The sequence below is a fragment of the Lysinibacillus xylanilyticus genome, from assembly GCF_001708185.1.
Taxonomy (GTDB): domain Bacteria; phylum Bacillota; class Bacilli; order Bacillales_A; family Planococcaceae; genus Lysinibacillus; species Lysinibacillus xylanilyticus_A.
Window position 1 is genome coordinate 403,700 of record NZ_MDDN01000001.1, and the last position, 230,686, is coordinate 634,385.

The 230,686-nt window shown below is 37.8% G+C and carries 228 protein-coding genes, 3 pseudogenes and 4 riboswitches (2 of these 235 cut by a window edge); of the genes and pseudogenes, 25 read left to right on the top strand and 206 right to left on the bottom strand.

The window, feature by feature from the left end; all coding sequences use genetic code 11:
• Window positions 1-625 carry the 3' portion of a glycine betaine ABC transporter substrate-binding protein gene (locus BFJ97_RS02030; RefSeq protein ID WP_068982979.1) on the top strand. The gene continues 251 nt to the left of window position 1, outside the view, so only the last 625 of its 876 coding nucleotides appear in the window; its start codon lies off the left edge, out of view; the stop codon is at window positions 623-625.
• A gap of 174 nt (window positions 626-799) precedes the next feature.
• Here BFJ97_RS02030 and BFJ97_RS02035 read toward each other — a convergent pair whose 3' ends face one another.
• Together BFJ97_RS02035 and BFJ97_RS02040 are read right to left on the bottom strand one after the other, a co-directional pair.
• Window positions 800-1,114: a DMT family transporter gene (locus BFJ97_RS02035; RefSeq protein ID WP_068982980.1), complete on the bottom strand. Its 315-nt coding sequence runs from the start codon at window positions 1,112-1,114 to the stop codon at window positions 800-802.
• Complete coding sequence (locus BFJ97_RS02040) at window positions 1,114-1,455, bottom strand: DMT family transporter (protein WP_068982981.1); 342 nt, start codon at window positions 1,453-1,455, stop codon at window positions 1,114-1,116. Before BFJ97_RS02040 ends, BFJ97_RS02035 begins: the two co-directional genes overlap by 1 nt.
• 300 nt (window positions 1,456-1,755) lie before the next feature.
• Window positions 1,756-1,852, bottom strand: a riboswitch (guanidine-I (ykkC/yxkD leader).
• 283 nt (window positions 1,853-2,135) lie between these two features.
• On the opposite strand from BFJ97_RS02040, the gene BFJ97_RS02045 reads away from it, so the two are divergent.
• Entirely contained in the window at window positions 2,136-2,609 is a 474-nt protein-coding gene (locus tag BFJ97_RS02045; protein WP_068982982.1) for a YbaK/EbsC family protein, read from the top strand.
• 47 nt (window positions 2,610-2,656) lie between these two features.
• On the opposite strand, the gene BFJ97_RS02050 is transcribed toward BFJ97_RS02045, so the two are convergent.
• The 3 genes from BFJ97_RS02050 to BFJ97_RS02060 form a co-directional block, all read right to left on the bottom strand.
• The gene (locus BFJ97_RS02050; protein WP_068982983.1) at window positions 2,657-3,919 is read right to left on the bottom strand and encodes a glutathionylspermidine synthase family protein; all 1,263 of its coding nucleotides are present in this window, start codon (window positions 3,917-3,919) and stop codon (window positions 2,657-2,659) included.
• 14 nt (window positions 3,920-3,933) lie between these two features.
• Window positions 3,934-4,638: a hypothetical protein gene (locus BFJ97_RS02055; RefSeq protein WP_068982984.1), complete on the bottom strand. Its 705-nt coding sequence runs from the start codon at window positions 4,636-4,638 to the stop codon at window positions 3,934-3,936.
• A gap of 159 nt (window positions 4,639-4,797) precedes the next feature.
• On the bottom strand, window positions 4,798-5,844 hold the full coding sequence (locus BFJ97_RS02060; RefSeq protein WP_068982985.1) for a DUF418 domain-containing protein: 1,047 nt from the start codon (window positions 5,842-5,844) through the stop codon (window positions 4,798-4,800).
• Between the two features lie 220 nt (window positions 5,845-6,064).
• Between BFJ97_RS02060 and BFJ97_RS02065 the strand changes: the two genes are divergently transcribed.
• The gene (locus BFJ97_RS02065; protein WP_068982986.1) at window positions 6,065-6,328 is read left to right on the top strand and encodes a phospholipase A2 family protein; all 264 of its coding nucleotides are present in this window, start codon (window positions 6,065-6,067) and stop codon (window positions 6,326-6,328) included.
• A 28-nt stretch (window positions 6,329-6,356) separates the two neighbouring features.
• On the opposite strand, the gene BFJ97_RS02070 is transcribed toward BFJ97_RS02065, so the two are convergent.
• Window positions 6,357-7,139, bottom strand: coding sequence for a GNAT family N-acetyltransferase (locus tag BFJ97_RS02070; protein WP_068982987.1), 783 nt, complete (start codon window positions 7,137-7,139; stop codon window positions 6,357-6,359).
• A 180-nt stretch (window positions 7,140-7,319) separates the two neighbouring features.
• On the opposite strand from BFJ97_RS02070, the gene BFJ97_RS02075 reads away from it, so the two are divergent.
• Entirely contained in the window at window positions 7,320-7,847 is a 528-nt protein-coding gene (locus tag BFJ97_RS02075) for a GNAT family N-acetyltransferase (RefSeq protein WP_068982988.1), read from the top strand.
• 61 nt (window positions 7,848-7,908) lie between these two features.
• Here the strand turns inward: BFJ97_RS02075 and BFJ97_RS02080 are convergent, their stop codons facing one another.
• Window positions 7,909-8,772: an AraC family transcriptional regulator gene (locus BFJ97_RS02080; RefSeq protein WP_068982989.1), complete on the bottom strand. Its 864-nt coding sequence runs from the start codon at window positions 8,770-8,772 to the stop codon at window positions 7,909-7,911.
• A 297-nt stretch (window positions 8,773-9,069) separates the two neighbouring features.
• Between BFJ97_RS02080 and BFJ97_RS02085 the strand changes: the two genes are divergently transcribed.
• Both BFJ97_RS02085 and BFJ97_RS02090 read left to right on the top strand, forming a co-directional pair.
• Window positions 9,070-9,291 carry a hypothetical protein gene (locus BFJ97_RS02085; protein ID WP_139114363.1) on the top strand — a complete coding sequence of 74 codons (222 nt, stop codon included), beginning with the start codon at window positions 9,070-9,072 and terminating at the stop codon, window positions 9,289-9,291.
• A 39-nt stretch (window positions 9,292-9,330) separates the two neighbouring features.
• Complete coding sequence (locus BFJ97_RS02090) at window positions 9,331-9,717, top strand: NUDIX hydrolase (protein ID WP_068982991.1); 387 nt, start codon at window positions 9,331-9,333, stop codon at window positions 9,715-9,717.
• A gap of 356 nt (window positions 9,718-10,073) precedes the next feature.
• On the opposite strand, the gene BFJ97_RS23380 is transcribed toward BFJ97_RS02090, so the two are convergent.
• On the bottom strand, window positions 10,074-10,247 hold the full coding sequence (locus BFJ97_RS23380; RefSeq protein ID WP_223553004.1) for a sporulation protein Cse60: 174 nt from the start codon (window positions 10,245-10,247) through the stop codon (window positions 10,074-10,076).
• A gap of 292 nt (window positions 10,248-10,539) precedes the next feature.
• Here BFJ97_RS23380 and BFJ97_RS02095 point away from each other — a divergent pair, with 292 nt between their 5' ends.
• Window positions 10,540-11,631, top strand: a complete 1,092-nt coding sequence (locus tag BFJ97_RS02095; protein ID WP_068982992.1) for a hypothetical protein — start codon at window positions 10,540-10,542, stop codon at window positions 11,629-11,631.
• Between the two features lie 110 nt (window positions 11,632-11,741).
• On the opposite strand, the gene glnA (BFJ97_RS02100) is transcribed toward BFJ97_RS02095, so the two are convergent.
• The 14 genes from glnA (BFJ97_RS02100) to BFJ97_RS02165 form a co-directional block, all read right to left on the bottom strand.
• On the bottom strand, window positions 11,742-13,076 hold the full coding sequence (gene glnA, locus BFJ97_RS02100) for a type I glutamate--ammonia ligase (RefSeq protein ID WP_068982993.1): 1,335 nt from the start codon (window positions 13,074-13,076) through the stop codon (window positions 11,742-11,744).
• A gap of 224 nt (window positions 13,077-13,300) precedes the next feature.
• Entirely contained in the window at window positions 13,301-14,647 is a 1,347-nt protein-coding gene (locus BFJ97_RS02105) for a sodium-dependent transporter (RefSeq protein WP_068983485.1), read from the bottom strand.
• Window positions 14,648-14,802: 155 nt separating this feature from the next.
• On the bottom strand, window positions 14,803-15,390 hold the full coding sequence (locus tag BFJ97_RS02110) for an ECF transporter S component (RefSeq protein ID WP_068982994.1): 588 nt from the start codon (window positions 15,388-15,390) through the stop codon (window positions 14,803-14,805).
• 222 nt (window positions 15,391-15,612) lie between these two features.
• Window positions 15,613-15,806: riboswitch (FMN riboswitch) on the bottom strand.
• A gap of 669 nt (window positions 15,807-16,475) precedes the next feature.
• Entirely contained in the window at window positions 16,476-17,789 is a 1,314-nt protein-coding gene (locus tag BFJ97_RS02115; RefSeq protein WP_068982995.1) for an RNA polymerase subunit sigma, read from the bottom strand.
• Window positions 17,786-18,319, bottom strand: a complete 534-nt coding sequence (gene sigX / locus BFJ97_RS02120; protein WP_068982996.1) for an RNA polymerase sigma factor SigX — start codon at window positions 18,317-18,319, stop codon at window positions 17,786-17,788. The genes BFJ97_RS02115 and sigX overlap by 4 nt, the downstream gene beginning before the upstream one ends.
• A gap of 126 nt (window positions 18,320-18,445) precedes the next feature.
• Window positions 18,446-20,221, bottom strand: coding sequence for an ATP-binding protein (locus tag BFJ97_RS02125; RefSeq protein WP_068982997.1), 1,776 nt, complete (start codon window positions 20,219-20,221; stop codon window positions 18,446-18,448).
• Window positions 20,214-20,930, bottom strand: a complete 717-nt coding sequence (locus tag BFJ97_RS02130; RefSeq protein WP_049668637.1) for a response regulator transcription factor — start codon at window positions 20,928-20,930, stop codon at window positions 20,214-20,216. The genes BFJ97_RS02125 and BFJ97_RS02130 overlap by 8 nt, the downstream gene beginning before the upstream one ends.
• A 180-nt stretch (window positions 20,931-21,110) precedes the next feature.
• Window positions 21,111-22,298 carry a c-type cytochrome biogenesis protein CcsB gene (gene ccsB, locus BFJ97_RS02135; protein ID WP_068982998.1) on the bottom strand — a complete coding sequence of 396 codons (1,188 nt, stop codon included), beginning with the start codon at window positions 22,296-22,298 and terminating at the stop codon, window positions 21,111-21,113.
• A complete protein-coding gene (gene resB, locus BFJ97_RS02140) occupies window positions 22,295-23,971 on the bottom strand; it encodes a cytochrome c biogenesis protein ResB (RefSeq protein ID WP_068982999.1) in 1,677 nt (558 codons plus the stop codon). Before resB ends, ccsB begins: the two co-directional genes overlap by 4 nt.
• A gap of 12 nt (window positions 23,972-23,983) precedes the next feature.
• Window positions 23,984-24,517, bottom strand: a complete 534-nt coding sequence (gene resA, locus BFJ97_RS02145) for a thiol-disulfide oxidoreductase ResA (protein ID WP_068983000.1) — start codon at window positions 24,515-24,517, stop codon at window positions 23,984-23,986.
• Between the two features lie 339 nt (window positions 24,518-24,856).
• Window positions 24,857-25,588: a pseudouridine synthase gene (locus BFJ97_RS02150; protein ID WP_068983001.1), complete on the bottom strand. Its 732-nt coding sequence runs from the start codon at window positions 25,586-25,588 to the stop codon at window positions 24,857-24,859.
• Window positions 25,589-26,101: 513 nt separating this feature from the next.
• Window positions 26,102-27,169, bottom strand: coding sequence for a D-alanyl-D-alanine carboxypeptidase family protein (locus tag BFJ97_RS02155; protein ID WP_083226884.1), 1,068 nt, complete (start codon window positions 27,167-27,169; stop codon window positions 26,102-26,104).
• A gap of 323 nt (window positions 27,170-27,492) precedes the next feature.
• On the bottom strand, window positions 27,493-28,086 hold the full coding sequence (scpB, locus tag BFJ97_RS02160) for an SMC-Scp complex subunit ScpB (protein ID WP_068983002.1): 594 nt from the start codon (window positions 28,084-28,086) through the stop codon (window positions 27,493-27,495).
• Window positions 28,058-28,837, bottom strand: coding sequence for a segregation/condensation protein A (locus tag BFJ97_RS02165; RefSeq protein ID WP_068983003.1), 780 nt, complete (start codon window positions 28,835-28,837; stop codon window positions 28,058-28,060). Before BFJ97_RS02165 ends, scpB begins: the two co-directional genes overlap by 29 nt.
• A 55-nt stretch (window positions 28,838-28,892) precedes the next feature.
• Between BFJ97_RS02165 and BFJ97_RS02170 the strand changes: the two genes are divergently transcribed.
• The gene (locus BFJ97_RS02170) at window positions 28,893-29,399 is read left to right on the top strand and encodes a DUF309 domain-containing protein (protein WP_068983004.1); all 507 of its coding nucleotides are present in this window, start codon (window positions 28,893-28,895) and stop codon (window positions 29,397-29,399) included.
• On the opposite strand, the gene BFJ97_RS02175 is transcribed toward BFJ97_RS02170, so the two are convergent.
• The 6 genes from BFJ97_RS02175 to spoIIAA form a co-directional block, all read right to left on the bottom strand.
• Window positions 29,393-29,767: a GNAT family N-acetyltransferase gene (locus tag BFJ97_RS02175; protein WP_068983005.1), complete on the bottom strand. Its 375-nt coding sequence runs from the start codon at window positions 29,765-29,767 to the stop codon at window positions 29,393-29,395. The genes BFJ97_RS02170 and BFJ97_RS02175 overlap by 7 nt on opposite strands.
• Before the next feature lie 199 nt (window positions 29,768-29,966).
• Window positions 29,967-31,286: a diaminopimelate decarboxylase gene (gene lysA, locus BFJ97_RS02180; RefSeq protein WP_068983006.1), complete on the bottom strand. Its 1,320-nt coding sequence runs from the start codon at window positions 31,284-31,286 to the stop codon at window positions 29,967-29,969.
• Window positions 31,287-31,498: 212 nt separating this feature from the next.
• The gene (locus BFJ97_RS02185) at window positions 31,499-32,941 is read right to left on the bottom strand and encodes a spore germination protein (protein WP_068983007.1); all 1,443 of its coding nucleotides are present in this window, start codon (window positions 32,939-32,941) and stop codon (window positions 31,499-31,501) included.
• Between the two features lie 15 nt (window positions 32,942-32,956).
• The gene (gene sigF / locus BFJ97_RS02190) at window positions 32,957-33,700 is read right to left on the bottom strand and encodes an RNA polymerase sporulation sigma factor SigF (RefSeq protein WP_263297388.1); all 744 of its coding nucleotides are present in this window, start codon (window positions 33,698-33,700) and stop codon (window positions 32,957-32,959) included.
• 58 nt (window positions 33,701-33,758) lie between these two features.
• Window positions 33,759-34,199: an anti-sigma F factor gene (gene spoIIAB, locus BFJ97_RS02195; protein ID WP_068983009.1), complete on the bottom strand. Its 441-nt coding sequence runs from the start codon at window positions 34,197-34,199 to the stop codon at window positions 33,759-33,761.
• A complete protein-coding gene (spoIIAA, locus tag BFJ97_RS02200; RefSeq protein ID WP_068983010.1) occupies window positions 34,192-34,545 on the bottom strand; it encodes an anti-sigma F factor antagonist in 354 nt (117 codons plus the stop codon). The genes spoIIAB and spoIIAA overlap by 8 nt, the downstream gene beginning before the upstream one ends.
• Before the next feature lie 227 nt (window positions 34,546-34,772).
• On the opposite strand from spoIIAA, the gene BFJ97_RS24485 reads away from it, so the two are divergent.
• Window positions 34,773-35,258 carry a hypothetical protein gene (locus tag BFJ97_RS24485; protein WP_175401655.1) on the top strand — a complete coding sequence of 162 codons (486 nt, stop codon included), beginning with the start codon at window positions 34,773-34,775 and terminating at the stop codon, window positions 35,256-35,258.
• Here BFJ97_RS24485 and BFJ97_RS24490 read toward each other — a convergent pair.
• The 8 genes from BFJ97_RS24490 to BFJ97_RS02240 all read right to left on the bottom strand — a co-directional run bounded on the left by BFJ97_RS24490 (window position 35,255) and on the right by BFJ97_RS02240 (window position 41,286).
• Window positions 35,255-35,398: a hypothetical protein gene (locus BFJ97_RS24490; RefSeq protein ID WP_175401643.1), complete on the bottom strand. Its 144-nt coding sequence runs from the start codon at window positions 35,396-35,398 to the stop codon at window positions 35,255-35,257. The genes BFJ97_RS24485 and BFJ97_RS24490 overlap by 4 nt on opposite strands.
• Window positions 35,395-35,625, bottom strand: a complete 231-nt coding sequence (locus BFJ97_RS24495; RefSeq protein WP_175401644.1) for a hypothetical protein — start codon at window positions 35,623-35,625, stop codon at window positions 35,395-35,397. Before BFJ97_RS24495 ends, BFJ97_RS24490 begins: the two co-directional genes overlap by 4 nt.
• A gap of 157 nt (window positions 35,626-35,782) precedes the next feature.
• Window positions 35,783-37,033 (bottom strand): thymidine phosphorylase, encoded by a 1,251-nt coding sequence (locus tag BFJ97_RS02215; protein WP_068983013.1) that lies wholly within the window; start codon window positions 37,031-37,033, stop codon window positions 35,783-35,785.
• A gap of 15 nt (window positions 37,034-37,048) precedes the next feature.
• Entirely contained in the window at window positions 37,049-38,230 is a 1,182-nt protein-coding gene (deoB, locus tag BFJ97_RS02220) for a phosphopentomutase (protein ID WP_068983014.1), read from the bottom strand.
• A gap of 88 nt (window positions 38,231-38,318) precedes the next feature.
• Window positions 38,319-39,221: a site-specific tyrosine recombinase XerD gene (gene xerD, locus BFJ97_RS02225; protein ID WP_068983015.1), complete on the bottom strand. Its 903-nt coding sequence runs from the start codon at window positions 39,219-39,221 to the stop codon at window positions 38,319-38,321.
• A 354-nt stretch (window positions 39,222-39,575) separates the two neighbouring features.
• Window positions 39,576-40,040, bottom strand: a complete 465-nt coding sequence (gene fur, locus BFJ97_RS02230) for a ferric iron uptake transcriptional regulator (protein WP_004232171.1) — start codon at window positions 40,038-40,040, stop codon at window positions 39,576-39,578.
• A 123-nt stretch (window positions 40,041-40,163) separates the two neighbouring features.
• On the bottom strand, window positions 40,164-40,676 hold the full coding sequence (locus tag BFJ97_RS02235; protein WP_068983016.1) for a hypothetical protein: 513 nt from the start codon (window positions 40,674-40,676) through the stop codon (window positions 40,164-40,166).
• 73 nt (window positions 40,677-40,749) lie between these two features.
• Window positions 40,750-41,286, bottom strand: coding sequence for an NUDIX domain-containing protein (locus BFJ97_RS02240; RefSeq protein WP_068983017.1), 537 nt, complete (start codon window positions 41,284-41,286; stop codon window positions 40,750-40,752).
• A gap of 76 nt (window positions 41,287-41,362) precedes the next feature.
• Here BFJ97_RS02240 and BFJ97_RS02245 point away from each other — a divergent pair, with 76 nt between their 5' ends.
• Window positions 41,363-42,262 carry an aldo/keto reductase gene (locus tag BFJ97_RS02245; protein WP_068983018.1) on the top strand — a complete coding sequence of 300 codons (900 nt, stop codon included), beginning with the start codon at window positions 41,363-41,365 and terminating at the stop codon, window positions 42,260-42,262.
• Window positions 42,259-42,729, top strand: a complete 471-nt coding sequence (locus BFJ97_RS02250) for a VanZ family protein (protein WP_068983019.1) — start codon at window positions 42,259-42,261, stop codon at window positions 42,727-42,729. Before BFJ97_RS02245 ends, BFJ97_RS02250 begins: the two co-directional genes overlap by 4 nt.
• Window positions 42,730-43,120: 391 nt before the next feature.
• On the opposite strand, the gene BFJ97_RS02255 is transcribed toward BFJ97_RS02250, so the two are convergent.
• Window positions 43,121-43,387, bottom strand: a complete 267-nt coding sequence (locus BFJ97_RS02255) for a YqkE family protein (RefSeq protein WP_068983020.1) — start codon at window positions 43,385-43,387, stop codon at window positions 43,121-43,123.
• A gap of 25 nt (window positions 43,388-43,412) precedes the next feature.
• Complete coding sequence (locus BFJ97_RS02260; RefSeq protein WP_068983021.1) at window positions 43,413-44,597, bottom strand: acetyl-CoA C-acetyltransferase; 1,185 nt, start codon at window positions 44,595-44,597, stop codon at window positions 43,413-43,415.
• 217 nt (window positions 44,598-44,814) lie between these two features.
• Between BFJ97_RS02260 and BFJ97_RS02265 the strand changes: the two genes are divergently transcribed.
• Window positions 44,815-45,786, top strand: coding sequence for an alpha/beta hydrolase (locus tag BFJ97_RS02265; RefSeq protein WP_068983022.1), 972 nt, complete (start codon window positions 44,815-44,817; stop codon window positions 45,784-45,786).
• A 21-nt stretch (window positions 45,787-45,807) separates the two neighbouring features.
• On the opposite strand, the gene BFJ97_RS24500 is transcribed toward BFJ97_RS02265, so the two are convergent.
• The 4 genes from BFJ97_RS24500 to sirA all read right to left on the bottom strand — a co-directional run bounded on the left by BFJ97_RS24500 (window position 45,808) and on the right by sirA (window position 47,572).
• Complete coding sequence (locus tag BFJ97_RS24500) at window positions 45,808-45,981, bottom strand: hypothetical protein (protein ID WP_175401656.1); 174 nt, start codon at window positions 45,979-45,981, stop codon at window positions 45,808-45,810.
• Between the two features lie 158 nt (window positions 45,982-46,139).
• Complete coding sequence (locus tag BFJ97_RS02270; protein ID WP_068983023.1) at window positions 46,140-46,643, bottom strand: S-ribosylhomocysteine lyase; 504 nt, start codon at window positions 46,641-46,643, stop codon at window positions 46,140-46,142.
• A gap of 184 nt (window positions 46,644-46,827) precedes the next feature.
• Window positions 46,828-47,046 (bottom strand): YneF family protein, encoded by a 219-nt coding sequence (locus tag BFJ97_RS02275; protein WP_068983024.1) that lies wholly within the window; start codon window positions 47,044-47,046, stop codon window positions 46,828-46,830.
• A gap of 100 nt (window positions 47,047-47,146) precedes the next feature.
• On the bottom strand, window positions 47,147-47,572 hold the full coding sequence (gene sirA / locus BFJ97_RS02280) for a sporulation inhibitor of replication protein SirA (RefSeq protein ID WP_068983025.1): 426 nt from the start codon (window positions 47,570-47,572) through the stop codon (window positions 47,147-47,149).
• A gap of 322 nt (window positions 47,573-47,894) precedes the next feature.
• Between sirA and BFJ97_RS02285 the strand changes: the two genes are divergently transcribed.
• From BFJ97_RS02285 to BFJ97_RS02305, 5 genes are all read left to right on the top strand, one after another.
• On the top strand, window positions 47,895-48,248 hold the full coding sequence (locus BFJ97_RS02285; protein ID WP_068983026.1) for a lmo0954 family membrane protein: 354 nt from the start codon (window positions 47,895-47,897) through the stop codon (window positions 48,246-48,248).
• A 15-nt stretch (window positions 48,249-48,263) separates the two neighbouring features.
• Window positions 48,264-48,902 carry a PspA/IM30 family protein gene (locus BFJ97_RS02290; RefSeq protein WP_068983027.1) on the top strand — a complete coding sequence of 213 codons (639 nt, stop codon included), beginning with the start codon at window positions 48,264-48,266 and terminating at the stop codon, window positions 48,900-48,902.
• A 103-nt stretch (window positions 48,903-49,005) separates the two neighbouring features.
• Window positions 49,006-49,698, top strand: a complete 693-nt coding sequence (gene liaF, locus BFJ97_RS02295; RefSeq protein ID WP_254660099.1) for a cell wall-active antibiotics response protein LiaF — start codon at window positions 49,006-49,008, stop codon at window positions 49,696-49,698.
• Window positions 49,695-50,732 (top strand): sensor histidine kinase, encoded by a 1,038-nt coding sequence (locus tag BFJ97_RS02300; protein WP_068983029.1) that lies wholly within the window; start codon window positions 49,695-49,697, stop codon window positions 50,730-50,732. The genes liaF and BFJ97_RS02300 overlap by 4 nt, the downstream gene beginning before the upstream one ends.
• Window positions 50,707-51,339, top strand: a complete 633-nt coding sequence (locus BFJ97_RS02305; protein WP_068983030.1) for a response regulator transcription factor — start codon at window positions 50,707-50,709, stop codon at window positions 51,337-51,339. The genes BFJ97_RS02300 and BFJ97_RS02305 overlap by 26 nt, the downstream gene beginning before the upstream one ends.
• A gap of 217 nt (window positions 51,340-51,556) precedes the next feature.
• On the opposite strand, the gene BFJ97_RS02310 is transcribed toward BFJ97_RS02305, so the two are convergent.
• Both BFJ97_RS02310 and BFJ97_RS02315 read right to left on the bottom strand, forming a co-directional pair.
• Window positions 51,557-52,207 carry an HAD family hydrolase gene (locus BFJ97_RS02310; protein WP_068983031.1) on the bottom strand — a complete coding sequence of 217 codons (651 nt, stop codon included), beginning with the start codon at window positions 52,205-52,207 and terminating at the stop codon, window positions 51,557-51,559.
• Window positions 52,208-52,238: 31 nt separating this feature from the next.
• Window positions 52,239-53,222: a serine hydrolase domain-containing protein gene (locus BFJ97_RS02315; protein ID WP_068983032.1), complete on the bottom strand. Its 984-nt coding sequence runs from the start codon at window positions 53,220-53,222 to the stop codon at window positions 52,239-52,241.
• 116 nt (window positions 53,223-53,338) lie between these two features.
• On the opposite strand from BFJ97_RS02315, the gene BFJ97_RS02320 reads away from it, so the two are divergent.
• A complete protein-coding gene (locus BFJ97_RS02320; protein WP_068983033.1) occupies window positions 53,339-53,686 on the top strand; it encodes a hypothetical protein in 348 nt (115 codons plus the stop codon).
• 28 nt (window positions 53,687-53,714) lie between these two features.
• Here BFJ97_RS02320 and tkt read toward each other — a convergent pair whose 3' ends face one another.
• Both tkt and BFJ97_RS02330 read right to left on the bottom strand, forming a co-directional pair.
• A complete protein-coding gene (gene tkt, locus BFJ97_RS02325) occupies window positions 53,715-55,709 on the bottom strand; it encodes a transketolase (protein ID WP_068983034.1) in 1,995 nt (664 codons plus the stop codon).
• Between the two features lie 381 nt (window positions 55,710-56,090).
• Complete coding sequence (locus tag BFJ97_RS02330; protein ID WP_068983035.1) at window positions 56,091-56,324, bottom strand: DUF896 domain-containing protein; 234 nt, start codon at window positions 56,322-56,324, stop codon at window positions 56,091-56,093.
• 205 nt (window positions 56,325-56,529) lie between these two features.
• Between BFJ97_RS02330 and BFJ97_RS02335 the strand changes: the two genes are divergently transcribed.
• From BFJ97_RS02335 to def, 3 genes are all read left to right on the top strand, one after another.
• Window positions 56,530-57,042, top strand: coding sequence for a GNAT family N-acetyltransferase (locus BFJ97_RS02335; protein ID WP_068983036.1), 513 nt, complete (start codon window positions 56,530-56,532; stop codon window positions 57,040-57,042).
• A gap of 304 nt (window positions 57,043-57,346) precedes the next feature.
• Window positions 57,347-57,538: a helix-turn-helix transcriptional regulator gene (locus BFJ97_RS23385; RefSeq protein WP_083226907.1), complete on the top strand. Its 192-nt coding sequence runs from the start codon at window positions 57,347-57,349 to the stop codon at window positions 57,536-57,538.
• Window positions 57,531-58,109: a peptide deformylase gene (gene def / locus BFJ97_RS02340; RefSeq protein WP_068983037.1), complete on the top strand. Its 579-nt coding sequence runs from the start codon at window positions 57,531-57,533 to the stop codon at window positions 58,107-58,109. The genes BFJ97_RS23385 and def overlap by 8 nt, the downstream gene beginning before the upstream one ends.
• A gap of 157 nt (window positions 58,110-58,266) precedes the next feature.
• Here the strand turns inward: def and BFJ97_RS02345 are convergent, their stop codons facing one another.
• Window positions 58,267-58,932: a YneB family resolvase-like protein gene (locus BFJ97_RS02345; protein ID WP_068983038.1), complete on the bottom strand. Its 666-nt coding sequence runs from the start codon at window positions 58,930-58,932 to the stop codon at window positions 58,267-58,269.
• On the bottom strand, window positions 58,929-59,246 hold the full coding sequence (yneA, locus tag BFJ97_RS02350) for a cell division suppressor protein YneA (protein ID WP_254660100.1): 318 nt from the start codon (window positions 59,244-59,246) through the stop codon (window positions 58,929-58,931). Before yneA ends, BFJ97_RS02345 begins: the two co-directional genes overlap by 4 nt.
• A gap of 160 nt (window positions 59,247-59,406) precedes the next feature.
• Between yneA and lexA the strand changes: the two genes are divergently transcribed.
• Window positions 59,407-60,024: a transcriptional repressor LexA gene (lexA, locus tag BFJ97_RS02355; RefSeq protein WP_068983040.1), complete on the top strand. Its 618-nt coding sequence runs from the start codon at window positions 59,407-59,409 to the stop codon at window positions 60,022-60,024.
• Window positions 60,025-60,329: 305 nt separating this feature from the next.
• On the opposite strand, the gene BFJ97_RS02360 is transcribed toward lexA, so the two are convergent.
• The 5 genes from BFJ97_RS02360 to BFJ97_RS02380 form a co-directional block, all read right to left on the bottom strand.
• Window positions 60,330-61,052, bottom strand: a complete 723-nt coding sequence (locus BFJ97_RS02360) for a gamma-glutamyl-gamma-aminobutyrate hydrolase family protein (RefSeq protein WP_068983041.1) — start codon at window positions 61,050-61,052, stop codon at window positions 60,330-60,332.
• A gap of 33 nt (window positions 61,053-61,085) precedes the next feature.
• Complete coding sequence (locus tag BFJ97_RS02365) at window positions 61,086-61,838, bottom strand: prepilin peptidase (RefSeq protein WP_068983042.1); 753 nt, start codon at window positions 61,836-61,838, stop codon at window positions 61,086-61,088.
• Window positions 61,839-62,118: 280 nt separating this feature from the next.
• A complete protein-coding gene (locus BFJ97_RS02370) occupies window positions 62,119-64,236 on the bottom strand; it encodes a DUF2339 domain-containing protein (protein ID WP_068983043.1) in 2,118 nt (705 codons plus the stop codon).
• Between the two features lie 88 nt (window positions 64,237-64,324).
• Entirely contained in the window at window positions 64,325-64,576 is a 252-nt protein-coding gene (locus BFJ97_RS02375) for a phage holin (protein ID WP_068983044.1), read from the bottom strand.
• Window positions 64,577-64,758: 182 nt separating this feature from the next.
• Window positions 64,759-65,181 (bottom strand): ester cyclase, encoded by a 423-nt coding sequence (locus BFJ97_RS02380; protein ID WP_068983045.1) that lies wholly within the window; start codon window positions 65,179-65,181, stop codon window positions 64,759-64,761.
• A 482-nt stretch (window positions 65,182-65,663) separates the two neighbouring features.
• Between BFJ97_RS02380 and BFJ97_RS02385 the strand changes: the two genes are divergently transcribed.
• Window positions 65,664-66,665, top strand: coding sequence for an acyltransferase family protein (locus BFJ97_RS02385; protein ID WP_254660101.1), 1,002 nt, complete (start codon window positions 65,664-65,666; stop codon window positions 66,663-66,665).
• On the opposite strand, the gene BFJ97_RS02390 is transcribed toward BFJ97_RS02385, so the two are convergent.
• The 4 genes from BFJ97_RS02390 to BFJ97_RS02405 all read right to left on the bottom strand — a co-directional run bounded on the left by BFJ97_RS02390 (window position 66,659) and on the right by BFJ97_RS02405 (window position 70,506).
• Window positions 66,659-67,294 (bottom strand): queuosine precursor transporter, encoded by a 636-nt coding sequence (locus BFJ97_RS02390; protein WP_068983047.1) that lies wholly within the window; start codon window positions 67,292-67,294, stop codon window positions 66,659-66,661. The genes BFJ97_RS02385 and BFJ97_RS02390 overlap by 7 nt on opposite strands.
• Window positions 67,294-67,794, bottom strand: coding sequence for a preQ(1) synthase (gene queF, locus BFJ97_RS02395; protein ID WP_068983048.1), 501 nt, complete (start codon window positions 67,792-67,794; stop codon window positions 67,294-67,296). The genes BFJ97_RS02390 and queF overlap by 1 nt, the downstream gene beginning before the upstream one ends.
• A gap of 97 nt (window positions 67,795-67,891) precedes the next feature.
• A riboswitch (PreQ1 riboswitch) is annotated at window positions 67,892-67,938 on the bottom strand.
• A gap of 383 nt (window positions 67,939-68,321) precedes the next feature.
• On the bottom strand, window positions 68,322-68,861 hold the full coding sequence (locus BFJ97_RS02400) for a hypothetical protein (protein ID WP_068983049.1): 540 nt from the start codon (window positions 68,859-68,861) through the stop codon (window positions 68,322-68,324).
• A gap of 289 nt (window positions 68,862-69,150) precedes the next feature.
• On the bottom strand, window positions 69,151-70,506 hold the full coding sequence (locus tag BFJ97_RS02405; protein ID WP_068983050.1) for a YjiH family protein: 1,356 nt from the start codon (window positions 70,504-70,506) through the stop codon (window positions 69,151-69,153).
• Between the two features lie 814 nt (window positions 70,507-71,320).
• Between BFJ97_RS02405 and BFJ97_RS02410 the strand changes: the two genes are divergently transcribed.
• Window positions 71,321-71,662: a CotD family spore coat protein gene (locus BFJ97_RS02410; protein WP_068983051.1), complete on the top strand. Its 342-nt coding sequence runs from the start codon at window positions 71,321-71,323 to the stop codon at window positions 71,660-71,662.
• A gap of 114 nt (window positions 71,663-71,776) precedes the next feature.
• Here BFJ97_RS02410 and glnA (BFJ97_RS02415) read toward each other — a convergent pair whose 3' ends face one another.
• The 3 genes from glnA (BFJ97_RS02415) to BFJ97_RS02425 form a co-directional block, all read right to left on the bottom strand.
• Window positions 71,777-73,111, bottom strand: coding sequence for a type I glutamate--ammonia ligase (glnA, locus tag BFJ97_RS02415; protein ID WP_068983052.1), 1,335 nt, complete (start codon window positions 73,109-73,111; stop codon window positions 71,777-71,779).
• A gap of 95 nt (window positions 73,112-73,206) precedes the next feature.
• A complete protein-coding gene (locus BFJ97_RS02420) occupies window positions 73,207-73,581 on the bottom strand; it encodes a MerR family transcriptional regulator (protein WP_068983053.1) in 375 nt (124 codons plus the stop codon).
• 158 nt (window positions 73,582-73,739) lie between these two features.
• Window positions 73,740-74,990 carry an aminotransferase class I/II-fold pyridoxal phosphate-dependent enzyme gene (locus tag BFJ97_RS02425; protein ID WP_068983054.1) on the bottom strand — a complete coding sequence of 417 codons (1,251 nt, stop codon included), beginning with the start codon at window positions 74,988-74,990 and terminating at the stop codon, window positions 73,740-73,742.
• A gap of 260 nt (window positions 74,991-75,250) precedes the next feature.
• On the opposite strand from BFJ97_RS02425, the gene BFJ97_RS02430 reads away from it, so the two are divergent.
• Window positions 75,251-75,856, top strand: coding sequence for a trimeric intracellular cation channel family protein (locus BFJ97_RS02430; protein ID WP_068983055.1), 606 nt, complete (start codon window positions 75,251-75,253; stop codon window positions 75,854-75,856).
• 351 nt (window positions 75,857-76,207) lie between these two features.
• Here the strand turns inward: BFJ97_RS02430 and cobT are convergent, their stop codons facing one another.
• From cobT to rnc, 146 genes and pseudogenes are all read right to left on the bottom strand, one after another.
• Entirely contained in the window at window positions 76,208-77,263 is a 1,056-nt protein-coding gene (gene cobT, locus BFJ97_RS02435) for a nicotinate-nucleotide--dimethylbenzimidazole phosphoribosyltransferase (protein ID WP_068983056.1), read from the bottom strand.
• Between the two features lie 115 nt (window positions 77,264-77,378).
• A riboswitch (cobalamin riboswitch) is annotated at window positions 77,379-77,554 on the bottom strand.
• A gap of 404 nt (window positions 77,555-77,958) precedes the next feature.
• The gene (locus tag BFJ97_RS02440; RefSeq protein ID WP_068983057.1) at window positions 77,959-78,723 is read right to left on the bottom strand and encodes a YheC/YheD family protein; all 765 of its coding nucleotides are present in this window, start codon (window positions 78,721-78,723) and stop codon (window positions 77,959-77,961) included.
• A 668-nt stretch (window positions 78,724-79,391) separates the two neighbouring features.
• Window positions 79,392-79,694: a rhodanese-like domain-containing protein gene (locus BFJ97_RS02445; protein ID WP_068983058.1), complete on the bottom strand. Its 303-nt coding sequence runs from the start codon at window positions 79,692-79,694 to the stop codon at window positions 79,392-79,394.
• A 99-nt stretch (window positions 79,695-79,793) separates the two neighbouring features.
• Window positions 79,794-80,024, bottom strand: a complete 231-nt coding sequence (gene hfq, locus BFJ97_RS02450; protein WP_068983059.1) for an RNA chaperone Hfq — start codon at window positions 80,022-80,024, stop codon at window positions 79,794-79,796.
• A gap of 135 nt (window positions 80,025-80,159) precedes the next feature.
• The gene (miaA, locus tag BFJ97_RS02455; protein WP_068983060.1) at window positions 80,160-81,062 is read right to left on the bottom strand and encodes a tRNA (adenosine(37)-N6)-dimethylallyltransferase MiaA; all 903 of its coding nucleotides are present in this window, start codon (window positions 81,060-81,062) and stop codon (window positions 80,160-80,162) included.
• Window positions 81,049-81,966 (bottom strand): alpha/beta fold hydrolase, encoded by a 918-nt coding sequence (locus tag BFJ97_RS02460; protein WP_068983061.1) that lies wholly within the window; start codon window positions 81,964-81,966, stop codon window positions 81,049-81,051. The genes miaA and BFJ97_RS02460 overlap by 14 nt, the downstream gene beginning before the upstream one ends.
• 15 nt (window positions 81,967-81,981) lie before the next feature.
• Window positions 81,982-83,616: a glycerol-3-phosphate dehydrogenase/oxidase gene (locus tag BFJ97_RS02465; protein WP_068983062.1), complete on the bottom strand. Its 1,635-nt coding sequence runs from the start codon at window positions 83,614-83,616 to the stop codon at window positions 81,982-81,984.
• 319 nt (window positions 83,617-83,935) lie between these two features.
• The gene (gene mutL / locus BFJ97_RS02470; protein WP_068983063.1) at window positions 83,936-85,807 is read right to left on the bottom strand and encodes a DNA mismatch repair endonuclease MutL; all 1,872 of its coding nucleotides are present in this window, start codon (window positions 85,805-85,807) and stop codon (window positions 83,936-83,938) included.
• A gap of 14 nt (window positions 85,808-85,821) precedes the next feature.
• Window positions 85,822-88,392 (bottom strand): DNA mismatch repair protein MutS, encoded by a 2,571-nt coding sequence (mutS, locus tag BFJ97_RS02475; RefSeq protein WP_068983064.1) that lies wholly within the window; start codon window positions 88,390-88,392, stop codon window positions 85,822-85,824.
• A gap of 128 nt (window positions 88,393-88,520) precedes the next feature.
• Complete coding sequence (gene cotE, locus BFJ97_RS02480; protein WP_254660102.1) at window positions 88,521-89,186, bottom strand: outer spore coat protein CotE; 666 nt, start codon at window positions 89,184-89,186, stop codon at window positions 88,521-88,523.
• Window positions 89,187-89,404: 218 nt separating this feature from the next.
• A complete protein-coding gene (locus BFJ97_RS02485; protein WP_068983065.1) occupies window positions 89,405-89,842 on the bottom strand; it encodes a RicAFT regulatory complex protein RicA family protein in 438 nt (145 codons plus the stop codon).
• Window positions 89,843-91,387: a tRNA (N6-isopentenyl adenosine(37)-C2)-methylthiotransferase MiaB gene (gene miaB / locus BFJ97_RS02490; protein ID WP_068983066.1), complete on the bottom strand. Its 1,545-nt coding sequence runs from the start codon at window positions 91,385-91,387 to the stop codon at window positions 89,843-89,845.
• Window positions 91,388-92,084: 697 nt separating this feature from the next.
• Window positions 92,085-93,329 carry a carboxylate--amine ligase gene (locus tag BFJ97_RS02500; protein WP_068983488.1) on the bottom strand — a complete coding sequence of 415 codons (1,245 nt, stop codon included), beginning with the start codon at window positions 93,327-93,329 and terminating at the stop codon, window positions 92,085-92,087.
• Between the two features lie 99 nt (window positions 93,330-93,428).
• A complete protein-coding gene (locus BFJ97_RS02505; RefSeq protein ID WP_068983068.1) occupies window positions 93,429-94,433 on the bottom strand; it encodes a histidinol phosphate phosphatase domain-containing protein in 1,005 nt (334 codons plus the stop codon).
• Window positions 94,430-95,215, bottom strand: a complete 786-nt coding sequence (locus BFJ97_RS02510; RefSeq protein ID WP_068983069.1) for a DeoR/GlpR family DNA-binding transcription regulator — start codon at window positions 95,213-95,215, stop codon at window positions 94,430-94,432. Before BFJ97_RS02510 ends, BFJ97_RS02505 begins: the two co-directional genes overlap by 4 nt.
• Window positions 95,212-96,213 (bottom strand): ABC transporter ATP-binding protein, encoded by a 1,002-nt coding sequence (locus tag BFJ97_RS02515; protein WP_068983070.1) that lies wholly within the window; start codon window positions 96,211-96,213, stop codon window positions 95,212-95,214. The genes BFJ97_RS02510 and BFJ97_RS02515 overlap by 4 nt, the downstream gene beginning before the upstream one ends.
• Window positions 96,210-96,995 carry an ABC transporter permease gene (locus tag BFJ97_RS02520; RefSeq protein ID WP_068983071.1) on the bottom strand — a complete coding sequence of 262 codons (786 nt, stop codon included), beginning with the start codon at window positions 96,993-96,995 and terminating at the stop codon, window positions 96,210-96,212. The genes BFJ97_RS02515 and BFJ97_RS02520 overlap by 4 nt, the downstream gene beginning before the upstream one ends.
• A complete protein-coding gene (locus tag BFJ97_RS02525; RefSeq protein ID WP_175401657.1) occupies window positions 96,995-97,837 on the bottom strand; it encodes an ABC transporter permease in 843 nt (280 codons plus the stop codon). The genes BFJ97_RS02520 and BFJ97_RS02525 overlap by 1 nt, the downstream gene beginning before the upstream one ends.
• A gap of 47 nt (window positions 97,838-97,884) precedes the next feature.
• On the bottom strand, window positions 97,885-98,079 hold the full coding sequence (locus tag BFJ97_RS23945) for a hypothetical protein (protein ID WP_139114364.1): 195 nt from the start codon (window positions 98,077-98,079) through the stop codon (window positions 97,885-97,887).
• A gap of 185 nt (window positions 98,080-98,264) precedes the next feature.
• Window positions 98,265-99,101, bottom strand: coding sequence for an alkaline phosphatase family protein (locus BFJ97_RS02530; protein ID WP_068983072.1), 837 nt, complete (start codon window positions 99,099-99,101; stop codon window positions 98,265-98,267).
• Window positions 99,091-100,179: an ABC transporter substrate-binding protein gene (locus BFJ97_RS02535; protein WP_068983073.1), complete on the bottom strand. Its 1,089-nt coding sequence runs from the start codon at window positions 100,177-100,179 to the stop codon at window positions 99,091-99,093. The genes BFJ97_RS02530 and BFJ97_RS02535 overlap by 11 nt, the downstream gene beginning before the upstream one ends.
• A 235-nt stretch (window positions 100,180-100,414) precedes the next feature.
• Entirely contained in the window at window positions 100,415-100,792 is a 378-nt protein-coding gene (locus tag BFJ97_RS02540) for an ELKS/Rab6-interacting/CAST family protein (protein WP_223552643.1), read from the bottom strand.
• Between the two features lie 248 nt (window positions 100,793-101,040).
• Entirely contained in the window at window positions 101,041-102,426 is a 1,386-nt protein-coding gene (locus BFJ97_RS02545) for a sensor histidine kinase (RefSeq protein WP_068983075.1), read from the bottom strand.
• Window positions 102,414-103,076, bottom strand: a complete 663-nt coding sequence (locus tag BFJ97_RS02550) for a response regulator transcription factor (RefSeq protein WP_068983076.1) — start codon at window positions 103,074-103,076, stop codon at window positions 102,414-102,416. The genes BFJ97_RS02545 and BFJ97_RS02550 overlap by 13 nt, the downstream gene beginning before the upstream one ends.
• 23 nt (window positions 103,077-103,099) lie before the next feature.
• The gene (locus tag BFJ97_RS02555) at window positions 103,100-103,855 is read right to left on the bottom strand and encodes a lantibiotic immunity ABC transporter MutG family permease subunit (protein WP_068983077.1); all 756 of its coding nucleotides are present in this window, start codon (window positions 103,853-103,855) and stop codon (window positions 103,100-103,102) included.
• A gap of 3 nt (window positions 103,856-103,858) precedes the next feature.
• Complete coding sequence (locus tag BFJ97_RS02560; protein ID WP_068983078.1) at window positions 103,859-104,587, bottom strand: lantibiotic immunity ABC transporter MutE/EpiE family permease subunit; 729 nt, start codon at window positions 104,585-104,587, stop codon at window positions 103,859-103,861.
• Window position 104,588: 1 nt separating this feature from the next.
• On the bottom strand, window positions 104,589-105,296 hold the full coding sequence (locus BFJ97_RS02565; RefSeq protein ID WP_068983079.1) for a lantibiotic protection ABC transporter ATP-binding protein: 708 nt from the start codon (window positions 105,294-105,296) through the stop codon (window positions 104,589-104,591).
• Between the two features lie 601 nt (window positions 105,297-105,897).
• Entirely contained in the window at window positions 105,898-106,764 is an 867-nt protein-coding gene (locus BFJ97_RS02570; RefSeq protein WP_068983080.1) for a 2-oxoacid:ferredoxin oxidoreductase subunit beta, read from the bottom strand.
• Complete coding sequence (locus BFJ97_RS02575; RefSeq protein ID WP_068983081.1) at window positions 106,764-108,503, bottom strand: 2-oxoacid:acceptor oxidoreductase subunit alpha; 1,740 nt, start codon at window positions 108,501-108,503, stop codon at window positions 106,764-106,766. The genes BFJ97_RS02570 and BFJ97_RS02575 overlap by 1 nt, the downstream gene beginning before the upstream one ends.
• Window positions 108,504-109,012: 509 nt before the next feature.
• Window positions 109,013-109,279, bottom strand: a complete 267-nt coding sequence (locus tag BFJ97_RS02580; protein WP_010858535.1) for a stage V sporulation protein S — start codon at window positions 109,277-109,279, stop codon at window positions 109,013-109,015.
• 862 nt (window positions 109,280-110,141) lie between these two features.
• Entirely contained in the window at window positions 110,142-110,939 is a 798-nt protein-coding gene (locus tag BFJ97_RS02590) for a TIGR00282 family metallophosphoesterase (protein WP_068983083.1), read from the bottom strand.
• Between the two features lie 204 nt (window positions 110,940-111,143).
• Complete coding sequence (locus BFJ97_RS02595) at window positions 111,144-112,154, bottom strand: glycosyltransferase family 2 protein (RefSeq protein WP_223552639.1); 1,011 nt, start codon at window positions 112,152-112,154, stop codon at window positions 111,144-111,146.
• Window positions 112,136-113,680: an oligosaccharide flippase family protein gene (locus BFJ97_RS02600; protein ID WP_068983084.1), complete on the bottom strand. Its 1,545-nt coding sequence runs from the start codon at window positions 113,678-113,680 to the stop codon at window positions 112,136-112,138. Before BFJ97_RS02600 ends, BFJ97_RS02595 begins: the two co-directional genes overlap by 19 nt.
• A 15-nt stretch (window positions 113,681-113,695) precedes the next feature.
• Window positions 113,696-114,829 (bottom strand): glycosyltransferase, encoded by a 1,134-nt coding sequence (locus tag BFJ97_RS02605; RefSeq protein WP_368072732.1) that lies wholly within the window; start codon window positions 114,827-114,829, stop codon window positions 113,696-113,698.
• Between the two features lie 202 nt (window positions 114,830-115,031).
• Window positions 115,032-116,126, bottom strand: a complete 1,095-nt coding sequence (locus tag BFJ97_RS02610) for a glycosyltransferase (protein ID WP_068983085.1) — start codon at window positions 116,124-116,126, stop codon at window positions 115,032-115,034.
• A 2-nt stretch (window positions 116,127-116,128) separates the two neighbouring features.
• Window positions 116,129-116,833 carry a CpsD/CapB family tyrosine-protein kinase gene (locus tag BFJ97_RS02615; RefSeq protein ID WP_068983086.1) on the bottom strand — a complete coding sequence of 235 codons (705 nt, stop codon included), beginning with the start codon at window positions 116,831-116,833 and terminating at the stop codon, window positions 116,129-116,131.
• Window positions 116,833-117,549, bottom strand: coding sequence for a YveK family protein (locus tag BFJ97_RS02620; protein ID WP_068983087.1), 717 nt, complete (start codon window positions 117,547-117,549; stop codon window positions 116,833-116,835). The genes BFJ97_RS02615 and BFJ97_RS02620 overlap by 1 nt, the downstream gene beginning before the upstream one ends.
• A gap of 96 nt (window positions 117,550-117,645) precedes the next feature.
• The gene (locus BFJ97_RS02625) at window positions 117,646-118,479 is read right to left on the bottom strand and encodes an O-antigen ligase family protein (RefSeq protein ID WP_254660103.1); all 834 of its coding nucleotides are present in this window, start codon (window positions 118,477-118,479) and stop codon (window positions 117,646-117,648) included.
• A 329-nt stretch (window positions 118,480-118,808) separates the two neighbouring features.
• Complete coding sequence (locus BFJ97_RS02630) at window positions 118,809-119,579, bottom strand: tyrosine-protein phosphatase (RefSeq protein ID WP_068983089.1); 771 nt, start codon at window positions 119,577-119,579, stop codon at window positions 118,809-118,811.
• 298 nt (window positions 119,580-119,877) lie between these two features.
• A complete protein-coding gene (gene rny, locus BFJ97_RS02635) occupies window positions 119,878-121,437 on the bottom strand; it encodes a ribonuclease Y (RefSeq protein WP_068983090.1) in 1,560 nt (519 codons plus the stop codon).
• A gap of 409 nt (window positions 121,438-121,846) precedes the next feature.
• Entirely contained in the window at window positions 121,847-122,914 is a 1,068-nt protein-coding gene (recA, locus tag BFJ97_RS02640) for a recombinase RecA (RefSeq protein ID WP_068983091.1), read from the bottom strand.
• Window positions 122,915-123,073: 159 nt separating this feature from the next.
• A complete protein-coding gene (locus BFJ97_RS02645; protein WP_068983092.1) occupies window positions 123,074-124,333 on the bottom strand; it encodes a competence/damage-inducible protein A in 1,260 nt (419 codons plus the stop codon).
• A 17-nt stretch (window positions 124,334-124,350) separates the two neighbouring features.
• On the bottom strand, window positions 124,351-124,929 hold the full coding sequence (pgsA, locus tag BFJ97_RS02650) for a CDP-diacylglycerol--glycerol-3-phosphate 3-phosphatidyltransferase (RefSeq protein ID WP_068983093.1): 579 nt from the start codon (window positions 124,927-124,929) through the stop codon (window positions 124,351-124,353).
• A 50-nt stretch (window positions 124,930-124,979) separates the two neighbouring features.
• Entirely contained in the window at window positions 124,980-125,885 is a 906-nt protein-coding gene (locus BFJ97_RS02655; protein WP_068983094.1) for a helix-turn-helix domain-containing protein, read from the bottom strand.
• 32 nt (window positions 125,886-125,917) lie between these two features.
• Window positions 125,918-126,700 carry a DUF3388 domain-containing protein gene (locus BFJ97_RS02660; protein ID WP_068983492.1) on the bottom strand — a complete coding sequence of 261 codons (783 nt, stop codon included), beginning with the start codon at window positions 126,698-126,700 and terminating at the stop codon, window positions 125,918-125,920.
• A gap of 227 nt (window positions 126,701-126,927) precedes the next feature.
• Entirely contained in the window at window positions 126,928-127,185 is a 258-nt protein-coding gene (locus tag BFJ97_RS02665) for a DUF3243 domain-containing protein (RefSeq protein ID WP_068983095.1), read from the bottom strand.
• 44 nt (window positions 127,186-127,229) lie between these two features.
• A complete protein-coding gene (ymfI, locus tag BFJ97_RS02670) occupies window positions 127,230-127,958 on the bottom strand; it encodes an elongation factor P 5-aminopentanone reductase (protein ID WP_068983096.1) in 729 nt (242 codons plus the stop codon).
• The gene (gene yfmH, locus BFJ97_RS02675; RefSeq protein WP_068983097.1) at window positions 127,955-129,256 is read right to left on the bottom strand and encodes an EF-P 5-aminopentanol modification-associated protein YfmH; all 1,302 of its coding nucleotides are present in this window, start codon (window positions 129,254-129,256) and stop codon (window positions 127,955-127,957) included. Before yfmH ends, ymfI begins: the two co-directional genes overlap by 4 nt.
• Window positions 129,253-130,524 carry an EF-P 5-aminopentanol modification-associated protein YfmF gene (gene yfmF / locus BFJ97_RS02680; RefSeq protein WP_068983098.1) on the bottom strand — a complete coding sequence of 424 codons (1,272 nt, stop codon included), beginning with the start codon at window positions 130,522-130,524 and terminating at the stop codon, window positions 129,253-129,255. The genes yfmH and yfmF overlap by 4 nt, the downstream gene beginning before the upstream one ends.
• Before the next feature lie 229 nt (window positions 130,525-130,753).
• The gene (locus tag BFJ97_RS02685) at window positions 130,754-131,713 is read right to left on the bottom strand and encodes an ABC transporter permease (RefSeq protein WP_068983099.1); all 960 of its coding nucleotides are present in this window, start codon (window positions 131,711-131,713) and stop codon (window positions 130,754-130,756) included.
• 1 nt (window position 131,714) lies between these two features.
• Complete coding sequence (locus BFJ97_RS02690) at window positions 131,715-132,761, bottom strand: ABC transporter permease (RefSeq protein WP_068983100.1); 1,047 nt, start codon at window positions 132,759-132,761, stop codon at window positions 131,715-131,717.
• A complete protein-coding gene (locus tag BFJ97_RS02695) occupies window positions 132,761-134,308 on the bottom strand; it encodes an ABC transporter ATP-binding protein (RefSeq protein WP_068983101.1) in 1,548 nt (515 codons plus the stop codon). The genes BFJ97_RS02690 and BFJ97_RS02695 overlap by 1 nt, the downstream gene beginning before the upstream one ends.
• A gap of 549 nt (window positions 134,309-134,857) precedes the next feature.
• Window positions 134,858-135,940, bottom strand: a complete 1,083-nt coding sequence (locus BFJ97_RS02700; RefSeq protein WP_068983102.1) for a BMP family lipoprotein — start codon at window positions 135,938-135,940, stop codon at window positions 134,858-134,860.
• 54 nt (window positions 135,941-135,994) lie between these two features.
• Window positions 135,995-136,723, bottom strand: a complete 729-nt coding sequence (locus BFJ97_RS02705; RefSeq protein WP_068983103.1) for a GntR family transcriptional regulator — start codon at window positions 136,721-136,723, stop codon at window positions 135,995-135,997.
• Between the two features lie 198 nt (window positions 136,724-136,921).
• On the bottom strand, window positions 136,922-139,216 hold the full coding sequence (locus tag BFJ97_RS02710; protein ID WP_068983104.1) for an FtsK/SpoIIIE family DNA translocase: 2,295 nt from the start codon (window positions 139,214-139,216) through the stop codon (window positions 136,922-136,924).
• A 283-nt stretch (window positions 139,217-139,499) separates the two neighbouring features.
• On the bottom strand, window positions 139,500-141,167 hold the full coding sequence (locus BFJ97_RS02715; RefSeq protein ID WP_068983105.1) for a ribonuclease J: 1,668 nt from the start codon (window positions 141,165-141,167) through the stop codon (window positions 139,500-139,502).
• 486 nt (window positions 141,168-141,653) lie between these two features.
• On the bottom strand, window positions 141,654-142,571 hold the full coding sequence (gene dapA, locus BFJ97_RS02720; protein WP_068983106.1) for a 4-hydroxy-tetrahydrodipicolinate synthase: 918 nt from the start codon (window positions 142,569-142,571) through the stop codon (window positions 141,654-141,656).
• A 13-nt stretch (window positions 142,572-142,584) separates the two neighbouring features.
• Complete coding sequence (locus tag BFJ97_RS02725) at window positions 142,585-143,622, bottom strand: aspartate-semialdehyde dehydrogenase (RefSeq protein WP_068983107.1); 1,038 nt, start codon at window positions 143,620-143,622, stop codon at window positions 142,585-142,587.
• An 82-nt stretch (window positions 143,623-143,704) separates the two neighbouring features.
• Window positions 143,705-144,295, bottom strand: coding sequence for a dipicolinate synthase subunit B (locus BFJ97_RS02730; RefSeq protein ID WP_068983108.1), 591 nt, complete (start codon window positions 144,293-144,295; stop codon window positions 143,705-143,707).
• On the bottom strand, window positions 144,289-145,068 hold the full coding sequence (locus tag BFJ97_RS02735) for a dipicolinate synthase (protein WP_068983109.1): 780 nt from the start codon (window positions 145,066-145,068) through the stop codon (window positions 144,289-144,291). The genes BFJ97_RS02730 and BFJ97_RS02735 overlap by 7 nt, the downstream gene beginning before the upstream one ends.
• A 9-nt stretch (window positions 145,069-145,077) precedes the next feature.
• Window positions 145,078-145,341, bottom strand: coding sequence for a sporulation protein, YlmC/YmxH family (locus BFJ97_RS02740; protein ID WP_053594254.1), 264 nt, complete (start codon window positions 145,339-145,341; stop codon window positions 145,078-145,080).
• Between the two features lie 588 nt (window positions 145,342-145,929).
• Window positions 145,930-147,153, bottom strand: a complete 1,224-nt coding sequence (locus tag BFJ97_RS02750) for a M16 family metallopeptidase (RefSeq protein ID WP_068983111.1) — start codon at window positions 147,151-147,153, stop codon at window positions 145,930-145,932.
• Window positions 147,154-147,225: 72 nt separating this feature from the next.
• Entirely contained in the window at window positions 147,226-149,340 is a 2,115-nt protein-coding gene (gene pnp / locus BFJ97_RS02755) for a polyribonucleotide nucleotidyltransferase (RefSeq protein ID WP_068983112.1), read from the bottom strand.
• Window positions 149,341-149,641: 301 nt separating this feature from the next.
• Window positions 149,642-149,911 carry a 30S ribosomal protein S15 gene (gene rpsO / locus BFJ97_RS02760; RefSeq protein WP_068983113.1) on the bottom strand — a complete coding sequence of 90 codons (270 nt, stop codon included), beginning with the start codon at window positions 149,909-149,911 and terminating at the stop codon, window positions 149,642-149,644.
• A 193-nt stretch (window positions 149,912-150,104) separates the two neighbouring features.
• On the bottom strand, window positions 150,105-151,067 hold the full coding sequence (ribF, locus tag BFJ97_RS02765; protein WP_068983114.1) for a riboflavin biosynthesis protein RibF: 963 nt from the start codon (window positions 151,065-151,067) through the stop codon (window positions 150,105-150,107).
• Window positions 151,068-151,080: 13 nt separating this feature from the next.
• Complete coding sequence (gene truB / locus BFJ97_RS02770; RefSeq protein ID WP_068983115.1) at window positions 151,081-151,992, bottom strand: tRNA pseudouridine(55) synthase TruB; 912 nt, start codon at window positions 151,990-151,992, stop codon at window positions 151,081-151,083.
• Window positions 151,993-152,120: 128 nt separating this feature from the next.
• Complete coding sequence (gene rbfA / locus BFJ97_RS02775; RefSeq protein ID WP_068983116.1) at window positions 152,121-152,462, bottom strand: 30S ribosome-binding factor RbfA; 342 nt, start codon at window positions 152,460-152,462, stop codon at window positions 152,121-152,123.
• 107 nt (window positions 152,463-152,569) lie between these two features.
• Window positions 152,570-152,848, bottom strand: a complete 279-nt coding sequence (locus tag BFJ97_RS02780; protein WP_004225006.1) for a DUF503 domain-containing protein — start codon at window positions 152,846-152,848, stop codon at window positions 152,570-152,572.
• A complete protein-coding gene (infB, locus tag BFJ97_RS02785; RefSeq protein ID WP_068983117.1) occupies window positions 152,848-155,127 on the bottom strand; it encodes a translation initiation factor IF-2 in 2,280 nt (759 codons plus the stop codon). Before infB ends, BFJ97_RS02780 begins: the two co-directional genes overlap by 1 nt.
• Before the next feature lie 14 nt (window positions 155,128-155,141).
• A complete protein-coding gene (locus BFJ97_RS02790; protein WP_068983118.1) occupies window positions 155,142-155,450 on the bottom strand; it encodes a YlxQ family RNA-binding protein in 309 nt (102 codons plus the stop codon).
• Window positions 155,447-155,725, bottom strand: coding sequence for an RNase P modulator RnpM (gene rnpM, locus BFJ97_RS02795; protein WP_068983119.1), 279 nt, complete (start codon window positions 155,723-155,725; stop codon window positions 155,447-155,449). Before rnpM ends, BFJ97_RS02790 begins: the two co-directional genes overlap by 4 nt.
• A gap of 188 nt (window positions 155,726-155,913) precedes the next feature.
• A complete protein-coding gene (gene nusA, locus BFJ97_RS02800; RefSeq protein WP_068983120.1) occupies window positions 155,914-157,053 on the bottom strand; it encodes a transcription termination factor NusA in 1,140 nt (379 codons plus the stop codon).
• Window positions 157,054-157,083: 30 nt separating this feature from the next.
• Window positions 157,084-157,554, bottom strand: coding sequence for a ribosome maturation factor RimP (gene rimP, locus BFJ97_RS02805; RefSeq protein ID WP_068983121.1), 471 nt, complete (start codon window positions 157,552-157,554; stop codon window positions 157,084-157,086).
• Between the two features lie 356 nt (window positions 157,555-157,910).
• Window positions 157,911-159,314: pseudogene (locus tag BFJ97_RS02810) on the bottom strand (PolC-type DNA polymerase III); the annotation flags it as partial.
• A gap of 109 nt (window positions 159,315-159,423) precedes the next feature.
• Window positions 159,424-159,990 carry an HNH endonuclease signature motif containing protein gene (locus BFJ97_RS25600; protein WP_368072733.1) on the bottom strand — a complete coding sequence of 189 codons (567 nt, stop codon included), beginning with the start codon at window positions 159,988-159,990 and terminating at the stop codon, window positions 159,424-159,426.
• 3 nt (window positions 159,991-159,993) lie between these two features.
• A pseudogene (gene ltrA, locus BFJ97_RS25380) lies at window positions 159,994-160,959 on the bottom strand (group II intron reverse transcriptase/maturase); the annotation flags it as partial.
• A 15-nt stretch (window positions 160,960-160,974) separates the two neighbouring features.
• Complete coding sequence (locus BFJ97_RS25035; protein WP_254660105.1) at window positions 160,975-161,250, bottom strand: hypothetical protein; 276 nt, start codon at window positions 161,248-161,250, stop codon at window positions 160,975-160,977.
• 725 nt (window positions 161,251-161,975) lie between these two features.
• Window positions 161,976-164,903: pseudogene (locus BFJ97_RS02820) on the bottom strand (PolC-type DNA polymerase III); the annotation flags it as partial.
• Between the two features lie 218 nt (window positions 164,904-165,121).
• Window positions 165,122-166,828 carry a proline--tRNA ligase gene (locus BFJ97_RS02825; RefSeq protein ID WP_068983122.1) on the bottom strand — a complete coding sequence of 569 codons (1,707 nt, stop codon included), beginning with the start codon at window positions 166,826-166,828 and terminating at the stop codon, window positions 165,122-165,124.
• 186 nt (window positions 166,829-167,014) lie between these two features.
• The gene (gene rseP / locus BFJ97_RS02830; RefSeq protein ID WP_068983123.1) at window positions 167,015-168,283 is read right to left on the bottom strand and encodes an RIP metalloprotease RseP; all 1,269 of its coding nucleotides are present in this window, start codon (window positions 168,281-168,283) and stop codon (window positions 167,015-167,017) included.
• Window positions 168,284-168,328: 45 nt separating this feature from the next.
• The gene (dxr, locus tag BFJ97_RS02835; RefSeq protein WP_068983124.1) at window positions 168,329-169,474 is read right to left on the bottom strand and encodes a 1-deoxy-D-xylulose-5-phosphate reductoisomerase; all 1,146 of its coding nucleotides are present in this window, start codon (window positions 169,472-169,474) and stop codon (window positions 168,329-168,331) included.
• 69 nt (window positions 169,475-169,543) lie between these two features.
• On the bottom strand, window positions 169,544-170,344 hold the full coding sequence (locus tag BFJ97_RS02840; protein WP_068983125.1) for a phosphatidate cytidylyltransferase: 801 nt from the start codon (window positions 170,342-170,344) through the stop codon (window positions 169,544-169,546).
• Window positions 170,341-171,135, bottom strand: a complete 795-nt coding sequence (locus BFJ97_RS02845) for an isoprenyl transferase (protein ID WP_068983126.1) — start codon at window positions 171,133-171,135, stop codon at window positions 170,341-170,343. Before BFJ97_RS02845 ends, BFJ97_RS02840 begins: the two co-directional genes overlap by 4 nt.
• Before the next feature lie 386 nt (window positions 171,136-171,521).
• Entirely contained in the window at window positions 171,522-172,079 is a 558-nt protein-coding gene (gene frr / locus BFJ97_RS02850; RefSeq protein WP_068983127.1) for a ribosome recycling factor, read from the bottom strand.
• A complete protein-coding gene (gene pyrH / locus BFJ97_RS02855) occupies window positions 172,079-172,804 on the bottom strand; it encodes a UMP kinase (protein ID WP_068983128.1) in 726 nt (241 codons plus the stop codon). The genes frr and pyrH overlap by 1 nt, the downstream gene beginning before the upstream one ends.
• Window positions 172,805-173,158: 354 nt before the next feature.
• The gene (tsf, locus tag BFJ97_RS02860) at window positions 173,159-174,046 is read right to left on the bottom strand and encodes a translation elongation factor Ts (RefSeq protein ID WP_068983129.1); all 888 of its coding nucleotides are present in this window, start codon (window positions 174,044-174,046) and stop codon (window positions 173,159-173,161) included.
• Between the two features lie 101 nt (window positions 174,047-174,147).
• Window positions 174,148-174,867, bottom strand: coding sequence for a 30S ribosomal protein S2 (rpsB, locus tag BFJ97_RS02865; protein WP_049668466.1), 720 nt, complete (start codon window positions 174,865-174,867; stop codon window positions 174,148-174,150).
• Window positions 174,868-175,024: 157 nt separating this feature from the next.
• Window positions 175,025-175,621 (bottom strand): hypothetical protein, encoded by a 597-nt coding sequence (locus BFJ97_RS02870; RefSeq protein WP_068983130.1) that lies wholly within the window; start codon window positions 175,619-175,621, stop codon window positions 175,025-175,027.
• 9 nt (window positions 175,622-175,630) lie between these two features.
• Window positions 175,631-175,939 (bottom strand): RNA polymerase subunit sigma, encoded by a 309-nt coding sequence (locus tag BFJ97_RS02875; RefSeq protein ID WP_068983131.1) that lies wholly within the window; start codon window positions 175,937-175,939, stop codon window positions 175,631-175,633.
• Window positions 175,940-175,975: 36 nt separating this feature from the next.
• Window positions 175,976-176,746 carry a FliA/WhiG family RNA polymerase sigma factor gene (locus BFJ97_RS02880; RefSeq protein ID WP_068983132.1) on the bottom strand — a complete coding sequence of 257 codons (771 nt, stop codon included), beginning with the start codon at window positions 176,744-176,746 and terminating at the stop codon, window positions 175,976-175,978.
• A 404-nt stretch (window positions 176,747-177,150) separates the two neighbouring features.
• Window positions 177,151-177,519 carry a hypothetical protein gene (locus BFJ97_RS02885; protein WP_068983133.1) on the bottom strand — a complete coding sequence of 123 codons (369 nt, stop codon included), beginning with the start codon at window positions 177,517-177,519 and terminating at the stop codon, window positions 177,151-177,153.
• Window positions 177,519-178,025, bottom strand: a complete 507-nt coding sequence (locus BFJ97_RS02890; protein WP_175401658.1) for a chemotaxis protein CheD — start codon at window positions 178,023-178,025, stop codon at window positions 177,519-177,521. Before BFJ97_RS02890 ends, BFJ97_RS02885 begins: the two co-directional genes overlap by 1 nt.
• On the bottom strand, window positions 178,026-178,658 hold the full coding sequence (locus BFJ97_RS02895) for a chemotaxis protein CheC (RefSeq protein WP_068983134.1): 633 nt from the start codon (window positions 178,656-178,658) through the stop codon (window positions 178,026-178,028).
• A gap of 9 nt (window positions 178,659-178,667) precedes the next feature.
• Window positions 178,668-179,114: a chemotaxis protein CheW gene (locus tag BFJ97_RS02900; protein ID WP_068983135.1), complete on the bottom strand. Its 447-nt coding sequence runs from the start codon at window positions 179,112-179,114 to the stop codon at window positions 178,668-178,670.
• A 27-nt stretch (window positions 179,115-179,141) separates the two neighbouring features.
• On the bottom strand, window positions 179,142-181,544 hold the full coding sequence (locus BFJ97_RS02905) for a chemotaxis protein CheW (RefSeq protein WP_083226889.1): 2,403 nt from the start codon (window positions 181,542-181,544) through the stop codon (window positions 179,142-179,144).
• Window positions 181,545-181,559: 15 nt separating this feature from the next.
• On the bottom strand, window positions 181,560-182,714 hold the full coding sequence (locus tag BFJ97_RS02910; RefSeq protein ID WP_083226890.1) for a protein-glutamate methylesterase/protein-glutamine glutaminase: 1,155 nt from the start codon (window positions 182,712-182,714) through the stop codon (window positions 181,560-181,562).
• Complete coding sequence (locus BFJ97_RS02915; RefSeq protein ID WP_068983136.1) at window positions 182,715-183,590, bottom strand: MinD/ParA family protein; 876 nt, start codon at window positions 183,588-183,590, stop codon at window positions 182,715-182,717.
• The gene (gene flhF, locus BFJ97_RS02920; RefSeq protein ID WP_068983137.1) at window positions 183,587-184,777 is read right to left on the bottom strand and encodes a flagellar biosynthesis protein FlhF; all 1,191 of its coding nucleotides are present in this window, start codon (window positions 184,775-184,777) and stop codon (window positions 183,587-183,589) included. The genes BFJ97_RS02915 and flhF overlap by 4 nt, the downstream gene beginning before the upstream one ends.
• Entirely contained in the window at window positions 184,774-186,807 is a 2,034-nt protein-coding gene (gene flhA, locus BFJ97_RS02925; RefSeq protein ID WP_068983138.1) for a flagellar biosynthesis protein FlhA, read from the bottom strand. The genes flhF and flhA overlap by 4 nt, the downstream gene beginning before the upstream one ends.
• 23 nt (window positions 186,808-186,830) lie before the next feature.
• Window positions 186,831-187,919 (bottom strand): flagellar biosynthesis protein FlhB, encoded by a 1,089-nt coding sequence (flhB, locus tag BFJ97_RS02930; protein WP_068983139.1) that lies wholly within the window; start codon window positions 187,917-187,919, stop codon window positions 186,831-186,833.
• A 1-nt stretch (window position 187,920) separates the two neighbouring features.
• Entirely contained in the window at window positions 187,921-188,697 is a 777-nt protein-coding gene (gene fliR / locus BFJ97_RS02935; RefSeq protein WP_068983140.1) for a flagellar biosynthetic protein FliR, read from the bottom strand.
• Window positions 188,698-188,701: 4 nt separating this feature from the next.
• Window positions 188,702-188,971, bottom strand: a complete 270-nt coding sequence (fliQ, locus tag BFJ97_RS02940; RefSeq protein WP_068983141.1) for a flagellar biosynthesis protein FliQ — start codon at window positions 188,969-188,971, stop codon at window positions 188,702-188,704.
• A gap of 13 nt (window positions 188,972-188,984) precedes the next feature.
• A complete protein-coding gene (fliP, locus tag BFJ97_RS02945) occupies window positions 188,985-189,650 on the bottom strand; it encodes a flagellar type III secretion system pore protein FliP (RefSeq protein WP_068983142.1) in 666 nt (221 codons plus the stop codon).
• Window positions 189,647-190,318: a flagellar biosynthetic protein FliO gene (locus BFJ97_RS02950; RefSeq protein ID WP_254660106.1), complete on the bottom strand. Its 672-nt coding sequence runs from the start codon at window positions 190,316-190,318 to the stop codon at window positions 189,647-189,649. Before BFJ97_RS02950 ends, fliP begins: the two co-directional genes overlap by 4 nt.
• Before the next feature lie 10 nt (window positions 190,319-190,328).
• Window positions 190,329-190,691, bottom strand: a complete 363-nt coding sequence (locus BFJ97_RS02955) for a response regulator (RefSeq protein ID WP_049668450.1) — start codon at window positions 190,689-190,691, stop codon at window positions 190,329-190,331.
• Window positions 190,692-190,712: 21 nt separating this feature from the next.
• Window positions 190,713-191,933: a flagellar motor switch phosphatase FliY gene (gene fliY / locus BFJ97_RS02960; protein WP_068983144.1), complete on the bottom strand. Its 1,221-nt coding sequence runs from the start codon at window positions 191,931-191,933 to the stop codon at window positions 190,713-190,715.
• A complete protein-coding gene (gene fliM, locus BFJ97_RS02965) occupies window positions 191,926-192,921 on the bottom strand; it encodes a flagellar motor switch protein FliM (RefSeq protein WP_068983145.1) in 996 nt (331 codons plus the stop codon). The genes fliY and fliM overlap by 8 nt, the downstream gene beginning before the upstream one ends.
• 32 nt (window positions 192,922-192,953) lie before the next feature.
• Window positions 192,954-193,382: a flagellar basal body-associated protein FliL gene (gene fliL / locus BFJ97_RS02970; RefSeq protein WP_068983146.1), complete on the bottom strand. Its 429-nt coding sequence runs from the start codon at window positions 193,380-193,382 to the stop codon at window positions 192,954-192,956.
• A complete protein-coding gene (locus tag BFJ97_RS02975) occupies window positions 193,372-193,593 on the bottom strand; it encodes a flagellar FlbD family protein (RefSeq protein WP_068983147.1) in 222 nt (73 codons plus the stop codon). Before BFJ97_RS02975 ends, fliL begins: the two co-directional genes overlap by 11 nt.
• Before the next feature lie 180 nt (window positions 193,594-193,773).
• Window positions 193,774-194,742 carry a flagellar hook-basal body complex protein gene (locus tag BFJ97_RS02980; protein WP_068983148.1) on the bottom strand — a complete coding sequence of 323 codons (969 nt, stop codon included), beginning with the start codon at window positions 194,740-194,742 and terminating at the stop codon, window positions 193,774-193,776.
• 78 nt (window positions 194,743-194,820) lie between these two features.
• Window positions 194,821-195,192 (bottom strand): TIGR02530 family flagellar biosynthesis protein, encoded by a 372-nt coding sequence (locus BFJ97_RS02985; protein ID WP_068983495.1) that lies wholly within the window; start codon window positions 195,190-195,192, stop codon window positions 194,821-194,823.
• A 15-nt stretch (window positions 195,193-195,207) separates the two neighbouring features.
• The gene (flgD, locus tag BFJ97_RS02990) at window positions 195,208-195,891 is read right to left on the bottom strand and encodes a flagellar hook assembly protein FlgD (RefSeq protein ID WP_068983149.1); all 684 of its coding nucleotides are present in this window, start codon (window positions 195,889-195,891) and stop codon (window positions 195,208-195,210) included.
• Between the two features lie 2 nt (window positions 195,892-195,893).
• Window positions 195,894-197,177 carry a flagellar hook-length control protein FliK gene (locus BFJ97_RS02995; protein WP_254660107.1) on the bottom strand — a complete coding sequence of 428 codons (1,284 nt, stop codon included), beginning with the start codon at window positions 197,175-197,177 and terminating at the stop codon, window positions 195,894-195,896.
• 21 nt (window positions 197,178-197,198) lie between these two features.
• Window positions 197,199-197,807 carry a MotE family protein gene (locus BFJ97_RS03000; RefSeq protein WP_068983151.1) on the bottom strand — a complete coding sequence of 203 codons (609 nt, stop codon included), beginning with the start codon at window positions 197,805-197,807 and terminating at the stop codon, window positions 197,199-197,201.
• 4 nt (window positions 197,808-197,811) lie between these two features.
• Entirely contained in the window at window positions 197,812-198,261 is a 450-nt protein-coding gene (gene fliJ / locus BFJ97_RS03005; RefSeq protein ID WP_068983152.1) for a flagellar export protein FliJ, read from the bottom strand.
• Window positions 198,262-199,587, bottom strand: a complete 1,326-nt coding sequence (gene fliI, locus BFJ97_RS03010) for a flagellar protein export ATPase FliI (RefSeq protein WP_068983153.1) — start codon at window positions 199,585-199,587, stop codon at window positions 198,262-198,264.
• 5 nt (window positions 199,588-199,592) lie between these two features.
• A complete protein-coding gene (gene fliH / locus BFJ97_RS03015; protein ID WP_068983154.1) occupies window positions 199,593-200,381 on the bottom strand; it encodes a flagellar assembly protein FliH in 789 nt (262 codons plus the stop codon).
• A complete protein-coding gene (gene fliG / locus BFJ97_RS03020; RefSeq protein ID WP_068983155.1) occupies window positions 200,374-201,387 on the bottom strand; it encodes a flagellar motor switch protein FliG in 1,014 nt (337 codons plus the stop codon). The genes fliH and fliG overlap by 8 nt, the downstream gene beginning before the upstream one ends.
• A 15-nt stretch (window positions 201,388-201,402) precedes the next feature.
• On the bottom strand, window positions 201,403-202,995 hold the full coding sequence (gene fliF / locus BFJ97_RS03025; RefSeq protein ID WP_068983156.1) for a flagellar basal-body MS-ring/collar protein FliF: 1,593 nt from the start codon (window positions 202,993-202,995) through the stop codon (window positions 201,403-201,405).
• A gap of 139 nt (window positions 202,996-203,134) precedes the next feature.
• A complete protein-coding gene (fliE, locus tag BFJ97_RS03030) occupies window positions 203,135-203,440 on the bottom strand; it encodes a flagellar hook-basal body complex protein FliE (protein ID WP_068983157.1) in 306 nt (101 codons plus the stop codon).
• A 23-nt stretch (window positions 203,441-203,463) separates the two neighbouring features.
• Window positions 203,464-203,925, bottom strand: a complete 462-nt coding sequence (gene flgC, locus BFJ97_RS03035) for a flagellar basal body rod protein FlgC (RefSeq protein ID WP_068983158.1) — start codon at window positions 203,923-203,925, stop codon at window positions 203,464-203,466.
• A gap of 3 nt (window positions 203,926-203,928) precedes the next feature.
• Window positions 203,929-204,321: a flagellar basal body rod protein FlgB gene (gene flgB, locus BFJ97_RS03040; RefSeq protein ID WP_068983159.1), complete on the bottom strand. Its 393-nt coding sequence runs from the start codon at window positions 204,319-204,321 to the stop codon at window positions 203,929-203,931.
• A gap of 1,017 nt (window positions 204,322-205,338) precedes the next feature.
• Window positions 205,339-206,118, bottom strand: coding sequence for a GTP-sensing pleiotropic transcriptional regulator CodY (codY, locus tag BFJ97_RS03045; protein ID WP_068983160.1), 780 nt, complete (start codon window positions 206,116-206,118; stop codon window positions 205,339-205,341).
• Window positions 206,119-206,205: 87 nt separating this feature from the next.
• Window positions 206,206-207,606, bottom strand: coding sequence for an ATP-dependent protease ATPase subunit HslU (hslU, locus tag BFJ97_RS03050; RefSeq protein WP_068983161.1), 1,401 nt, complete (start codon window positions 207,604-207,606; stop codon window positions 206,206-206,208).
• A complete protein-coding gene (gene hslV / locus BFJ97_RS03055; RefSeq protein ID WP_068983162.1) occupies window positions 207,606-208,151 on the bottom strand; it encodes an ATP-dependent protease subunit HslV in 546 nt (181 codons plus the stop codon). Before hslV ends, hslU begins: the two co-directional genes overlap by 1 nt.
• A 21-nt stretch (window positions 208,152-208,172) precedes the next feature.
• Window positions 208,173-209,072, bottom strand: coding sequence for a tyrosine recombinase XerC (xerC, locus tag BFJ97_RS03060; RefSeq protein WP_068983163.1), 900 nt, complete (start codon window positions 209,070-209,072; stop codon window positions 208,173-208,175).
• A 289-nt stretch (window positions 209,073-209,361) separates the two neighbouring features.
• A complete protein-coding gene (gene trmFO, locus BFJ97_RS03065) occupies window positions 209,362-210,675 on the bottom strand; it encodes an FADH(2)-oxidizing methylenetetrahydrofolate--tRNA-(uracil(54)-C(5))-methyltransferase TrmFO (RefSeq protein WP_068983164.1) in 1,314 nt (437 codons plus the stop codon).
• Between the two features lie 18 nt (window positions 210,676-210,693).
• A complete protein-coding gene (gene topA / locus BFJ97_RS03070) occupies window positions 210,694-212,772 on the bottom strand; it encodes a type I DNA topoisomerase (RefSeq protein WP_068983165.1) in 2,079 nt (692 codons plus the stop codon).
• Window positions 212,773-212,863: 91 nt separating this feature from the next.
• Window positions 212,864-213,760, bottom strand: coding sequence for a DNA-processing protein DprA (dprA, locus tag BFJ97_RS03075; RefSeq protein WP_068983166.1), 897 nt, complete (start codon window positions 213,758-213,760; stop codon window positions 212,864-212,866).
• Window positions 213,761-213,992: 232 nt separating this feature from the next.
• Window positions 213,993-214,895, bottom strand: a complete 903-nt coding sequence (gene sucD / locus BFJ97_RS03080) for a succinate--CoA ligase subunit alpha (protein ID WP_054610302.1) — start codon at window positions 214,893-214,895, stop codon at window positions 213,993-213,995.
• A gap of 17 nt (window positions 214,896-214,912) precedes the next feature.
• Window positions 214,913-216,073 (bottom strand): ADP-forming succinate--CoA ligase subunit beta, encoded by a 1,161-nt coding sequence (gene sucC, locus BFJ97_RS03085; protein ID WP_068983167.1) that lies wholly within the window; start codon window positions 216,071-216,073, stop codon window positions 214,913-214,915.
• A gap of 168 nt (window positions 216,074-216,241) precedes the next feature.
• Window positions 216,242-216,538: an EscU/YscU/HrcU family type III secretion system export apparatus switch protein gene (locus tag BFJ97_RS03090; protein ID WP_068983168.1), complete on the bottom strand. Its 297-nt coding sequence runs from the start codon at window positions 216,536-216,538 to the stop codon at window positions 216,242-216,244.
• On the bottom strand, window positions 216,535-218,430 hold the full coding sequence (locus BFJ97_RS03095; protein WP_068983169.1) for a hypothetical protein: 1,896 nt from the start codon (window positions 218,428-218,430) through the stop codon (window positions 216,535-216,537). The genes BFJ97_RS03090 and BFJ97_RS03095 overlap by 4 nt, the downstream gene beginning before the upstream one ends.
• 72 nt (window positions 218,431-218,502) lie before the next feature.
• Window positions 218,503-219,261: a ribonuclease HII gene (locus tag BFJ97_RS03100; protein ID WP_068983170.1), complete on the bottom strand. Its 759-nt coding sequence runs from the start codon at window positions 219,259-219,261 to the stop codon at window positions 218,503-218,505.
• A 241-nt stretch (window positions 219,262-219,502) separates the two neighbouring features.
• The gene (gene ylqF, locus BFJ97_RS03105; RefSeq protein ID WP_068983171.1) at window positions 219,503-220,378 is read right to left on the bottom strand and encodes a ribosome biogenesis GTPase YlqF; all 876 of its coding nucleotides are present in this window, start codon (window positions 220,376-220,378) and stop codon (window positions 219,503-219,505) included.
• 55 nt (window positions 220,379-220,433) lie between these two features.
• Window positions 220,434-220,997: a signal peptidase I gene (gene lepB / locus BFJ97_RS03110; RefSeq protein ID WP_068983172.1), complete on the bottom strand. Its 564-nt coding sequence runs from the start codon at window positions 220,995-220,997 to the stop codon at window positions 220,434-220,436.
• 106 nt (window positions 220,998-221,103) lie between these two features.
• Window positions 221,104-221,448: a 50S ribosomal protein L19 gene (rplS, locus tag BFJ97_RS03115; protein ID WP_010858422.1), complete on the bottom strand. Its 345-nt coding sequence runs from the start codon at window positions 221,446-221,448 to the stop codon at window positions 221,104-221,106.
• 116 nt (window positions 221,449-221,564) lie between these two features.
• Window positions 221,565-222,302 carry a tRNA (guanosine(37)-N1)-methyltransferase TrmD gene (gene trmD / locus BFJ97_RS03120; protein ID WP_068983496.1) on the bottom strand — a complete coding sequence of 246 codons (738 nt, stop codon included), beginning with the start codon at window positions 222,300-222,302 and terminating at the stop codon, window positions 221,565-221,567.
• Window positions 222,302-222,817, bottom strand: a complete 516-nt coding sequence (gene rimM, locus BFJ97_RS03125) for a ribosome maturation factor RimM (RefSeq protein ID WP_068983173.1) — start codon at window positions 222,815-222,817, stop codon at window positions 222,302-222,304. The genes trmD and rimM overlap by 1 nt, the downstream gene beginning before the upstream one ends.
• Window positions 222,818-223,167: 350 nt before the next feature.
• On the bottom strand, window positions 223,168-223,401 hold the full coding sequence (locus BFJ97_RS03130; protein ID WP_004269410.1) for a KH domain-containing protein: 234 nt from the start codon (window positions 223,399-223,401) through the stop codon (window positions 223,168-223,170).
• A 15-nt stretch (window positions 223,402-223,416) separates the two neighbouring features.
• Window positions 223,417-223,689, bottom strand: a complete 273-nt coding sequence (gene rpsP / locus BFJ97_RS03135; RefSeq protein ID WP_024362057.1) for a 30S ribosomal protein S16 — start codon at window positions 223,687-223,689, stop codon at window positions 223,417-223,419.
• A 94-nt stretch (window positions 223,690-223,783) separates the two neighbouring features.
• The gene (ffh, locus tag BFJ97_RS03140; RefSeq protein WP_068983174.1) at window positions 223,784-225,142 is read right to left on the bottom strand and encodes a signal recognition particle protein; all 1,359 of its coding nucleotides are present in this window, start codon (window positions 225,140-225,142) and stop codon (window positions 223,784-223,786) included.
• Window positions 225,143-225,154: 12 nt separating this feature from the next.
• The gene (locus tag BFJ97_RS03145; RefSeq protein WP_068983175.1) at window positions 225,155-225,490 is read right to left on the bottom strand and encodes a putative DNA-binding protein; all 336 of its coding nucleotides are present in this window, start codon (window positions 225,488-225,490) and stop codon (window positions 225,155-225,157) included.
• A 325-nt stretch (window positions 225,491-225,815) separates the two neighbouring features.
• Window positions 225,816-227,084: a signal recognition particle-docking protein FtsY gene (gene ftsY / locus BFJ97_RS03150; RefSeq protein WP_068983176.1), complete on the bottom strand. Its 1,269-nt coding sequence runs from the start codon at window positions 227,082-227,084 to the stop codon at window positions 225,816-225,818.
• On the bottom strand, window positions 227,081-230,662 hold the full coding sequence (smc, locus tag BFJ97_RS03155) for a chromosome segregation protein SMC (protein ID WP_068983177.1): 3,582 nt from the start codon (window positions 230,660-230,662) through the stop codon (window positions 227,081-227,083). Before smc ends, ftsY begins: the two co-directional genes overlap by 4 nt.
• A 3-nt stretch (window positions 230,663-230,665) precedes the next feature.
• Window positions 230,666-230,686 carry the final stretch of a ribonuclease III gene (rnc, locus tag BFJ97_RS03160; RefSeq protein WP_068983178.1) on the bottom strand. 744 nt of this gene lie beyond the right edge of the window, so the window shows 21 of its 765 coding nt (coding positions 745-765); its start codon lies beyond the right edge, outside the window; its stop codon occupies window positions 230,666-230,668.

Below are 230,686 nucleotides of genomic sequence, written 5' to 3' on the forward strand. Positions count from 1 at the left end.
AGACGGAATGGTTGCTGCATGGTTACCAAATACACATGGCCCACAGTATGAAAAATATAAGGATGATCTTGATGAGCTAGGTGAAAACCTTGCTGGTGCCAAAATAGGCTTAGTAGTACCAAGCTATATGGACGTTAATTCGATTGAGGATTTAACAAATGAAGCAGATCATACGATTACAGGTATCGAGCCTGGAGCTGGGATTACTGCTGCTACAGAGAAAGCTTTAGAGGAATATGATAACTTAGCAGATTGGAATCTATTAACTTCTTCATCTGGTGCTATGACAACTTCACTTGCTAAAGAAATTAAAAATAAAGAAGACATTATCGTAACAGGCTGGTCTCCTCACTGGAAATTCGCTAAATATGATCTTAAATACTTAGAAGATCCAAAAGGTGTTTATGGTGGCGAAGAAACGATTAACACATTCGCTCGAAAAGGTTTAAAAGAAGAACAACCAGATGTCTATTCTGTACTAGATAACTTCCACTGGACAGCTGAAGATTTAGAGACTGTAATGCTAGAAATTATGGATGGCAAAGACCCAAAAGAAGCTGCTAAAGATTGGGTAGAAGCCAATGCAGACAAAGTTGCTGAATGGACGAAGGATGTAAAAAAATAATTTCAAAAATTGACGGACAACTGACGAATGGTTGTCTGTCTTTTTTATAAATAAAAAGCTGAACTTTTTCAAATTCCGAAAAAATTCAGCTTTACCTATAGGTTTTAGTGAAGGACATCATGATTACTTTTAAATTTTTATCTTTCTACTAGATTAACATTCTATCAGTATTAGTTAAGATAGTATTTTTAAAAATATCGCTGCCCCTAAAACAAGGACAATACAAACAACACGTCTCCAGTCCTTGGATTCATTAAAAAGTAGCATACCAAGCAAAGCACCACCTGCAGCTCCAATTCCTGTCCAAATTGCATATGCTGTACCCATCGGTAATGTTTTCATAGCATATGCTAGACCTGCAAAGCTTAGCGTAAATACAAAAATTAATAATGCTAAATTTTTCATACTCTTAACTTCATTATATTTACTAATCATATAAACACCCATCATCTCACATAAGCCTGCAACTATTAATACAATCCATGCCACTATTCATTCACCTCTTTATCTTTAGGTTCCCCCGTCACAAGCTTTAAGCCTACGACCCCTACGAGTAAAACGACGATACATAAAATTTTGGCTAGCTTCCACGGCTCTCCAAACAGCAAACTATCCGCACACACAGTTCCCGCTGTACCCAAGCCTACGAATATCGCATAAACAGTACCAACTGGTAAACTTTCTCCCGCCTTAATTAGTAAATAAAAACTAACAAAAATTGCAATAACGGTACCCATCCATTCAAGTACACTTCCTGCATGCTTTAAACCAATGACCCAGCCTACTTCAAAAAAAGCAGCTATTATAACACTTAACCATTGTTTGTTCATTGCGAATTCCTCCATTTTATTGATAAACACGAACGGGATGACTATCATTAAGCAGTTCTATACTTGGCGAGAGTGGAGTAGATTCTCTTGCCTCCTAGTTAGTTCTTATTAGAGGCAGAACGATTTTCTGGCCGACCTAATCACTCCCCATTTGAAGCCGAGCAGTTTTCTGTCCTACCTGATCACTTCTCTTTTGAAGTGAAGCAGTTTTCTTCTCTCCATGAGCGTTTCCTTCCCTCTGAATACGCCTCAATTTAGTCAAATAAAAAAAGCCTAAGGAACACTGCTGTAAACAGTACTCTCTCCCAGGCTTTTATCCTTCCGTGTCACAAATTCAATTTGTGGTTTTCTCTCGGACCAGACTAGCAATTGCTACGGAACCCTAGAAAACTATCGTATATGATTATGTTACTAGTATAGCAAACTATTTTGTCATTTTCCACTGGTACATATTCTACTTTTCCAACTAGTACTTGTCCTTCACCTGATAACTTTTTTACATTCAGATCGGTTCCTACTGTCACAGCATAAGATTCAGATATGAGTAGGAATGTACCGTTATGAAAAAGCGTAATTTTACACTAACTTTATTTTTACTAGATTTTTTCCGAAAGATCAACAACGATATATTCTGAAAATTATGTTAAAATAAAACATAGTAGTATAAGGAGGTATTACATATGGCTATTGAAAAAGTTCGTAAATATTTAGCACAATGGAATGTGGAACACAAAATACAAGAGTTAAACGAAAGCTCCGCTACTGTTGAGCTTGCGGCACAGGCACTCGGATGTGAGCCTGAACGTATTGCAAAATCTCTGTCCTTTCAAGTGAATGATGGGGCTATATTAATTGTTGCTGCGGGCGATGCCAAAATCGACAATGCAAAATATAAAGCCATTTTTGGCACAAAGGCGAAGATGCTTGGAAAAGATGAAGTACTTGAAAAAATTGGACATGAGGTAGGAGGTGTTTGTCCTTTCGGCGTGAATGCAGGGGTCGCTATTTACTTAGATGAATCACTTAAACGCTTTACAACGGTATTCCCTGCATGTGGTAGTAGTAATTCCGCAATTGAGCTTACTATTTCTGAATTAGAAACCTATACCCCCTATCAAGAATGGGTTGACGTTTGCAAAGGCTGGAATGAGTAATCCAGCTATAATTATCAGCGAAACTTTATGAAAAGTTTCGCCGATTTTTATTTAGACTCTTTCTTATATCCAATAGCTAACCAGTGCGAATCCCATTCTGTAATTTGATTGCCTACTCTACAGGATAAGCCACATGCACGATCATCAGCAATAAATGAGCCGATTAACCATTTCTTTGTCTGCAATCCATCCTTTAGCTTTATCGTTATAGATGGCATTTCTACATACTGCTGATAAATAAACAAATTATCATCATAATGGGTATACGCAGAGGCATTCGTTTTCGTACCATCCCCTGCATAAATTTCTACAGTATTCCCTTCCCGCGAATAGACAGGCTTTTTGACAAACGGCAAATTTTCCCGAACAAATGGCTCTGCCGAAAGATACGTTGGCAACATGTATTTTTGAATAGCCGCTCGTTCTTCTGCATTAAAAAGAAAAGGATCATTTTTTCGTTCCCAAATTAGCCATAATAAAATTTTGGATTGCAGTATATATGCAGCGGGTGCGTTGATAATAGCAAGCTGTACATCTTTTACAAGTTCCAGTAATTGCAGACCTATACGATCACCATCGGAAGACACATCATCTATTAAAAACTCTACTGGGTGTGCAGGACGATACAAAACATCAATTTTCTCCATTGTAGGCGTATAAAGGCCTCGAGCTATATTAGCAGTGTCACTAGAAAAAATAATGAGCTCATGCATAGGCACATATTCCACATCAAAAGGTATACATTTCTTTAAAAACTGTACCTGACAATATTCCTCATAATCTTCTTCAGCTGTTTTCCCTGTAATGACGATTTTAGGTTTTTTCAAATCATTTAAATAATGTATAGCCGCAAAAAGTGCACCGGACAAGGTTTTATGTAATGCTGAAACATCATTCGGACTATCGAACCCTAAATGCTGACAAAGCACTTCATTTATCTCAAAAGTTTCTTGGACAAGAAATGGCGTTTCACCATTTAATTCAAGGCATTTTATTTGCCCGTCCTCAGTACAAATAAAATCAAAGCGAGCAAGTACCGATTGTTGTTGTAAATAATCTAATTCGATATAGGGTATCATCTCAGAACGAATGCCCAGTGCTAAAAGCTGTTCATCCGATAAATACTTAAATTGTTTGCCAACCTTCAAAAATATTTTCCAAAGTATAGTAGATGCATAGTTGATTTCATCGATTCTCTCTTTAGGTAAATCTAGGACATCATATAAGGCATACTCTAAATCCTCAAAGTCAGGAAAGAAATTAGGAAATTGAGAATAAAATGCTTGGCGTTGTTGAAAATAATTGTCCATATTGTTTTCTCCTTTTACGAAGATGAAGAGCCGCCTCGAGAGGCACCACCTGACCCAAAGCCTGATTTTCCTGTGCTGGATGACGAGTGATTTGAATAAGAATTAGTACTATTCGACGATGAACCTGAACTATTTGAGTACGAACGCTTGCCACTCGAATAAGACTTGGAACCGCTTGTATTTGAATTTGAGCTATTTGAGCTACCTGATGTTGTACCAGATGTTTTTTGAGAGCCATTCGTCGTAATTCCATTTGATTTCGTATTTTTACTTTCGCTAGTATTGGTTTTAGTCGTACGTGGTACTGCTAAACCTTGACTTTTATCCTTTCTATTTGTACCATTCTTTAAATTGCGACTTTTATACATAGCACTTCCTATCATTGCTCCGGCAGATGCATACATAAGTCCATTAAAGAAATGCTGTGCATAATGAGGCGAATTCTCATCTAAACACTCGAAAGAACCATCATCATTTTCTTTCCATTCATCACATGCATTTGCCATGTCGCTATCATAGACACTTTGTAAATCTTCGCCAGCTGTTGTCGTATTACTTTGTTCCGTAAAATTATGTGAATTAGCTGAAGTAGTAGAAGTAGTAGAAGTAGTAGAAGACTCCTCAACAGTCTGTGTTTCTGTATTCCCACACGCTGCTAATTGCATAGCCATAATTGAAGCCGTAGTCACTGCTATATATTTTTTCATTTGTATTGCCATATCCATTTCTCCTTTATTTTGTTATCTAGTATACGGGCTCCTCATACTTTAGGTTTCATTTTTTTACAATTACATACATTTCAACATTTCATAATAGCATTAAAACTCCCTGACAGATTGAAATCATCTTACCATCAGGGAGTTTCGCACAAAATTGTTTTATTTATTTGGCACTGCTTTTCTTCCATATGTCATAAAACGCCACACCTTTTCAAATGGCCCCATTTTAAAGAATTTAAACCAGATGACACTAAAGATTATTTGAATGACAAAAATTAAAGTTGCAATGATAACAACATCAGAAGGAGAGACAACTTCAAGCCCCATTAACGAAATAAGAGCTAGGCCAATAAAGCTTTGAGCTAAATAGTTTGTAAAAGCCATTTGACCAACTCGTCCAATTGGCTTAAGAAGCTTGGCAATTTTCTTATTCTCTAAAATAACAAATAGACAAGCTAAATAAAAATACGTTGTGGGAATTACCCCTAAACCAATTATTAATTGTAGATTTTGATATTCTCCTTGAGCAGCAAACCAAACCCAAAGAGAGATGCCTGCAAAAAGTGGGAATGTCACAAATTGTATCCATTTTAATTGTTTAAAATGTTCACTAATATGTCCAATCCAATCAGCTTTTGCTACTAAAAAGCCACTTAAAAACATGATGAAGATAGCGACTGCATCATTTCCTAATAAACTGAAAATAGTTGAAAAGGCTCCTTGATTTGGCATAAACATTTGTCCGAGTATGCAAAATACATGAACTGAAATAATAGCAAATAGCCATTTACTAATCGTTGAAATCTTTGCATTATAAAAAGGTAAAAGGAAAAAACCTAATACTGCATAAATAGCTAGGATTGAACCCCAGAAAATAAAAATATGAACAATGCCAATTAGTAATAATGCTAATAAACGTCTCGCAAAACGCCATCTTGGCTTATCTCCACGCGCTTCTGCACGTGAAGCAAAAATATAAAAACCTACACCAAAGAGGAATGAAAAAATCGAAAAGAATTTCTTCTCTATAAAGATATCTATAAGCGTATTAATAATACCATTTATTCCACTATAGTCAGGCATCGGTCCTCCCTTTACTATTACCTGGTAGGCCGCTACATTTATAAACAAAATTCCAAATAACGCCAACCCACGAATAATATCTAAGGAAACGATTCTTTCTTTTTGAGTAACAGATGGATTCATTTTTTAAAACTCCTTATCTTTCATACTTTACTGCGCTATAGCTATCATAGCTTCCCATCCTTACAATAGTTTTTTTTAAAGCTTACAGTAACCTTACAAACTATAGATTGGTGCATCAGTATTACCTTTTTTTTAAATACTTTAGTTTTTAATCCCCTTCAAAAAGCAAAAATTCCATATTTTATAGTAACAATTATCTTTTAGAAAAGGAGATTAGATGATGTTCAGACAACGAAAATTTGGTTTTTGCTACCCTGGTTATAGATACTGTGGACCAGGATGTTCAGGACCAGGTGAACCCATTAATGCTGTAGATTCATGCTGCAAATTACACGACGAATGTTATGCTCGATATGGTAGAACAAGATATTGCGATGAAATGTTCCAAAACTGCTTACTGCCACGAATGAACGCTAATAATAAAATGGCTAGAGATGCTAAATTGTTTTACAATATTTTCGAAATGCGTAAAAGGTTTTTTTAAACAATAAAGAAAGCTCACGATGTTATTTCTACAACGTGAGCCTCTCCTTATAAAAAACTGTATATTTTTTTGGATTAGAAAAGCATAGCTTAGTGCCTAAATGATAAGATCCTTGATTTTGAATATCGCAATCCCAACAAGGCTGTAAATCATTTATGAGGCAATAATCAATAAATTTCTCTGCAATGAAGCTTGCTAATCCTTTTCCTCTATAATTCGGATCAGTAACTATATCAATCTCTGCAAATTGATGCGATTTAAAAATGGAAACCGCTTCGCTAATAATTTTGTCTCCATGCCGCAGACAAAAACCAAAACCATTTTCAAGAAAATTACTAGTAGAACCCCAGTATTCCTCATAATATTTACTGTCAAATTCTAAACATTGATCAATTTGATGTTGGCTGATTTTAATATAATCGTAGTCAAGTGAATTTCGTTTCTCTCGATTGTTATAAGCATTTATATCAAAGCTAAAAGTGTATCTTTCTAGTTTTTTCACACAACCATTTAATCGTTGCTCAATTCTTGCGCTCCAATCATCTGAATAAGAGAATAATGTGAAACGTTTCCTTTGCTCAATAGATTCTTGAAGTAGAGTCACGAGTTTACTTACTAATGCCTCGCTGAACGAATCGCCATAAACATAGTATATTCCTGAGTTGGTTTGAAATAGTAGTGATTGAAAGCTCGCGTTGTCAGCATAGACAGCGCCCTCTATTACCTGATCTAGTATGCTGTAGACAAATGTTGGCGCCCTTCCTATTGTTCCTTTGATAATCGAATAATTCTCGGTGGTTACCTTGATCATTATCATTTCCTCAATTCTTTTGATCTATCTTCATACAGTATAGCATTTTAGCAATTACTAGAATTATTGTTTAATATTGAAATGCTGTATAATAGGTACATAAAATTTGAAGGGACTGAATTATGCGCAGATAGCAATATTTTTCATCCAAACTTATTTAAAAACTTGGAGGTAAAGGTATTGATAGAACAAATTAACACAAAAAGATTATATTTAAGAAAAATGAAGATGGCTGATGCACATAGTTTATTTAATATTTGGTCAGACCCAGAAGTTACAAAATTTATGAACATCACTAATTTTACCTATGAAGAGCAAGTAAAGGAAATGATTGAGCTTTTTGACGAATTAACTGAGGAGCGCAAAGCTATTCGCTTTACAATTATTGAGAAGGAATCAAATGAGATCATCGGCTCTTGTGGATTCAATTCTTTTGACGTTAAGAGCGCTACAGCAGAAATTGGCTATGATTTTGCTAAAGCTTATTGGGGAAAGGGCTATGCACCAGAAAGTATATCAGCTTTGATAGATTATGCTTTCACCACTTTAGACATAAATCAAATTGAAGCAAAGGTAGAGCCTGGCAATATAAATTCTATAAAAGTATTAGAGAAATTGAATTTTACTTTTGAAGGAACCTTTCAAGAATATGAAGAATCAAAAGAATCTTTTTATGACATTAATGTTTATTCTTTATTAAAAAATTGATGTGAAAAATATTAAAGCCAAGAATGTTACCTATGAACATTCTTGGCTTTTTCAATCGTTATTACTTAATCGGAATCCAAATTTCAGAATAAAGGTCAGGACTAAATGGATCTTCGTCCGAGTACACTTCAAGCTCAGCCGTTCCAGTAGGTTCGTATGGATTAGACGGGAACCATTCAGAGTAAATTTGTTTCCAAGTATTTTGCATAGCATCCGGCATAGGGCCGTGTACTTCAAACACAACCCATTTTGATGCTGGTACTTCCATTGTCATCAGATTTTCTGGGGCATTCCCGATATGATCCGTTGCAATCCAATAATCAATAAAACCATTTTTTTGTTCGCTGGCATTTGGTGCACAGACGCCAAGCACCCCTTTAATTTCTCCATTATTTAATGAAAATAATTGATGATCCATCCCCTTGCTGTTAATCTCATCCCAAAACTTAGGGATTTCTCTCGTATTCTCACCATTTTGACAATTATATGTTCTTTTTACCCCTACCACTTGAAACTTTTCTTTTTCTACGATTTTATACTTCATTGGTTCTGCTCCCTTCAGGCTTACCTGGATGACCAGGCGATTGTATGATTGTAGTTGTCCTTGCTTCTTTCTTGCTTCACTAGGCGTTACGTAATGCTGCTTCCGAAATGCCTTTGTGAAAGCTTCAGGAGAGTCGTAGCCATATTTGTAGGCGAGATCGATTATTTTTTGCTCAGTATTTATTAATTCCTGTGCAGCCAAAGTTAATCTTCTTCGTCTTATATAATCTGCAATCGACATATCCGTTAAAATTGAGAAAGTCCGTTGAAAATGAAAGACCGAAGAATTTACCTCTCGTGCGATTTGCTCCATTGTGATGTCATCTAATAAATGCTCCTCAATATAATTAATTGCTTTTTGAATCGACTCAATCCAACTCATTGCTCTCACTCCTTGTTTATAGCTTAAAACATCATAATTAGTTATTCCTGTCTTTTTATGCTAACTTTGGACTGGTTAAAAAGATAGCTTTATTTTTTATTTGCTTATCCCACAAAAGTTAGGGATGACATTTGTTAAAGCGTATTCTATGTATATAGGTTGATTGGAGTGGAAACTGAGCGACTACTTGGGGATCAGCGATAGAGGAACGAAGGCTAAAATCATCACGTCCTGTGATAAATTAAGAAGTTCATCACCATAACGTAGGTTGATTTCCGTCCCGGTTGGGAGCGTTCGATGAGCCGCCTCGCTGCAGGGTCTCGGGGCAACAGATGTTTTTTGCGCGAAAGCGAAGCGGCAGCAGCACGATGTTTTTTGCGCGAAAGCGAAGCGGCAGCAGCACGATGTTTTTTGCGCGAAAGCGAAGCGACAGCGGCACGATGTTTTTTGCGCGAAAGCGAAGCGGCAGCGGCACCATCGTTTTTCACGAAGGAACACGGTTGGTATAATTGGTTATAAATAGAATTAAAAGACAGAATTAGATCGGAAGTTTTAATATTGGTTAAATGGCAAGGAGCTGCAGGTATTTGCTTAAATAAAGACAATCTATTATTAATGGTTTTGCAAGGTACTAAAGAAGAAGCTAAAACTTGGGCCATACCATCAGGTGGAAAAGAAGCTACTGAGAATTTTGAGTCATGTTGTAAACGCGAAGTTTATGAAGAAACTGGATTTGTAGTAGACATCGTCAGAGAAGTATTACATAAACATAATGACGAAGTAGAAGTTCGTTATTTTGAAACAATCATTACTGGCGGACAAATGACGATCCATGATCCTGATGAATTGATTTATGAAATTGCGTGGAAATCAAAAGACGAATTAATGGATTTAACACTTACTTTCCCTGAAGACAGGCAATTTCTTTTATCATTATTTTTATAAAAATAAGTCATGCTCAAGTGAACATGACTTAGAATTAACTATAAGTAGAAGCACATATGATTAATAGATTTGCTTCTTCATGCGGGTATTTTCCCATAACAATGTTCATTTGATTTTTATTTTCTCAATCACCGCATCGTATATCGATTCATCATCGAATTTAATATATTGATTTTTTGTGGACCTATAATAGTCATTTTTCTAGAAAATCCCTTAGCTCAGATTGCCTGGGAAATATCTTTTCAATTACTTTGCCCTACATCTCGCTTGTCAACCCTTTCGGAAATTATTAACAAATAAATTTTTAACAAGCTACACCATCCACTTTTGAGTACACTACAGAAAATTCCCACTCACTATTTATAAATAATTAAAGCTGAATGAATTACAGTTTGTTCCCCAATGTATAGCGTATTATATTTTATGTCTATTATTAAATGATCACTTAAATCTAAAAGAGCGTTATTAATATCGTTTTCAAATTGCACAATATCATTATTTTGGATGGTTACTACTTGAGTCGCCTGCATTATATATTCCCCCTTTTCTTCTAATCATAGATTAAGAGGAAGTATTTGTCACAACAAGATACTTTCGTAGTAAGCCTGACTCATAAAAAGTGTTAAAACATCATACTCCATTTTAATTAAAGTAGTTCATATCATCCCTAATTACGTACAACAAGTGTCACCCACAGCCAAAACCTAAAAATAGGTAATGTACCGTTTATATGGTAAAATATAATCAATGAACATGGAACGTTTCCCACTTAAAATGCAAACAGAGAAATCTTCTTTTAATCAATCTAAACGGAGAGATCAAATGAAAATAATTGAGAGAACAATAATACTATCATGTGTAGCTATATTCTTATTTATTGGTTTTAAAGCCGTTTATTATGGTGTACAGGGAAATAGATCTTTGATTAAACCCCAAAGTTCAAATTATTATCAAATAATCGATAAAGATTTTAATAAAACCGTAGACGTACCTTTTACTAATATTCACTCATATAGGGGTAATGCTGACTATATTTATATGAGCGTAGATCAAAAGAGCCCTTCTCTTGATAATAAAATTGTTCAATACAATCGTAAGACTCAGAAATACAAAACAATATTTAATAGCAAATTCGATATGCCATCAGTTCAAGGGGTAGAATTAAATGATAATTGGTTATTGTGGGTAGATGCCGATGAAAGTGGGTGGCAGCTAAATCCATATTTTATGAATTTAAAGACACAAGAAATTCACCCATTGACGAAAGAAAATGAAGAAAATGTTTTTAATGATTTTCCTGTACTAATTGGGGACTACGCAGCATGGATTAAAATGGACAGAAAAAGTGAAAAAGCGGAAGTTATGCTTAAGAATCTCAAAACAGGCGAAACAACAAGTATATTTAATTTAAATAGCTTTACATCTTTGTCTGCAAAGGATGGAAAATTATTATTTACTGATAAAAAAGATCATTTTGGATATATCTATTTGTATGATGTGAAAAGTAAAGAAATAAAAGAATTTAAGAGTTCTTATGAATTTATTGGTTGGACAAGGCTTCTGAATGATCAACAATGGGTTTATCTAACATTTGACGACCCATCTGAACCTTCAACTGGTGATGGTAAGCTAATTTTTTATGACGCTGCGACCAATCATTCGCAAGAAGTTGTTTCGGATATTGATTCGGTAAGTGAACTTAACACTGACTTTAATAATGAAGTATTTTTATATTTCAATGAAAATGGATACTATAAAAAATTTAAGATACAGGATCATCTATTAGTTGAGGATGGTTTGTTAGAAACACGTTATTTTTTTAGATTTTCAGCTGAAAATGATATTTATATCTATGACCAAGAACTCCCAAATGAAAAATCCAAATTAATTATCCAAAGTGAACTACCTAACTAAAATGGCTATCCCTATCTATGAAAAATTGGGATAGCCTTCTTCTTTGACACTCAATCCCTCGCATTTTAGATCAAAAAAGCGTTGGAGCACTAAAGCCCCAACACTCCCTTCTAATACATTTTCAAATATTCTTCCCGCTCCCAATCGTGGACACGTGTACGGTATTTATTCCATTCTATTTCTTTAGCAGCTGTAAATTTCTCAAAGATATGATCTCCAAGTGCTTCACGTACAATAGGATCCATTTCTAGTTCGATGAGTGCATATTCCAATGATGCCGGGAGACTGTCAATGCCATTTAATTCTCGCTCATCTCGTGTCATTTTATAAATATTTCGATCTACAGCGTCTGGAGGGGTTAGATCTTTGCGAATTCCATCGAGCCCAGATGCTAAAATAACGGCCATCGCTAAATATGGGTTTGCTGCTGGATCGACAGAACGAAGCTCGACACGTGTTGAAAGCCCTCGTGCGGCTGGAATCCGAATAAGTGGCGAACGGTTTTGAGCAGACCATGCTACATAGCAAGGGGCCTCATAACCAGGCACTAAGCGTTTATAGGAATTAACGAGTGGGTTTGTAATTGCTGTAAAACCATGTACATGTTCTATAATTCCTGCCATAAAACTACGGGCTGTTTGGCTCAATTGTAATTCTGCATTTTCATCATAAAACGCATTTTTATTCCCTTCAAATAAGGATAAGTTGAAATGCATTCCGGAACCATTGACGCCAAATAATGGCTTTGGCATAAAGGTTGCATGCAGTCCATGCTGTGCAGCGATTGTTTTTACAACAAGTTTAAACGTTTGAATATTATCACATGCTTCGATAGCACTTGCATACTTAAAGTCAATCTCATGCTGACCAGGGGCAACCTCATGATGAGAGGCTTCGATTTCAAAACCCATTTCTTCTAGCTCTAATACGATATCACGACGACAGTTCTCACCTAGGTCTGTCGGAGCTAAATCGAAGTATCCTCCACTATCGTTTAGCTCAAGTGTTGGGTGTCCTTTTTCATCTAACTTAAATAAGAAAAACTCTGGCTCAGGTCCTAAATTAAATGAAGTAAAACCTAGCTCCTCCATCTCCTTTAAAATTCGTTTAAGATTTGAGCGGGGATCACCTTCAAATGGTGTACCATCTGGTCTAGCAATATCACAAATAAAGCGTGCCACTTTCCCCTTTTCAGCAGTCCAAGGAAAAATCACGAAGGTGCTAAAGTCGGGACGTAAGTACATATCTGATTCTTCAATTCGCACAAAGCCTTCAATAGATGAACCATCAAACATCACTTTATTATCCAATGCTTTTTCTAATTGGCTAACTGGTATTTCAACATTTTTAATCGTTCCTAATATATCCGTAAATTGTAGGCGAATAAATTTCACATTTTCTTCCTTCACTCGACGTACAATATCTTCTTTTGTATAATGTTTCATTTTCCACCACTCCAATGTAATATTTATTAACATCATTTCTTTGTAACTGTTTTAAAAATACATTAAAAGGACAGAAAACGCAATAGACATGTAATTTTTCCTTACATCTATTTTTTCGAATATAGTAATCTTATTTTGAGATGGATAGGATGCAAGGACACTCGTTGATTCTCAATTAAAAAAGTAGGTTGTATTCCAGTTAAATGAAATACAACCTACTCTCTTTAATATTGTAAAAGCATATTGACTAACACAACAATAATCACAACAGGTACTACGATTAACATCAATAGACGATATATTGAATAGAACCCCTGTCCCATTTGACTACCTATCAACAGTTCCTTCTTCACAAATTCTTTGTCCACTACATAGGCAATAAAGATAGCGATCAACAAATTGCCTAACGGAAGCATTAAATTTGATACTAAAAAGTCTGTTGCATCAAAAATTGTTTTCCCAAAGATCGATACATCTGCTAATGTACTCGATGAAAGCGCTGCTGGGATTGCAGCAATAAAGACTACTACACCTAACAACATCGCCAATGCAGAACGAGACATACGACCCTTTTCAATAAATGCGGCTACGATAATTTCATATAAACTGAAGGAAGATGTTAGCGTTGCAAATAAAAATAATAATAAAAACATCGCTAAGAATATTTCACCAAATGGCATTTGACTAAACGCTGTTGGCAGAACCATAAATAGCAAACCTGGTCCAGCTGCAGGCTCTAAATCAAAAGCAAACACAACAGGGAAAATCGCTAATCCTGCTAAAAACGATACAAGCACAGTTAAGAGTACAACAGAGCCCGCCGAGTTAGGCAAACTCACATCCTTTTTTAAATATGAACTGTACGTCACAAGACAAGAAAACCCTACTGCTAAACCAAAAAAGGACTGCCCTAACGCTTCTAATACAGCCTTGCCAGTAATATTGGAAAAATCCGGCCACAAGAAGAATTTAACACCTTCCATTGCCCCATCTAATGTTACCGCTCGCACAACAAGCACTATAAACATGATAAATAATAAGGGCATCATCCACTTATTAGCCTTCTCTATACCATTTTGCACACCAAGTGAAATGACAAGTACATTTATCAGCGTAAACAAGCCTAAACCTAGTAATGTAATCCAAGGCGTTCCTACAATCTTTCCAAATAATTCACTAGGATCATTCGCAGGATCAATAACAGCCCCAGCTACACCGAGCCCACTATATATAAAGATCCAGCCTCCTACAACGCTGTAAAAAGTTAACAACAAAAAACAGCCCAGCACACCCATTCGGCCAACCCATGCCCAGCCTGTTTTTGTTGGTGCAATTTTTTTATATGCAGTCACAGCCTCTGACTGTGTTCCACGACCTAAAACGTATTCTGATAATAGCATCGGTAAACCAATTAACAACGTAAAGAAAACAAAAATAAGGAAAAACGCTCCCCCACCACTTTGTCCAGTAACATACGGAAGCTTCCAAATTGCCCCCAGTCCAATTGCAGCTCCTGCCGACGCTAAAATAAAGCCTAGTTTACTAGACCACTGACTCTTTTGTTCACTCATCTCTTCAAACTCCTCTAACATTCTAAACTCTTCCTTATTTTACACTAAAATACTAAAACCGACTAGATGATAAATTTCTACCCGTCACTTCAATTCTTGTTTAACATTCTCACATAAAAAACCTCGAGCAACTTACAACTCGAGGTTTCACCTAATTATTTTGTTAAGTACATGGAACGCTGATTAATAATCCATTTACGCATTGTTGTGAATAGTAACGCCATGATGATAGTAATTAAAATACCTTTCACAATGTTAAATGGCAAGATACCAGCTACGATCATTTTATATAGTGAATCACCTACAACAGGCTCCATACCTAAAAAGTAAGTGTACATAGGTAAAAATACTGCATAGTTCAGAAGGCTCATTCCTACTGCCATAATAATTGTTCCAGCAGCTAAACCTCCAACAAGACCTTTAACCGTTTTGAAGCGATTAAAAACAAAGCTCACTGGTAAAATAAATAAAATTCCTGTTGTAAAGTTCGCCATATGCCCTACCGGTACTCCCGTTGGCGTACCTGAGAAAATCCAGTCCAACACATTTTTAAATAATTCTACTAAAATACCGGCTACCGGTCCCATTGTGATTGCAGCTAGCAATGCTGGCATATCACTGAAATCCACTTCCAAAAACGCTGGGAATGGCGGAATCGGGAAATTAAAAAGCATTAATAAAAACGAAATACTGCTCAGCATACCAATCGTAATAAACGATTGAAGTTTCAAATTTTTCTTCATTGAAAACTCTCTCCTCTTTGCTGATTCAATCTCGCAAGAAGAAAGGCCACGACCTTATCAATTATTATTACGAAAAAACCCTTATGCAAAAGAGCATAAGGGAGAATAGGCATGATTAATAAACGCCATTGATTAGCTATTTTTGAGCAAGCACTGTGTGAAGACACATCGAAAAAAACGCTCGTACATAGCTAAATTCATAACAATGAATGACGATCGCACCTCCATCTTCTCCCATCCAGACTTTAACTGTCGGCCTTGGAATTACACCAAGTCAGCCATGCAAAAAAACTTTGCACAGGTCGCGGGCTGAAGAGTCTTTAGTAAATCATTCGAGCCAATGTGTCTTAAAAACATTAGCGACTTACAACTCTATTACCGCCGGTCGGGATTTTCACCCTGCCCCGAAGATGAATCAATATTTTTTGTTTTATAACTTTACTATAATGAATTATTAGGGAAAAGTAAATAGCTTTTCATCAATTATGCCTCGGCATAATTGCCCGGAATCGGCTTTATGCTTAGGCCTGCAGATGTTTTTTGTGCGAAAGCGCAGTGCCAACGTAGCGTCAGCAAAAGATCTGCGCGAAAGCGAAGCGGCAGCGGCAATATGATGTGGTCACTCAGTCGTTGCCACAGGACGTGGCGTTCTTAGACTGAGTTTCTCTATTCCAGCGGATATTGTACACCCGCTGAAATGTTGCTTAAAACCGCATTCATCTCACCACCTATAGAGGTGAGAGACTTCTGTAGCCGACGCTTTGCTTTCGCTACAAAAAAAATTTACTGAAAGAAGATAAAAGATCCTGATTAAACTTGTATGTTTTGCCTCATAAACTGGCTCATCACCATAACTCAGGGTTGCTTTCCATTCTTCTATCGGCTTGCTCTAGGTCTCATCTGTGACGCTATGATTTGCTCCGAGTAGTCACTATGTTATTTAAATGGTCTTTTTTTAACAAGTATCATCCCTAGCTTTAAATAAGTAGTTCATAAATGGACAGGAGCATTCTTGCACATACAGCGGCGAGAATGCTCCTGAAAATTTTTGTTCATCTATTTTGTTAAGTTTAACGTTATGCTATTTATGGCATATATTGTTTATTGGCTCCCACAGGCTTTGGTAAGAAATTTTTCAAATCAAATCCCTCCCAGCTCTCCTGTACAACATTATCTAGACGTACTTGTTGATCAAAGCTTGCAGCAGTGAGCATCATCGCTTCAATTAATTGAGTTGCGCGAACGGCATCCATTGTTGTTAAATCCAGTGGCTCATTAAATGTAACGACAACACCTTCAGCTACCTCTTGCACAGTGTATGTCACTTGTTCAGGAACGACCGGAACGTATCCATCATCTTTTTTATTCCCCATATCGATAAGAGCCTCTGTTACAGTAGAATAAGTCTTGCTAGAATCAGGTGATAAATACTCAGCCCCATTTTCATCTTTATATAAATAATAATTAGAATGATTTTGTCTTGTTAATGCGATAGACTGATTTTGCTCCCCTTCTTTCTGAGGAGGCTCATCAGCTGTATCATCTGGATTTTCAATTTCAATCTCAATATCTTTATACTCTGAGTCTGAGAATGTATCCTGTACTGTTCCAACGTATTCGCTATTATCCGCAGAAGCAACATCATAGTCATTTTCTTTCGGCAATACATGAACAAGTTTATCGTCCTTCTCCTTCAATTCGCCTTTATACGGGTGGTAATTAGTAAAGCCCTTTTCTTCCTCATCAATTTGTGGTGCATACTTTTCATACATTTGCAATGTTGTAGGCTTCTTTTTCCCAAAATCAGTAGCAACTCGTTCGTTCGGAATAATGTATGTCATTGGTACACTTTTCTTATCACGGTTTGCCAAACCAATGCGAAACACCACTGCGTTTGTTAAATCTTCCTCATAAACAGATGACCGTAGTGACATCATACGTGAATATTTTGATACAATGTCAGTTTCTATAATATCGTCATCGTTTTCAAAGCTTTTTGCAGCCCGATTATCCTGTATTGTAGAATATTGAGAAGTATCAGGGGCATTAGCTTGATCCATATTTACCTCTTTATTATTCATGTACATAGACCCCACAAGTACTGTAAGGGCGAAAACAGCTGCACCACTCAGAAAAATAGGCCATTTACGAACGTTCTTCTTTATTGTAGCGGTTTTGGTACTTTCTTGTTGCGTATGACTATTTTGTTGTTGCTCTTTGAATATTTTTTCGTCATCCATTGGTTGTTGTATAGCTTTTTGAAGATGGATATTATCCTGTAAGCGAGTATCTGCCAATAATCTATTTAATACTTCTTCCTTCGAACGGCGGTCAGAAAGCTTAGGGGCATTATTTAATACATGTTCAAGTTGGTCATCATCAAATTGATTATGCGTCATTGCCGTTTCGCCTCCTGTTCTCTAACCTGTTGTAGCTGTTGCCTTAAAAATTTTATGGCACGATGCTGAGTGGTTTTTACCTTTGCTTCTGTCCAATCTAGTATTTGCGCTGTTTCTGCAATCGATAAATCTTGAAAGTAGCGCATAATAATGACCATTTTTTGGTCACCTGTACAGTTTTCAAGTGCGGTTTGTACCTGCATAAATTCATCACTAGCTTGCAGCATATCTTCCGGTGATGGTGTGGTTGAATGTAGCTGTTCCGTTTCCCAATCAAAAAAGTCGAGTGAATGTTTTTGACGCACAGCTTGCTTTCTAAAATGATCAATCGCGACATTTTTAGCAATAGCAAAAAGCCATGTCTTTTCGCTGCTATTTCCTGCAAACTGATCATATGAACGTAATACACGAACATAAACCTCGTGCGCTAAATCCTCAGCAAGTGTACGGTTTTTTACTAAATAAATAAGAAACTGGAACACGTCTTGATGGTATTCATCGTATAGTCGATGGAACACGGAGTCATTCAAAGCACTCCACCCCCGTTCTATTATATTTGTCGTCTAAATGTTCACAGAAGTTACATCCAATTAATACCACTTCATCAATTATGCCTCAGCATAATTGCGTCCGCTGAAAAAGTTAGTAGTGATGTATTAATCGAATGGTAAATAAAACGTGAAGGTAGTACCCTCTTTCAGCACACTATCTACCATAATATTGCCTGAATGAGCCTTGACAATATTTCTAGCAATAGCTAAACCTAGGCCAGTTCCACCTTTGGAACGTGTACGAGCCTTATCTGCTTTATAGAAACGTTCAAAAACATATGGTAAGTCCTCTTGTGGGATGCCATGCCCTGTATCCTGAACAGAAATTTTGGAAAAAGTCGGCTCTTTCTCAACCTTAACTGTTACTGATCCTTCAGTAGTATGACGGAGAGCATTATCAATTAAATTCGTTAACACCTGTTCAATCCGATCCTCATCTATATTAATCGTAGCTTCGTCTTTGAATTCACTGTCAAATATTAGACGTACATGCTTCTCTTTTGCAACCTGTGCAAATTTTTGAGTAATACGTTCAAATGTTGAATTAATTGGGAGCTCATCCTTGTAAAGAGTCATATGACCGGATTCCATACGTGCAAGATCTAATAAATCTGTAACGAGGCGTCCCATACGTTTTGATTCATCATAAATAATTTTGGTAATCTCATTTCGTTCTTCTTGATCTTGAATAAAATCATCATCCATTAAGGCCTCCGAATAGCCTTGAAGCATCGAAATTGGCGTCCGTAACTCATGAGACACATTAGCAATAAAGTCTGAACGTAGTTTTTCTAAACGATGTTGCTCAGTCATATCACGAATAACTGCCACGGCTCCACGTATCGATTCACCACTATAAAGGGGGCTAATCGTAAACGTATAGTAACTTCCATCCATCTCGATTTCTTCTTCAAGCTTATCCTCAAACATCAGGACATGATCAAGCATATGATAAAGCTCTGGCGGGATTGGTTTAGCACTTTGGGAGCCTTTATTGACAAACCATTTTTGCATTAAACGCTCTGCGGGTGGGTTGCTTAATAATATTGTACGATCACGATTAAACGTAATAACCGCATCAGTCATCGATGTCAAAATATTTGATAGCTGTTCATTTTCTTGATTGATAACCTCTAGATTGTGTTTCAATTGTCGTCCCATTTGATTAAAAGCAACAGCAAGCTGGCCGATTTCATCATTTTGTGTTGTAGGCATTTTCGCTTCAAAATTTCCTTTAGCAATTTCAAACGCCAATTCACGCATTTTTCGCAATGGTGACGTAATTCGTGATGATAGGAAAAAGGCAAAGAATGTCGTAAGGACAAAGGCAATGACAGCAGATAAAATGACAATTTTCGTCGTTTCTTTCGATGTATTATGTAGCACATCTGGACTTTGATAAATAAAGACCGCTCCATGTACTGCATTTTCTACATTTAATGGGAAACCAAGCACGACATATGATTCCATTGTTTCCTTGTCTGTAGAAGACGGCATCATCATTTCTTCAATGATTGGTTCATCGGATTGAAAAATTTCGTGGAAAGATTTATTAGCTAATATCGTATCTTGTATTTCTTTTTTATTTACACCTTCCTGCAAAGCAAACGTTACTGCGTCATCGTTAATTGCAATAAGCGCATTCGTACTTTCAGGTAAAATTTCTTTTAATAATTCAGAAGTCGACTCCGCTGTTTCATTATCATCTACTATACTTGCTACGGTTGCTGCTATTTGACGCAAAGAGCTCTCTGCTTGCTGCATATGGTAATTTTGAAGAAACTCGAGCATTAAAACCGTGAAAACAAACAATACAAATGAAACGAGAAGCAATATGGTTACCCATAGCTTCCCGACAACACTATTCCATATTCTATTCATTGACAACCTCAAATTTGTAGCCAACGCCCCATACAGTAACAATCATCTTTGCAGCGTTTTCAGATACGCGGTTGAGCTTTTCGCGTAAACGTTTTACATGTGTGTCAACTGTACGTAAATCGCCAAAGAAATCATAATGCCAAACTTCTTTTAGTAATTGTTCACGGTCAAATACTTTGTCTGGCGATTTCGCTAGGAAATAAAGTAATTCATACTCTTTAGGCGTTAAATTCACCTCGATACCTTCTGCTGTTACACGATGAGCATCATGATCAATCATTAAATGTTGGAACACAACTAAATCTTTTGAAGAAGATGCATTTGTCGAAGGTGAGAATGCTTGTGAACGACGTAATATAGCCTTCACACGTAAGACAACCTCACGAGGACTAAATGGTTTTACAATATAATCATCCGCTCCAAGCTCGAAGCCTTGTACACGATTCGCTTCCTCGCCTTTCGCAGTTAATAAAATAATCGGTGTTGCTGCTCGTTCGCGAATTTCCGCACATACTTCAAGCCCGTCTTTTTCAGGCATCATAATATCTAGTAAAATACAATGATACTCTTTTTCTAAAGATTTCTCGATCGCTTGTTCACCATTTTCTGCTTCGTCAACAAGGTACCCTTCTCGCTCTAAATACATTTTTAATAAGCGTCGAATACGATCCTCGTCGTCTACTACTAATACTGAAATATTTTCTGACACTTTCACGATCCCTCTCTTCTAATCTTTCTCTACCCTCTATTGTACATGGTACAACACATATTGAAAAGAAAAGAAAGCCTCCTTGCCACAGCAAGAAGGCTTTCTTTCTAATACTAGCGACGTAAAAAATCTCATATGTGCTCAAATTAATCAGTTTTTTTAAAACGGATTCATCTCAGTTTAACTTGCAGCGTATGAGTGTAAACCTGCAATAATCAAGTTAACAGCAATTAAGTTAAACAGAATAATTCCGAAACCAATTAATGCTAACCATGCAGATTTTTCACCTTCCCAGCCTTTAGATAAACGTAAATGTAGGAACGCTGCATAGAATAACCATGTAATAAGTGCCCACACTTCTTTCGGATCCCATCCCCAGAAACGACTCCACGCTTGTTGTGCCCAAATCATTGCAAAGATTAAGGCTCCTAACGTAAATACTGGGAAACCAATTAACACTGAACGGTAACCGATTTCATCTACTAAATGTAAATTTACTCTTTGGACAAATGGTTGGAACATCGCACTAATTCGACGTCGAGTAATTAAACGAATTAACAGGTATAGGATTGAACCTACTAATAATGACCAAACAACAGTTGTTAATTTCTTGGCATTTATGAGCGCTGGCATTTCTACTAATGGAGACATGCCATGTTCTTCTACTGCCTTATATTCATTCATCCCAAATAGTGGCGGCATATTGTAGGTAATTTGACGTTCAGTGCCTTCTTTATCAACATAAGTATAGTTTGACTCATAGCCCATCCCACTAAAAATTGAAGTAGCAATTACGAAACCAATTACTACCACAAGGAAGAACATTACTGCTTCTAACCAAAAACGTTGTTTAGAAGGCTTTTTCAAATCAACTACTTTTAATAAATAAATTAGTCCTGCTACAGCACTAATCGCTAAAATCGATTGACCTAAAGCAGCTGTAATAACGTGAATTGTTAGCCAGTGACTTTGTAATGATGGAACTAATGGACTTACTTCAGTTGGGAACATTGCTGCATAAGCGATAATCAGTAACGCAACTGGTAACGCTATCAAGCCAAGTGCTGTTAGTCGATAAATAAAATAAATTAGGATGAATGCCCCTACGATGAACATCCCGAACGCAGTGGTAAATTCAAACATATTACTCACAGGTGCATGACCTGTATAAATCCAACGAGTAATAAAATAACCAAGCTGCGATAGGAAACCAATAATTGTAACAATAATTGCAAGCTTGCCCCATTTATCAGTATTTTTGCCTGTAGCATTCGATTGCTTTATCGAACCACCAAATAATAATGTTGCTACTAAATAAGCTATAAAGGCTACAAATAACAAGTTTCCACTTATATCAATCAAACTCATAAGGTGCTGTCACCTTCCTTTTTCTTAATGCCACGCTTTTCTGACTTCTCGGCGTCTTCAGGCTTTTCTAATTGATCTTCATATTGCGGCAGTTCAGCAAATGAAGTAACGGCATCTAAATCCTTTTTCATACTGAACATATTTTTATTCACATGGGCAGCCATTAACACTCGACCATCTGGCTCCACCTGTAACCATAAACGTCGGTGATTCCAATACGATCCAATCACTACACCAATCATAAAAATAATACCACCTACAAATAAAATTGGTACTGTACTATCTTTACGAATTGTAAAGTTTGACGAATCACGTGTTTCTGCACCAGCAAATTTCATTCTATATTTGTTTTCACCAAGTGGTTCAAGCGGTGGCTTCATAATTTCTACAAAACTTACTTCACCTTTTGGAGTTTCTGGTGTTTTCATTCTAAATAAAAATGCTGGATTATTTGGTATTGATGTTTTTGTCTGTGGTTCTCCATTTTCAAAACCAGAAAAATCTGGTGTATAAACAAGAATTTCAACTGATGAACCATTTCCTAAATCATATTCTTTTTTAGGATTCGTTAAATCAATTTCAATTTGACCAAGTGCTTCTTCTTCGTTTGCTTTACTCACCAAATTAAAATTCATCTGCTTTAATTCATTAAGACGATAATTCATTTGATACAGCGCAAAACCATTTTCTTTTAACGGATGATTAACACGAATCGAATAATCCTTCACTTTCTCAAGATTGTCTAAATCCCCCGGAAGAGCACCCTCAGGTTGTTTGTATAATGTAACGTCTGTTTGGTAGTTCTTCGCCATAACATTTACACCTTGAGCCAATTGTTCGCCCTGTGGCTTATTGTCATGGGTTTCCAAAGTAAATTCATTATTTTTAATAAAATAGCCGTCCATACCTGGTATAGCTCGTGTTTCTCCTTCACGGATCCAAATCGTCTCATCCACATGAAAACCAGGTACTAAACGCAACATAACACCTGCTAAAAAGATAATAAGACCGACATGATTTATGTATGGACCATACCGAGCAAAACGGCCGCGCTCTGCTAACAGTGCACTTCCATCGCGACGAACCTTATACTTTAATTGAGTCATTTTTTGCTCAACTTTATCTAGTGTTGCGTCAGGGTTTTGCACTTGTCCTTCTGCAATGATCCGTTGACGTTTCATGAAACTTTCATGACGTTTAACGCGTTGATTTTTCAAAGATTTATGCAATGGTATACCACGGTCTAAACTCGCAACAATAATAGAGATCGCAAGCATACCTACTAAAACTTGGAACCACACGGTACTGTACAAATCAGAAAGGCCTAAGCTATTGTAGAATTTGCCAAACCAACCATACACTTTCTCATAATACTCTGCTTTGTTAGCTTCTGGAGCATTAACATACATTTCTTGCGGTAGAATTGTTCCAATTGACGCAGCGACTAACGTGATAATAATGAGGGTAATTCCCACTTTGACACTCGAGAAGAAATTCCAAATTTTATCAATAAATGTTTTGTTATACGTTTTTGAACGAATCGCCATACCATCATAGCGCATATCTACAACTTTTGTTTCTTTACCTTCCTCAGTTAAAGGACGACCACATTTCTCACAAAGCTTCGTGCCATATGGGTTACTATGACCACACGCACAAATGATGTTTTCCATAGTCATTACTCCTTATTTTGGCTTCACTAATTCCATATACGAAGCAATTTTTTCCTCCGTCATCTCACCAGTAATAATTTTGACTACTTTACCATCTGGATCAATAAGGAGTGTTGCAGGTAATTGACCTACATTATAGGCAGTCATAACGCTTTTTGTTTTGTCAATAACAACTGGGAACGTTAAATCGTATCTATCAACAAAACTTTGTACTTCAAAATCTGTTTGGGCAATATTGACAGCCAATGTTTGTACACCTTGATCTTTATAGATTTTATACTGACGGTCTATTGCAGGCATTTCCTTCTCGCATGGCTTACACCACGTTCCCCAGAAGTTCAAAAACACTCCCTGCCCTTTATAATCAGACAGCTTATGTGTCTCACCGTTTAAATCTACTAACGTGAAGTCTGGTGCTTCAGAGCCTACTGCTATTAACTCTACTTTATCCTTTGTCGCTGTTCCGTATACCGTGTAACCAATTGCTAATACTAACACTGCTAAAATAATGGTACGTATTACGAGACGTTTTTTCTTTTTCTCCAAGTTAATAAACCCCCCTATCAATTACGGCTTAGAGTAACTTCTATTTGACGCTAAGCTTTTCATACAAACATTGATATATGTATAGATTTTACCGTCTAATTTACAACATTTATGTTTGCCAAATTCTACAATAGTCATTCGCTTATACGCCAAACACCAAAATTATGGAAACGATTTCAACAGGATAATCTTGATGTACTATTCTCACCTATTATAGCAAAATAAAACAAAAACGCTTAGCTAATAATTATGAATGATTTATGAACGATTTCACCACAAAGAAAGTGAAAACATTACTATTCACATAGTAATATTTCACTTTCATAAGTAAATGCCCGGTTATCCGATTTGTCCTGTCTCTGCTAACACTCGCAATTGTTTCACTTCATGCTTTGTCAATTCACGATATTCCCCTGGTGTTAGTCCAAATAAATCTAAAAAGGCAAAGCGCTCACGTTTCAGTTTCACAACAGGAGTACCGATTGCTTCGAACATGCGACGCACTTGACGATTTCGTCCTTCGTGAATAGTAATTTCACAGATTGCCTTGCCTGCTTTTTCATCAAAAGAAGTCATACTTACTTTTGCTGGTGCAGTTTTGCCATCTTCTAGTTTAATCCCGCGTTGAAGCTTTTTTAAACCTTCGATCGTTGGAACACCTTTGACACGAGCAATGTAAGTTTTGTCGATTTTAAACTTCGGATGTGTCAGCATATATGAAAATTCGCCATCATTTGTCAACAACAATAAACCAGATGTATCATAATCAAGACGGCCCACTGGGAAAATACGTTGTGGAATATGCTTAAACAAATCTGTGACAGTTTTGCGTCCTTTGTCGTCTGTTACAGCCGATATCGTTCCACGTGGTTTATATAGTAAATAATAAACCTTGTCTTCTTTCTCAAGCTTAACGCCTTCTACTTCGATCGTATCTGAGTTGGAAACCTTTGTACCAAGCTCACGTACTACGACTCCATTTACCTTTACTTTACCTTCTAAAATCAATTGCTCTGCCTTACGTCTTGACGCAACTCCTGCATACGCAATGACCTTTTGTAATCTTTCCATTCTTTCACCTCTAGTTTTCATTCACCTTGGTTTAAACACCAAAATTTAAACCCTATTCATTTATTAGGAATAAGGTTATTTTTCCCGCTAATCTGTGAAAATTATGTCATACTTTTGTGCATTAATCAATTATGCCTCGGCATAATTGCGTCCAGAATCGGCTTTGTGCTTGCACAAAGCCGATTCTGTGACATCCGCCGGAGGCTTTAACTTCTTTCAATTTATCCACTTTAACAGGCAAGAAACAGGTTGGGATACACGGATTAAAGTCTCACTATATTCAAAACCCTCATTTATTTCTAGTATACTCTGTTCGTCCAATAGCAAATCGCTTTCATTTATGAAAATTTTAATAAAACCCGACTGATGTATTGTTGTTGAGCACGATAATTAGTCGCAGGTCGTGTTGTGCTTAGACTGAGTTCCATAATTCCAGTTAGTATCCCACCATTGACTGAAACTTTCGCCACAAAAAAATTGCTGAATGAAAAGAAAAAAATCAGCGCATCGCTTTTAACGATCCGCTGATTCAACAGTTACTGGCGTTGCATAAATACGCTGATCACCGATAAAAATGGATAATACAGCTTCCTGACGTTTCCTAGAAACATGTAATACTTGCCTTACTTTAGCCTTTTCCTCATTAGTTAACTGCAAACGAATTGGCTGCTCTAAACGTATTGCAAGTTTTTTGTTCACATTATATTTACCTTTTTTCACTACTGTTTCAAGACTATACTCTTCCCACACCTTGTTGGCTAATCCCCGATGTACATTCCAGTCATCTGATTCATTCAAGGTGACAACAATACAGGTTTGCCCGTCTTTTTGGAAGGCGGTTGCGAGGGTCCGACCAGCGACCTTTGTAAAGCCTGTTTTTCCGGCAAATGCTGAGCCTTTTGCTGATTTTAATGCACTGACAGGTTGTTGTCTCTCGTCTATGTCACTAGCAACCCCTGACCCTTCTCGTAATAATCGGTGCTTATTTTCCCATAACATCCCGTTTTCAGTATTGGCACGAAATAAAACTGTTGAGGCAATTTTCTTGAACGTTTCATTTTGCAGAGCTATTCTTAGCATCTCAGCAGTATCTCTCGCAGACGATAAATGCTCATCATGGTGCAAGCCAGATGGGTTCATAAATACTGTATTTGTGAGACCTGCAACAACGGCTCGCTCATTCATTAACTTTACAAACCCTTCTACTGATCCCCCGGCATGTTCTGCTAACGCTGTTGCTGCGTCATTTCCTGAGCGTAGCATCAACCCATATAACAGTGTTTCCACCGTAACTGTTTCACCTGCCTGCAAATAAATTGACGAACCCTCAGCCATTGCAGCCCTCGGAGAAATAACCACTTCATCTTGAAGATTGCTATTTTCGATAGCAACGAGCGCTGTCCAAATTTTTGTTAAGCTAGCAATTGGTAACCGTGCATCACTATTTGACGCTAATAAAACACGACCCGTATCACCATCTAAGACAGCATATCCACTCCCCCCTCGTGCGAAACTGGTTTGCGGAAGCATTAACATTACCACAACTATCATGAACAATATTAAACGTACTAACCGAAGCAACGAGCCACTCCTTATTAAAAGTAATTGGAAATCTAGATTATATTTATGTTTAAAGCAAAGCATTATACCTCGGCATAATTGCGTCCGGAATTGGCTTTGTGCTTAGGCCTGCATAAGGGCCGACACGATGTCGGTCATTTCGGTAATGCCACAGGACGTGGCGTTTTTACCGATGCAGGTCAGTTAGCCGTTATCGCATGGATGCGATGATTTTAGGCTAACATCCTTTGTAAAATCCTTTCCGATTCCGTGACATCCGCCGGAGGCTTTAACTTCTTACAGCGGCTCACCCGCTGAAAGAAGTTAATTCGTGCCTTGCTCATTTATTTTACTCCACTAAAAGTTTCTTGGAATTTCGTCATAAATAAGTCGGTTTCTTGCTCTGTTTCAACTAGCTCATCTTCAGGTAAAGCCGGCATTTCTTCTATACTATTTAAACCAAAGTAGTTTAAGAATTCTTTTGTAGTACCATATAAGATTGCACGTCCTGTCCCTTCCGAGCGACCAACTTCCTTAATTAACCCTCTAGAAGCGAGCGTTTGTATTGGTCTTTCACATTTCACACCACGCAAATCTTCAATTGCTACACGTGTAATTGGTTGTTTGTATGCCACAATCGCAAGTACTTCGAGTGAGGCTTGAGATAATGATTGAACCGTTGGATTTTCTACTAATCTTTGAATCGTATCTGCAAGTTCTGATTTTGTGATTAGCTGATAAACTCCAGCTATTTCTTTCACTGTAACGCCTCTAGCTAAATCTTCTTCATATGTTGTACGTAACGCTTCCATTGCATGTACTACAATTTCTTCCGCTTCGCCTAAAAGCTGCGATAATTGTTTAATAGTTAAGCCATCGTCTCCTACAACAAATAATAAAGCTTCTATTTTACTCTGTAGCATTATTGTTTTCGTCATCATCCCATTCCTCCTTCTGTAAAGTAACCGTTAATTCTTCAAAGTTACCATTTTGCTCTACGATGACGACCTGACGTTTCATCAGTTCAAGAAGGGATAAAAACGTCAGAATAAGCGTTGGCTTATCTTCATAGGGAAAAAGCTCGAAAAATGATGCACGTCCACCTGTAGACCGTAATGAATCGACCACTGAACGCATTTGATCCTTCACTGAGCGTTCCTGTCTCGCTACAGTTGTTTTTAGTGGTTTTTTTAATTTTTTTCGACGCATCAGTTTTTGAAAGGCCCCAAGCATATCATAGATGTTGACGTTCAAATCAAATAACGCCATTTGCACATCTGATGCTAACTCTGATAAATCTGCTGGCGGCCTTGTAAATACCTGTGCCCGATCTGTTTCAAGCTCTTGCAGGCTACTCGCCGCTTCTTTATACTTCTTATACTCTATTAAACGTTGCACCAGTTCTTCACGAGGGTCTGGACCGTCGACTTCTAATTCGGCATCTTCAAGCTCACCTTCATGAATCGGCAAGAGCATACGACTTTTAATAGCCAATAATGTTGCAGCCATCACTAAATATTCACTAGCCTCATTTAACTCCAGTACCTGCATAGCATGTAAATGGTCGATATATTGTTGAGTAATTTCAGCCATTGGGATATCATAAATATCAATTTCCAATCTGTGAATTAAATGCAATAATAAATCAAGAGGCCCTGAAAAGGCTTCTAATTTTACTTCATAAGACATTGTTTTACCACCCTGAGATTCTATGTTCTTTTAGTATAGTGGAAAGGAGTCCAAAATGCATCCACAGCATCATACTTTATTTATAGACTACTGCGCATATTTCAATGGTCATCAAGATTTTTTTGAATGCCATGAAGTACTTGAGGAATTCTGGAAAGATATTGCTCCAGGTGATAAAAAGCACCCTCTCGTTGGTTACGTACAGCTCGCAACAGGTCTATATCATTGGCGACGTGACAATTATATAGGCGCTGCACGAATATTAGAAAAAGCACTCAATAATTTTCAACATAATATGGGGCATATTTTTTTTGACGAAATCGACTACGATAAACTACTAATACAACTATCAGACGCACTTTCTGCTATCCAAATGGGCAAGTCCTTCCAAGCATTTCAGCTTCCACTTTCGCCCATATTGGAGGAATTAGCGTTAGCGCGTATACAGCTTTTACCATTAAGTAGTGACAACTATCTTCTTCATAAACATATGCTTCGAGACCGCTCACATATTCTTGCAGAGCGACAAGAAAGCAAACAAAGAAAAAGCAGACGTCAATGATCGTCTGCTTCTTCATCGATACAATTTATACATTTTTGAACAAATTTACGTGTTTCCTCTGTTGCACGCATACAGTCGTACTGACCAAGTTCTGCCACTTCCTGTAGCATTTCCTTCGCAACACCCTCACCTCTATATGAAGGGACAACGGAAACGTGTTGAATCGTAGCTACATTATTACTGTCTGTTACAAGTCCAACAATGCCAATATACTCATCGTTCTTTTTCCATAAATATAAGACCCAATTATCATCATTTTCATAGGAGTGGATTGTCTCTTTGAGCTTTTTTATGTCTTTTTCGTTAGGCATAAACGAGAGTAGCCCCATTGCTATTTTCTCGAAAGCTTTTTTATATCGAATTAACATATTTGTCTATTCCCTCTTTTTCTAGCTGTACATAATCTTTGACTATCCTACACGATTTGTACTTGTATCGCAAGTCAATTTCTGTCTTACGAACCAGGTCCGAGAATACCCTTAGACGCCAACACCCAATAGACAACGCCCCACAACAAAATAAAAGTTGAAATGGACGCCAATAATACCCATTTGTTTTTTCTCAAATTTACTCACCCTTTTTTAACGTTAGCGGGAGATCGTTTTGTACAATATCTTCATAACTTTCGCGTCGAATTGCTAATTGATGCTTGCCATTTTCTACAAACACAACTGCTGGGCGTGGAACACGGTTGTAGTTACTCGCCATAGAATATCCGTAAGCACCAGTACAGAAGATTGCTAGCACATCACCAGAAGTTGCTTCCTGAAGCTTAGCATCGATAATTAATTTATCGCCCGATTCACAAAGCTTACCAGCCACTGTATATGTTTCATTTTTTAATTCATTCGCTTTACTTGCAATGACCGCCTCATACTTCGCATCATATAATGCTGGACGAATATTATCACTCATGCCACCATCGACAGCAATATATTTACGAACATTAGGTACTGTTTTTTGCGAACCAATTGTATACAGTGAAGTTCCTGCATCGCCTACAAGTGATCGTCCTGGCTCAATCCAAATTTCCGGCATAGTTAGACCAAGTACAGTCGCTTTGTTCTTTACAACCGTAATCATATCCTCTACATATACTTGCGGCTCAAGCGGTGCATCTTCCTCAGTATAACGAATTCCGAAGCCCCCTCCTAAGTTTAACACAGTACATGTAAAATCGTGAGACTTGTTCCAATCAGAAATTTTATCGATTAATTTTTCCCCTGCTAAGCCAAAGCCAGCTGTGTCAAAAATTTGAGAACCGATATGGCAGTGTAGTCCTAGAAACTCTAGGTATTCATGGTTAAAAGTTTGTTGGAAAGCCTCATCTGCTTGACCATTATTTAAGTCAAAGCCAAATTTAGAATCTGCTTGACCTGTCGTAATAAAATCATGTGTATGTGCCTCAACTCCTGGTGTGACACGTAGTAAAATACGCATTTTTTGTTGACGGCGCTCTGAAATCTCTTGTAAAAGCTGAATTTCATAGAAGTTATCCACGACAATACAACCAATTTTCGAGTCAAAAGCTAATTCTAATTCAGCAATGCTTTTATTATTGCCATGGAAATGAATGCGCTCTGCAGGGAATCCAGCTTTTAAAGCTGTAAATAATTCCCCTCCAGAGACAACATCTAAAGATAGATTTTCTTCTGCCGCTAATTGGTACACAGCTACACATGCAAATGCTTTTGAAGCATAAGCTACTTCTGCTTTTACACCTAGTTTTTTAAACGTATCAATAAAGCTTCGTGCACGCTTTCGAATAAGTGCTGTATCATACACAAATAAAGGTGTACCATACTCTTTTGCAAGCTCTAGTGTATCTACCTGTCCAATTGTTAAATGACCATCTTCAGAAATCGCTTGTGTTCCATATAAATGCATGTGCATCTCTCCCTTTTCACATCGTTCCATCTTGTGATCAATTGCACCTCAATTTTAGAATGAATGTAGCAATCTTAGGCTACTATCCTTATTTAGAGGGATTACTTCATTCAATAACGTGTCGTATTTTGTTGAATAAAAATAATTTTTACAAAAATCACAAAATACTATAGATGAACTTTATCACATGAAAAAAACGAGTGCAACGGCTCTTATGATCTTTTTCGCTGTTTGGAATCGACTACATAAGGTCTTAATGCATCTACTGTCATTGGGAAACGGATAAGTACACGAAGCATCGCATTCGGAAAGAACGGAATAAGCGGCCACAAATACGGCGCTTGCATCGGACGCAATGAACATAAATACGTAAATAAGATAAAGATCCCGATAAATAACCCATTAACTCCCCAAATACCAGTCATTACTAATAACCCTAGTCTAAAGAATTTAACGGAGATACCTAGCTCATAAGACGGAATAATAAATGTCAGAATAGCTGAAATAGCTGTATATAACACTACCTCTGGAGAGAATACCCCAACATCAATTGCAATCTGACCAATAACTATACCTGCAACCAACCCCATCGCAGTCGATAAAGGTGATGGGGTATGAATGGCGGCCATCCTCAAAAATTCTATCCCTATATCTCCAATCAGTATTTGCAGCAAAATTGGGATATGCGATTTTTCCTTTTCACCTAAAAAGGATAACGCATCCGGTAAATATGTCCCATGCGTTGCAAATAAATACCATAAAGGCAATAATAATAAACCAACAACTACTCCAATATAGCGCATAAAACGGACAAAGGTTCCAACTGTCGGTGCCTGTCTATACTCCTCAGCGTGTTGCAGTAAATGAAAAATAGTTGCAGGCACAATAATGACGGAAGGTGACGTATCAACCATAATGGCTACATGGCCCTCTAGTAAATGCGCTGCGGTAATATCCGGTCGTTCCGTATAACGGACAAAAGGCACTGGATGGAACTTTTGTTTAAACAGCCATTCCTCTAGTGATTTATCAGCCATTGTCAAGCCATCATGGTGAATTTGTCCAAGGCGCTGTCGCAATTTATCGAGCATTTCATCATTCGCAATACCCTTTATATACGCAAGTGCGACATCGGTTTGACCGATTTCGGATACTTTATGTAGCTCGAAACGTAAATTACTATTACGAATTCGCCGACGAACCAAACCAACATTTTGTGAAATACCTTCAATAAAGCCGTCCCTAGAACCACGAATAACCTTTTCATTGTCAGGCTCCTCAGGTGAACGCCCTGGATAATTTCGAATATCAGCAACATAGGCATAACCACTTTTAGTTACAAAGGTTACTTGTCCACTTAATGTATCTACTAAAAAGGTTTTGCGTTCCGTTTCCTCTGATCGGCCTTGGAAATTGAAATAGGCTTCAAAATACTCCTTTTCATCCTCAACATCAATGTCCTCATCAGGCAACATATTAGAGAGTAATTGCGTTAACACTACTCCGTCTACAAGTCCGCTTATATATACACAAAGAACCGGCAAATCTTTGACAAATAGATGCTTAATATTAACGTCAAATGATTCACCGTCACCAAATTGTTCTTTAAGAAAACTTTCGGCTTCTTCTAAGCTGTTAAATAGTTTATTTGTCATGCTGTCACCATTTTCTTAAATGTCTTTTTTTACTTCTTCCTGTTCAACTGTGGCACTTGTGGCCATCCAACTTTTCAATTGAGCTAGAATTTTTTTCTCTAATCGTGATACCTGAACTTGTGATATACCGAGCCTATTAGCAATTTCAGTTTGGGTACAATCTGAGAAATATCGTAAATAAATAATTGATTGCTCTCTAGGCTCAAGTCTTGTGAGCACCTCTTTTAGTGGAATATAGTCAAATGGCTGCTCGGATTTTTCATCCTTCATCTGATCCATTAATGTAATAGAATCGCCTTCACTTTCATACAATTGCTCATGCAAGGAAGCAGGATCTCTCAATGCATCTGAAGCTGTTACAATTTCCTCAGTTGTGACACCAAGAACCTGTGCCAATTCATGAATGGTTGGCGGGTGCTCATTTTTTTTAATGAATTCATCAGTTGCATGACGAATTTTAAAATTAAGTTCACGAATAGATCTGCTAACTTTCACCATACCATCATCCCTTAGAAAGCGCTGAATTTCACCGATGATCATTGGTACAGCATATGTCGAAAACTTTACATCATACGTTAGATCGAATTTATCCACAGACTTCATGAGTCCTATGCAGCCAATTTGGAATAAATCCTCAAGCTCCACACCTCTACTTGTAAAGCGTTGGACGATAGACCACACAAGCCTCGTATTCCCCTCAATCATTCGTTTACGAGCCTCATGATCGCCCTGCTGTGCACGTGCAATTAAATCTCGCATTTCTTCCTGTGACAATAGCTTATCGGACGACTGTTCTAGCGGCTTCACAATCGCAACCTCACATTACCGCTGTTCGAACCGAGTAAAATTTCTTCGTAAACGTGACAGTTGTACCTTCTTGCCACTTGGACATTACTGTCAACTGATCTGAAAAACTATCCATAATTGTAAAGCCCATACCTGAACGTTCCATCGCACTTTTCGTCGTATATAACGGCTCCATAGCTTGACTTACATCCTCAATGCCAATACCTTTATCCAAAACAGACACGGTTACAATATCATCCTCACGTTTTGCATGAACTGTAACAACGCCTTTACCATCCTCTTCATAACCGTGAATTATGGCATTAGAAACAGCCTCTGAGACAACCGTTTTAAATTCGGACAGCTCATCAATAGTTGGATCTAATTGTGCGATAAAGCCTGTCACAGCTACACGCGCCAATGCTTCATTTTCACTAAGTGCTAAAAAAGTTAATGTCATTTCGTTATCCATTTACAATCCCCCTAACTCGCTCAATTGCTTCTTCTTCTGTTGCATCCATCATCCACGGCCCTAAACCTGAAAATTGAAATACTTTTCGATTTGTCGGCGATGGATTCAATAAAACTGTTCGTCCAGCGACCGCCTCTAACTCGCGCATTCGACCAAGCACTAAACCTACACCTGAACTATCCATAAAGGAAAGCCCCTCTAAGTTCCAAATAATGGTCGTTACAGCGCCCTGAAAAATTGCTGCAGATATTTTAGCTCGAATTTGCTCTACTGCATGATGATCGAGCTCCCCAAATAAACGTATAACCACTGTCTCTCTTGTTACCATTTCTAATTGAAAATGCATGAACATCGCCTCCTCCTCGTGCAATTCCACATTCAATGTGGTGAATCCTTGCAGCTGACAGAACTAGTGCAAAGTCTTCCGAAATAGTGTCAAATCGACATACTTATAGCTTTTTAGGTTAAGTGCAGTATGGGATAAATCAACATTTTTTAAACGTGACGGCCATTTTTCACAAGAATTATTATGATGATCAATTATGCCGAGGCATAATTGCGTTCAGAGGCTTTGTGCTTGCGCAAAGAACTCTTTTCTTATTACGAAGTCTATCCGTCTATTTGGTGATTCAATCCGATGCTTCGGCTTTTTTCCGTCGTTTTGTCGGTTCTATTCACGATTTTGGCTGCTCTATCCGTCGTTTCGTCGTTCTATTCACGATTTTGGCTGCTCTATCCGTCGTTTTAGCTTTTCCTTCCTTCGCTCGGGCTCTTCTTTCCGTCGCTTCGACTCTTCCTTCCGTCGCTCTGGTTTCTTTCCGTCGCTTTGAATCTACCTTCCGTCGTTTGGCCGGTTCTATCCACGATTTTGGCTCTTCTTTCCGTCGCTCTGGCTCTTCTTTCTGTCACTTTGGCTTCCTTCCGTCACTTTGGCGGTTCTATCCACGATTTTGGCTGTTCTATCCACGATTTTGGCGGTTCTATCCGTCGCTTTGGCGGTTCTATCCACGACTTTGGCTGCTCTATCCGTCGCTTCGGCTCTTCTTTCCGTCGCTTTAGCTTTTCCTTCCGTCACTTCGACTCTTCCTTCCGTCGCTTAGACTCTTCTTTCCGTCGCTCTGCCTTCCTTCCGTCGCTTTAGCTTTTCCTTCCATCACTTCGACTCTTCTTTCCGTCGCTTTAGCTTTTCCTTCCGTCACTTCGACTCTTCCTTCCGTCGCTTTGCCTTCCTTCCGTCGCTTCGACTCTTCTTTCCGTCGCTGGAGTCTTCCCTTCCGCCGCTCTGCCTTCTTTCCGTCACTTTAGCTTTTCCTTCCGTCGCTTCGACTCTTCTTTCCGTCGCTGGAGCCTTCCCTTCCGTCGCTCTAGCTCTTCTTTCCGTCGCTCCAGCTCTACTTTCCGTCGCTCTAACTCTACTTTCCGGCACTCTGGCTCTTCCTTCCGCAGCTTCGACTTTTCTTCCCGTCGCTCTGTCTTTCCCTCTCCGCCACAAAAACCTCCTTTCCACCGCTTCAACTTCCGCTTTTTAGAACAAAAAAAAAGCGAGAACCCCTTTGTTAAAGAGAGTCCTCGCTTCATATTGTTTATATAATTGTAAAAGCTTGCTGTACTTTTTCGATTGTTTCCTCATCAATTTGACGATTTGAATATAAATAAGCAATCGGCTCGTCAGCACGAACACGGTCGCCTTTTTTGGCGATCAAGTGAATACCTGCATCATAATCAAGTTCAGATTCCTTTGTTAATCGACCTGCACCAAGACTAACGCTTGCTTCTCCGATTAATAGTGCATTAATCGTCTCGACAGTGCCTTCAGAAGACGCTTTGACAGCTACTTTGTTTGCTGTATCTTTTTGTACAAGATCCGCTAAATCGCCACCCTGTGCTACGATAAATTCATCAAATTTTGCAGCTGCTGAACCATCCTCTAATACTCGTTTCACAGCTGCTGTTGCTTCGGCCTCATTTACTCCTGCTGCAACCTGGTACATAAGCGAAGAAATAATAATACATTCCTCAAGCAGATCCACATGTGTTTCATCCATACGTCCGCTTAGTAAAGCATATGCTTCTACTACTTCAAGCTTATTACCAATCATTTTACCTAATGGATTATCCATATCACTAATATGCGCGACTACTTTACGCCCTAGCTTTTCACCAATTGCCGTCATCGTATCAGCTAAAACTTGCGCTTCTTCTTCTGTTTTCATAAATGCACCAGAGCCACATTTAACATCAAGCACAATACCGTCTGCACCACTTGCTATTTTCTTACTCATGATGGACGCGGCAATTAATGGAATTGAATCGACAGTACCCGTCACATCTCGTAATGCATACAATTTTTTGTCAGCTGGTACAAGATTACCTGTTTGACCAGCAACTGCAATTTTATGTTTATTGACATTGTCGATAAATTCCTGTGATGAAAGCTCCGTTTTAAAGCCACGAATCGACTCTAATTTATCGATTGTACCACCTGTAATGCCTAGACCCTTGCCACTAAATTTTGCTACTGGAATATCTAGCGCAGCAATTATTGGCGTGACAATTAGTGTGACTTTATCGCCTACACCACCTGTCGAGTGTTTATCAATTTTAAACCCTTCAATAGATGTTAAATCAATAACATCACCAGATTCTATCATTGCTTTCGTTAAATAGAATATTTCATCATCTGTCATGCCTAATAAGCGAATTGCCATTAACAGGGAGCTCGCTTGATAATCAGGAATTGAACCCGTAGTGTAGCCTTCTACGAAATACTGAATTTCAGCCTGTGATAGCGCTTTGCCCTGCTTCTTCTTTTCAAACAGCTGTGCCATATTCATATCGATAGATCCCCCTTATTTTAAATCCCCTAAGAAACTTTTACCGAATGCTGGTGTTTCTACTTGGAAGTTTTCAGCAACTGTCGCTGCAATATCTGCAAAAGTTTCACGAAGTGCTAGCTCACTACCATCATTAAAGCGTGGTGAATAAACAATTAACGGTACATATTCACGTGTATGATCTGTCCCAGGGAATGTTGGATCATTACCATGGTCTGCCGTAATGATTAGTAAATCATCTTCTGACAATGCCTCAGTAATTTCTGGTAAACGAGCGTCAAATTCTTGTAATGCATTACCATAACCTAGCGGATCACGTCGATGGCCAAAATTTGCATCAAAGTCCACTAAGTTTAAGAAGCTCATACCATGGAAATCACGACGCACTACCTCTGCAAACTTATCCATACCGTCCATATTATTTTTCGTACGTACTGCATCTGTGACACCTTCACCGTTGAAAATATCAGAAATTTTCCCGATTGCTATAACATCTAAGCCTGCATCCTTTAGGACATTCATCGTTGTACGGCCAAATGGTTTTAACGCATAGTCATGACGATTAGATGTACGTGTGAAGTTTCCTGGCGTACCGATGAATGGACGAGCAATCACACGGCCAACTAAATATTCTGGTTGCAATGTTAGCTCACGAGCAATTTCACAAATTTTATACAGTTCCTCTAACGGAATAATTTCCTCATGTGCAGCAATTTGCAAAACAGGATCAGCAGATGTATAGACAATAATTGCCCCTGTCTCCATATGCTCCTTGCCGAAGTCCTCGATCACTTGTGTCCCACTTGCAGGTTTATTGCATAGCACTTTACGGCCTGTACGTTTTTCAAGCTCTACAATAAGCTCTGCAGGGAATCCTTCAGGATATACCTTAAACGGTTTATCAATATTTAACCCCATGATTTCCCAATGCCCTGTCATAGTATCTTTACCAACAGATGCTTCTTGCATTTTTCCGTAAAATGCTTTTGGTTTGTCAGTAGCTTGCAGACCTTGTAACGGTTCAATGTTCGCTAAGCCGAAAGACTCCATATGTGGCATTGTAAGCCCATTCATTTTTTCTGCGATATGTCCAAGAGTATGTGAACCCACATCTCCAAAGTTTGCTGCGTCTGGAGCTTCACCAATTCCAACTGAGTCCAATACTACTACATGGATTTTCTTAAATGGTTTATTCATAATTGTTGCCTCCTAATCTCTTGTCTTTATTTTACCAAAAAACAGCGAAAAATAAAGGTCAGACCTCCGACTAACGCAAATCCCTCTCTTAAGCGCGTGGATGGAACTGCTTATATACCTCTGATAGTCGTGATTTACTAATATGAGTATAAATTTGCGTTGTGGAAATATCTGCATGTCCAAGCATCTCTTGCACTGCTCGTAAATCAGCACCATTTTCCACTAAATGTGTTGCAAAGGAATGACGTAATGTATGCGGCGTTAACTCATGTTGGATGCCTGCCTTTAAAGCGTGCTCCTTCATTAATTTCCAACAACCTTGCCTTGTTAAACGTTTTCCTCTTTGATTAATGAAAAACGCATCTATTTTTGGGTATTTTCCTTGTAATTGACTCCGTGCACCATCTAAATATGTGCTTAATGCGGACAGGGCGCTTTTTCCAAGTGGAATGATACGCTCCTTGCCACCCTTACCAAAAACACGGACAAAGCCCATCGTTAGGTGAATATCAGCTAAATCCAAAGCAATCAACTCACTAATGCGCATCCCTGAACCATATAATAACTCTAACATGGCCACGTCCCGGACGCCCTGTGGTTTGCTGCGATTTGGTGCCGCTAATAAAGCTTCAATTTCTTCAATAGAGAGGATATTTGGGAGCTTTTGCTCGATGGTTGGCATTTCTAAATGGACTGTCGGATCTGTTTCTGCTCGCTTTTCTCGCAGTAAAAATTGATGAAAACTACGAATAGAGGAGATATGGCGAGCAACAGTACGACTTGTCTTTCCTTGCATACGCAACTGTTCTAAATGACGTAAAATGGTCATTCTCTCCACATTACGAAAATCCGACATACCTTCCGCTTCCCGCAAAAAATTCACATAATTCTCTAAGTCTCGGCGATAGGATGCTAATGTATTATCAGATAACTGCCGTTCTACCTGGATAAAATGGATATAATCCTCTATTGCATATTGAAATTCATTCATCTTAGCGCCCCCTTACTGTCAATTATTCTCTATTTTATCACGGCTAATAGAATTGTGCTAAATCACCCTCTTATTCTGATTGAAGATGATTAAAATACTCTACAAACGATCGTGTATAGTTGCTATATCAAATGTTTGGGTGAGATCCAATATGAAGCTTAGTGAATGCCCTTCTCTTTATGGTGTTCTAACCATTGATTCGACGGTTCTATCCGTCGCTTCGTTGATTCTATCCGTCGCTTCAGCCTTTCAGTAGAATTGAAATATTGTAGAACGAAATAATTTGTTATTCAAACAAAACAAAAAACCGCCTGATTCAATCTAAAACTTAAGATTAAAACAGACAGCTTCTCGTTATTTTTCTTCATTCGATTCGTCGTTTTTATCATGACAGCGCCAGCAAATGCCGTGGAAAGTTAGTCGGTGATCCTTTATGATAAAGTTCCAACGTTTTTCCACAACGGCTTCCACATCTTCAAGTAAATCTTCTTGAATTTCATCAACCGCACCACATTCAATACAAACTAGATGATGGTGGAAATGCGCAGCTCCCTCTTGGCGTAAATCATAGCGCGATACGCCATCGCCAAAGTTGATTTTGTCGACAATTTTGAGCTCAGTTAGTAACTCTAACGTTCTATAGACAGTAGCTAGACCAATCTCTGGTGCCTTTTCTTTCACTAAAAGGTAAACATCTTCTGCACTAAGGTGATCCTCTTCGTGCTCAAGCAGTACAGCAACTGTTGCTTCTCGCTGCGGCGTCAGCTTATAACTAGCACTATGCAACTGTTTTTTTATACGATCAATTCGGCTTTCCATGTGACGCCCCCCTAAACTCTTTCCATTATACCAAAGGAGTAAATCCTATTACAAGATAGTGTATAGATTTCAAATAAGCTTTTGTATGTTTTTACCTGATGTAATTTACGCGAAAAATCTCTATCATTTTAATACATAAGAAATAACAATAAACTCAGCCACTATTATGATGAAAAATGCGATAAAATTCAACAATATTGTCCGACCATGTACATTTTTTCCGATTTTTCGCTTTGACCAAGCTGGTACAAGTAAATTGCATAGGACTAGCAACAATATACAATAGATGAGCTGAAATGGAAACCACCAAATCGTATAAACCCAAAAGGCTTCAAGTTTTTGTAATAAAAAAACCGAGCTAAAGCCAAAAAAAGTCGCACGCATCGCTACGGTTACACGGACAAATACCTTCAAAACACTATGTGTTGCAAGCAATAGCACAAGAACTATTGAAACAGCAACAGGTAATACTAAACGAAATATAGAATGCCTGTCCCCTTCTGCTAAACGAGGCTCTATAAATAAAATAAAAGGCTCTGCATTCGGCCCACCAATAATATGAAAGAAGATAACGCCACAAACGAAACTTACTGCAATAATGGAAGCGTGATAAAATATAGACACCGTACGAGACATAAACATGCTCCTTTTCTATCAAGGTTTGTACAGCTTATGCTCGTCCTCTTCTATTATGCTAAAGTTTATTTTCTTATTGTGTCGCAAGCCAAAGTACTGCAAATGCTGTCTTTGCGTCAAATATACGCTCATCTGCAACCATTTGCCCCGCCTCTTCCAACGAAACTTCTAATAAATCGACAAATTCATCTTCATCTAAATCTGCTTTGTTTTCAATTTTATATAATTCTTTTGCCACAAATAGATGAATGATTTCATCTGCGAAACCTGGTGACGTTGCAAATGCTTGTAAAAAGGTAAAGCTCTGAGCACCGTAACCTGTTTCTTCCTCTAATTCACGTCGTGCTGTAACAATCGGTTCCTCACCAGGTTCAAGCTTTCCAGCTGGAATTTCAATAATGGAACGTTCTAAAGCTTTACGATATTGCTCCACTAACACTAATTTCCCTGCATCAGTAACAGCAATAACCGCTACTGCACCCGGATGCTTAATAATTTCTCTTTTTGCAACATGACCATTCGGTAATGTGACATCATCAATCTGTAGTTTCACAATTTTCCCGTCATAAATGGGTGTAGTCTTTGTCGTTTTTTCCTCAAACTTTTTCATTGACTATAACCTCGCTTGTTCTTCAGATATGTTCATTGTACCATTACAAGTAGAGAAATCGAAGGAGGTCATTCGCATGAAAAAAAGACAGCTTGGCTCAAGTGAATTGTTTATTTCAGAAATTAGTTTAGGGGGCATGTCTCTTTCGACAGATAAGAAAAAGGCTGCTGATATTGTCGATATGGCTTTAGATGCTGGCATTAATTATATCGACACAGCCGATTTATATGACTTTGGCACTAACGAAGAGATAATTGGCACTATTTTAGGGAAGCGCCGTCAGGATGTGATCGTAGCTACGAAAGTTGGTAACCGATGGACAGAAGGAAAAGAAGGATGGCATTGGGATGCATCCCCGGCTTATCTAAAGGAAGCTCTACATGCTAGCTTGAAACGACTAGGTACTGATTATATTGATGTTTATCAGTTACATGGTGGCACTATTGAGGACGACTGGGATGGAATTATCGACACATTTGAAGGTTTAAAAAAGGATGGATTGATCCGCGAATATGGCATTTCCTCTATTCGCCCAAATGTACTAAAGCGTTTTTTACCAGCAAGTTCTGCCAAAAGTGTCATGATGCAATATAGTGCTTTAGATCGTCGTCCTGAGGAATGGCTCGACTTTATTGCAAGTGAGGGGGCTTCCATTGTAACACGTGGTACCGTTGCAAAGGGTTTACTAACTAATAGCTGGAAAGAACGTTTACAGCGTGTAAATAGCTTTAACACATATACAGCGGACGAATTAACAACAGCATTAACAAACTTAGCTTCACATTACGACGATTTACATGCACTAGCAATCGCCTTTAATTTAAAGGAGCCTACTATAGCCTCAACGGTAATAGGTGCAAGCTCACAAGAACAACTTGCACAAACACTCGCTGCCTATGAAAAAATAGACTCAATAACAGATTTTACAGCAGTAAATGAACGAACAAAAACAGAACAGTATACAGATCACCGATGAAGAAATGGCTGGTCTTAATTGCATTTTTAGTAATACTTGCTATTTCCTCTAGCATGACCTATGAACAACAAAGTATACTTCCAGAATTAGAAGACGCATTGGCAAATAAACCTTTCGAGAAGCAATTATCTGTTTTAAAAATACCTTATTGGGACACAGTTGTTTCTGTTGAAGAGCGCGGTTACTTTAAATTTGTAGAATTTTTAATTCGAAAATTAACGCATTTTGTTGGATTCGGTTGTATCGCACTTGGTATTTACTTTGCATGGGGAAAACGTCGGTTCGCCGCAGGTGTCGCTATTGCGGGAACAGCCTTTATTGCCATACTAGATGAGTTTCGTCAAAGCTTTACACCAGGACGTATGATGAGTGGACAGGATGTTATTTTGGATACAGCTGGAGCGATTGTTTTTGTAGGGATTGTAGTGTTGGTGAAGAAAATTTTCAAAAGACAAAGGGCACGCTAAAAATACCCTTTGTTATGAAAGAGTTGTTACTACAGCTTATAATAAAAAGTAAGAGAAGGGAGCAATTTAAAATGAAACAAATCCAATTAAACTCTCCTGAATTTAATCGTGTACTTAAAAATTTACAATTAGAAAATTTATCCCTAACTCCAACGCTTCAAAAAAAGTACTTAAGATCGTTAATTCTGGTATACAAATTTCACCTACCATTATTAAGGGAGTTCTGAATAATGTCGGTGAAATTGAGTATTATTCCGATAAAAACAAGAATCTTTCCGATAAATCTCAGAATCTTTCCGATAAAACATAAAATTGTTCCGATAAATCTCGAAATCTTTCCGATAAAACATAAAAAACAGTGAATCCGCAAAATTTGGATTCACTGTTTTCTTTAAAATTTTGAGCCTTTATCGCCGTATTCGTTGAGTAGTTCTTCAAACGATTTGTTTTTTTCACGTTGTTTGCGTTCAAATGCTAGCTTTGCTTGACGCTCTTCCTCAGCGGCCTGTTCTTTCGCTGTTAAATCTTGTTTTGCAGCTTTTAGTTTGGCAAGCACGTCACCGCCAAGCTGATCCGCTAATGTAACGGCCTCCTGCTTTGGTAAGCTGGCTTTCATGCCATCATTTGCATGTTGCTGCTGTTTTCGTTTCTTTCCCATTTTGTAATTCACCTTCTTATCGACTTCACGGGCGTTTGACAACTGTTGCTACGCCTTGCCCACCACCGATACATAATGTTGCGAGACCTGTTTTCGCATCACGCTTTTCCATTTCATGTAAAAGCGTGACTAAAATGCGCGCACCACTTGCACCAATTGGGTGACCAAGAGCAATTGCTCCCCCGTTGACATTTAGTTTATCATGATTAAAGCCTAGTTCGCGATCCACAGCAATAGATTGAGCTGCAAATGCTTCATTCGCTTCAACTAAATCTATATTATCTAACGTCACATCAGCCTTTGCCAATGCCTTTTTTACTGCCGTTACTGGACCAGTTCCCATAATAGCTGGATCAACCCCTGCACTTGCATTTGCTGTAATTTGCGCCATTGGTTGAATGCCTAACTCTACCGCTTTTTCTTTCGACATCACCACTACAGCCGCTGCACCATCGTTAATACCTGAAGCATTTGCCGCTGTTACAGTGCCTTCCTTTTTAAAGGCAGGTCGTAGTTTAGATAGAGACTCTCCAGTAACCCCATTACGCGGGAACTCATCTTGTTTGAAAACAATAGGATCTCCCTTGCGCTGTGGAATTTCCACAGCTACAATCTCATCATTAAACTTCCCTGCTGCAATTGCCGCTTCCGCACGCTGTTGTGAACGTGCTGCAAAAGCGTCTTGTTCTTCTCGTGAAATTTCATAGGCATCACATAAATTTTCTGCTGTAATACCCATATGGTAATCATTAAATGCACACCATAATCCGTCATGAATCATCGTATCAACTACTTTTTGATCCCCCATGCGGAAGCCTTCTCGTGCATTTTTTAATACATACGGTGCTTGGCTCATATTTTCAAAGCCACCTGCAACGATAATATCCGCATCGCCTGCTAAAATAGCCTGTGTCGCTAAGTGAACTGCTTTTAGTCCTGAGCCACAAACTTTGTTAATTGTTAATGCTGATACTTGATGTGGTAAGCCTGCTGCAATTGCTGCTTGACGAGCTGGGTTTTGACCAAGTCCAGCCGATAAGACATTCCCCATAATGACCTCGTCGACTTGTTCACCTGCTACGCCAGCACGTGCTAATGCTTCTTTAATAACAATGCTCCCTAATTTTGTCGCTGCTACGTCTTTTAATGTTCCTTGGAATGAACCAATAGCTGTACGTACAGCACTCACTATTACAACCTCTTTTGACATCACATTTCTCCCCTTTTCCCCGTTCAAAATCAACACTGCATGCATATGCTACTAGCAGATATATATATTTTAACAAATATTTTGACGATTTTCGATAGATAGAAATAATCGCACTTTTGCCAAAGATATTGTAAAATGTTGACGTGTTTTAAACAATCTCAGTTGGGAACATTACAAGTAAGAAAAGTGCATACACAGGACGTTGGAGGTGTTAATAATGAAAAAGAAAATGCTTTTATTTTCAGGTATAACGACAACGCTTGCCGCAGCAGCAACAGGTCTGTTCGGCTTCGCTCTTTCTAATAAATTAATGTACATTAAGCAAAAGGATCCTGAATTTGTTCGTGAACGCGAAACTACTGCTAAACGTTATGACGAAGCTTGGTACAATAAAAATTTAAAATGCGAATTAAATATTGACTCTCCAAACGGCTATACGATACGCGGTATTATGTTTCAGCCATTAGAAACAAATAACACTATCATCATTTGCCACGGGGTAACAGAAAATAAAATCAACTCAGTCAAATATGCTCGACTTTTTGAACGACTTGGCTACAATTCCGTTATTTTTGATCACCGTAGGCACGGGGAGACAGGTGGGAAAACGACTAGCTACGGTTACTATGAAAAAAATGACCTTGACGCAGTTGTCAAAACTGTAAAAGCTATGATTGGGGAAAACGCCATTCTTGGTATTCATGGTGAATCGATGGGTGCTGCAACAATGTTACTATATGCAGGGACGGTAGAGGACGGTGCAGATTTCTATATTTCTGATTGTGCGTTTTCTGATTTCTCAATGCTGCTTAAACAAATTGCGAAGACAGAATTTAAATACGGCTCAATTATTCCAATTCGATTTGCAGATTTCTTTGTCCGCTTGCGTGACGGCTATTCCTTCAAAAGTGTTACACCTGCTGAGGCTGTGACAAATATTGAAAAGCCCGTGCTCTTTATTCACAGTATTCCAGATACATTTATTCCGGCTTCCATGTCACTGGACTTATACCATAAAAAGAGTGGTCCAAAGAAACTGAAGCTATTTGATAACGGTGCTCATGCACAGTCCTTTAATGAAAATATGGCTGAATATGAGGATTTAATTCATGACTTTTTAGAAAATTTTATCTATCAAAGAATTAAGCATGATTCTTCTTCATCTAATGTCATTCCATTTCATTTTTAGTGCATATGAAAAGCTCTTGTGTCAAAAAATAAAATATAGCTCTTCCGCAAAACGAGAGGTTGATTTCCGTTCAGACTGAGCGCTTTGTAGCTGTCGCTTTGCTTTCGCTACAGAAAACATTTGTTGCTGTCGCTTCGCTTTCGCACAGATAAAACGAAAATTCAACAATACATCAGTGTGAAAGCAAAGCGGCATGACTCATATCCTCAAGAAAGCAAGTAGTCTGGAATGGAAATCCCCTCATTTAAAGCGTCATAACCATTACAAAGATTGCTTTGACTATTTTGTTTTCAGACACTTTGAAAAACCTTTCGAGCAGAATGAACATGCACGCAAGGTTTTTCAAAGTGTTTTTATTCTGCAAAAACGATATGCCATTCATCACGTTTCGCTAAAAATTCTTTGGCTAACGCTTGTGCACCTTCTAAACTATGGCTAGCTGCCCAGCCGCATTGTACTTCATTACAAGCAGGAACAGCAGTTGCCTTTGTAACGTCCGTAAAAGTTTTTTCTAAAATATTTAACAAGTCCTGATAATTATTGTGATTAATAAGTGATACATAGAAGCCTGTTTGGCATCCCATTGGACTGAAATCCACAATTTGATCGGAGTGATTTCGAATAATGTCAGCCGATAAATGCTCTAAGGAATGTAATGCAGGCATTTCCATATGCTCTTTATTTGGCTGTTTAAAACGAATGTCATATTTGTATACTTCATCGCCATTTTTCCCTGTTTTTACACCCGCTAAACGTACATACGGTGCTTTAACTTTTGTATGATCTAAATCAAAGCTTTCAACATTTGTTTTTTCTTTCTGCAATGCACAAAACTCCTTTATATAGAATATTTCCATTATAACGAGTTTTTCGATAGAATTGTATGATTTTTAAGAATTATTCAAATATTTTTCGAGGTTACCTTGGCGTAATTGCGTCCGGAAGCTTTAACTTCTTTCTGCGGGTTTTTGGATACCCGCTGAAAGAAATTAAAAAAACAACTAGCCAAGGCTTGGACTAGTTGCTCTTTAAAAATTCCTACTATTTTTGGAATTTATTCATTTGTGTCATCATTTGACGTACTTGCTTTTCAGACGGCGTACGACCCATTTGTGCCATCATCATACGAATCATTTGTTCGTTAATTGGTGGGTTTTCTTTTAAATATTTCATCATAGCTTTACGAGCGAAATAGAAACCAAGTGCTGCGCCCGCTGCTAACGCGATAATAACAATAATAATCCAGCCCCATGTAGGCATACAACCAACCTCCTCCACTACAATATACCGAGAAAAAAACTCTCCACGCTCCATTATACACCAAATTTTAGCGTGTTACTATATATTGTAGTGAATTTTCCTAATGCATTGTATACTTCATTGGTTTTAACCACCCACACTCATTATCCTGTTTATTAAAAGCAATAAAACGCTCACTCATTTTCGCAAGCATCTGAAATAGATCCAAATCGAGCATTCGTGATCCTTCACAATAGACACAAATTTTACGTTCCACTAAATAAATAGCCATTTTCCCTTTTATTGGATGTTCTAAAAATAAAGCATTACGAGCCCTCTCTAAATGTGCATACTTGGAATCTAGTTGCGCCTCTAGCATTGTAGCTATCTCTTCGAAGCGAACCGTTTCACATATATATGCAAGCTCTTTTAAGGATTTCTCATTAGCGTCTTCACAGCCTTGCATCATTTCTAATAACTTACGCTCTCTGCCGAAAATAAACGTTAAATGCTCTTCTTTAATTTTATATATGGAATAGGTTCTCACTAGAAATCCTCCTTCGCTCATTTCTTTTTCATAAGTATAGCTCATCCACACTCTTTAATTTGTCAAACGAAGGAGGCCCTCATCTTCTATTTTTGTCGAAAACTTTCTACTTTCGGTTCTATCAATTACTTTATGACATAATGCGTTTCTTATTAGTTATTACATGTCCTATCTGTGTTCTATTTTTGCAAATGTGCACCTCTTCTATAGCAGCTTAGACTATTCTCAGCCTCAAGACCTAGAGCAAAATCAATTTCCAGTCCGTTTTAGAAGAGCTTTCTAATAGGTAATATAAAAGTACAAACGAAAGGAGCTAGAACATATGAGAAAATTTCTTTTATTAACAGGAGGCTTCATCGCAGCATGTGTTGCACTTGCCTTAGTTGGACCGCTCGCTGGCTTACTATTTTCTGGTTTATTTGTAGCGCTTGGCATGCACTTCTATATTGCAAGCAAGTCGACATTCGGCAAAATCATTTGGTTTACAGTTGGTCTGATGGGTGTTCTATCAGCAATATCTAATGTCCCGGCTATGGTTGGTTTAGCGGCAATCGCTATCATCTATGTGATCTACAAAAAATGGAATAACGAAGATGTAAAAATTCCAACAATTGAAGCGAAAGAAGAAGATCCGTTTACAAACTTTGAAAGAGAATGGTCAAACTTAACAAAATAAAAGGAGCGAATTTAAATGAACTTATTTCAACGTTTTAAATATACAATAGAGGCAGATTTACATCATGTATTTGATAAGAAGGAACAAAAAAATCCAATTGCAATGTTAAACCAATACATTCGTGAGGCAGAAAAGCAAACCGAGCAAACTGGAAAATTATTAGAGCGTCAAGGTCAGCTAAAGGAAAAGCTTGAGCAGGAATTTAAGCAAAATGCAGAATTACTAGCTAAACGTGAAGCTCAACTAAAATTAGCTACTACTAGCGGTGAGCAAGATTTAATCGACTTCGCAACTGACGAAGTAGCTGCTTACACAGCACGTAACAACACATTACAAGCAAGCATTGAAGCAAGCACACGTGAATACTTTGAGCTTGAGCGTAAATTTGAAACAATGAAACACAAAATTAAAGACATGAAAGTGCGTCAATTACAGCTTATGGGCAAAGAAAACGTGACACGCGCACACCATCAAATGGACGGGATGATTGCTAAAAATAATAAAACGAACTTTGAAGATTTAGAGTCATATATCGATAAGCTTGCTTACCAAATCGACAAAGATCATGAAGTAACATCTTTCGAGACTCGCCTTGCACAGCTTGAAAAAAATGCCGCAGAAGAAAACGCACCACTGCTTATTGAAAACAAATAACATGTTATAATGAAGGAAATGCGCCATATTTAGCGGCGCATTCTTTCACGTTTTGAACTAGAGGGACCCCATTCCCTCTCTTATACTCTTAGTAGAAAGAAGGGTGACCCTCTTGCAAAATTTCACAACTAATAAGCTCACATTTTGGGTACTATGCTTCTTTTTACTCGTTTTTGTGGAGCTCACAATTTTTAACAACGGTGGTGCCTTTTGTTTATTAATTGGAGCCGGACTTCTTTATTTAAGTTTCTCAAAAAAAGTTCGTTTCTTTAAATGGACGGGGATTTTCTTTATCGCAATCGCACTCTTTACAATGTGGAGTTTACGCTTCTTTATCGTCATTATTCTCTTATATATGCTCTATCAATACTTGCAAAGAGAAAACCAACCAAAAGTTGTTGGTTTGGAGCTTTTCGAAAAGCTCCCCGCTACGAAAAACGAATTAATCGGTACAATGCCTGCACCTGTAGAAGCCTATAAATGGCAAGATGTACAAATCCAGCGACTTGCAGGTGACATTACGATTGATACAACACAAACTATTTTACCAGCTGGCACAAGTCTCATTACGATTCGCCAAGGCATTGGTAAGGTGCAAGTTTATATTCCATATGAAATTCCATTCCGTTTACAATACACAACATTGTTTGGTGAATTGAAATGTCTACATGTTGGGCCACAACGCATACTCAATGAAAGTGTAAGTTTCTCAGATGGAAACCCTGAGGATGCAAAGCGTACACTCGTTATACATGTTGCAACATGGCTTGGGGACTTGGAGGTGCTACGTAAATGATAGCCTTTATCTCGAGATTATTTACGCTATTTTTCATTTTGTTGAGTGCTGCATTTGGACTCCTTGTCGCTATCTGGGGCGAGCCAAATGAGAAAATATGGGGGCCATTATGGCAGCAGAATTATAATAATATACCACTTGGCGGTTATATTGCCCTCAGTCTTTTTGCGATCAGTTTACTGATTGCAAGCTGGATTAGTATGACTGCTCGTGCAAGAGAAGCTCAGGCAACCCGCATTGTGAAACAATTAATTGAACCAGATTTTGTATTACCTAAAAAACAACCTTTACCGAAACCTTTGAAAAAAGCTTTGGAACAAACAAGTGAGTTAATCGATACTCAACGAAAAAGCTTACAGCGCTTATCCAATGAACGTGCAGAAGCCAACGATAAAATTATTCAAGAACGAATTATTGCTGAACGCCAACGCCTTGCTCGTGAACTGCATGATTCTGTATCGCAGCAATTATTCGCTGCTTCGATGTTACTTTCCGCTTTAACGGAAACTGACGAAAATGCCACAAGCTTAAAGCAGGTCGAAAAAATTGTACAACAGGCACAGCTTGAAATGCGCGCATTATTATTGCATTTACGTCCGGTAGCTTTGCATAATAAAACTCTTGCTCAAGGTCTTGAGGAGTTAATTATTGAGCTGCAGCAAAAAGTATTTTTTCATATTGAATATGAGCTAGAGGAAATGTCATTATCAAAAGCGGAAGAGGATCATTTATTCCGCATTGCACAGGAGGCGTTATCCAATACGCTACGCCATGCCAAAGCGAGCGAAGTTGAATTACTGCTCGTTGCCCGCGATGATTTAGCTATTTTACGTATCCAGGACAATGGCCTCGGCTTTGATGTCGAAGCTGATAAATCTACTTCTTATGGTCTGCAAAATATTGCTGAACGTGCTGTAGAGATTGGCTGTATGTATAAAATTGTGTCAGTGCCTGGTGAAGGTACAATTGTAGAGGTTAAAATCCCGCTACAAAAGGAGGAAGAAGTGAATGATTCAAGTGTTAATAGTGGATGATCACGAAATGGTGCGTATCGGTGTTTCTGCCTATTTGTCAGCACAACCAGATATCACTGTCGTCGGTGAAGCTGAAAATGGTAAAGAGGCAGTGGAACGAGCTCTCGCCCTACGTCCAGACATTATTTTAATGGATAATGTCATGCCAATCATGACTGGAGCTGAGGCGACAGCTGAAATTTTAGCAGCATGGCCAGAGGCAAAAATAATGATGGTTACAAGTTTTTTAGACGATGATAAAGTTTATCCTGCATTAGAGGCTGGTGCAGTTAGCTATATTTTAAAAACTTCAAATGCAAAGCAAATCGCGGATGCCATTCGCAAAACGATGGGCGGCGAAACCGTGCTCGAGCCAGAAGTAACTTCAAAAATGATGCATCGTATGCGCCACGGCAATAGCAGCCCACTTTATGAGCAACTTACAGATCGTGAAATGGAAGTATTACTGCTGATGGCACAGGGCAAAGCAAATCAGGAAATCGCCGATGAACTATACATTGCTTTAAAAACGGTGAAAACACATGTCAGCAATATTTTAGGGAAGCTCGATGTTCAAGATCGCACACAAGCAGTTGTCTACGCTTTTCAAAATGGGCTTGCGAAGTAAATTTTTCTTGGGTCGTTTGATTAAATACTGGTCTTGCTAGTTTATCAGCGATATTGCTTGGGTTATCAGCGATTTCGATCTTTTATCAGCGATTCTACCTTGCTTATCAGCGATTTTCGTCTTTTATCAGCGATTCTACCTAGCTTATCAGCGATTTTCGTCTGTTTTCCAAAAAATACGAAACTGCATTTCTACCAATGCAGTTTCTGACTATCTATTAACCAAGAAGTTCTTTAATTTCATTTACACTGTTAACTATATATGTTGCTTGTGCATCCGTTAATTCTTCGAGTGAGCCATAGCCAAAAGTAACACCGATAGAATCAATTTGATTTTCATGTGCCCCAACAATATCGTATTTTCGATCTCCAATCATCATAAATTGATTGTTATCCACTTCATTAAAATGTTCGCGTACAAATGCGATAATCTCTCCTTTTGCGGATCGTGTACCATCAAGATTGCTACCTGCAACAAGGTCAAAAAAATGTTCAAGGTTGAAATATTTTAAAATCTGTTCGGCAAATAAAGTTGGCTTTGATGTAGCAATTGCTAATCTATATCCCTGTTGCTTTAAATCGGCTAACAAAGCTGGAATATTTTCGTACAGTTTATTCTCAAACATCCCTCTTTCCGTGAATCGTTCCCGGTAATCGCTAATAGCTTGCTCAATTTGCGCATCATTAAATCCATAAATTTCACGAAAAGATACTTGTAATGGCGGTCCTATAAAACTTTCAAGTTCATCTAAATCGCTTACTTCGATATCTGCCTTTTGTAATGCGTATTGAACTGATTTCGTTATCCCTATCTTCGGATCAGATAATGTTCCATCTAAATCAAATAAAACAACGCTATATTTCTTCATCACAAGCTCTCCTTATAAAAAAATTACTTTATCAAATTGATTGATAGACTGTTGAACCAAAATCATGAATATCTTCGATGTAGTCAAACCTATCTGGTGAACCAAAGCTATTAAATCCTCGAACTGCCACAATATTTTCTTTTGGAATTACCAGTACTGCTACGCTTGTATAACCAAGTAATTGAAAACTTCCTTGAGGTAATATCGGGCTTAACTCTGTAATCCCCTCCCTCTGTTGAGGCTGAATAAACCAGAAAAATCCATTAGTTGGAGAGTGCTTAGGTTTAGAATTCGGGGATTGAATTGACGTTGAAAGCTGTATGATTTCCTCAGGTATAATTTGTTTTCCATTTATTTTCCCTTTGTTCAGATGAACTTGCCCCCATTTAGCTAGCTCTCTTAATGAACTATACATATTCATTTTGCTGCCATCGCATATATCACTTTCATACCAAAATGGACTATCATTATGAATTACTTCTATATGCTGTTCGTTTTTTTCACTGAACCAATTTGTTTCAGTAAAAGACAATGTCTGAAATACTTGTTCATCCACGATTTCTGCAATCGTTCTTCCAGTAACTTTATAAATGACTTTTGCAAGTAATTCTACATTAATATCTCGGTATGCCCAGTTATAACCTGCTTCGAATTCCTTCATTATTTTTTCATTTTGACGACGTAAGCCGTGAGTATGTGTTAGTAGATGTCTAATTGATACATCGGCAAAAACTTTTTCATTTTCTAAATAATCACTTAGTGGATCATCTATTGAGGCAATATAGTTATGATAAATCGCATACGCTACAGCAAAACCTACATATGTTTTACGAACAGAAGCAAGATGGAAAAGAGTATGCGTTCCTACCCTCTTTGCGTCTTGGTGTTGTCCTTGCATGCCAAAATATTCTTCTAGTACGGTTTGACCATGCTTATTAATAATAACTCCGCCACCAGTACAATCTAATTGTGAGAAAGTTTTCTTTACTTGTGTGAGTATAGCTTGTGAGTTCATTTAAATAGCCCTCCTACTCTTCTCATTGTATACCAAACAGAAATTAATACCAGAAGGTTCCTTCTCCAAGGAACCTTTTATTACCATAAACGTTATTATTTATAAGGAGGGGTTGTGTGGATACTCGATTTACTTATAAGCATTTCGTAAATGAAAATACGTTTTCACTTCTTGATCCGATTTTTGAAACTACCCTACTTTTTGCTGTTTTGCTACTCATTATCGTGATTATAAAAAAAGTATCTATTTGGTTTTGTTTACTTTTTGCAAGCCTCTCAGTAATTGTCACAGGTCAGCTCCTTTGGTTTAGTGGCATTATTGTTGATGAGCTAAATTTAGGAGGAAGTAACAAGGGCTTTTACTGTTTTGTCGTTATGCTTCTCATTCATTGTGCAGCTGTTTGGATTTCTTTAGTGAAGTCCTCTAAACATGAAAAAATACCGCAGTACTCAGAGGAGATTTAACCTACTGAGTATTGCGGTATTTTATAAATTATAGTGCTTTTACCTTCGCTACAACATTGTCTACTGTGAATCCGTATTTTTCCATTACCAATTCACCTGGTGCAGAAGCGCCGAACTTGTCGATTGCAAGAACGTCTCCTTCGAAACCAGTGTACTTATGCCAGCCGAATGATGCGCCCATTTCGATTGCAAGACGTTTTGTTACAGCTTTTGGAAGAACAGACTCTTTGTATGCTGCATCTTGTTTTTCGAAGCGATCCATAGAAGGCATTGAAACTACTGCTACATCCACACCATCAGCTTTTAATGCTTTTTGTGCTTCAATTGCAAGTGAAACCTCAGAGCCTGTTGCAATTAAAATGGCATCTGCCACTTCTTTTGTAGCAGGAGACACTGTATAAGCACCTTTAGTAACACCTTCACGCACTGTATCAATAGATGCGTCAAGCACAGGTAAGTTTTGACGAGATAATACTAAAACAGTTGGTGTTTTTTCAGATGCTACTGCTAGCTCCCATGCAACTGCTGATTCATTTGCATCAGCTGGGCGAACAACAGATAGATTTGGCATTGCGCGTAAAGATGCAAGGTGCTCGATTGGTTCATGTGTTGGACCATCTTCCCCTACAGCAATTGAATCATGTGTAAATACATAAGTAACAGGAAGACCCATTAATGCAGAAAGACGTACTGCTGGACGAACGTAGTCAGAGAATACGAAGAATGTACCGCCGAATACATTAAGCCCACCATGAAGTGCCATACCGTTCATAGCTGCACCCATTGCAAATTCACGTACACCAAACCAAATATTACGGCCAGCATAATCGTCTGCAGAGAAATCTCCAGCGCCTTTCATTGTTGTTTTATTTGAGCCAGCAAGGTCAGCTGAACCACCGAAGAATGATGGTGTTTTCTTCGCAATTGCATTGATTGCCTCTCCTGAAGAAGAACGAGTAGCTACTGATTTACCTGCTTCGTATACTGGTAATTCTGAAGCGAAATCCTCTGGTAATTGACCATTCATTGCTTTTTCAAATTGTGCTGCTAATTCTGGGAACTCTTGCTTATATGCTTCAAACATAGCATTCCAAGCTTCTTCTGGTTGTGCCCCTTGAAGCTCTGCAGCTGCAGTAAATGTATCGTATACTTCAGTTGGAATTTGGAATGGTTCATGTGCCCATTCATATGTTGCTTTTGTTAATACAGTCTCATCTTTACCTAATGGTGCACCGTGAGAATCTGCTTTACCTGATTTGTTAGGTGAACCGAAACCAATGACAGTTTTTACTTCGATAAGTGTTGGCTTGCCAGTTGATTTTTTAGCTTCCTCGATAGCTGTGTTAATCGCTTCAACATCTGTACCATCAGCAACTTTTAAATAGTTCCAGCCATAAGATTCAAAACGTTTTTGCACGTTTTCTGAGAATGACTTTTCTAAGTCACCGTCTAAAGAAATATCATTTGAATCGTATAAAACGATTAACTTTTCAAGCTTTAAGTGACCAGCTAATGAAATAGCCTCAGCTGCTACACCTTCCATTAAGTCGCCATCGCCACAAAGTGCGAATGTATAGTGATCAACGATGTCATGACCTGGTTTATTGTAAGTAGCTGCTAAATGACGTTCAGCCATTGCCATACCAACTGTCATAGCAATACCTTGACCTAGAGGACCTGTTGTTGCCTCTACCCCAACAGTATGACCATATTCAGGATGTCCTGGAGTTAATGAATCCCATTGACGGAAGTTTTGAATTTCTTCCATTGGTAAGCCGTAGCCACCAAGATGAAGTAGGCTGTATAGAAGCATAGAGCCATGACCTGCAGAAAGTACAAAACGATCGCGGTTATACCATTTTGGATTTGCCGGATTATGGCGAAGTTGTTTTGTCCAAAGCGTATAAGCCATTGGCGCTGCCCCCATCGGTAAACCTGGGTGACCTGAGTTTGCTTTTTCAATTGCATCGATTGACAAAGTTCGGATAGCATTAATCGCTAGTTGATCCGCATGTTGAGTCATTATGTTGTGACATCCTTTCTCGTCCTATATATTGTTCTTTTACAGTTTAGTCAACATTGCTTCAGAAAACAATGTTTTTGTTATACTATTTATGTTTTGTTACATACTTTATCTTTATTCAGTAGAAAAATACCGCCTAATTATAAAAAAATATTTATTTAAATAAAATATTTTCACAGATGTGACCGTATAAGGCCAACTGAATAAAGATAATGCCTCCGGCGGATGTCACGGATTTTGAAAGGAGTTAATATAAGAATGTTAGCCTAAAACCTTCGCATCCTGTGAAAACGGCTAACTGACCTGCATCTTGCAGGCCTAAGCCCAATTCAAAATCCGGACGCAATTACGCTGAGGAGTAATTGATCTAAATGTGACACATTAATTTAGAAATTTATTTTTTTTCGCTTGTTTTACCTTCTCTGGTGTTACATCATTACCTTCTGGATCTACCACTTTTACATTTTCAATTGTATCACGCATCGTTGCTCTAAATGTAGCTAGATACTCCTTGCGAAGCGCTGTTTGTTCTTTAGCTTCTGACTCTGTTAATTGTCCACTTTTAGCCTTGGCAGAAAGTTCATTGATTCGGTTAATTTTTTCTTTTGATAACATAGTTACACACCTTTCAATACATATCTTAATGAATATGGTATGCAAAGTATAGCATGGATTCCCTTAAAATGCAGTTATACCAACCTTTTTAGTGACCCTCAACATTTACAATAAATGCCACACCATACATGACTTTGTGAAGTTAGTTGTGTAAACTAATTTATGGGGTACAAAAAGATCCATTTATGTTTGGGGGAAAAATGAAATGTTTATCAAAACGAAAAGACTATTAATAAGAGAATTTGAGGTTCAAGATTGGCAAGCTGTCTATGAATATACTTCAAATCCAAATGTGATGAAGTATATTCCAGAGGGCGTTTTTAATGAGGAGAACGCAAAAAATTTTGTTTCAGAAAATAGCGGTGACAAAGCAAAACACTTTCCTGTTATTTTACTAAATGAAAATATTGTCATTGGTCATATGGTTTTCCATCAATGTTTTGGTGACCATACGTATGAAATTGGTTGGGTATTGAATCCGAACTATTACAATAATGGCTACGCCTCTGAAGCCGCAAGAGCTGTACTAGACTATGGATTCAAAGAAATGAAACTTCATCGAATTATTGCAACTTGTCAGCCAGAAAATATCCCATCGTATCGAGTGATGGAGAAAATCGGCATGAGACGCGAAGGTTATTTTAAAAAATGTATACCACACGGAGATGAGTGGTGGGATGAATATTATTATGCTGTATTAGATGAGGAATGGGCATAACCAATTCTTTATACTTTTGTTAATAGATCGTAGGAAACGCTATTAGTTGAAATAAAAATAGTGGAGGCTGGGACAGAACTCGATTATTTTGAAAAATAGCGAAAACAGATAATAACTTTTCCGCTTCAATGAGTAGAGTGTTCCTTCCTAAATCAAAAAAATGTTAGACCAATTGCAAGGTCTAACATTTTTTCTTTTTGTTGCAGCCTCTTTTTTAAAGTCAAAATGTCCAATATATTGGACGTTTTACATTAGTTTCCATGTAATAAATAAACCAACACTTTAGACAAAAGGAGGTATAAGTCTGAAGAATATAATAAAAGCACTAAGAAAAAAATTAGGACTAACACAAGAAGCCCTTGCAAGGGAATGTGGGGTTGTTAGACACACTATTAATTGTATTGAAAATGATAAGTATGACCCAACTCTTGAATTAGCCTTTAAAATTGCTAAAGCTCTAAATAAAAAAGTTGATGAGGTGTTTATATATGAGTAAATTCCATCTTGAGTATATGATAACAATGAAAGATTTTGTAAAGGAGAGTGCTGCGATATTACGAAAAAATACGAATGAGGTTACGTTACCTGTTTCAAAAGAAGATCAAGATACATTAATTTGTATGCTTAAGTATTTAAAAAATAGCCAAGATCCGGATATTTCAAAAAAATATAAATTACGTTCAGGAGTTGGCTTATCTGCCAATCAAATTGGTCTGAATAAACGAATGTTTACTGCACTTTATAAAGATGGAGGTAAATATCATGAATATATGTTAATTAACCCAAAAATCGTTAGTCACTCTTTAAACATGATTTATTTACCGGAGGGGGAAGGTTGTCTTTCGGTCAATAGAAACGTTAATGGCTTTGTTCCAAGATATGAAAGAATTAAAGTTAAAGCATATGACATACATGGGCAAGAAACCATTTATCATTTCAATGGATACGGTTCCATCGTAATGCAACACGAAATAGATCATTTAAACGGTATCATGTTTTATGACAGAATAAATAAAGAAAATCCATTTAAACTACCAGACAATGTTATTATTGAGAGTTTGTATTAATTAAGAAAAGACTAGTAGTGCAATTTTACCCGAAATAACGGTCAGTACGATTAACTGACCGTTATTGGGCCAACAAAACGTTGGTCCCCTAGCGTCGCCACAAGATAAGGCTTCCTATCAGCAGGATGACAAAACTCCCACTGATTGAAGTTTCATTTTATTTACCCGTCAAACTTTCTTGATGTTCCCTATATCTCCGATGTACAGTAGCTTTACTTACATCAAAGCCTAGACTTTTTAGTGTCATGGCAATTTCATCAAATGTGAAGCCTCGATTACGTAGCTTGATAATCTCTTCAACAGGCACATCCTTACGTTCTTGACCATTAGGATTTCCCCGATTAGATAAATTGTTTTCAGGACGATAGCCATTTTCAACGGCACGACGCATACCACGACGTATTTTAGCATTATGGATTCTGCGCTGGTACTCCTCTACGATCGCTAAAATCTCTAGTAGCATCGTATCCATTTCATTTAATTGTACAGGGCCCTCGTCTCGCATAGAAAAAACATCCGTTTCAGTTTTTTGTAATAAATGCAATACTGCCATTCTAGCATTTCCACGTCCTAAACGTGTTTCATCCTGTACAAATAATGCTTTAACTTCTTTTTCTTTAATAAAGTCGAGCATTTCAAGTAAGCCCTCACGTTCCACATCATAGCCACTATGCTTATCCATAAAAACGTGCTTCACTTCGTAGCCCTGCTCTTTAGCATAGCGCATCAACTCCTCTTGTTGACGCTCAAGCGAGGAACTTTGTGTCTCTTTTTCTGTACTTACACGGCAATAGACAACAGCCGATTGTTGTTTATTAATCATTGTTCATTTCTCGCAATTTCAATTGAATTTATGGGCATGGACTGGTCACCCACTACTGGAATCACTAGGGATTTACCTGCAATAATATCAACGTTCGATAATTCATTTTCTGCCTTTACAAGCTTAATCCAATCATCCGTTTTCATTTTACCAGAGTATTGCTCAGCTAACGACCATAAACTATCACCATGTTCGATTTCAATTTCGGCGTAAGTAACATCGCCTGGATCTGTTATAAAAAGGTATGCTGCAAATAGTAGACATGCCCCTAACAAAGTAGTAATATGTGGATTTTTCTTTAACCAGTTCATCATCACAACCCCTTTTCAGAATGTTTGTTCGGAATGTATGTTCTTATAATAATGCGAACAAATGTTTTTGTCAAACACTTTTCGAACCTATGTTTGCTTAAGTGTTCGCATTCTGTTATACTACTAATAAGTAGAATGATTAGAAAAAAAGAGGTGAGCAATCATGAAAAAAGTTTCGAAAAGACAAGAAGCCATATTAGAGTTCATCAAAGAAGAAGTACGCACAAAGGGGTATCCACCATCTGTACGTGAGATTGGTGAAGCAGTTGGACTTGCTTCAAGCTCAACAGTTCATGGACATTTAGCTCGTTTAGAACAAAAGGGCTTCATTCGTCGAGACCCAACTAAACCACGCGCTATTGAAATCCTAGAGCCAGAGGATTCTATTCAAAAGCAACAAGTTGTACATGTCCCACTTGTTGGGAAGGTTACAGCAGGTTCTCCAATTACTGCTATTGAAAATATCGATGAATACTTCCCACTTCCAGATATTTATGGTACAAGCGAAGATGAGTTATTTATGCTAGAAATTATGGGTGAATCAATGATTGAAGCTGGCATCTTAGACGGTGATTTAGTCATAGTTAAACAAAGAGCAACAGCTAATAATGGTGATATTGTCGTAGCCATGACTGAAGAGGATGAAGCAACTGTAAAGCGTTTCTTCAAGGAAAAAAACCATTTTCGTTTACAGCCTGAAAACGCAACAATGGAGCCGATTATCGTAGACCAAGTTTCTATTTTGGGGCAAGTTGTTGGTCTCTATCGTCGTGTACATTAGTATCTCAATATTAAAGTATAAAAAGAGGATATTATGTTCGCATATACCTCTTTTTCTTAATTTAAGGCTAGAGAATCAAGCAAGATGAGCACGAGTACACGCATTTAGTCCAGTCCTTTTGGAAAAAATCAAAATACGAAAACGCGTTGCTAGAAATAGTACTAAATGAAGATGTCGAAGGAGACTTTTCGGACATCTTTTTTCTTTTGATCATAACTTTGCTTAAAAGAAAAAAAGAATCCACTTTAGCATGGATTCCTAGTAAGCATCGAAACGTCGAACTAGCAATTTTAAGTTATCAAGTATTATGCCTCTACTTTGAATTTCAAACTTGCCCTTACAAATGCAGTAAATAATTTCTTCGATCCACCATCTCCTACAATGGCAAGCTCTTCAGGATGCCACTGTACGCCCAGACAAAATGGTAAATCTTCGTGTACTACCGCTTCAACGATACCATCACTTGATTTTGCTGCTACTTTCATTTTTTCCGAAACTACATTTACAGCCTGATGATGAAATGAATTAACAGCAATTTGCGCTTCCTCAATAATCGTTTTTAGTAGTGTATCAGGTGTAACATGAACATAATGTGTAGCAACGCCTCGAGCCGCTTGTTGTTTGTGCTTTAATAATTTACTACTATGATATTCGCTATCAATATCCTGATAAACCGTACCTCCTAGCGCTACATTTAGTATTTGCATCCCTCGACAAATGCCAAAAATCGGCATTTGGCGAATAAAGGCCGCTTCAATTAAGGCAAGCTCCACAGAATCCCTTTCTGGATGAACTTTCCCTAATTTCGGTGTAGGTTCTGCACCAAAGAGAAATGGATGTACATCATAGCCACCCGATAATAATAATCCATCCGTTAACGATAAAATTTGTGCTACATCCTTTTCTATGCCAAGCGGAATTATCAATGGAATTCCACCAGCTTCAATGACACTTTTGCTGTAGGCGGCGTTTAATCTAGAAGACAAATCATCTTCCACAAAGGCCGTTATACCGATAACTGGTTTCACTTTATCCCCTCCATGATCCACAAGATTTACGACTTACCAACATTCAAAATACCAATTCATCAACGCGTCTCCATAAAAATAGACAACGATCCCTGCTAGCGCAATAGATGGTCCAAATGGTATAGGCGTTTTTCTTCCCTGCCTACGGACCTTTAACACCACTATCCCAACAATCATTCCAATCACAGCTGATACAAATAGTGTCAGAAGTGTATGTATTGTGCCGAGTACAAGACCGAGTAAAAAGAATAATTTAATATCGCCACCACCCATACCACCTCTTGATAAAGCAGCAATACTATATAGTATGCAAAATCCTACGACAGCACCAACTATACTATCCCACCACGGAGACAACGGCGATATCAAGCGTCCAATAATTAGTAATGGTAAAAAGAATAGGAGTATTTTATCAGGAATAAGCATATACGCAAAATCCGATACAACAATAATTACTAATAATGAAATCAATAATAGTGCTACAAAAAATTCTGCACTAAAGCCTAATTTCCAATAAGCCAAGGCAAATAATATGCCTGTTATAAGTTCCATCAGTGGATAAATCCCAGAAATTTTTTGACCACAGCTACGGCATTTCCCACCTAAAAACATATAAGACAACACAGGTATCAAATCAAGCACAGTCAACTTTCTCTTACAATGAATACAATGCGAAGGTGGACGGAAAATCGACCCTTTTATTGGTATCCGTAAGCCCACTACATTAAAAAAAGAGCCAAGAACGAAGCCAAAAAGTAAAACAATAATTGTATAAGCCATTTCCATCTTTATGTCCTCCTATACCAATAGACGCCCATACAATTCAAGTATGCGCGCCATTTACATTATTGTGATCCTTCAAAATAGATCGTCGTTACCTGTTTTTCCTAATCTTCTAGTATACTAAAGTTAATTATAGCAGTTTTCATCACACGCTTTGTATTATAATTTTCAGATTTTTTAAAATACATTTCTAGCAACTTAAAATTTGAAGATTTAAATGACAATCATAATGAAAATAGCCTATTAGAAAATACTTCTAACAGGCTTTTTCAAACGATCTCTATTATTTTTTCAACAATCGTCCCGACAGCAGCAACCCAATTCCACCAACCGTCATAAACAGTATTGCTCTAATTAGTAAATCGAGGGCCGACAAATCGAAGAATATAAGTTTTACAAAAGCAATAATTAAGATGATAAAACCAGTTAGGCGTAATGCTCGTAAATGACGACCTGAGCTAAGCCATAGTGCAACGCTTGCTGTAAGGAATAATGTAATTGTTGAGAACACAATACTTAACTTCCAATCAAGTATCCCATTATATGCAAGTTGGAATATTAGCCCCTTAACAGCTATCATCGTAAGCACAACGCCTGCACTTACAATTGGGTCCAAAAGTTTCTCTAGTTGCACTTGATAGGTTTGATAAATGCGCCCCTTCTTTAGTAAATCGACAATAATTGCTACGATAACCGCAATATACACGATTCTTGTCACTATATTTAACCACGCGACACCTTGCATATTGTATGGTATAGCTACAAGCATTAGTGTAAAGAGAAGGAAAAATACACTAAGAGCAGGTGTTAATGCACGCCCTTTATATTTTATTGGTACTAGAAGCGATCCGACAAATAATAAAGCGATTATTATACACATCAGATGCGGAATATTACTAACATCTGCAAAATAAGTTGCATCAATCTTTCCGATATAAGCTAAGAAATAACTAGTTGTTATTAAAGCTAAAATATCAATCACATACATATCCTTCATGATCTGTTCAAATACAGTCAGTGTCTCTTTTGGACGTCTCGCATATAAATAAATAATCAGGAGATAAATTCCAGGCATCACCAAACTCGCATGATTTATGCTGAAAAATGGTGCAGGATCATGAATACTAAAGTTTATGGCAAGTACAATCATAAATAAGAATGAGCCGACAACCTTCATGATACTTGCTCGTAAACGTAAACTCATCATAACACCTGCAAAGACGATGAACGGGATCAATATGTGATCCACTTTCCCTGGTAAATTCATAACTAGTAGCGTATTAAATAGTGTAATAAACGCGAGTGTTACGGCACTATCAAATGCCTCCTGCCATTTTTGCTTATAGCCATAACCCGCTAAAATTGCAAATAAACTGACTATTACGAGTAACAGTGCTTCTCCAAATTCAATTGTTGTAATAATAAAATTCATGAGCAATAAACTGAATAAACCAAGGCTAAATTGCATACCAACATGAGTATATTTCCATGTAGACGCTACATTATATAAACGACACCAACTCGTGTTAAAAATAGATAGCATAACAAGCAAACCTATTGCAAAAACAACTTGATTGTCATTATTCATAAATGTTTCTATGCTGATCGCTAGCACAGTGAAAAAGGTTGCGATATAGAGTGCCCACTTCTGCTTGTGTTGATGAATGACAAATTGCAACATCGTAAACAGTACAATCACATAGATTAAAATAATAACAGGACTAAAATCCATATATTCTAGTAAATAAGGTAGTAATAGTGAGGTAAATGCTACAAATACTGTTAGCACCTCATTTTTCTTTAAGAAACTAATAGCAATACCATAGCCGATATAAACCATCGCTATCACAAGCGCAAGTGTTAAACCTATTATTTCATATAATATCGCGCCAGCCGCTGTCGTTAATATCCCAACAATAAATGCTCCGCCATATAACGAAATCGTAACAGCTGATGATCCTACTTTTTTGCGCTCTAAAACATAAGCTATTAAGGTTAAGGCAAGCGATAATACATAGGCAAGGATGATTTTAACTTCGTTCGATAAATAGCCATAATCACTTACTAGCTTTAGACCCCAAAGCACTCCCATCACTAAAATAACCATAAATACTTTTGGTAGTGCCCCCATAATACGTTCCTCTAACGTTCGCTGTGGCTGCACCTTTTTTTCTGGTGCTGACATTTGCTTTGGATTTGGCTCCGAATTTAGTTTTGGATTCGGTTTTGGCTTTAGGTTTGGCGCAGGCTTTAGCGTAGATTGCTCAATCATGGATTTTTCGGCACTCAGTGTACTTGTTTTTGCAACTGATTGTTGACACTTCACGGCCTCTAACTCTTTCCGTAAATCCATCATTTCTTGCTCGAGTTTGACAATCCTCTGCTCCATTTCAAGCGACATTCAATCATCCACCCCACTTAATCATTTTTCAACATTATAACATATTTACCATTGTTGCAAAATTACACTTTTGTTTCATTTTTACTTTTTATCTAGGTCTACGATACATTAAAGCACGTTCACTATCACTGGTTCCCCTTGTAGTTGGATCTACGACAACTCCCATTAAAACAAGAATCGATAAAACAATATTAATAATGGACGTTAGCTGCGCACTCATTGCACTCGTTAAATCATAGCCAAAAATAGCTGCTACTTGCTGTGCGAGTAATAATATCAATGAAAATAGCGACAGTAAAAATGGTTTATGCAGAAGACGGATTCTCCAGTTAATTCTCATAAACGCTCACCTCCCCCCTTCTCAATCACATTATATGCTCCGTGGTTACATGACACATATGCAAAAATGGAGCATCCAACATGAATTTACAGAAATTTTCCTTTATCTCGCTGTCTTCACAATTAGGAGGGAATTCTGCTCAATACTCACTTTTTAGGGCAAAAAAAACACCCCTAAGGATGTTAATTAATTTTATTACGGTTGAGTTGTTTTTCAATACCAGCCCGATCAATCTGAATCCAATATTCTGCTATCTTTTCATCTTCAATTCTATAAACTGCGCTTGCTATTTCAATAACAGGAAGACTTGTTGGCTGATATCCATCAACTTTTCCAACATGTGTACCAACTTGTTTCCATCGTACATATACTTTATTTTCTTGTACCATAAACTCTTGGATTTCTAATGAAAAATCGCCATATGCTTCTACCATTTCTTGTACATGGTCAGCATAATCTTGGGGAGTTCTTAAAACCGTTAACTCCTCTTCAGAAATAACTTGGTGTGCCAATACTTGTTCTGCCATTAACTCTGTTGCGTAATCTGGATTATTCCCTGAACGTACTTCTTCAAAAAATTTCTTCACAATTTGTTCTGGTGTCATTTGAACCCTCCGCTATAATTTACTATATATTCTGACGAGAATCACTTCATCTCCCCATGCTTAATAATAATTCGAGAGACAAGATATTGGAACCATATTCTACAAATTCCACTCTCCACTTCATGGAACTTATAATGACCTTGACTAGCTTTCACACAATGCCCTCTGCAGTTGTACTGATTGATAACTTTCTTGAAATTTTGCTGAAGGTTCCATTTTTATATGTTTTATCAGGTATGTTTATTAAACATTTTATTCATTCAAATATATTCAAGAACACTAATTTCACTGCGGGCTACATCAGTTGAAAACTGTAATATATTAGTAAAATATCAACAAAAAACAACCTTTTATCGGTCAATATATATTTTCCTAATCTACACACCTGATGTTTTATCATAGATGCTACGTTCATATAAATAGTTAAGATGCATCTTGCTTAGCGCTGATGCCTTCAAATTTGCATATAGTGGGTGATCGAAATGGTGTATGAGTGGAATGTTTTAAGGGCAATTGCCTGCTTATCTATTGTATTATTACACGCTACAACTAATACAGAAATTATTAACGGATACATCGAAAATCCGTACTATCAATTTTTCAGATTATTATTATGTTTCGCGACGCCAACATTTATTCTATTATCTATTATTATTTTAGCAAAGCGCTACCCAGTCGAACTACCTCCTAACTTTTTATGGCGACGTTTTCAATTTGTTTATATTCCATTTGTTGCTGCTAGTATTTTGTATGCAGTATATGCAGCTCTTCATTATGATGAAAGCTTTTGGAATGCACTGTATCGCCATATTCTCTTAGGAGATTTCTCGGGATGGTTTGTCATGACAATCTTTCAATTATACATTCTGTTCTTTATCATAAAAAAGTATCAGCTATCAAGCATATGGCTAACACCAATTATGTTGGCACTTGGTATTTTATATATGACGCTCGCAAAGCTGAATGGTGAATTCTTTATAGTAAACGATAATCTTGTTCGTTTACTATTTATTGGTTGGCTTCCTTATTTCGCAATTGCTTATTTAATCGGTACGCATTATCGATGGATTACCTTATATATTAGTAAGTACAAATTCTTTACGCTAGTTTTCGTTGTTCTTTCAGCATCTATACTGGCGATCAACTATTATTTGGGAGCCACTGAAATCACATCTAGACGATTAGATATGATGTTGCTTATTATTTCAATAACTTTATGCATTTTAGCATTTGGTCAAATTGTGCCGAAGCTAAAAATCGTTAATTTAGTAAGTCAATATTCATTTGGTATATTTTTGATCCATTGGCTTGTTCAAGAATTTTTAGTCCCTTATACAGCACAAATACCTACTACCTCTCTTCAAGTCATCGCGCTATTTCTTTCGAGCGTAGTTATCTGTATGTTGATTATAAAAATCATTTCATTTTTACCTTATAGTGCTTATCTAATTGGCAAGGCACACATTAAAAAGCCATCTCAGTAATGAGATGGCTCTATGCTTTTACGCTTGTCAAATTTCCGTGCCACAAAAACTAACCCGTAAACAAGTGGCGTTGCTACAATCGACGCTAAAAATTTAAACAGATACTGTGTTATAAACAATGTCAGTAATACTTTAAATGGCATTACACCATAAAAGGCTATCGTAATAAATAGTGCCGTATCGATGAGCTGACTTACCATCGTAGACGCATTGTTTCGAAGCCAAAGCTTACCGTCGCCATGCTTTTCCTTAAATTTACTAAATATCATGACATCCAAATTTACACTAACCGTATACGCAACAAGGCTTGCAATAATGACACGCATACTGCCACCAAGAATTATCTCAAACTCCTTTTGATGAGCAAAGGCTTGTGCAGGTGGTAGCTCAATGGCAATAGCAATAAAGCATGCCGCAAACACTTGTGCTATAAGCCCCGTTCTTACCGTGCGACTGCCCGCTTCCCTACCGTACACTTCGCAAATTACATCAATAAGAGGATACGTGAAAATAATAAGTATTGCTGCTGCCGGAAGTATCATCCATTCGCCTATACTAAACACTTTAACAGCTAAAACATTTGCCAAAATTAAAAAGCCAACAAACAACCCATTTAAATAATACAGCATCAACGATTATCCACCTTTTCAGGATACAAATCGTGGTTCATCAAACGATGTTCCGCCATCTTTTCATATTTTGTGCCTGGGCGGCCATAGTTGCACCAAGGATCAATAGACAAGCCACCGCGCGGCGTAAACTTGCCCCATACCTCAATATAACGCGGTTCGATCAGCTTAATTAGATCATTCATGATGATATTGACACAGTCCTCATGAAAGTCTCCGTGATTACGGAAGCTAAATAAATAAAGCTTTAGTGACTTACTCTCTACTAGCTTTTTATCTGGAATAAAAGAAATATACATTGTTGCAAAGTCAGGCTGCCCTGTCATTGGACAAAGACTTGTAAATTCTGGACAATTAAATTTTACAAAAAAATCGTTTCCCGTATGCAAATTATCGACTGCCTCAAGTACTTCCGGTGAGTACTCAAATAAATACTTTGTGTTTTGGTTACCAAGTAGTGTTAAATCTTGTAATCCTTGTTCATCTGTTCTTCCTGCCATAAAAATGCCTCCTCAAGTTGTGAGAAGTCCATTATGCGTGAAACCTAATAAAAAAAAATCGCCATATCCGCATTTTTGGGACATGGCGTAAATGACGTCATCCATAGTTTTTTATAGAGGGTATGCGCTATGAACCTCTTTTATATTCGCTAGTTATCTTAACTTAATGAATGCAATCCGTCAACTAATTTTTTTCATATCCAATGCATTGACAAAAACACTTTCAAGTTATACTGTTTTACAGCTCCTTTCCTACTCTTCAGCCTTTTGTTGCATGTTGTCTTTTATCGTTTAGCAACTATCAGTGGTTACAATTTTGCTCAATTCCGATTATTATGATTATTTTCAAGTTGTCTACTTCTTTGTTTGAACTATTATCAAATATGTCTACCTTACTCTATCATAATCCGAAATGTTTCTGTAACTCTCGGTCAACTTGAGGATATTCGAAATACTTTCAAAAAAAGTGATGCCAAGCCCCATTTAAAGGACTTGGCATTTTAGCTGAATTAACCACGGTTATCATTTTAGTTTGTATAGTCAATGGAATTGGCGATGTCGACTAACACTTCAGGTGTCACCTTTTCGGAAACCCTTTTATCAATCCACAGCATATATTGCCAATCTCCTCTTTCAAAAGCGAGTACATTGAAACCTGATATTTCCATATAGATTGAAGTCGTTCCGTTTTTCAATTCGAATGTCTTTACTATATAGTCCTTTTTAGATAGTAACTTAAAATGATTAGGTCGAACAGTTATTTTATAATGATGCTCCGGAAGTCGATTATTAATAAATGTAACTTCATAAAAATCATTCCTATCACCATCAAGATTATTAAATCGACCAAAATGATGCGTAAAACTAATAGGAGGTACTCGAAGTGGTAGCTTTAGTTCTTGATGAAAGTGCCGCTCAAAATCGGAGGCAGCTGCTTCAACCGTTTTATAGCCTATTTCAGGATAAATTTCTTCATAAGGACTGAACGAATCATTTAGATAGGCATTATTTGGTTGAGAAAATAATAAATAAAAGGAACTTAAGCAGAGAGAAAAAATTCTGTCCATTTTATCACCTCAGTATCACTTTAGGCGTAGTTTTTCCCAACACAATGAATTTATGCAGCAAGTTGTAGTATGTTCACAGTTATTTATTCTTTTTTATCATAACTAGATCCAACTTGTTTTAAAGCGTGTGAAATAGATATTTTTTGCACCGGAAGTCTATATGCAAAGAATCACCTCTAGTACGCGGGTATTTCACCCTTTTTACGCGGATATTCTCTCTGTCACGCGGATTTAAATAAAGAAAAAGCAATTATTCGCACTCATTAAATGCGAACAATTGCTTTTTAGATCAGAAAAGTAAATGTGCAACTAATGCTGCGATTGGTAGTGAAATAATCGTACGTAATAAGAAAATAACAACTAAATCAAAAAACTTCAGCGGAATTTTCGTACCTAAAATTAGTCCACCGACTTCTGACATATAGATAAGCTGTGTAACAGAAACGACAGCAATGACAAATCGTGTAGTTTCAGCTTCGATTCCTTCTCCTAAAATTGAAGGTAAGAACATATCTGCAAAGCCGACAACCATTGTTTGTGCCGCCTCAGCTGCTTCAGGTAAACCAAGCACTGTTAAAATAGGTTCAAATGGCTTCCCTAAAACGGTAAAAATACTAGTGAATTCAGCAAGCATTAAAGCAATGGTACCAAATGCCATAACAACGGGCGCTACGCCAATCCATAAATCCAAGACATTTCTAGATCCATCTTTAATAAATTGAAGAGGATCACGATTTGCATGTGCGACTGCTAAAGCATTTTCTAGACCATGTGACATCGAATTATAACCTTTGGGTAATTCCTCACGTGATAAATCTACTGGACTACCATCGATATACGTATCTTCTTTGTTAGCAAGCGGATAAATTCGCGGCATTATTACCGCTAACACAAGACCGCAAAGTACAACCGTTACATAATATGGAATAAAATAGCGTGACAAATGCACTGTATCCAATACGACGATACAGAACGTGATGGATACTACAGAGAAGCTTGTTGCAATAATGGCAGCCTCTTTTTTCGTGTAGTTCCCCATTTCATATTGCTTACTCGTCATCAGAACACCAATTGTTCCATCCCCCACCCACGATGTAAGTGCATCAACCGATGAACGACCAGGACTTTTAAAGAGAGGACGCATAATTTTTACCATCATTGTTCCGAAAAATTCAAGTAAGCCGAAGTTTGTTAAAAATGGTAATAGTAGACCCGCAAATAAGAAAATCGTAAATAAAAACGTTACCAAACCATCATCAGGGTTCATTAATAACCCACCAGTATTTTCATTGTTAATCGCTGATGGTCCAAAATCAAATACAACCATTGAAGCAAATATTAAACCGATAATTCGTATTATTGTCCAAAACCAATTGACATAAAACAATGTATCTAAAATACTAGGCTTCTTTGTATGATCGCGAGGAATGAATTTGGCAATAAGTGAACCAATTGCCGAAATCGCAAACATAATGATAGTAAAATAACTAATCACAGGCGCAACAACACCCGCTAATATATTTGCTAAAATAGCAATTGGAACTTTCCATCCCTCATCTGTTAAGACTGGTGTCATGAATAATAGGACACCAATAAGAGAGGGGATTATGAAGTAAAAGTATGAAGAAGTAGGATATTTTTTCATAATTAAAAGCCTCATTTCTCTAGTTTTATCAAAGTTGTATACATCAGGCTTGTTAGTTATATACTGTTCAACCGCCAAGAAGTATATCTGTATAAAGCGAAACATTAATCAGTGGAAATTTCTTTATCTTCGCTGATTAATATTTGCCAATTGGGCATTTACGAGCGGTTAATGAGGGATAAAATAAAAAAAGCATTCCTCTAAAAAGTAATAAAGGAACGCCTAAACACTACTTTTTTATAATTAACATCTGCAATGCGAAATTTTAACAATCCCAACATTATTCATAATTTACATTTATGAGCTACAAAAATACCGTAAACCCAACAACACATCCGGTTAATTCTACAACAAAATGAATTTTTATTCAATGTAAAATATTAGTTATTGTTATAATTCTCATCTGATATCATCCAGCACTTCTTCTTTGTATCATTACCTTTCAACAAAGCTCAATTTTACAATAGCTAAAATGTTGTCTAAATTATATGTGTAACATTTAATGTATCCAACCTTGTTCAAAGGACGGATCTTTCTTACATACTAGCACTTTCAAACTATAAAAAAGCACACCTATCATCAAAAAATTATTGAAAAGGTCATAAATACTTTAAATTTCGACATGCATTTCATCACTTCGGTTTTCGATAGTAGTTTACATTATTAACATTTGATGAAATTTTTCAATAATCATACCTATTTTGATTGCCTAAGAGATTTAACCAACTCTTAATAGGCATACAAATAGACCACATTGTCTTTCATCTCATATCTTAAGTATGAACCACAACTTATCAAAACAGGAGGTTATAACATGTTTAAACGTATGCATCACCATGCAAAAGGTCCACATTGTTGTCCACCACAAGCATGCCCAACTCAATTTGACCCACCACATTTTTTACCACCAGAAGAATATATTCGTACCAATTACATCCATACTGTCGTGCCACATGTACAACCAGCACATATTACAACAGTTAACAAACATATGATTGATCATCAATATTACTTCCCTTTCACAGAATGTGTAGTGAATGAATGTTGCGAAAATCATACACTTTGCGATATGCGACCTGATCCTTGCCATATGCACCATCATCATCACATGCCACACCATCATCATCATCACCATCAAATATATATGGGCTACTAAATATTTGATTGAAAATGTCTAGCGCCTATCAGTTCTTGTTATAGTATTTACTATCAAATTATGAATTTCAAAAGAAAAAAACCGAGTACCTTGATTAGGTACTCGGTTAATATATTAGTACATTTTTAAATATTGGTCGCGTTCCCATTGATGTACTGTTGTACGGTACATATCGAACTCGATTTCTTTTGCTTCTTTAAAGTTTGCGTAGATATGCTCGCCTAAAGCTTCTTGAGCTACTTTATCTTTAGCTAGTAATGCTAAAGCATCGTCAAGTGCTGGTGGTAAGTTTTCAATACCGTTCGCTTTACGCTCTTCTTCAGTCATTACATAGATGTTACGATTAATCGCAGCTGGTGGTGTTAATTGTTGACGAATACCTTCAAGACCAGCTTCTAAAATAACAGCCATTGCTAAATATGGATTTGCAGATGGATCCACAGAACGTACTTCTACACGAGTTGAAAGACCACGTGCTGATGGAATACGGATAAGTGGTGAACGGTTTTGAGCTGACCATGCTACATAACATGGTGCTTCGTAACCAGGTACAAGACGTTTATAAGAGTTAACTGTTGGGTTTGTTACAGCTGTGAAACCTTGAACGTGAGCAAGGACACCCGCCATGAATTGCATTGCTGTTTCAGAAAGACCTAGTTCAGTCGATTCATCGTAGAATGAATTCTCTTTACCTTTAAATAATGAAACATTGAAGTGCATACCAGAGCCAGCTTCACCGAATAATGGTTTCGGCATGAAAGTAGCATGTAAGCCATGTTTACGTGCAATTGTTTTAACTACTAATTTGAACGTTTGAATGTTATCACAAGCTGTGATTGCATCTGCATATTTAAAGTCGATTTCATGTTGTCCAGGAGCTACCTCATGGTGAGATGCTTCGATTTCAAAGCCCATTTCTTCTAGCTCTAATACGATATCACGACGGCAGTTTTCGCCAAGATCTGTAGGTGCTAAGTCGAAGTAACCACCATGGTCGTTTACTTCTAATGTTGGTTCACCTTTTGCATCTAATTTGAATAAGAAGAATTCTGGCTCAGGCCCTAAATTGAAGCTTGAGAAGCCCAACTCTTCCATTTTTTTAAGGATACGTTTTAAGTTGTTACGTGGGTCACCAGCAAACGGCTCGCCTTTAGCAGTGTATACATCACAGATGAAACGTGCTACTTTCCCTTTTTCAGAAGTCCAAGGGAACACTACGAAAGAATCTAAATCAGGATGTAAATACATGTCCGATTCTTCGATACGAACAAAGCCTTCAATGGATGAGCCATCAAACATCATTTTATTTTCTAGCGCTTTGTCTAATTGGCTTACAGGAATCTCAACGTTTTTAATTGTGCCAAGAATATCCGTAAATTGTAATCGAATAAAGTTTACGTTTTTTTCCTCGATAAGACGTTTAATGTCCTCTTTTGTGTATTTACCCACAGTTTTCCACACTCCTATAAATTGTCTAGCTTTTATTATTACCCTACCCTATTAAAATAATCTAAACTGTTACCAGAAGCGTACGTTTGCTTTAATTAATAGAATCGAGATAAATCCCCTTGTCTGATGGAAGATTTTTGCATGCGCTGTGCTTGACGCATTTCTTCACGCATAATGCGACGTAATTCTGAATCACTTAAATTTGGTTCTTCTGTTGCAACAGCATCATTCTTTTTAGCGAATAGTTTTTTAATCTTCGCCATATTCATACCTTGTTCTAAGTAATCTTTAATTTCAAGCAGTATGTCGACGTCATTTAATGAAAACATTCGACGGTTGCCTTCTGTTCGGTGCGGCTCAATTAAATGGTGTTCTTCATAATAACGAATTTGACGTGCCGAAAGCTCAGTCAATTGCATCACAATATTCATGGATAATAACGGCATAGTTCGTCTAATTTCACGACTCATTTAAGTCCCTCCAATACCCGCTAATCATATAACGAAAATTTTACACTGTCAACCAGTCATGTAAGGTTTCCTTACATCAATTAAAATATTTTTTTCGAATTGATGAAAAATTGTAAAAAACTATTCAAAACGAAAGTATTGAATAGTTTTTTCATCTCCTATTTTTGGATTTTTTGTACAGCACTACAAATAGCAAATTTTACGTGCTCATATGTTAACCCACCTTGAATAAATGCTGTAAACGGCGGACGAATAGGACCGTCTGCTGTAAGCTCAATACTTGAACCTTGAATAAAAGTTCCAGCTGCCATGATGACATCATCCTCATAGCCAGGCATGTACGCTGGCTCTGGTGCGTAATGCGCATTAATTGGTGAGTTTGCTTGAATTTCACGACAAAACGCAATCATTTGTTCCGCGGTTTGGAAAGAAACCGATTGAATTAAATCTGTACGATTAGCATCATACCTTGGTGATGTATTCATCCCAATTTCCCCTAGCATAGCAGCTGTGAAAATGGCACCTTTTAATGCTTGAGATACAACATGTGGTGCAAGGAAAAATCCTTGATAGAAATCACCAAGCGTGTTTAATGTTGCTCCTGCCTCAGCACCAATACCTGGTGATGTCATACGATAAGCACATTTCTCAACTAAATCTGCACGACCCGCAATATAACCACCAATTTTCGCTAAGCCTCCACCAGGATTTTTAATGAGCGAACCTGCCATTAAATCAGCCCCAACCTCGGTCGGTTCCTGTGCCTCAACAAATTCACCGTAGCAATTATCAACGAAAATAACGGCATTTGGCGCTAATTCACGGATTTTTGCACACATGTCTGCAATTTGTGAAATGGTAAAGGATGGGCGTGTTGCATAGCCCTTCGAACGTTGGATAGCAATCATTTTTGTGTTTGGTGTAATTGCAGCTGCAACGCCCTCCCAATCGATCTCTTGATTATTGATTAAATCTACATGGCTATAACCGATTTTATAATCTTTTAAGGAGCCAGTATCCTTATCGCCACCATCGACTATTGATTGCAATGTATCATACGGCTGACCCGAAATATAAAGTAATTCGTCACCAGGACGTAATACTCCGAATAAACTAAGCGTAATTGCATGTGTACCTGAAATAATTTGCGGACGTACGATGACAGCCTCCGCTCCAAAGACCTCTGCATAAACACGTTCTAGATTGTCACGCCCCTCATCATCATAGCCATAACCATTAGACGGATGCAGATGATAATCACTTACTTGATGCTTTCTAAACGCAGCAAGCACTTTTTGTTGGTTGAAGAATGCCATGTCTTCTACCTTTGCATGAAAAGGACGCACCTTTTCTTCTATTTTAGCTGCTAATGCTAGTGTTTCTTCCATTAAATTTGTTGTAAAAGTCATTATATTCTTCTCCATTTCACATTTGTTCAAATCCTATCTTAACAATTTGTATGCTTGCCTGCAAAACTTGCTATTGTTTCTAATTGCATTTTACGCTAATCTAAATTGCGGACTTCATCTATTATGTCCTACTATAATAGGATATTTAATATCTGATAATTCCAAAGCATAAGTTGATACTTTTCTTAGCAAAAACTTCTACGCTACAAAAAGGGTTTGCAACTAATCAAAAAGATTTATTCATATAGGGAGTGAAAGGGTTGGCTTGGGAGGTTTTTAGTATTATTGGAACAATTGCCTTCGCTATTTCTGGGGCAATCATTGCAATGGAGGAAGAATACGATTTATTCGGTGTATATATACTCGGGATTGTAACCGCTTTTGGCGGAGGAGCTATACGAAATTTGCTCATAGGTTTGCCTGTAACAACACTGTGGGGACAGGATATGATGTTCCAAATTGCCATTGCAGCCATTACAATTTTTTTCTTATTTCCACATCGACTCATCCAACATTGGCATCGCTGGGGCAATTTCACTGATGCTATCGGTTTATCGGCATTTGCAATTCAAGGTGCTCTCTATGCCGTGAAGCTCGACATGCCCATTAGTGCAGTTATTGTAGCTGCTGTCTTAACAGGGTCAGGCGGTGGAATTGTTCGAGATTTATTAGCTAGACGACAACCATTAATTCTCCGTGATGAAGTCTATGGTGTTTGGGCAGCACTAGCTGGACTTATTATTGGGCTTGGATTATTTTCAGGGGATATCTATTTATATGTATTATTTGGTGTAATTACTGCACTAAGAGTTCTTTCATATATGAAGAAATGGCGTTTACCGTTGCGGAAATTGCAGCGGGCATAGCTAAGTTTCCTTACATCACCGTATAACAACAAAAGGCTGGGACAGAAAGAAAAAATGTTAGACCGATTTCGGTCTAACATTTTTTTGATTTAGGAAGGAACACTCTACTCATTGAAGCGAAAAGGTTATTACCTGTTTTCGCTATTTTTCAAAATAATCGAGTTCTGTCCCAGCCTCTTCTTTTTTATCAATAGCAGATTTTAAATCCTTTAACTATAACTTTTGTTTATGTGTAGCAGCGCCTAGAAACAATATATCCTAATAGAAATAGTATGTTACCCTAAGTAAACTTTTTGCTTGCTGAGTAACTACTTTCATAAGAACTTGTTTTTAGAATCTCATAATATTTAATTACTTTTCTAACAGCAGAATAGCTTCCTCTAATGTTGTCATGTTTTTCATCATGGAACATGCTGCGTCCAAAATAGGAAACGCTAAAGCTGCACCAGAGCCTTCGCCCAATCGCATATTCATCTGCAACATCGGTTCAACTCCGAGCATTTCAGCAGCAATTTTAGCACCTGGTTCTTCGGAAGCATGAGAAGGAATGATATAGTCTTTTACTTTTGGTTCGAGTTCGTATGCAATAAGTGCAGCAATAGTAGAAATGAAGCCATCAATCACAACAGGCTTGCGATTTGCAGCTGCAGCGAGTACAACTCCAGCCATAGCACCTATTTCTAAACCACCAACTTTTGCAAGAATGTCAATAGCATCATCACGATTTGGTTTGTTTAATGTAATAGCATTATGAATAACTTCTATTTTATGGTCGATTCCACCTGGCCCAACACCTGCACCGACCCCTGTCACTTCAATCGGATGACATGCACGAAGAACCGATAATATTGCAGCACTCGGTGTTGTATTTCCAATCCCCATTTCACCTGTCCCGAGTACATTCGCCCCTTTTGCTATTTCTTCGGTAGCTACTTCAATTCCTACTTCAATAGATTGAATGGCTTCTTCCCTTGACATGGCAGGACCTTTTGCCATATTGTCCGTTCCATATTTAATTTTTTTTAGGATAACACCAGCATCATGCGGAATATCTTCTTTTACGCCAACGTCTACTGTGACAATTTTAGCATCTGTGATTCTTGCGATAGCACAGACACCAGTTCCACCTCTAGGAAAATTTAATGTTTGAAAGACCGTCACATTTTGTGGATTAGATGTCACCCCTTCATCACAAACACCATGATCTGCGGCACACACAATAATCGCTTTATTATCAATCGCAGGAAATAGTTCTCTTGTAATCCCAGATAGTTGCACAGCAAGGGTTTCTAGTCTTCCCAAACTTCCAGGAGGCTTGCATAGTGCATCTATGCGTTCTCTTGCCTGCTCCATCATTTTGTGGTCAGTACTGTGAATGTTTTGAATCGTCTGTTGTAATAATTGCATGAAAATTTCCCCTTTCTTTTTTGCCCCATTACTCGAAGATATGATTTAGAGAAAAAAATAAAAAGCCTGTAGTTTATTTCATAACAAATAAACTACAGACTTTTCCATCGTCTATATAATACGCAGCAGTTAGGCAGGTCTCCTGGCTCAATTTCAACATTTCATAGAACCTTCCCAGACTATGCTAGTGGCATTCTCCATGAAACTCTCTTTTACAGTGGTGGGACCGCTAAAGCTTTTCACTTTATTCCCTATTCTCCCGCAATGGGCACCTAATGCTTTTATGCAATTATTTTAAATTTACGATAAAGTGTTTTTTGTGTCAATATATTTAATTAAATGAAAAATTGTTCCAGGGATTCCTTTGCTGGCATTCGTTCCAAAATAGTGAATTCCAGTAAAAGAGTCTTTTAACACTTCGAATAACCAAATAAATCTAACGTACGCGAATTTAGGTTCCTGAGGGCTGGCAATTTGAGCCCATGCTGAATCTTCTCTCCAATAGAAAATTGATTCATAACGCGCCTACTCAACCACAATCTATTTTTCCTAGGTAAATTCCTAATCGTTCACAAGTAACGGATTCAATTAAAACTTATTTCCTATAAATATAGTAGGGAAAGTAATTTTTTGATGTATGTCTATTGAATAAAAATATGCTGATGACTAACATGAAAAATAACTACATTTCAAACTTAGCCTTCATTTTGCATTTTCCTAATCTCAACAATATTCTTCCAGATCGCCCTATCAACTTTGGCAAAACTACGTATGCTTGGCGTTGTATTTACTTCGAATAATATAGGTTTTCCTTCTAGATTTATTCCAAAATCAATGCCATATTCTCTACAAGGAAAGTGGGATGCTATTACTTCAGCTACTAAAATTGAATCCTCTTTTAGAGAATCTATTGTTTGATCTTTCTTTGTATTATCCATCATCAAATAACCTGATAATAATTCCTCAATCGATATTGCTTTAGAACCTCGATTTGAATTGACAATCCCATGATCCTCAGTTGCCACTCTTCCGTAAATCCCACCAATTACCCATTTTCCCTTTAGATTTTGAACATGAACACGAATAGATATTGAATTCCCATCAGGGGTTAGACTTTTGACCCCCTCTTGTATAATATAAATTCCGTTTAATCTACCTTGTTTCTCATATGGATGTAGAACTTGGTGGAAATCCTCAATTGCTGCTACACATTTACTTATTTCCTCACCTTGCATGGTAAATCCGTTAAAACAATAGTGTCCATCTTTTCTTTTGTAGACTTTATAAATTGCTCTTCCTTGTCCAGCGCTATTATGTTTCACATAAATATACTCATACTTATTTAATAAATAGATTAGGTTTTCTAGACTGTAAAGTATTGATTCTGGCATGCAGTTATTTGTTAAAGGATTTTGTTTTAAGAGTAAGCATTGTTCCCATTTTCCAAGTCCGTTTTTCAATAAACTCACCTCATTTAGTTAGATATTTTTATTTCTTTTGTATTGATAGTGTAGTCCTCTCCACTTATGGAGGTTACTGTATTCTATGTAAATAGATTTATCTTGCATAGGTGGGTGAGACTTGGTAACGCGATATCTCATATTTTTCATTTTGAGTCCCATAATTAAATTTACTACACTAGAAAAGTAGCATTATGATTGTTCTCAATACACCATTTTTTAATTTCAAAATCATTAGTTTCTAATATACTTGCCCTGCTAATATTTACTTTTAGTCATATGATAATGTCGAGTTATAAGATGGAAGATCTTAGAAAAACAACAAAATTTTTTAATAAAAAAATATATTTAGACACACTTAAATTAATGGATACCTATAACGGTCTTTCCGCAAAAGTTGTAGAGGAAGTTGGTTTAAATGGGATATGGGCGAGTGGTCTATCGATATAAGGATCATTAGGTGTAAGAGATAATAATGAAGCATCATGGACGTAGGCATTAGATATACTAGTTTAAACTTTGCCAGTTATAACCTAAAGATTCGTGAGCAAAAAAAAGGATAATCCATACAATAAAATTTTAGGCCTCATCATGAACTCACTAAAAAATAAGAACAAGAAAAAAGAAAGAGCAAATATTAATAGGCTCTTTCTCTTTAAAGTATGTCATTATTTAAATTCTAACTCTCCATCATATGCAAGCATGCCGCCTTCAAGGTTTGTCACGTCAAACCCTTGAGCTTCTAAGTATGAGCATGCATTTGCTGAACGAGCGCCAGCCTTGCAAACGATAATGTATGGCTTTGAAGCATCTAATTCATTTATGCGATCAGGGATTGTCCCAATAGCAATATGTTGAGCACCAGGAATCATACCTTGTGCTACCTCATCATCTTCACGAACATCAATAATGTATAGATCTTCGTTCGCATCTAATAGTTCTAATATTTCTGTTGTCTCCATCGTTTTCATCTGTGTAGTCCTCCAATATATCGATTTCCTTTTACATTATAGCCTGAAGGCAAAAAAACAGCTAGTGTCATGAACACTAACTGTTTTACTCTAATGTTTCTATTCGTCTGTCTCTAAAAAATCGACTTGCTTTGCTGGAACAAATGTGGAAATAGCGTGTTTGTAAATAAGATGCTGTTTACTTTCAACATCTACTAATAACACTGTAAAATTATCATAGGATTTCACAGTCCCTTTTAACTGGAATCCGTTTAACAGAAACACAGTAACAAAAACACTGTTTTTACGTAGATGGTTCAAGAATGTATCTTGCAAGTTAATTGATTTCATCAAATATACCCCCCTTGCTCTCTTCCTACCTCTTCATTCCTATATTAGCACGTTCTACCAATTTATCAATTAGTAATTTTTAGAAATTTATCAAAAGTATAAAAACAAAATCTACGATAAGGCGAGATCAATCAACTAAAGTTGTTCTTCATTTTTAAGAAAGTAAACATCCATTTTATTGCGGAAATATGTTAGTTGTCTTTTCGCATAGCGGCGAGAATTTTGTTTCAAACTGTCAACAGCTTCTTCTAAAGAACATTTTCCATCTAGGTAATCATATAATTCCTTGTAGCCGATTGCTTGGATTGACTGTACACCACGAATATTTTGCTGCCATAAACCCTTTACTTCTTCCAAAAGCCCCTTTTCCATCATTATATCAACGCGAAGGTTAATACGATCATAGAGCTCTTCACGTGACATATTTTGCCCAAGCCCTATAATCACATGATTGTAAAGTGGAACTTCTCCACGATTATGTGCTTCTGCTGCCTTTGAAACGCCACTAAGCTCAATCATTTCTAACGCACGTATGACACGGCGAGTATTATTTGGATGAATGGTCTCTGCTGTTTGTGGATCAAGGTTTTTAAGTTTAGCATGCATAGCCTCTGGACCTAATTTCTCCAGTTCTTCATAATAGGCTTTTCTTGCTACTTCATCTACCTGCTCCTCAGTAAATTGAAAATCATAGAGTACTGCCTGTACATATAATCCTGAGCCCCCTACAATAATCGGTAGCTTGCCGCGTGCTTGAATTTCCGCAATTTTAGCACGCACTAATTTTTGATAGTCAGCTACTGAGAAAGGTTCCGTTGGCTCTTTGAAGCTAATTAAATGATGTGGCACACCTTCCATCTCTTCTTCCGTAATTTTCGCTGTACCAATATCTAAATCTTTATAAATCTGCATGGAGTCACCATTAATGATTTCGCCATTATATTTTTTCGCTAACTCAATGCTTAGTGCCGTTTTACCAGAAGCAGTAGGTCCTACGATTGCTACAACCTCTGCTCGCTGTATTTTATCTTGTATCATATTTTTCTAACCACCGTAATAAAACTTGATAGACTGCTTCTTGATTATCTTCGTTCAAAATTTCATGACGCTTATCCTCAAATAAGTAAACCGTCACATCCTGTAAGCCCGCTGCTGCAAATTGTTCTGCCACAGAGTATACGCCTTGACCTTGTTCTCCAACTGGATCCATGCTACCACTTATCAATAATATCGGTAACTCTTTCTTTATATTCGCTATCTCTTTTTTACGATTTAACGACTTAAAACCCGTTGTTAAATCCACAAAAAATTGATTTGTTGGGATAAAGCCACAATATGGATCATCTATATATTTTTGCACCTCATCCTCTGTCGAGCATAACCAATCATACGCAGTCTTCGAACTTGGGAACTGCTTATTAAAACTACCAAAGCTGAGCTTATTTAATATTTTGCTCTCCGTCTCTTTACCAAATTGCTTGGCCAATGCTTTTGCTACTAAATTCCCCATCTTATGCAATGCTGTAACATTCCCTGTTCCACAAAGAATCGCATTATCCACTTGCTCGCTATACAATTGAATATATCTTCTAGTAATGAACGACCCCATACTATGACCAAATAAAATCAAAGGTACATCTGCAAATTGTACATGCATTAATGTTACTACCTCATGAGCATCCTCTACTACACGGTCAAAACCATTTTGTTCGGCAAAGAAACCTAGTGTGCCATTATAAGCTGCTGTTTCTCCATGTCCTCGATGATCATGCATTGTTACTGCATAGCCAGCTTCATTAAGAGTACGAGCAAATTTCACATAACGTCCACTATGCTCCGCCATACCATGTAAAATATGAATATGACCAATACATGGATTCGACGGCTTGAATGTTCGAGTAAACAGGAAATGACCATCTGACATTTCAATATAGCGCTCCATTACCTACACCCCTTCCTATATAAAACTTGTTGCATCTAAAATAGCTTGCTCTAGTTGAGCGATATAAGTATTTCTTTGTGACTCTGTATAGCGAAAATGTTGTTGCATAACTTGAATGACCTGCTGTTTATAACGTTTTACTGCATCAATATCGAAGTATAATAAACCTGTACGACGAATAAAGAAATCACTTGGTGTGTACACCATTTCTGCTTCTATGCCATAAAGTAACATTGCATGTAAGGCAAGAGGCATCGTACTTCCATGCTCATGCAAATATTTCACCTGGTTAAACAACGCATCTACATTCGTGCCATATTTTTGAACGAGCGTCTTCGCTTCATCATAATTAAGACCATATTGAACACCTTCTCTTGCTTTATACGCTGTATAGTCAGGGAAATTGAGAGCATTGAGGCCTTTCGCACCAGAAAGCGATATCTCACGCGTTATACATGGACCTGCGTGCTTATATCTATGTGTTTTCACAATTTTATCAACGATTGTTTCTGCCATTTGGCGGTAGCCCGTTAATTTGCCACCTGCGATTGTCATTAGTCCACTTGGAGCCGTCCATATTTCATCTTTTCGTGAAATTTCAGATGGATCCTTTCCTTTTTCAAAAATAAGGGGACGTACACCTGCCCACGACGATTCAATCGTTTCTATTGAAATATTTGCTGTTGGAAAAACAGTTTTTGCAGCATCCATTAAATAATCAACATCCTCTTTGGATGCGACAGGATGTGCAGGGTCTCCCTCATAAACTGTATCCGTTGTTCCTACATAAGTTTTGCCATCACGTGGAATTGCAAAGGCCATGCGTCCATCCACTATATCAAAATATACTGCTTGCCTTAATGGAAAATCCTTTTGATCAAGGACAATATGAACCCCTTTTGTGAGTCGTAATTGCTTTTTGTCTGCTACTTTATCCTTGTGACGGACCTCATCTACCCAAGGTCCAGTAGCATTAACGATTTGCGCAGCATGCACTTCTATCATTTTCCCTGTCACATGATCCTTTACTTGCACTCCTACAAGCTTTTTCTTTTGATATAAAAATTCTGTCATCTCCGCATAATTTAGACAAAGTGCCCCGTATTCAACCGCTTTTTTCAGTACCTCTATTGTCAGACGGGCATCATCTGTACGATATTCAACATAATAACCACCACCGACAAGCTCATCTCGATTGAGTAGAGGCTCTAGCGCTGCTGCTTCCTGAGCATTCAGCATTGTTCTACGTTCATGCTTTTTGACACCTGCTAATCGATCATATACCTTCAATGCCAGTGATGTTGTTAATGGACTAAGTGAGCCCTTCTTATATAATGGCAGGAGCATTTTTTCTGGCGTTGTAACGTGAACCGCACTGTCATAAACAATTTCACGCTCACGCCCAACCTCAGCTACAACACCTACATCAAGTTGCTTTAAATACCGAAGTCCACCATGAATAAGCTTTGTTGAACGGCTGGATGTGCCAGCAGAAAAATCCTGTTTCTCGATCAAGGCGACTGACAATCCCCTAGATGCAGCATCAAGTGCAATGCCAGCACCAGTAATCCCGCCACCAATGACTAATACGTCAAAGCTATATTGCTCTAAAAAATGTATAATTTTAGGACGATGTTCAAATGAAAACATACCTTTTTCCCCCATTAGCTATGATTTGAAAATACATGTAACCTCTACAACTTTTTGCTAGATCGCTTTAAGAGCCGGTCCTTATTGTGCATCCATTTCTGATTGATAAGTTACCTGCAAGCGGAATATCCTCATCAAAGAATAGAATTGGAGCAGTCTTTGTATAAATCTCTGAAGAAATTTTCACCTCTAGTAACATTGACATTAGGGTATTTAATAGCGTACAAAGTTCTTCATCCCACTTCAAGTCGTAGGTATTATACAGCAATGTACGAGTGGCAATACATTGTCCCCCTTTCTAAAATGTCAGGCGTTACAACTACATTACCCGTTTAAACATTTTCTCCACTTCATAAGTTGTAAAATGAATAAGTACTGGACGTCCGTGTGGGCATGTAAATGGATTATCAGCATTACGTAAATCTTGTAATAACGTTTCCATTTGCTCTTTCGTTAAATAATAATTGGCCTTTATCGATTTTTTACAGCTCATCATAATCGCTGCTGCCTCACGCATTTTTTTAACGTCCGCCTTTTTAGTTGTCAGCACCTGTTCAATTAAGTCCTCGATAATTTCCTGTTCTTCCCCTTTAGGAAACCAGCTAGGATGCTCTCTCACGACAAATGAGGACTGTCCAAACTCCTCTAAAAATACGCCGACAGCTTCTAATTCCTGTCTATTCTCTCTTAAAAGAAGCGCCTCATCAGCTGCATAATGGAAAGTCAACGGGAGCAATAAAGCCTGTCGTTCATTCGGGTTTACCTGACCGACCTTTTCACGGAAAAATTCATATTTAATACGCTCCTGTGCAGCGTGCTGATCGATTAAATAAAAGCCATCCTCCATCTGTGCAACAATATACGTACCGTGAATTTGCCCTACTACTTCAAGCGCAGGGAATGGTTCTTTAATAGGCTCATCTTGTAAAACTTCTCTAGGTTCCTCTAGCCCCTCTAGCGTCATTTCTTCAGGAGGATTTGCTTCCATCATTGGTGTTGGCTGCCAGCTACCTTCAATAACAGTAGGGACGGGCTCTGCCACTATAGGCTCTAATTGTTTTTGCTCCTGAACAGTTTGCACATCATAAAGCTTTTCTACTATGGCATTCATTTTCTCCACATTAAGCTTTGGTGCCGGCTTCCATATATTTAACTGCTCCGTCGCAGGCTTCGCGACTTTTTCCTTCTTTTCCATTTGCGGCACGCGAATAACATGGCGTATTTGCTCCCGTATTGTTTCCTCAATTAGTTTAAGAAGCTCTGGTTCTTTACTTAAACGTATTTGATGCTTAGCAGGATGAACATTGACATCTGTTAAATAGGGATCACCTTCGATAAAGAGTGCTACAATCGGAAAACGCTCAATTGGTAAATACGTATGATAGGCATCTACAATCGCTTTTTGTACTAAATAATGCTTCACCCAGCGACCATTAACAAACAACGACACATAGTTTTTCGAAGCACGAGTCACCTCCGGTAATGACACAAAACCAGAAATTTTATAATCGTGTGACTCTCCATTGAAGGACACCATTTTCTTAGCATTATGCACACCGTAAATGGCAGCTAATACTTGCTGCACGTCACCTCGTCCATTTGTTTGTAACAATTGCTGACCGTTATGTAGCAATCTAAACGCAATTTGTGGATTTCCAAGTGCAAGACGGTTCATTAGGTCAATGGTATGCCCAAGCTCGGTCTGTATTGTTTTCATATATTTTAATCGAGCAGGTGTATTGAAAAATAACTGTGACACTGTAATATCTGTTCCTTTACGCAAAGGACCAGGTTTATGTGTAGCGACGTGTCCACCTTCAAGCTCTAAATAAGTACCTGATTCACCATTTGACGTAATGAGTGTCATTTTAGACACCGATGCAATTGAAGCTAACGCCTCACCACGAAAGCCAAGTGTACGAATTCGAAATAAATCATGCTCCTGATGGATTTTACTTGTTGCATGGCGAGAGAATGATATTAATGCATCCTCTTCATCCATGCCACTACCATTATCAATTATTTGAATTGAAGTGAGGCCCGCTTCTAGTAAAAAAACATCAATGGACGTACTTCCTGCATCAATCGCATTTTCAACAAGCTCTTTGACTACAGAGGCTGGCCTTTCAACTACTTCCCCTGCAGCGATTTTATTGGACAGCCACTCGTCCATAATTTGTATTTTTCCCATAGCGCATCACTCCTTTACTTTTTTGCGTTTAATAATTGCTGCTGTAATTCATATAATATATTCATCGCTTGCATTGGTGAAGTGCCCAGAATATTTACCTTTTCTAAGCTTTTAAGCACCTCTGCCTCTGCTGGAGCGATTGGTTCCGCCTCCGCAAATAGTGACATTTGCACTGGCTGTTCAGCAACCTCCTCCTGGGACTCAGCTACTACCGTTCCAGCCTCGAAGTTTTCAAGCAAAACTCGTGCTCTTGTTAAAATTTCCGCTGGCAATTGTGCAAGCTGTGCTACATGAATTCCATAAGATTTATCGGCAGCTCCCTTTTTCACCTTGTGTAAAAAGACAACTGTGCCATTTTTTTCAGTAGCAGATACGTGTACATTCTGCAGTCGAGGAAGCTCCTTTTCAAGTGCTGTTAATTCATGATAATGCGTTGAAAACAGTGTATTCGCCCCAATTTTATCATGGATATATTCCATCATCGATTGAGCAAGACTCATGCCATCATAAGTAGATGTCCCTCGACCAATTTCATCAAACAACATCAAACTATTTTTCGTAGCATGCATAATAGCGTGCTGCGATTCTAACATCTCCACCATAAATGTTGATTGTCCAGCAGCTAAATCATCCGCTGCACCGATACGTGTAAAGATCTGATCTGTAATCGGTAATCTAGCTTTTTCAGCAGGTACATAACAGCCCATTTGTGCCATGACAACGATCAGTGCAACCTGACGCATATACGTACTTTTACCGGACATATTCGGTCCTGTAATAAGCATCATATTATTAGTATCCTCAAGTACACAATCATTCGGCACATACATTTGCTTATTGAGCATTTTCTCAACAACCGGATGGCGCCCCTCAATGATTTCAAGGGCACGACCTTCATGAAATTCAGGCTTCGTAAAACGATATTTCTCCGAAACACTCGCAAAGCTTAAAAGCACATCTAATTCACTAATACTTGCCGCTAACGCTTGTACACGTGGAATAAACGCCTTTAACTCATCGCGTATTTCTACAAACAAGTTGTACTCTAACGTTAAACTTTCTTCTTCAGCATTTAATATTAATGCTTCTTTTTCTTTAAGCTCCTGTGTAATATAACGCTCGGCATTTGCCAAAGTTTGCTTACGTTCATAGCGTGTTAAATCAGCTAAATGGATGTTGGATTTTGTAATTTCAATATAATAACCGAAAATTCGATTATAGCCGATTTTTAAGTTTTTAATGCCTGTTTTCGTCCGTTCTTCTTGCTCTAGCTGGGCAATCCAATCCTTTCCATTACGAGAAGCATAGCGTAGCTCATCTAATCGCTCATTATAGCCATCACGAATAACGTCACCTTCTTTTATCGTAATTGGTGGATTATCTGTAATAGCACGAGCTAATAGTGCCTCTACATCCTCACACATATCCAATGCTGCACCTAACTTATGCAATGTTTCTTTATTGGTACTAAGTAATTGTTGCTGAATAGCAGGTACTTGACGTAACGAATCACGTAGCTGTGCTAAATCTCGTCCACCAACATTCCCGAAAGCTACACGACCAGCTAAACGCTCTAAATCATATACTTGTTTTAAAGAGGCTTGTAGCTCTGTTCTTACAAAATACTCTTCCAATAAATCAGTCACGATTGCTAATCTTGCTTCAATGGCAGAACGTGTTGCAAGAGGCTGATGTAACCATTGCTTTAACTTTCGCCCACCCATCGCAGTTACTGTGTCATCTAATAGCCATAATAGGGTACCTTTTTGATCGCCACCGCGTATAGATTGAATAAGCTCTAAATTACGCTTTGAGCTAGAGTCAATTCGTAAATAATTTTTCATTTCATTATACGTAAATGTTTGAATATGTGATAACGAACGCATTTGCGTTTTATCGATGTAAGCAAGCAAACGAAGACAAACAACATGTAACTCATTTGGCACCGCTTCTAAATAGCTTGCTACTTTGTCCATTGTCATTTCATCCGTTTCAACGGAAAGCACAATACTCGCATTGACTGCGTGCTCCGCTAACAAAAGCTGTAAACTATCCGTTACAATCAGTTCACGAATACCATATGCCTGCATTTGCATTAAGAGTGCTTTGCCATCGCCCTCAATAGAGGAAGCAACTGCTTCACCCGTCGATAAGTCTAAATATGCATAGCCGAATGTTTTGTCATCAATTTGCTCTGCCGCACCAATAAAATGATTGGTTTTACCATCGAGTGCTTTCCCTTCCATAATCGTACCCGGTGTAATAAGTTGTACGACTTCACGTTTCACTACACCCTTTGCTTGCTTCGGATCTTCTGTCTGCTCACAAATGGCAACCTTATAGCCCTTTTGCACAAGTGTTTCAATATAATTTTTCGCCGAATGATGAGGAACGCCGCACATTGGAATACGCTCTTTCGCACCTGCATCCCGGCTCGTTAATGTTATTTCTAAAATTTGTGAGGCATTAATTGCATCCTCAAAAAACATCTCGTAAAAATCGCCTAATCTAAAAAATAAAAAGGCATCCTTATAATCTTCCTTTACCTGTAAATACTGTTGCATCATCGGTGTGTATGTTGTCATTTTTTAATTTACCTCGCTCTTGCCATATAGATATTTTTATTATAACAAAAGATACATGCGAAACGCCTCATTCACCTTTTTTAAGATGTTAGCGTTTCGCATGTATGAAAGAAATATGGCTTTTAGTATTATCTTGGTTTTTCACCAGGAAACGATGAGGACTCTAAAACAAACCTTCCTTCTCCGCTAGAACTAGACGATGAACTTGAACTGGAGCTAGAGCTGGAGCTTGAGCTAGATGAAGATGAGCTCTCATCTTTAAAGTTCCATTCCTCTTCGAAATCTAGTGGATGTACACTAATGCAAATCGTCGTTTCACCCATTACCTCTACAACGACTTCGCGTTCTACTACAATTTCAAATTTTGTGCCGCATGGAGAAATGATTGCCTCTATGCAGTTTGGTTCTTGAACTACACGCACTCGAACTTCATCACTAACACTCACTTCGCCATCTCTAAAATGGAGCTTCACTTTGTCTTTATAGTGAACCGTTTCAGAAAACACTGCTGTTTTCGAATGATTACTATAGGCATACCAGACATTGACATCAAATTTCCCTGATACTTCTACAAATTTACCGACTTTTTTTGCGGAGCAAGTATGATTGATGACCCAGCAACCAAGAATACTCGTCGGTTTATTTGATGGACATAATGTTACACGTTCTTCCGTTCTCTTCTTCCCTTTGGCAACTACTGCTTTCGTCACGATTTGTCGTAAACGTTTCAGCGCAATTCCTCCTTCGACTCTTTTCACTCCATCATATGCAGGTAGCGCCCATTGGGTGAACATATATTTTTATAGAATTAAATTGCATCCGGATTTAACTTCATATGTCTAAATCACGATAACTTCCACGAGTATTGAAGAATAACACATAAAAATAGCCTTAATAACATCATTCGAGCTTTTCATATTGTTGAAAAACTATAATGTCAATGAAATTAAGGTGTCCTGAATAGGAAAAGCCCGAATGAAATCATTCATTCGAGCTTTTTCTTCTATTATTTTTATGAGCAGCTGCCTGGTTTTGTATTTGCTACGTATGAGCCAGTTTCTCCACGTAGTACATCGCCGCCTGTTGAGCGAACAATCTCATTTGTGACATTGTTAGCAATTGTATTTGATACTAATTGCAATAAATCATTTACATCACCTTGAGATTCTTTAAATTGTTGGACTACTGGAATTGCGTTGATTTCTTCTTCGATTTTAGCAATTTTGTCTTCAATCAATTTCAGCGCTTTTTCTTTTCCTAAGTGTTGGAAGTTAACAGCTTGCTTTTGTAGGCTTTTTAGACTTGCAATACGCTCACGTACTTGTTGGTTTTCATTAATTTGTGCTTCTGCCTTTTTGAAAAATTCAACTTCTGGCGTATTGGCAATCATATGCGCAATTTCGTGTGACTTCTTGATTAGATCTTCTTTTGTATATAATACTTGTGTCATTTACGCTTCCACCTTTTCATTTTTTACTACTTCTACGAATTCTCCACTCAATGAATATGAAGTAGCTTCAACTATTTTCACCTTCACTAATTGACCAATTAAATCTGCTGGGGCTTTAAAGTTTACAAGTCGATTTTTACGAGTATAGCCAGCTAACACATCATCGCGTTTTTTACTTGTACCTTCGACTAATACTTCGACAATTTCACCCTTCATGCTCTCTAATGCTTTGCGAGAGTATTCCCCTACAACCTCATTTAATCGCAGAAGACGTTCTTTTTTCACTTCTTCAGGTACATTATCCACCATTTTGGCAGCAGGTGTACCCTCACGAGGAGAGTAAATATAAGTAAAGGCCATTTCAAAGCCTACTTCACGGTACAAGGCTAACGTCTCTTCAAATTGCTCCTCTGTTTCATTCGGATAGCCAACAATAATATCAGTCGTTAGCGTTACTTCAGGAATAGCCGCTTTAATTTTTGCTACTAATCCAAGGAAATGCTCACGCGTATATTTACGTGCCATAATTTTTAACACTTCATTCGAACCAGATTGTACTGGTAAGTGAATATGCTCTACTAAGTTACCACGTTTTGCAAGGACTTCGATTAAATGATCATCGAAGTCGCGTGGATGACTCGTTGTAAAGCGAATACGCGGGATATCAATTTTTCGTAATTCGTCCATTAAATCACCAAGTCGGTAATCAATATCCTCGAAATCCTTACCGTAAGCGTTGACATTTTGTCCAAGTAGCATAATTTCTTTATAGCCGGAAGCTGCTAGTTCACGAACTTCAGCAATGATTTCTTCCGGACGGCGACTACGCTCCTTACCACGCGTATAAGGTACGATACAATACGTACAGAACTTATCACAGCCGTACATAATATTTACCCAAGCTTTGATAGAGCCAAGACGTTTTTTCGGCAGATTCTCAATAACATCGCCTTCTTTAGACCAAACCTCAATGACCATTTCCTTTGACATATATGCTTCTTTCAAAATGTTTGGTAGACGGTGAATATTGTGTGTACCAAACACCATATCGACATGAGGATAGCTTCTTAAAATTTTATTTACAACGGATTCTTCCTGTGACATACAGCCACAAACCCCAATAAGCATTTCTCGATTTTTACGTTTATATTTCAGCAGGAAACCAAGTTCTCCAAATACTTTATTTTCTGCATTTTCACGGATGGCACACGTATTCAGTAGCACGACGTCAGCCTCATCGATCACATCTGTAGGCGTATAACCAAGCTGCATAAAGATCCCAGCCATTACTTCTGTATCATGCTCATTCATTTGGCAGCCATAGGTACGAATATAAAATGTACGTCCTATGCCCATACCTGCAAACTCTGCTGCAATGTTAAAGTCCTTATGGTACTTAACTTCTTCTTTCCCACGTTTTTTAGCATCTTTTAATGAAGGTGCCGTAAAGACCGTTTCAAAATATTTACTATAATCCTTTTCAGGCTTGTCTTCTTTTTTTGGTTGATTGACTTGTTGATTAGCTAAACGTTGTTCCTCATTCATCGCAATCAGGTAACTCCTTTCAAACGAATTCCATACACTTGAATTCCCATTTTACTATTATACTTAATAATTGCTACATCCTACAAGGTTTGCGTACTAAATGTCGTGGTTTAGACTTAATTACGGCTTATTACCAAAACGTATGATTGATTTCCGTTCCTGCTGGGGATAAAACATTTGCCGCTGTCGCACAGAGCAAAGCTTCCTAAGGGCGTCGGGGCAATCGATGTTTTTTGTACGAAAGTGCAGTGCAACGTAGCGGCAGTGACAGGAAGTTGATCACGAAGGCGTTATCACAGGACGTGATGTTTTTAGCCTTCGTTCCCCATACCGCTTCGCTGCAGGGTCTCGTGCCAACAGATGCTTTTTGCGCGAAAGCGTAGTCCTGACGAAGTGCCAGCAGAGGGTTTTGTCTGTGCGAAAGCGCAGCGACAGCAACAGCAACGATGTTGGTCACGAAGGCGTTATCACAGGAAGTGATGCCCTTAGCCTTCGTTCCCCTATCGCTGATCCCCAAGGAGTCGCCCAGCCTCCACTCCAATCAACTTATAAACAAAACATACGTCTTAACAAATGTCATCTACAACTTTTGGTGATGAGCCTTAATTACTCTTAGCTACCTTAATTCCCCAAAAAGAATAGGACACCTTTGATAGGATTCTGTATCAAAGGTGTCCCTGCGCTTAGCTTGACCTTATTAGTAGTACTTTTTATATTTTAGATTCAAATAAAAATTGTATAGTTTCAGCTTTGACCATCGTTTTACGTTCATATCTTCTTTAAAATATAGGGCATTCGAATATTTGCCCTGTTTTATTAATCGTTTGGCTTCTATTTTCAATTTTTCATTTTTCAAACCTTTAAACAACACACTTTCTGGAATCAGTGACCACAAATGCTTAGTCTGAACATACGTTAGCTCTTGACTTGCATTGAATATATAATCATTAGCGACATACTGCATTAAATTATGACCACTCGCTGTCACATAATAGCTAGAAGCACCCGATCGTAAGTTCATTTCAAATATTTTATATTCCCCGTCACGAACATCTAATTTCATGTCAATGTTCGCATATCCAACATATCCAATATCCTCTAAAAAATAACGGATATTGTCCATTAGCTGTTCGTCGAAATCCGTCATAATCGCCAGAGACGTCCCAATATTTTGTGGTGAGGGATCTTCGAGAAGTTTGTTACCTAAACACATCAATTTAACCCTCTTATCCTTCCCTACGTAAACATCTAATACACGAATATAAGAATCATCACCTGGAATAAATTCTTGAAGAATTAAAGAATCTTTATATGTAGAACGATAAATACTGCTAATAATCTGCTGCTTCTCTTCTTCATTGTTTGCAAGAAATACTTTTTTCTTCTCGGGGAAGGAACAACTTGTATATTCGACAGAATTCGATGGTTTAATAATCATCGGATAATCAAATGGAACATCACTTATTGCATGTTCCTTTGTCACTACCACCGTTTTTGGATATTTAATATTATATAAATCACAACACTTATAAAACTCTTCCTTTGTTCGAATCCGCTTCATTAAATCTTCATCTATATAAGGCAAAATGAAATATCGCTGTAGCGTCTGTTTATTGGTAATGATAAGCTCCGCATAATAACAATCACCTACAAGTAAGATTAGTTTCTTATTTTTGAACTGCTTCGCGACGTCTATTAAAGCTTGTACAAAATAGTCTGGTTCATCTAATCGGTCCACATATTGAAAGTCGATGATTTGACTATTTTGAGTTGCTATTCCTCGTGTCCCACCTAGCAAGAGTGTTCGAATGCCTTTTGTTTTCAATGCGGGTTCTAATACAAGGCTTTTTATACGGTACGCTTCGTAAAAGGAGCGGGCTACACCATATGCATTTTGGCCAGATTGTATGATTACCGGCAAAAAGATTTGATCTACTTTTATTGACAAATTTACTCGCCTCTCATTTATAAATGAATTTAATCATTTGTATGCAATTTGTCTTGTACTTATGTAACTAAAAGTATTATGAACTACGGTGTGCTAAATCTGAATTAATTTTTTCTTACGCTGTTCAAAACCTACAATTGATTGTACACCAAAGCTTTTAAGCAATTCTGCATTGACAAATGTATACTTGCCTAAATCGTCCGGGAAATGTGCATCTGAGGAAATTGTAAAGGCTACACCATGGTCAATTAAAATTTGCAAGAAACGAGGTCCTGGGCACATTTCCTTTACTGGATAGCGATAATATAAGCCTGCATTTATTTCAGTGGCAGTTTGTGTTGTCATAAGTGCCTTTGCAATTCTTTCATACCAAGAGTCAAGAAAAACCGTATCCTTCACTTGATAGTCAAATACTTTAAAGTTGTCCAAATGTGCCACAAAATCAAACATATTGGAGAGGATCATTTTTTCTACTGTAGCAAAAAAACGCGTATAGTTCTGCTGTAAAGTAGCTGTATTCATACCCTCAAATATGTATTGTGTTTGAGGGTTATCAAAGCCCCAGCCTTCCACAAAATGGACAGATCCGATGACATAATCCCATTGATATGCTGCTAATAATGATGCTAATTCTTCCTCACCACCGACAAAATAATCCGCCTCAATACCAAGCTTTAAGGAAATACCATGACGACTCCACTTTGCCTTTGCTCGATTAATAGCTGACACAAAATCATCCATGCTTTCCGTCATCACACGATCAAGCCAGTAACGCTGCACTTTACCAACTTCGTTATCACCCAACTGCATATAACGCTCAAAATATGTTCGCGTCTCCTTAAAACGATATAGATGGTCGACAATGCCAACCTCGCGCAAACCAAGTTGTTTAGCCTGTTGTAGATATAAATCTAACCATTCCTCACTATAGCAGCCACTTTGTAATCGCTTTGCCAACTGCTGTATTTGCCACTCCACAAATGCTTTAGAACCTTGTGCTGCTTCATCTTCATTAAAAAAACGAATAGCTTGAGAAGTACGCTCTAGCCAACGAAATGAATATGGACCTTCTTCTAAATGTACATGATAATCAATCATCCGCTCTTCCCTCCATTACATACCGTCCACTTTTCCTCGTATGCTTGCCACTCCACTGGACAAGCAATATCACAAAGAATTTCCGAGCACTCCTCGATGTGACATATTTGATAAAAGGACTTACCATTTATTTTAGATGCATCCGCTAATAAAAAGTTCATCTTGCTACGGTCTAGCATTTTTTTAGAAATTAACGATTCATCCAAATCGTAATCGTATACGATACCATCACAAATACCACCACATGATATAAATGCTTTATCAAAATTCATATTCCCTAATACCTCCAAAGTCATAGCTCCTGCTACTGAGGATTGCCTTGGATTCGTCGTTCCTCCGAGTAAAATTACCTTACCCGTCATTCGTCGCTCTTCAATAGCCAAATTAAATTGTACTGCAGCAGCTATGGAATTCGTGACGACCGTTATATCATCGACTGCCAGTAAAAAATCTGCGATATGCACCGTCGTTGTACCGGTATCAACAGCAATTGTATCCCCATCACATATACGTCTAGCTGCCAAACGAGCTATATTACGTTTTGCCTCTTTTTGCATTTGCAGCTTGCGCAAAAATACTGGTTCATTTCTAACGTGTGTATACTTGACAGCTCCTCCGTGTACTCTCGTTAATAAACGCTGTTGCTCTAGCTCATCAAAATCTCTGCGAATCGTTTCAGGTGCCACTTGTAATTCTTCCGCAATATTGGCAACAACAATTTTCTCATCAACCTCTAATTGCTTTAAAATAAATTCAAATCGTTCAATTTTTGCATACGTCATGATAATGCAATCACATCTTCCCTTGCCACATAGCACGTATATTTTTTGCCCAGCTCAAACGAATATCCTCGTTGATGGAGCTGCTCCATTGTAAAGAAACATTCACCCTCAAACGTTGTTCGAATAACATTGCCGCTCATTAACGACTGCTTCGCCTCTCCAGTCATACAAACATCCCCCTGTCTCTGATCGAGATGAATGGCTTCAGGTCGAATTGCAAATTTTGAACATTCCTTTGGTAACGTCTCGCCAATCATGTTCTCAAGAGCTGGACGCGTAAAAACATTGTAATGTCCAATAAAATTAGCGATAAATTCACTTTCAGGGCTTGTATAAATCGCCGTAGGGGTTCCACATTGCGCAATCATCCCATTGTTCATTACAAATATTCTATCGGAAACAGCCATCGCTTCCTCTTGATCATGCGTTACTAACATCATCGTTATGCCTAGCTTTTGTTGAATGGCTCGTAAATCTGCCTGTAATTTTTTACGAATTTGGGCATCTAGTGCACTGAGTGGTTCATCTAGCAACAACACTTTTGGTCGGACAATTAAAGCACGAGCAAGGGCAACACGCTGCTGTTGACCGCCAGACAATTCTTTCGGATAAGCATTTGCTTTTTCAGATAAGTGGACAAGCGCAAGCATTTCTTGAACACGCTGGTCAACTTCAGAAGTATTTACTTTTTGCATGCGTAAACCAAAGGCTACATTTTCCTTCACCGTCATATTTGGGAATAGTGCATATGATTGAAATACCATACCAACTTGGCGATCCTTTGGTTGAACACCCATCATATCCTTACCTTCAATGACAATTTGGCCAGCCGATGCATCTGTTAATCCTGCTACAATACGTAAAATAGTACTCTTACCACAGCCACTAGGACCTAACAGAGTTATAAATTCACCTTTTTCAATCTTCATATCTATATTTGTCAAAACAGTTGATTGTCCATATTTTTTATGAAGTCCTTCAATAACAAGATAACTCATAGATTTGTAGCACCTTTCGATCGTTTCATTAATTTTGCAATCACGAACGTTAATAAGCCCATAAGAACGATATAAATAAAGACAACTGCACTGGCAATATGTCCACTTGTACTAAGTTTTTTCATTAAATAAATTTGTACCGTTTCAAAGCGAGAACCCACAACTAAATTAATCAGTACAAACTCTCCAAAAAGTACAGAAAACGATAATAATGCACCTGCAAATAAGCCTGGGTAAACAGTAGGTAATAATATTTTGCTAAATGCCTGCAATTTCGATGCTCCCAGTAATTGCGCTGCATCTAAAAGCTGCCGAGCATCTACATTGCGTAAACTATTGCGTGTCCCTTGGTAAATGTACGGAAGGATTCCGATGACATAGGCCCCTAAAACGACTAAAATCATTGGCACATCAAATTGGCTATAAACACGAATGAGCCCGACTGCTAAAATAATTCCCGGAAATGAATACACCATAACAACTGCCATCTGAATCCATTTTTCGTATTTTGGAAAATACAACACGATGACGAAAATGGCTGGTACGATCACGAGCAATGCGATTATTACAGCCCCACTCGACAATAAAACAGAGCGTCCAAACGCCTGTATAAATTCTGCATCCTGAAATAAGGTAGCAAGCCATTTCAATGTCAATCCTTCTGGCAAAATGGTCTTATTCCAATTCGTCGCAAAGGCATAAAGCATTGTTGCACCAACTGGCAACACCAAATAAACTACTAACAGAAGGAAGAATAAATCAGCAAAGCCTCTTTTTTTCACTATAACTTCCTCCTTGTTTTTGAAATACTCCATTCACTTAACAGCATTGCCATCACCATCGTTACTGCTAATATTACAGCAATCGCACTTGCCAGCTCTGGCTGGGCAAAAATATCTCCTTGAATAAGAGAACCAATACGAATGGCGACTAAATTGTAACTACTACTAGTTAGCGCATAGGCTGAGGCATACGCTCCCATTGCATTGGCAAACAATACACTAAATGTTCCAACTATCCCAGGAAGCATTACAGGAACACCAATCTTCACCCAAAATTGCCATGTAGACGCTCCTAGCAGTGCCGCTGCTTCCTTCCATTGTTGCTGAATTCCATCATAAATTGGGTATAAAAGCATTAGCGCTAACGGTAGCTGAAAATAAATATAAATAAGTAACAAGCCACCCCAGCTATAAAGAGAAAATGACGATAATGCGTCGATCCCCCATTGATCGAATAGCAAGGTAAAGAGCCCGCTGTTTCCGAGTAATACGATAAAGGCAAATGCTAATGGAATACCTGAGAAATTTGATGTTAAGTTTGTTAATATTAAAATCTTCTCACGTACTGGCTCAGAAAATCTCATAATCGCATAAACTGCAAATAGAGTAACCATTAAGGCAATGACTGCCGAAATAACGGACAGTGTAATGCTATTTTTAAAGCCCTGTAAAATGTAATCATTCGTTAGTACAGATTGATAGTGTGCAAGTGTAAATCCATCACTATTTTGAAAGCTTGTTATTAGCATATACAGTAATGGTACTAAGAAAAATAACAAGACAAGTACTAGGAACGGGGAAAGCCAGGCAACTGTTTGCCGCTTCGAAATCAAAACAATCACTTCTTTCTTTATTTAATAGCGGCTATTATTTAGATTAATCATTTTTATTAATAAGAAGGTTCATCATTATAACGTGAGGTTGATTTCCGCTTCGTTAGCACTACGCTTTCGCACAGAGAAAACATTGTTGCTGTCGCTTCGCTTTCGCACAGAGAAAACATTGCCGCTGACGCTTCGCTTTCGCACAGAGCAAAGCTTCCTGGGGGCGTCAGATGAGCCGCTAATCCCCAGAAGTCGCCCATAGTTGATAAAAACTGAAATTGTTCCGATAAAATGAGATTTTGTTCCGATAAATGTTAAAATTGTTCCGATAAAACGTGATTTTGTTCCGATAAATGTTAAAATTGTTCCGATAAAACGTGATTTTGTTCCGATAAATGCTAAAATTGTTCCGATATATCTTCAAAGTCTGAATAAATAATTAAAATTAAGCCCTTTTTAAAGATTGCATCCCCTCTAATAACAGGGGCACCATTTCATCAGAAGGTTCGATATTCAATAAATGACAGCACAGCGGAGCAATTTGTAACTGTGATACAATCTCATCCTTAATGCCTGCTTTAACGCGATTTGAAATAACAAACATCGGTACATGACGATCCTCAGCTGTTGTTCCTCCATGATTACCATCACTCGTCATCCCATGATCAGCTGTCACGATCACCTCATAACCCTGTTCAAGACATTTTGGAATAAATAATGATAGTAAGACGTCGATGGCTAAAACACGATTACGATACTGTGCTGAGTCAGCTGTAAATTTATGGCCATCGTCATCTACATTCATCGGATGTATATACAAGAAATCTGGTTGCTTTTGATCCATTAGCCATGCAGCTTCAGCAAATAAATGACTGTCTGGGTAGTGATCCTCAAAATAGAACAAGCCATTCTCAATCGGCAACTGCGTATCCAATTGTAGCCTGTCCTCCATATGCACAAATGGAGCACGATTGTATAGCTCACTTACCCAATAATAGGCAGCTGCCGCTGTAGACAGACCGTTTTCTTTCGCTAAATGAAATAAACTATTTTGCGTGGACAAACGTACGGTCATATTGCTCGTCACACCATGTACAATAGGTGGTGTCCCCGTTAAAATCGTTTCATATAAAGGTCTTGATAAAGATGGGACCTCCGAACAAACCTTATAACGTGCTGCAAGATTGCGTTCAACTAAATGGTGCATAAATCCCATATGGGTACAAGCTGTATCAAAACGAAGAGCGTCTACAACAATTAAGACAACTTTATTATTTTGCATGAATTAATACCTGCTCTTGATATAGTTGTGGAATTTGTTTTGTAGTTTCTTCCCATTTCTTCTGATCTTTTACTGGCTGTGCGTTTTTGTACATTTCTGCAGGTAATAATAGCTCCTTAACATCTTGAGATAATTGAACCTTGTCACGAATTGGGCGAGCATAACCTTTCGCTAAATTTTCTTGACCTGCATCAGATAAAATATACTCTCGAGCTAACATGGCTGCATGAGGATTTTTTGCGTATTTATTAATGATCGTTGCATATCCTGATGTGACAGATCCTTCTGATGGAATGACTACATCAAAACGTTTCTCATCGATTTGGTGACGGTAGCCAAGCGCATTAAAATCCCATAAGATGGCTACGTCAATTTCACCCTTTTCTAAATTCGCTACAGATGGATCACCTTGTAAACGCCCTTGTTTTGCTAAGTCTGCGAAAAAGTCTATCCCTGGTTGGATATTTGATTCGTCGCCACCAAAAGCCATAGCAGCTGCTAAAATAGCAAACTGTGCTTGGTTTGCTGTAAGTGCATCACCAATGCTGACAGTGTAATCTCCGTTTTTAATATCCTCCCAAGATTTTGGAGCGTTTTTGACGTTGTTTTTATCAGTTAAAAATGCAATCGTACCTGTATAGCCTACAACCCAATGCCCTTCATCATCTTTTGCCCAGTCAGGTATCTCATCCCAATAAGATGTTTTGTACGGTAATGTTAAACCTTTGTCCTTAGCAATCGGACCAAAGGCAATTCCTACGTCGCCAATATCTGCAGTCGCATCGTCCTTTTCTGCCTCAAACTTTGCTAGCTCCTCGGCACTCGACATATCGGTATCCTTATGCTTTAGGCTATATTCCGTACCAAGTTCTTCCCAAGTCTCCACCCAGTTTGCCCACGTGTCTGGCATACCGACAGAATTTACAGTGCCTTCTTCTTTTGCTTTTTTCGTAATTTCTTCAAGCGTTAAATCACTGTTTACCTCCTTGGAACTAGACGAACTGTCAGAACAAGCTGCCAACATCGAAATTGCTAATGCACCGATTAGACCTTTCTTCCACAACTTTTGAATTGCCATGAGTTGGAACCTCCATTTGTTTTTGTTTATTTTTATTTGCTTACAACCGTTATGTTATAAAACAAACATTAAGCAAGTATGGAGGAATTTAAAATATTCAGTAAAAATTATATAGAAATTATTGATTTAATGGGGAAATTGTAAAGATATACATTTATTTGAGGGGAAGATAAAAAGAATCTAGTTAGGTATGCGCACGTTTATGTAGTATTTCAAGACGTGCACACACTCTAGATTATTCAGAAAAACCAAGAAAGTCTGCATATGTATGCGGCTCGTTCTCCTTTAAAATTGTTAAAAATGTAAATGCAAGCTGCACAACCGACCACCATCTCATATTGTAGGACATCTCAAAGCGAGCAGGCTCTAATGTAAAAACATCCTGAAAAATATCAAGCGGGTCAATTTTTTCATCTTTTAAAATGGATAAAAAACCTAGAAATAATGTATGATCTTTCACTTCAATTATCTTTTCATCAACAAGTGCATCAATTTTTTCTGGTTGTTGAAAATTACATTGTGTCGCAACGTACCTTTCTAAATCCTGCGCACGCTGCCTTTCTTCACGCTCTCTTTTCTTTGCGACAAAATCAATGACGTTATCCACGTGCATCGCCTCTTCTTTTTTCTTTTATTGTAGCATTTTTTACAATAATATTGCCCGGACAGGCTCCCCTTTTTTCCTTTCTGCCAAAACAAAAAAGAATGATATTAGCAAATTTGCCAAAATCATTCTTTTCTCAAGATATTTTATCAGTAGTGTTAACCAAGCATTTTTATAAAGCTCATACCATAACGTGAGGTTGATTTCCGTTCTGGCTGGGCGCTTTGTTGCTGTGAGAAAGCGAAGCGACAGGGCAATTATCCCATGGCAACATTGATTGGGATTGTTATGGTCACTTTCCCTCCACCAGCTGATAAATCATTGGCAATTTGCAGTGTTCCACCATGACTCTGAACAATGGATTGGGCGATATAAAGTCCCATCCCATGGTGACTTCCTGCGTTTCTGCTTGGATCTCCGCGATAAAATTGTTTGGTAGCCTCTTTTAAATCTCTCGGAGAAAATCCACAGCCGCTATCGGTAACCGTAAATTGCATAAAATCCGCAGCACCTTGAGCAGTTAATGTCACCCTTCCATTTTCAGGTGTGTGCTCTACAGCATTGGCAATGACATTAAAAATTGCACGATAGAACTGCTCTTCATCGATAAATATATGATCAGGAAGCATTTCCTTTTGGACAGCCACTTGAAGCTTTTTCTCTAGAGAAAGAGCTCTCATTTGATGCTCTATTTCTGTCATAAATGCATCCGTTTTAACGTTTGTTTTTTCACGAACGATATTTTTCTCCATCTTTGATAAATCAATTAACTCTTTCGTGAATTTTTCTATTTTAATTGTATTTTTCAAAATATAGTCATTATATTCTCTTTGTATATCGTCTTGAACAGTGTCCTGTAAGAGCTCTGCATTTCCCCGAATAATTGTAAGAGGTGTTTTCAGATCGTGGGCAAGAGCAGAAATTTGCTCTCTACGAGTCTGCTCATTTTCCCATTGCTGTTTTAACGAACTATTTAAGGCCTCTTTCATCTGCTCGAGAGAAATCGATATTTCATCTATTTCACGGATTCCTGAAGAGTTAATCGTAAAATCTAAATTTTGATTTTGTATTTTTTCAATCGCTTCCTGTAAGCCAAACATTTTTTTCTTAAGATTTCCTCCAAAATGAATCGCTAGGACAGTTGCTAGCGTTATAACCCCTATAATAAATAATAGAATATCTAAAAGCTGTGGATTGGGTAAATACTTCCTCATAATAGCCGAACGATACTGCGGCACTATATTGTATTTTAATATACAAATCTCATTTTCTCGCTCTATAAACGAGTAAAATTGGCTGACACCTCGGGTTTGCTCTTTTTTCATTGCATCCCAAGCTTTTGAAGCTTCCTTCTCTGAAAGATTTCCTGCAAGAAGTTTACCTTCTTTAGAAAATACTACGTAATCAACAAGGTCTGGGATCATATCAGCTGTAACCGAACTACTAGACGCAATACGATCCCTTGATAATGAAATTTGAGTTTCTTCATAATTTGCTGGTAATACGATGTTGGTAGAAAGGGCAAACATCGTTAAACAGATCAGTAGGACCACTAACAGAATAACACCTAAACTTAGGAAAAGGAGATATCGAAGAAAAAAAGTATGTAATCGTGTTCCTTTAGCAGGCTTCATTGTCTCCATTTATATCCAATCCCCCAAACAGTGTCAATGGCATCAACATTAAAAGCATGTAGCTTTGAACGAATATTTTTAATATGCTCAGTAATAGCGGTACTGTCACTCTTCCCATCAAACCCAAAAACAGTTTCATAAATCTTTTCTTTAGAAAATACCTGCCCTCGATTTCGAGCTAGAAATTCGCATATTTCATATTCGCTTTTTGTCAGTATTATCTTCTCATCATTTACAAACAGCTCTTTGCCAGATAGATTGAAGTGGACGTTATCTATAAAAAGAATGCTACGCCTTTCTCTTTTTTCGCGTCTCAAATGAGCATTCACTCTTGCACGTAGTTCCCCAATTCCAAACGGTTTGATAATATAATCATCTGCGCCAAGACCTAGCCCATACATAAGGTCTTCCTCCAATGATTTAGCCGTTAAAAAAAGGATAGGACAATCTACAGCATGACGTATTTGGCCACATAAAGTAAATCCATCAATTTCAGGCATCATCACATCCAATAAAATTAAATCGAAGGTACCAAGATCCATTTTACTTACTTCTGTCGCGTCAGAAATTGCCGTTACTAAATGTTCGTCTTTTAGTAATGCATTTTTTATCAATACTAAAATATCTTTTTCATCATCTACTGCTAATATTTTTGCCATACTTCTACCCTCATCATTTTTCCCTAACTTTCTGTTTTTCTTCCTTCCCATTTCCAAAACCATAAACAAGATAGGACTAATGCGAACAATGTTCCACAAATTGAAGCAATAATACCTTCCTGTAGTCCTATTTCCACCGTCGATAGGTCAAGCCCTGACTCCTTCATTTCCCATAATGAAATAAAGTGACCACCCCAACCATAAGGTATAAATGACCAAATACCATCACCTAGTCCAGTGAGGAGTAAGGCTACTATTAGTGAGCCGACAATACCTAATCCGATAGAGGCACCTTTACCAAAATGAAGGCTAACAAATAAATGTAAAATATATAAAAATGCAAAGCTTACAAATAGAATACATCCAGCTATGAAATAAAATTGATAACCAAAAGTATCTTCATGCAAAAGTTCAATAAAACCAATACTAAAAATACCGAAGGACAATAATATTGCTCCAAAACTAAATAACAATAACAGTATCAACTTGCTTAAATAGGCCACTATTTTTATTTTAGTAGCTGTTAGCATCCCCTGAAAATGTCCTGCATTTGCTTCTTGCTCCGCTGCCATTGCACAAACTAATCCAATAATAATTGGAAACCCACACGAAAGAGCCTGAAAATAACCGGATATTTTCCATGCAAAATTCCATGGCGAATATGAATAGTATGCTAAAAACAGCCCAGAAATAATAATAGGTACAATTAGATGTGTAAGCAAAAAAGGCGTTCTTTTTGTTTTAAGGAGCTCTGCTCTAAGTAATCTTAACATTACCATGAACTATTTCGCCTCCCTTTTTTGAAACCAACGTGCAGTAAGGAAGCTGATTAACGCAAACCATGTTAAAGCAATCAATATACCTGGAACTATAACCGACATGCTTAATAACGGGCTACCTTCAGGCACTGGCAAACCATTTGGTAAAATCTCAAGAGTTGGACAAATTAGTCTTGCTGTAATGCCATAAGGAACGCTAAACCAAAACTCCCCATCTGCAAGTGCTACGATCCCCACAATATTGCCAACCAGATTGATTAAAATAGTTATATAAGTACCCAATTTTGCCGCAAGAAATAGACAAAGTGGAATTTGCCATAACATCGTTAAGAAAATTAATAAACTACCTGCAAGACTTTTTGTTAAAGGAAAGCTATGACCAAAAAGTATTCCGCCAGCAGTAATACCTGCAAAGAAAATGAGCGTAATGAGTAGCAACCAGGCACTACAAGTAAGGATTTTGCCAAACCATATCTTTTTGAGGTTGATCGGCATTGCGAGGATGCTATGATATTTCAATTTAGCATCTTTTTCTATCGCTAACGCACAACATATTGTCAGTGCACCTGGTAGGAGCATTGAATACCACCAATTATAAGCCCCCTTTTGAAAAAAACTTCCTCCCATTAAAGATGCACTCAGTAACAGTGTCACGATGGGGGCTAGCCAAACTAATTTAGGAATATAAGTCTTTTTCCATTTTAATCTTTCAGCCTTCATTATTGAAATCATTTTATATGCCTACCTTTCTATTAGTAGACACTACTTGCATAAATAATGATTCTAATTCCTGACCTTGTGGGGCAACCCCCTGATATCCTAATTTACCATCTGAAATGATGCCAATTTCATCAACGACCTGCTCTACTTCTGACAGTATATGGCTTGATAAAATAACTGTAATACCTTGCTCTGGAAAAGATCTTATTAGTTTTCGAAGCTCTTGAATACCGATTGGATCAAGACCATTTGTAGGCTCATCAAGAATTAACAGCTTTGGATAGTTTAATAGCGCAATAGCTATCCCTAGGCGTTGTTTCATCCCTAATGAAAACTGTCCTGCTCGTTTTTTTCCTGTATTGGTCAAATCAACAATTTTTAATACTTCGTCAATACGTGACTGCGGCAATCCGAGGGCAATCGTTCGAACCTTGAGATTTTCTCTTGCCGTTAAATTTTCATAAAGCGGTGGTGTTTCAATTAATACACCAATGTCTTGTAAATCATTGCGATTCCATTCACGTCCATTAAAAAGTATCTTTCCTGCATTCGGACGCAACATACCCGTAATCATTTTTAACGTAGTCGATTTCCCAGCACCATTTGGACCAAGCAAACCATAAACAGTATTGCGAGGTATCGTTAACGACAGATCCTCTACAATTTTTTGCCTCTTAAAGCTTTTGCTAAGATTTTCTGTTTGTAAAATAATATCTCCCATAATAATCATCTTCCTTTCGATGATTATAGTGTAAAAAATGATTATAAGGATTTTATAAGGATATCGAAAATTTTTGTGGTCACTATGAAAATCAATTTGGCCAAGGCTTGTGAATGTTGTAACGCTTTAAATAAACGGAAATCAACGATATAGTAGAACTTTTTGTCCATTCCAAAAATGAACACTATGACTACTCACCATAATCAAACAGAATAGCTTGTTACAGTGAAGTGATTTACATTTGCTGTCGCTTCACTTTCGTACAGATAAACATAATTGCTGAAGTTTAACTTTAACCAAAGTGGCATGCCAAAAGATACACGGTAAGTGAAGTGGTTGATTGGAGTGGAGACTGAGCGACTCCTTGGGGATTAGCGTCACAGATGAGACCCTGGAGCGAGCAGCGCGAGTGAAGCGGCTCATCGGACGCCCCCAGGAAAGCGCTCAGTCGGAACGGAAATCAACCCCTCGCTTTGCAGAAGAACCATATTTATTTATAAGTCATCTTAATTCCATTGACATAACAGTCTAGCAAAAACACGAAAAGCATTTGGAATGAGAACATCCCAAATGCTTTTTGTCATGCTATATGAAATTTAATTTACATAAATTCTTTCACTAATTCATTAAAATCATTTTCGCTCATTTTAATATCAATATCTGTTAATGGTAGCTCTGAGTAGCCTGGTACTTTTTCTTGATATGAAGTTGTTTCAGTATCTTGATAAATAATACCTGTTACTAAACCTTCATGCTCCATCACTGTACGCATCGCCATACCGCGGTCAGAATTGTCATAGCCTTCGATATCAGCAAGCTTTGTTAAGTTCTCTTTAAACCAATCGTACGTGTTCACTTTGTTGTATGTTACACAAGGTGAGAATACGTTGATGAACGAGAAGCCTTTATGATTAATACCAGCTTCAATTAAAGCAGTTAACTCTTTAATATCCGTAGAGAAACCTTGTGCGACAAATGTAGCGCCACTTGTTAAAGCTACTTCTAATGGTTTTAATGACGGCTCAATCGCACCGCCCGGCGTAGATTTAGTAATAAATCCTGCAGCAGAGCGTGGAGATGTTTGCCCCTTTGTTAAACCATAAATTTGGTTATCCATAACAACGTACGTGACGTCGATATTACGACGGATGGCATGAATTGTATGACCCATACCAATCGCAAAGCCATCCCCGTCACCACCTGAAGCGATCACATTTAAATCACGGTTTGCCATTTTTAAGCCTTGTGCAATTGGTAATGCACGACCATGAATACCGTGGAAACCGTAAGAATTAATGTAACCTGAAATACGGCCAGAACAGCCAATACCAGAGATAACAGCTAGTTCGTTTGGTTCAATACCTACGTTAGCCGCGGCGCGCTGAATCGCTGCTTGAACAGAGAAGTCACCACAGCCTGGGCACCAGTTTGGTTTCACTGTATTACGAAAATCCTTAAATGTTGCCATTAGCGAGTCAACTCCTTCACGCGATTTTCTAGTTCACCTGGTAAGAATGGTGTACCATTATATTTTGTAATAGTCTCGATTTTGTCGTGACCACCAACATTCATCTTCATAATATTTGCTAATTGACCTGTGTAGTTATTTTCTACAACAATTACTTTTTTCGCTTTTGCTACAAGCGGTGCCACCTCAGTAGATGGGAATGGGTGAATTAAACGAATATGCGCATGGTTCACCTTCATACCTTGAGCATTTAAGCGTTCTTGTACCTCTTCAATAGCTCCACGAGTTGAGTTAAAGCCAACTAATAAAATATCAGCATCTTCGTGTGGTGCATTTGAGTATACCGGATTATCAAATTTCAATGCAGCTAGCTTACGGAAACGTTTATCCATTTGTACTTGACGGTTACCCGTTGCTTCAGATGGTTTACCTGTTTCATCATGCTCAACCCCTGTTACATGGTGAATACCATTTAACGTACCAGGTAGTACACGTGGTGAAATACCGTCTTCCGTATTTTCATAACGTTTGAAGTATGCTTTATCAGCCGCTTCTTCAATGTTGTCAGTAACAATTTTACCGCGACGAATTTCAATTTTATTGTAATCAAATGGTTCAACAGATTGTTTACCTAGAGATAATTGTAAGTCAGTCACTAAAATCACTGGTAATTGTAACTCCTCTGCAATGTTAAACGCTTGGATTGTATCAAAGAATGCTTCCTCCATAGTAGAAGGTGCAATTACTACTTTAGGAATTTCACCATGCGTACCATATAACATCGCCATTAAATCTGATTGCTCTTGTTTTGTTGGTAACCCTGTTGATGGACCACCACGTTGTGTATCAACAACAACTAGTGGCTGCTCTGTCATACCTGAAAGACCAATCGCTTCCATCATTAATGAAAGACCTGGACCAGCTGAAGCTGTGAAAGAACGGACACCACCAAAGTTTGCCCCAATCGCCATCGTCGCTGCAGCAATCTCATCTTCTGTTTGAATAACCGCACCACCGAATTTCGGTAATTTTTTAATAAGGTATTCCATAATTTCAGATGCTGGTGTAATTGGGTAGGCTGCCATAAAGCGTGTCCCAGCCGCAAGTGCACCAAGCGCTACTGCATCGTTCCCAATCATGAACATACGGCGTTTGCCATCTGCTGGCGCTAATGCCCATTCACCTACACGCTCACCTAAAAGTTCATTCATTAATTCATGACCGCGTGCAATGGCCTCCATATTTTTTTGAACAACTTCTTCGCCTTTTTTGCCAAAAATATCATCTACAACATTTTGAAACACTTCGTCCTCTAAATTCAGCAATGCAGCTGTTGCTCCGATTGCCACCATATTTTTCATCAACGAAGTGCCAAGCTCTGCCGCTACCTCTGTAAAAGGTACCGCAAATAATGGCGCTTTTGAATCTTCTGGCTTCACTGGATCGAATTTTGAATCGGCTAAAATAATGCCAGTCTCTGTTAGCTCTTTATAATTGACGTCGATTGTTTCTTGGTCAAATGCTACTAAAATATCTAAATCATCCGCAATAGAACGTACTTCTGTTGGACGAACTGTAATTTTATTATTCGTATGGCCACCTTTAATTCGAGAAGAGAAATGACGATAACCGTATAGGAAGTAACCTAAACGATTCATTGCCATTGAGAAAATTTCCCCTGTACTTTCAATCCCTTCACCCTGTTGCCCACCTACTTTCCATGAAAGCTGATGTAACATGTCAACAACTCCTTAAATCCAATGTGTACTATTTTATTTTTTCCTTCATAAGTTTAACACGAAGAAACGGTCTGCACTATTGTTATTACACGATTTAAATGAAATTCAGACCTTTGACTGAAAACTTTGTTCATAAAGTTGTAATTTTCAAAAAACGATAAATGAGTAGTCATGAACATCCTTTATTTTTTTCATATTATCCCCAGTTCATCACATAAAAATAGATTAGTTTACACAAATGACTAAAAGTAATCCCTTCATTCGTTAACAGGCCTGAATGTAGTCACTATTATTTCTTCGATTCCTTTTAGAATCATCGATAATTTTTTACTTTGTTTTCTCTTTTCACATTTGAAAGCCCAGACTGTAATAAAAGATGTTTGTTGTTACTTGCATTTCCTTTATTTCTTCATAATCAATCCAAATATGAATCCTGAACAATCAAGCTCCTCAAACGAAAAAAATGCCTTGCAGCTTATTATGTGCAAGGCATTTTACTTCATAACTTATTATCGAACACGTTTTTCTACAAGAAGCTTTAAAGCTGTACGTTCCTCACCAGCAATTAAAATATCGGCAAACGCCGGTGCGCAAATTAAATCTGTGCCACTTGGCGCTACAAATCCGCGTGCAATGGCCACTGCTTTCACGGCTTGGTTAAGTGCACCTGCCCCAACTGCTTGCATTTCTGCTTGCCCTTTTTCTCTGATTACCGCGACTAATGCACCTGCAACTGAATTTGGATTAGAGCGTGATGATACTTTTAATGAATCCACAATTATTCCTCCCCGTTTCGCGAATAGTGTTTACGCTCAACAACTCATGTCCCCCTTTTTTGGACCTCAAGTTATTGTCGATAGGTCATTTTATGCTCGGTAAAAAGGAAATAGACTATTTTCATTTCTTATATATTTAAATAAATCAAAAAAGACTGAAAATTCTTGTTAGAAAATTACTATGCCAATGAAATAAAGGTGCCGTTTTAAATCACTGAGGGCTCCTTGACAAAACGAGGGGATGATTTCCGTTCCAGGCTACTCGCTTTCCTGTGGGCGAGCGTCGAGCCGCTTCCTCCGCTAAAGGAACGAAGGCTAAGTGCGTCACGTCCTGTGACAATGCCTTCGTGACCAACATCGTGTTGGCCTCAGGGTCTCGCCTGTCTCGCTATCCAAAACGGGAGTCGAGTAGCCTTCCACTGCAATCAACAATAGTGTAGAACTTTTATAAAATTTAAGTATTTCAAAAGTGAACGAAAATGGTTACTCTTCAGAATAGAAACTTATAACAGTAAAGACGATTGTATATCTGTCGTTGCGGCAGCTTCTCTTTCGCTCAAAAACACATCTTGATGAAGCTTCGTTTTATCACTATAAATTAGAGTGACATGCCAAAAATTCATACTGAGTGAAGAGGTTGATTGGAGTGGAGGCTGGGCGACTCCTTGGGGATTAGCGTCACAGATGAGACCCTAGAACGAGCAACGCGAGTGAAGCTGCTCATCGGACGGGAAATCACCCAGTCGGAACGGAAATCACCCCCTCGCTTTGCCGAAGAGCCATACTTTAATTTCATTGACATAAAAGTTTTTCAACATAAAAAAACTATTGTGGCATTTTTCATACACAATAGTTTCTCTCCTTATCCTTGAAACGGATAATCTTCGTTAATATAAATTCGCTCACAATGTTTGGCTTTCCCTGTTTTATCATCAATCTCTACAAAGAACCCACTTAACACATCGCGTCCTTTTTTCGGCACTTCAAAACGGGATGGCATATTTGTTTGGAATTTATAAATAACACTTTCCTTCGTCATCCCCAATATTTCATCGTATGGGCCTGTCATACCAACGTCAGTAATATAGGCTGTGCCCTTTGGATAAATACGTACATCGGCTGTTTGTACATGGGTATGTGTCCCAACGACCGCCGAGGCCTTTCCATCTAGATGCCATCCAAGCGCAATCTTTTCACTTGTCGCTTCGGCATGAAAATCCACGAATACAAGCGGTGACGTTTTATGCGCTTCTTCGATTAATTTCTCAGCCATCGCAAATGGATCCTCATGAGGAGGTAAAAACACGCGACCATGAAGATTAATTACAGATAATGTTACACCGTTTTTTGAAATTTGCACCATTCCTTTACCTGGTGCTTCACTTGAGAAGTTTGCCGGGCGTATTAAATAATCTGCATCATCTATAAAATCAAAAATATCTTTGTTGTCCCAAGTGTGGTTGCCCATCGTAATAACATCTACACCCATTTGCAATAGATCATTATAAATATTTCGCGTAATTCCACGACCTGCTGCTGCGTTTTCACCATTTGCAATAACAACATTTGGATTGTATTTTTTCTTCAAGCGAGGTAAATATTTTTCTACAGCATCTCGCCCTATTGAACCTACAATATCACCTATAAATAAAACTTTCATTTTTACAATACCACTCTTTCTATCCATTACGCCTTACAGTCATTTTGGTTTCCTGCTAATGATATTGTGAGACCTACTCTTCATTACACACACCAAGAATAACCGCTACTTTGCTTTCATTGACGATCAATATCATCATTAATTGTAACCTCAGTAAGAACATTAAGCAAAAAAAATATAAAACACTAATTATTCGGCAGTTCACTAAATTATTTTATTCTTTTTCAAATTAACATAAATAAGTGTTGAGGATAAATTGAGCCAATTCATCTTTACTAGCCTAAAAAAGAGTAATTGCTTCACATTCCTATTAATAAGTTTGACCTTTAATAGATCCGGATACTTTTTTACAAATGATTGTATCTCTATTTTGATATCTTGTCTGACTCTACTTGTCTGTATACGATGCAGAATCACAAGCAAACCTTCAAATTGATAATTTAAAAAGCTATTTTTTACTTCATTATATACACCGCTTATTTCCAACTCTATTTTTAGCTTTTCATACAATACATCATACTTTTGACGTACATTTATATTCGTCCCTCTCGTTAATGAGTTTTGATTACCAACATTATAGTAATATAACTGCTTCGGAACATAGCAAATGGCTTGATTTTTTATGACGGCTCTCGTAATAAAAACTGTATCTTCTGCAAAACTCATATCTTCATCAAATCGTAAAGCATGTTTATCTAAAAAGGCTTTTAAATATAATTTACAGCTAGCAAAGCCAAAATGCCTTTCTCCTATTTCAGTAAATAACTGATTTAAGCAATCTACTGCACTAACAGAACAATAATCATGCGATGAATAATTCAATTTCCTACTACCAGTCATCTCCTGCCAATATAAATCACACTTTGCAATATTCGATCCCGTTAAACGACAGGCAAGATACAATTCTTGGAGCATTGTTACCTCAATCCAATCATCTGCATCAACAAAGGTGACATATTGACCATTTGCATGCTCAATGCCTAAATTTCTTGCCTTACTTACCCCTCCATTGGGTATATCAAAAACAGTGATTCGTCCATCTTCTTCTGCAAATTTACGTAAGATCATCAATGATTGATCACTACTACCATCATTAATAGCAATAATTTCAATGTTTTTTAACGTTTGCCGACATATGCTAATTAAACATTTTTCTAAATATTTTTCTGCATTATAGACAGGAAGGATGACACTTACTAAGATTTTGGGTTCCAAAATTTTGCGCCTCCCCTATTAACAAGAATGACTTTTAACTGCTCAAGCCATTTTTTTCTCTTCTCCTTGTTTAAGCCTACACATAATAGGCTAACGCACACAATTACACTATAGTAAAAAATATATAGAATGATTGAAAACCAAGTAATTGTTGGATTTGCTACTAGCCATAAAAGCTTTATTAAACTAATAGCAAGTCCAAATGCTAGCGCTAACCTTCCTACCGCTTTCCAAAATCCATAAATATCTAATTTTATTTTCTTATAATAATAAATATTCATGACCACTACATTGCCAATAAATAAGGAACACGCTGTGACAATTGCTGTGCCAATTTTTCCATAATAATAAATAGCAGGAATTGAAATAAAAATATTCCCCAAAGCTACACTTATTAATAAAATCGTTCTAAATTTAAATAAATTTTTTGCCTTCAACACACTTAATCCCAGGTTTTGTATGAGGTCTATGATAAAAGGCATCATAATGATTAGCACAATATAATAGACGGCTATAAATTCTTTTCCTAACCATAACGTTAAAAATTCTTTTCCAAAAAGAAAAAAGCCTCCCAAAATATAGCCAACTACTAAAAACTGCATGGATCCTACTTTTATAAATAATTTATTTATTTGCTCTAACCCGTCTTCTTGTGTCACTAACATCGAGATACGAGGCAAAAATAAACCGCTGATTGCCAAGGCCAGCGACATAAAAATTAAGACAATTTGTATAGCAACTGCATAAATTGCCACATCCTCAGTTCCCTTTAATATTCCTAAAAGAACTTGATCCGTTTGCCAATAAATTTTGTCGACAATAACCGTAATAAAAATAAATATGGCATAGACGAAGATTTCCTTTATAAATGCTTGATTATTCAATTTAAACGTAAATTTAATAGCCAATACTTTTAGACAGAATATGGCATCAATTAGTAAAAATAATACATTGTAGATGGCTACAATATAAATCAACGTAACAGCACTCGTACCCTGTAAAAGAAAAAACAACATTGTTAAAGGCTGTATAATGACCTGTAGTAATGCTGTTAATTTAATAAAAATGAATTTTTCATAGGCTTGTAAAATAGAGGAAAATACGCTTAGTGGAAATTGTGCTGCCAAGCTTATTGTCATAATATAGCCCATGATCTTGGCTTTATTTAGCTGCTCAACAGTCAAGCTTTTTCCAAAAATAACGTCCACTTGTGAAAATAAAAGGAAGCCAATTAATAATGTAATGAAACCAATGCCAATAAATAATTTTAGAAAGAAACCATTTAACGACGCTTCTAATGCTTTATCATCCGTCGCTCGGTTTCTAGAAATATAGCGTACAATGGCGTTGCCTAACCCTAAATCTAAAATGGAAAGGTAGCCAACAAGTACAATCATAAGTGAATATAGACCGTACTCTTCTTGACCAAGTTTCGAGATGATGATTGGCGTAAATATTATGGAAGAAATAATCGTACAACTGATTGTTATATATGAAAGAACTGCTGCAATTTTAATTTCTTTCATCAACACACCTTTTCTTTATTTTGAATAACTTTTAGGTAACACCATTGGATACAATGATTGATATTGCTCTATTACCTCTTTAATATTAAAATTAGCTAGCACATGTTCTCTACCAAGTTTTGCCTTTTCAGCATATTGCTTTGAACTATAATTTAATGCTTTATTAATGGCTTGAGCTAACGCATTAGCATCCTTTGCTGTGACCGTCTCACCAAATTCTCTCACTAAATATTTGCAATCACCAACATCTGTCGTGATACAGCATGTTCCACTCGCTAATGCCTCCACTAATACATTTGGTAATCCCTCACCTGAGGAGGATAAAACAAACAGATCTGCTGCCGACATTAACTGAGATATATCATCTCTACCGCCTAATAAAAAAATGACATCCTCTAAATGGGCTTCCTTTATCATTTGAAGTAACTCACTATTGTTCGCATCTATTTCAAACCCTACTAAAAACATATAAAAATCCTGTCTTTCAAGCCTTAACAGCTGTAAGCTAGCAATTAAATTTTTATAATCCTTTAAAGGATCCCATCTGCCAACGTGTAATAAAATATGACGATTCTCTACATTAAAATGCTCGAAATAATATTGCCTCTTAACACTCGGCATAAATAAATCCGTATTAATGCCATTGACGATGACCTTATGTTGATGACTATCATAGCCAATTTCTTCATGAATCTCTTTTACTTTTGGACCACAGGAAATAATAATATCCACCTTTTTAGATAATCTCGCACAAAGCTTTGCAATTAAGATAGTTGTCCATTTGTTTTCCTTTTTATCTAAATTGCTATGATGAATCCCCCAAATTAGCTTTTTTTTGCGAACTTTTGAAATAAGATAACCCAATAAGTTTGAATGGTACATCCATGTTTGGATAATGTCGCTGTTTTTACATACTTTAAAACACTTTAGGAATGAGCGTAGAAAATTAGCTCTCAAATCACAAATATAAACATTAATATTTAATTGCTGTTGAATTAACTCACCATACACACCCATTTCGGTCAAACAAATAACATCTACCTCATACAAATCCCTGTCAACAGATTGCAATAATCGGTAAAGCATAGTTTCCGCTCCACCGAAGCCAATCGCGGTTATAATGTGAGTAACTTTAATCTTTTTTTGTATACAATCATCCTTCTTTTAATTATGAGTTTAGATTATATTTGCTTATATTAGGGCCTAAAGGGGTAGTGCTTTTACCTGAACGAATTCTTGGTTTTGAATGTTGTACATGAGCGGTCTACCCGAGCAGTTCCTCCGGTTACCTGACTATTTAAGAGCCCTTACCGAGCGAAGCTTAGATTACTTGAGTATTTATGGCTTCATTTTATATGTAGTACGTACACATCTTTTGTGCAATATCTTCTGCATTCAATCCTTTATTGTCGATTCCATTAATTATATTGCTTAGTTCAATCGGTTCGTTTTCTTTAATGATTTCATGTAGCCAATCTTCAATATTTCCATTTATATCTAAATACTGAATTAAACCAATATTAAGATCTACTGCTCTTGGTACAGTTGCAGAAACAATTGATGGCGTGCCACATACTTGTGCTTCTAATAGGACAATTCCAAATCCCTCATATTTAGATGGTAAAATAAATTTATCGAACAACTGAAGAAGATTGATAATATCAGCACGTTGCCCTAACAGTTTTACAGATTCCTGTAATTGATTGCGTTCGACCAACAAACGGATTTCTTCCTCTAAAGGACCCTCTCCAATAAATATAAATTTATAATTAATACCTTTTTGCTTTAATCTCGTTGCAAGTTTCAATAAAAACTGCTGATTCTTCACAGGAACAAAACGTCCAATATGTCCTAAAACTAAATCATTATCGCGAATTCCTAATTCTTTTTTTAATAATTTCTTTTCTGCCTGTGAAAGATATTTTATTTTGTTAATATCCATTGGATTAAATAATATGTCAAAGGGTTTCTCTCCAAAACAAAATTCCCCTGCATGTGCACTACATGCAACTAGCTTCGTCGCATTCATGACACTTATTTTTTTTAGGAAAGACAAAAGATATTTATTACTCCATTCTTCAGCAACATTTGTATGACTGTGTAACACTCTACATTTAACGCCAGCCAAACGTGCCGCTAGCAATGTAAAAATAGCTCGATAACCCGTATGATCATGGACTGCATCATATCCATTGTCTTTAATTATTTTGTATATTTTCATCATATAGGCAAGAGGACCTTGCTTTGTGATATATTTTTGATAAAACAATTGGGAACCTTGTTCTATAAAAGAGTCATGAGATCTTCCCTTATTAAACACGACAAAGTCAAAGTGGTACAATGACTTATTTGTATTAGCTAAAATGTCTAAAATCATCGTTGTAATGCCACCAAAATCTGTAGTCGGAATAATATGCAAAATCTTCTTCATAGATTTTTTAGTCATCCTTACTCTACCCCATAATATTGATCATACATATTGCGCTTCATTTTAAAATTATTTAATACAATTCCCAAAATATTGGCTTGTGAAATTGTTAATATGGACTTTGATTTTAAAACTGCGGCTTTCCCAACTGCGCCAGAATTGACAATCAGTAAGGTTCCATCGCACTTATTGGATAAAATTTGTGCATCAGATACAAATAATAAAGGCGGAGCATCGAAAATAACGATATCGTATTTTTCTTTGGCGATCGCCAGAAAAGATATCATTGTTTCAGATGCCAGTAGCTCTGTTGGATTTGGTGGAATTGGTCCACTTGCAATAATGTCTATCCCTTCTACAAACGTTTTTTGGATCACATCTATAAACTTTTCCTGCCTAGATAATATAGAGGAGAGGCCCACACTATTGGCGAGATGAAATGTATGGTGGAGAGTCGGCTTACGCATGTCCGCATCGACAATTAAGACCTTCTTCTCCTCTTGTGAAAAAACAACACCGATATTCGCTGCATTTGTAGACTTTCCTTCCCCCGGAATAGAGGAAGTTACTAAAATAGTTTTCACATCTTGATTTGGCTGTGCAAATTTAATATTTGTACGAATCGTCCGAAACTGCTCAGATGGAATGGATTTAGCATCAGAAACAGTAACTAGCTTGCGAGCCATCAGTGATTTATTCCTCTTTTTCCTTCGCATCGAAAACATTATGGGTTCCCCCTAGGCTTAGACTTTTTCCCTACTTGCGACTCAATATTACTGACCACCCCGATAACCGGTAATGATAAAATTTCTTCGATATCACGTTCAGTTTTGATTGTTTTATCAAATGTTTCCATAATATGAGCAAGCACGAGGGCCAGAGAAAAACCAACGATAGTTGCTATGAGTATATTTAATATTTTGTTTGGTTTAACAGCTGCTGCATTTTCACTTGATTTCGCTACTGACAAAATATTGATATTGTCCACATGCATGAGCACAGGAATTTCTTCTTTAAAAACTCCGGCGACGGTATTGGCAATTTCTACAGCCCTAGACTCTTTCTCATCTCGTACACGAATATTCACTACTTGAGAATTACTCGCACTAGAGACGTCTATTTGATTCATTAATCGTTCAGGTGTGGTCGTTAACGACAGCTTATCAATCACCTTCGTTAAAATAGCGGGGCTTTTAATAATGACGTTGTACGTATTGATTAACCGAAGATCCGTATCAACATTTTGTGCCCCTACTAGTTGCTGATTATCATAGCTTTTTTGATTCACGATTATTTGTGTTTCCGCTTCATATATGGGTGTTAAAATAAAAAAACTTAACATAGCAGCTATACCTATCGACAACATTGTAAGCACTAGGATAAAGAACCAGCGTTTTTGCAATGTTTTTACTATACTTTGCACTGAAATTTCTTCATTCACAAAATAGATTCCCTCCTACAAATGCGGATTATTGTAATATTAATTAAGTATATTAAGTAAGTCTTACAGTTATTCGGTAAAATATTTTTACAATAACTAAGTCGAATTTTTATTTCTGTCAAATCCGCTTACTACGAAGACAAGTATATGAAGCACATTAAAATAGAGAATTTCAAATGTAGATACACCAAGTGCAGCAACAACGACGAAGACCGTAAACACTAGCTGTTTGTCCATTTGACTATGGCCTTTCGCAATCGAAATAAGAAAGACAGCATAACATACTAGCGACAGTAAGCCCGCCTCCTGCAATATATTGACAAATGTATTGTGGGCATGGGAAACTCCAATTGCCCATAGTGATTCAGCACCATGTCCCCAAAAATTAAAATGCTCAAATACATATTTCCATATTTCAAGACGACCATCTGTAATATTTGTAGATTTTTTCTCCATTTTCAAAAGAATACTTTGAAACGCCTTCTGCATCATTTCAACTTCATTAATAGCTATTTCTAGTATTAAACAAGCTGCTATCAATAAAAAAATAAATTTTAATAATGGTAAAAATCTTTTTTTCATCCTTTTTACTACTAAGACAATCATTACTATTGTCACAATGGCAATTGTTAATAATGATGTACGTGCGTTTGACAGCATAATGACATACAAAGCAAATAAATAAATAATTGTATAAACCCCTAAAAGAATAGTTAATTTCAGCTGCCGGTGCCCCTCCAGCATCGCCACTATTATTTCATATAGCTTCATAAGAACCACAACCATCAAACCAATCATAGAAAATCCTAATGTATTTGGATTTTCAAATATCCCTGAAAAAGCACCAAACATAAAATGATTTTCTTGAAAACACAAAATAAGAAATGGTATATATGCTAATAAAACACCATTAAGGACAACTTCTTTCACATTCTTTCTCACGATATCATTAAAGAAAATCGCTACTGCTAAAAAAATGCAAAATAGCTGAAGACTATTTTTTAATAGCCCTATGTCCTGATTGACCCCTGCGGAAACAACACAAAAAAAAGTATATGAACTAAAAAACAGGCTGGCCTGTACATTTTGGATGATTATTTTTTTATGCATTAGAAAGGATAGAAGGATTATTATTAGGCTAATTAACAATGTTAATTTATGATAAATCCCTTCAACGGGTTGCATTAAGCTCATAAATATAAGGGCGCTAAACAGTAGCGTGGAACACAATTTCATCTAAAAATCACGCTCAATTCTAGTTAGATTGAAAAAAAAGCCCACCATTTCTTCGTGTAGATTTTGTCCAATTCAAGCGGAAGTATCGGCTTGTTTGCAATGACAAGTGCATTATTCTTTAAGAGTTGATCGACAGCATCTAGCTCCTTCTGCTTTTCAAGGTAATTGAGAGCTCTGTTATAAAGAAATGGCCTCGATGTTACATTATGCGCGTCGGATCCAAATGTATGAATATAATTCGCTCTCACTAACGCTAACGATAAACGCTGTACCTCTTTACCATAAAGACCTGTTAAACTTCCAGCCGTTATTTGCGTTAATGCACCTTCTCGAATCAATATTTCAAGTCGCGTCGGTTTTTCTCTAATGGCGTAGTTTCGTTCAGGATGCGCAAGGATTGGTGTATAACCCGCTGCCTTCAACAGAATAATCATTCTTTTCGTATACGCAGGGATTGTGCTAGAGGGTAATTCTAAAAGAATGTAGTTAGAACTCGCTAATGTATGAAGTTGCTTTTGCATTATCAAAGTATGTAGTTCTTCATGTAAACGCACTTCATGCCCTGTATGCAGTATGATTGGTATCTGATGCTTCTCTAATTCTTGTCGTAGATATATTGTTTGCTCCTCTACAAGTGAATAATTAACATGATATTGAGGATGCATCACATGCGACGTACAAATTATTTCTGTTATTCCTTCACTAGATGCTTGCTGCAACATCTTTAATGATTCCGCTTTATTTTTTGGCCCATCATCAACACCGAATAATAAATGTGCATGTATATCAATCATCTATATCACAACTTTCTTCTTTAATGACTGATTATCTAATTAGCCTTCTTCTCTTTTATGAAAAATACTTGTTAAACATGACTAACATAGTGCTTTTTTCTAGATATGTATCAGATGTTAAAGTTCAATCTGTGTTTCGGGTTAATCTAACTATCGTTTAGGCCTTTCTATCCGTCGCTTTGACCTTTCTATCCATCATTTCCGCTCTTCTATCCGTCGCTTTAGCTCTCTTATGATAGAAACAATAAAAAAGAGGCTTCTCTAGATTTTCATCTAGAGAAACCTCTAACTTTCAATATTATTTCGCATACTCCACTGCACGTGTTTCACGAATGACTGTTACTTTAATATGACCTGGGTAATCAAGTTCTTCTTCGATACGCTTACGGATATCTCGCGCTAAGCGATGTGAAGCCAAGTCATCAATTTTTTCAGGTTGTACAATAATACGGATTTCACGACCAGCTTGAATCGCAAATGATTTTTCTACACCATCATAGCTTTCAGAAATTTCTTCTAACTTTTCAAGTCTGCGGATATAATTTTCAAGTGTCTCACTTCGAGCACCTGGACGAGCTGCTGATAATGCATCAGCTGCAGCTACTAAAACAGCGATAACAGATGTTGCTTCTGTATCACCATGGTGAGAAGCAATACTGTTTATAACGACTGGATGTTCTTTGTATTTTGTTGCTAACTCCACACCGATTTCGACGTGACTACCTTCAACTTCATGGTCGATTGCCTTACCAATATCATGTAATAAGCCTGCACGACGAGCTAATGCTACGTCTTCACCAAGTTCAGCAGCAAGCAGGCCTGATAAATACGCGACTTCAATTGAATGTTTTAGAACGTTTTGTCCATAGCTTGTACGATATTTCATGCGGCCTAAAATCTTCATTAAATCTGGATGTAAATTATGAATGCCAATTTCAAATGTTGTTTGCTCACCAGTTTCGCGGATTTGTTCATCCACTTCACGACGAGCTTTTTCCACCATTTCCTCAATTCGAGCAGGGTGAATGCGGCCATCCTGTACAAGTTTTTCAAGTGCAAGTCGAGCAGTTTCACGACGAATTGGATCAAAGCCTGATAAAATAACCGCTTCTGGAGTATCATCAATAATTAAATCTATACCTGTTAACGTTTCCAGCGTACGGATATTTCGACCTTCACGACCAATAATACGACCTTTCATTTCATCATTTGGCAAGTTCACGACAGATACTGTTGTTTCTGCAACATGGTCTGCTGCAAAGCGCTGCAGTGCCAGTGATAAAATTTCACGTGCTTTTTTATCTGATTCTTCCTTCGCACGTGTTTCAGCTTCCTTCGTCATCACAGCAATATCAGTTGCTAGCTCTTTTTCTACTTCTCCTAAGATAATAGCTTTTGCTTCATCTCTAGTTAAAGCAGAAATTCGTTCTAGCTCTGTTTTTTGCGAGGCAACGAGCTCGTCCACTTTGCTTTCCATCTGTTCAATATGCTGTTGTCTTTCGGCTAGAGCCTGTTCTTTTCTCTCTAAGCCTGCTTCTCTCTTATTTAGAGCATCATCTTTGCGATCAAGATTCTCTTCTCTTTGCAATAAACGGTTCTCTTGTTTTTGAAGTTCTAAACGACGTTCACGAATGTCATTTTCTGCTTCAGTACGAAATTTGTGAGTTTCATCTTTGGCTTCAAGTAGTGCTTCTTTCTTCAATGCCTCCGCTTCTCGTTTTCCTTCTTCAACGATTGTTTCAGCAACATGTTTAGCACCAGTGATTTTTGAGTCATTCACTTTTTTCATGTAGATATAGCTAACAGCGGCACCAACGATGAGTCCAAGCAAAGCGGAGATGATAGTAATTCCATCCATATGAACACCTCCTCTTGCTATTTGGGTAATACAGTTTCAGTAGGCGCATACATTGCATTGCCTATTTAAAGTCATAATTCAGAAATTATACATATTTAATTGTATAGCTAGCCTCAAGCTCTGTCAAGGATAGTCGGGCATCTGTTCGCTCTTCTTAAGAAAAAAGTAAGTCACCTCCATTAAGAGAATTAATTCCCACTACTTTTACACTAACCCATATTTATAATTTTTTGTTAAAGATATAAAAAGCAGTACATAGATAAACACATTTTTATGATGACGTTCTATCCGTCGTTTCGATAATTCTATTCATCCTTATTTTCCAGTATGTATAAATACAAAAAAAGCATTGCTCTCACTCTTAAGAGTGGGAACAATGCATCTTAACTTATTTCAAATAAGTTAAAAATTATTTTTCGTCTTCAAGTAGAAGTTGTAACTCTTCGTCCATTTCTTCCTCTTCATCATGCGCAGCAATTGTGTAAGAAGCAGATGCCATGCCATAAGAAGCACGGATTTTATTCGCGATATCTTCAAGGACTGCTGTATTTTCTTTTAAATACTGCTTGGCATTTTCACGACCTTGACCAAGGCGCTCATCACCGTAAGCATACCAAGACCCACTTTTTTGAACGATGTCTAATTCAACACCTAAATCGACAGTTTCGCCCTCTTTTGAAATGCCTTCACCGTACATAATATCAACTTCAGCTGTACGGAACGGTGGTGCTACTTTGTTTTTCACAATTTTAATTTTTGTACGGTTACCCATTATGTCATTGCCTTGTTTAATAGCTTCCGCACGACGCACTTCTAATCGAACAGAGCTGTAGAATTTAAGCGCGCGACCACCAGGTGTTGTTTCTGGATTACCAAACATAACACCAATTTTTTCACGTATTTGGTTGATGAAAATGGCAATTGTTTTTGATTTATTAATAGAACCTGAAAGCTTACGTAATGCTTGAGACATTAAACGAGCTTGTAGTCCGACATGAGAATCACCCATATCTCCTTCAATTTCAGCTTTTGGAACTAAAGCTGCCACGGAGTCAATGACGATGATATCAATAGCACCACTACGTACTAAAGCTTCTGCAATTTCAAGTGCTTGTTCTCCTGTATCTGGTTGTGATAATAATAATTCATCAATATTGACACCTAATTTTTGTGCGTAAATTGGATCTAGTGCATGCTCGGCATCGATAAATGCTGCTTGTCCGCCCTTTGCTTGTACCTCTGCAATGGCATGAAGAGCAACCGTTGTTTTACCTGATGATTCAGGGCCATATACTTCAATAATACGTCCACGTGGATAACCGCCAACACCTAATGCAGCATCAAGTGCTAACGAACCACTTGAAGATGTAGCGATTTCTAAATCCGTCTTTTCACCAAGTTTCATGATAGAACCTTTACCAAAGTTCTTTTCAATTTGTTTTAACGCCTGTTCTAAGGCTGCTTTACGATCACTCATTCCTTTTCCTCCTTCAAAAACTGTTCACTGTTTTTCTCTATCTCTACTATACTTGTTTTTAAGAGAAGACGCAAGAAAAAAGCGAACATTTATTCGTTTTTTGTTCAAAATAAAAATTTGGGTAACTTTTCTCTACCCAAATTTCTATTTTCACTTCTATTAGTAGCGTTTTGTAAAGCCTCTTTCTTCCAAAAGTTGCATTAAATAATGACATGTAAACTTCACCGTACGCAGTCGATTTGTATTACGCATGCCCGATAAATGAAGTAAATACGTAATTGGCTCTTCATCACCAATTGCAATACCAATCCAAACCGTCCCTACTGGTTGATGATCATGTGCCGTAGGACCTGCCGCACCTGTTAATCCAATACCTATATCCGTACCAAATTTTTTACGTACTGTACTAGCCATGGCCGCTGCACATTCACTGCTTACAATCCCATGTGTATCTAATAATTCTTTAGAAATACCGAGCTGCTTAATTTTAGCCCCTTCTGTATACGTAACAACGCCACCGACAAGGGCATCCCCTACACCTGGTATCTCAGCAAGCTCTGACTGAAATAACCCTGCTGTTAAACTTTCTGCCGCAGCAATTGTTAACTTATTATCTAGTAACATTTCTACTGTTTTAGAGGCAAGAGAATCATCATCGTTGCCGTATTGATAGTCACCAACAAGCGCTTGAATCTCTGCCACCTTTGCGGCAATAAGCTGCTGCGCTTCTTGTTCCGTTTCTGTCTTGGCAGTTACACGTAATGTAACCTCGCCGTCAGAAGCAAGTGGAGCAACAGTTGGGTTTGTTTGTGAATCTAAAATATCTTGGACACGTACTTCGAGTTCTGCTTCACCGATTCCATAAAAGCGCATAACGTGAGATGCAATAACCCCTCCAGTATTTAACATCACACTAAGCTTCGGCTTTGCCTCAAACTGGAACATCGGCTCAAGTTCTTTGGGTGGTCCTGGAAGCAAAATATACGTATGCTCATCTTTTGTTAGTATCATGCCAGGTGCCATACCGTGATGGTTGGCAAGGACCTCACTACCTGCTAGTATTAAAGCCTGCTTACGATTATTTTCCGTCATTGGACGTCCTCGTTTTGCAAAAAATTGCTCAATATACGTCAGTGCGATCTCATCAAATTCGAGTGAAACGCCAAGATGACGAGCAATCGTTTCCTTTGTTAAATCATCCTTTGTAGGACCAAGCCCACCAGAAAAAATGATTAAATCAGCACGAGTCTCTGCAACAGCAATAGCCTTTTCTAAACGTTGCGCATTATCCCCTACAACAGTGTGATAATACACATTTATCCCTAACTCAGACAACTGGTTAGAAATAAACCTCGCATTTGTATTCGTAATTTGACCAAGCAATAACTCTGAGCCAACTGCAAGAATTTCAGCATTCATGATCCCCAAGACCTTTCTTATTTAGACTCAAGTAAGACACGTCGATTTAGATAGAAATAATCCCATCCAGACCATACTGTAAAGAACAATGCAATATATAGCATAATTTCATCAAATGGAATACCAATAAGTGTAAAGATTGTATTGTGTAAAAGCGCTGCTGCAATAGCCATAATTTGAGTCCATGTTTTAATTTTACCAAGCTGATTTGCCGCAACAACTTCTCCTTCGCCTGCCAATATTAAACGAAGACCTGTTACCGCAAACTCACGGCTAATAATAATTATTATGATCCAGGCAGGCGCCATATCAAGCTCTACCATTAAAATAAAAGCTGCTGAAACTAGCAACTTGTCCGCTAGTGGATCTAAAAATTTCCCAAATGTTGTCACAAGATTATACTTACGTGCATAATAACCATCCACCCAATCAGTTGTTGAAGCAAAAATAAAAATAAGTGCACCTATAAAATGATGAACAGGCATCTTCGCACCGAATAGTGACATTGTTCCCCAGTTGAAATCAAACATCATAACAATGACAAAGAACGGAATAAGTAATATTCGAGAGATGGTAATTTTATTTGGAATGTTCATTTTTCTAACACCTTTCATGATGAAAGAAAGTAGTCATCACTAGATGACTACTATTCTTTATTGAAATTGATGACGATGTTTTGCGTTACAATTTGCTGTGCATACGTTAAAAGCTCGTCATTAATATATATCTTAGCTTGTGCTGAATTACCTAAACGGATACGAGCGTAATTTTGAGATGTTGCGTCGAATTCCACTACTTCTCCTGCATTATATACACGTGTATCTTTCAGTAATTCCTGTTGCTGTTGATTTCGAATACCAATAAATGTAGGGCCTGATACCTCAATACGTATTTTAAATGTATCCGTGCCTGCTAACGTATAAGAAGTCGTAGCTCCATCCGCTTCAATAGCTCCAGCTGAAATCGATTGCTTAACCTCTTCAGCTTGTTTTTCATCAGGTGTTTCCTTTGCTGAATCTTTTGAATCTTGTTTAGCATTCGCTTGAGCTTTTTTATCTTCTTTTTCTTTTTCTTTTTCTGTATCTATTGGTTTTACTTTTGTATCATATTCTATTTCTGATGGAATATCGTCTTTAACATCTGGCATTGCATTATTTTTAGACTGCATTAGCACCCAAATCACCACAATAATGACAATGATAAATAAACCAACGATTATTTTTGGCATTGACTCCATCATTTTATTGGAAGGTCCCTTTGAAACTTTTCTTCTACTTGGGCTATTCGTCATCGATTGACTTACTTGATCATTTTTTGTACCTGGCAGTTCGCTCTTATAGGTTTCTAAAATTTCCTCTGCGTTCAAACCTACAGCGTCTGCATATTGTTTAATAAAAGCTCGTACATAAAACGAACCAGGCATAATCGAATAATTGCCCTCTTCAATTCCTACTAAATAACGCTTTTGAATTTTCGTTATTTCTTGTAAATCGTCTAAGCTGTAGCCTTTAGACAGTCTCGCCTCTTTCAGTCGAGTCCCCAATTCTGCCACTCATAACACCTACTTTAATATTAAATTAAAAATTAAAATCCTCCAAATGAATCGGATTCGGACATCATATGGTTTTTTTCCATTATTTCATACGTAATTTCTTCATCTGGGTGATGACGTAATTCAATGATATAATCAAAATCCTCAATCTTATATTCTGAATGCTGAACAAACATATCTGGATGCTCGACGACCTTAATAGAAGGCATACTCATCATTTCACGTACTAGTTGCAAATGCCGTTCATCAGACGAACGACGCGTCACAATGCCATCTAATATAAAAATATTATTGTCACTGAATTCATCACCAGCGAGTTTATTACGGACAGTCTGCTTAATCATTGTAGATGATAAAAAAATCCATTTTTTATTGGCACATACACTAGCCGCTACAATCGACTCTGTTTTCCCAACACGAGGCATTCCTCGTATTCCAATGAGCTTATGCCCCTCTTTTTTAAAAAGCTCGGCCATAAAGTCAACTAAAATACCAAGTTCATCTCGTACAAAGCGGAAAGTATTTTTTTCATCTGCATCTCGAGGAATATAATGACCGTGCCTCAGAGCTAAACGATCACGGAGTTTAGGTTGTCGAAATTTGGTAACGTTGATATGTTCCATTGTCGAAACAATTGTACGAAAACGTTCAATTGCCTCATCGTTGTCTGTATGCACTAACATACCACGTCGATCCTCATCGACACCATTTATTGAAATAATATTGACCCGAAGCATCCCTAAAAGTGAAGCAATATCTCCTAATAATCCAGGGCGATTCACCTGAATTTCATATTCAAAGTACCAATCGCTCAAACACACTCGTTCCCTTCCTATTAGTTAACGTAAAAAATCCTTTATAAGTTCCATCATAGCTGATTTTTTATGTAATTAAAAGTTCGAATATATGGAATTACGGCGTTATTTTTAAAAACTTACTATTTTTTTTAAAAGCATTCAAAATAGGCTTACATACGTTCCCTTTTCTATGCGAAAATTGCTTTTTTATATAGAAAAAAGAGGAGATAAACTCTCCTCTTTTTTTACTGCACATGCTTATTTTGTACAAGTTTAACGACACAATTCGCCAATGCTTCTTTTTCATCTTCAGAGGCAACGCCCCATAAATCCGACAGCACTCGCTCTTGTTCATTTTTAGGATCGACATTTGTCGCCAAATATTCTCCAATTTGTACCGCAGCCTGTTGAATCAATTTCTTTGGCATACCGCTTGATTCAGCCTGCATAACATTTTGTCCTAAAAACGATGTCCATTTTTGCCAGTTTTCTAAAATGGTCATATGTTCCTCCTCCTTTACACATGTAGTATGTGCAAAAAAGAAAATTATATGTACCAACCACCATTTAATCGAATTATTTGTCCCGTAACATAATCTGCTTTTCCAGAAAGATAGAAGCGCACCATTTCAGCAACATCCGTAGTTTGCCCAATTTTACCTAACGGAATGTCTTCTAAAATATATACAAGCTCCTCTTCACTTAAATGACTATTCATCGATGTATTAATAAAGCCCGGTGCAATAGCATTAACACGAATTCGTGACAATGCCGCTTCTTTCGCATAGGACTTTACAAAAGCATGCTGTGCTCCCTTTACAGTGGCGTAAAGTGCTTCACCAGCAGACCCAGCTTCCCCCCAAATGGAACCGATAAAAAGTACGTAGCTGACATCATGAGCGCGAAGCTTTGATGAAAGCAATGCCGTTAGACGCATAGGATTTTGTACATGCACACGCCATAATGCTTCCATATCCTCCACTGTAGTATCTTCAAGTAGAGAATAATGCGCCTGACCATTTGCAAAGACAATCGCTTGCACATTAAAAATTTGAGATGCTAGCGATTGAGCCCCAGATATTTTCGAAAAATCCCCCTGTACAAGCATAAACTCCTGTGTAGGGAAATTTTCTGAAAGAGAGCAGTATAAAGCCTGAGCTGCTTTCTCATTGTTTGAAAAGTGTATGTAGATGGACCAACCATCATCTGCCAGACTCCGACAAATAGCACGGCCAATCTCACCCGATGCACCTAACACGAGGGCAAACTTTTTCACTGTTCGCCCTTCTCTGTAGGTAAAATTTTAAAGACAGTTTGTTGAGCTTCACCTTGAATCGAAGAAAATGCTTTTTTCAAATCATCAATCGTTAGTTCTTCAAGTACCGGCACGACATCGAACAAATTCATATCATTAAACGAATAACGTGTAAATTGGTTTGCGATAAATTCAATAGAGTTCAGTGCACGTAAGAAGAAACCGATTTTTTTACGTTTCACTCGTTCCAAATCGGCGCTTTCAAATTGTGCATTTCCTTCATGCTTTGCCAATTCTTCTTTAATTGCCTTTTCCAATGCAGCAGGTTCTGTTGAATCTGAACCAATCATAGCAAAACCAAAACCATTTTCTAACGTAAAATCAAAGGCATACGTTTCATCAATTAAACCATCTTCATAGACACGCTCATAAAAATTAGATGTACGTCCAAAAATAAGTTCAAGTGCAATTTGAACAGACAGCTCATGCTTTAACATATCACGACCAGAAAGATTTGTTTCTTTTGCTTTTAAGCCTACATAGACCTTAGGCTTTTGGACATCCATATGCAATTCACGCTCTTTGACAGCAACCTCTGTTGGCTCCTGATCAAAGAAGCGTTGAATTGGAGTTGGTTCAGGGAATTCTTTTTTGTTTTGATCGTCACGAATAAACGTCATCATTTCATTAGGATCTACGTTACCTATGACAAATAATAACATATTGGACGGATGATAAAATGTATTGTAGCACGTATATAAATGCTCCGCCGTAATGCCGTCAATCGACTCTATTGTACCAGCGATATCGATTTTCACTGGGTGATTATGATACATATTTTCGATTGTACCAAAATACAGGCGCCAATCTGGCTGATCATCGTACATCGTAATTTCCTGACCAATAATGCCCTTCTCCTTATTGACTGTGGCCTCTGTAAAGTAAGGCTCTTGAACAAAATTTAATAATGTTTCAGTACTTTTGTAAATATTGTCTGTCGAAGAAAATAAATACGCCGTACGTGTAAATGACGTAAAGGCATTGGCCGAAGCACCATATTCACTAAACTTTTGGAAGACGTCTCCATCTTCTTTTTCAAACATTTTATGCTCTAAAAAGTGGGCAATACCATCTGGCACAGTAATACTTTCTGTTTCACCCATTGGCATAAATGTACGGTCAACAGAGCCGTACTTTGTTGTGAACGTCACAAATGTTTTTGAAAAGCCCTTTTTCGGTAAAATATAGACATCTAAGCCATTCTCTAGTTTTTCATAATACAAAGTTTCATCTAATTGTTTGAATTCAATTGTTTTCATTGTGCGGCTTGCTCCTTTCCACATAAGAAATAGACCGCTTCTAGCTGTACTTGCTTCGCCATTTCAACAACATCTTCCTTCGTAACAGCTTTCCATTTATTTGCCCAGGTTTCAACAGCGAATTCCTCAGGTAAATCTTTATATTGGTCAAAAATTTCTATTTGTCCTCGGGCTGAATCCAATGATTCTTTTAGCTGATTCGTCAGCATTGCCTTTGTTTGCTCTAATTCTAAATTCGTAATATCGCCTGCTTGCATAACAGCAAGTTGTTCCTTAATAAGTGATAGTGCCTTTTCTTCATTCTTTGGTTCGATGCCAGACACAACAAAGACTAAGCCATAATGTGATGCATATGAGCTAGACGCATAGTAGGCTAAACTTTCCTTTTCGCGAACATTCATAAATAATTTGGCATGAGGATAACCACCGAAAACGCCGTTAAAGATTTGCATTTTTGCGAAATCTGGATCACCAAATCGTACTGGTGTACTAAAGCCAATATGCATCTTTCCTTGCTTCATGTCTTGTTGTTCACGTACATAATCATTTTGTGGATGCTGTTGTGGAAGTACAGCAGGAATTTCTTCAGGTGTACGATCATTAAATGGTAGCGCTTTTTTCAACTTCGCCACGATTTCGTCTTCATTGATATCACCTGCGACATAAATGTCTATTTTATCGTTAGCAAGCATGGATTGGTATGCTTCAAACAATGATGCTGAGGTAATATTTTGAATGTCCTCGACAGTTCCATTAGCAGAAATAGACGCCGGTTCATTCGGTCGTAAAATTTGCTGAAGGCGTTGCTGTGCAAAACGAGATTTATCGTCAAAAATGGATTCAATACGCTGAATAACCGTTTTCTTTTCACGTTCTACAATAGATTCCTTAAATACACCGTTTTCTAAATTCGGTTCAAATATTGCTGTGTGCAATAAACCAAGCACTTCATTTAAAACACTTGTATTTGCCAAGTAATGATCATTAACGGCTTCTACATTCATCAGTACTGTATGTTCATTGCCACGCTTAGATGTGTCAAAATACAACACAGTGCCATACAAGTCATCTAAAAAACTACGGAATGCGGCTGTTGTTGTATATTTGGCATTGCTGTGTTGCAATACATTTGTTAACACCGTGCGTTCAGAGGCACTTTTGGCAGTTAATGCTCTTCTCCATTTAATTGAGAAGTTTACGGTTTTAAATTGGGTTGTTTGTCGGATATGCAAATTGACACCTTTTGCAAAAGGTATTGTTTTAAACATATGGGAACCCTCCTATCTTTCTTAATATAACAATGTACTACACATACTATACATGTCTATTGTCTATAATTGCAAAAAGAATCCAAAGTATGTATATATATATGTAAAATTACATTAGGTTTGTTGAAAAAGATTAATTTCCAACCTTTATTTTCCCAAACATTAATGCTATGTACAAGAAAAAAGACTGAGCATTTTCGCCCAGTCTTCCTCGATAGATCTGTTTTTATTAACGTTTACCCTTAATATAAGGTTGCCCACTAGCCTTTGGTGCATTCGCTTTACCGATAAATCCTGCTAATGCAAAGATTGTTAATACGTACGGTAAAATTTGTAGGTAAACTGCAGGAATATCTTGAATGTAAGGAATTTGGTTTCCTGCAATACTTAATGTTTGGGCTAATCCGAAGAATAATGCTGCACCTAGCGCACCAATTGGATGCCATTTTCCGAAAATCATTGCCGCAATCGCCATAAAGCCTTGACCAGCAATTGTTGCATGTGAGAAATCGCCTGTAATAGATTGCGCGTACACTGCACCACCAAGACCGCCTAATGCCCCAGAGATGACAACAGCAATATAGCGCATTTTATTAACATTTACGCCCATTGTATCTGCAGCCATTGGATGTTCACCAACAGCGCGTAAACGTAAACCAAATGGCGTTTTATAAATAATAAACCATGCTCCAAAAGCTACTGCAAAAGCTAATATAGATGTACTGTAGACATTTTGGAATAATAACGGACCAAAGAATGGAATATCCTCTAAATAAGGAATTCCAAAACGATCTATTGATCGGATAATCATATCTGTTTGACCTTTATCATAAATCATTTTTACTAAGAATACGGATACCGCTATACCTAGTAAATTGATGGCAACCCCTGACACCGTTTGATCAGCACGGAAGGAAATCGAAGCAACGGCATGGAGAAGTGAGAAAATTCCCCCAACAATGACAGCTGCCAGCATTGCCACCCAAATGGTTGCTTCACCGAATGTTGAAGCATATTCTAAATTGACATAAATACCAACAAATGCACCAACAATCATTAAACCTTCTAGTCCGATGTTTACAACACCAGAACGTTCAGAGAATACACCACCGATTGCTGTAAAAATTAAAGGTGTCGCATAAAGAATTGCAGAAGGGATGATGAAATATAACATTTCTAAAAAGCTCATGTTATTGTCCCTCCTTTTTCTTGCTTAACTTTTGTAAACCTACTCGAATAATATAGCCTGATGCTACAAAGAAAATAATTAATGCGATAATAATAGATACGATTTCCTCTGGAATCCCAGCAGCATTCGGCATATTTAACGCTCCGTACTTAAGTGAGCCGAATAATGAAGCCCCAAATACAACCCCAAGTGGCGTATTAGCACCAAGTAAGGCAACGGCGATACCATCGAAACCTATACCAGTAAAGCCTGGTTTAATAGAAGCGTTTTGGAAAGTACCTAGTGCCTCCATCGCACCACCAAGACCAGCGAACATACCTGAAATCGTCATAGCTAAAATAATGTTTTTGTTGACGCTCATACCCGCATATTCTGCAGCATTCTTGTTAAATCCTACTGCTTTTAGCTCGTATCCACGTGTTGTTTTTTCTAATATGAACCACATAACAACTACCATTAACAGTGCAACAATAATCCCATAGTGAAGACTTGAATTGTCTGTAAGCTCTCTTAAAAACGGAGAACGTAAAGAAGCCGATTCATGAATTCGTTCTGTTTTAAAGCCACCGTCGGACAATTTACTAATCACTGCATTCGCAATATAAAGCGCAGTATAGTTTAACATAATTGTCGCAATTACTTCGTGAACTTTAAATTTCGCTTTTAAGAAACCTGCAATAAAGGCCCAAAATGCACCAGCAGCTGCAGCCGCCAGTAATGCTAATGGTAAATGAATAACTTTAGGTAGTTCAAATGCATATCCTACCCAAGCTGCTGCTAGCCAACCTAAAATTAGCTGACCTTCAACACCGATGTTGAATAAGCCTGTACGGAAGGCAAATGCTACTGCAAGACCTGCCAAAATGTACGGTGTTATTTGACGAATTGTGTTCCCAATTGAATATGAATCTCCAAAAATACCTGTCCAAAGGGCCATATAACCTTGTACTGGGTCATAGCCGCTGACTACCATCACGATAGCCCCAACAATTAAACCGATAATGATAGAGATGATAGGAACGAGTATATTAATGACACGATTTGACATTAGTCGTTCCCCTCCTTCGCATCATGCATATTATTTTTACTACTTTGTCCTGCCATTAATAGGCCAAGCTCTTGTTCTGTTGTTTCTTTCGGATTTAACTCATCAACAATTTGACCATCATAAATTACAGCGATACGGTCCGAAACATTCATGACCTCATCTAATTCAAATGAAATTAATAGTACTGCTTTTCCTTTATCACGTTGCTCGATCAGGCGAGAGTGAATAAACTCAATAGCACCTACGTCAAGACCACGTGTTGGTAATGCCGCAATTAATAAATCTGGATTACGATCAATTTCACGACCGATAATTGCTTTTTGTTGGTTACCACCTGAAAGGGCACGTGCTGGTGTCATTTCACCATTACCAGTACGCACATCATACTCTTCGATAATTTGGCGTGCTTTTTCAGAGACCTTCTTGTAGTCCATGACAAAGCCCTTAGCGATTGGAGACTGGTAATATGTTTGCAGCGCGATATTATGGCCAATTGGGAAATCTAATACTAAACCGTGCTTATGGCGGTCTTGTGGGATATGCCCAACGCCCTCCTCTGTAATTTTTCGAGGCTTCATATTTGTTATATCTTTGCCATTTAATTTAACGTTACCACTTTTAATTTTACGTAGGCCTGTAATTGCTTCGATTAATTCGGATTGCCCGTTACCATCAATACCGGCAATACCAACTATTTCACCTTTACGAACTTTTAAGCTTAGACCTTTTACTTTATCAATATTGCGGTAGTCTGTAACGACTAAGTTTTCAATCGTAAGCGCTTCCTCAGTTGGTTTTGCTTCAGTTTTTTCGGTTTTAAATTCGACTTGACGACCTACCATCAACTCAGCTAATTGGTCAGGATTTGTTTCAGAAGTTGTAACTGTTCCAATCCCTTCACCTTTTCGGATAATCGTTACACGGTCAGAGACTTCCATAATTTCTTTCAGCTTATGGGTAATTAAAATAATTGATTTACCCTCCGCAATTAAGCGGCGCATGATTTGAATAAGCTCTGTGATCTCTTGTGGTGTTAAAGATGCAGTAGGTTCGTCAAAGATTAAAATCTCTGCACCGCGGTATAATGTTTTTAAAATTTCAACACGTTGTTGCATCCCAACAGTAATATCCTCGATTTTGGCATATGGATCCACATCTAGGCCATATTTTTCAGAAAGTGCTTGTACTTTCTTTGCCGCATCTTTAATATTAACAATCCCCATTTTTGTAGGTTCAGAACCTAAAATAATGTTCTCTGTCACTGTAAAATTTTCCACCAACATAAAGTGTTGATGGACCATCCCAATCCCTAAATCATTGGCTATATTCGGGTTTGTAATTTTAACAGCCTTCCCACGAACTCGAATTTCGCCACCCTCTGGTTGATACAAACCAAAAAGGACGTTCATTAAAGTCGATTTACCTGCACCATTTTCGCCTAGCAATGCATGGATTTCGCCTTTTTTCAGTTGGAGGGTGATGTTATTATTCGCCACGAAACCACCGAATTCTTTTCGAATTCCTAGCATCTCAATCACGTATTCCAAATTTGTCACTCCCTTAATAGGCTTTTGTAAAATAAAAATTTGCCGTGCGTATTAGTATCTGTCGTTTTGACTTTTGGTACAGATAAGCAATACGTCCAATTTTTGAAATATTATTTAGATTTTTTTGAGACAACATTAATTTGATATTAATACTAGTCTACTAATCTAAATGCTAGCCATGATCACTGTTAGCCCAACGTTTTTCACATCGTATAACATTGACTTCAGCCAAAGGTTTTATCTTCTTTCAGTGGGCATTCTGAAACCCAATTAACCATCAACTCACGCATATCTTAACCCAACAATAGAGGTAGATATCTTCTGAATGAAGAAAAATTAATACAGGAAAGGTCATCGTTAGAAACCTTTCTTCTATTAACTTGTTACCATCATTACTATTCTTACGATAAACTCATAGAAAAATTACTACCTCTATGGTAAATAAAAATATAGTCTAATTGAGTATTGCAAATAGTCAAAATATAACGATAGATTGAAAAATCATCATAAGGGTCTTCTAAAAGCCCCTTATGATGATCAAAAGATGAATTATTTTTCCACTTTTTCTGGAACTTTTATTTCACCCTTAACAATTTTTTCTTTATATTCGTCAATAACAGTTTGAACTTCTGCTGGGATCGCACCACGAGAATCTGCAAGTTTCACACCGTCTTCAGCTAAACCATAAGTAAGCGTTTGGCCACCTGGGAATTCACCGTTTTTCGCTTTATTTGAAATATCTATTACTGCTGAATTAACACCTTTTAACATAGAAGTTAAAGTAACATTTGTTTTATCATCTACTTTTCCTTCTTCATATTGATCAGCGTCTACTCCAATTACCCATACATTAGCATTAGGGTCTTTTTTCTTACGTTCCTTTGCCTCAGAGAAAACACCTTTACCAGTTGCACCAGCAGCGTGGAAAATAATATCTACACCTGAAGAGTACATGCTGTTTGCAGTAATTTTACCAAGATCCGCTTTATCAAAAGCACCAGTATATTTTTGTTGAATTTCAATATCTGGGTTAACAGCCTTAGCACCTTCAACAAAACCAGCTTGGAAGCGGTTAATAACTGGAATATCCATGCCGCCTACGAATCCGATTTTACCTGTTTTCGACATTTTTGCAGCAGCAACACCAGCTAAGAATGCACCCTCTTGTTCCTTAAATTTTACTGATGCAACATTATCAGCTGCTACTTCTTCATCAACTATTACAAATTGGTTATCTGGATTTTCAGTCGCTACAGCTTCGACAGCGTCTTTTAACAAATAGCCGATACCATAGATTAAATTAAAATCACGACGTATTAATAGGTTTAAATTTGTTTCATAGTCTGCGTCTGTTTTTGATTGTAAGTAGTCGAAGCCATCACCTTGTTTCAAACCATGTTCTTTACCGTAAGCTTCAAGACCTTCCCAAGCAGATTGGTTGAATGATTTATCATCAACACCACCTGTGTCTGTAACCATTGCTACTGTGAATGCTTCTTTGTTGTTTTCGCCTGATGTTGCATTTTCATTTTCTTTTGCAGGTTTTTCTTCGTCTTTCGCACCACATGCACCTAGGATTGCACTAGCTGCTAAAACTGATGTTAATACTAAGCCAAATTTACGTTTTTTCATTTTGTTAACCCCCCAAAGGTAATGTAATTAGCAGGAAAAATATTTAGAAATGTTCTACACCCGTTTACGAACTACATGGAAGCTGAATTTATCAGCTCTGAAATAATTTTTTGAATATAACACTACTTGATCATGATCATCGTAGTGCAACTGCTTTAATACTAAAAGAGCTGTTTCACGGCCACAATTTAAAATCGGTGATGCTTGCTCATGATACCCAACTGGATCAATATATGTCACAGCATAGGCAACATGAATTTTACCGGATTGTTCAAGTGCCGAGAAAAGTGAAACTTCTTTTTTTTCTACAAAGTCAGTTGGCAGAAAGCTTGCAGGTAGTCTGTCAATGCAGTATACTACTGGTTCACCATCTGCTGTTCTGACACGTTCAATCGTGAGTATTTTATCTCCGCCATCACATTGGAAGCGTTTTAAATCTTCCTCAGAAGGTATGTTTTCCGTCGCTTTTAAAAAGCGGGAACCGGGTTCCATACCTGCTGCCTCGATCATAGAAGAAATGCTTGATAAATGTTCGATACCTGAAGTAAACAATGGCTTTGGGTTTACAAACGTCCCCACCCCATGTCGACGCACAATAACATTTTCTTCTTCCAACAGCCGTAGCGCTTCTCTAAGTGTTGCTCGACTTACTCCTAGTGATTTCGATAATTCAAACTCTGAAGGCAGTTTTTCATTTTCTTTAAAAACGCCTGTATCAATGTCAGATTTTAAACGATCAATTACTTGAAGGTAGAGATGACGATGATCTGCTTTAATAGTCACATATATCACCACCAAAATCAGAGATCAGACATCTGATGTACAACATTCCTACTAATCGTTCATAAATATAACATTTTTGCAGAATGAAATAAACAGTTTTAAATAAAATCTGTTATAGAATTCACCCATTCTCCATAACCTTTTCAAATTAATAGACAAATATACAATATTATCCACTAATTTGTCATTATTTTGGTATTAATTATCATATTGATGAATGAGCACTTGACGAGGTTTACTCCCCTCTGAAGGCCCGACAATACCGCGTTGTTCCATTTGATCAACAATACGCGCAGCTCTTGAATAGCCGATACGGAAGCGTCGCTGCAACATGGAAACAGAAGCTGTCTGCATACTTACCACTAATTGCACAGCTTCATCAAATAACTCATCCGTTTCCTCTAAAATGGTTTCTTCTTCGGTCGGTATCATCTCTTCCTGATACTGCGCCTTTTGCTGTTCTATAACAAAATTAACGACCGATTCAACTTCTTGATCTGATAAAAAGGCACCTTGCACCCTTTTTGGTTTAGATGCACCCGCAGGTAAAAACAGCATATCTCCTCGACCGAGTAAACGCTCTGCTCCCCCCATATCTAATATCGTTCTTGAATCAATTGCTGAAGATACCGCAAAGGCAATGCGCGAAGGTATATTTGCTTTAATAACACCTGTCAAGACATCTACACTTGGTCGTTGAGTTGCAATTATTAAATGGATCCCTGCAGCACGTGCCATTTGTGCTAAACGTGTAATAGAATCCTCTACATCACTTGATGCAACCATCATTAAGTCCGCTAACTCATCTACAATTACCACAATATAAGGTAATTTCGGATGTTTTTCATCAGTTTGCTCATTTACCTTTTGTACATGGCCATTATAGCCCTCAATATTACGTGTACCTGTATGAGAAAATAAATCGTAGCGGCGTTCCATTTCTGACACTACTTTCTTTAGTGCTTGAGACGCTTTGCGTGCATCTGTAACTACTGGTGCCAGTAGATGCGGAATTCCGTTATAGACATTTAATTCCACCATCTTTGGGTCAATCATCATGAGTTTTACTTCATGAGGTTTCGTACGCATTAGTATGGACACGATAATACCATTTATACAGACACTTTTCCCACTGCCGGTTGAACCTGCAACAAGTAAATGCGGCATTTTATTAAGCTCAGCAAGTACAGCTTGCCCTGTAATATCACGACCAAATGCAACTTGCAATAACGCTTCCGGCTTTGCTCCATCTTTAGATTCTAACACTTCACGCAGTGTGACAATGGCTACCTCACTATTCGGTACTTCAATGCCGATTGCAGACTTTCCAGGAATAGGTGCCTCCATACGAATATCCTTCGCGGCAAGTGCTAAGGCAAGATCATCCTGTAAGTTTACAATTTTACTTACTTTCACGCCCACGTCTGGTAGTATTTCATATTTCGTTACAGCTGGACCTAAATGAACTTGCGTTACTTTGGCCTTTACACCAAAGCTTTGCAAAGTTTGCTCAAGTTTTTTTGCATTTGCTTGAATAACAGAATATTCACCACTTTGGTCATGTTGTGGTGGTAATTGTAATAAACTATACGAAGGAAGTTGATAATCTGCATTTTCTACAGCATCTGCCCCTTGAATATGGACATCATCAACTATCTCTCCATGTTCAACATCTTCATTTTCAGCAGTTGCAAATACTTCTCGTTCATGGGATACATTTTGAGTAAAAGCAGAAATAATTGGTTCATGAGAAACCTCTTCCTCTTCTTCCTCATGTATCTCAGGTGTCTGATTGACAGCAGCAATTTCATCCTTGCTTTCTACTTTCGAACGACGATTTTTAGGTTTCTTTGGCACATTTTTTTTCTTTTCACGATGTTTCTTTTGCCATTTGCCAAAAAGATCGGGCATTTTGTCCGCTAAATATGGAACAAGCGCCTTTCCTGTTACTAAAATTAACCCAATAAAGAAAATAACCCACGCAACGACCTTCGCTCCTGTTGCCTCAAATAATACATGTAGCGCACTAAATAACAGTGCTCCAATCATACCTCCACCAAGTGCATCACTTCGATGAATGACACCCTCTGTATTAATTAAAATTCGCCAAGACTCTCGCAAAACAGAATCCGATAATAAACCACCCGATTTCGATAATTGTTCAAAAAGAATACCATGACTAAAAATGGTTAAACTCATAACGATTAGGAACATACCTACTATTAGACGATCTTTCATGCTTACTTTTTTTTGACCAATCATAAGCAACAATGCAACAAATATAAGCATAAATGGCACAGCAAAATGTATATTTCCAAAAAGAAACATTGCTATTGTTTGCAGGACACGTCCAATCATGCCATATTCAAAAATCATAATAACCGCTATCGCAATTAAGATGAGTCCTAAAATTTCATACATAAGCGGGTGCATTTCTTTTTTTTCTGTTGTTGCTTTTCCTTTAGTGATTTTTCGCTTTTTACTAGTCGCCATCTATTCCACCTTCTTTTGCAGTCCATTCTATATATGTAGCGAATAATAACATGTAGAACTTGATTATTTCAAAAAAAAGGCTCATTACCATAAAGCGGGGTTTATTTCCGTTCAGGCTAGGTATTTTCCTGTTGTCGTCAGGGCAACAGATGTTTTCTGTGGCGACAAATACAATCCCAAACTTTTAGTAACGGGCCAAAAAAAGGATTTTCCACCGTTCACATTCGGCTAGAAAATCCTTTTTCATTCATTTCTTACTCAAAGCTTCAACGATGAGTTATTTTTAATATTCCATAATGATTGGGATAATCATTGGGCGGCGCTTTGTTTTTTGGAATAAATACGTATTCAGTGTATCTCGAATTTCTTGTTTTATGTTTGTCCATTCAAACGTATCTTTACCCACGTATTTTTCAATAACATTTTTAGCAATATCAGAAGCTTCCACCATTAATTCCTCTGATTCGCGTACATATACGAAACCACGCGATAAAATTTCTGGACCAGATGCAATTTTCTTTTGAGCACGATTTAATGTTACTACAACAATGAAAATACCATCTTGTGATAATAACTTACGATCACGTAGTACAATGTTGCCTACATCGCCAACACCAATACCGTCTATCAAAATATTACCAGCTTGTACACGACCACTCATTCGCATTTTACCATTTTTGTACTCTACAATATCACCTTTATCAGCGATAAAAATTTGTGATTTTTGCATTCCTAGCTGTTGAGCAAGCTTAGAGTGAGCAATTAGCATGCGGTATTCACCTTGCACAGGGATAAAGTACTTTGGTTGCATTAAGTTAAGCATTAACTTTAAATCCTCTTGGCTACCATGACCTGACACATGTACATTTTTGCTAGATGTCAGAATTTCAGCACCAGCTTTTGCGATGGAGTTCATCGTATTAGCCATCTGTACTTCCATACCTGGAGATGGTGTAAAAGTAATTAACACTGTATCATCTTTCTTAATTTTAATATCTCGGTGATGTTTACGGACAATTTTTTCTAATGCATCAAGTGGCTCCCCTTTATTACCTGTTGCAATAATAATAATCTCATCATCTTGATACTTTTGCATTTCTGAGATAGGGATGATTGTATCTTCCTCTACCGTTAAGTAGCCTAGCTGTGCACCTAAATCCACAGCTTTCTCTAAAGGTTTTCCTACAATGACTACTTTACGGAACGATTTTTGAGCTTGTGTAAATACTTGTTGAATACGAATAAAATTCGATGCATAAACAGCAACTAAAATACGACCTGGCGCTGAATGGAATGTTTTTGATAATTGCTCTTCAATCACAATCTCAGATGTCGTATAGCCTGGTCGTTCAGCTTCACACGACTCAGATAGCAGAATAAATACGCCCTCTTCCCCTAACTGTGCCATTTTTGCTAAATCAGGCTTAAATTTACCTGTCGCTGATTGATCGAATTTAAACTCACCTGTATGAACAATTGCTCCTTCAGATGTATGGAACACTACCCCTAACGAATCGGGAATACTATGTGTTGTATGGAAGAATGTCACATACGTTGAATTAAAATTCATACGACTACGGTTTGTAACCTCAAAGAATTTCACCTGATGTGGTGCAGGTAAATCCTTTAAATGTTCTTTTGCAAGTGCAATTGTTAATTTTGACCCGTACACTGGCGCTTTCAATTTTTGTAACACGTAGGCAATCGAGCCAATTGCATCTTCATGACCATGCGTTAAGAAAATCCCTTTTACACGATCTTTATTTTCCTCTAAGTACGCAATATCTGGAATGACGATATCAATGCCCAACATTTCGTCTTCAGGGAACATTAAGCCGCTATCGACTACAAATAGCTCTTCATCAATTTCTACTACGTACATTGCTTTCCCAATTTCGCCCACGCCACCAAGTGGGATGATGCGAATTAATTCATTTTTCTTTTTTGTCAATTTATTTCCTCCTAAAAAATATCCCGAACAGCAACCACTTAACATTCATTATACGATTTGCAAAGCTTTTGCACAAATTAAAAATACATGTTTTGTAATGGGAACAGAAAATAATTGCGAATTTATATTACCATTAGGTGGAAACGAATGTAGGAATATAGTGTAGTGAAGGGTCTAAATTTTGTCTTTTAAATGCAAAGACTACTTAAAGTAAGCTGGATTTATCATCGCTAGGATGTCCATATGCTTTTGCCTAGATGGTACTAGCACCTGAACAGTTTAATGTTACTTGAGCAGATCTCCCTTTCTACATGAGCGAATTTGGCACTACCTGGGCAGAGTTCCTTCCTACCCGAACAGATTTGAGCCGTTGTTTGAGCGATTTTAACGTTCTATTCCTAAAAAGAAAAAAGACTTTAGACAAACCCAAATTTCAAGTTTGTCTAAAGTCTAAAGGGGCTAATATGAATTAGCCCCAATTACAATTTAGCTAAAGCTACTTATTTTTCTAAAACTTCTTGCCTTTTCTTGATACGTATCCCAAATTTGGTCAAAGATTACTTTTTCTTCATCCGTCATTTCCATCATGGGCAGACGAACATTGATTGTATCAAAGCCTAATTTGGTCATCGCATATTTTACAGGCGAAGGGTTTGGTTGTGCGAACAGCGCACGTACAAGTGGTAGTAATGCTCGGTGAATTTTGGCTGCTAGCTCGTGATTACCTTCTTCAAACGCTTTAATCATTAATTGCATATCATTTCCAACGACATGGGCAGCCACTGAAATAATGCCCGCTCCGCCTATTGCTAGTAGTGGAAGTGTTAAACCATCATCCCCACTATACACTAAGAAATTATCTTCTGAATCAACATTTTCAATAATATCGCCCATTTGAACTAAATTGCCGCTCGCTTCTTTTATCCAAGCAATATTATGAATTTTACTTAAAGCAACGGATGTTTCATAGTCAACATTAACGCCTGTGCGTCCTGGCACATTATACAGCATGACAGGTAAACTTGTTTCCTTAGCAATTGTTTCAAAGTGTGCAAAAATACCACGTTGATTTGGCTTATTATAATATGGTGCTACAAGCATAATACCATCTGCACCATTTTCTTCAGCCTTGTGCGTCATTGCAATAGAGTAAGCAGTTTCGTTATCCCCTGTACCTGCAATAACGGGTACACGACCTGCTACTTTCTCTACTGTAAAGCGAACAACTTCAATTTTTTCTTCTGTGGACATAGTTGGATTCTCAGAGGTTGTGCCACATGCAACAATACAATCTGTACCATTATCAATCAAATGATTAATAATACGTTCTAGTTCTGGATAATTAATCGTGCCATCTTCTTTGAACGGCGTAATCATTGCCGTACCAATTCGACCTAAATTCATCCTTACACCCCTCTTATAGTAAGTTATCCTCAAGCAATGCTTCTGCAATTTGGATTGAGTTCAATGCAGCGCCTTTCAATAGATTGTCGGAAACGATCCATAGGTGGAATCCTTTGTTGTTGTCTAAATCTTGACGGATACGTCCTACAAAAGTAGCATCTTCCCCTTCTGCATAGATAGGCATTGGGTAAGTTTGTGTTGCAATATCATCTTGTAATATCACACCTGGTGCACTGCGTAATACTTCAAAAATCTCTTGTACCGTTGCTTCTTTTTCTAACTCAATATAAACAGATTCAGAATGTCCTGAAACGACTGGCACACGAACGCAAGTTGCAGCTACTTTAAGTTCTGGTGCATGCAAGATTTTCTTCGTTTCATTAATCATCTTCATTTCTTCATATGTAAAGCCATTGTCTGTAAATTTATCAATTTGCGGAATGACATTACGAGCGATTGGATAATGACGTTTGTCACTACCAGAAGGCAAAATATTTGCTGCTACATCCTTACCTGCATCCCAGTTTTCACTTTGTGCCTTTAATTCCTGTATAGCAGAAACACCTGCACCTGAAACTGCTTGGTATGTCGATACGATAATTTTTGTTAAGCCAAATGCATTACGAATAGGTTCAAGTGCTGCCATCATTTGAATGGTAGAGCAGTTTGGATTCGCAATAATTCCTTTATGCTTAGCAAGATCACCTCGATTTACTTCAGGTACAACTAGTGGCACCTCTGGATCCATGCGGAAATGGCTCGTATTATCGATCACTACTGCACCGCGTTTTGCCGCTTCTGGTGCAAGCACAGCTGAGACCGAACCACCAGCTGAGAATAAAGCGACATTCACGCCCTCAAAAGCTTCAGGTGTCGCTTCTTCTATTGTATAGGTCTTACCATTAAACTCGATCGGTTTTCCTGCTGAACGAGCAGAAGCTAAAAACTTAATATCTCCGATTGGAAAATTACGTTTAATTAGTTGCTCCATCATTTTTGTTCCTACTGCTCCTGTTGCCCCAACTACTGCAACTGTTAACTGCTTTGTCATCTATCATCTCTCCTTGAGTACAAGTTACATAATGTGTGCTATTGTATCATAAAAATACTGAAAATTGTGTGTAATTCATGAATTATTTTAAATATTGTATCAACAGGGGTTGTAATTGCTTTTTCTCAGTAATCGCTTCGTGAACAGTGCCAACCATTTGTTCAAAATCAGCAATCAAAGAATTGGGTTTTGAATGTGGTGAGTCCTGCCCAAATGGAATAAAGTAAATGTTTTTGGTATTTAGCAGTTTCATAATATTCAAGCCATTTAAGCCAAGAGCATCATTTGTTGAAATACCTAGAATAACAGGCGAACCATTACGCAACGTTGCCTTAGCAGCCATTAACACCGGGCTATCTGTTGCTGCATTAGCAAATTTACTAATACTATTACCTGTCATTGGTGCTATAACCATCGCATCAAGTGGATTAGATGGTCCGAATGGTTCTGCCTCTTTAATAGAAGAAATAACCTTTTCACCAGTCAATTCTTCTATTTTTGCGATCCACTCTTCCCCAGTACCAAAACGCGTCGCTGCATGTAAAACGGAGTGCGTAATGATTGGGATAACTGTTGCCCCTACATCTATAAAGTTTTGAATTTTAGGTACTACATCCTCATACGTACAGTGCGAGGCTGTAATACCTAAACCAATTCGTTTCCCCGTTAACAATTTTCTTCCTCCTCTATTGCCTTGCACAGTATTGTAGCCGCATCATGTGCAAAGTATTTCCCGGGTAATGACGGCAATAGCACGTACGTTTGTAGTTGATCAGCGTCTATATCTAAACATCCAGGCTCCGAAGCCAAATCATATAACACAGTCGGGACATGCTCTTGGAATGATTCAGTAATCCACTTAGCTGGAATTGTATTTATAAAAATCCCATCACTAATTGACCACTTGCGATCATCTAAATTCGTAGCTCTATAACCATATGCTTTCGCTTCACTCACTTGTACAACCGAACGCGCTACAATATGGACATTAGCGCCCATCTTGACGAGTAAAGATGCGAGCATTTTGGCGGTGCGCCCAAACCCTGCGATAGTAAAGTTTTGTCCGTAAATACATTTCTGCTCGAGACCGTAAAACGTGGCGATAAATCCCTCCGCTGTTAATCTTGCATTTTGCCAAATAAAAGATTCTTGCTGCAAATAGCAATTTGTTTCATTTTTCTCAAGTAAATGCTTCCAATGCATCGTCAAACGCCCTGTATAAAATTTAACTTGTGATATGCCATATAGTTGCTCTACTTCAATTTTTAGTGGAAGAATAGGCAGAATAATTCTATTCGGTTGGAATTCTAATACAAGCTTATTTAACTCCTCATTCCAAACTGACGTTCTTTTATAAAATACTGTTCTCGATGGGCTTCTTAGCATTGTAGCTAATTCCTTTAATCTTAGATCTTCACCGATAACTAGCCATTTTTCGTTTTTCAAAAACTCACCTCACTGTAAAAATTCTGACTGTACCGTCGTTGTTTTGTTAAATAAAATCCGATCTTCACCAATTAGTATAATTTCATGCCAAGGGATCATTTCACTAACTTTCACTTTCTTTTTTTGGAATGGCAATTTATCTTTAACAATTTCAAAGCCATGTATCTTTCCTGTTTGCACATCTAGGAGACATTCCGTATGTGCCAGTATGCCAAAGTGTACGCCACCTTCAACTTGAATTAACTCTTTATCTACCATCTCTGATAGTAACATGCCTCATCTCCCTCCTTGAACCATTACCTCAATATATGCCGAGTTTTTGCAATTCGTGACCCCTACCCAAAGTACGAAATGGTGTCGGGATTTACTAAAAATAGAAAATGGCGAAATTTTGCTAATTGGTAAGGATGTTGTCGAACATGAATTATCGATAAAAAACGACATCGGTGTGGTTTTTGACGATTTTCATGTACCTGATACGCTCAATGTGACGCAACACGACAAAATTACGAGAAAGTATTTAAAACATGGGATTCAGACTATTATTTTGAGTGATTAGCACAATTTAAAATTCCAGAGAGGAAAAAGGTAAAAGAATTATCTCGAGGGATGAGGATGAAGCTGTCCTTTGCATTAGCACTGTCACTTTTAGATGAACTAACAAGTGGACCAGACCCGATTATGAAAGTGAAGATGGTACTGATTTATGAATAAGGCATATTTAAAGGAAGAAATGAGGAAGTAAACATAATACCAGAACACGCTATTATAAGAAGCGTAATGGAGCCTTTGGAATATCCACAAGCAAAAAAATCTATAGTTTCCTTAACGAGAAAAGGTTGCCTAAATGGGCAACCTTTTTTACGCTTCAGGGCCAATAATTGAAATGGCTGGCTCAGCTTTCAAGATTTTTGCTATTAAACGATCTACTGATTCCATTGAGACTGCATCGATTGACGCTAATACTTCGTCTACTGATCGATGTTTACGATGCACTAATTCACTTGTACCGTTACGATTCATACGCGCTCCTGTCCCCTCTAGACCGAGCACAAAACTCCCCTTAAGTTGCTCTTTCGCATTATCCAGTTCTTCCTCTGTTACGCCACCTGCTACGATATCAAGTAATGTCGCATCAATTGTATGCTGAAGCTGTGATAATTGCTGACGACTTGTACTACCATAAATCGTAAATGCTCCAACATCAGCATAACAAGATTGGTAAGAAAAAATGGTATAAGCTAAACCACGTTCCTCACGTACTTCTTGGAACAATCGAGAGCTCATATTACCACCAATAATATTATTAAGTGCTATAAAGCTATACATATCTGGATCCTTTACACCAATTGCTGGATAAGAAATGGCCAAATGCGCTTGCTCCGTATCGCGAGTTTTTGAAATCTCTCCTGGATAAAAATCGGGATTCGAAAGCACAGGCTCAACCGCAAATGAAGATGGCTGATATTGGCCAAATAAGTCTTCAATTGTTTGCATAAGCTTTGCAGAAATATTTCCCGCTATTGAAATAACAACTGATTCTGGACCATAATGTTTAGCCATATAGTTACGTATCTTATCTGCTGTAAATGTTTGTAAAGTAGCCGCAGTTCCTAGAATTGGACGACCGAGTGCATCGTTTGGATACATAACTTCCCATAGTTTTTCATGGACATCGTCATCAGGTGCATCTTCACTCATTAATATTTCTTCTAGCACAACTTGTCGTTCTTTCTCTAATTCTTCCTCTGCAAACGTAGAATTAAAGAACATATCTGCTAATATTGTGACTGCAAGCTCAGCATGATGGTCTAAAACCTTTGCATAATAACAAGTGTTTTCCTTGGATGTAAAGGCATTTAACTCCCCACCAATTCGGTCAAATTCTTCAGCAATTTGACGAGCTGTTCTAGTTTTAGTCCCTTTAAAAAGCATATGTTCTATAAAATGTGTAATGCCATTTTCCTCAGGAAGCTCATAACGAGATCCCGCATTAACAAAAATACCCAGCGCAACAGACCTTACATGATCGATTTGCTCAGAGACAATACGCACACCATTCTGACATGTATGTACTTGTACCAAAAAATCTCCCCCCATAAACATTGCTTGATTTAAAAAAGGCTACGCATTATACGCAGCCTTTTCTACAATTTATTATTTATCTTGCTCAGCGCGTTCTTTTTCCTCTTGTATAACTACTTTACGAGATAAATTCACACGACCTTGCTTGTCTATTTCAATAACTTTTACAAGTAATTGATCGCCAAGTTTCAATACATCTTCAACTTGTTTTGTACGTTCTTCTTGAATTTCAGAGATGTGAAGTAAGCCATCTTTACCTGCGAATATTTCACAGAACGCACCGAATTTTTCAATACGTTTAACTGTTGATAAGTAATACTCGCCAACTTTTGCTTCACGTACGATATCTTCGATAATTTGTTTTGCACGAGCGTTCATTTCTTCATCTGCAGAAGAGATGTAAATTGTACCATCTTGCTCTGTATCAATTTTTACGCCAGTTTCTTCAATAATTTTGTTAATTTGTTTACCACCAGGTCCGATGACATCGCGAATTTTATCAGGATTAATTTTCACGATTACAATTTTCGGTGCAAATGCAGATAATTTTTCACGTGGTTGTGCAAGAGTAGCAATCATTGATTCTAAAATGTGCATACGGCCAATTTTAGCTTGTGTTAATGCTTCTTCTAAAATATTGCGTGATAAACCATCAATTTTAATGTCCATTTGAAGTGCTGTTACACCTTTAGCTGTACCAGCAACTTTAAAGTCCATATCTCCAAGGTGGTCTTCCATACCTTGAATATCAGTTAAAATAGAGTAATGTTCGCCTTTTTTAATAAGACCCATTGCAATACCTGCTACAGGTGCTTTTAATGGAACACCAGCATCCATCATCGCTAACGTTGAAGCACAGATAGAAGCTTGCGATGTAGAACCGTTTGACTCAAGTACTTCTGATACACAACGGATTGTATATGGGAATACAGATTCGTCTGGAATAACCGCATCAAGAGCACGTTCTCCTAGTGCACCATGACCGATTTCACGACGACCTGGTCCACGAATTGGTCCAGTTTCCCCTACAGAGAATTGCGGGAAGTTATAGTGATGCATAAAGCGTTTTGATTCTTCCACACCTAAACCGTCGATAATTTGTACATCACCAAGTGCACCTAATGTACAAATAGAAAGTGCTTGTGTTTGTCCACGCGTAAATAATGCTGAACCGTGAGTACGTTGTAATAAGCCTGTTTCAGAAGAAAGTGGACGAATTTCGTCTAACTTACGACCATCTGGACGAACCTTATCTTCTGTGATTTGACGACGTACTTCGTCTTTAACCATTTTATCTAGAATTGTATAAACTTGCTTCATTGTTACTTCATCCGCTTCTTGCTCTTCATAAGAAGCAATAATACGGTCTTTTACCGCTTGAATAGCCTCATCACGTGCATGTTTTTCTGCAGTTTGAATGGCATCATGCATGTCAGTCTCACAAGCTGCTTTTATATCTGCTTGAATCGCTTCATCAATTTCAAATAATGTTACCGGTAATTTTTCTTTCCCTACTTCTGCAACAATTTGCTCTTGGAAAGCAATAATTTTTTTGATTTCCTCATGACCGAACATAATGGCTTCTAGCATCACTTCTTCTGGTACTTCTAGTGCACCTGCTTCAACCATGTTGATAGCATCCTTGTTACCTGCTACAGATAAATGGACTGTTGATTGATTAGATTGTTCCACTGTTGGGTTCACAATAAATTTACCGTCAATATATCCAACTTGTACACCTGCAATCGGTCCGTCGAATGGAATATCCGAGATAGCTAACGCTAATGATGAACCAAGCATTGCAGCCATTTCAGACGTGCAATCCGAATCGTTAGACATAACCATTGAAATCACTTGTACTTCATTACGGAAACCGTCTGGGAACATCGGGCGAATTGGACGGTCAATTAAACGGCTTGCTAGTATTGCTTTTTCAGATGGACGTCCTTCACGCTTAATAAAGCCTCCAGGAATTTTACCTGCTGCATATAAACGTTCTTCGTAGTTTACTGTTAATGGGAAGAAATCAAGTGGTTTCGGTGATTTTGACATTGTTGCTGTTGAAAGTACAGATGTATCACCATAGCGTACTAATACGGCCCCATTTGCTTGTTTCGCTAACTGTCCAACTTCAATTACAAGTGGACGGCCAGCCCATTCATAGGAATAGACTTTCTTTTCGTTCATTCAATGAACCCCTCTCTATTATAAAAACACTTACTTCGTCTGTATGTACTAATAGTAAGTGTACCAAAAATGCTTGTTCTATGCTAAATATTTCATGAAATAATCATACATTTAAATTCAGTTATTGCCAATTTATTTAGGATTTATTTCTGTATTTTATTGAAACAGTGTTTTTTAACTTGATTTAATAGAGAAACTATTAAGATTCACGCCATATACGCTTGTTTTCAAAGCTTGTCATCTTCTCATTGTTTATAAACATAAAGAAAAAGCGGGATTAATCCCGCTTTTCGATTGACAATTAGCGACGTAAGCCTAAACGAGTGATTAGTTCACGGTAACGTTGTACGTCAGTTTCACGAAGATATTTTAATAAGTGACGGCGACGACCTACCATTTTAAGAAGACCACGCTCAGAGTGGAAATCTTTTTTGTGTGTACGTAAGTGAGCATTTAGAGCGTTAATTTCCTCTGTTAATACTGCAACTTGTACTTCTGGAGAACCAGTATCACTTTCGTGAGTACGGAACTCAGCAATAATTTCGTTTTTACGTTGTTTTGAAATAGCCATTTGTATGGACCTCCTAAATAATTGTTAATCCCCATTAGCACAGTACACGTTGGAGTTATCGATATACCGAGCTAAGGTTAAGCATATTATGCACTTATGAATGTTACCATAAATCAAAAGGTCAAGCAAGCATTAACGTAAGCCTATTCATATGCTAAAGCAGATTTAATAACTAACTGAATTTGGCACTACTTCATTTAGATTGTTGTTGAAACACGTTAAAATATTCAATTGCTTCCTGTTTATCTTTTTCGATTTGTGCTTTTAATGCTTCAATACCATCGAATTTTCGTTCACTTCTTATACGTTTATACCAAGCGACATGCACTTCTTCACCGTAGATATTTTTTTCGAAGTTTAATATATGGACTTCGATGGACAATTGCTTGTCGTTTGGATCTTTAAATGTTGGTTTATAGCCTACATTACATACACCATCATACCAGTTATTTTGTACACGTAAACGAACCGCATACACACCGCTTGCTGGAATATAAGTACCCTCTAATGCTTGAACATTTGCAGTTGGGAAACCTATTGTACGTCCTCGCTTATCACCATGGACAACGATACCCGTAATTTCAAATGGTCGTCCTAAAAGCAATCTTGCTTCTTCCATATCTCCCTCTTGCAAAAGCTTACGGATACGTGTAGAGCTAATTTTTTCGATGTTGTCGGTTTTCTTGTCAACAACCGTCACACCATAATCGCCATTACTCAATGTACGCATATCTTCCATTGTGCCTTTACCAAAAGCACCAAAAGAATAATCAAAGCCAGCTGTAACATGTTGGATGTTCAACTCACGAATAAATGTATCAATAAATGCAACAGGTGAGAGCTTTGCAAAATCAGATGTGAAATGTACAACAAATACTGTATCTACACCTTGTTCTTCAAAAAGCTGTAATTTCTGCTGTAGTAACGTAATATAAAAAACCTTTTCGTTACGTCCGCCTAACACTACAGAAGGATGTGGATCGAATGTCATAACAGCTGTTGGAATTTGACGCTTGTCTCCTTCTTCCTTCGCTGCTTTAATAACTGCCTGATGCCCTCTATGTACACCATCAAAAAAGCCAAGTGCCAATGAATAGGGCTGCATGCTTTCTCGTTGCTGTAGTTGATGTGGGTATTTTAAATGAATGACCTCCATACAAAAAATCCTCCTACTCTATCGTCGGAAACATCTTATCTGGCTTCATAAACCCTTCCTTTGTAGGATGGGCTTGATACACCGCAATTGCTTTCCCATTGATTCCAAAAACAATTTTATCATGTATCTTTAATAATGCATCTGCGGGAAGCACTTGTCCATTGAAAATTTCTTTTTCATTAGCAGAAGTGATCTCAATGTATGGATAATCTGTTAGTGCATACTCAACTGGTAAAATGCATGTATCGATTTGTTCAGCCTCCATCAGCTCAGCAACTTGCGCCAATGTAAAGCAATTTTCTTGCGTAAATGTACCTGAGGCTGTGCGTACGAGCTCTTTCATATGTGCAGGATAGCCAAGTGCTTCTCCGATTTGCACAGCTAGTGTACGAATATACGTCCCTTTACTACATGCTATTCGGACTGGAAATACAATGTCTTGACCTTCATATATTTCTACATCTTCTAGCAACTCTAATGCATAAATAGTAACCTGACGTGAGGGTCTTTCAACAATTTCACCTTTTCGAGCATATTCGTAAAGGCGTTTACCATTTACTTTGACCGCTGAAAACATTGGTGGCGTTTGAGTAATGACACCTGTTAACGAAGCTAAAACTTCTTGCAATTGAGTACGTGTGAACTTTTTAATCGTATGATCTTGCTCAACCGTTTCTCCTTCTGCATCCTCAGTTGTCGTTGTACGTCCAATTGAAATTACGGCTTCATAGGTTTTTCCTGCATCCGTTAAATATTCTGCAATACGTGTTGCTTGACCTATACAAATCGGAAGAACACCCTCTACACCTGGGTCAAGCGTGCCTGTATGTCCTACTTTTTTAGTACGTAAAATTTTTCGCAATTTAAAGACGCAATCATGACTCGTCATGCCACGTTCCTTCCACAGCGGTAAAATACCGTTCATAAATTTCCTCCTAAAATCAATTCGTTTTTCGTATATTTAATTTTTGCTTCATTTTATCTATAGCATTTCTATGAATGTAAAAAGTCTGCCTGCATAAACATGCATTTGGCAGACTTTTTATGTTAGGCTTATTCTTTGTGTAAATTACGTAGCAATGAATCAATACGGTTCCCATATTCAATCGATGAATCGAATTCAAAGATTAGTTCTGGTGTACGACGTAAACGGATTCGTGTACCGATTTCTGAGCGAATGAAACCAGAAGCCTTTACTAAAGCTTTTAGTGTTTCCTCTTTTTCACGTTCATTGCCTAGAGTTGTAATATAAATGGTCGCTTGCTGTAAATCACCTGTTACCTCAACACCAGTAACAGTAACGAAACCAACACGCGGATCTTTTATTTTACGTCCAATAATATCACCAAGCTCTTTTTTCATTTGCTCAGCGACACGGTTTGAGCGTAGAGACATAGTTTGTCACCTCAATTTCGATGTACAGATAGTTGTGTCCTTCACTTGCACAAATATTTACTCGCAAGGTAAGGGTTAATCACGTATAACACAACATCTTTTGTTACTTATAAATAGTCTCGCCACACATTTAGCTGTTCCCATGATGGATTTGACTGTAAGTAATGGAGCGCATGATTAATTTCCCGCTCTGCTGCTTCTTTTGATGAAGAAACAGCAACAAGCGCTAATTTCGTGCGTTGCCATACATTTTGATGGTCAATTTCCGCAATGGATACATTAAATTTTTGCTTCGTGCGGGTAATCATACGCTGTAGAACAGCACGTTTTTCCTTCAACGAATGGGCAGTTTGAATAATAAATTCAACCTCTGCATAAACAATCATTATACGCGTTTAACTTCTTCCATAATGTAGGCTTCAATAATGTCGCCTTCTTTAATATCGTTGAAGTTTGTAATTGTAATACCACATTCGTAACCTTTTGCAACTTCTTTAACTTCGTCTTTGAAACGTTTTAGTGTATCTAATTCACCTTCAAAAATTACTACATTTTCGCGGATTATACGTACGCCAGAATCACGAGTTACTTTACCTTCTGTTACGTATGAACCAGCAATAGTACCAACTTTTGATACTTTAATCGTTTGTCGAACTTCTGCTTGACCAATAATTTTTTCTACGAATTCTGGATCAAGCATACCTTTCATTGCTTGTTCAATTTCCTCGATTACTTTATAGATAATGCGGTGTAGACGAATATCCACGCCTTCTTCTTCTGCTGCACGTTTTGCATTGATATCTGGACGAACGTTGAAGCCAATAACAATTGCATTTGAAGCCGCTGCAAGAGAAATATCTGATTCTGTAATCGCCCCAGCACCAGTGTGAATAATTTTCACGTTTACGCCTTCAACATCAATTTTCATTAATGATGCAGCCATAGCTTCTACAGTACCTTGAACATCAGCTTTAACAATTAAGTTAAGCTCTTTCATTTCGCCTTGACTCATTTGTTCGAATAAGTTATCAAGCGTTACACGTTGCTTTTCTGAGCGTTGTGCTTGAATTGCTGACATTGCACGAGTTTCACCAACTTGGCGTGCTGTTTTTTCGTCTTCAAAGACAACGAAACGGTCACCAGCTTGTGGTACTTCATTTAAACCTGTGATTTCTACTGGTGTTGATGGTCCAGCTTCTTTCACACGACGACCTTTATCATTTACCATCGCACGTACTCGACCAAAAGTATGACCAACAACAATTGGATCCCCAACTTTTAATGTTCCATCTTGTACTAAAAGTGTTGCAACAGAGCCTCGACCTTTATCTAGCTGCGCTTCAATTACTGTACCAAGTGCTAAGCGATCAGGGTTTGCTTTTAATTCTCCAACTTCAGCGACAAGTAAAATCATTTCAAGTAATGTGTCAATGCCTTCACCTTTTAATGCTGAGATTGGTACGAAAATAGTCTCTCCGCCCCAAGCTTCCGGAACTAGACCATGCTCCGTTAACTCTTGCATTACACGGTCTGGATTAGCTGATGGTTTATCCATTTTATTGACTGCAACGATAATTGGTACTTCTGCTGCTTTTGCGTGGTTAATCGCTTCTACTGTTTGTGGCATAACGCCATCATCCGCAGCTACCACTAAAATTGTTAAGTCTGTTACTTTCGCACCACGTGCACGCATTGTTGTGAAAGCTGCGTGTCCTGGTGTATCAAGGAACGTAATTTTTTTGTCGCCTTCAGTTACTTGATAAGCACCGATATGCTGAGTAATACCTCCAGCTTCTCCAGCTGTAACTTTTGTATTGCGAATAGAGTCTAATAATGTAGTTTTACCATGGTCAACGTGCCCCATTATTGTCACTACAGGAGGACGTTCTGATAAATCCGCCTCGTTAACTTCTTCTGTTTGCTCGAAGTGTGTTTCTAAATCCGTAATATCTACACGAATTTCTTCTTCAACTTCTACACCATAGTCTGCGCAAATTAATTCAATTGCATCCTTATCTAATTCTTGGTTAATTGTTGCCATTACACCAAGCATAAATAATTTTTTAATAATTTCTGATGGTTCACGGTGCAGTTTTTTTGCTAATTCTGCTACTGATAGTGATTCAACAAAAGTAATTTTTTCTGGTAATTCCTTTTGTTTCACTGGTAAACTTGGTTGATGTGTTTTTGGATGGCGTCGTTTTCCGCCGTGAATTCCTGGTTTTGGACGTTGGTTGTAACCACCGCCACCTCTGCGATTATTATTATTATTGTTATTATTATTATTTTGTGTCATATTTCGATTTTGGTTACCTTTTATATTCTTAGATTTTTCGTTAGACGAATTTGAGTTTTGATGCGTTTGTTGCTGATTATTAACTTTAGGCTTAGAAGTAGCAGATTGCTGCCTTTGCCCTTCTTGCTTTTTCACCGATTGCTGTGGTTTTTGTTGGCCATTAGCTTGTGATTTTTGCGATACGTTTTGAGTAGGTTTCTTCACTTCTTTTGTAGCTTTAAATGATTGGTTTAACTTTGATACTATGTCTTTTTCTAACATTGACATATGATTTGTTACACTTACATTTAATTGATTTAGTGCGTCAATAACCTCTTTACTCGTTTTATTCACTTGTTTCGCATATTCATGAACTCTGATTTTGGTCATCTGCTCACCCCCGATTATTTTTCGTTGAGTAGACTAGACAATTTGCTTGCAAAACCTTTATCGGTAATAGCTAAAGCCACTCGGGCCTCCTTACCTGTAGCATGTCCTAGATCATAACGATCACCAATTACATGATACTCAACGTTATAGTACGTGCATTTATCTTGAATTTTTTTGCTAGAGTTTTTAGAAGCATCGTTTGCAAGCAGTACTAGCTTAGCATTCCCATTGCGGACTTCCTTTACTACTAACTCTTCTCCTGATATAACTTTACGTGCTCTTGCCGCTATCCCAAGCAAATTAAACACTGCTTGATTCATCATATAATAGACTCCCTACGAATTAGCAAAATAAGCTCATCGTAGATTTCTTCAGGGATTTTCACATCAAGTTGGTGCCCTAAAACATTTTTCTTTCGGGCAATTTCAATCGCCTTTTCCGATTTAGAAACATAGGCACCACGTCCGGGTTTTTTTCCGGAAACATCAACACTTACCTCGCCCTCTTTCGAACGAACGACACGAATCATTTCCTTCTTAGGTAGCATTTCTCCAGTAGCTACACATTTTCGAAGAGGTACTTTTTTATTAATAGCCATAAGAATCACCTTTCCTCTCTGAAGCTTGTCGTAAGAGGTGGACTAGCCATGCTCTACCTTGGTCAGAGTCCAGATTTACAATCAATAAATCCATGACAATTTTCGTTGTAGACTCTGCCATTATTCAGTCGGCGCAACCCAACGCCCACTGAATAATGGCAGCTAACTAGTCACACGGGCTTTCTTACTTATTCTTCGTCGTCTTGATATAAGTCAACTGCAACATCAGCAAAATCACTTTCTTCATCCTCAGCAGGTATGAAAGTGCTTGTAGCAGATGGATAAATACCTGCCTCACGAGCATCTGTTTCACTCTTAATATCAATTTTCCAGCCAGTTAGCTTTGCAGCTAAACGTGCATTTTGACCACGTTTACCAATTGCTAATGATAATTGATAGTCTGGTACGACAACCGTAGTAGATTTTTCTTCTTCATTTACTTGAACATCTAAAACCTTTGATGGGCTAAGTGCATTTGCTACAAAAACAACTGGATCTTCTGACCATTCAACGATATCGATTTTTTCGCCGTTTAATTCATTTACAATTGTTTGTACACGAGCGCCTTTTGCTCCTACACATGAACCTACTGGATCTACCTCTTCGTTATGTGCATGAACAGAAATTTTAGAACGATCTCCTGCTTCACGAGCAATTGATTTGATTTCTACAATACCTTCATAGATTTCAGGTACTTCCATCTCAAATAAGCGACGTAATAAACCAGGATGTGTACGTGAAACAATGACTTGTGGTCCTCGTGTTGTACGTTCAACCTTTGTAATATAGACCTTGATACGATCATGTGGACGATATGTTTCACCTTGAATTTGTTCGTTTTGTGGTAAGGCAGCCTCTACTTTTCCTAGACCTACGTAAATATTACGAGCATCTAGACGCTCAACTACACCAGTGACGATATCATCTTCACGATCCACATATTGCTCGTAAATTAGGCCACGTTCTGCCTCACGTACACGTTGAGTAACAACTTGTTTCGCTGTTTGTGCGGCAATACGACCAAAGTTTCGTGGAGTCACTTCCTGTTCAACCACATCTTCTAACTGGTATGCAGGATTGATAGCCTTTGCATCTTCAACAGAAATTTCTAAACGGTCATCCTCTACCTCTTCAACAACATCTTTACGTGAAAAGACACGGATAGAGCCCTTATCTAAGTTTAGGTCAACACGGACATTTTGTGCTTGATTGAAGTTGCGTTTGTAAGCTGTAACTAATGCCGCTTCAATCGCTTCAATTAACACATCTCTTGAAATTCCTTTTTGTTCTTCTAGCGCATTGAGCGCATCTAACAAATCACTACTCATTTTGTTTTCACTCCTAAATATGCATTATGCTTAAAAATCGATAGCTAGTCGTGCCAATGCGATTTTTTCTTGTTCAACTGTTACTGTAATTTTACGCGTTTTAATGCGTACTTCTATCATTAATGTATGTTCATCATATGACGTTAAGTAGCCTTGGAATTCCTTCATGTCCTTGATGGGCTCATAGGTTTTAACATAAATAAATTTGCCAATCGCTTTTTCAAAATCAGCATCTTTTTTTAATGGACGTTCTGCTCCAGGTGAAGAAACTTCTAAATAATAGTTTTGTGTAATTGGATCATTTTCATCCAATAGCAAACTTAGTCGTTCACTAACTTGAGCACATTGTTCAATGTCAATTCCACCCTCAGATGTATCCACATAAACACGTAAAAACCAGTTACGTCCTTCTTTTACGAACTCGACGTCCACTAACTCAAGATTCAACTCTTCAACAATCGGTTTGGCGAGCTCTTCAATTAAAGATGGTACTTTGCTCATTGTTTCCTCCTGTATCTATCAAATTCTGGCGTAATAAAACAGAAATTCCACCAGTAGCTTTGGTGAAATTTAACGGTCTTACCTGCTGTTAGTAAAAAATTTGTTTTGCTACGGTATAACAACAGAAAAGAGCGGGAAGGACCCACTCTTTTGCTGGAAAATTATCAACAAATTATTACCATAAGGATAGCATAGTTTACAGCACAATGCAAATTTCCTTTTTCTAGACATCTATTAGGCAAAGCAATAATTGTGTCTGGAATCTGAAATTTGTGCTTAATTTGTTCATAAATCAAATAAGTTATTCATTATTGATGGTGATGTCTTTAGACTAACCGCTTCAATATTGAAGGACATTAGAAAAGTGATAGCTGATTGGCATCAGGCATCCCTTCTAAACAGCCCAATTGATCCATGTATTCTATTAATGTCTTGGATACACGACCACGTTGCTGTAAATCTTCCTTCGATAAAAATTCTCCGTCCTCACGTGCTACCACAATTTGTTTAGCAACGTTCGTACCGAGTCCAGGAATCGCATCGAACGGTGGAATTAAAGAGTTCCCCTCAATAACAAATTCACTTGCCTGCGAACGATATAAGTCCACCTTTTGGAAGTTCATGCCGCGCTCACACATTTCAAGTGCTAGTTCCATTACAGTTAATAGGTTTTTTTCTTTTGTTGAGGCATCTAAGCCTTTCATATTGATTTCATCAATTTTTGCACGAATCATTTGAGGGCCTTGTACCATGGCAATTAAATCAAAATCATCTGCACGTACTGTGAAATACGCCGCATAGTAAAGTATCGGGAAATGCACTTTAAACCACGCGATACGAACTGCCATTAAAACGTAAGCAGCGGCGTGGGCTTTCGGGAACATATATTTAATCTTTTTACATGATTCGATATACCAACCAGGTACCTTATTCGCTAGCATCTCTGCTTCGAATTCTTCTGATAATCCTTTCCCTTTACGCACAGACTCCATAATTTTAAACGCCAGTGACGGTTCTAGCCCTTGGTAAATTAAATACACCATAATATCGTCACGACAGCCAATTACTTCTTTCAGTACACATGTACCATTTTGAATTAATTCTTGTGCATTACCAAGCCACACGTCTGTTCCGTGTGAAAGTCCTGAAATTTGCACAAGCTCCGAAAATGTTGATGGCTTTGTATCTTCAAGCATTTGGCGTACAAAACGAGTACCAAATTCAGGAATTCCAAGTGTCCCTGTCTTACAGCCTATTTGTTTTTCTGTTACGCCTAAAGATTCTGGGGAACTAAAGATTTTCATAACGACTGGATCATCTGTTGGAATGGTTTTTGGATCTATTCCTGATAAATCCTGCAACATCCGAATCACAGTTGGATCATCGTGCCCTAGAATATCAAGTTTTAAAATATTATCGTGAATAGAATGGAAATCAAAGTGTGTTGTACGCCATTCAGCATCTTGTGCATCCGCAGGGAACTGCACTGGTGAGAAATCGTAAATATCCATATAGTCTGGTACTACGATAATTCCCCCAGGATGCTGTCCTGTTGTACGTTTTACGCCTGTACAACCTTGCACTAACCGATCTACCTCAGCACCACGGAAATGTAGGTTGTTATCATTAGCATAGCCCTTAACGTAGCCATACGCTGTTTTCTCTGCAACTGTACCGATTGTCCCAGCACGATATACATAATCTTCACCGAATAAAACCTTCGTGTAGTTATGAGCTTGTGGTTGATATTCACCAGAAAAATATGACGATAGGTAAGCATTTGATATTATCTCTAGCTTTTCCCCCGTCCCACACCGTACGTGACCCTTTCGGCGTCATACGGCGTTCCATCGTTAACTTTGTTGAAATTTATAAACTAAGCTTTGGATTTCCTACTTCCGTTCTTAGTTCGTTTATTTTATTTATTGCTTTCTTTTCGAATCGAGCTAACTTCTTTACATAATCTTTATTAGCAAGCGGGTCTTTCGTATGAACAAGCATATGATAACTCCTATTGATAATAATCAAGTTATCATAGTCATCGGTTCCACCGTGAGCTGTCGGCTTAATATGATGACAAACGGCTTGATGCGGAGTAAGTCTTTTTCCTGTTATACCGCAACTTCCTTTTTGAGCCACATATTTGCTAAGGCGATTATTTTCATACAAAACACTTTTAGCTTTATATATTCCTTTACGAAACATCTCAATTTCACGAACAGACACATGTTTTAAATCTTTATGAATTGAGGACCTGTCTTTCTCATTGTAAATCGTAAATTCAGGCTTTCTCTGTCCTCGTATATCATGTCGAATTGCTTCAATAGGATATACCAGCAATCCATTACTTTTAAATCTTTGATAATTGTAATCCCCATAAAATTTATCAATGACGTTGTTTGTTTCCTTCGTTTTCACGAATATGTTTCTAAACATCAATGATTCGATGTTCGGATGAATTAGATGTCTTATATCATTAAAGTCTTGGGATATTCTTGTTGCAATCTTGTAATAGTTATGCAGTCCAAGAATATTTGCATTAAAGTTCATCACTTTTTCTGGAGTAGGACTTTTTCTAAGTTTAACTAACTGATGCCTTATAACCCCTCGCACTTTTTCTTTTGCTTTTGGGTCCATTTTCGAATTTACAATATAACCTGTTTTAGCATTCCCTTTTTGAACAGCCCTAAATCGTATCCCTAAAAAATCTGTACCATTTTTACGTAGATTTGTGATTTTACTTTTTTCTTCACTTACCTCAAGCCCTAGTCGTTCTTTTAGCCATTTTTCAACAGCTATTTTAATCTTTCGAGCGTTTTCATAAGAGTTTGTGAAGATTTTAAAATCATCTGCGTATCTGACAAGGTACATAGGCTTTAACCTTGTTTTCTTTAGAGCATCCGTTTTATTTCTTTTCAGTTTATATGGTACTTTCGTTGACTTTGTTTCCCACTGGTTCGATATCCACCAATCTAATTCGTTCAACACTACGTTAGCAAGTAGTGGGGATAAGATACCACCTTGTGGAGTACCCTTTGTCGGAATACCTTCACCTGTAATTTCAGCTTTTAGCATCTTTTTAATAATAGTTAAAACTTTTTTGTCCCTTATACCAATTGTCCATAATTGCCTCATTAGCTTTTTATGATTAACGTTATCAAAAAATCCTTTTATATCTACATCGACCACAAAATGCTGATGGCTATGATTAACCAGATGGTAACATCTTGCTAATGCATCATGTGTGCTTCTTTTGGGTCTGAATCCGTAGCTTTGAGGATGAAACCTGGCTTCTACAATCGGCTCCAACACTTGTAGGAGCATTTGCTGAATCAATCTATCTTCAATTGTTGGAATTCCAAGTGGTCTCATTTTTCCGTTTGGCTTTGGAATAAACAACCTTCGAACCGAATGTGGTGTTTAGTTTTCAAGTCTTTTTCTTATTATCCTTACTAGCTCATCGACATTCATTTTGTTTAAATGTTTAATTGTGTGTCCGTTTGTTCCTTTCGTTTTACTACCTGTATTACTTTTTAGGTTTCGAAAGGCAAGTAAGATATTTTCTTCAGAAATTATCAACTTATAAATATCTGTAAAGTATCGACCCTTTTCGCTTTCTTTAAAGAGATTATCAAATGTCTCTTGTAAGCCAAAATATTCGTTATTTCTTAGCTTTTGAATCATTAAGTCAGCCAACTAATCACTTCCTTTACGAAGTTTTCGTTCTCTATAGTCATACACGAATCTGACTTTTGTAGGTTTTGTTTCAACGTTAACGACTTGTGCCCTTCCCTCTGAAATGTTTTTCCCTCCGACTTATTGGTTATTCAGTCATCAACAGCATCTCTTCATCAGTACTACGGCACTACTGCCACTCCTTTAAAGTATGTTATAGCGATTTGCCTTTTCATACACCGTCGTCATTGAAGTGCAACCTTCTCTTACGTTAGGAGCTTCACACGTTCCACTATTTCTATCTGTACATAATTCCCGTAGGTTCCCTCTAAATTCCGCTAGGCTAGATTGTGCCTGTAACACAATATGGATTTTCATAACCTAACACTTACTCATCCACACCTAGAAGTCCTCACTGGACCCCGTAGCATTTCTACTACGTGACATTCACGAAAAGTCAGTCGAGGGTTCGTCTCGATTATTCTACCGCTTCTAACCATAGGAATTTTATAGACGCCAGACCTATCATTCACAAGAGATTTTTATCCCTCTTTCCACAGCCGAATTGTTTGGGTGAACTTCAGCCTACTTTAACGAGCTTCAAACGTTTTTGGTGTTTGCAATACCGTTCACGCTTGTCGTAGCTTCAGCGAGTGTGTTTCAAGGCGTTACTCTGTCATTCCACACTTCGAAATAGCAGTTCTACCAACTAAGGTGGTTAACCTTTTCAGTTAACAACGTGTCGCACTCAAATCGATATCAGGTACCTTATCACCTTTAAAGCCAAGGAACGTTTCGAATGGAATATCCTGACCATCCTTTTTATAAGGTGTACCGCATTCTGTACAATCTTTATTTGGTAAGTCAAAACCAGAGCTTACTGAACCATCATCAAAAAACTCGGAATGCTTACAATTTGGACAAACATAATGAGGTGGAAGTGGATTTACTTCAGTAATCTCCATAAAAGTTGCCACTAATGAAGATCCTACCGAACCACGAGAACCTACTAAGTAACCATCCGCTAATGACTTTTTCACAAGCTTCGCAGAAATTAAGTAAATTACACCGAAACCATGTCCTAAAATTGACTTTAATTCCTTTTCAATTCGGGCTTTCACGATTTCTGGTAGCTCTTCTCCATATATATGATGAGCCATTTCATACGTTAAATTTGTTACCTCATCATCAGAGCCTTCAATTTTCGGTGTATATAAATCATCTTTAATTGGCTTAACATCACCAATCATATCGGCGACTTTTTGTGAGTTTGTCACAACTACTTCTTTCGCAAGATCTGGTCCTAAAAAGTCAAATTCCTCAAGCATTTCATCAGTCGTTCTAAAATGAACCTCAGGCAGCTTCGATCTATTTAAAATGTTGGCACCACCTTGAGAGCCGATTAGTATTTGTCTGAACTTCCCGTCTATCGGATCTAAATAATGCACATTACCAGTTGCTACAACAGGTTTATCGATCTTCTTCCCTAGCTTCACTAACTTGCGAATAATATCTTCAAGTGTCCATTCATCACGTACGACATTGCGCTCAATTAACGGTGCGTACACTGCTTTAGGTTGAACTTCAATGTAATCATAAAATCTCGCAACTTGCTCTGCTTCCTCGGGGGATTTATTCATCATGGTTTCAAATAATTCACCGTTGCTACAACCTGATCCTACTAATAAACCTTCTCTATATTGCTCTAGAACTGCTCGTGTTACGCGAGGTACACGATAGAAAGTTTTTGTATGGGCGTGTGTGACTATTTTAAATAAATTTTTTAGTCCAGCATTATCTACTGCTAATATTGTGCAGTGCATTGGTCGTCCCTTTTTATAAGCATCTCCACCACCAATATGCTTATTAAAGTCATCATGGTATTTAATATCTAATTCATCTGCATCTTTTAACAGCTGTAAAAGCAAGTAACCTGTTGCTTCTGTATCATAAATAGCTCGGTGATGCTGGGTTAAATCAATATTGAATTTTTTACAAAGTGTATTTAAACGATGGTTTTTCATCGTTGGATAAAGCAATCTGGCAAGCTCCAACGTATCAATAACAGGATGAATTGTTCCCTCTAGCCCAAATTTTTTATAGCCTGTGTATAAAAAGCCAATATCAAACGATGCATTGTGGGCTACGACAATACAATCTCCAATAAATGCATGGAACTCCTTAATGACTTGCTCCACTTCAGGCGCATTTCGTACCATATCATCTGTAATGCCAGTCAATTCAATAGTCGTCGCTGACAATGGGTGATGTGGATTGGCAAAGCTTTCGTATTTGTCGATCACATTTCCATCTTTAATCTTAACTGCAGCAAGCTCAATAATCGTATCGTAAGCAGTAGATAGACCTGTCGTCTCTACGTCAAACACGACATAGGTAGCATCAGCTAATAATTGGTGCTCAGGAGCATAAGCAATCGGTACACCATCGTCTACTAAATTAGCTTCCAAGCCATAAATAACTTTTATTCCATGCTTTTTCCCTGCTGCATAAGCATCTGGGAAGGATTGCACAACAGCATGGTCGGTAATAGCCACGGCTGGGTGACCCCATTTTGCAGCCTGTGCAACAAGTCGATCAACTGGTGTCACAGCATCCATTTGACTCATTGGTGTATGCAAATGCAATTCTACTCGTTTCTCTCCCTCTGGTGCCTTGTCCTGTCGTGTTGCTTTTTTGATTTCATTGATATCATTTGCCATAACGATTAAATCACGAATGAATGTGTCAGTTTGTACGGAGCCTCGGACCTTTACCCACATACCCTTTTTCAAATGTTGCATAAGTTCCGCATCATCATTATCACGTGAGAACATTTTTACAACGATGGAATCCGTATAGTCGGTAATTTTAATTTGTAATAAAGAACGGCCGCTTTTTAGTTCTTTAACTTCTGTATCAAAAACAAATCCTTCAATAATAACACGGCGTTCTTCTTCAACAATGCGTTTAATTTCCATAGTTTCATCGTCTTTAATTAACATACCGAGCTGAAATGGACGGTCACCAAGGTTAGCAAGAGCTGGATTTTCTTTCTTCTCTTTCTCACGTTTTTGGTAATCTTGTATCGCTTGCTGGGATAAAGCTGCCTCCTCTAAACGCTTCTGTTCCACGAAAGCTTCCTGTGCTGCAATCATTTCTTCCGATTGATCTTGAAGAACAAAGTCTATCACAATGTGTGGAAAGCCGAATTGACTATAGCTTTCAGAAAGCTTTTCTGCATACTTTGTTTTCAACATCATAAATTCCATTTCTTGCATGCAGGATAATGTGATTTTTTGCCCATTCCACATTGGCATTTGCGATACGAGACAATTTTTTAAAGTTGGCGCCATCTCATCTATTTGCTCTACTACAGTTAACCAATATCCTTGGACAAGCTCCTCCGTAACATTTTTTTCTACCGTATCAAAAGTGGTGTGAATTTGAGCGATAGCTGAAAATTTTTCAGTCAAACGAGTACGAAAAAGTTGGTATAGCGGAAAAGGGAGTATATCTCGTAATTTAATGGTAAAATTCCACAGCCTGTTTTTTTTGTGTACCGTTAGCCGTGATAATTCACCTTCTTCAAAAAAGGACATATACACATCATCTGTTAACTCTAGTTGCTGCAAGAACATTTGAAACCTCATTCTTGCTTCTTGTTGCTGTTCCAATCTATTGACACCTACTTTCAGTAAGAGGCAGTATCAATGCCCCTTATTTTATTTCCTTACCAACAACTTACGATTAAAATTCGAAGAAAAAAATTCGCTACCTTTCCTCGGGTTATCTACAAGCTATAAAATCATGCTTGGCTCGCTGTCCCCGAGGAGTGGTGCGAATTTTCTTTAATACCATTTAATCCTTTTTGGGACAAGCCGTTCTAAAGGAGTTAATTTTTGCGGAAAAATTCATTTAAGCGATCAATGACCTCTTCTTTTTTCCATTCAAACGTTTCACCTGTTTGACGGAATTTCACTTCAACAATACCTTCAGTTGCTTTTTTACCTACTGTTACACGGACAGGTAATCCAATTAAATCAGCATCTGCAAATTTAACCCCTGCGCGTTCAGCACGGTCATCTAATAGCACGTCATAACGGTATGATTTCAATAAGCCATACAGCTCATCAGCTAAGGCTACTTGTGTTTCATCCTTTGTATTAACAGGTACAACATGAATATCATATGGCGATAATTGTGTTGGCCAAATAAAACCATTTTCATCTTGGAAATGCTCAGCTACAGCAGCTAAAATACGTGATACACCAATACCGTAGCAGCCCATAATGAATGGCTGTGTCTTCCCTTGTTCGTCTAAGAATGTACCATTCATTTTTGCAGAGTAAGTTGTTCCTAATTTAAAAATATGTCCAACCTCGATACCTTCTGCAAATTTGATAGTACCTTGCCCATCTGGAGATGGATCTCCCACTTGAATAAAACGAATATCTAAGTATTCATTTACTGCAAAATCACGCTCTGGATTAACGCTTACTAAGTGGAATCCATCCTCATTTGCACCAGCTACACCGTTACGGATTGATTTAATAGCATTGTCAGCTACTACTTTTATGTCTACTGGTAATTTAACAGGACCAATTGAACCAACTCCGCAACCTAATAAATTACGGATTGCCTCTTCACTTGCAAGTTCAACAGAATCAGCATTAAGCGCATTTTTCAGTTTAATATCATTAATTTCGTGATCTCCGCGAGCAAGTACCACAACTAATTCACCATCAACGTCAAACACTAATGATTTAATAACAGTTGAAGGCTCAACATTTAAGTAAGCCGATACTTCTTCGATTGTTTTTTGATCAGGTGTTGCCACTTTTTCTAGGTCTTTTAATGCTTCATCTGATGGTTGATAGTCTACAAGAACTTCTGCCATTTCGATGTTCGCAGCATAGTTAGACGTGTCAGAATAGGCAATTGTATCTTCTCCAATTTCTGAAAGCACCATAAATTCATGTGTACCTTTACCACCGATTGAGCCTGCATCTGCAATAACTGCACGGTAGTTTAAACCAAGACGAGAGAAAATATTTGAATAGGCACGATACATATCATCATATGTTTCATCTAAGCTTTCACGTGTTGCATGGAAAGAATATGCATCTTTCATAATAAACTCTCTGCCTCGTAGCAAACCAAAGCGAGGACGTTTTTCATCACGGAATTTAGTTTGAATTTGATAAAGTGTTAACGGTAACTTTTTATATGATTTAATTTCATCACGTACTAAAGTTGTAATCACTTCTTCATGTGTTGGTCCTAATGCAAAATCGCGATCATGACGGTCTTTCAAACGCATTAATTCTGGTCCGTATTTTTCCCAGCGACCTGATTCCTGCCAAAGTTCCGCAGATTGTAACGCAGGCATTAAAAGCTCAATTGAATTGATTGCTTCCATTTCTTCACGAATAATATTTTCTATTTTTGTCAACACACGTTTTGCAAGAGGTAAATACGAGTATACCCCACTTGTATTTTGACGAATAAACCCTGCACGTAGTAATTGCTTATGTGATTTTACTTCTGCATCAGCAGGTACTTCACGTAGCGTTGGGATTAATGTTTTACTTTGCTTCATTCAGTGTTCCACCTTTTTTTAATAAATATGTTTTTATACTCTAATTAGCATAAACAAATTTAGCTTTGAGCGCAATGTTTCAAAAAAATTGCGCTCAAAGCTATTTTTTCAATCAGTTTTCACCTTGGCGGTCATTGTGATATTCGCTAGGGCTTTTTCTAAATTATGTTTTACTTGATAATTTAGTTAAAAGAAAAATCGTTGTATATCGTTCCATGTAACGATGACCATTAAAATCATTAATAGTACGATACCTACAAAATGCACAAGACCCTCTTTTTGTCGATCAATTGGCTTACCACGTAATGCTTCGTAGCCGAAGAATAATAGACGACCACCATCAAGTGCTGGGAGCGGTAGTAAGTTCATAATTCCAAGGTTAATACTTAACATTGCAGCCCAATTCATTAAATTCATGAATCCATATTGAGCTACTGCTTCTGTAGCTTTATAAATGCCAACTGGACCTGATAGCGCATCTATCGTGAATTTACCGGTAACTAACATACCTAGCAACTCAAATATTCGAACCGTCATATTATAGGTTTCTTGAGCGCCATAAACAACTGCCTTCAATGGATTAAATTCACGTGGGCTCTCGTACTTAACACCAATTTGACCATACGTCTCACCCGTATTTTCATCTGTCATTGCTTTAACCGTCATTGGAAGATTTTTTGTTTGTCCATCTCGTTCAATTGTTACATTAATTGTTTCACCTGGACGATCTTGTACATTTCCAGCCAAATCTTGCCATTTTTCAACCGCTTGTCCGTCGATGGCAGTTACTTTATCGCCGGCAACCATTCCTGCTTGTGCAGCTGGATCATTTGCTACAACTTCTGTTATGATTGGCTCATACGTAGGTACCCCATAAAATAATCCAATTAGCAAATAAATAACAAAAGCTAAAATAAAGTTAAACAATGGACCTGCAAAGATTGTCATGGCACGTTGACCAACCGTTTTAGCGTTAAATTGACGGTCATATGGTGCAATTAACGTTTCTCTACCGTTTTCTACGAGCATACAATCTCTTGCAACATTGTAACGAACTAAATTTTCTTCTTCATCATAACCTTCTACAAACAATTCTTTTTCTAAATCGGCACGCTCAACTTCTAAAAATAATAAATCTGGTAATTGCTTATTATTTTGATTGAAAATAATTTTCTTCACCACATTATCTTCATCTACAATAAGCCCTACGCGGTAGCCCGGCTGTAATTCGGCGCCATCCATGTCTTCACCAGCCATACGAACGTATCCACCAATCGGCAATAAGCGTATCGTATAGATTGTTTCACCATGTGTTTTCCCATAAATTTTTGGTCCCATACCAATTGCGAATTCTCGAACCATGATTCCTGCGCGTTTCGCAAACAAGAAGTGACCGAATTCATGGAAGAATACGAGTAGGCCAAATATTAAAATAAATGCAATAGCTGTTTGCATAATACCCCACCTTTAAAAGCGAATAGTTAACGATATCTTCTCTCGTTATTTTACCATGTCTAACACTGTTTTTCTTGTTTCACCATCTACATGTAAAATTGTTTGCAAATCTGGCACTAATATGTTGTTATGTGCCTGCATTACACGCTCAATCGTTTCGTCAATTTCAAGGAATGTTATGTGCCCTTGTAAAAATGCTGCAACTGCCGCTTCATTCGCCGCATTCATCGCCGTTAAAATTGTGCCGCCTGTACGCCCAGCCTCATAAGCTAAACGCAATGCTGGATAACGTTCAAAATCCATTTCTTTAAAATGTAACTGACCAATTTGTGCTAAATTAAGTCGTTGTCCGTTATGTAGCGGCATACGATCTGGGTAGCTTAAGGCATATTGAATAGGTACACGCATGTCCGGTGTACCTAGCTGTGCAATGACACTAGTATCATGATACTCAACTAAGGAGTGAATAATACTTTCTCTATGCAAAAGTACATCAATTTTATCATATGGCATATCGAATAAGACATGTGCTTCAATGACTTCTAGCCCTTTATTCATCATTGTAGCTGAATCTATCGTTATTTTCGCACCCATTGACCAGTTCGGGTGATTTAGTGCATCTGCAACTGTTACATGCTTCAATTCCTCACGTGTTTTGTCACGGAAACTACCACCAGAAGCTGTAATGATTAAACGTTCAATATTTTTCGGATTCTCACCATTCATCGATTGGAAAATTGCGGAATGCTCACTATCAACCGGCAAAATTGTAGCATTATATTTCTTTGCCTCCGCCATTACTAAATGTCCAGCAGTGACAAGTGTCTCTTTATTGGCAATTGCAATGGTTTTGCCCATACGAATTGCGGCTAATGTCGATTCTAGACCAACACTCCCAAGAACAGCGTTTACAAGCACCGTTGAATCAGGGTGTGTAGCCACCTCTACTAGTCCTTTTGCTCCAAACGTAAAATGGACTTGTGGATATTCCTTAGCGAGCGTAAGTGCATCTTCCTCTAATTGAACAGATACTAGCTCAGGCTTCAAAGTTTCGATCATTTCACGAGTTTTATCGATGTTTTTTCCAGAAGAAAAGGCCACTAAATGAAAGGCTTCACGTTGTTCTTTTAAAATATCATAGGTTTGCCAACCGATTGAACCAGTTGCACCAAGTAAACTTATTTTTTTCACGACAAATTGTCCCCTTTTTCTATCTAAGCAAATAAAAATGTACGATATAGAGTAATGCTTCTATTGTTCTTAGTTACCGAAAAGATGTAAAAAATGTAGTAATGGCACGACGAATAATAGACTATCAAAACGGTCTAAAATACCACCATGCCCAGGCAAAATATTACCTGAATCCTTGACGTCAAAATGACGCTTTATAGCTGATTCCACTAAATCGCCCATTTGACCAATAATTGAGGCAAAGATTGTCACGAAAATAAGTGAAACATAACTATTCATAAATGGATAAATTGCTTGCATTCCGATAGCAAAGATCACCGCAATGACAATCCCACCTACAAAGCCCTCTACGGTTTTCTTAGGTGAAATTTCAGGCCATAGCTTATTTTTACCTAGCTTTCTTCCTACAAAGTATGCGCCTGAGTCAGTTGTCCAAACAACTAGCAAACAGTAGACAACATATTCAAGACCGACATTTCTTGTTTCATTTAAATAATGAAAGCCTAAGCCAACATAAAACGCACCTAATAAAATAAAAGCAACTTCATCAAATGTTATTTTATTTTTCACAAGGACTACGTATATGAGCAATAACATCATAAGTCCATAAACAACCATTAGCGTGGACGAATAGCCAATTGCCTCTACGATTTCACTAGACCAGTCCTTTGGTATAACAAGCAATATTAATGTTAGTAGCCCTAAAAAGCCAGGCACTGAAAAAAGTGAAATACCTTTCATTTTTAGTATTTCATAAAAGCCAACAACAGCCATTGCAAGTACAAGTAGTGTAAATGGCACTTTTCCATAAATAACGAATGGAATAAATAGCGCTCCTGCAATTATTGCTGTGATAATTCGTTGTTTCAAGTTGTTTCTTCTCCCTTCAGCCCACCGTAACGGCGATTACGTTTCTGATAGTTTTCCACCGCTTCCAGTAAGTTTTCCTCACTAAAATCTGGCCACAATGTATTTGTAAACCAAAATTCTGTATAAGCGAGCTGCCATAACATAAAGTTGCTTAATCGTACTTCACCACTTGTACGAATTAACAAATCTGGCTCTGGCAGATGGGCCGTCATTAAATGAGATGTCAAGCATTCTTCTGTTATGTCTTCCATCGTTAATTGACCGTCTTGCACTTTTTGAAGCATTGTTTTCATGGCGCCAACCATTTCTGAACGACTCCCATAATTCAAAGCAAAATTTAAAATTAATCCTGTATTATGCTTCGTTTCCTCCATCGCCTCATACAATGCTTTTTGTGTATGCGCAGGCAACAAAGATGAATCGCCGATCATTTCAACACGTACATTGCGTTCCATCATTTCAGGTAAAAAGGAACCTAAAAATTCAACAGGTAAACGCATTAGAAAATCGACCTCTGTTTTTGGTCGTTTCCAATTCTCCGTAGAGAACGCGTACACCGTTAAAACTTTAATACCTAGATCTGATGCAAATCTAGTTACCTTTCGTACCGTCTTCATACCTTCATGGTGTCCAGCAACACGTGGCATGGCACGTTTCTTCGCCCAACGTCCATTTCCGTCCATAATAATCGCTACATGGGCAGGAATCGGCTCGTTTTTAGCATGGGCAACACGTTCCTCCAATGATAGTGTATCCATTTTTATTTGTTTACCTAATAGCTTTTTAAACATGCTAACTCCCCCACTACAACTAATCGGACGTATTCTAACCTATCATAACAAACAAAAGCGCTTTTTGTCTTTTTTTTCTCTCTAAATTGACTATGTATGAACTATCTTATTTTAGAACAACAAATTTATAAAGAAAAGCCTGTAAAGAAGTCCGTTAATTGTATCACACCATCTAAGAAGACTTATTCCGAGGCATTTTCCTCAAATCGCGTTAAAAACAGTTCCTCTTAAATCCTAAGCAAAAATAGATGATAGGTTATTTTCATTAAAACTAAATATATTCTGTTACATAATAATTTAACAGTAAAGAGAAAAGACGTCCTGTTATTTATAGGACGCCTTCATCTCATTAAAAAGTTCCATCATAGACATGCAAATTGAGTTTTTTACACTTCTAGAATTTCTTTTTCTTTGTCTTTCGTTACTTGGTCTACCTTTACAATGAAATCATCCGTTAATTTTTGAATATCTTCACCGTAGCCACGTAGATCATCTTCTGTGATTTCGCCAGCTTTTTCAAGTTTTTTCAGATCATCATTGGCATCGCGACGAACGTTACGTACAGCGATTTTTGCATCTTCTGCTTCTTTTTTCACTTGCTTCACAAGATCTTTACGACGTTCTTCTGTTAAAGCAGGCATCATTAAACGAATGACAGAACCATCGTTTGTTGGTGTAATACCAATATCTGATTTCATAATTGCTTTTTCAATTTCACCTAAAATCGTTTTATCGTAAGGTGCAATAACTAATAAACGCGCTTCTGGTACCGAAACACCTGCAAGCTGATTAATTGGTGTTGGTGCACCATAATATTCAACTGAAATGCGATCTAATAGAGATGCATTTGCACGCCCTGCACGGATTGAAGATAATTCACGTGTGAAAGCAGCGATTGTTTTGTTCATTTTTTCTTTAGTTTGTTCTAAAATTTGTTTAGCCATTATGCATTCCTCCTAACAACAGTTCCAATTTTTTCACCTTGTACGGCACGTTTAATATTACCTGGTTCCGTAATCGAGAAGACAATTAACGGAATATCGTTATCCATACATAAAGTTGAAGCTGTAGAATCCATTACTTGTAAACCTTGTTGAATAACGTCTAAATATGTGAGTGTATCGTATTTAATGGCAGTTATGTCTACCTTTGGATCTGCAGAATAAACACCATCTACATTATTTTTTGCCATTAAAATTGCATCTGCGTCGATTTCTGCTGCTCGTAATGCTGCAGTAGTATCAGTAGAGAAGAACGGGTTACCTGTACCTGCCGCAAAAATTACAACTCGTTTTTTCTCTAGATGACGAACTGCTTTACGACGAATGTAAGGCTCTGCTACTTGTGTCATCACGATGGAAGATTGTACACGTGTTTCAATCCCTAATTTTTCAAGAGCATCTTGTAACGCTAAGGAGTTCATAACTGTTGCTAGCATACCCATATAATCGGCTGCTGCACGATCCATGCCCATTTCGCTACCAATTTTTCCACGCCATATGTTACCGCCACCAACAACAACAGCAACTTCTACATCAAGATCTACTACTTCTTTCACTTCTTCTGCAACAGCCTTGATTATTTTTGGTGATAAACCGAAGCCCGCCTCTCCAGCTAACGCTTCACCACTTAATTTTATAACTACTCGTTTATATTGTGGCACACTCATTGTAAACCTCCATCAGACTTTATTTAAAACATCTCTATTCCCTTTTCCATTATAATATATATAACAATAATTGCTAGTTGTGAATAAGGCAGAATAGGAAATTATATGGCTCATCACCATAACGTGTGGTTGATTTCCGTTCCGACTGGGCGATTCCTGGGAATGTCCAGCCTCCACTTCAATCAACATACATAGAATACGTTTTATAAAATGTCATCCACAACTTTTGGTGGATGAACCAATGATATCTTTTTTTGCTCATTTCGGAAAAATAGGGAACACGCTATGTTGTGTTCCCCATTTTTAGTCTAGAAAATCTAGATATTATTTGATTAGGATCAAATGCAAGCTAAATTAGTTACCTTTAACTTGGCTCATTACTTCTTCAGCGAAGTTATCTTCACGTTTTTCGATACCTTCACCTACTGCGTAACGTACGAAGCCATTTACTGAACCACCAGTTGAAGCAACGAAGTCACGTACTTTTTGGTCTGAGTTTTTAACGAATGATTGGTCAAGTAAGCAAACATCTTCGAAATATTTACCAAGACGTCCTTCAACCATTTTCGCTACGATATTTTCTGGTTTACCTTCGTTAAGTGCTTGTTCAGTTAATACTTTACGCTCACGTTCAACTTCTTCAGCAGAAACTTCATCACGAGAAACATAAGTTGGGTTAATAGCTGCGATGTGCATAGCAACATCTTTAGCAGCTGAAGCATCTGTAGAACCTTCTAAAGTAACTAATACACCGATGCGACCGCCCATGTGTAAGTAAGAACCGAATGCATCTGCATCAGTTTTTGTTTTCACTTCGAAACGACGAAGAGTGATTTTTTCACCGATTGTTGCAATTGCTGATGAAATTTGGTCAACAACTTTTACACCTTCAGCATTTGCAATCTCTAATGCAGCTTCAACTGTTGCAGGTTTAGCAGCAAGTAATTGCTCAGCTAATGAAGCAACTAATACTTGGAATTTATCGTTTTTAGAAACGAAGTCCGTTTCAGCATTTACTTCTAGGATGATTGCTTCGTTACCTTGTTCTAAAATGTAAGTTGTACCTTCTGCAGCGATACGGTCAGCTTTTTTAGCAGCTGAAGAAAGACCTTTTTCACGTAGGAAATCGATCGCAGCATCAATATCGCCATCAGTTTGTACTAGCGCTTTTTTACAATCCATCATTCCAGCGCCAGTTTTTTCGCGTAATTCTTTTACTAATTGTGCAGTAATGTTTGCCATTTAGTGTTTCCTCCTCAAATTGGTTGTACAAATTTTAGTGATAGGTTCTAAAAAAGGTGATAAGGGTCCTGAGCCACTTATCACCTTTTTGTAAACGTGAATTACTCAGCAGCAGCTTCTACAGCTGGAGCTTCCTCTTCACCTTGTTTTGACTCGATTAAAGCGTCAGCCATTTTAGCAGTTAAAAGTTTAACAGCGCGAATAGCATCATCATTAGCAGGAATTACGTAGTCGATTTCATCTGGATCACAGTTTGTATCAACAATACCTACTAGAGGGATGTTTAATTTAATAGCTTCTGCAACAGCAATACGTTCTTTACGTGGGTCAACAACGAACATTACGTCTGGAAGAGCGTGCATATCACGGATACCGCCTAAGAATTTGATTAGACGTTCGTGTTCTTTTTTAAGTTGGATTACTTCTTTTTTAGGTAAAACTTCGAAAGTTCCATCTTCTTCCATTTTTTCGATTGCTTTCATACGTGCAACACGTTTTTGAATTGTACCGAAGTTTGTAAGAGTACCACCTAACCAACGTTGGTTGATGTAGTAGTTGCCTGAACGTTCAGCTTCATCTTTGATCGCTTCTTGTGCTTGTTTTTTCGTACCAACGAAAAGAACTTTACCACCGTCTTGACCAACTTGACGCATGAAGTCATAAGCTTCCTCTAATTTTTTAACAGTTTTTTGTAAGTCGATGATGTAGATCCCGTTACGCTCAACGAAGATATATTTCTTCATTTTTGGGTTCCAACGACGAGTTTGGTGACCGAAATGTACACCAGCTTCAAGTAATTGTTTCATAGAAATTACTGACATGTGTATTTCCTCCTAGTATGTTTGGTTTTTATCCTCCGCATTTATCACTTGCAACAAGCTACCCTAAGCTTAGAGCACCACTTACTACATCAAAATGCGTGTGTATTAATAACACCATTTGCAACTATATCATAGCTTTATCCCATTCGCAACTGTTTTAGTTATGAAACTTCAATAATAGCTCGATTTCTGTTTTTCCTCTTTGAAGTTGCTTTGCAATTTCTTCTGATGTTTTACCTTGTTTTGCTAATTCAATAGCTTGTTGTTCTATTGTTAATGGCTTTACTTCGTCTTTTCGTCTTGCATCATTTAGTTGTTCGGCTGCATGTACAACCTTTGCTTCAGTCTTAACTCCAGGTTGTTGCTGGCGTGAATAAGCATTGGCTACGATATTTTTTGGCACATAAAAACGCGGTTCATGATCTATACTATTAGAACCCTCTACTGTGCTTTCTTCTTTTGTCAGCGAAGGAGATTGCTCCTGCTCCTTTTGTCTCGCAATCTGCTCTACCTGTTTAACAGCATCCGATTTCGTTGCAGACATTGAAACTCCTTGCAACTCTTGAATTAGGCGATCGTTTTCATCTTTCATTTCAGCCAAATAGACACTTATAGTATCATCCATTTCACGCATTAAACGTTCTTGCTTTTTTTCTAAATCTTTAAATTTTGCTAGTTTTGTATTTAAAATGATGAGGAAATAAAATGAAAGTAATTGTAAAAAAAATAGAACCGCAATTAGTATGGTTGTCATTGTAAACTCCTATCCACTAAAATCCACGAAATTACCCTTAAACGGATGTTGAACCTGTTTTTTCGGCTCTTCGTTATTATTTTTTTTCTTTTTTCGAGTACCTTTTATATACTCGACACCCGCTTCTTCATCTTCACCAATCTCATCCATACCCTCAGAAGTATTCACAACTTTTTGCTTGCGTTCAATTTCTTTTTTTAACGCTTCATTTGCATGTGCTTGCTGAGCCAAAGTTTGTTGATGTGCCTGATCTGCCATTTTCCCAGCTTCAAATGTTTTCGGAATAGCTATTTGTAGTTCGACACCCTTTAAACTCATTAGACTTCCTCCTTCAATAGTAGGTATATAAGATTATTACGCATTAATCATTTCGGTAGATAATAATTTTCGTAACTTTAATAGTGCCTTAGAGTGGATTTGTGAAATACGTGACGTAGATAGTTCAAGCATTTCCCCAATTTCTGTTAATGTTAATTCTTCTGTATAAAATAAACTAAGCACCAACTGCTCTTTATCATTTAGCTTTTGGATATTTTCAGCTAAGTCCTCCAGTAATTCTGACTTAACGATCGCTTGTTCAGGGGTCTCAGTCGTATCATCACGTATAACAAATGACTTTCCATCCGTTTCATCTTGATCTTGCTGCTCATTAATGGAAAGAACATTTGAAAAGAAATGTTCCTGTACAGTTTGGTAAACTTCCTCAACAGGTAAAGTCATATGTTCCGCAAGTTCCTCAGGTGTTACATGACGCATATATTTTTGTTCTAACTGTTCAATCTGCGCATCTAACTTTTTTGCCTTCTCACGTGCGGAACGCGGCAACCAATCTTCCTTACGTAAACCATCAATAATTGCGCCTCTTACTCTAAAAGAAGCATATGTATCAAATTTCAAGTCTCTATTAATATCAAATTTATTTAATGCATCAAAAAGACCTACCATGCCTAAGCTCGTTAAATCGTCTCGAGATACACTTTTTGGTAAACCCGCACCAATGCGCTGTACATGATATGATACTAGAGAAATATATTTTTTTATAAGCATATCACCAGCATCTGGATCGCGCTCATGTATCCAACGATTCCACAGCTTTTGTTCATCGTTCAGAATTGGTTGTGTCATGTAATCCACCTCTCTTAAGAAAAACGCATTTACGCGCCTGTTTGCCATTGACTACGATTACCTCTGAAAGAAATATGTTTTTATTGTTCTTTTTCCTGCCAAAATTCTGTTCATTCGATAGGGGCAACAGAGCGATGTTAGCCGTAAGCATCTAACATAAAACATCGCCCTTCTTTCCTATATTATAACAAGAATCGACTTTAATTTCATTTGTTTCTCCTACTCTATCACATATTCTTTAAATTTATTTGTCGGCCATATTTTTGTTTGGTTATAGCCAAAATTCGTCTAGTTTTAAATGAGGATCAGGACTAGCTCTTTAGCCAAGACGAAAACTTTGCCCTTAGTTTTCCACAGATAAGTTACTTTCACAAAAAAAGAGCCGCTATTCGCGACTCCTATATTTATGCATTTATTTGCTGTTCATCCTCACGATTCATCATCGTTCGTACAACCTGGGCAATTTCATCTGAGCTTTCATCCTGAAACTCAACAGTTGAGTTAGCCGTCGGTGTTTCTTGATCTTCCCCGCGATTGACAGATTCGTTTTCTTCTAGCTCACCTTCAACGACCTCTTCATCGCCCTCTGGTGTGAATAACACGTAGGCAATTAAAAACCTTACAATATACATGACAAAAAACATAATTATTCCCGCTACAAATGATCCTATGATAATACGTAATGGTGTAAAAGGTTTTTGAAATGTACTAAAAAAATAGAGAGAAAAGGCAACTAACGCACCCCATAGGTTATAAAAAATAGAACCAAACATTATATTTCACTCACTCCTTGGTTAACCGTTCGAATATGTAATGTCGACGTCGCAGGAGAAAATTCAATTGTTCTCCCACTATTACCACCCGTGTCTTCGGCAACTAAAGGAATTCCATGGCGTTTTAACTCAAACTTTACCGCTTCTACATTACGCGGACCGATACGCATTGAATCTTTGTCAGAAGTAAATTGAAACATTTGCGCACCACCCGCAATTTTTGCTTTTAGCTTAAATTTTTGAACGCCCTCTAACTTTAATAGGTCAATCATTGCCGCAACGCTTGTGTCAGCAAATTTAGCCACATTTATTGACTCTTGTCTACCTAAACTCGAATCTGGCAACATTACATGTATTAAACCAGCAATTTTTTTTGACTCATCATATAAAATAACACCTACACAAGATCCAAGACCTGATGTTCTTATCGTGTTTGGTAACTTTACTACATCCATTTGTGCAATTCCAACTTTTATCACTTGTCCATTACTATTATTCAACATCATCTATGAAACTCCTAATGCTTTAAAAATAGCATCAAATGAATCTGGGTCTGGTAATAAGAAAAAATGTCCTTTTACTGTTTCTTGGTCCTCTGCACCGTCTTCAAAAATGGATGTGTTTATTACGATTACATTATCGCTAATATGTGATAATTCAATCAAACCAATACTAATAATAGCACCAAACATATCAACACTTAGCCCTGGCACTGTCGGATAAATTTTTAAATTTGTAAAGTCAGATAACGCTGATAAATAAGAGCCAGATAAAATATTACCCATTTCCTGCATAGCTGATAAACCTAACTCTGAAACAGGTTGTTTTTTAAAGTCGAATGATTCATCGTATATGAGACGACGGATAAAACGATTTGCTTGTTCAATTGGCAGGATAAAAAACATACTACCTTCAGCATCACCTTCAATGCGTAGATAGATTCCAACTACGACATTTTCAGATCCTCCAGCAAGCTCCATCATGTCATTAAATGACACCATTTCAACCTTTGGTACTCGCATATCAATTTTTTTACCAAGTAAATTGGAAAGTGCTGTAGCAGCATGCGCAGCACCAATATTTCCAATTTCTTTCAATACGTCTAAATGTAGTGATGTAATTTTTTGATTAAATATCATTATCGACCCCTACTTTAGTGGATTTAGTACTTTCTCTAAATGTAATAAAATTAATAAACGTTTGTCTATTTTAGCTACGCCTGAAATAAACTCTTCTTCGAGTGAACCAACTACTTCTGGTTGTGGTTCAATTGAGTTTGCAGGTATGTCTAACACATCATTTGCAGAATCTACTACGAAGCCTACTTCCATATCCTCTAATGAAATAATGATGATACGAGTTGTTTCTTCATGCTCGGAGATCGGTAACTCAAATCGTTCACGTAAGTCCACAATTGGTGTTACGACACCGCGTAGGTTAATAACACCTTTTACAAATTTCGCTGTTTTCGGTACACGCGTAATATGCATTAGTTTTTCAATCCCTTGTACATGTGATACAGGAATCGCATATTCTTTATCTGCTAATTGAAAAACAATCACTTTAATACTTTCTTGTTCCACTGCGTTTGTCATTATTTACACCTCTCTTATTCATTCACCTTATTTAATAAGTGCGTTACAATCCACAATTAAGGCTACTTTCCCATTACCTAAAATTGTTGCACCTGAAATTGCAAAGATATTCGTTAAGTAATTTCCTAATGATTTCAGAACAATTTCTTGTTGACCAATGAATGAATCCACTACTAAACCAGCAAGCTTCTCACCTTTTCGAACGATGACCACTGAATGGAATTCGTCAACCTGAGGTTCTTTGCGAGGTACCTCAAAGATTTCTTCTAAGAATACTAGTGGTACTACTTTGCCACGGAAATCGATTACTTTTTGATTATGCGCATTCATAATTTCTGACGAACGGATAATGGAAGTTTCAATAATTGATGAAAGTGGAATTGCATAAATCTCTTTTTCGATTTCTACTAGCATGACAGAAATAATCGATAATGTCAGTGGTAATTGAATCGAGAATATTGAGCCTACATCTTGTGTAGATTCAATGGAAATATTTCCACCCAATGATTCTATTGTTGTTTTAACAACGTCTAATCCTACGCCTCGGCCTGATACATCAGAAATAACATCTGCTGTTGAGAATCCAGAAGCCAAAATAAGCTCATTAATTTGCTTATCTGACATTGAGTATGATTGTTCTTGTGTAACAATACCTTTAGAAATAGCTTTCGCTAGTACTTTTTCACGGTTAATACCGGCTCCATCGTCTTCAATTTCAATAAAGACATAGTTACCGCTATGATAAGCACGTAGTACAACCGTTCCTTCTTCTGGCTTTCCTTTCGCAAGGCGAGCTGTAGGATTTTCAATACCATGGTCGACAGAGTTACGGATTAAATGAACAAGTGGATCTCCAATTTCATCGATTACCGTACGATCTAGCTCTGTTTCGGCACCGATAATTTCCAGGTTAATTTTCTTATTAAGATCACGAGATAACTGACGGATCATTTTCGGGAAGCGATTGAATACTGTTTCAACTGGAACCATACGCATCGTTAAAATAATTGTTTGTAAGTCACCCATGACGCGGCTCATACGCTCTACAGTTTCATTTAACTCACCGTGATTAACCTCAGTTGCAATAGACTGTAGTCGCCCTCGATCTATCACAAGCTCTTCAAATAAGTTCATTAAAATATCAAGACGCTCGATATTAACACGAATTGTTTTATTACCAACAGGCGCATGACTTTTATCCGCCTTAGCAGGAGCTTCTGCCTTTGCAGGTTTAGGTGCTGGTATATTGTTTGCAGGTGTAGTAACAGGTTTAGCCTCCGGTTCTATCGTTGCTGTAGCTGTTACTTCTTGAATTGCTTGTTCTTTTTCACTAAATTGCTTTTGTTCGAGCGTAGCGACAATCACTTCTTCGACTTCTGAAACTTTCATAATCTTTTTCTGCATATCTTCAGCAGATTCTTTTGTCACGAAAGCTACATAAAATTGTTGATCGAACTGCTCATCTTCAAGCTTATCTACAGATGGATTTGATTTAATAACATCCCCATCTTTTTCTAAGATTTCAAACACCATAAATACACGTGCCGCTTTTAACAGACAGTCTTCACGTAGTCTCACTGAAATTTCAAATGCATTGAAACCTTGTTCAGCAGATTGTGCAATAACTGTTTCTTCAAAGCTGTCATACTCTAAAACACTTGCTACAGCAGTAACTGTTGTCTCAATAGATGCGACAGTCACTTCTTCAACTTCTGAAACTTTCATAATCTTTTTCTGTATATCTTCAGCAGATTCTTTAGTTACGAAAGCTATGTAAAATTGTTGGTCGAACTGTTCGTCTTCAAGCTTTTCTACAGATGGATTTGATTTAATAACATCCCCAACTTTTTCTAAAATCTCAAACACCATGAATACACGCGCTGCTTTTAACAGACAGTCCTCACGTAATCGCACTGATATTTCAAATGCATTGAAACCTTGTTCAGCAGATTGTGTAATAACTGTTTGTTCAAAGCTGTCATACTCTAATACACTAGCTACAGCAGTAACTGGTGTCTCAGTAGTTGCTACTACTTCAGGAATCGCGTACTCGCCTAATTCAATACGCTTTAACTGCGCTACAGTTGAGGATACATCACGTTTTCCATCACCGCCATTCGCAATGTCCATTACCATTTCTTCTAGATGGTCTACAGACTCAAAGACAACATCTAAAATTTCAGGAGTTACATGGATTTTCTCGTTTCGGATTGCATCTAACACGTTTTCCATTTTATGAGTTAAATCCGCTAAATCTTCAAAGCCCATTGTCGCAGACATACCTTTTAATGTATGTGCAGAGCGGAAAATTTCTCCAACAATCGCCAGATCATCTGGATTTTTTTCTAGTTCTAATAAATGTTCACTACATGCTTGTAAATGGTCTTTACTTTCTTCGATAAACATCTCTAAATATTGATTGACTTCCATAAGAGGACACCCCTTTTAAGGCAAATATTTCATTATTGTTTGTGCAATATCATCTACATCTGCAACTTCATCGACAAGCTGCGTTTCCACTGCTGCTTTTGGCATACCATACACTATACAAGTTTCAGCTGATTCTGCGATAGCAATCACATTCCCAGAACTCTTCAGTGCTTTTAGCCCATTTGAGCCGTCATGGCCCATACCTGTCATAATAACTGCCACTTTATCAAAATCTTTAATTTGGCTTACATCTTCGAACATCACATCTACAGAAGGGCGATGTCCAGATTTAGGTGGTTCATTATTATCAAGGACTATTCCAAAGGAGGTACCTACTTTTCTAAGTTTTAAATGATACCCACCTGGTGCAATATACGCCACTCCAATTTGGAGAATATCTCCTTGCTCAGCTTCCTTTACGGTAATCTCACTCAATTGATCTAGACGAGTAGCAAGAGATTTTGTAAATCCTGCTGGCATATGCTGGACAATTAAAATGGGTGCTTGAATTGATTTAGGAATCTTTGTAATTACTTCCTGCAGTGCTCTTGGTCCACCAGTAGACGTACCAATCAGCACAATTTTCTTACTCACTTTACTCCATTCCACATGTGGCTTCGATAGTTCTGTCCTTGTCGGAGAAACATGGACAGGAGGAGTCATCCTACTTTCACTAAGTGATTCTCTTCTAATGGTACTCGCATTTAATGCCTGTTCTTGTTGTTTTTTACTACCAGAAGGTTTCTTTAATTTTGAAATAGGTACCAATGCTGCTTGTTCAACTTTGTGGACAAGCTCAGTTTGGATTTTATGTAAATCAAGAGAAATTGTTCCGCTAGGCTTCGCGACAAAATCTACTGCCCCAAATTCAATTGCTGTTAAAGCATTTTCAGCCCCACGTTGAGTTGTACTAGAAAGCATAACAATAGGTACTGGACATATAGCCATAATTTCTTTTAAAGCATCAAGCCCATTCATTTCAGGCATCTCAATATCCATTGTCACAACTGTTGGCTTCAATGTTTGAATTTTTTTTATCGCATCTTTCCCATTTCGAGCCGTTCCAACTACTTCAACCTTCGAGTTGCCAACAAAAAAGTCACTAATTAGCTTTCTCATAAAAGCAGAATCATCAACAACTAATAGCTTGCTTTTATGTAAAAAGTCCAATTAATCACGTCCTTTCGAAAAAATACTTCTTAATTTAGTTAAGAATTTACCCGCTGACTGATCATGTGCATGAACTTGCTCCGCACGATGTTCTATAAAACGCGCCACTATAAGTTGAAGTGTCTTTGAAATAAGTGCGTCTGGATAAGCAAGTGAAAAAGGTACTTGCTCACGCACAGCCTTACGCACAACAGAATCTTCAGGTAATGAACCCAACACAGTAACCTCTTTTTCCAAAAAACGTTTCATCGTAAGCCTTAGTCGTTCAGTGGTTTCTATTCCTTCTTCCTTGCTAAAAGCACGGTTACAGAGTATATAAAATTGCTTGTCCGCATCTCGTAAATGAATGTATTTCATCATCGAATATGCATCTGTAATAGAGGTCGGCTCTGCGGTTGATACAACAATGATTTCATTTATTGAGGCTAGTAAATCTAATGACCAACTAGTAGCTCCTGCCCCCATATCAAATAAGATATAATCGAAGTTTTTTTGAAACTGTTCAAATCCATAAACAAGTCGTTCAAACATCGCTTCTGACCACTCAAGGACACTCGACAAACCAGATCCACCTGCAATATATTTTAAACCATAAGGGCCTTCAAAAATTACATCGTCTATAACCTTATTCCCGTCCAAGTAATCTTTCAAACTATTAGAAACATTTTTCCCAATTAAAATATTGATATTCCCCATACCAATATCCATATCAACGATTAGAACTTTTTTCCCTTTATTAGCCAATGTAGTGGCAAAATTTATTGTGAAGTTACTTTTACCGACCCCACCTTTGCCGCTTACAACTGCTATTGCTCTACCTAATTCACCCTGCTGTCCCAACATTTTTAAACGTAATGTTTCAGCTTGGTCTCTCATTTTTCTTCACCTTGGAAAATTAAATTTAATACTACTTCTAAATCAGCTTCTTCAATATCCTCTGGTACTTCTTGACCATTCGTGTAGTAAGCAAGTCCTTTATTATATTTAATCATTAAATTAATCATTGTGCCAATAGAATTTGTTTCATCAATCTTAGTAAAAATAAATTTTTCAATTGGTAATTGCTTAAATTGATCTACAATGTTTGCCATGTCCTTTTCTTTTGTTGTCATCGCAAGTACTAAGAAGGATTCGGCTTGATCATCAAATTTTATGAGACGCTGTAGATCATCTACATATTTAACCTCTTTATAATTGCGACCCGCTGTATCTATAAACACTAGATCTAAATGGGACAATCGTTGGATTGCTTGTTCAAAATCAGTAGCGTTATAGGCAATTTCGACAGGTGCCTGCAATAGTCCGGCATACGTTTTTAATTGCTCAATTGCGGCAATCCGATAAGTATCGGTCGTAATAAAGCCTATTTTTTTCTTTTTCTCTAAAACGGCTCTAGCTGCCATTTTCGCAATTGTCGTAGTCTTTCCGACACCTGTCGGACCTAAAACATTAATATATTTTTTTTCGTAGGATAAGCCTCCGACCGGAAGATTCTCAAGCTCTTTGCGCATTAAATTTTTCGTAATCATCTTACATTGTGAGAAATTGATTTCTGATGCTTCTTTGAAATGCATAAAAAGCTCATCACCAATCGTTGTGATGAGCTCTTCATTTAGCTCCTGCTGTCTTAAGTATTCAATGAAGGGTAAGAGTTCATCGGGATATTGAGCTTGTGTGGTCTTCTTATGCATGGACTGCATTAAAGCCTTAAGATCTGTAATTTCCTTCCTCAATTCTTCAGAAATGCCACTTTCCTCATGTAAGACTGCAGGGTGCTGTGGCTGGTGTATTTTGGATTGAACAGCATTCGTAATCTCTAGTAACCTAGCATCTTCTTTATTAGTTTTTGTTATAGGTAAAGCTGCAGGTGCTGGAGCCGTATTACTTGGCTCCATTGAATCGATCCCTGCAACAACCTCAAAACTTTTCTTTTTAATCATTCCAAAAAATTTTTTAGTGACCACAACTTTTGAATTCAAAATGACAGCGTCCTCACCTAATTCCGCACGCACAAGCTTCATCGCTTCTGGTATGGAGGATGCATAATATTTTTTCATTTTCATTCAACATTCACCACCCCAACACTTTGAATTTCAACCGAAGCATCAAGTTCATTGTATGAAAGAACTGGAATTTGCGGGAAATAACGCTCCGTTAGTTGACGTAAATACATACGAACTGCAGGCGAGCATAAGATAATAGCAGATTGTTCCATAAAGGAAACGCGCTCTACTTCTGCAGCAATGGTTTCCAAGACCGTTTGAGAATCTTGTGGATCCATCGCTAAGTAATTTCCGTGATCAGTTTGCTGAATACTATCAGCAATCATTTTCTCTACTTTACCCGAAACAGTTATGACCTTCAATGACGAGCTGTCCCCTACGTATTGAGAAGTAATCTGACGTGCCAATGATTGGCGTACGTACTCGGTTAATATATCGGTATCGCTCGTTAACTTTGCATAGTCTGCTAGCGTCTCAAAAATAATTGGTAGATTTCGGACTGAGACATTTTCACGTAAAAGTTTACCCAGTACTTTTTGAATTTCACCTGTTGATAATGGTGTAGGTGTCAATTCTTCGACTAAAATCGGATGTGTTTCACGTAAATGATCGATTAGCTGCTTCGTCTCTTGACGACCGAGTAATTCATAAGCATTTGCACGAATCATTTCCGTTAAGTGGGTTGATACAACGCTCGGTGGATCAACAACTGTATAGCCGAACATTTCGGCATCCTCTTTAACTTGCTCAGTAATCCACTTAGCAGGTAGTCCAAATGACGGTTCAACTGTGTCAATACCCTCGATAGAATCATCGTCTCCCGGACTCATTGCTAAATAATGATCAAGGAGAAGTTCACCACGCGCCATTTCGTTACCTTTTATTTTAATTCGATATTCATTTGGTTGTAATTGAATATTGTCACGAATACGTACAACCGGTATTACAATCCCTAATTCTAATGCTAATTGTCGACGTATCATGATGACGCGATCTAATAAATCGCCACCTTGAGCAGCATCTACTAATGGTATTAAGCCATAGCCAAATTCAAACTCGATTGGGTCCACATTTAATAAATTCACAACATTTTCAGGGCTCTTCATGCCGTCTGTTGCCACTTCTTCCTCAATTTCAAGTAATTCTTCTGCATCCTCTGGTTTCTTACGTTCCATCATATAAGCACCAGCAACTAGTGAAACACCAATTGGAAGTGTTACCCAGAGAGGTATAGGTGTAAAGAATCCAAGTAAAAGTATTGTGCCACCCGCTACATATAGCAGTTTTGCTTGGGCAAATAACTGTCCTGTAATATCCTCACCAAGACTCCCTTTAGAGGATGCACGTGTTACAACAATCCCTGTCGCTGTGGAAATCAATAATGCAGGAATTTGTGATACAATACCGTCTCCAACTGTTAACTTAGAAAAATGAGTTGCTGCTTCTGCAAATGGAAGATCCATCTGCACAACCCCGATGATGATCCCAAATAATAAGTTGATAATAACCATGACCATTGAGGCAATGGCATCCCCTTTTACGAATTTCGTGGCACCATCCATTGCTCCGTAGAAGTCCGCTTCACCCGCTACTTTGTCGCGTCGTTCACGTGCTTCTCGCTCAGAAATAACTCCTGCATTTAAGTCAGCATCAATACTCATTTGTTTACCCGGCATCGCATCAAGAGTGAAACGTGCTGCTACTTCTGCTACACGTTCCGCCCCTTTAGTAATAACGATAAACTGAATTAACACAAGAATTAAGAATACAACTAAACCAACAAGAACATTCCCGCCGACTACGAAATCACCAAAGGTTTCAACAACAGAACCAGCATCTCCATTCGCTAAAATAGCACGTGTTGTGGAAACGCTCAGTCCGAGTCGGAACAAGGTTAACAGTAAAATAACTGAAGGGAAAATAGAAAAATCTAACGCTTCCTTCATACTCATTGCTGTTAACAGTACTATTATTCCTAGTGTAATATTAATGACGATTAAGAAACTTAACATCCACGGAGGAAGAGGGATGATGAGCATCGCAACGATTAAAATAACCGCACCTAAAACCCCTATATCGCGAACTTTCATTTGTGTCCCTCCTACTAAAAGCTTTAAATTTTCCGCTTAATTCGATAAACATAAGCGAGTATTTCTGCTACTGCTTTGAAAAACTCATCTGGTACCTGATCGCCGATTTCTACTTGATCGTACATTGCTCGTGCTAATGGTCTATTTTCAACCATAATCACATCATTTTCTTTGGCAATCAGTTTAATTTTTTGAGCGATAAAGTCTGTCCCCTTCGCAACGACGCGTGGGGCTTCCATACTTTCCTCATCATACTTGAGGGCAATCGCGTAGTGAGTAGGGTTTGTTATGACAACATCAGCGCTTGGAATCTCAGACATCATACGACGCATCGCCATTTCGCGTTGGCGTTGTTTGATTTTCGATTTGATCAGCGGGTCACCCTCACTATTTTTATATTCATCTTTAATGTCTTGCTTCGACATTTTAAGATTTTTTTCGTATTCAAGTTTTTGGTACACCCAGTCTAGAAAGGATACACAAAGTAAAACGAGGGAAGCTGCAATTCCCATAATACCAACAAGCTTACCCACTGTAATTAGCGTCATCCATGGACTTTTAAAGGATAACGCCAAAACCTCCGGCAAATTTGTCCATATAATAATTGTTGTAACACCACCGATAAAGCCAATCTTTAATACTGACTTTAAAAGCTCTACAATGGCTTTAACAGAAAATATTTTTTTTAACCCTTTAATCGGGTCCATCTTTTTCAAATCAAACTTCATCGGCTCTAATGTAAATAGAAAGCCAAACTGTAGAAAGTTACCTGCCAATGCTCCAACAAATGCAATTGCCATAATTGGTACAACAATAATAGCCATTTGCATTAATGTTTCTGTAAATAGGCGCATCACACTATCAATTGTTAGTGTTTCTACGCGTATGTTATGAATGAAAGTTTGCCTGAAAAAAGCTAGGAGTTCGTCTCGCAGTGAACCTGCAAAGAAGAATAAAAAGATAAATACCAGAAGCATGACAATCGCACTGGATATATCCTGACTTTTGACAACCTGACCTTTTTTTCGAGCATCCTGTCGTTTTTTGGGTGTCGCCTTTTCCGTTTTTTCTCCCGCAAAGTACTGTAAATCTAAATCCAGCAGTAGCAGCATCTTACCCACCACCTAAAATAGCCATTAAATCACGCATAGCATAAATCATAATTGTAATAAGTTTTTGAATAACTTGAACCATGACAGCCATCATTGTGAATAACACTAGTAAACTAACACCAATTTTAATGGGAAAACCGACAACAAAAATATTTAATTGTGGTACAGTTTTCGCTGTGATTCCTAGCGCCAAATCGACTAAAAATAAAGTTGCTACGACTGGAGCGGCCATTTGAAAGGCAATCGCAAAAACAGCCGTAAATGTTGTGATGATAAACTCGATATAATCGTCATTTGCGAAATTAGGGAATCCTTGATCCATCGGTAAGAATTGATAACTATAATAAATTCCATCGAGAATCATATGATGTCCATCTATTGCTAGCAGAAAGAGTAATGCTAGCGTATTAAAAAATTGTCCAATCAATGGACTTTGTGCACCTGTTTGCGGGTCAATAATGTTGGCAATGGCAAACCCCATTTGAAAATCTATAAAGCTTCCGGCAATTTGAATTGCCGACATGATGATGTAGCCTATTAGACCAAGTAACAGCCCAATGAGCGCTTCCTTCACCACTAAAAGTATGTAATCACCATTAACTACAAATGGTTCAACGTCAATTGTATAATACATCATCCAAGCTAAAACTATTGCGAGAGTTATTTTGACTTTTGCCGGAATCGTTCTGTATGAGAATAAAGGTACACTCACAAAGAAAGCTGAAACGCGCACAAGTACTAATAAAAAAACCGTAAAATGCGGGATTAATTCATTCATCTACTCACCCTATATAACGCGTTAAATTCTCAAAAATGTCTCTCGCATAGCTTGTCACCTGTGATAACATCCATGGACCGAAAAATACGATAGCTACTAATACAGCGATGATTTTTGGAACGAATGCTAACGTTTGCTCTTGAATCGAAGTTGTTGCCTGAAAAATACTTACTACTAAACCAACGATTAAAGCAACTAATAGTAGCGGACCGCTTGTTAGAAGGATAATCATAATGGCACGCTCTGCAATTGAAATAACCAATTCACCTGTCATACTGTATCATCCCCTAAAAACTTTGTAGTAATGATTTTATCACCAGGTACCAACCATCAACGAGTACAAATAATAAAATCTTAAACGGCAATGAAATCATAACCGGCGGTAACATCATCATCCCCATCGACATTAGCGTACTTGCAACAATCATATCGATTACTAGGAATGGAATAAAAATCATAAAACCAATTTGGAACGCTGTTTTAATCTCACTCAACGCGAAAGCAGGTACTAGCATTGTAAGGGGAATTTCTTCTACAGATGCTGGCTTTTCTGCCTGATTATACTTTAAAAACAAATCAAGGTCCTTTTGCCTTGTATGCTTACTCATAAACTCTTTAAATGGTACACTTGCCCGATCATATGCTTCCTCAAGCCCAATTTCTTCAGAGAATAATGGCTGTAATGCCTCTTTATTGACCTCTTGAAATGTTGGAGCCATAATAAAGAAAGTTAAAAACAAGGAAAGACCTACAATGACCTGGTTTGGTGGCATTTGCTGTGTCGCCAATGCCGTACGAACAAACGATAGCACAATAACAATTCGTGTAAACGATGTCATTAAAATTAAAATACTTGGTGCTAGTGATAGAACAGTCAACATTAAAAGGAGCTTAACAGAAGTTGAGACGTTTGTCGGATCGCTGTTGGAAAAAGTATTGATTACATCATTCATTTATCATCGTTCTCCTTTTGCTTCCATTTATCCAGTTCTTCACTACGCTCCTGTTTAATTTCGGAAATCTTCTTTTCAAATAGTTCACCAAAAGCGTTTTGATTTTGCTTTGTTGATGAACTCTCATTATTTTTTCTCTTAAACTTCGAAAATACTTCTGCAATATACGGTGATGTTGCTGCAAGTTCTTGTCGTTCATTATAAAGTGCTAATAGTGATGCAATTTCATCAGGATCAGTAATTTCACGTAACAACTGTACGTCCTCACCAACCCCAACTAAATACAGTGTTTTACCTACTTGTAATAGCTGTACCGACTTTTGAGCACCTAACGATAAACCGCCTAAATTTTGTACCAATTGATTACGTTGAAAGTTTAAATTTCTTTTATTTAAAAACTTCATCAATCCATAGAATAAAGCTACAACAAAAATAAGCGCCAAAACCATTTTTATGTATTCCCATGCAGATATGTCTCCAGCTGCTTCTCGATTTAAATCATCTTGCTTAGCAGCTGGATCTTTATCTTCTGTACAATCTCCTTTATTTATGCAGTCATTTACACTATTCGTGTTAGAGTCTGCATACACTGAAGTCGTTGTAGGGTACAAAAACAGGAAGGATACAAGAAATGCGAAAATCATCGTTAGACGAAATGATTTTAACATTCGCATGCAATCATCCTAGAGCTTTTTGAATCGCTTCAATTACACGATCAGCTTGGAAAGGCTTAACGATAAAGTCTTTCGCACCTGCTTGAATTGCATCGATTACCATAGCTTGTTGACCCATAGCTGAACACATAATTACAGTTGCATTTGGATCTGAACCCTTAATTGCTTTAAGAGCTGCAATACCATCCATTTCAGGCATTGTAATATCCATCGTTACTAAATCTGGCTTTAATTCGTTGTACTTTTCAACAGCCTGTAAACCATCAGCTGCCTCACCAACAACTTCAAATCCATTTTTCGATAAAATATCCTTGATCATCATGCGCATGAATGCAGCGTCGTCTACAATCAAAATTCTTTTTGACATGGTTAACTCCTCCAATTGAAACTATCTTAAATTATTTAAACGCTCTGCTTGACTTAAAACATCCGTAATGCGGACACCGAAGTTTTCATCAATAACAACGACTTCACCTTTAGCGATTAAACGACTATTTACTAAAATATCAACCGGTTCACCAGCCAATTTATCTAGTTCAATAATCGAACCACTAGATAGTTCTAAAATCTCTTTTACAGAACGCTTTGTACGTCCTAACTCTACAGTAACTTGCAATGGAATATCAAGTAGCATATTTAAATTTCTAGCTTCAGGTTGCGAGATAACATTTGTATCAAAACTAGCAAACTGTGCCTGTTGAACATTGACCGGTTGAACAGGTCTTGTTGCATGAGGAATTTGTTGTTGCTCTTGATACATTGGTTGCTGTACTGGTGCTGCCTGCTGCTGATAAACTGGCGGTGCAGGCGGCGCTGATGTTACAGGTGCTTGTGGTTGCACAAGCGACGCTACTGGTGCTTCAGGCGCTATAGTTGCAGCTACAGGTTCCTCAATTGATTCTGTTTCCCCTAATAGAGATTTTACAATGTTTTGACTAAATTTAAGCGGTAATAACTGCATTAGATTTGAATCAATTAAATTTCCGATTTTCAATCTGAAGGATACTTTTACGAGTAAATCATCTTCAGGAATATTTTCTCGCCCTTCATTTTGAGAAATATTCATTAAATCAATGGTTGGTGGAGAAATATCCACTTTTTTATTGAATACTGTTGACATTGAAGTAGCCGCAGAACCCATCATTTGATTCATAGCTTCTTGAACAGCGCTTAGCTGAATTTCACCTAGGTCTGGTTTCGGATTTAAGCCATCCCCACCTAACATTAAATCAGCAATAATCGCTGCATCGGATTGCTTAATAACAAGTAAATTCATACCTGATAAGCCAATCGTATATTCAACTTGTACAGCTACATAAGGATGAGGAAATTCCTCTTCTAATTTGTTACGGTTAATCATTGAAATACTTGGGGTAGTAATATCTACTTTTTGACCTAATAACGCTGAAAGTGCTGTAGCAGAGCTACCAAAAGATATATTTCCTACTTCACCTAATGCATCTTGGGCAAACGAATCGAGATAATCCTCCACTCGTAAATCATTTATTTCTTCATTTGTAGAAGCTTCAGTGTCGCTGTTTTTATCTTCCAACGTCTCGCCCCTTAATAACGCTTCAATTTCTTCTTTGGAGAGCATTTCATCACTCATCTTCGTCTCCTCCTTTCAAAGGGTCGATAATCTGGATTGCTAATTTTTTACCGTGTTTTCCTGGTTGAACTGTGAATTTCGGTAATGTCCCTACCTTTAATAGTAACGGGTCTTCAATTTTTTGTTCTAATTGAACAACATCCCCAACTTGCATTGTGAGGAAATCCTCAATGGTAATGTCTGTAATACCTAGTTCAACGGAAAGAGGTAGTTGTGCTTGTTTCACACGTGTTTCAAGCATTTTTGTTTGCTCTGGAGACATCTCTTTTGTATTTGTCTGCATCCAATAGCGAACAGAAAGATTTGGAACAATTGGCTCCAATACAACATGCGGAATACAAATATTAATCATTCCGCTTGTCTCACCGATGATCGTATTTAATGAAATAACGACAACTGTTTCATTGGGTGAAATCATTTGTAAAAATTGAGGGTTGACCTCAAGCTCTACTAAAATCGGATCAATTTCCGCAACATTTTCCCACGCCTCGCGTAAATTATCGAATGACCTTTCAAAAAGGTTCGTCATAATCTTAGTTTCAATTTCTGTTAAGTTATCCACATTACTTTGACTCGCCCCGCTACCGCCCATTAAACGATCTAACATCGAGTAGGCAATGTTCGGATTTATTTCCATCAATATATTACCATCCAATGGTGGTACTTCAAATACATTAATGAGTGTCATATTCGGAATCGAACGTACAAACTCTTCAAATGGTATTTGGTCCACTGATGCAACAGTAATCTGCACATAGCTCCTTAGCTGTGCAGAAAAAAATGTTGTCAGTAGTCGTGCAAAATTTTCATGTATTCGGGTCAAACTTCGGATTTGATCTTTTGAGAAACGCAGTGCTCGTTTAAAGTCATATACCTTAACCTTGCGCCCTTCGTCCTCTTTTTTTATGTCGTCTGCTGACATTTCCCCTGTTGATATTGCGGAAAGCAGCGCATCTATCTCGGATTGAGATAATACATCTCCTGCCATTTGCCCACCTCCATTTCAAGCAGTTTCTTTATTTATTGAGTAATGAAGGAGGTAATATAAATCTCTTGAATTTCTCCCTCTTGCATCAATTCATTTATTCGTGTTTTTAATGATTTTTGGAAAACTTGTTTACCCTTCTTACCTTCTAAATCTTTTTGTTCCATTTCGGAAAGCTCTTGAATAACAATATCTTTCACTTGGAAGTCACGCTTTGTTAACTCGGCAGCTGCATCTTTATTTGTTGTTTGAATTTTTAAAGACACACGTACAACTTTGTTATCAGCTAGATTTGTCGTAATTTCGGGAACTTCTACAGAAGCTTCTACGATTTCATCAATTGTTGGTTCCATAGATCCTGCTGGCTTATTAAATTGGGTAAACAAAACAAACGCAATAACCCCGATAAGTATGATTGCTACTAGTACGATGATAATCATCGTTAACATTTTGTTATTCTTCATCTTCATCACCTCGTAGATGCGGGTTTGATAGTATTTGTATATTTTTATAAAAGGCTCTTACCTTTTGTCGCACCTCATCTTCACTCTGTAAAACAATGATTTTGGTTCCAGTCGTTAATGTAATGGTCGTGTCTGGGAAAGATTCGACCGTTTCTATGTATAAAGCATTCAATGTAAATGCTTTGCCATTTAGACGTGTTAGTTCAATCATTGAAATAGGGCCGGGTCTACATGAGAGCCGGCCCGACCCTCCCTCATATGAAATTATGTTTTTCTACAGTCTGAACGCCAGCTATTTCTACCAAGCTTATGTCCTAGTATTATAAGCGTTTCAATGGCTTTCCTTAACACACTTGGCGATCCAAACTGAAAATATTCCAATTATTTCAGACTATCGTTTTAAGTTTACTAACTCTTGAAGAATTTCATCTGATGTTGTAATAATACGAGTATTCGCTTGGAAACCACGTTGTGCAACAATCATCTCTGTAAATTCTTCAGACAGGTCAACGTTAGACATTTCTAGTGCACCTGGCGTAATTGTTCCCATTCCTGCTACCTTAGCTACTTGTGCGTATGGTTCACCTGAGTTCGGTGTAGGTTGGAAATAATTACTACCCACTTTTTCTAAACCACCAGCATTTGGGAACTTAGACATAATAATTTGACCAGCAAATTTTAAATCTCCGTTAAAATCCGTATAACTAATTGTACCGTCAGGACCAATATTAAATGATCGAGCAGTTGTAGGAATACGAATTGTTCCTACATTACCATCGTTTGGTTTCAATTTACCATCTTCCATTAAATTCTCACCATCTGCTCCTGAAACATCTGGCTTATCGGCTAACTTAACACCATTATCATTATTTGCATCTACAGAATAATCGTCTGCTCTTACACCAACTAAATACTTTCCTTCAGCGTTTACAAGATACCCATTTTGATCCATGTAAAAGTTTCCGGCACGCGTATATAAAATATTGCTGAATGCATCATCGCCAGTTTCTGCAATAACACCATCAGTACCTGGTGGTGTTCCATCTGCTACCATAAAGAATCCTTCACCATCAATTGCAAGGTCAAGTCCCCTATTTGTTGTTTGGCGTGAACCAGATCCGTGAACTGTGTCTATTGCAGCAAGTGTTGAACCAAGTCCAACTTGCATTGGATTCGTTCCTCCACTAGTAGCTGTTGGCCCAGAAGCACCTGCTGATGTTTGGGACATAATATCTTTAAAAATTACACGTCCCTTTTTAAAGCCATGTGTATTAACATTTGCAATATTATTACCAATAACATCTAGCTTTGTTTGGAAGTTTTTAAGACCTGAAATACCTGAATACATAGAACGTAACATAATACCGTTCTCCCTTCATTTAAAATTGTGCGCATCTATCAATCAGCACACCTAGGCTTCCTTTCAAAGGTCCAGCCCTTACAGCACGATTGTGCCATCAATATTTGTAAATATTTGTTGCTTTGCTTCCGTGCGGTCCATTGCTGTAATGACAGTAGCGTTTTTAGCACTGACAATTAAAGCTGCTTGATCCATCAAGACTAATGGTTGTTTAACACCTTTTGAGTGCGCTTCAAATACCTTGTCTGATACAACTTGCCATTCTTGTTCAGAAATCGCTATATTACGCTCGATAATACGTTCATTCGCGTGCTTGCTCACTTTTAGTTCTTGTTGGTTAGTAGCATCCTGTAAATGAGCCTTAAACGATTGCTGTGATTTTAATGGCGTAGGTTGTGTCTGGCGAATAGATGGATGCAATGGTACACGATGAATTGAAAACTTATCCATCATTCTTCTCCACCTTTATTCGCTTATTACGGTAAAATCTTTATCTATTAATTTTTTATCATTGTCTAATACATAATGAATGACGCCATCTTTATTCGTTACAGAAACGATTCGTCCTTGTAGTTCCTGGTCGCCTTCCTTATAAGTAACCTTTTTACCGATTAACTTACTTGCCTGAACAAGCGGGGATTCTGGTACCGTATTATCATTGGATCCCGTTCCTGAACTACCTAAAATTGCTGAAATATTGCCAGGGGTAATTTCCTTACCATCCTCTAATACAAACTTAACATTACCATCTACAAAGTTAATAGATTTAATTACACCCGAACCTTCTTTAATAATCGGCTTCTTTTCTCCATCTAACTCTTCTGTAATCTCATGCCACTTCACTTCTTTACCAATAAATGTTGAATAATTCATCATCTGTGTTTGTTGTTGTGATAGCAGTAAGGACTCCATTGCTTTTGTCATATTTTGCATTTGCTCTAAAGAAGAAAATTGTGCCATTTGAGCAATGAATTCTCGGTCGTCCATAGGATTGGTTGGATCCTGGTGTTGTAATTGTGTAATTAATAATTGTAGAAAAGCATCCTTACCAAGTTCGCTATTACCTGTTTGCCTAGTCGGTGGAGTATAGCTCGAGTGGTAAAGATTATCTGATATTTTAGTACCTGTAGTCGCTGGTGTTTCTGCCATTATTACACCTCCTCACTTATTAAATATTCACTAAAGGACTTGCTTTCATCTTCATCTTCGCTTTTTTGCTCCTGGTCATCTTCTTGCTGTTGCTTAAAGAAATTGTTGAAGAAGCTTTGGTCGCGTTGTTGGCGATCTGCATCTTGCAATGACTGGGCAATATCGAGACGGTCAACTTGAATATTTTGCTGTACAAAGGCTTGCTTAAGTTGATGTGCCTGACTATCTAGTAATTCACGTCCATGAGCAGTTGAAGCAAGTAGTCGTGCTGAGAGGACTCCATCATTTTGCACAAGCTCGATGCGAATTGTTCCTAGATTTTCCGGGTACAATTTCAGTGTTAAGCGTGTAATTCCTTGTGCATTAGAGATTTGCGCTCTATTGATGATCGCTTGCATCTCTTTCAGTAATGCCTCAGACTGTGCTGGTTTTGCAGCTGGCAGTGTAACTTGGAATGAGTCTGCTTTTGTTTGGACTGTATTGGCAGTCACCATTTCATTAGCACTTGTGTCAGTCTGCTTTGTAACTTGAACTTGCTGCACTACTTGCTGGAAGCCCTGTAATGGAAGAGTTACTGTTGTTTTAGTTGTTACTTGCTGAGCAGTTTGAATCGTCTCTACTTGTGTTTGCATTGTAGTTAAAAAACTCTTAACGTTAGTTAGCAAGCTCTCTTGTTGACCTGTTAAGTCTGTTTTCTGCCCTACTAATTGTGCTAACTTCAACACTTGAAGTAATTGTGTTGCTTCTTTCGGCGTTACTTGACCTTCACCTTGCAAAGCTGCTACAACTTGTGCTTGAAGCATTGGTGCCTGGGCATCTACTAGCGATAAAAGCTCCCATACATCACTTGCTTCTTTATCTTCTCCTAGCAACTGTTGAACTAGTTTTTGAAGCTGCTCAGAATCAATTCCTACTGCATCCATTAAATTTTCTAGATTTAGCATTTCATCTATCCCAACAGCTTTGCCTTCCTCACCAACTTGAAGCATTAACAAACCATCGTCGTGTGGAATATCTAGTAAGTCTAGTACATCCTCAATGGATTCAGCGTTTAAAACTTCTGTTAATTCTGCTGTATCTTTTGTTTCTGTTGATTGTTCAGACTGCTGTGTTTGATTTGAAGAAGAAATAATTTGTCCAAAAACAGAACCAAACGTTGAGAGATTTTCTTTCTTCGACGTTTCACTTGCTTTCACATCGGCATTGCCCGCTGGTCCAGGTTTGGTAGCGGCTGTTTTAGTTGGTATAGTCTTAGACATCATTTGCATCATTGTCACATCCATCATTTCACCTCCTTTCTTGTTTCCTTATTGCTTAGCCATCATTTCTGTATATTTCGCTGCATCTTGTGGATCCATTTTTTCTAAAATCGCTGCTACTTTATCCGGTTTTAAGTTTGTTAAAATACGTAGTGCTTCAACATCGCTCATTTTAACAAGCACTGGCGCTGCTGCTTTAGGAGACATCTTATCATAAGTTTTTAAAATGTCATTAAAGTCACGTTTTACGTCATCTTGCTCTCTACTTATTTTTTCAGTTTCAAATTTCAGCTGATCATTTTCTGTCTTTAACTTTTCTTTTTCAGTTGTTGCCGTATCTAATTTTTTTTGCAGTTGAGCGATTTCCGCTTCTTTTTCTTGTATATCAGCCTGTAATTTTACTACCTTCGAATCATTATTAACAACAGCATCTTTTGCTTGTTGTTCTTCTGAAGGTACGAATGGTAAGCTTTCATATGCCTTCTTTCCTAAATCAAAGACATTCGTATTCATTAGTGTTGCAACAACAAGTAGAATCGCTACTACAAACATAATAGGTATTACAAACCACATAAAAAACTTTCGGAACCCACCTGATTTTCGTTTAGATGGTTGTTCTTCTAACTCCGTTGTAAATCGATTATCTTTTTTTGCCATGAAATCACCTGATTTCTCTCTTGTTATACGTAAGTGATGAAATCTCATCTAAAAAAATGCCTTCAATGCGATCCTGTTCTTGCTGGAATAACTTAAAATCTTTCTCTCGCATTTTTTCAAATTTACGTACTTCCAAGTTTTTTTCTAATAATTTTTCTTCGTGCCAATTCATTTTTGCACGAGCTTGTACAACTTTTTGCTGTACATCAGTAATTGTTTTTTCGAGACTATCGATAAATCGGGCATAATGATGAATCTCCTCTATTGATGAACCCACAGATAAACGATCCTGCTGAAAGTCTAGTAAATCTTCTTTCTTTTTTAGCAAACTATATAGCTTTGATGCTATCTCTTCAAAAGAACGTACAGATTCTTTATAGGCCATTTCAGTTTCATTTTTTTCCTGCTCTCGAATGGTTAATACTTTTTCAAAACGATATATATAACTTGTCATCTATTTGCCACCACCGTTCGATAATGTAATTAACTCATTCTTACTTTCCTCAAGCGTCACTTTTTCCAAATAGCCCTGCTTTAAATAAGAGGTAATAAGAGGTTCATAGTAAATCGCTTCATCAATTTCTTTTGATGTTCCCCGCTTATAAGCACCGATGTTAATTAAATCCTCCGACTTGTCATATGTATAATAGAGCTCTCTTAAACGTTCTGCAGCCTTTTTATGCTCTGGCTCTGCCACATGATTCATTAAACGGCTGACGCTTTTTAATACATTAATAGCTGGATATTGACCTTTATTAGCAAGGTTTCGATCAAGAACAATATGGCCATCTAATATCCCTCGTACAGTATCTGCAATTGGTTCGTTCATATCATCCCCATCTACTAATACTGTATAAAAGGCAGTAATAGTGCCCTTCTCATTAGTACCTGTGCGCTCTAATAGTTTAGGTAAAATCGCAAATACAGATGGTGTGTATCCTTTTTGAGCTGGTGGTTCACCTGTCGCAAGGCCAATCTCTCGCTGTGCCATAGCAACACGTGTCACAGAATCCATCATCAACATTACATTTAAACCACGATTTCTAAAATACTCTGCAATCGCCGTTGCGGTAAAAGCCCCTTTAATTCGCATCAGTGCAGGCTGATCAGAAGTAGCAGCTACAACTATTGATCGACTTAAACCTTCTTTTCCTAAATCACGCTCTATAAACTCACGTACTTCACGTCCACGCTCTCCAATAAGTGCGATAACGTTTAAATCGGCTTGCGTATTTCGCGCAATCATTCCGAGCAATGTACTTTTCCCGACCCCAGAACCAGCGAAAATACCTACACGTTGTCCACTTCCGACTGTTAGCATACCATCAATCGCTTTAACCCCAACTTCAAGTCTTTCATCAATCGGTGGACGTGTCAGTGGATTTGGTGGGTCCTGCTCTGTCGGTACTGTCATTAACCCTTTTGGTAATACAGTTCCATCTATTGGATTTCCCATAGAATCAAGTACCTTACCGATGAGCTCAGGACCCACTTTTATCTCTAGTGGTGCTCCAGTACCTTCAACTAGGCAGCCAATGGATATTTCTCGAAGAGATGTATAAGGCATTAAGACGACAATTTCATCTTTGAACCCAACAACCTCTGCTAAGATGATTTGATGGCCATTTTTTGAAGTTTCCACATGAATTTTACAGACATCACCAATGGAACTATCTGGACCTTGCGACTCAATCATCAAGCCGACAACTCTAGTTACTCTACCAAATTTCTTAAAGGTTGGCATTTGAGGAATTTGTTTGATTAATTGAGCCGTTTTCATCTAGATCATTCCTTACTTTCTAATATTTCATGTAGCTTCAATCTTAGTTCATTTAATTGCTCATCAATACTTACAACAATACGCCCATGATTTGTTTCGATATAACAATCTGTTTCGTTTTCTAAATCCTCATTTACAAAAATCATAAATGGTACGTCTGTTGGGAACATTTCAGCTAGTTCATCTCGATTTGAAGTAATTAATGCATAGTAGGTAGGTGAAACATAAATTTTTATTTCTTTCATTTCTCTAGCTTCTTTAAGCCCTCTGCGAACGATAGAAACAAATAATTCATTGTCTCGCTCTAAAGATGCATCAATAATTCGCGCTGCTGCAGTTAACCCTAGCTCTAAAATAATCGCTTCCTGATCTTCAATATATTTTCGTGCATTTTCTTTAGCCTGAAGGATTACTTCATTGGCTGTTTGGAGAGAATGTGCCATCGCTTCATTCGCTTTATTTGTCCCATCCTCATAGCCTTGACCAAATCCTTCATCATAAGCTTCTTGCACTCGATTAGGTCGTTCTTCTTCCCAACTTTGCTTTAAATGCTCAATTTCCTGAAAGAACATTTGCTTCTCTTGTTCAAAAGCCTCACGCTCAGCCTGCAAAATAGCTCTAGCCTCTGCAAATAAACGTTCGCGCTCTTCAAGCACTTCTTCCATAGTAATTTGTTTTTGAGGTGAAATTTCACCATCTTCTACCTCTTGCATCTCAAACATGTCACGAATTTGAATCTTTTTGACATGATCGCCATTGGACTGTGTGTATACAGAACGGATGATTCTAGACAATGACGTCATCTCCTCCACCGCGTGCAATAATAATCTCACCAGCATCCTCTAAGCGACGAATGACCGCAACAATTCGAGATTGCGCCTCCTCTACGTCACGCAAACGTACAGGTCCCATAATCTCCATTTCTTCTTTAAATGTATCAGCCATACGTTGTGACATATTGCGGAAAATAATATCTTTTACTTCTTCGCTTGAAACTTTCATTGAAAGCAGCAAATCTTCATTTTCACAATCACGAATAACACGTTGAATCGAGCGGTTGTCGAGTGTAACAATATCCTCGAATACAAACATACGTTTTTTGATTTCTTCTGCAAGCTCTGGATCTTGAATTTCGAGTGCATCGAGAATCGTTTTTTCCGTTTGTCGGTCTACACCATTTAACACTTCAACAACTGCATCAACGCCACCTGTTTCTGTGTAATCCTGTGTAACTGTCGATGATAATTTACGTTCTAAAACAGATTCAATTTCACTAATAACTTCTGGTGAAGTTGATTCCATTACAGCTATACGTTTAGCAATATCAGCCTGAACTTCCTGCGGTAATGACGATAAAATAACACCCGCTTGCCCCGCTTCTAAATAAGAGAGAATAAGGGCAATTGTTTGTGGATGTTCATTTTGAATAAAGTTGAAAATTTGTGCTGGATCAGCTTTACGCGCAAAGTCAAATGGACGCACTTGTAAAGATGATGTTAGACGATTAATAATTGTTTGCGCCTGTTCTACCCCAAGTGCTTTTTCCAATACTGTCTTCGCGTAACCAATACCACCCTGTGTAATATAATCTTGTGCAAGTGCAATATTGTGGAATTCTTCAATAATTTCCTCTTTAACATTTGCTTCTACTTTTTTAACGCTTGAAATCTCTAATGTTAAACGTTCAATTTCTTCCTCTGTTAAATGTTTATAAACAGCAGCTGAAACCTCAGGCCCTAATGAAATTAACAAGAGAGCGGCCTTTTGTTTTCCGGTTAATTCCTTTTCTTTCTTGGACACAGCCGAACCTCCTAGTTAGTCTTCCGCAATCCAACTACGCAGTAACTTCGCAAAATCGTCTGGCTTTTCTTTTGCCATTTTTTCAAGCTGCTTACGACGCATTGTAGCTTCCGTTTCAATTTCTTCATTAATATCTTCAATCATTAGTTCTTCTTGTTCTTCTAGGATGCTAAACTCTTCTTCTTCCTTCGCACGTTTACGTGAACGGATAATGAAGAATGCAAGCAATAATATTACAGCTAGTAATATTCCGCCAATTACCCAAACCCACCATGGGATAATAGATTTTTCGCTAACTGCATCTGTTGCTTTACCATTTAAAGGTTGTACTGAAACAGCTACTTTTTCATCAATTTGATCTTGAGTAAGCTCTGCTGCTACATCTTTAGAAATCGTCGTACGAACAATAGTACTTAAAATTTTCTCGATATCCTGTTGAACCCCATCTGGTAATGACGCTGCTTCAGTTGCTGTCGGAGGTTCAACAATTACTTGGATACCAATATCTTGGATTTTATATGGTGCCTCTTGGATTTCTTTGCGTATACGGTTTACATCATTATTAATTGTTTCTTCAGAACGCTCATAATCCCCGTTACCTGTTGCACCTTCGTTATAAGTTGTAAAGTTATCTGTCGTCGTTTCAGCTTCAGGTGTTCCAGTTGCAGCAGCTCCTGTACCAGAATATTGCTCTGTTATACGTTGGGCACTAATAGCAATCCCTTCCATGTTCTCTTCATCAACTGGAGAAACTAGGTTTTCTTCACGATTTTCTTTTTTAAAATCGATGTCTGTTGTCACAGAAACTATTACTTTGTCTTGTCCCATAAGTGTACCTAACATAGTTTGCACTTGACGTTGTAGATCACGCTCAACCATTTTCTTCGCCTGTAACTGACCTTCAGCTGTCGTTGTTGAAGTTCCATCAGCCGTAGTAGCATTCAAATCAAAGTACTCAGAGAATTGATTAGATATAACGATATTTTCTGTTTTTAAATTTGGTACACTTTTTGCTACTAAGTTGTACATAGTGGCAGTTTGTTGCTCGGTAAATTTATAGCCAGGGTCTGTATTCAATACGATAGATGCTGTCGCTTCCTCTTTTGTATCATTCAAGAAAACTCCTTCTTCAGGAACATTTATCATTACCTTTGCATCTTTTACACCTTCTAGATTTTTAATGAGTTTGGCAATTTCTGTTTCAGTTGCTGCCTTTTTTAATAAGTTAAACTCATTATCCGTCATACCAAATCCAGAGCTGTTCGCAAATGAGTAATCAATCGTTCCTGTTTGCGGATATCCTTCCGAAGCTAATTGCACTAACAATGCATCAACTTGTTCCTGAGGCACTAAAATTGCTGTCCCCCCGGGTGCAATTTCATATTTTACACCTTGGGAATCCAACGCTTCCTTTACTTGACCGATTTCTCTAGTCGATAAATCTTTATAAAGTGGTACATATGTAGTTTTTGTAGCAAAAAGTGTAATAACGGCAGCAAGCACTAAAATACCTACTACTGAACTAATCATTACAATTTTTTGTTTTTTACTACGACTTGTCCAAAATTGGCCGGTGTCGTTTTTTATTTTCGTCAATCGTTCATTCATTATGAATCCTCCGGTTATAGTGAATAACCTATCCATCTAATAATTCGCGAAAACAGTGACATCCCGCCACATTCATTTAGTCAAAATTGCGGGATAAAATCTTTACTTCAATAGTGAGTGAATCACTTGTTTAATAAAGTTAGACACTCATTCGCATTATTTCTTGGTAAGCTTCAATCACCTTATTGCGAACTTCCATTGTTGCATTTAATGTAATACTCGCTTTTTGTGATGCAATCATCACTTCGTGCAACTCTACATCTTCACCAGCAATTAGCTTTTGAGTAAGATTATCAGAAGTAATTTGTTGGTCATTAACTTTCGCTATCGCTTCTTTTAACGAGTTCGCAAAGCTTTGTTGTGCTTCATAAGGTGTCGTGTTAAGTTTATTTGTTTCTTTTACAACCTGTGTAGGTGTCATTAGTGAAACGGACGAAATTGCCATTATGTATCTTCCTTTCTTCTTATTTATTTACCAATCTCTAAAGCTTTTGTCAGCATAGACTTATTTGCATTCAATACAGTTACGTTTGCCTCGTAGGAACGAGTGGCTGACATTAAATCTACCATCTCTTTTAATGGATCTACATTTGGCATATTTACATAGCCATCTGCGTTAGCATCTGGATGAGTTGGATCATACACAAGTTTGAAAGGTGTTTCTCTATCTTCTTTTATTTGTGTAACTTTTACGCCGTTGCCAACGCCGCTTTTCGCATTTTTCCCAAGTGCGGCATTATAGAACTTTGAAAACTGTCCTTCTTGAGCTGTTAATGTCACAGACTTCCGGCGGTATGGTTCCCACTCCCCATTCACTTGTCTAGCACGCGTTGTATCCATGCCTGCCATATTAGAAGAAATGACATCCATTCGTAAACGCTGCGCTGTTAAAGCTGAGGCAGTGGTATTCATTCCATGAAAAATAGACATTTATTACTTACCTCCTTTAATAACAGTGTTTAATGTGTTTAACTTACCGTTCATACGGTCAATTAATGCATTGTAATAGATTTGATTTTCTGCCATTTTCACCTGTTCTGCATCCATATCTACAGCATTACCATTATTTCGATAACGCAAGCCATCTACATTATTTACACCTGGTGTAGATTGTCGAATCGTAAAATCATAATGTCTATTATCAGTACGATATGCCGAAATTGATATTTGTTGTTCTTTCTCCAACATATCCTTAAAACTTACATTTTTCGCCTTATAATTCGGTGTATCGACATTCGCAATATTATTGGCGATTGTTTTATGATTCAAAGTTGCATAGGAAAGTCCGTTTTCCAGGCTACTAATAGTTCCTCCAAATAAATTCAAAACCATTCACCTCATTTATTTCTTTTTATGTATTTCTTGTTTTATCCAATAATACAATTGTAATTAAGATGATACGTTGTGTCTATTGTCTTTTGTCACTTTTTGATAGTCTTTACGACCCATTTTTCACCTCGCCTAACCAGGACAATATTGCCGGAACCCTTGATCCGCCTGCTTTCGCGAGGATTCTACAAACTCTAGTAATTTTACACTATTTCGACAGTGTTTAAGGGCATAGTATCAGATTATTCCCTTTTTTTCACTTTATCGCATTCGACACGATGTCTAATTTAAGGTTCATTTTTACTACTTCCGAGTATTATACTGAATATTCCGTTAACTACAGGAAGAATTTTCTACCATTCCAGACACGTAACAAAAGAGGTATTCGCAACATTCTTTTTTTATGCTAATAGTAGTGGAATTTTAATGACAATATTTAGGGAGAAAGCAACGGAGTTATTCAAGTTATAGAACTCAGGATTATTTAAGTTAATTTACGCTTCATCTTTTAGCACTACTTTACCCATATTAACGGGCAGTAATCAGTAATTTATCTGTACCGAAAGCGAATCGTCAGATACAAGACTCCTACCGCGAAATTCGACACAAAAGACTAATTGTTGAAAACTAATAATCAGTCGGGATAAAGACAAACTCACCGATTAGAGCTTCACTATATTGTGTTGTTTACTAGGAACTGTTAGCAAAAGACAAGGGTGTCCATTCTGTTGAGAAGGAATGGACACTTATGAAGCTAAACCGCCGAATACGAGCCTGAGTGTATGGGTGCGGGAGGTCGACTAGTCAATTAATGGCTAGTGTCCTACTCGATTATTAAGAAGAGAGTAGATGCCTTTATAGATGATTGGTGTAAATTACATCGTTCCTACTATCAAGCCTGCAGTGGACTGTCACCACCAAGTTATTGCGCATTTAAGCACATAAAAAAAGCATCTGGAACAAAATCGCTCCAGATGTTTTGTAAAGTTCCCATGATCTAAAGGGAACTTATCATTATTTCATTTTAATTTCCGCTAATGCATTTAAGAATTTGTCGTTTAGTACTTTAATGTAAGTACCTTTCATACCTAGAGAGCGCGATTCAATGACACCTGCAGATTCTAGTTTACGTAATGCATTTACGATTACCGAACGTGTAATACCTACTCGGTCTGCAATTTTTGAAGCAACAAGTAAACCTTCATGTCCATCAAGTTCTTCAAAAATATGTTCAATAGCTTCTAACTCACTGTAAGAAAGAGAATTTATCGCCATTTGTACAACCGCTTTACTACGTGCTTCCTCTTCGATTTCCTCAGATTTCTCACGTAAAATTTCCATACCAACAACTGTTGCACCATATTCAGCTAAAATTAAATCATCATCCTCAAATTGTGCAGCTAAACGAGCAAGAATTAACGTTCCTAGACGCTCACCACCACCAACAATCGGTACGATCGTTGTTAACGCATTTTGGAACAACTCTTTGTTTTCAACTGGGAAAGCAGTGTGTTCGTCATGAATATCTAGATTTGAAGATGTCTCAGAAATTGTAAACAAGCTATGTGTGTATTCTTCTGGGAATTGTCGCTCTTCGAACATCTTTTTCATACGTTCATTTTCAATTTGTTGATGAATTGAAATACCTAAAAGTTTCCCTTTACGGCTTACAATATATACATTACTGTCTATAATGTCTCCTAATGTATCTGCCATTTCTTTAAAGTTTACTGGCTTACCAGCAGATGCCTGGAGCATTGAGTTAATTTTACGTGTTTTTTCTAATAAATTCATTATATGTTCCTCCTATAAATAATCCGAAGAGTATTTACTTAATATTCTAAAGGTTTTTACAACCGAATGATACTATTTTGACTTATTTTACAATATAAACTGTGACAAATCTTTGTTTTTTACTATACCCGCAAGTTTTTGATCGACATATGCAGCCGTGATTGGAATATTTGCAGGTGCAATTTCAGATGCTTCAAATGACAATTCTTCTAACAAGCGTTCTAAAATTGTGTGCAAACGTCGAGCTCCTATATTATCAGTCTCCTGATTAACCTCGGTAGCAATTTCAGCAATTCGTTCAATCGCATCTTCCGTAAAGTTTATTTCTACACCCTCTGTTTCTAATAATGCCTTATATTGCAGAATAAGTGATTGATCTGGTTCTTGCAAAATACGTACAAAATCTTGTTTCGATAATTTTTCAAGCTCTACGCGAATCGGGAATCGACCTTGCAATTCGGGAATTAAATCTGACGGCTTTGACATATGAAATGCTCCTGCAGCAACGAAAAGCATAAAGTCAGTCTTTACAGCACCGTACTTCGTCGTTACAGTAGAACCTTCAACGATTGGTAGAATATCACGTTGTACACCCTCACGTGATACATTTGCAGAAGAGTTACCTTCTTTACTAGCAATTTTATCAATTTCATCAATAAAAATAATTCCTGACTGTTCAGCTCTTGAAATGGCTTCTTGTGCAACTTCGTCGGCATCTATCAGCTTATTTGCTTCCTCGATTGTTAAAATACGTCGCGCATCTTTCACTTGAAGACGGCGTTTCTTCTGCTTTTTAGGCATTAAACTAGATAGCATATCTTGCATGCCATTGTTTGCAGACATATCCATGCCCGTTCCTTGTAATGCATCAAAAATAGAAGGATTTTGTTCCGTCACTTCAACGGTAACCCATTCATTTTCCAATTTACCGTTCCGTAAATCAATCGCGATTTGCGCACGTTTAGAGCGCACCTCGGTCTCTTCAGATGAAGTATCGTCATTTGTTTGCTGATCTTTACCACCAAACAACATTTCAAACGGATTTTGCATGGATTGTTTTTTTCGTAAAGAAGGAACCAATAGCTTAACTATTGCTTCGTTGGCTAATTCTTCTGCTTGTTCCTTCACAGACTCCATCATTTCTTCTTTTACAAGACGATGTGAAGCTTCTACTACATCACGTACCATCGACTCTACATCGCGTCCAACATACCCTACTTCTGTAAACTTTGTTGCTTCGACCTTTACAAATGGCGCATTCGTTAACTTCGCAATTCTTCTAGCAATTTCTGTTTTTCCGACACCTGTAGGTCCAATCATTAAAATATTTTTCGGAATTACTTCAGCCTTCATATCATCACTTAGCAGCGAGCGACGATAACGATTACGTAATGCAATAGCCACTGCTCGCTTTGCCTCATTTTGCCCAACGATATAACGATCCAAATGCTCAGTAATTTGTCTTGGCGTTAAATTATTTTGTTTCATTAGTTAAGCGCCTCCACGATAATATTATGATTCGTAAATACACAAATCTCGGCAGCAGTTTCCAATGCCGCCTCCGCGATTTCGCGAGCAGACATTGTTTCACCCGCATATTTTTTTAAGGCACGACCTGCTGATAATGCATAGTTACCCCCAGAACCTATTGCCAAAATACCATCATCTGGTTCAATTACTTCCCCCGTACCTGAAACAAGTAGGAGCGTAGTTTTATCCATTACAAGTAGCATAGCCTCTAATTGACGTAGCATTTTATCACCGCGCCACTGTTTGGCAACTTCCACTGCTGCACGTTGTAAGTTGCCATTGTATTCATTTAGCTTTCCTTCAAACATCTCAAAAAGCGTAAAAGCATCTGCAACTGATCCTGCAAATCCAGCAAGCACCTGCCCATTAAACAGACGTCTGACCTTCCTTGCTGTACCTTTCATCACAACCGAATTCCCTAGGGTTACTTGACCATCACCAGCCATAGCGCAACTTCCATTATGATGAACCGCAAATATCGTTGTCGCATGAATTTGTCCCATTTGCCTTCCTCCTTAGCTCTATTATGCCCTTGGATGAGCATTCATATATGTTTGACGAAGATGCTCTTTTGTTACATGTGTGTAAACTTGCGTAGAAGATAAATGTGCGTGGCCTAATAATTCCTGTACCGTTCGTAAATCAGCGCCATTATTCAATAAATGTGTGGCAAAAGTATGACGAAGCATATGTGGATATATTTTCGTATGAAGCGAGGCCTTGTCAATCATTTCTGTTAAAATATGACGTACACCTCGTGGAGTAAGTTCCCCACCACGCATGTTGACAAACAATTGCTGATGACCTGTTTTTTTCATCAATCGTGGACGAGCTTGCTCTATGTAATCCTGCATGGCTAAACTCGCAAATTGACCGAATGGAATAATACGTTCTTTTCGCCCTTTCCCCATTACCCTAATAATCGAATAATGGAAATCCACATCTTCTACTTGTATAGAAGTGAGCTCACTTACACGAATACCTGTCGCATATAACAGCTCTAATATAGCTGTATTTCTTAATGATTTCAAATCATCGCCAGCATTCGCATCAAATAGTTGCTTCAATTCTTCTTCGTAGAAAAAACTAGGTAAACGTGATTCTTTTTTTGGATGATATAGTGATCTAAACGCTCCATCATCTAATCCGTATTGTCTATTTAGAAAACGAAAAAAGGAGCGTATTGAGGAAATTTTTCTTGAAACAGATGATCTAGCTCTTTTTTCATCATACAACTTTGTTACATAAAGACGTGCATGTATATACTCAACACTTGCTAAATCATTTACGTCCTCCGCCTGTAAAAACGCTAAAAAATCTAGTAGATCTGATTCATATTCTCGCACTGTATGAACAGAGAAGTTCTTTTCAACTTGGATGTAAAGCATGAACTGTTCAAGTGCATCTTGGGACGAAACTAACATGAAAGATTCACCACCAACGAATTATTGATAACCGTCTCAAATTACTAACACTTGCATGAAAGGATGTACTAATTTGTTTATCCTTCTTATTGCGTCTGGAATTGCACTGACTGAAGTGAAGATAAACATACATACTGACACTATACCTATCTTCATCATATAGCAAGTGAAAAAGGTTATATTTTGAGAAAATCTCCATACAAAACAATAAAATACGTGTAAATCAGCATTTTGTCTACAAAAAAGAAAAGCCTCTAAGAGTATATCAACTTTTAGAGGCTTTTTGCAATTAAATTGTTTGTGAATTCACAAAATTTCGAATTGTACTCATTGCTCGTGTAGCATGCATCTCTGCACGCTCTGGTTTTGAACGACGACCCGGTGGTAGTTCAGGGAAAATCCCGAAGTTGACGTTCATTGGCTGGAAGTTTTTCGATTGCGCTTCTGTTATATAACGCGCCATACTCCCTAACGCCGTTTCGAATGGGAAGATAATCGGTTCTTGGCCTAATACTAACCGAGCTGCATTAATGCCAGCAATTAATCCACTACCAGCAGATTCAACATATCCTTCGACTCCTGTCATTTGACCCGCAAAGAAAATATTTTTTTGCTCGCGAAGCTGATAAGTTTTCTCTAGAACTTTTGGTGAATTAATGAACGTATTTCTATGCATAACTCCATAACGGACGATTTCAACGTTCTCTAATCCTGGAATTAGTTGCAATACTTCTTTCTGCGGGCCCCATTTTAGATGTGTTTGGAAGCCAACAATATTGTAAAGAGTACCTGCTGCATCATCTTGACGTAATTGGACAACAGCATAAGGGCGTTTTCCTGTTTTTGGATCTTCCAGACCTACTGGCTTCATCGGTCCAAATAACATTGTTTTCTCCCCACGTGCAGCCATTACTTCGATAGGCATACAACCTTCAAAGTAAATTTCCTTTTCAAATTCTTTTAACGGCACAACTTCTGCTTCGATTAACGCTTGACGGAAACGATCAAATTCTTCCTTTGTCATAGGACAGTTTAAATACGCCGCTTCCCCTTTATCATAACGAGATTTCAAATAAACCTTATCCATATCAATGCTATCTTTTTCGATTATTGGTGCTGCTGCATCATAGAAATACAGATAGTCTAAACCTGTTAAGCCCTGAATTTTTTCAGCTAAAGCTTTTGATGTCAGTGGTCCTGTGGCAATAACAGTAACGCCTTCTGGAATTTCAGTGACTTCTTCATGAATGACTTCTACAAGAGGGTGATTTTTCACTGCCTCTGTCACATATCCTGCAAATTCATGACGATCTACTGCTAAAGCACCGCCTGCTGGTACTGAACACGCATCTGCTGCTTTCAAAATCACAGATTCTAAAACGCGCATTTCTTCTTTAATCACACCCACGGCATTTGTTAATCCATTAGCACGTAGTGAGTTCGAACAAACAAGCTCCGCAAATTTATCAGTGTGGTGAGCCGGTGTTTGCTTTACTGGGCGCATTTCATAAAGTTTAACTTTCACACCACGTTTGGCAATTTGCCAAGCCGCTTCACTGCCTGCAAGACCCGCGCCTATTACATTTACTACTTGTTCAGTCATGTTCTTACCATCTTTCTATCATTGAGTAGGTGCTTCTTCATAGTCACATTTCGTACACTGAATTTGCACACCTTTTTTTATTTTTTTCTCTACTAATAATGCACTACATTTCGGACATGGTCTACTAATCGGCTTGTCCCACGAGACAAATTCACACTCAGGGTACTGATTACAACCATAGAATAAACGCTTTGTTTTACTTTTACGCTCTACGATCTCGCCTGTTTCGCAGGAAGGACATTTTACGCCAATCGGCTTCATAATCGCCTTCGTGTTACGACAGTCTGGGAAGTTTGAGCAAGCCATAAATTTCCCATACCGTCCAAGCTTATAAACCATTGGAGAACCACATAGCTCACAATCTTCGCCAGCTGGTTCATCTTTAATGACAACCTTTTCCATAGCCTCATCCGCATGCTTTACGTGGACCTCAAAGTCCTTATAAAACTCATCTACAACCTCTACCCATTGTCGACTACCTTCTTCAATATCATCTAAATCTTGTTCCATTTTTACTGTGAATTCGATATTTATGATATCAGGGAAAAACTCTAGTACAAGTTGGTGTACGATTTCACCCAGCTCTGTCGGCATAAATCGTTTGGCATCTAACACGACATAGCCTCTGCGCTGAATTGTGTCGAGGGTCGGTGCATACGTGGACGGGCGCCCTATACCTAGCTCTTCCATTGTTTTTACAAGACGCGCCTCGGAATATCGTGGTGGTGGCTGTGTAAAATGCTGCTTTGGCTCGATTTCAAGGGATTTTACCTGATCACCAACTGCCATCTCTGGTAGAAGTTTAGTTGTTTCTTCTGTCTGATCATCGGTACCCTCAATATATAGCTTCATAAAGCCTGCAAATTTAACTTGCGAGCCGTTTGCACGGAATAAAACATCACCATTTTGAAGGTCTACAGCAACTGTATCAAGTACAGCTGGCGCCATCTGACTTGCGATAAAGCGCTCCCATATTAAACGATATAAACGCAATTGGTCACGACTAAGCACCGCTTTTAACTCTTCTGGAGTTCGCATCGTACTAGTTGGACGAATAGCCTCATGGGCATCCTGTGCATTTGATGCTTTTTTCGTCTGCTTCGTTTCTGTAGAAATGTATTCTTTGCCGTATTTGGATTCAATATATGCCATTGCCTCTGTTTTCGCTGTTTCCGAAATACGCGTTGAGTCAGTACGCATATAAGTAATTAAACCTACTGTACCCTCTTTTTTACCAATATCAATACCTTCATATAATTGTTGAGCAAGCATCATCGTTTTCTTAGCACGGAAATTTAACTTACGTGCAGCCTCTTGCTGTAAAGAAGAAGTTGTAAAAGCAGGTGCTGCATTTCGTTTACGTTCTTTTTTAGATACATTAACAACATCAAAGTTTGTACCTTTAACATTTTTTAAAACAGATTTTACTTGTTCTTCATTTGTTAATTTAATTTTGTCTTTACCATTGCCATAGTAAAGCGCATCGAACGTTTTTTTGCCTTTTTCAAAAGAGCCTTCAATTGTCCAATATTCTTCAGGTTGAAAGTTTTTTATTTCATTTTCACGATCAATAATCATGCGCAGTGCTACAGATTGTACCCGTCCTGCTGATAATCCTTTTTTAACTTTTTTCCACAAAATCGGGCTAATGTTATAACCAACAAGTCTGTCCAGTATACGTCTTGTTTGCTGTGCATCTACTAAATCCATGTTGATAGCCCGTGGATTTTTAAAAGATTCTACTATCGCATCTTTTGTAATTTCGTTAAAAACAACTCGACAATCTGAATGAATATCAATATTTAACGCAGTCGCAAGGTGCCAAGCAATCGCTTCTCCCTCGCGGTCTGGATCGGCCGCTAGAAACACTTTCTTCACTTTTTTAGCCGCAGACTTTAATTCCTGTAAAACAGGCCCTTTTCCACGAATAGTAATATACTTAGGTTCATAATTATTTTCAGAATCAACGCCCATTTGGCTACGTGGTAGGTCACGAACATGCCCGATCGACGCTTTCACTTTGTATTTCTTACCTAAATAACGTTCAATTGTTTTTGCCTTTGCTGGTGATTCTACAATCACTAAATAATCCGCCATCTATGTCTCCCCCTTAGCGAGGTCTATTGCCTATTTTTTAAGTTACCTGTTGCAAAATGTATAACAGATTTTAAGATAATGCAACTTTTTTTCAATTTTTGTTAGAAAAGAGCGCAAGTGTTTCAACGATTTCTTGACCACTACACACTGGTATAGCCCCTTCTAACAGTAATTTATTTGTGCCTTTTGATTGCTCAGCATTAATTGGTCCTGGTACAACAAATACATCCTTACCTTGCTCTAATGCGTGTTCTGTTGTAATAAGCGTACCACTTCTTAATGCAGCTTCTGTTACAACTAAAGCTTTGGACAATCCACTAATTATTCGGTTACGCATTGGAAAATGCCATTTCTCAGGCTTCATATATGGGGGGTACTCTGTGACAAGCAACTGATGCTCCGCCATATGGTCAGCGAGTGACTGGTTTTCCTTAGGGTATATATAATTAAAACCGTGACCAAGCACTGCAATTGTGGAACCACCAACTTTTATAGTTGTTTCATGAGCTATCGTATCCGCTCCTCTTGCAAGCCCACTGACAACAGTATATCCGTGTTCAATAAGAGGCGGAACAATTAAGTCCATTGCAGTTTTTGTATAAACTGTAGCATTTCTAGAGCCTATAATGGCTACTTGTTTTTCTTTCGTTAGTAGAGAATACTGACCTTTCACATACAATACAGTAGGTGGGCTGGATATTTCAAATAATTGCGCCGGGTAAAAAGGATGATAAAAAGGGATGGGGAAAATATCGGCCCGTTCATAGGCATCTTCAAATGACAATGTCATAATTTGTCTAAAATTCTTAGAAATTTGCAAGGCTCTTTGCGATGGTATTTGCAGTGCTTTTGCAATCTCGTAGGGGGGCGCTTCTTCAAAATAACTTAATATATCCACCGGGGACAATAATTGCTGAAGTTTTTGAAGTGGTAATGGGTATACATAATGTAAAGCTAGTAATCTCTGAGTATCGACTGAAAAAATCATTTAAAAACCTCCTTTTAATAGAAGAAAATTAAATGACCGCATTATAAATTTACATCACAACATTAAAACTTGAAAAACAATGTGACACAACTTTTTTAGGAAAGGCATTTTAAACAGAGTAAGTAGGAAGTTAGAAATTGCATTGCTTGAACACAGTCCATTAGAAGTATGTTAAGCAATGTCTAAAAAAGAAATAGAAAAGATGTAGCCACAACGTGCTACATCTTCCATTTTAATGGGTTTTACACTTTTCGTATAGCCCTTTTTCTTTAATTACTTTAATAAGCGTTTCACCAATAACAGATGGCGTTTCTGCTACTTCAATGCCAGCAGCATTCATTGCCTTAATTTTCTCTGCTGCTGTTCCTTTACCACCAGAAATAATAGCACCAGCGTGACCCATACGTTTACCCGGAGGCGCTGTCTGTCCTCCAATAAAGCCAACGACAGGTTTCGTCATATTCGCTTTAATCCACTCAGCTGCTTCTTCTTCAGCTGTACCTCCAATTTCCCCAATCATCACAACTGCATATGTTTCTGGATCGTTGTTAAACGCTTCCAAAACATCGATAAAGTTTGTACCATTGACAGGGTCTCCACCGATCCCCACAGCCGTAGTTTGACCAATACCAGCTTGTGTTAATTGGTGTACTGCTTCATATGTTAACGTACCAGAGCGAGAAACAACTCCTACATGCCCTTTCGTATGGATATACCCAGGCATAATACCGATTTTACATTCATCTGCCGTAATAACGCCTGGACAGTTTGGACCTACTAGGCGTGTCTTTTTACCTTCCATATAACGTTTAACCTTAACCATATCAAGGACAGGAATATGTTCAGTAATACAGATTGTTAATTCTAATTCAGCATCAACAGCCTCTAAAATAGCATCTGCCGCAAATGGAGCAGGTACATAAATAACTGAAGTTGTTGCGCCTGTTGCAGCTACCGCTTCTGCTACAGTATTGAACACAGGGACTCCCTCGATTTCAAGACCACCTTTACCTGGTGTAACACCTGCTACAATTTTCGTACCATACTCAAGCATTTGCTTCGTATGGAAAAGCGCTGTTTCGCCCGTAATCCCTTGTACAATTACCTTCGTATCTTTGTTTATAAATACAGCCATTGTTCTCCCTGCCTTCCTTAGCCTACTAGTCCCACAATTTTTTGTGCACCGTCAGCCATTGAATCCGCTGCAACGATGTTTAAACCAGATGCATTTAAAATTTCTTTTCCAAGTTCTACATTTGTACCTTCTAAACGTACAACTAACGGCACAGCTAAGCCAATTTCTTTGGCAGCCGTTACAACACCCTCAGCGATAATGTCACATTTCATAATTCCGCCAAAAATGTTAACGAAAATGCCTTTTACATGCGGATCGGAAAGAATAATTTTGAAAGCTTCTGTTACTTTTTCAGCTGTTGCACCGCCACCTACATCTAGGAAGTTAGCAGGGCTTCCGCCGTAATAACTAATTGTGTCCATAGTAGCCATAGCAAGACCAGCTCCATTCACCATACAGCCAATGTTGCCATCTAGTGAAATATAGCTTAAGTCGTATTTTGATGCTTCGATTTCCTTTGCATCCTCTTCATCGAAATCACGTAATTCGACAATATCTTTATGACGATACAACGCATTTGCATCGAAATTAAATTTAGCATCTAATGCTACAACTTCGCCTTGTCCCGTTACAACAAGTGGATTAATTTCTACAATCGAAGCATCTTTGTCGATAAATGCTTGATACAAGCCTAACATTAATTTGACAGCTTTCCCCACTAGGTTTGCTGGAATATTCATATTAAACGCCATGCGACGTGCCTGGAAGCTTGTTAACCCAACTACTGGATCTACAACTTCTTTGAAGATTTTTTCTGGCTGTGCTTCCGCTACTTCTTCAATATCCATACCGCCCTCTTCAGATCCCATTATTGTTACACGGGATGTTGCACGGTCTAATACTAAACTTAAATAGTACTCTTTTTGAATATCAGAACCCTCTTCAATATATAAGCGTTTTACTTCTTTTCCTTCAGGACCTGTTTGATGAGTCACTAAGATTTTTCCTAATAATTCTTTTGCGTACGTACGCACTTCGTCAAGGTTCTTCGCGATTTTTACACCACCCGCTTTACCGCGTCCACCTGCATGAATTTGCGCCTTGACTACTGTCACATTAGAGCCAAGTTCCTTCGCTACTTTCACTGCTTCATCAGGGGAAAAAGCAACTTTTCCATTCGGTACAGCTACACCATACTTTCTAAGAATCTCTTTCCCTTGATATTCATGGATATTCATAATACATCCTCCCATCAAACATTTGCATAAAATTGTTTTACTAACATAATCTATTCTAACTAAAGATTCTGATAAAGTCTACACTTTGTCTTTCGTTCGTGTTTTATCTTTTAATATTACACTTTTTGCTACTTCGTGTACTAAAACAGATTTTTGCGAAAATTAGAATTATCTATCTTTTCTATATATTTGCGCATGTTGTTGGTCTAACCGATAAATAAATGCAAAAACTTCAGCGACAGCTTGGTACAATTCTTCAGGAATCGACTCATTTAAATCTAATTGTCCAAGTAATTGAACAAGGTTAGGATCCTCATAAATCGGCACATTATACTCATTCGCACGCGCTAAAATATTTTCTGCTATTTTACCTTTTCCTTTTGCTACTACCGTTGGACTATCAAAGCGTCCTAACTTATACGTGAGCGCAATAGCCTCTTTTCGAGTAAATTTTTCTTCACTCATACGCGGAAATCCACCCCACTATGTTCCTCCTGCTGTTCTAATACAGAGGTTGTTTTTTCAGATTGAGCTTTTTCAAATTGCTTAATAAAAACGCCCGAAAGTTGATATTCTTTTTCAGCTAAGCCTATTTTTAAAGCTGCTTTTAGTGGTTCTGCTAGTGGTATAAGATTTTCATTTTCATTAAATACTGTCACAGAAACGACACGATTTTGAACCTGCATATCTATAACCGTTTCGTTCATCGACTCCATTTGTAAATAAAATAATATACGTGCGTAATTGGCATCAATTTTACCATCATCCTTCATGCGTCCATTCCACTGTAATGTTGCATCCATTTTCTTGCCGAAGAACTCCAATGGTACTTGCATAATAAGCTGATGCTGATGACCATTTTCTCCTGATGCTAGCTGCATACCGTTCATACGCGCCATTAACATTTCTGCCGCTTCCTTCAGCTGTGGAGTGGTATGTGTCTCCTGCAATAACGTATGAAGCTGAGGTTTTAATTGATGTGCAATCTCCTGTAAATCAGCTGACTTATTACTAAGTGTCGCCTCATAGCTAATTCCTAGATTTTTTAAAACCGTTTTCAGTGCATGTTCCATAGCTTTACTATCCATGGAATTTTGTACATGGGCATCTGCTTGTGTAACAATCTGCTGAATCATTGATTGCGGCGATTCAACACTATTTTTCATAAGATTTCGCATGAATGCGTCGTTTTGTAATGGGGTAGTTGCTCCATGCTTTAAAAGCGATAGTAAGTGGTCCTTCACTGAAAGAGCATTGGCGTCTTGTGTAAATAAACGCTCCGAGGAATTTTCAGTAAATGCTTTGATCAGTTGTTCTTGCATCTGCTTTGAAAAAATCTCTAGCGTTTGTTTAGTTGCCGGTAACTGATTCAATCGATCGACCAGTTGATTTACTTGTTGCTTTTGTTCATTGGTCAACAAGCTTTGATTCGCTGTCCATAATTTAAGTTGATCGACAAGCTGATTTGTATTGTCAGGTTGTGCCGTTAGAATCGTTTGAATAACTTGTCCAGCGTGTTGAAGCTGATTAGGCTGAACGGAGTTTACACTGCTGAGACTTGACCAGTTTTGCAAGGTTGCCTGCTGAGGTAATATCCCAGCCTCCTTTAACATATTCATAGCTTGAATCTTTTCACTCATAGAAGACGCATTATTCGTTAATATTTGTATAGACTTGGCTAGTACTAAACCACCTGTTTCTACTTCAAAAGGTTTTGCAATTGCCTGTACCTGCTGCATTAGATTTTGCTTGATGTTTTCTGGTAAAGCTGCATCTTTAGCTAAAAGCTGTGTAAAGTTTTCCATTACGGAAATCATACCAGTAGTTTTTTGCCCACTAATAAGAGCTTGAAAAACGTCATTTGTCATTGGCATTTTAAGCTCCACCATTTTTTGAATAGCTTGTAGAGCATCTAGTTTAGTAATGCCCTCTGGTAATGCCTTTATCCACATTTCTGCCTGCATCAACTGCTCCTTTGAAATCGGTAGCTGCGCTTTCATAAAATGAGCTACTAGCTGTTGCATTTCAGCTGACTTTGGCAAATTCATCGATTCAAGTAACTGGTTGATTTGTTGACTTTGGGAAGCCGTTTGTGTCATAGGGCCCGTAACAACTTTTAGTTCGGTTTGCGGGTTTGTACCAGTTACTTGAAAGAAATGGGCATCACCTACTTTTAGTGGCACTTCGAGTTTAGCTATCAACTTCTGATGGCCAACTTGTATCTCTGCCATTTGATCTGGATATAATTGTTTAATCGTACCATGAAATACTTGTCCCTGTTTTAAAGCAAGTGGCTGATTAGTTGCGGTTATAGCAGCTTGTTGCATCTGAATCGGATTAAAAGATGTCGCTGTCATATACATACTCCTTTCATCAATTACTGTTTGGCGTAATCGGTGTCCTATTTTTTATTTTTAGTATGCTAATTATTAAAACATTGATTTTATCGGTTCAAACGATTTGCGATGATGAATGGTTGGACCGAATTCTTCAAGTGCTTTTAAATGTTGCTTTGTACCATATCCTGCATGCTGAGCAAAACCATACATAGGGAATTCTTTGTCCAATTGATCCATATAATCATCACGAGCGGTTTTCGCTAATATCGATGCAGCTGCAATAGCTAAGCTTTTTGCATCTCCTTTAATAATTGAATCCTGCGGAATAGAGATTGGTAGTGTCATAGCATCAACTAGGACATAATTAGGCTTACTAGTTAACGATTCTACACTTATCTTCATCGATTGCTTTGTCGCTTCGTAAATATTTAATTCATCAATTTGTTGTGCTGATTGAAAATGGATAAAATAACTTACTGCATGTTCTTTTATTAAATCAGCATAGGCATTACGTTTATCTTTTGATAATTGCTTTGAATCATTTAATCCGACAAGCATCTCACAGTTTGCAGGTAAAATAACAGCAGCTGTTACTACCGGGCCCGCTAATGGTCCACGTCCCGCTTCATCTACACCTGCGATTAAAGCACTTACCCCTCCATAGCTTCGATCGAAATGGACTTTTGCTTGATGCTCCTGTAATAACTGTTGTTTTTTATCTTGACGCTTGTTCCAGCTGTGCCAAGCCTTTTGCACACCCGCTCGTTCATCAGTTGCTACTTCTGTCATCCAGTCCTGCCATTCCTCAGCTTCCTTCAATGCTGCTGTTATTTCTTTAATCGTTTTCATAAATTTACTCCCTTTTTGGTTCTCAAAAGTTAATAGCTAATTTTACGTATTAATTTGCCTCGGGCGTCTCTCCCAGTATGTATTCCCTTTTTGTGGTTTATCACCAAAATGAAGAGTTAACACCCGTTTTAAGTTATCATTATTTTTCTCGCTCTATATCATTTATCGGCAAGAAGAGGCTTTCCTAAAAGAAAAACTGCCATGCTCACGAACTGCTAAAGTGAGTATGACAGTTTTTAACTTATTGCTGCTCTGCTTCTTTTTCAAGTTGTTCGTCAACAAAGTCAAATGTTAGTTTGCCTAATTGCAATCCACGAATATCTCGAACGATCAGTTGAGCTACTTGATCATAGTCGATTTCTCCTCCTGGACCGAAAACCCGACGTAGCTTACCTATATGATCAAAGGTTTCAACTAAATCTTCATGGACAAATTGGAAGCCGTAGCGTTCCTCCATACGTGCTGGATAATGATTGGATAAAAAGCGTAGGCCGTATACAGCTAAATCCTCCATATTTGTTATCGTATCCTTAATAGCACCTGTTAAGGCTAATTTGTAGCCTACTTCTTGATCTTCAAACTTCGGCCATAAAATACCTGGTGTATCGAGTAATTCAAGCTCCTTACCAACTTTTATCCATTGCTGAGCTTTAGTTACCCCTGGAGTATTTCCTGTTTTTGCAATATTTTTCTTCGCTAAGCGATTAATAAGCGTCGATTTCCCTACGTTCGGGATCCCAACAATCATTGCACGAATGGCTCTTGGCTTCATCCCACGTGCCTTCATACGATCAAATTTTTCTTTTAATATGTCTTGGGCAGCCTTTGTCACTTGCTGTAATCCTTTGCCTTCAAGAGAATTGATGGCTACTGCCTTATGACCACGTTGTGCAAAGTACTCTACCCACTTACGTGTTTCCTGCTCATCTGCCATATCTGCTTTATTTAAGATTAGGAGACGCGGTTTTTGATTAATCACTTCATCTATCATCGGATTACGCGAAGATAGAGGTAAACGTGCATCTATTAATTCAAAAATAATATCAACCAGCTTTAATTTTTCTGTTACTTGTCTGCGGGCCTTCGCCATATGCCCGGGAAACCATTGTATAGTCATATCTTTTCCTCCTAAACTAAAAGAAAAAGGGAGTGTTAGACCTCCCTTTCATGCGTTACTTTACAATTTTTATATCACTAAACGGCCAGAAAATTAGACTTGTATTTCCAATAATCTCTTTTTGATCAACAAGTCCAATATGACGACTGTCCTTACTGTATCGACGATTATCTCCCATAACGAAAACATAACCCTCTGGAATTACATCTAGTTTCACATCAATGTCTTTTAATGTAAAATCTTCTGTTAATGTACCTTCTGTAATTTGTGATTTGTAGGCATCTAAATAAGGTTCGTCTATTGGTTCACCATTAATGTATAATTGATCGTTTTTATATTCTAGCGTGTCTCCTGGTAGTCCAATAACACGTTTAATATAGTTTTTCTGCTCTGGAGCGTGGAACACCACAATATCAAAGCGTTCTGGTTCACTTATTTTATAACCAATTTTATTGACAATCATACGGTCCCCATTTTCAAGGGTTGGCATCATGGACTCGCCATCTACTGCAATGGGTGTAAATAAAAAATAACGAATAATTGCCGCAATCGCAAATGCAATTAGAAGTGCCTTTGTCCATTCCCATAATTCATTCTTTTCTTTCACTTGTTTTTCCATCGAGATTTGCCCCCTTGTCTATCTTCATTTTAGATGATAGTTATTTAAGATGACAAGCAAAAAGAAAAGGGGCTTGTTGCACAAGCCCCTCACTTTTAAGTCATTATTATCGAATTTCTTTAATACGAGCAGCTTTACCACGTAGGTTACGTAGGTAGTAAAGTTTAGCACGACGTACTTTACCACGACGTACAACTTCTAAGTTAGCGATTTTTGGTGTGTGTACAGGGAATGTACGTTCAACACCTACACCGTAAGAAATTTTACGAACTGTAAAAGTTTCGCTAATACCGCCACCACGACGTTTAATTACTACACCTTCGTATACTTGGATACGTTCACGAGTACCCTCTACTACTTTCACGTGTACCTTAACAGTATCACCAGGACGGAAAGTTGGTAGATCAGTGCGAAGCTGAGCTTTAGTAATTTCTGTAATAATGTTTGACATTGTTTTCTCTCCTTAGACAGATGCTCTTGCACGCAATCTATGCCACAGCGGAACACCGTAATTCAGTACTTCACATAGAAGTACAGAATAGATGTTATCATAAATATAGATAGCAATCAAGCATCTTTATTATTGTTTATAAGTTTTTCTACATACTTTTTTTGCTTATCTGTTAACGGATAATTCTCGAGTAAATCTGGACGACGCTCGAATGTTCTTTTCAGAGATTCTTCCGCACGCCATTGCTCAATTTTTGCGTGATTGCCCGATAGTAAAACATCAGGTACTTTCATTCCGCGAAATTCAGCAGGTCGTGTATAATGTGGGTGCTCTAGAAGACCTGTTGAGAACGAATCTTGTATGTGAGAATCCTCTTGTCCTAAAACCCCTGGCAGAAGACGTACAACGCTATCAATAACCGTCATAGCCCCTAGCTCTCCACCAGTTAAGACGAAATCTCCAATTGAAATCTCGTCTGTGACAAGATGCTGACGGATGCGTTCATCATAGCCTTCATAATGGCCACATAAAAATACTAGTTCTTGTTCTTGTGCTAGCTCCTCTGCCTTTTTTTGAGTAAAGCGCTCACCTTGCGGACACATCAAAATGATACGAGGTTTTCTTCCTGCGGTAATAGCCTCGACAGCGCTAAACATCGGCTCTGGTTTTAATACCATTCCCGCGCCACCGCCATACGGATAATCATCTACTTGGTTATGCTTGTTACCCGAAAATGCACGGATATCGGTTACTTCTAGCTTTACGGCACCTTTTTCCTGTGCTTTCTTTAAAATTGATGCGCCAAAGACGCCTGTAAACATATCAGGAAACAGACTTAACACATGAATATTCATCATAGTAGGCCTTCCATTACGTGGATTACAATTTTCTTCTCATCAACATCAATTTCCTTAACGATGTCTTCGATATACGGGATGTAATGCTCTTTTTTAGCACCTTTGACTACCCACACATCATTTGCACCTGTTTGAAGAATGTCAATCACCGCTCCGATTGTTTCACCTTCTTCAGAAACTACTGAACAACCAATTATTTCGTGGAAGAAATATTCATTTTCCGCTAATAAATCATCTGACATTTGATCCGACGTCACTTTGAGCATACCTTCTTTGAAAGGCTCCACCAAGTTAATATTGTGCATTCCTTCAAAAGTTAATAAAATAAAGTTTTTATGACGACGCATTGATTCAATTGTTACCCATGTTGGCTTTTTATCGTCTTTTTTAAACGCCGCAAGCTTATTTCCTACTACGAAGCGCTCTTCCTCAAAATCTGTTGTTGATAACACACGTACCTCACCGCGAATACCATGCGTATTGACAATACGACCTACATTAAACCATTCCATTTAAATCTCACCTCATATAAAAAATGCTATCCACGTCAAGCTACTAGCTAGCCAGATCAAAAGTAACATCTCTCACTTTTATCTAAGAAAGCAGATTAACTTTTGGCGGATGATGTTTTAGCTAAGACGTTGACCAGTCTTCCTCTATGTCATTATGGTCAATTACCTCTCAATGTAATTACAATAATGAATAAAGATAAAAAAAGGAAGGAACTCGCAAGCTCCTTCCTTCTTAGTCCAGATTTTACGCTTCACCTCAAAGCCACTTCGAATTCCTAAATGCATGTAAACATACCTATCAGGACTCTCAAGTGCTTGTTGCATGTAAAAGAGCGTGAAAATCTTTTCTATCAATCCAATATATCGACGTAGGTCTTTTTTTGATGGTGACTACCCGCCGCTGAATAAACAATTGTACGAATCGCTTTTGCTACTCGCCCTTGTTTGCCTATGACTTTCCCTCGATCCTCTGGATGAACAAAAAGTTTATAAACAATTCGATTTGCATTTTCATCCGTCTCTATACGAACTTCTTCTGGATAATCGACTAACGGTAAAACGATTGCTTCAATCAGCTGCTTCAAAAATGTCGCCCCCGATTATTTACTGAATTTTTGGTTATGGAATTTTTCCATGATACCTTGTTCTGAGAACAAGTTACGCACTGTATCTGATGGTTTTGCACCGTCAGCTAACCATTTAAGAGCTTTCTCTTCATCAATGTTTACAGTAGCTGGTTGAGTAAGTGGGTTGTAAGTACCAACTGTTTCAATTGAACGACCGTCACGTGGTGAACGAGCGTCTGCAACTACGATACGATAGAAAGGAGATTTTTTAGCTCCCATACGTTTTAAGCGAATTTTAACTGCCATTTTAATAGCACCTCCGAATAAGTTTCACACAAGATAGTATATTATCAATGTTTAGGTTGTTTGTAAAGTGTTTTTTCTTAACACCTATAAATTATTATTTAAACAATGAATCAAAGCCCGGCAATTTCATCTTTTTCTTCCCTTTACCGCTCGCCATGCCTGTCATTTGTTTCATCATTTTCTTCATTTCATCAAACTGCTTTAATAGACGATTCACCTCTTGAATTGAAGTCCCAGAACCCTTTGCTATGCGCTTTTTACGGCTGCCATTAATAATTTCTGGATTCGTCTTTTCGGCAGTTGTCATCGAATAAATAATGGCTTCTACGTGGCCCATTTGCTTATCATCAACTTTAACATTGTCTAAGCCTTTGATTTTGTTTGCGCCTGGTAGCATTTTTAAAATTTCGTCAAGAGGACCCATTTTCTTCACTTGCTGCAATTGTTCAACAAAATCATCTAGAGTAAAGGTTTGGGTTTTAAATTTTTCTTCTAGTTCTTTGGCCTTTGCTTCGTCAACATTTGCCTGAGCCTTTTCAATAAGCGATAGCACGTCACCCATTCCTAATATACGAGACGCCATACGCTCTGGATGGAAAGGTTCGAGTGCATCCATTTTTTCGCCCATCCCGACAAATTTAATCGGCTTCTGTGTTACTGAACGAATTGATAATGCCGCACCACCACGTGTATCACCATCAAGCTTTGTTAAAACAACCCCAGTAATGCCGATTGCCTCATTAAAGCTTTCTGCTACGTTTACAGCATCCTGACCCGTCATAGCATCCACAACAAGGAATACTTCATCTGGCTCTTTTAATGCACGAATATCTTTTAATTCTTGCATTAAATCTTCATCGATATGCAAGCGACCAGCCGTATCGATTATCACGACATCATGATGCTCTTCTTTTGCTAATTCAATTGCCTGACGTGCAATTTCTACTGGGGATACATCAGTGCCTAATGCAAAAACAGGTAGTGATAACTGTTTTCCTAATGTTTGTAATTGCTGAACAGCTGCTGGGCGATAAACGTCTGCTGCAACTAGAAGTGGCTTACGATTATATTTTTTTCGTAACACATTTGCCAGTTTCCCTGTAGTCGTCGTTTTACCCGCACCTTGTAAGCCGACCATCATAATGACAGTTGGCGGCTTCGTATTAAATTTGATTGGGCTTTGTTCGCCACCCATTAATTCTGTTAATTCGTCTTGTACGATTTTAATAACTTGCTGACCTGGTGTTAAGCTTTGCATAACATCTACACCGACAGCACGTTCACTGACCTTTTTAACGAATTCTTTGACTACTTTTAAGTTAACATCCGCCTCGATTAAAGCAAATCGGACTTCTCGCATCATTTCTTTAACGTCTTGTTCCGATACTTTTCCTTTACCTTTAATCTTTTGGATTGTCCCTTGGAGTCGTTCCGCTAATCCTTCAAAAGCCATTGCTTTCGCCTCCTAATCCCATTCTTTCAACTGTTCTATAAGCGCTAACTGCTCTTCAACTGTCATACTTCGTTCAGTAATCCCCGTTGTTAGTTGCGCAAGCATTTGTGTACGTTGTTGAAATTTTTCCAATAAACATAGTTTTTCTTCATATTCTTCAAGCATCGCTTCTGTTCGACGAATATTATCATAAACAGCTTGACGTGAAACTCCATACGATTCAGCGATTTCTCCAAGTGAGTGATCATCTAAATAATAGAGCTCCATATAACTCCGTTGCTTATCTGTTAATAATGCTTGATAAAAGTCGAAGAGAAAGTTCATGCGTGTTGTTTTTTCAAGTAGCATCGAATATTTCTCCTCCCGTTATTAGTCATTTGTATCATAACGAAAAGCGCCCGTATGTGTCAAGGTAATCTCCTTGTCTAAAAGCCTTAATTAACCGCTTTACAGGCGTTTTTCACCTATAGCTAGTATTTCCCTTTTAAACAATGCAATTCCCCTGCACAGACGAGCGCAATTACAAATTTACTTACTTAAATGTTAATCCTCGGACCATCACCAAAACGTGTGGTTGATTTCCGTTCCGACTGAGGCTTTCCTGAGGGCGTCCGATAGCCGCTTCACTCATATACGTTTTAACAAAAGTCATCTACAACTTTTGATGATACACCTAATCCTCACTATTTTGTAATTCTTTATCTAAACCATCAGCAAATAAGCCATACACATAGCGTTCAGCATCGAATGGTTGTAAATCATCCATTTTTTCACCAAGACCAACAAACTTCACAGGAATGTGTAATTTATTACGAATAGCAAGAACAATACCACCTTTTGCAGTGCCGTCAAGCTTTGTTAAAACGATCCCTGTTACATTTGTAGCTTCCTTAAATGTTTGCGCTTGAACAAGTGCATTTTGACCTGTTGTTGCATCTAATGCTAAAAGTACTTCATGCGGAGCATTTGGAACCTCTCGAGAGATTACTCGATGAACTTTTTCAAGCTCATTCATTAAGTTTACTTTGTTTTGTAAGCGCCCTGCTGTATCACAAATTAACACATCTGCATTACGGTTTTTTGCTGCACGAATTGCATCATACATAACCGCCGCTGGATCTGAACCTTCCGATTGTTTAATCACTTCACAGCCCACACGGTCTCCCCAAACTTGTAATTGATCGATGGCACCAGCACGGAAAGTATCACCTGCTGCTAAGACAACCGTTTTACCTTGTGATTTTAGACGATGGGCAAGTTTACCGATTGTTGTTGTCTTCCCAACTCCATTTACGCCAACGAATAAAATAACAGTAAGCTCACCTTGAGGCTGTATATTAAGGTCGATTAAATCTTCTTCTCCCTGCTCATAAATTTCTACAAGTTTTTCAGAAATAATCGTTTGAATACCGTTTGTATCTTTTATATTTTTACGCTGAACTTCGAAGCGTAATTTGTCCATTAGCTCCATTACTGTTTCAAAGCCAACGTCTGCCTGTAATAATAGGTCTTCTAATTCTTCAAAGAAATCTTCGTCTACTTTTCGATAACGAGCAACTAGGTCGTTCACTTTTGAAGTAAATGAATTACGCGTTTTTTCTAGTCCGGCTTTGAATTTTTGTGTTATAGACCATGCAGAAGGTTTTTTCTCCTTCACAGGTTCTTCCACTATTGCGACCTCTTGCACTTCTTGTTGTTGCTCTTGTTGCTCTTGTTGGCCTTGATCTTCACTTGCTACAGGATTTTCTGTTTCAATTGGACTGTCCGTTACAGAAGTCTCCTCTACTTTCTCAACTTCATCTATAGTTGCTTCAATTTGAGCAGGCTCCGTTGCATCATCTAGCTTCTGTTCAGCAACTTCTGCTTCATTTATCTCAACTACTTTTTCTTCCTCGACTGGGTTGCCAATTAATTTATCTTTTAAACGTTTAAAAAAACTCATGCTTGTTCGCTCCTTTGCTCCGCAAGTACGGGTTCATCTTCTAATTTTACTGATACAAGTTTAGATACGCCAGATTCCTGCATTGTAATACCATACAACACATCCGCTCCCTCCATCGTTCCTTTACGATGTGTGATCACAATAAATTGCGTGTCACGGCTAAATCTTTTTAAATATTGGCTATATCGAACAACATTTGCCTCATCTAACGCCGCCTCTACCTCATCAAGAATACAGAATGGTACAGGTCGTATATTTAAGATAGAGAATAATAAAGCGATTGCAGTTAGTGCACGTTCACCACCTGAAAGTAAACTTAGATTTTGTAATTTTTTTCCTGGTGGTTGTGCTACTATTTCTATACCTGTTTCTAGCAGATTTTGAGGGTCCAATAACACTAAATCTGCCTGTCCTCCACCAAACAATTCACGGAATACACGTTTAAATTGCTCACGAATGGCATAGAAGGTTTCGCTAAAGCGTAGCGTCATTTCCTCGTCCATCTCTTTAATAGCCTCATGTAACGTTTCCTGTGCAGCAAGTAAATCTTCACGCTGCTCTGTTAAAAATGAATGGCGTTCAAGCACCCGCTCGTATTCCTCAATGGCACTCAAATTAACAGGACCTAGCTCCTCTATAGATTTCTTCAGCAGTTTCACTCGACGGCGCATATGCTCTTCATCTTCAATCGCAAGGGCTAACTCCTCAGCTTCCTCTACTGTTAGCTGATAGTTTTCTTCTAGTTGTTCATTGAAATTATTGATTTCAAACTCTACGCGACTTCGCTTCAATTCATTAGCACGTATTGCTTCAAGATAGCCTTTATGTGTACGTTGCAATTCCTTCAGCTGTTCTTCTAAAGTAGTAAGCTCTTGTTGTTGTGCTACTTTTTCATCTTTTTTCTGTGAAATTATGTCCTGCAGTGAATCTTTTCTCGCCTTCCATGTAGCAACCTGCTCATCCACTTCTTCATCGCTTAAAAGTTTTGTCGATTCATCAGATTGAAGCCAGATTATTTCCTGAGAAATATTATCGACTTTTTGACGACCTTTGTTTAATTGTAGGGCTAACTCGGCTGTAGCAATTTGTACTTGTGACATTTGCTCCTGCATAACCGCTAACTGCGAGCGTTTTTCTGCTGACTGCTCACGAAGTACATCCTTTTCCGTCTCACTTTGCAGCTTCGCCTTACTTAGTTGTTCCACTGTTTCATTAATTTCTAGCAGTTCGGTTGCTAGTGCCACTAAACGCTCTGTAGCTGCTTCCTTTTGAGCTAACAATGCTTCTTCTCGTGTTCTTACATCTTGTGTCTCATTAGAAGCAAAAGATACTCGAGCAGATAAGCTTTTCTCGACAACCTCTAGCTCGCGAATACGACTCGCCTGTTGCATTTCATCTTTTCGTAATTGCTCTCCGTCAAGCTTCAATTGCTCTACTTTTTCTCGTAATGTTGCAAGTTTCTCTTTTTCAGCTACAACAGCCTGTTCAGCACTATAGATGGAAGCTTCTAACGATTGTAGCTTCACGATTAAACCATCTAATTCCGCTTTTCTAGTAAAGAGTGAAGATTGTTGCTTCACAGCACCACCTGTTAATGAACCGCCTGCATTGACGATATCACCTTCAAGTGTTACAACACGATATCGGAAACCACATAAACGAGCAATCTGGCTTGCACCTTCTAAATTTGATGCAACGATTACATTGCCCAGGAGGTTTTCGACAATTGTACGGTTGTCTTCTTCGAACGTAACAAGTGCATCAGCCATTTGGACAAATGCTGGGTGCTCAGTAGCTAACTGAATCGTAGAAAGATTGATTTTACGTGACTTTATGACTGTCTTAGGTAAAAATGTTGCGCGTCCAGCTCTCTTTTGTTTTAACCAATGAATGGCTTGCTGAGCATGTCGTTCATCGGTTGTCACAATATGCTGAGAGGCTGCTCCTAATGCTGTTTCAATAGCCTGCGAATATTTCCCACCAACTTGGATTAACTCCGCAACAGCTCCTTCAATTCCAACTAAGTCACCTTTATCACGTGCTAACAATACTTCTTTTACTCCATGGAAGAACCCAGAGAAATCTGCTTCAAGCTCAGCTAGCGTATCTTTTCTAGCCTTCAATTGCTGCTGATGCTGATAGGCCTTATAAAGCATATCCTGCTTTTCATTAAACGATGCATTGACGTTCTTAAGCTGTATTTGCAATGTTTCATATTGCTCAAGCTTTTCCTGCAATTCATGAGTTGTTGTTGTATGGACAGCAACTAACTTCTCTTTTTCCGCTAAAATTTGCGCAAGCTCTTGCCCGATTTCATCAGTTTGATCTGTCATTCGTGCTGCCGTCGCTTTTTGTTGTGCTAATTGCTGATCGATATTTTTTAATTCATTTTTGATGGTTGCTTCTTCGTTTAAGGAATCAATATATCGGTTTTTTTGTTCTTCAATTTCTTGTTCAATTTCAGAAACAGAGCGGTTTAAAGATTGTTCCAATTGCTTGAGGCTTTGTTTTAGCTCTGATACTTCTCGCTGTTTTTCAGCGAACAATTCTTTTTTCTCTTGTTCTTGAACAATGAGAGCCTCAACCTCATTTTTTGCTTCTTGTAATGCTGTATTCAATTGTAGTAGTTGATTAGAAGCATTTTGTCGCTTTTCAGCCATTAACGCTTTACGACCATCCCAACGCTCTACCTCCATTGTCGCATTAACAAACTCAGCCTGAGTAGTATCTAAATAGCTATCTAGCTCTTTTAAAAGCTTACGAATGCCCTCCGTTTGCTTTTCAATTGAAGAAATATTATGAGCTTGTTTTTGCTCTATCTCATATAGCTCTGTGTACTCATTTTTCAGAGCACGCAAAGATTGTGCACAATTTTTCAAATCGTGCACAAGGATGGCGATATCAAAATCCTTTAACTCTGTTGACATTTGCACATAATCTCTTGCACTTGATGCCTGAATTTCTAACGGCTCCAGACGACTATCTAGTTCATGTAAAATATCTAAAACACGATACAAATTTTCATCTGTTTCAACAAGCTTATGCTCTGCCTTTTTCTTTCGTAATTTATACTTTAATACACCAGCTGCCTCTTCAAAAATCGAACGACGGTCATCAGGTCGGCTATTTAAAATTTCATCTACACGGCCTTGTGAAATAATGGAGAAGGCCTCTTTCCCAAGTCCTGAGTCCATAAACAAGTCCGTAATATCCTTCAGGCGACACTGCTGGTTATTTAATAAATATTCACTATCACCTGAACGGTATACGCGTCTTGTTACGCTGACTTCTGTATATGAAAAAGCAAGCTGTTCATCGGTATTATCTAAAATTAACGTTACCTCTGCAAAGTTTAGTGGCTTACGTGAGTCACTCCCAGCAAAAATAACATCCTCCATCTTTGCCCCACGTAACGACTTTGCAGATTGCTCCCCAAGTACCCAACGAATTGCATCAGTGACATTACTTTTTCCACTGCCATTTGGTCCAACAACCGCTGTAACACCGGGTACAAAATCAATTCCAATGCGCTCCGCAAAAGATTTAAAGCCAATCACTTCGAGTCGTTTTAGGAACATCTATTAAGCCTCCTCTTTTGCAGT

Coding starts and splice junctions, on each gene's coding strand:
- BFJ97_RS02040 (WP_068982981.1), bottom strand. CDS start 1,455: ATGAACAAACAATGGTTAAGTGTTATAATAGCTGCTTTTTTTGAAGTA.
- BFJ97_RS02045 (WP_068982982.1), top strand. CDS start 2,136: ATGGCTATTGAAAAAGTTCGTAAATATTTAGCACAATGGAATGTGGAA.
- BFJ97_RS02050 (WP_068982983.1), bottom strand. CDS start 3,919: ATGGACAATTATTTTCAACAACGCCAAGCATTTTATTCTCAATTTCCT.
- BFJ97_RS02055 (WP_068982984.1), bottom strand. CDS start 4,638: ATGGCAATACAAATGAAAAAATATATAGCAGTGACTACGGCTTCAATT.
- BFJ97_RS02060 (WP_068982985.1), bottom strand. CDS start 5,844: ATGAATCCATCTGTTACTCAAAAAGAAAGAATCGTTTCCTTAGATATT.
- BFJ97_RS02065 (WP_068982986.1), top strand. CDS start 6,065: ATGTTCAGACAACGAAAATTTGGTTTTTGCTACCCTGGTTATAGATAC.
- BFJ97_RS02070 (WP_068982987.1), bottom strand. CDS start 7,139: ATGATCAAGGTAACCACCGAGAATTATTCGATTATCAAAGGAACAATA.
- BFJ97_RS02080 (WP_068982989.1), bottom strand. CDS start 8,772: ATGAGTTGGATTGAGTCGATTCAAAAAGCAATTAATTATATTGAGGAG.
- BFJ97_RS02085 (WP_139114363.1), top strand. CDS start 9,070: ATGAGCCGCCTCGCTGCAGGGTCTCGGGGCAACAGATGTTTTTTGCGC.
- BFJ97_RS23380 (WP_223553004.1), bottom strand. CDS start 10,247: ATGCAGGCGACTCAAGTAGTAACCATCCAAAATAATGATATTGTGCAA.
- BFJ97_RS02095 (WP_068982992.1), top strand. CDS start 10,540: ATGAAAATAATTGAGAGAACAATAATACTATCATGTGTAGCTATATTC.
- glnA (WP_068982993.1), bottom strand. CDS start 13,076: ATGAAACATTATACAAAAGAAGATATTGTACGTCGAGTGAAGGAAGAA.
- BFJ97_RS02105 (WP_068983485.1), bottom strand. CDS start 14,647: ATGAGTGAACAAAAGAGTCAGTGGTCTAGTAAACTAGGCTTTATTTTA.
- BFJ97_RS02110 (WP_068982994.1), bottom strand. CDS start 15,390: ATGAAGAAAAATTTGAAACTTCAATCGTTTATTACGATTGGTATGCTG.
- BFJ97_RS02115 (WP_068982995.1), bottom strand. CDS start 17,789: ATGACGCATAATCAATTTGATGATGACCAACTTGAACATGTATTAAAT.
- BFJ97_RS02125 (WP_068982997.1), bottom strand. CDS start 20,221: ATGAATAGAATATGGAATAGTGTTGTCGGGAAGCTATGGGTAACCATA.
- ccsB (WP_068982998.1), bottom strand. CDS start 22,298: ATGAGTTTGATTGATATAAGTGGAAACTTGTTATTTGTAGCCTTTATA.
- resB (WP_068982999.1), bottom strand. CDS start 23,971: ATGGAAAACATCATTTGTGCGTGTGGTCATAGTAACCCATATGGCACG.
- BFJ97_RS02150 (WP_068983001.1), bottom strand. CDS start 25,588: ATGGAAAGATTACAAAAGGTCATTGCGTATGCAGGAGTTGCGTCAAGA.
- scpB (WP_068983002.1), bottom strand. CDS start 28,086: ATGACGAAAACAATAATGCTACAGAGTAAAATAGAAGCTTTATTATTT.
- BFJ97_RS02165 (WP_068983003.1), bottom strand. CDS start 28,837: ATGTCTTATGAAGTAAAATTAGAAGCCTTTTCAGGGCCTCTTGATTTA.
- BFJ97_RS02170 (WP_068983004.1), top strand. CDS start 28,893: ATGCATCCACAGCATCATACTTTATTTATAGACTACTGCGCATATTTC.
- BFJ97_RS02175 (WP_068983005.1), bottom strand. CDS start 29,767: ATGTTAATTCGATATAAAAAAGCTTTCGAGAAAATAGCAATGGGGCTA.
- lysA (WP_068983006.1), bottom strand. CDS start 31,286: ATGCATTTATATGGAACACAAGCGATTTCTGAAGATGGTCATTTAACA.
- BFJ97_RS02185 (WP_068983007.1), bottom strand. CDS start 32,941: ATGACAAATAAACTATTTAACAGCTTAGAAGAAGCCGAAAGTTTTCTT.
- sigF (WP_263297388.1), bottom strand. CDS start 33,700: ATGCGAGATTTAATTGCACGTGCACAGCAGGGCGATCATGAGGCTCGT.
- spoIIAB (WP_068983009.1), bottom strand. CDS start 34,199: ATGGATAACGAAATGACATTAACTTTTTTAGCACTTAGTGAAAATGAA.
- spoIIAA (WP_068983010.1), bottom strand. CDS start 34,545: ATGCATTTTCAATTAGAAATGGTAACAAGAGAGACAGTGGTTATACGT.
- BFJ97_RS02215 (WP_068983013.1), bottom strand. CDS start 37,033: ATGAATATGGCACAGCTGTTTGAAAAGAAGAAGCAGGGCAAAGCGCTA.
- deoB (WP_068983014.1), bottom strand. CDS start 38,230: ATGAATAAACCATTTAAGAAAATCCATGTAGTAGTATTGGACTCAGTT.
- xerD (WP_068983015.1), bottom strand. CDS start 39,221: ATGAATGAATTTCAATATGCAATAGAGGATTATATCCATTTTATCCAG.
- fur (WP_004232171.1), bottom strand. CDS start 40,040: ATGGAAAGCCGAATTGATCGTATAAAAAAACAGTTGCATAGTGCTAGT.
- BFJ97_RS02235 (WP_068983016.1), bottom strand. CDS start 40,676: ATGTCTCGTACGGTGTCTATATTTTATCACGCTTCCATTATTGCAGTA.
- BFJ97_RS02240 (WP_068983017.1), bottom strand. CDS start 41,286: ATGAAAAAGTTTGAGGAAAAAACGACAAAGACTACACCCATTTATGAC.
- BFJ97_RS02245 (WP_068983018.1), top strand. CDS start 41,363: ATGAAAAAAAGACAGCTTGGCTCAAGTGAATTGTTTATTTCAGAAATT.
- BFJ97_RS02250 (WP_068983019.1), top strand. CDS start 42,259: ATGAAGAAATGGCTGGTCTTAATTGCATTTTTAGTAATACTTGCTATT.
- BFJ97_RS02255 (WP_068983020.1), bottom strand. CDS start 43,387: ATGGGAAAGAAACGAAAACAGCAGCAACATGCAAATGATGGCATGAAA.
- BFJ97_RS02260 (WP_068983021.1), bottom strand. CDS start 44,597: ATGTCAAAAGAGGTTGTAATAGTGAGTGCTGTACGTACAGCTATTGGT.
- BFJ97_RS02265 (WP_068983022.1), top strand. CDS start 44,815: ATGAAAAAGAAAATGCTTTTATTTTCAGGTATAACGACAACGCTTGCC.
- BFJ97_RS24500 (WP_175401656.1), bottom strand. CDS start 45,981: ATGCCGCTTTGCTTTCACACTGATGTATTGTTGAATTTTCGTTTTATC.
- BFJ97_RS02270 (WP_068983023.1), bottom strand. CDS start 46,643: ATGGAAATATTCTATATAAAGGAGTTTTGTGCATTGCAGAAAGAAAAA.
- BFJ97_RS02275 (WP_068983024.1), bottom strand. CDS start 47,046: ATGCCTACATGGGGCTGGATTATTATTGTTATTATCGCGTTAGCAGCG.
- BFJ97_RS02285 (WP_068983026.1), top strand. CDS start 47,895: ATGAGAAAATTTCTTTTATTAACAGGAGGCTTCATCGCAGCATGTGTT.
- BFJ97_RS02290 (WP_068983027.1), top strand. CDS start 48,264: ATGAACTTATTTCAACGTTTTAAATATACAATAGAGGCAGATTTACAT.
- BFJ97_RS02300 (WP_068983029.1), top strand. CDS start 49,695: ATGATAGCCTTTATCTCGAGATTATTTACGCTATTTTTCATTTTGTTG.
- BFJ97_RS02305 (WP_068983030.1), top strand. CDS start 50,707: ATGATTCAAGTGTTAATAGTGGATGATCACGAAATGGTGCGTATCGGT.
- BFJ97_RS02310 (WP_068983031.1), bottom strand. CDS start 52,207: ATGAAGAAATATAGCGTTGTTTTATTTGATTTAGATGGAACATTATCT.
- BFJ97_RS02315 (WP_068983032.1), bottom strand. CDS start 53,222: ATGAACTCACAAGCTATACTCACACAAGTAAAGAAAACTTTCTCACAA.
- tkt (WP_068983034.1), bottom strand. CDS start 55,709: ATGACTCAACATGCGGATCAACTAGCGATTAATGCTATCCGAACTTTG.
- BFJ97_RS02330 (WP_068983035.1), bottom strand. CDS start 56,324: ATGTTATCAAAAGAAAAAATTAACCGAATCAATGAACTTTCTGCCAAG.
- BFJ97_RS02335 (WP_068983036.1), top strand. CDS start 56,530: ATGTTTATCAAAACGAAAAGACTATTAATAAGAGAATTTGAGGTTCAA.
- def (WP_068983037.1), top strand. CDS start 57,531: ATGAGTAAATTCCATCTTGAGTATATGATAACAATGAAAGATTTTGTA.
- BFJ97_RS02345 (WP_068983038.1), bottom strand. CDS start 58,932: ATGATTAATAAACAACAATCGGCTGTTGTCTATTGCCGTGTAAGTACA.
- yneA (WP_254660100.1), bottom strand. CDS start 59,246: ATGATGAACTGGTTAAAGAAAAATCCACATATTACTACTTTGTTAGGG.
- lexA (WP_068983040.1), top strand. CDS start 59,407: ATGAAAAAAGTTTCGAAAAGACAAGAAGCCATATTAGAGTTCATCAAA.
- BFJ97_RS02365 (WP_068983042.1), bottom strand. CDS start 61,838: ATGGAAATGGCTTATACAATTATTGTTTTACTTTTTGGCTTCGTTCTT.
- BFJ97_RS02370 (WP_068983043.1), bottom strand. CDS start 64,236: ATGTCGCTTGAAATGGAGCAGAGGATTGTCAAACTCGAGCAAGAAATG.
- BFJ97_RS02375 (WP_068983044.1), bottom strand. CDS start 64,576: ATGAGAATTAACTGGAGAATCCGTCTTCTGCATAAACCATTTTTACTG.
- BFJ97_RS02380 (WP_068983045.1), bottom strand. CDS start 65,181: ATGACACCAGAACAAATTGTGAAGAAATTTTTTGAAGAAGTACGTTCA.
- BFJ97_RS02385 (WP_254660101.1), top strand. CDS start 65,664: ATGGTGTATGAGTGGAATGTTTTAAGGGCAATTGCCTGCTTATCTATT.
- BFJ97_RS02390 (WP_068983047.1), bottom strand. CDS start 67,294: ATGCTGTATTATTTAAATGGGTTGTTTGTTGGCTTTTTAATTTTGGCA.
- queF (WP_068983048.1), bottom strand. CDS start 67,794: ATGGCAGGAAGAACAGATGAACAAGGATTACAAGATTTAACACTACTT.
- BFJ97_RS02400 (WP_068983049.1), bottom strand. CDS start 68,861: ATGGACAGAATTTTTTCTCTCTGCTTAAGTTCCTTTTATTTATTATTT.
- BFJ97_RS02405 (WP_068983050.1), bottom strand. CDS start 70,506: ATGAAAAAATATCCTACTTCTTCATACTTTTACTTCATAATCCCCTCT.
- BFJ97_RS02410 (WP_068983051.1), top strand. CDS start 71,321: ATGTTTAAACGTATGCATCACCATGCAAAAGGTCCACATTGTTGTCCA.
- BFJ97_RS02420 (WP_068983053.1), bottom strand. CDS start 73,581: ATGAGTCGTGAAATTAGACGAACTATGCCGTTATTATCCATGAATATT.
- BFJ97_RS02425 (WP_068983054.1), bottom strand. CDS start 74,990: ATGACTTTTACAACAAATTTAATGGAAGAAACACTAGCATTAGCAGCT.
- cobT (WP_068983056.1), bottom strand. CDS start 77,263: ATGCAATTATTACAACAGACGATTCAAAACATTCACAGTACTGACCAC.
- BFJ97_RS02445 (WP_068983058.1), bottom strand. CDS start 79,694: ATGAAAACGATGGAGACAACAGAAATATTAGAACTATTAGATGCGAAC.
- hfq (WP_068983059.1), bottom strand. CDS start 80,024: ATGAAATCAATTAACTTGCAAGATACATTCTTGAACCATCTACGTAAA.
- miaA (WP_068983060.1), bottom strand. CDS start 81,062: ATGATACAAGATAAAATACAGCGAGCAGAGGTTGTAGCAATCGTAGGA.
- BFJ97_RS02460 (WP_068983061.1), bottom strand. CDS start 81,966: ATGGAGCGCTATATTGAAATGTCAGATGGTCATTTCCTGTTTACTCGA.
- BFJ97_RS02465 (WP_068983062.1), bottom strand. CDS start 83,616: ATGTTTTCATTTGAACATCGTCCTAAAATTATACATTTTTTAGAGCAA.
- mutL (WP_068983063.1), bottom strand. CDS start 85,807: ATGGGAAAAATACAAATTATGGACGAGTGGCTGTCCAATAAAATCGCT.
- mutS (WP_068983064.1), bottom strand. CDS start 88,392: ATGACAACATACACACCGATGATGCAACAGTATTTACAGGTAAAGGAA.
- cotE (WP_254660102.1), bottom strand. CDS start 89,186: ATGTTCACCCAATGGGCGCTACCTGCATATGATGGAGTGAAAAGAGTC.
- BFJ97_RS02485 (WP_068983065.1), bottom strand. CDS start 89,842: ATGACACAAGTATTATATACAAAAGAAGATCTAATCAAGAAGTCACAC.
- miaB (WP_068983066.1), bottom strand. CDS start 91,387: ATGAATGAGGAACAACGTTTAGCTAATCAACAAGTCAATCAACCAAAA.
- BFJ97_RS02505 (WP_068983068.1), bottom strand. CDS start 94,433: ATGATTGATTATCATGTACATTTAGAAGAAGGTCCATATTCATTTCGT.
- BFJ97_RS02510 (WP_068983069.1), bottom strand. CDS start 95,215: ATGACGTATGCAAAAATTGAACGATTTGAATTTATTTTAAAGCAATTA.
- BFJ97_RS02515 (WP_068983070.1), bottom strand. CDS start 96,213: ATGAGTTATCTTGTTATTGAAGGACTTCATAAAAAATATGGACAATCA.
- BFJ97_RS23945 (WP_139114364.1), bottom strand. CDS start 98,079: ATGGGCGACTTCTGGGGATTAGCGGCTCATCTGACGCCCCCAGGAAGC.
- BFJ97_RS02530 (WP_068983072.1), bottom strand. CDS start 99,101: ATGCAAAATAATAAAGTTGTCTTAATTGTTGTAGACGCTCTTCGTTTT.
- BFJ97_RS02535 (WP_068983073.1), bottom strand. CDS start 100,179: ATGGCAATTCAAAAGTTGTGGAAGAAAGGTCTAATCGGTGCATTAGCA.
- BFJ97_RS02540 (WP_223552643.1), bottom strand. CDS start 100,792: ATGCACGTGGATAACGTCATTGATTTTGTCGCAAAGAAAAGAGAGCGT.
- BFJ97_RS02545 (WP_068983075.1), bottom strand. CDS start 102,426: ATGGAGACAATGAAGCCTGCTAAAGGAACACGATTACATACTTTTTTT.
- BFJ97_RS02550 (WP_068983076.1), bottom strand. CDS start 103,076: ATGGCAAAAATATTAGCAGTAGATGATGAAAAAGATATTTTAGTATTG.
- BFJ97_RS02555 (WP_068983077.1), bottom strand. CDS start 103,855: ATGGTAATGTTAAGATTACTTAGAGCAGAGCTCCTTAAAACAAAAAGA.
- BFJ97_RS02560 (WP_068983078.1), bottom strand. CDS start 104,587: ATGATTTCAATAATGAAGGCTGAAAGATTAAAATGGAAAAAGACTTAT.
- BFJ97_RS02565 (WP_068983079.1), bottom strand. CDS start 105,296: ATGGGAGATATTATTTTACAAACAGAAAATCTTAGCAAAAGCTTTAAG.
- BFJ97_RS02570 (WP_068983080.1), bottom strand. CDS start 106,764: ATGGCAACATTTAAGGATTTTCGTAATACAGTGAAACCAAACTGGTGC.
- BFJ97_RS02575 (WP_068983081.1), bottom strand. CDS start 108,503: ATGTTACATCAGCTTTCATGGAAAGTAGGTGGGCAACAGGGTGAAGGG.
- BFJ97_RS02590 (WP_068983083.1), bottom strand. CDS start 110,939: ATGAAAGTTTTATTTATAGGTGATATTGTAGGTTCAATAGGGCGAGAT.
- BFJ97_RS02600 (WP_068983084.1), bottom strand. CDS start 113,680: ATGAAAGAAATTAAAATTGCAGCAGTTCTTTCATATATAACAATCAGT.
- BFJ97_RS02610 (WP_068983085.1), bottom strand. CDS start 116,126: ATGACTAAAAAATCTATGAAGAAGATTTTGCATATTATTCCGACTACA.
- BFJ97_RS02615 (WP_068983086.1), bottom strand. CDS start 116,833: ATGTTTTCGATGCGAAGGAAAAAGAGGAATAAATCACTGATGGCTCGC.
- BFJ97_RS02630 (WP_068983089.1), bottom strand. CDS start 119,579: ATGATTGATATACATGCACATTTATTATTCGGTGTTGATGATGGGCCA.
- rny (WP_068983090.1), bottom strand. CDS start 121,437: ATGGATGGAATTACTATCATCTCCGCTTTGCTTGGACTCATCGTTGGT.
- recA (WP_068983091.1), bottom strand. CDS start 122,914: ATGAGTGATCGTAAAGCAGCCTTAGAACAGGCGTTAAAACAAATTGAA.
- BFJ97_RS02645 (WP_068983092.1), bottom strand. CDS start 124,333: ATGAATGCTGAAATTCTTGCAGTTGGCTCAGAGTTATTGCTTGGTCAA.
- pgsA (WP_068983093.1), bottom strand. CDS start 124,929: ATGAACATTCCAAATAAAATTACCATCTCTCGAATATTACTTATTCCG.
- BFJ97_RS02665 (WP_068983095.1), bottom strand. CDS start 127,185: ATGACCATTTTAGAAAACTGGCAAAAATGGACATCGTTTTTAGGACAA.
- yfmH (WP_068983097.1), bottom strand. CDS start 129,256: ATGAAAACAATTGAATTCAAACAATTAGATGAAACTTTGTATTATGAA.
- yfmF (WP_068983098.1), bottom strand. CDS start 130,524: ATGTTTAAAACAATACCTTTTGCAAAAGGTGTCAATTTGCATATCCGA.
- BFJ97_RS02685 (WP_068983099.1), bottom strand. CDS start 131,713: ATGAGCTTTTTAGAAATGTTATATTTCATCATCCCTTCTGCAATTCTT.
- BFJ97_RS02690 (WP_068983100.1), bottom strand. CDS start 132,761: ATGTCAAATCGTGTCATTAATATACTCGTTCCTATCATCTCTATCATT.
- BFJ97_RS02700 (WP_068983102.1), bottom strand. CDS start 135,940: ATGAAAAAACGTAAATTTGGCTTAGTATTAACATCAGTTTTAGCAGCT.
- BFJ97_RS02710 (WP_068983104.1), bottom strand. CDS start 139,216: ATGGCGACTAGTAAAAAGCGAAAAATCACTAAAGGAAAAGCAACAACA.
- dapA (WP_068983106.1), bottom strand. CDS start 142,571: ATGAATTTAGGTCGAATTGGTACGGCAATGATTACGCCGTTCAAAGAA.
- BFJ97_RS02725 (WP_068983107.1), bottom strand. CDS start 143,622: ATGACAAAGCAGTTAACAGTTGCAGTAGTTGGGGCAACAGGAGCAGTA.
- BFJ97_RS02740 (WP_053594254.1), bottom strand. CDS start 145,341: ATGTTACTATCAGAGATGGTAGATAAAGAGTTAATTCAAGTTGAAGGT.
- pnp (WP_068983112.1), bottom strand. CDS start 149,340: ATGAACGAAAAGAAAGTCTATTCCTATGAATGGGCTGGCCGTCCACTT.
- rpsO (WP_068983113.1), bottom strand. CDS start 149,911: ATGGCTATTTCAAAACAACGTAAAAACGAAATTATTGCTGAGTTCCGT.
- ribF (WP_068983114.1), bottom strand. CDS start 151,067: ATGGAGGTCATTCATTTAAAATACCCACATCAACTACAGCAACGAGAA.
- truB (WP_068983115.1), bottom strand. CDS start 151,992: ATGAACGGTATTTTACCGCTGTGGAAGGAACGTGGCATGACGAGTCAT.
- rbfA (WP_068983116.1), bottom strand. CDS start 152,462: ATGTCTCTACGCTCAAACCGTGTCGCTGAGCAAATGAAAAAAGAGCTT.
- BFJ97_RS02780 (WP_004225006.1), bottom strand. CDS start 152,848: ATGATTGTTTATGCAGAGGTTGAATTTATTATTCAAACTGCCCATTCG.
- infB (WP_068983117.1), bottom strand. CDS start 155,127: ATGACCAAAATCAGAGTTCATGAATATGCGAAACAAGTGAATAAAACG.
- BFJ97_RS02790 (WP_068983118.1), bottom strand. CDS start 155,450: ATGATGAATCAAGCAGTGTTTAATTTGCTTGGGATAGCGGCAAGAGCA.
- rnpM (WP_068983119.1), bottom strand. CDS start 155,725: ATGGCTATTAATAAAAAAGTACCTCTTCGAAAATGTGTAGCTACTGGA.
- nusA (WP_068983120.1), bottom strand. CDS start 157,053: ATGAGTAGTGATTTGTTAGATGCGCTCAATGCGCTAGAAGAACAAAAA.
- rimP (WP_068983121.1), bottom strand. CDS start 157,554: ATGAGCAAAGTACCATCTTTAATTGAAGAGCTCGCCAAACCGATTGTT.
- BFJ97_RS25600 (WP_368072733.1), bottom strand. CDS start 159,990: ATGTTTAGAAACATATTCGTGAAAACGAAGGAAACAAACAACGTCATT.
- BFJ97_RS02825 (WP_068983122.1), bottom strand. CDS start 166,828: ATGAAGCAAAGTAAAACATTAATCCCAACGCTACGTGAAGTACCTGCT.
- rseP (WP_068983123.1), bottom strand. CDS start 168,283: ATGCAAACAGCTATTGCATTTATTTTAATATTTGGCCTACTCGTATTC.
- BFJ97_RS02845 (WP_068983126.1), bottom strand. CDS start 171,135: ATGTTTAAAAAGCTATTAGGTAAACAAATAAAAATGGATACACTATCA.
- frr (WP_068983127.1), bottom strand. CDS start 172,079: ATGGCTAAACAAATTTTAGAACAAACTAAAGAAAAAATGAACAAAACA.
- pyrH (WP_068983128.1), bottom strand. CDS start 172,804: ATGAGTGTGCCACAATATAAACGAGTAGTTATAAAATTAAGTGGTGAA.
- tsf (WP_068983129.1), bottom strand. CDS start 174,046: ATGGCAAACATTACTGCACAATTAGTAAAAGAATTACGCGAAAAAACT.
- rpsB (WP_049668466.1), bottom strand. CDS start 174,867: ATGTCAGTAATTTCTATGAAACAATTACTTGAAGCTGGTGTACATTTC.
- BFJ97_RS02870 (WP_068983130.1), bottom strand. CDS start 175,621: ATGACAACCATACTAATTGCGGTTCTATTTTTTTTACAATTACTTTCA.
- BFJ97_RS02875 (WP_068983131.1), bottom strand. CDS start 175,939: ATGAGTTTAAAGGGTGTCGAACTACAAATAGCTATTCCGAAAACATTT.
- BFJ97_RS02880 (WP_068983132.1), bottom strand. CDS start 176,746: ATGACACAACCAATTCTGAACGATGAACAAAAGCTGTGGAATCGTTGG.
- BFJ97_RS02885 (WP_068983133.1), bottom strand. CDS start 177,519: ATGTTTGGTTCTATTTTTTATAACCTATGGGGTGCGTTAGTTGCCTTT.
- BFJ97_RS02890 (WP_175401658.1), bottom strand. CDS start 178,025: ATGATGTTGAATAATAGTAATGGACAAGTGATAAAAGTTGGAATTGCA.
- BFJ97_RS02895 (WP_068983134.1), bottom strand. CDS start 178,658: ATGATATTTAATCAAAAAATTACATCACTACATTTAGACGTATTGAAA.
- BFJ97_RS02900 (WP_068983135.1), bottom strand. CDS start 179,114: ATGACAAACGCAGTGGAACAAGAAAGTATTAAAGTGATTGTTTTTCAA.
- BFJ97_RS02905 (WP_083226889.1), bottom strand. CDS start 181,544: ATGGAAGTCAATCAATATTTAGAGATGTTTATCGAAGAAAGTAAAGAC.
- BFJ97_RS02915 (WP_068983136.1), bottom strand. CDS start 183,590: ATGAGAGACCAAGCTGAAACATTACGTTTAAAAATGTTGGGACAGCAG.
- flhF (WP_068983137.1), bottom strand. CDS start 184,777: ATGAAAATGAAAAAATATTATGCATCCTCCATACCAGAAGCGATGAAG.
- flhA (WP_068983138.1), bottom strand. CDS start 186,807: ATGAAAGTTCGCGATATAGGGGTTTTAGGTGCGGTTATTTTAATCGTT.
- flhB (WP_068983139.1), bottom strand. CDS start 187,919: ATGCTGCTACTGCTGGATTTAGATTTACAGTACTTTGCGGGAGAAAAA.
- fliR (WP_068983140.1), bottom strand. CDS start 188,697: ATGAATGAATTAATCCCGCATTTTACGGTTTTTTTATTAGTACTTGTG.
- fliQ (WP_068983141.1), bottom strand. CDS start 188,971: ATGACAGGTGAATTGGTTATTTCAATTGCAGAGCGTGCCATTATGATT.
- fliP (WP_068983142.1), bottom strand. CDS start 189,650: ATGAATGATGTAATCAATACTTTTTCCAACAGCGATCCGACAAACGTC.
- BFJ97_RS02950 (WP_254660106.1), bottom strand. CDS start 190,318: ATGTTAAAATCATTTCGTCTAACGATGATTTTCGCATTTCTTGTATCC.
- BFJ97_RS02955 (WP_049668450.1), bottom strand. CDS start 190,691: ATGTCAAAAAGAATTTTGATTGTAGACGACGCTGCATTCATGCGCATG.
- fliY (WP_068983144.1), bottom strand. CDS start 191,933: ATGAGTGATGAAATGCTCTCCAAAGAAGAAATTGAAGCGTTATTAAGG.
- fliM (WP_068983145.1), bottom strand. CDS start 192,921: ATGGCAGGAGATGTATTATCTCAATCCGAGATAGATGCGCTGCTTTCC.
- fliL (WP_068983146.1), bottom strand. CDS start 193,382: ATGAAGAATAACAAAATGTTAACGATGATTATCATCGTACTAGTAGCA.
- BFJ97_RS02975 (WP_068983147.1), bottom strand. CDS start 193,593: ATGATTGAACTAACACGTCTAAATGGCAAAGCATTTACATTGAATGCT.
- BFJ97_RS02980 (WP_068983148.1), bottom strand. CDS start 194,742: ATGTTACGTTCTATGTATTCAGGTATTTCAGGTCTTAAAAACTTCCAA.
- BFJ97_RS02985 (WP_068983495.1), bottom strand. CDS start 195,192: ATGGATAAGTTTTCAATTCATCGTGTACCATTGCATCCATCTATTCGC.
- flgD (WP_068983149.1), bottom strand. CDS start 195,891: ATGGCAGAAACACCAGCGACTACAGGTACTAAAATATCAGATAATCTT.
- BFJ97_RS02995 (WP_254660107.1), bottom strand. CDS start 197,177: ATGATGGATGTGACAATGATGCAAATGATGTCTAAGACTATACCAACT.
- BFJ97_RS03000 (WP_068983151.1), bottom strand. CDS start 197,807: ATGGCAAAAAAAGATAATCGATTTACAACGGAGTTAGAAGAACAACCA.
- fliJ (WP_068983152.1), bottom strand. CDS start 198,261: ATGACAAGTTATATATATCGTTTTGAAAAAGTATTAACCATTCGAGAG.
- fliI (WP_068983153.1), bottom strand. CDS start 199,587: ATGAAAACGGCTCAATTAATCAAACAAATTCCTCAAATGCCAACCTTT.
- fliF (WP_068983156.1), bottom strand. CDS start 202,995: ATGAATGAACGATTGACGAAAATAAAAAACGACACCGGCCAATTTTGG.
- fliE (WP_068983157.1), bottom strand. CDS start 203,440: ATGGCAATTTCGTCCGTTTCACTAATGACACCTACACAGGTTGTAAAA.
- flgC (WP_068983158.1), bottom strand. CDS start 203,925: ATGTCTATTTTTCATGGAATGAATACCACTGCCTCAGCTTTAACAGCG.
- codY (WP_068983160.1), bottom strand. CDS start 206,118: ATGAATTTATTAGAAAAAACACGTAAAATTAACTCAATGCTCCAGGCA.
- hslU (WP_068983161.1), bottom strand. CDS start 207,606: ATGAAACAAAATAATTTAACGCCAAGACAAATTACTGAGCATTTGGAT.
- hslV (WP_068983162.1), bottom strand. CDS start 208,151: ATGGGACAAATTCATGCGACAACGATATTTGCGGTTCATCATAATGGA.
- xerC (WP_068983163.1), bottom strand. CDS start 209,072: ATGTTAGTTTCGTCCCAAGATGCACTTGAACAGTTCATGCTTTACATC.
- trmFO (WP_068983164.1), bottom strand. CDS start 210,675: ATGACTGAACAAGTAGTAAATGTAATAGGCGCGGGTCTTGCAGGCAGT.
- topA (WP_068983165.1), bottom strand. CDS start 212,772: ATGGCGGATTATTTAGTGATTGTAGAATCACCAGCAAAGGCAAAAACA.
- dprA (WP_068983166.1), bottom strand. CDS start 213,760: ATGATTTTTTCAGTCGATACTCAGAGATTACTAGCTTTACATTATGTA.
- sucD (WP_054610302.1), bottom strand. CDS start 214,895: ATGGCTGTATTTATAAACAAAGATACGAAGGTAATTGTACAAGGGATT.
- sucC (WP_068983167.1), bottom strand. CDS start 216,073: ATGAATATCCATGAATATCAAGGGAAAGAGATTCTTAGAAAGTATGGT.
- BFJ97_RS03090 (WP_068983168.1), bottom strand. CDS start 216,538: ATGAGTGAAGAAAAATTTACTCGAAAAGAGGCTATTGCGCTCACGTAT.
- BFJ97_RS03095 (WP_068983169.1), bottom strand. CDS start 218,430: ATGACAGCGACATCTTTTAATCCGATTCAGATGCAACAAGCTGCTATA.
- BFJ97_RS03100 (WP_068983170.1), bottom strand. CDS start 219,261: ATGAAAACGATTAAAGAAATAACAGCAGCATTGAAGGAAGCTGAGGAA.
- ylqF (WP_068983171.1), bottom strand. CDS start 220,378: ATGACTATACAATGGTTTCCCGGGCATATGGCGAAGGCCCGCAGACAA.
- lepB (WP_068983172.1), bottom strand. CDS start 220,997: ATGGAAAAACAAGTGAAAGAAAAGAATGAATTATGGGAATGGACAAAG.
- rplS (WP_010858422.1), bottom strand. CDS start 221,448: ATGTCAAACATTATTACAGAAATTACTAAAGCTCAGCTTCGCACTGAT.
- trmD (WP_068983496.1), bottom strand. CDS start 222,302: ATGAATATTCATGTGTTAAGTCTGTTTCCTGATATGTTTACAGGCGTC.
- rimM (WP_068983173.1), bottom strand. CDS start 222,817: ATGGAATGGTTTAATGTAGGTCGTATTGTCAATACGCATGGTATTCGC.
- rpsP (WP_024362057.1), bottom strand. CDS start 223,689: ATGGCAGTTAAAATTCGCTTAAAACGTATGGGAGCTAAAAAATCTCCT.
- ffh (WP_068983174.1), bottom strand. CDS start 225,142: ATGGCTTTTGAAGGATTAGCGGAACGACTCCAAGGGACAATCCAAAAG.
- BFJ97_RS03145 (WP_068983175.1), bottom strand. CDS start 225,490: ATGCTACTTGAAAAAACAACACGCATGAACTTTCTCTTCGACTTTTAT.
- ftsY (WP_068983176.1), bottom strand. CDS start 227,084: ATGAGTTTTTTTAAACGTTTAAAAGATAAATTAATTGGCAACCCAGTC.
- smc (WP_068983177.1), bottom strand. CDS start 230,662: ATGTTCCTAAAACGACTCGAAGTGATTGGCTTTAAATCTTTTGCGGAG.